Raw genomic sequence first — 198369 nt, 5'->3', positions numbered from 1 at the left:
CGTTCCTGCACCATCTGCTTCTGCCCCAGCACCTCGCCCTTGGTGGTGCGGGAGACGACGCGTTCACAGGTATATTCGAGGCATTTCGTGGCCTCGGCCAGGGCGCGCATGGCGTGATGCAGCCGACCGCCACCCAGGCGCGCCTGCGCCACCGCAAATCCGTCTCCGCGACCGCCCAGCAGATGATCCTTCGGCACACGGACATTGTTCCAGCGGATATGGGCGTGCTCCGCTTCCTTCTGGCCGAGATAGCCATAGTCCCTGATGATCTCGATACCCGGCGTTTCCGAGGGCACGATCAGCATCGACTGGCGCCGGTGCGGATTGTTGGCGTTCGGTTCCGTCTCCAGCATGATGATGTAGAAGGCCGCGAACTTCGCATTGGAGGAAAACCACTTCTCCCCGTTGATGACCCATTCGTCGCCGTCCAGAACCGCCGTGGTCTCGATCTTCAGCGGGTCTGCGCCCCCCTGCGGTTCCGTCATGGCGAAGCAGGAAACGATCTCGTTGTTCAGCAGCGGTTTCAGATACCGTTCCTTCTGCGCCTCCGTGCCGTACTGCGCCAGGATTTCCGAGTTTCCGGTGTCCGGGGCCTGGGAGCCGAAGGTGATGGGGCCGAAGCGGGAGCGACCGAACTGTTCGTTCATCAGTGCCAGTTTCAGCTGTCCGTAGCCCTTGCCACCCAGTTCTGGCCCCAGATGGCAGGCCCAGAGACCTCGCCGCTTCACCTGTTCCTGCAGGGGACGGACGTATCTCACGAACCGCGGATCATGAATGTTCCAATGGCTGCCCAGGATCTCGTCCAGCGGTGCGATCTCGCGCCGGGTGAAATCCCCGATCCAGTCGAGTTCGCGCTGGAATTCCGGATCCGTTTCAAATGACCACATCAGTCTGCCCCTCCCACGAGATGATGCGCCGTTCATGCACCATATCGGACGGCCATGCCAACAGGTTGGCTATGCGGGGTCCGTTCCGTCGGCTCTCCGGAGCCAAAGCTCGGCGGCAAATCCGCAGCCTGGAGCCGTCTCGAATTCGAGCCGGGTGTCCAGTTGCTTGGCGAGCAACCGGCAGATGGCAAGGCCCAGGCCGACGCCTTCGATCTGCTCGAAGTTCTTTCCCTGGCTGGTATTGCGCTCGAACGGCCGGAGTACGCGTTCAAGCGTGGCTGCGTCCATGCCATTCCCGTTGTCGCTGATCCGTATGGCAACCGTATCGGCTGTGCCGCTGACGATCCGAACCCGGATCCGTGCCTCCTCACCGGCATATTTCGCGGCATTGGTCAGCAGGTTCTGCACGATCTGCCGAATGGCCCGATCATGGCCCATCGCGTACACGTGCCCGCCATCCTCGGGCTCGTCGAACGCCAGGTTCCGATTCGGATAGGCGGCCTGGACCAGTCGGGTACTGTTGCGGATGATGCCGGTCAGTTCCACCGACTCCAGATCAAGTATCTGATCGGTTCCGGACAGTTGCGAGAAATTCAGGACCTCGTTCACCAGATCCAGCAGATGGTAGGCGCTCTTCAGGACCTCTTCCGTGAAGTCGTTCTCGCCGGCGTCCTTGTTGCGGGAGTTCTTTTCCTGCATCAGTTCCGAGAAACCGATGATCGCATTGAGCGGCGTCCGGAATTCGTGGCTCATGTGTGCCACGAACCTCTCCTTGGAACGATTGGCGGTGGCCAGTTCCTCGTTCAACCGTTCGAGCTGCGTCGAGCGCTGCCGTTCACGTGAGGACAGTCTCGTCGAGATATAGAGCGTCAGAACCAGAAAGGCGAAGAGAACGGTCAACGCCACCTGGTTGAAGCTGATCGTCTGTTCGAGGGACTGGCGACGACCGGCGTCGATCAGGTTCATCCGGCGAACCAGATCGACGGAAAGCTGGTCGAGACTGGGTTCGAGCGGACGCAGCTTTTCCTGCATCAGCCGCGCATGCGCCTGTGTGTCCGACAGGTCGGCATCTTGCAGCTCACGGGCAATCTGCGCGAACTGCTCCTCGACCCGGCCGACGATGGCCAGATACGGGGGATAGTCGGCGAGTTGCGCCAGGATGACATCATCGGACAGACGCGCCACCCTGCTGGCCAGAACGTCCATGCGAAGGTGCAGCAATCCCCGGGTCGGATCATCGAACAGTGCCGCCTGGGGGAACTGGACATCATGTCCTTCGCTGACGCGCCCGGTAACATAGAGTGTCTGGTAGTATCCGACACGCAGCTCCTCGATGGCCCAGACATATTCCTGCAGCGGTTCGAGGTTCTTCTGCTGGTTGAGTGTGAGTATCTGTCCGACGAAGGCCAGAACGGCCATCAGGCAGAACAGGCCTCCGGTCGCCGAGAAGATGTTCCATGACAGATACTGCTTCATCTTGCTACGGGACCCGATTGCCGGCTCAGCGCGGTCGCACTTCGATCCGGAACAGCTGCCAGATGGCGAGGCTCTGCACCTCCTTGACCGCCGAATCCGACATGGCATCGAAGTCGAACAGTACCCAGAAATAGCCCTTGTCATCCGGTTTCTGATAGGTTCCGTCCTGGGCCCACGCGAGGAACGCCTGTTGTCTCCATTCTGGCGGCAACTCGATATTGTAGTCGTTCAGGGCAGTGAGGGAGAGGTGGTTCGGTTCGTTTGAACAGTTTCGAGCCGTTTCTTAGGTGGATTTTCCGCTTGGTTATGCCGCCACCGGGATTGGTTGCAACTTGATGTGATATGCCTGATCGGGCGTTTGCCCTTCCAGCGATGAATGCGGTCTCCTTGTGTTGTAGAAGGCCAGGTATCGGTCGATGCCCTGTCGGGCGGCTGACACGCTTTCATAGGCGTGCAGATAGACCTCCTCGTATTTGACGCTGCGCCAGAGCCGTTCGACAAACACGTTATCGCGCCAAGCGCCCTTGCCATCCATGCTGATCTGGATGTCGGCGTCCTTCAGCGCCTTGATGAAGTCAATGGACGTGAACTGTGATCCTTGGTCCGAGTTCATGATCTCCGGCTTGCCATATCTGCGCAGGGCATCATTCAAGGCCTCCAGACACGGCGCTGTTTCCAGCGTCACCGACAGCCGCCAGGCCAGAACCTTGCGGCTGAACCAGTCCAGAACGGCGACCAGATAGACGAACCCTCGGGCCATGGGAATGTAGGTAATATCCATGGCCCAGACCTGATTGGGCTGCGTCACGGCCAGCTTGCGCAGCAGGTAGGGATAGATCCTGTGACCGGGCGCAGGCTTGCTGGTGTTCGGTCTGCGATAGAGCGCCTCAATGCCCATCGTTTTCATGCAGGTTGCCACGTGCAGCCGCCCGGCCGTGAAGCCTTCCTGCCGCAGCAACCCTTTCATCATACGGCTGCCCGCGAACGGGTAGTCCATGTGCAACTCGTCAATTCTGCGCATAAGCTTGAGGTCCGCCGCACTGGTCGGGCGCGGCGCGTAATACAGGCTGCCCCGGCTGATCCCGAGAAGCCGGGCTTGCCGTGTCAGGCTCAGCCTGTGGTCCGGGCCCGTCATTTCCTTGCGCTCGGCAACAGACCGGCCTTGTCGAGCGCGCCCTCTAAAAAATCGTTTTCCAGCGCCAGCTGGCCAATCTTCGCGTGCAGGGACTTTACGTCGATCTGCGGCTCTTTCGCGGCCTTTGGCGTGTCATCGAAGACACCCGTTACGCCCTCAAGCAGCTGATCCTTCCACTGCTTGATCTGATTGGGATGCAGGTCGAACTGCGTCGCCAGCTCGCTCATCGTCCTGTCGCCCTTCAGCGCCGCCAATGCGACTTTCGCTTTGAAGGCAGGGCTGTGGTTCCGCCTGGGTCGTCTTGTCATCTTCGCTCCTTCGTCCCGGCAACGCTGCCGGATTGGGAGCAGAAAATCCACCTAACTCAACTGTCCAGATTTGTCGGGCCACCTCTGTTTGTATGAGTAAGCGTACATAGCGTGCTGATTGAGGCCAGAAAGCTGGCAGGCGAATTCGAGCTGTTGATTGTATTGCGCAAATTCCCGCGCCAAGGCTGGCCCATGGCTTGCCTGTTTCCATCCACTACGAAGAGGGCATCGCGGCTGTTCGGGTTCCTATCGCAATTCCAGCCGCCGACATCCCAGCCAATGAACAGATGTTCGCGCGGTACTGCAGCCTCACTCATACCAACCAGACCTGACCCGTCGGCATAGTCTGCATCATATCTTGCTTGATCGCGCGGGCCTCAACGGCTTCGGCCTCTAACCTGCTCCCCTTAGACTCCGCGTTCATAAGTTGGCGCTGCTCACGTTCGACCGTCACCACAAGTGAATTCACGACAAGGTTGCTCCGAAGATATCCGTCTATTTTAGCATGCATCGGGGCATTGTCAGAGCAATCTGACCTCACCCAGATACAGCTCTGCTGCGCCGGGGCCAGATTGCTCTGACAATGCCCAAGCGTATGACGTCTGCACAGATCGCAGAGGCGCATCGGCGCGCCCGCGAATGGACCGAGGCGTTTGAGAACCGGAAGCGCTAGTCACTCCCCATCCTCGTCGTCCAAACCGCTACCCGAAAGCCCAATTTTTGTGGCGACGTATCGCTAAGCTATTGAAAGAAATCGTAGCGCGAGAAGGATTTGAACCCCCGGCACGCGGACTATGTGCGAGAGTGCAAGATGGCCGTTCGCCGTTACCCGTGTCGTTACCCCTGAGCCAGCAGAACACTTGGCAATGCACAGTTAACCTATTGAAATAAATGGTGCCCAGGGGCGGATTCGAACCACCGACACGCGGATTTTCAGTCCACTGCTCTACCAACTGAGCTACCTGGGCATCGCCGCTCTGGCTGATGGGGGCCGATCCGGGATCGGTACCTTGGCGAGCGGTCGGGAGGATATAGCCGAGAGCCGCAGGCCTTGCAACCGCCCTTCGACAGGGTTGTGCTTGATTCTGGTGGGCGATTTCATCATGTTGCGCGCCAAGCGGTCGGGTCGTGATGACCTGTCGCGCCGGGTTTCCTGAACAGGGTGCAGAATGGCCAAGGAAGAAGTTCTCGAATTTGAAGGGCATGTTGCCGAACTGCTGCCGAACGCGATGTTTCGCGTGCAGCTGGACAACGATCATGAAGTGCTGGCCCATACGTCGGGCAAGATGCGCAAGAACCGCATCCGGGTGCTGGCTGGCGACCGGGTGATGGTGGAAATGACCCCCTATGACCTGACCAAGGGTCGTATCACCTTCCGCTTCAAGTAAGCGCCGGAACAGGGCGGCAGATGCCACGCCTGATCCTAGCCTCCGCGTCGCCGCGTCGGCGCGATCTTCTGCGTCAGATCGGCCTGCTGCCGGACGATATCATTGCCGCCGACCTTGACGAGACGCCCTTGCCGGATGAAGCGCCGCAACGACTGGCGGAACGTCTGGCCCAGGCCAAGGCGGGGCACGTTCAACCCGGTTTCCCCGACGATTTCGTGCTCGCCGCCGATACGGTGGTGAGCTGCGGCCGCCGAATCCTGCCCAAGACCGAATCGCGGGAGGCTGCCGCCGCATGCCTGCGTCTGCTGTCGGGACGGCGGCACAGGGTTACCACAGGTGTCGCGCTCTATGCCCCCGGCGGGCGGATGAGCAGCCGCCGGGTGACGACGGTCGTGCGTTTCAAGCCACTCTCCGGCCCCGAGCAGCAGACATATCTGGATAGTGGGGAGTGGCAGGGCAAGGCCGGTGGCTATGCCATCCAGGGGCTGGCAGACGCCTTTGTCGCCAGTCTGAACGGCTCATGGTCCAATGTTGTCGGGCTGCCGCTGCACGAGACGGCGAATCTGCTGACCGGGCTGGGCTATCCCGTCTGGACGCGATCATGAAACAGGGCCTGTTCATCGACCGTGGCCCCTTCGAGACCCGCGTCGCGCTGATCGAGCGGGAGCGGGTCGCCGAGATTCATCTGGAACTGACCGGTGAACCGCCGGTCGCCGGAGCGGTCTGGCGGGGCCGTGTGACGGATCTGATGCCGGAACTGCAGGCGGCTGCCGTCGATCTCGGGCAAGGCGTCACCGGGTTCCTTCGCGCTGCGGATGCGCGCGTTCTGGACGGGACCGCCACGGACAAGCGTGTTCCCCTGAAGAAGCTGCTGCGACGCGGACAGACCGTGCTGGTGCAGGCGGTACGGGGTGCGGCGGACGGCAAGCAGGTGCGCCTGAGTGCCGACATCGCGCTGCACGGCCGCTATGTCAGCCTGTATCCGGTGCGACAGGGGACAGAGGTGCCGAAACGGATCGGCGATCCTGACCAGCGGGAATCACTGCTGGAGATGTTCGCATCGCTCGATCCCGATGTGCGCCTGGTGGCCCGGCCGGCGGCAGCCCGTGTCGACCCCGACCTGGTGCGTGCCGATGCCACCAGGCTGATGGCCGAGTGGGACGAGATCAGTGGCGTGGACGGCCCGGTGCCTGCGCGGCTTCGCGATGCGCCGGATCTCCTGCAGCGGGCCCTGACGGAACTGGCGCCACCCGCGCCGGAGACCATTGCGGTCTCGGACAGGAGCCTGTCGGCGGATCTGCGCCCATTGGCCAAGCGACTTGCGCCCGACCTTGTCGAGCGGGTGAGCCTGGCGCCACCGGGTCAGGGCCTGGAACTGGACCAGGTGCTGGATGAGGCACTGGCGCGGGAAGTGGGACTGCCTGGCGGCGGACGGATCGTCATCGAGGCAACGACCGCCCTGACTGCAATCGACGTGGACAGTGGTGGCGCGCGCGGTACCCCTGTCGATCACAACATGCGTGCAATCGCGGAAATCGCGCACCAGATCAGGCTGCGCCGTATTGGCGGGCCGGTCGTGATCGATTTCATTTCCATGCGGGCCGGCAACGAACGCAAGCGGGTCGAGGCCGCCCTTCGCCGCGCGTTCGAACGTGATCCGGTGATGGTGGATGTCGGCCAGGTCGACCGTTTCTCGCTGGCGACACTGGTACGGGGCAGGGGGGAAGCGGGGCTTGCCCGGCAACTGCTGCACCAGACCTCAGAACAGTCCCGGCTGCGGGAAGGTGTTGCAGCCGCCAGAGTCCTGAGGAAGGTCGCCGCGGAGCTGGAAGGTGTCGGGCTGTTGCCCGTGACACTGTCGCTTTCCCTGCAGCTTCAGCCGGTCATGGATGCTGATGCGGTGGAACAGGCGAGTGCGTTCCTGGCGCGCCCGGTGAGCTTCGTCTTCGAAGCGCGCGACATCGATAGCTTCGCGATTGCGCGGACACGCTGAACCGACTGCTCATTGTGGCACTTCCGCGAATATGAGAGAAAGAGCCATGACCGGGAACACAGTCCAGACGCCGAAGCTTGCAGACATGGATCCCCGCCTGCATCGGTTTCTGGATGTCTGGCGGGCCGCACGTGGTGATGCGACCGTGCCGTTGCGCAAGGCCTTCGATCCCACCTCGGTGCCGTCACTGCTCTCCAACATCTACATCTATCGCTTCCATGAGGATGCTGGCGACTACGTCTGTGAGCTGGCCGGAGAGCATGTGAATGACGCCTATGGCCGGGCGATCAGGGGCGAAACCCTGTTGCAGATTGTCGGGGCCAGGGACCATCCGGTGATCACAGAGCGTTGGGAAAGGATCCTCGGGGTGCCCTGCGTGCACTACGGCACCGCCAATGAAATCCTGTCCAACGCGCGGTTGACTCAGGCGGAGCGGCTGCTGCTGCCCTTCGCATCGGCTGCGGACCAGCCTGCGGACACGATCATCGGTGTGGGGCTCTATTCCTCCCGACGCAGATGGCCCGACCAGCCCCCGCTGTTGCCGTCCGACATTGTCCAGATTCCCTGTTCGGAGATATGATCGGTCCGAACAGCGTGATGCACGCGTGTCGTTCCACCCAGGATGCCGAGGCCATTTGATGACGACCCGATGCCCGATCTGTTCCCGCCCGACCGAGCAGGCCGTGCGGCCCTTCTGTTCCAGGCGCTGTGCCGATGTCGACCTCAAGCGCTGGCTGTCGGAGGACTATGTCCTGCCCGGTACGGAGCCTGCGGACTTCGACGATCTGGAGCCGGGTGACCTGCGCCACTGAGCAGGCGTGACAACCAGCCGGACAATCAGGCGGCCAGATCGCCCACGCCGGGATCCTTCGTCGCCATGAAGCGCACATCGGCCCAGTCCTGCTGGGCGCGCTCCAGGTGCCAGGCGTTGCGCGCCAGGAAGACCGGATCGCCCTCGTGATCATCGGCGATGGAGGCACCGTTCTCGTCACCGAAGCGCTTGATCATGTCCGCGGTGTCGGCGAAGACCCAGCGCGCGGTGAACAGTTCCGTCGACTCGAACCGGACCGGCAGGTTGTATTCGGTCTTGATCCGCTCCGCGAGCACATCGAACTGCAGCGCACCGAGCACGCCGACCACCCAATCCGAACCGATGCGTGGCCGGAAGACGCGGGCGACGCCTTCTTCCGCCAGTTGCTTCAGCGCCTCGCCCAGGTGCTTGGCGCGCAGGGGGTCGGTCGCGCGCACCCGCTGCAGCAGTTCCGGCGCGAAGCTGGGCACGCCACGGAAGCGGATTTCCTCCCCCTCCGTCAGCGTGTCACCGATGGAAAGCTGGCCGTGATTCGGAATGCCGATGATGTCGCCGGGCCATGCTTCTTCCGCAGTCTCCCGGTCGCCGGCGAGGAACATGACCGGATTGTGGACGGCCAGTTGCTTGCCGGTGCGGACATGTTTCAGCCGCATGCCGCGCTTGAAGTGGCCCGACACCAGCCGCACGAAGGCGACGCGGTCGCGGTGCTTCGGATCCATGTTCGCCTGCACCTTGAAGACAAAGCCTGAAACCTTCGGCTCCGTCGGCTGGACCGTGCGGCTGGTGGTGATCTGGGCCCGGGGGGCAGGAGCGTCGCTGCCGAGCGTGTTCATCAGGTCCTGCACGCCGAAGGCATTCACGGCACTGCCGAAGAACACCGGCGTCATGTTGCCCTCGCGATAGGCCTGTCCGTCGAAGGCGGGGCAGAGTTCGCGTGCCATGCCGGCCTCTTCGCGCAACTGCTCCGCCGCGCGTGCGCCGAGCTGGCTATCCAGTTCCGGATCGTCCAGTCCCTTCAGTTCGGCGGTGATCTCGCCCTGCTTCTCGCGGCTGCGGGCCATCAGCACCAGCCGGTCGCGCATCAGGTCGTAGCATCCCTGAAAATCGCGCCCCATGCCGATGGGCCAGTTGGCGGGAGTCACGTCCAGTGCCAGATCCTGCTCGATCTCGTCCATCAGTTCGAACGGGTCGCGGGCTTCGCGGTCCATCTTGTTGACGAAGGTGATGATGGGCACGTCCCGCAGCCGGCAGACCTCGAACAGCTTGCGTGTCTGGGACTGGATGCCACGGGCCCCGTCGATCACCATGATCGCGGAATCGACGGCGGTCAGGACCCGGTAGGTATCTTCCGAGAAGTCCTCATGCCCCGGCGTGTCCAGCAGGTTGAACGTGTGCGGACCATAGTCGAAGGTCATGACGGAGGCGGACACGGAGATGCCGCGGTCCTGTTCGACCTTCATCCAGTCCGAACGTGCGCGGCGCTGATCGCCACGCGCCTTGACGGCACCGGCCATCTGGATCGCACCGCCGAACAGCAGCAGCTTCTCGGTCAGCGTGGTCTTGCCGGCGTCGGGATGGGCGATGATGGCGAAAGTCCGCCGCCGCCCGGTTTCTGTCTCCAATGCATTCATGCGCGGGGGATAGCCGAAATGCGCTGGCTTGGGGAGGGGTATTCTGGCTGCGGCGGAGACGGGGCCGGTACGGGCTGCTATCTCTTGGCAACGGAGCACAGGGGAGAGTGACCATGCGTATGATTGATCTGTTCGACCAGGGGGCACGGCAGTTCCCGGACCGGGACTGCCTTTCGGACGGGCAGAACGGCTGGACCTATGCCACCGTCCGTGAGCTGACACAGCGGATCGCCGCCGGGTTGCGGGGAGAGGGGATCGGAACCGGTGCCCGCATCGCGGTCTGGTCACCCAATCACGCGATGGCCTACGCCTGTGTGCTGGCCATCAGCCGCCAGAACGGCATCTGGGTGCCGATCAATGCCCGCAATGCGCTGGAGGAGAACATCTACGTCCTGGACAACAACCAGACGGAGATCCTGTTCGTGCATTCCAGCTTTGCCGATCATGTCGCGCAGGTGCGGGCAGAGGTGCCGTCGATCCGGCTGGTGGTGACGACGGATGCGCCGGTCGATGGCCTGCCGTTCCTGGACGACTGGATGCCGGTCGATCCGGATCCGGCACCGGACCCGCTGCTGCCGCCCGAGACCATCTGTTCGCAGATGTCATCCGGCGGCACCACCGGGCGGCCCAAGGGGGTCATGCTGAGCACGCGGGCCTGGGAGACGATGGTGGCGACGTTCCACGTCATGATGCCGGTGACGGCACCGCCGGTGCATCTGATGGTGGCGCCGATGACCCATGCGGCGGGCGGTGTTTCCTTCCCGCTGCTGCCCTATGGCGCGACCAACATCTTCATGACGGAGACCGCGCCGGAGAAGATCATGCAGATGATCGAGAAGCACCGGGTGACGCATCTGTTCCTGCCGCCCACCGTGATCTACGTCATGCTGGCCCACCCGAAGGTGCGCGACTACGACTACTCCAGCCTGCAGCATTTCATCTATGCCGCCGCGCCCATGTCCGCCGACAAGCTGAAGGAGGCGATGGAGGTCTTCGGTCCCGTCATGACCCAGACCTATGGCCAGGCCGAAGCCCCGATGATCGCCACCTACATGTCGCCCGCCGACCATGCGGAGGCGCTGAGCACGAACAAGCATCACCGGCTGCTGTCCTGCGGCAGGCCGACCCCCTACACCCGCGTCGAGATCATGGGGGAGGACGGGACGATCCTGCCCCAGGGAGAATCCGGCGAGATCGTGCTGCGGGGCGAGATGGTGATGGAAGGCTATTTCCGGCAACCCGAGGAAACCGCCGCTGCCAGCACCCATGGCTGGCACCATACGGGCGATATCGGCCGGATCGACGAGGACGGGTTCGTCTATATCGTCGACCGGTTGAAGGACATGATCATCACCGGTGGCTTCAACGTCTATCCGTCGGAGGTGGAGCAGGTGATCTGGACCCATGCCGCCGTGCAGGACTGCGCCGTGATCGGCGTGCCCCACGAGAAGTGGGGTGAAGCCCTGAAGGCGGTCATCGAGCTGAAGCCCGGCGCGACGGTCAGCGAGGAAGAGATCATTGCGCTGTGCAAGGAGAAGCTGGGATCGGTCAAGGCCCCGAAGTCCGTGGACTTCTGGCCGGAACTGCCGCGCAGTCCTGTTGGCAAGGTGCTGAAACGCGACATCCGCGCCCCCTACTGGGAGGGCAAGGGACGCAGTGTCGGGTAGGTATTGGTGGTCTGTCGCCTGTCAGGCGGCGTCGAGACCGAAGGCGGTGTGAAGGGCGCGGACGGCAAGTTCCTTGTAGTCCGCCGAGATCAGCACGCTCACCTTGATTTCGGAGGTGGTGATGACCTGGATGTTGATGCCTTTCTCCGCCAGTGCCCGGAACATGGTCTGGGCGACACCGACGTGGCTGCGCATGCCGACGCCGACGATGGAGACCTTCACGACATCGGAGGCCGAGACCACTTCCCGCCAGCCGACGTCGGACTTGATGCCCTCCAGGATCGTCAGGGCGCGCTGCAGCTGGTCGCGGTTGACGGTGAAGGTCAGGTCGGTGGTCGCGCCATCTTCCGTGATGTTCTGCACGATCATGTCGACGTTGATGTTGGCGTCGGCCAGCGCACCGAAGATCGCCGCGGAGACACCGGGGCGGTCGGCCACCTGGCGCAGGGTCACCTTCGCCTCATCCGGCGCGTAGGTAACGCCGTTCACCATCTGCTGTTCCACGATTTCCTCCTCGTCGACCACCAGGGTCCCTTGCTCATCTGAAAAGCTGGAGCGCACATGTACGCGCACGCCGTGGTTCATCGCCAGTTCTACGGACCGGGTCTGCAGGACCTTCGCCCCCAGGGACGCGAGTTCCAGCATCTCCTCATAGGTGATGCGGTCAAGCTTCTGCGCCGCAGAGACGATCCGCGGATCGGCGGTATAGACGCCGTCCACATCCGTGTAGATGTCGCAGCGATCAGCCTTCAGCGCAGCAGCGAGAGCGACGGCGGAGGTGTCGGAGCCACCGCGCCCGAGCGTGGAGATGCGACCGTCACTGGCGATGCCCTGGAAGCCAGCGACAACGGCGACCTGCCCCTCACCGAAGCGGCGGATCAGTTCGTCGGTCTCGATCCGGTCGATGCGGGCGGCGCTGTGGGCATTGGTGGTATGTACGGGGATCTGCCAGCCGAGCCACGAGCGCGCGTTCACTTCCAGATCCTGCAGTGCCATGGCCATCAGGCCGATGGTCACCTGCTCCCCCGCCGCGACAACGGTGTCGTATTCGCGGGCATCGTGCATGGCGGAGACTTCGCGTGTCAGTCCGACCAGCCGGTTCGTCTCCCCCGACATGGCGGAGACGACGACCGCGACCTCGTTCCCAGCCTCGACCTCCGCCTTCACGCGTCGTGCCGCGTTGCGAATGCGGTCGACATCGCCGACGGACGTTCCGCCGAATTTCATGACGATGCGCGCCATCTGTTGTCCCGGCCCGGTGTCTGCCGTGCCGCCTCCTGCATGTCCTTGGATCGCGACCAATGTGTCGCGGCCCCTTGCGAGCTCAAGGCCGCACGTCTTAATTAGCGAAGGCACGGGTCGCAAGTCCGCAACGCGCTGCATTTCGCGGCAAATCGACCGGACAGGCCAGACGATCAGGAGTTTTCATGACCGCCACCACCGTCGATCCGGAAGAAATCAGCCGTTTCAGCGCCATGGCGGAGACCTGGTGGGACGCGGACGGGCCGATGAAACCGCTGCATCAGCTCACCCCGGCCCGGATGCGGTATCTGAAGGCGCAGATCGTGCGCCACTTTGACTGCAACGGACAGGGGCCAGCGCCGCTGAAGGGGCTTTCGATCCTGGATATCGGCTGTGGCGGCGGGCTGGTGGCGGAACCCATGGCGCGGCTGGGCGGGGACGTGACCGGTGTCGATGCGGCCGGGGACAACATCCAGGCCGCCCGCACCCATGCGACGGGGCTGGGCCTGCAGATCGACTACCGGCATGACACGGCGGAGGCGCTGGTCGAACAGGGCGCGCAGTTCGACGTCGTGCTGGCGCTGGAGATCGTGGAGCATGTTGCCGATGTCGGCCTGTTCGTGGCCTCGGTCGCGAAACTGGTGCGCCCGGGCGGGCTGGTCATCTTCTCCACCCTGAACCGGACCCCGAAGGCCTGGGCGCTGGCTGTCTTCGGGGCGGAGCGCGTGATGCGCTGGTTGCCGGTCGGCACCCATTCACACGCCAAGTTCGTCAAACCCTCTGAACTGGCCGCGCACTTCCGCAATGGCGGGCTGCAACTGGAGGATCTGACCGGGCTGGTGTTCAGCCCGCTGACAGGCTGGTCCCTCGACAGCCGGGATCTGGACGTGAACTACTTCGCCACCGCGACACGGGGCAGCGACTGATGGCCATTCGGAAGATCGCCCGGATGGGGCACCCGGTCCTGTTGCGCGTTGCGCGGCCTGTCGCGGATCCCACGGCCCCGGAACTGCTGCATCTGGTTGGCGACATGATGGAAACGCTGGATGACATCGGGGGTGCCGGGCTGGCCGCGCCGCAGGTGCATGAATCCATCCGGCTGGTGATGTTCCAGGTACCGCCAGGACGGGGGCACGAGACCGTGCCGCTGACCATCCTGTGCAATCCGGTTGTCGAGCCCGTAACGGAAACGGTCGAGTGGGGCTGGGAAGGCTGCCTGTCCGTGCCTGGGCTGCGTGGCCTGGTGCCCCGGCCTGCCGCGGTGCGCTATCGCGGGCAGGGGATCGACGGCCAGATGATCGACCGCACCGTTGAGGGGTTTCATGCGCGCGTGGTACAGCATGAATGTGATCATCTGGACGGTGTGCTCTATCCGCAGCGCATGCCGGACCTGAAGCACCTGATCTTCGAGACCGAGATGAAACATCTGGTCGCCAGTGCGGAAGACACATCACCTACGGCAGAAGGAGAGGACGCATGACGACCGAATCCGATGAAGCAACGGTTACGGCGGACCTGAACGCGCTGCGGGACCGGATGGCCGACGCAGCACTGATGCACGCGGCCTTCGATGGCTGGACAGATCAGACCCTGCGCGCCGCCGCACGGGACGCCGGTGCGATCGATCTGGACATCTATCGCGCCTTTCCGGGCGGTGTGGAGGACCTGCTGGACCATCATCTGCTGATGGCCGACCGCCGCATGGTGGAAGACATCCTGGCGCTGGATCTGGAGAGCATGAAGATCCGGGAGAAGATTACCCAGGCTGTCCGGATGCGTCTGGAGGCCGCCGGACCGCACAAGGAGGCCGTGCGCCGCGGCTTCAACCATCTGGGACTGCCGCATCGCGGCCCCCGGGCCAGCCGCGCGCTGTGGCGTACGGTGGACCTGATCTGGCGGGCGATCGGCGACACCTCGACCGATTTCAACTTCTATACGAAACGCACCCTTCTGGCGGGCGTCTACATGAGCACGCTGCTGTTCTGGCTGAACGACAGGTCCGACGACCATGCCGATACCTGGGCCTTCCTGGATCGCCGGATCGCCAATGTCATGCAGATCGAGAAAGCCAAGGGAAAGCTGCTGGGCGCGGCCGGGAACCAGCCCAATCCATTGCAGGCGATCCGCCGGATCGGGGAGAACGTGCGCCGTCGTCGACCGTTTCGCGCCTGATCGACATAATGACAATTGACGTTAACGTAAACTGCAGAATATCCTTCCGCGGAAACGCCGGACAGGCACGAAACTGACGTCAGGGGAGAGACATGAACCAACACATCACGCGTGATTCCGTCTACGAGACCGTCGATCGGGACGCCTTTCCCGCGATGATGGAGGTTGATCGCTACAACCGTCGGACTGACGCGTTCGACGAGATCATTTCCGCCACGCATGACCATTTCTGGGACCCGCTGAACCCGGCCTACGTCGATCTGTCGAAGCCGTTCGATCTGGAGAACGAATATCTGATGCCGCCGGAGCAGGTACCGGAACTTTCCGGCGCCGTGCGTGACCGGCTGGACGAGGGGCAGCGCATCCGACTGGCCAACGAATCCACCCGCTGGGGCCTGTCCGGCATCCTGCATGGGGAGCAGGGGGCACTGAGCCTCTCTGCAAGCCTCTGCCACATCATGGTGGACGCGGGTGCGCAGGAGTATGCCGCCAATCAGGCGCGGGAGGAGGCCCGTCACGTTACCGGCTTCGCCCGCTACATCGGCAACCGCTGGGGCACGGCCTATCCGGTGGGTGACGAACTGGGACGGCTGATGAACGAACTGGTTGCCGCGCCGGAGGTCTACAAGAAGCTCGTCGGCATGCAGATGCTGGTGGAAGGGCTGGCGATGGGGGCCTTTGCCAGCCTGCATCGCTATACCAATGACCCGGTGCTGAAGCGTCTGGTGCAGCTGGTGATGACGGACGAGGCCTTCCATCACCGCTTTGGCAAGATCTGGGCGGACCGCACGATCCCGAAGCTGGACACGCGGGAGCATGAGATTGTCGAGGACTGGGCAGCACGCTGTTTCGAGACCCTGCTGTTCAACCTGACCAACATCCGCCAGAAGCGGGCGATCTACCCGCAGTTCGGTCTGGAATGGGAATGGGTCCGCGACTCGGTGCGTGAGGTCTATGCGGACCGCGATTCCAAGCGGCGCAACGATCTGAAGGACCCGACCAACATCATGCGTGTTCTGGTGAAGACCCTGCTCAACGCAGGCATCATCACCGACCGGACGCGTCAGCTCTATGCCAACTGGCTGGATATCGAAGAGCTGGAGCGTGAAGAGGGGCTTCACATCGGCGAAGCCATCGCGGCCGACGGTATCGAGTTCCTGAGGACCGTGAACCAGGGACGGAAGAAGATCGGTCAGAAGCCGATCTGATCGTTAGCCGATCTGATCGTTTCCGGCGCGCGACGACAGTGGGTGTCGGGTGACACTCACCCGTCGCGCGCGTCCCAGACCTGCTTCTTGCGATAGATGGTCGAGGGGCTGACGCCCAGGAAACCTGCGGCGCGCCCTATGTTGCCGCCGCAGATGCGGATTGCCGCCTCGATGGCCTCCCGCTCCACCTCGTCGAGGGGCAGGATGTCGTGTTCCCGCTGCCAGCTCGCGACGCCGGATGGCGCCACATCACCTGCCACGCTCTCGACGAGGTCGGGATGCACAATGGCCGGGGGAGCAGCACCAACGGCTGCGCCGCCCTGCGGTGTCACGAAGACCGGCGGCAGCATGTCAGGCGTCACCTCGGTGCCGTCGAACAGCACCGTGATCGACCGGACGATGTTCTGCAGTTCCCGGATATTGCCTGGCCAGCGATGGTTCAGCATTGCCTGTTCGGTCTCGGGTGCGAACCGCTTGAACTTCTTCCGTTCCTCGCGCGCGAAGTGCTTCAGGAAAGTCTCCGCGATCAGCAGGATGTCGTTCTCGCGCTCCCTCAGCGGCGGCAGCGTGATCGGGATGACGTGCAGACGGTAGAACAGGTCTTCCCTGAACCGGCCGGCCTGAACCGCCTCCATCGGGTCCTGGTTGGTGGCGCAGACGAAGCGCACATCCACATGTCGGGTCCGACCGTCGCCGACCCTTTCAAAGCTGCCGGTCTGGACAAACCGCAGCAGCTTGCTCTGCAGGTCCAGGTCCATCTCGCAGATCTCGTCCAGGAACAGGGTGCCGCCGTGGGCGCGGGCGGCTGCGCCCTCGCGATCCTGCACCGCGCCGGTGAAGGCACCGCGCACATGGCCGAAGATCTCGCTTTCGATCAGCCCCTTCGGGATGGCCGCGCAGTTTATGGCGACAAAGGCCCCGTTCGATCGCGGACTCAGGCTGTGCACCGCGTTGGCGGCAAGCTCCTTGCCGGTGCCCGACTCGCCGACAACGAAGACGGTTGCCTTGCTGGGTGCGGCCATGCGCAGCGTCTTGTAGACGGCACGCATCTTGGGCGATGAGCCGATGAAGTCCGCAAAGCCGTTGTTGTCCGGCGCATCATCGTCCGGCTCGGCGCTGGCCGCGAGCAGCGCCCGCTCCGTCGCGTTCCTGACCGTGAAGGTCAGTCGTTCTGCGGAGAAGGGCTTCACCAGGAAATCGAATGCACCCAGCCGCATGGCCTCGACCGCGATGTTGATCGACCCGTGGGCGGTGATGACGATGACGGGGGGTGGTGTCTCGCGCGTGTTCAGCCGTTCAAGGATCTCCATGCCGTCCATGTCCGGCAACCGCAGGTCCAGCAGCACCACATCGAACGGGCGATCCAGTTCGTTCATGGCCTCGCCGCCGGTTTCCACGGCAACGATCTCGAACGGCTCGTCGCGCAGGTACTGTTCATAGGTACGCGCGAGGGAGCGGCTGTCCTCCACAAGCAGCAGTCTGTGGCGCCCTTGCTCAGCCATTCAGGTGGCTCAGGTCGGCCAGGGCGGCGGTACGCATCAAACCGGCATCCTGCCGATCGTCAGGAACTTGTCGCGACGCCGTTCCAGCAACTGGTCATCAGCCATGTCCCTGAACATCGACAGCGCGTCGGCAATGGCATCACCAACCCGCATCATGGTTGCCGCGGCGTCGCGATGGGCGCCGCCGACGGGCTCCGGAATGACCTGGTCGGCCACCCGCAGACGCTTCAGGTCCTGGGCAGTCAGCTTCAGTGCTTCCGCCGCATCGATCGCCCTGTCGGACGTCTTGAACAGGATCGAGGAGCAGGCCTCCGGCGAGATCACCGAATAGATGGAATGTTCCAGCATCATCACCCGGTCACCCACGGCCAGTGCCACCGCACCGCCGGAGCCGCCTTCGCCGATGATGACCGCGATGATCGGAACCTTGACGTTCAGGCAGACCTCCACGGAGCGGGCAATCGCCTCTGCCTGACCGCGTTCCTCGGCGCCGACACCGGGGTAGGCGCCCGCCGTGTCGACAAAGGTGAGGATGGGCATCCCGAACCGCTCCGCCATCCGCATCAGGCGCTGGGCCTTGCGATAGCCTTCGGGGCGGGCCATGCCGAAATTATGCTTCACGCGGCCTTCGGTCGAATGTCCCTTCTCTGTGCCGAGAATCATGACACTCCGTCCGCGGAACCGGCCCATGCCGCCGATCAGGGCCTTGTCATCGCCATAGGAACGGTCGCCGGCAAGTGGGGTGAAGTCGGTTATCAGGGCGTCGATGTAGTGCGACGTGTGCGGCCGTTCCGGGTGCCGGGCGACCTGCGTCTTCTGCCAGGGAGTCAGGGTCTTGTAGGTGTCTGCCAGCAGTTTCGACGCCTTGCCGCGCAGCGTATCGACCTCCGCATCAATGTCGGTAGCCTCGTTGGTCTGGGCCAGATGCTGCAGTTCCCTGACCTTGCCCTCCAGCTCGGCCAGCGGTTTCTCGAAGTCCAGATATGTCTGCATGAAGTCCTCGCGCCCTGGGGGTCGATCGAACGAGAAGCTGCATTCTGCACCATCCCCTGTCAATTGCGACGGCGAACATTCCGATCATGCGCCGCAAATGGTGATATAGTGGCAAAAAAGACGGGGTTGCATCGTCACGGGGGGAAAGCACGATGCATGAGGGAATCTGGACAACTGTACTTGGCCTGTTCGGCCTGATGACGATTGCGGTGCTGATGCTGCCGCTGGCGAAGCGCATCCGGTTTCCATACACGGTCCTGCTGGCCGCTGTCGGGATCGGGCTGGGCCTGATCAGTGAACTGACGCATGCCATGCATCTGGGTGTGATCAGCGACCTGTTCCACAGTTTCGAATCGCTGGAGATCACGTCGGAGATCATCATCTTCATCTTCCTGCCGGCGCTGGTCTTCGAAAGCAGCCTTGCCATCGATGTCCGGAAGCTGCTGGCGGACATTCGCCCGATCATGTTTCTGGCCGTGGTCGGCCTGCTGATTTCCGCCTTCATGGTCGGCGGCGCGGTCTGGGCCGTGTCGGGCATGAGCTTCCTGGTGTGCCTGCTGCTCGGGGCGATCCTGTCGGCCACGGACCCGGTGGCGGTTGTCGCGATCTTCAAGGATCTCGGCGCGCCGAAGCGCCTGGCGGTGCTGGTGGAGGGCGAGAGCCTGTTCAATGACGCCACCGCCATCGTGCTGTTCAACATCCTGGCCGCCATGATCATCGGCAATGTGGAGGCGGACCTGATCGGCGGCGGTCTGGGCTTCATGAAGGTGTTCTTCGGCGGCATCATCGTCGGTTTCATCATGGCCCGCGGGTTCGTCTGGCTGATCGGGCGCATGGGGGGCGTGGCCCTGGTCGAGGTGACGCTGACGGTCTCGCTGGCCTATCTCTCGTTTCTGGTGGCGGAGCATTACCTGCACGTTTCCGGCGTCATGGCGGTGGTCACTGCGGCACTGGTCATGGGCTCCATGGGGCGGACAGGAATGTCGGCCAATGGCTGGCACCTGCTGCAGGAAACCTGGGAGAACCTCGGCTTCTGGGCCAATTCCCTGATCTTCGTGCTGGTCGGACTTGCGGTGCCGTCGATCCTGTCCGTCTTCAACGGCGGCATGTGGCTGACTCTCGCCGTCCTGCTGGCCTCGGCCTTCATCGCGCGTGGACTTCTGACCCATGGCCTGCTGCCGATCCTGAGCAGTGTCGGCGTTGCGGCCAATGTCAGTCTCGGGTTCAGGACGGTGATGTGGTGGGGTGGCCTGCGCGGCGCGGTCTCGCTGGCCCTGGCCCTGGCGATCTGGGAGAACGAGTCCATCCCGCAGGACATCCGCGAATTCGTCGTGGCGCTGGTCTGCGCGTTCGTCCTGTTCACCCTGTTCGTCAATGCCACGACCGTTGGTGCGGTCATGAAGGCATTCGGCCTCGACAAGCTCTCGCCCGCGGATGTCACCATTCGCAACCGCGCGATCGCGACAGCCCTCGACGGTATTCAGGGCAGGATCGGGCAGGTCGCGGAGAACCAGAAGATCCCCGGCGAAGTGGCGGAAGAGGTATCGGCGATCTATGCGAAGCGCGTCGCCGAGGCGCGGGCGGATGCGGCCAACGAGGGCGTGCTGACGCCGGACGACTGGATGAAGGTCGCGCTGATGGCAACACTCGGTCAGGAACGGCGGGGTTTCCTGCGCCATTATGCACAGGGCTACCTGTCGTCCGCCATTGCGCGATCCCTGCTGGCAATGAATGACGAGATGCTGGATGCGACCAAGCATGGCGGGCTCGAAGGCTATGCCCGCGCCTGTGACAGGGTGCTCGGGTTCAACAGGTCCTTCCTGCTGGCACTGAGGTTACAGCGCCGGTTCGGGTTCGCCGAGCCACTTGCGCGACGCTTCGCCGACAGGATGGAACGGCTGCGGACCATGCGGGCCGTGCTGGCCGAGGTTCGCACGGATGGTATCGGGGACATCGAGGCGCTGGTGGGGGCTGATGTTTCGGCCCGCCTCTGCGAGATGCTGGACGCGCGGCTGGAGAAGACCATGGCAGCCCTGACGGCGGTCCGGCTGCAGTATCCTGATTATGCCCGGCAGTTGCAGCGCCGCTATCTGGAGCGTGTCGCGCTGCGTCAGGAACGCCAGGATTACGACCGCCTGCATGAGGAAGCGGTCATCGGCGCGGAGATCCATGCCAGTCTGCAGGGCGATCTGGAAGAACGCTACGCCATGCTGGGCGAGCGCCCGCCCCTCGACCTCGGGCTCGATCCGGCGGAACTGGTCGCCAGTGTGCCGCTGTTCGAAAGCCTGTCGCAGGAGCGTATCCAGACGATCACTGCCCTGCTGAAGCCCCAGCTTGTCCTGCCGGGCGAAGCCGTTGTCCGCAAGGGCGATGCCGGGACGGCGATGTTCTTCGTGTCCTCGGGGGCCATCCGGGTGGACATTGCGCCGGAGCCTGTGATCCTCGGTTCCGGGCAGTTCTTCGGCGAGCTGGCGCTGCTGAAGGATGCGCCCCGCAACGCGGATGTCTTCGCGGAGGGCTTCTGTGACCTGCTGGTGCTGGAGCGTGCGGCATTCCAGAAGCTGCTCGCGGACAATCCGGACCTGAAGGCCACGATCGAGAAGGTGGCTGCGGAACGTACGGCGACGTAAGCCCTCAGGGTCACGGCGCCGCGCAGATCAGATCCATTTCAGGCGGCGCAGGATCAGCAGCTGCACGACGGTCAGCACGGCTGACCCGGCGAGCAGGTAGGTGAAGCCGTTGCCATCCCCCGACCAGGGAACCCCGCCGACGTTGGCACCCAGCAGCGCGGCCACCAGGTTCAGCGGCAGGAAGATGCCCGCGATAATGGTCAGGATATAGGTCGCGCGCTGGCTCGCCTCTGCCGTGGCCTGGTCGATCCGGTCCTGGATCAGGCGGCTGTGGTCCCGAATGGCCTCCAGTGCCGCCACGTTGCGCCGGGTCGCGTGCCAGTGTTCCCGCAGGTCGATCAGGTCCGATGCCTTGAGCCACGCCGGTTCCGCGGCCAGAACAGCCTCCAGCGCGTCAGCCTGTGGCACGGAGAACCGGTGCAGCCAGATCGCCTGCCGGCGCAGTTGGGACAGTTCCTGCGCGGAGGGATTTGGTCCCGGCGCCTCCAGAATGTCCTCAAGGTCCGCAAGCTGGTGGTTGAGGTGCACCAGCGAGTCCTTGACCCGGCTGGTCAGATTGGCGACCAGATGGGTGACGATCATGCCCGGCCGTGCGGCGGCGCCCGCCGCCCGGGCCAGTTCCGCCGTGTCCTCGACCGCCCGGACGCGCTGCAGCGCCACGGACTCGATCCGGTCCTCCGTCACCGCGACCCGCAACGAGACCATGTCCTCGGGACGGCGGTTCTCGTTCAGGTTCACGCCGCGCAGGATCAGGACGTCAGCACCGTCAAATCGGGTGAAACGCGGCTCCGTCTCATCGGCATTGATGGCAGCAACCGCCGCTGGCGGCAGGTCATCCCGTTCGGAATGCGGGGCCCCCGTCGCGCGCTGGGGATGATGCAGCCAGAGCGGCGTTTCGGACGATCCTGCGAGTACCGTTGCTGAGTTCATTTCCGGAAGGGTCCTGACGTCTTATTCGGGATCAAGTTCCGTATTGCCTACGAATACGTGCATTGCTATCCAACACCGTAGGGTCGTGTGAGGGGATTAGCATGAAAATGATCAGATTCGCGCTCGTGTCGTGTTTGGCGCTGGCACTTGCCGCATGCCAGACGACGAGCCAGGTCGCACAGGTGCGCCCCGATCTGCGGCCTGGCGATACCCGCATTGCCCTGATGCCGCTTGAGCTGCAGCTCTACCAGCTCACCGCCGGTGGTGTCAGGGAGCCGAAGGCCGAATGGACGAAGGACGCGGAACTGCATGTGCGTCGCGCCATCAACCTGATCCAGTCGGAGAAGCAGCTTCAACTCGTCGAGTTCGATGCGAGCACCTTGCCGCTGGACCAGCAGTAGCTGGTGAACCAGCTTGTGAAGCTGCACAGCGTGGTCGGAGGCGAGGTCTTCTATCAGGCCCGTATCCCGCAGCGGCGGCCGCCGACCAAGCAGGGCCGGTTCGACTGGTCCATCGGCAAGGATGTGCGCACGGTTGCGGACGCCACGGGGGCCCGCTACGGCCTGTTCATCTTTATGGAGGACAGCTACTCGTCCGGGGGGCGTGTTGCGCTGGGCATCGCGCTGGCACTGCTCGGGGTCGGCATCCAGGGTGGAACCCAGATCGGCTATGCCTCGCTTGTGGACCTGAATACCGGGCAGATCGCCTGGTTCGGAACGATCGCCAGGGGTTCAGGTGATCTCCGCACAGAGCAGGCTGCCGAGGAATCGGTGCGCAGCCTGTTCAGCACCCTTCCGAACGGCTGATCCTGCCATGGACTTCACGCGCAGGCACCTGTTGTGCGGATGTGCCGCCACGGCACTGACCGGATGCGTCAGCCAGGGCGGCGGATCCCGGATCCAGGCGGGCCATGCGCCGACGCTGGACAGCGTCGAGGGGGGACTCTGGGACATCTTCAACAGGGCAGAGGCCGACCTGAAATTCTCGCCCCTGCGCATGACGGATGAGGAACTGAACCGCTACGTCAGCGACATTGCCTGCCGTCTGGCGGGCAGGCATTGCGCCGACATGCGCGTCTATCTGGTGCGCACACCCTTCTTCAACGCCAACATGGCGCCGAATGGCATGATGCAGGTCTGGTCAGGGCTGATGCTGCGCTGTCAGAACGAGGCGCAGCTTGCGGCCGTCATCGGGCACGAGATCGGCCACTATCTGAAGCGCCATTCGCTGCAGCGTTTCGAACAGATCCGGGACAGTTCCACGGTGGCTGCCTTTCTGGGCATCGCCATTGCCGCGGCGGGCGGCGGTGCGCTCGCCAACCTGCCGGGTCTGGTGGCACTGGCCAACATCTTTGCCTTCTCGCGAGAGCAGGAGCGGGAGGCGGACGGTATCGGTCTGGAGCTGATGGTGAATGCGGGCTACGACCCGGTCCAGGCATCGGAAATCTGGCGTGGCCTGATCGAGGAACGCGACGCCGGACTTACGGCGGAGGAAAAGCGGGACCAGGAGCGGCAGAGGGACGTGTTCTTCGCCAGCCATCCGGCTCCGGCCGACCGTGCCCAGGCGCTGGCGCTGCAGGCGGCGGCCTTTCCTGGCGGAAAGCGCATTGTCGGGGAAGACCGCTATCTGGCCCAGGCCCGGGCCTTCCGGGACATGATGATGCAGGACGAGCTGCGGCTGCAGCAGTACAGCCGCACCCTGGTCATCATCGAGCGGATGAAGGTGGCCAATCCGGGCGATGCCGATCCCTTCTACTACGAGGGCGAGGTCTACCGCTCCCGCAATGACGGCATCGATTCCGGTCGGGCGATGAATGCCTATGGCCGGGCGCTGGAACTCGACGAACTGCACGGTCCCGCCTGGCGCGGCATCGGCATCCTGCACCGCCGTGCCGGCAGGCAGGACAAGGCCGCCGAAGCGTTCCGGCGCTATCTTGAACTGGTCCCGGGTGCCGAGGACCGATTGATGATCCAATCCTACGTGGGAGCCTGAGACCATGAGAGTGCGCAACCTGCTGGCTTCGGTGCTGCTGCTGCTCAGCCTTGCCGCCTGCGAGACCTACACGGCCGTCAGTGCCGGGCAGTCAGTACCGGTGGGAGAAGGCGTCACCGTGACCGCTGTCGGCGACTGGGCCGCAGTCTCGAAGCAGTTCGTCGGCAACGAGGGTATCGATGCCATGTGGACCGTCGATGGTCCCAGCATCAATCAGTTGCTCTTCTTCTCCAGGGTGGAGAACGGCGAGCCGTTCATGAAGTCGCTGAACAAGAAGGTGAACGAGGATCTGCCCACCTGGCGTGTCGGCATGACCGAACCGGATGTCATGGAACTGGTGGAGACCACCCTGGCGAAGGTCTACGAGGCCCCCATCGTGACAGCAACGAACCTGCGTCCGCAGGTGTTTCTCAGCAGTCCCGGTTTTGCCTTCGAGTTCGACATGGTGACCAAGACCCAGCTGGAGACCAAGGGACTCGTTATCGGCACCCAGCAGAATGGCCTGCTGCGCATGATGATCTATCTCGCGCCGAAGATGCACTATTTCGCCCTGCATGAAGACACCGTCAGGGCAATCGCCGCCTCGGCACGGGCTGGCGGCAGCAGCTGATCCGCTGGCGTCAGACCCGCAGGTCCAGCGCGCCCTGCAGGATATAGGCAGCGGCATGGGCGTCGATGACTTCGGCGCGGCGGCGGCGGGAAACGTCCTGGCTGATCAGGCTGCGCTCGACGGCACTTGTGGACAGCCGTTCGTCGATGAAGGCCATGGGCAGGTCGAACGCGCGCTCCAGACTGCGCTGGAAGGCGCGGACCGACTGCGCCCTGGGACCGGATGTGCCATCCATGTTCAGGGGCATGCCGACCACGATTCCGCCCGCTCCCGTCTCGTCGATGATCTTCTCGATGGCTGCGAAATCCGCTGCCTGCTTGCCGCGCCGGATCACCTGCAGTGGCGTCGCCACCATGTGGGCGGAATCGCAGATCGCCACGCCGATCGTCTTGGTTCCCGGATCCAGGCCGATCAGGCGTTTGCCGGTGGCACGCTGGCGCAGTTCGACCGGTTTCAGCAGCACTATTGCTTGCCCACCGAGAAGTCGTTCCGGCCGCTGATGTCCTGCCCGCGCATCAGGTAGAGGGGGCGGGTGACGAAATCGACCTGACCGCCTGTCAGCTTCACGATCTCGGCCCCGATCTGCCGGTCGAAGACGGAACTGGTGGGCATGAAGCGCAGCACATAGCCCGCCCGGCGATGCGGGGACCGGTTGGGGCGGGAGCCATGCACCATGTAGACGTCGTGCAGCGAGATCTGCCCCGGCTCCAGTTCGATCTCGACCGCCTCCGCCTCGTCGAACTCTTCCGGTTTCAGTTGCTGGTTCAGGGTCAGGCCATCGCTGTCGTTGCGGTCATGACCACGCAAGCGCTGGTCCCGGTGGGAGCCGGGGATCACCCGCAGGCACCCGTTCTCCGACGTGGCCGGATCAATCGCGATCCAGACGGAGCAGGTGGCGAGGGGACGGATGGGCCAGTACTGCCCGTCCTGGTGCCAGGGCGTTTCCTTGCCGGAGTGCGCCGGTTTGCCAAAGACCGTGGTGCCCCACAGCAGGATGTCGGGGCCGATCAGTTGCGCCACGGCATCCAGCACTTCGGGGATGGCGGCATGGTCCATCCATGTGTCGGCCCCCTTCAGGGCCTGTGGTCCGTGCGAAGGGATGTGCGGGCAGAACATGGCATCCGGTGACAGGTGCGGATTGTCGGCGATCAACCGGTCGAGATCCGCGCGCATCCGCTCAAGCCGGTCAGGATCGATGCGGAATCCCTGGGGCACGACGTAGCCACGTTCCTGATAATGCCGCACCTCAGCCGCGCTCAGAGGGCCGGGCAGGGGTGTTTCTGTCTGAAGGTCGGTCATCGCCATGGTCAGCTCCCTGAAGTCTTCATGCGGCGCGCGGCCAGACGCGCGGAAACAGGTCACACTCCAGCGGCGCGCCGGAGGGGATGCCCGGATCGCGGATCAGGGGCTGGAAACTGCCCTCCGGCCGGTAGGTGCAATCGTCGCCACAGAACCGCGCCGCCAGCGCCCGCCGCCGCCGGTCGACCCGGCTGTTGCCCGGTGCCGAATGCAGGATCAGGCCGTGATGCACCAGACAGTCACCCGGCTCCGTCTCGAAACTGCGGAAGCTATGCTGATCCCGCTCCGCCTCGATGTCCGGCACAGGCTCCATGGTATCGCCATAGCGGCTGTCACCGGTGAAGCTCTTTGGCTGGAAACGCCGTCCCCAGCGGTGCGAACCGATGAGATATTCGACCGCCCCTGAATCGCGCGTCACGGGATCGAAGGGTGTCCAGACCGTGCAGACCTGTTCGCCGTCGATGGGCCAGTACGGCTGGTCATGGTGCCAGGGGGTGAGGGCCTGGGAACCCGGTTCCTTCACCAGCAGGGTGTCGAAGAACAGCGTCACGCGTTCCCGCGCGCCCAGCACCTGCTGCGCGATCTCGGCGGCCGGACTGTCGAAGACGAAGGCCCGGAAATCGTCCTGCCAGGTCCAGACGAAGCTGTCGCCGTGGAAGCGTCCGTCCTTGCCCTGATCCAGGTTCAGCGCCATCGGGCCGGGGGTGGCAATGGCGGCATCGACCGCCTGACCCATGCGCGTGATCCAGTCGGGATCGAACATGCCGCGCAGGCAGATGACGCCTTCCGCCCAGAACGTTTCCTGTTCCTCTCGGGTGATCTCACGCACCGGATGCCGGTTCATGGCCGAAATCCTCCCCAACTGTTGCCGTGTCCCAGCGTACCACCGACTCCGGGTGAAGCCCATCGCCGGGTTGTCAGGCCGTCACGTCGATGCTGCCTTCCTGCTCCAGCATCGCACGCACATCGGCGGGAACCGGAATTGCCTTCATGCCGCGCGGGTCATCCGGGACATTCACGGCCCAGACGCGCACCTCATGTCCCTCCGCCAGCAGATCCCCGTCGCGGGTGAAGTGATGGCGGACCGTGAAGGACTTCGTGCCGAACCTCTCCACGAACGTGGTCAGCAGCAGCACATCGCTGTAGAAGGCGGGGCTGCGGAAATCCATGCCCGACGCGACCAGCGGACAGCCCCTGAAATCGGGTGTGGCTGTCAGTTTCGCGAAGGGGAAACCCGCCGCCTCCAGCAGGCCATGCGTGCCCTGATCCATCCAGATGTAGTAGTTCGGGTTGAAGATGATGCGAGCCGGATCGCAATGACCCCACTCGACCCGGATGCGTTGCGTCGCGTGCAGCATGGCACTCCCCCTGACAGACCGATGACTGCTGGATAGCACATGTGCGCCGGACATGGATCAGGGCGCGGGAACAGGTTACGGTCCCGAAAACGAAAACGGGGGAAACGCGGGTGAGCAGACGGGTGCAGGTGGTGATCATCGGGGCTGGGCCTTCCGGGCTGCTGCTCGGCCAGTTGCTGCATCTGTCGGGGATCGAAGCGGTCATCCTGGAGCGCCAGACGGCAGACTATGTGCTGGGCCGTATCCGCGCCGGCGTGCTGGAGCAGGGTACGGTCGACGTCCTGAACCGCGCTGGTGCGGGCGCGCGCTGCGCGGCAGAGGGGCTGGTCCACTCCGGTGTCGAGCTTGCCTTTGACGGGCGTCGCCATCGTATCGACCTGGAGCGTCTTTCCGGCGGCAAGACCGTCACCGTCTATGGTCAGACCGAGGTGACGCGCGATCTGATGCAGGCGCGGAGTGCCGCAGGCTGTGAAACGGTCTATCAGGCCGACGATGTCGCGATGCACGACTTCGACAGCGATATGCCGCGCGTGACCTACACGCATGCCGGTCAGACGCATGAGATCAGCTGCGATGTCATCGCGGGCTGCGACGGGTTTCACGGGATCAGCCGCGCCAGTGTGCCGGAGAGGTCGATCACGACCGTGGAGCGTGTGTATCCCTTCGGCTGGCTGGGTGTGCTGGCGGATGTGCCGCCGGTCTCGGAGGAACTGATCTACGCCAACCACCCGGACGGTTTTGCGCTCTGCTCCATGCGGTCACGCAGCCGCAGCCGCTTCTACATCCAGTGCGAACTGGATGAGAAGGTGGAGAACTGGTCCGATAACCGTTTCTACGACGAACTGCGCAACCGTCTGGATACCAGGGCCGCGGAGGCGCTGGTCACGGGACCGTCGCTGGAGAAATCCATCGCGCCGCTGCGCAGTTTCGTGGCGGAGCCGATGCGTTTCGGCCGTCTGTTCCTTGTGGGCGATGCAGCGCATATCGTGCCGCCGACCGGCGCCAAGGGACTGAACCTGGCCGTGTCGGACGTGCACTATCTGCATGAATGCCTGAACGCCTTCTTCAATGACCGTGACGGTGCGGCGCTGGAAGACTATTCGCGGCGGGCGCTGGCGCGGGTCTGGAAGGCGGTGCGCTTTTCCTGGTGGATGACGTCGATGATGCATCGCTTTCCCGACAATGGTGCGTTCGGTCAGCGCATTCAGGAGGCCGAGCTGGACTATCTGACAGGGTCGGAGGCCGCAGGCCGGTCGCTGGCGGAGAACTATGTCGGCCTGCCGTTCTGACGGCGGGGTCGGGGGACCGAGGGAGGATACCGGGATGAACTTCGCGCGACTGAATGGCGTGGTGCTGCACTATGCCGACACGGGGGAGGCGGACCTGCCGGTCATTGCCTTCTCCAACTCGCTGGGGACGGACTTCCGCATCTGGGACGATGTGGTTGCGGGGCTGAAGGGACGGTTCCGCTGCATCCGCAGCGACAAGCGCGGCCATGGCCTGTCGGAGGCCCCGGCGGCCCCCTACGTGATGGCCGATCACGTAGGTGACCTGACAGCATTGCTGGATCATCTGGGGGTCCGTTCGGCGATCATCTGCGGCCTGTCGGTCGGGGGCATGATCGCGCAGGGACTGGCGGCCAGCCGACCCGATCTGGTGCGCGGGCTGGTGCTGTGCGACACGGGCCACATCATCGGGGACGACACGCTCTGGAACGGGCGGATCGAGACGGTGGAGACCAAGGGACTGTCCGTCATGACGGATGGGGTGATGGAGCGCTGGTTCTCCTCCGCCTATCGGGTGCCCGGGAACGCCGCCTATCAGGGCTATCGCAACATGTTCGAACGGACGCCCGTGGCGGGCTATTCGGGCACCTCCGCCGCGATCCGTGACACGGATTTCACCCGGTCCACATCCGCCCTGACCGTTCCGACGCTGTGCATCGTCGGCGATGAGGACAAGGCGACGACGCCGGAGCTGGTGCAGGCGCTGGCGAACCTCATCGACGGGGCGCAGTTCGCGGTGATCGCGGGGGCGGGACATCTGCCCTGCATCGAGCGCCCGGACGAACAACTGGCGCTGATGGACGCCTTCTTCCGGGAGAATGACCTTGGCTGACGATCCCCTGCAGAACAGTGACCGTTTCGAGGCCGGAATGAGCGTCCGCCGCAAGGTGCTCGGCGATGCCCATGTGGACCGGGCGCGGGCCGCTGCGACGGAACTGGACGCGGAGTTCCAGGACTACATCACGGAGACGGCGTGGGGCGGCCTCTGGACGCGGCCGCATTTCAGCCTGCGTGAACGCTCCATCGTCACCCTGTCGATCCTGGCGGCGCTGGGACGGGACGGTGAACTGACCCTGCATGCGAAGGCAACCCGCAACACCGGCGCGACACTGGACGACATCCGGGAGGCGATGCTGCATGTCGCCGTCTATGCCGGGGTCCCGGCTGCGAACCACGCCATCAAGCTGATCAAGCAGGTCTATGCGGAGATGGAAGCGGAAGAGAAGAGCTAGACCAGTCCAATGGTGCAATCGCGGTCGTTGACTGCTGCCGTCCCCGGGGCGTCGGATCAGGGGGCGAACCGGGCACGCGTCCGGTTCGCGAAGGCCACCAGGGTCAGCATGACCGGAACCTCCACCAGTACCCCGACGACGGTCGCGAGGGCCGCGCCGGAGTTCAGGCCGAACAGGCTGATGGCGACCGCGACGGCAAGCTCGAAGAAGTTCGATGTCCCGATCAGGGCGCAGGGGGCGGCGATGCGGTGTGGCACCTTCAGCGCGAAGGCTGCGGCATAGGCAATCGCGAAGATGCTGTAGCTCTGCAGGATGATCGGCACGGCGATCAGCACGATGACGAACGGCCTGGAGACGATCACCTGCCCCTGCAGGCCGAACAGGATCATCACGGTGACGATCAGGCCGACGATGGAGAAGGGTTTCACCCGGGCCTGAAACGCCTCGATCCTTGCCGGGGTCCGCAGTTTCCGACGCGTGACCAGTCCGGCGGCCAGCGGCAGCGCGATAAACAGCAGGACCGACAGGACCAGGGTCGACCAGGGGACGGTGATGTCGGTGACACCCAGCAGGAACGCCACGATGGGGGCGAAGGCGACGACCATGATCAGGTCGTTCACGGATACCTGCAGCAGCGTGTAGGTCTCGTCACCGCGCGTCAGTTGCGACCAGACGAACACCATGGCCGTGCAGGGGGCGGCCCCGAGCAGGATCAGCCCGGCGATGTACTGCATGGCGTCCTCGGGCTGGATCCAGGGTGCGAAGACATGCTGGAAGAACAGCACGGCCAGCAACGCCATGGTGAACGGCTTGACCAGCCAGTTCACCACCAGTGTGATCAGCAGCCCGCGCGGCTGTCGGGCGACATCGCGCAACGACTTCGGATCGACGCCGACCATCATGGGATAGACCATCGCCCAGATCAGGACGGCGACCACCAGATTGACATTCGCCACCTCTGCCGCGCCGATCGCCGCGAACAGACCGGGGGTCACATTGCCCAGCAGGATGCCGGCCACCATTGCCAGCGCGATCCAGAGGGACAGGAACTTCTCGAAGATACCCATTGGCTGACTGACGTCCCCCTCGTGATCCGGCCCGCACCCTGTGCAGGGTGGGACAGGACCTATCACCGTGGGGACGTCAGTCAAGCCCGTGAGCCACCTGCCGGGAGCATTGGCGGACGATGCGGTCAGAACAGGCCTTCGATGTCCCCGGCGTCGTTCAGCATGATCTGCTCCGCTGCCGGAACCTTCGGCAAGCCCGGCATGGTCATGACCTCACCGCAGATGACGACGATGAAACCGGCACCGGCGGACAGGCGCACTTCCCGCACGGGCAGGGAGTGACCGGTCGGTGCGCCACGCAGGTTCGGATCGGTGGAGAAGCTGTACTGGGTCTTCGCCATGCAGACCGGCAGATGGCCATAGCCGTCCGCTTCCCACTTGCGCAACTGGTTGCGGATCGCCTTGTCGGCCAGCACCTCGTCGGCGCGATAGATGCGCTTGGCGATGGTCTCGATCTTCTCGAACAGCGGCATCTCGTCGGGGTAGAGCGGGCTGAACTGGGACATGCCGCTGTCGGCGATCTCCACCACCCGGTGCGCCAGGTCGAGGATGCCGGCGGAGCCGTTGGCCCAGTGACGGCAGACAATGGCTTCCGAACCCATGGATTCGACGAATGCCTTCACCGCCTCGATCTCCGCATCCGTGTCGGCGACGAAATGGTTGATGGCGACGACAGCGGGCACGCCGAACGACTTCACGTTCTCGATGTGGCGACCCAGATTGGCGCAGCCCTTCTTCACCGCATCGACGTTCTCCGCACCCAGATCATCCTTGGCGACGCCGCCGTTCATCTTCATGGCGCGCACGGTGGCGACGATGACAACCGCGTCCGGTGCCAGGCCGGCCTTGCGGCACTTGATGTTCATGAATTTCTCGGCGCCCAGGTCGGCACCGAAACCGGCTTCCGTCACCACATAGTCGGCGAGCTTCAGCGCCGTCTGGGTCGCGGCGACGGAGTTGCAGCCGTGGGCGATGTTTGCAAAGGGGCCGCCATGCACGAAGGCCGGATTGTTCTCCAGCGTCTGCACCAGGTTCGGCTGCATCGCATCCTTAAGCAGCACCGTCATGGCGCCATCCGCATTCAGGTCACGGCAGTAGATCGGCGTGCGGTCGCGGCGGTAGGCGATGATGATGTCACCCAGCCGCTTCTGCAGGTCTTCCAGATTGGTGGCGAGGCACAGGATCGCCATGACCTCGGAGGCGACGGTGATGTCGAAGCCGCTCTGGCGCGGGAACCCGTTGCCGATGCCGCCGAGGCTCAGTACCACGTCGCGCAGGGCGCGGTCGTTCATGTCCAGCACCCGGCGCCAGGCCACGCGGCGGGCATCGATGCCCAGGCTGTTGCCCCAGTGGATATGGTTGTCGATCATGGCCGACAGCAGGTTGTGCGCGGAGGTGATGGCGTGGAAGTCGCCGGTGAAATGGAGGTTGATGTCCTCCATCGGGATCACCTGGGCGTAGCCGCCGCCAGCCGCACCGCCCTTCATGCCGAAGCAGGGGCCGAGGGAGGCTTCGCGGATACAGATCGCGGCGCGCTTGCCGATGGCGTTCAGGCCATCGCCCAGTCCGACAGTCGTCGTGGTCTTGCCCTCACCCGCAGGGGTGGGGTTCACGGCGGTGACCAGGATCAGCTTGCCATTTGGCTTGTCGGCCTGGGCAGCGATGAAGTCCTGCGAGATCTTGGCCTTGTCGTGGCCGTAGGGCAGCAGCGCCTCGGTGGGGATGTCCAGCTTGGCACCGACGGCCTGGATGGGCTGCTTGGTGGCGGCGCGGGCAATTTCGATGTCGCTCATGTGGGCCATCGCTCACGGACTCCCTGTGTCTGGGGTTTCTGTCTGCAGATACCGTCTAACGGTCAAAGATGACCGGGGCCTACTCCGCAGCGACGGTTTCCGTCGCGGCTTCGACACGCACGGCCGAGAACTTGAACTCCGGGATCTTTCCGTAGGGGTCCAGCGCCGGATTGGTGAGCGTGTTTGCTGCCGCCTCGACGAAGGCGAAGGGCATGAAGACATTGCCCTCCGACACCGCCCGGTCCGCCCGTGCCATCACCGTCAGGCTGCCGCGCCGGGTGGTCAGGCGCACCATGTCACCCGGCTGGATGCCGAGGTCGCGGATGGTCTTCGGGTTCAGCGAACAGGTCGCCTCCGGCTCCAGCCCGTCCAGCACACCGGTGCGGCGGGTCATGGACCCCGTGTGCCAGTGTTCCAGCTGTCGCCCGGTGATCAGCACCATCGGGTACGCGCTGTCCGGAACCTCATCCGGTGCAACGATGCTGGCGGGGGTGAAACGGGCACGGCCCCCTGCACGCGGGAACCCGTCGCCGAAGACGATGGGCTGGCCGGGATCCTCGGGGCTGAGGCTGGGATAGGTCACCGCCGCCTCTGCCTCCAGCCGTTCCCAGGTGATGTTGTCGAACGACTTCATCGACCGTTTCATTTCGTTGAAGACGTCACGCGGGTGCTCATAGGTCCAGTCGAGGCCGAGTCCGCGCGCGATCTGGATGGTGATCCACCAGTCCGGCCGGGCCTCCCCCGGTGCCGCGACAGCGGGGCGGCCAAGCTGTACCTGGCGATTGGTGTTGGTCACCGTTCCCGCCTTTTCCGCCCAGGCGGTCGCGGGCAGGATGACGTCGGCATAGTTCCCGGTCTCGGTCAGGAAGATGTCCTGCACCACCAGGTGGTCCAGCTTCGCCAGTGCGGCGCGGGCGTGTTCGACGTCCGGGTCCGACATGGCCGGGTTCTCGCCCATGATGTACATGCCCCGGATCTGCCCGTCGTGGACGGCATCCATGATCTCGACAACCGTCAGGCCCTTCTCGGCGGAGAAATCACGCTCGTTCTGCCAGATGTCATTGAACATCGACCGCACGCCGTCATCCGTGACGCTCTGGTAGTCGGGCAGGAACATCGGGATCAGACCGGCATCTGACGCACCCTGCACGTTGTTCTGCCCGCGCAGCGGATGCAGGCCCGATCCGGGGCGGCCCACATGGCCGCACATCAGCGCCAGCGAGATCAGGCAGCGGGAATTGTCGGTGCCGTGGATGTGCTGGGAAATGCCCATGCCCCAGAAGATCATGCCCGCCTTCGCGTTGGCGAATTCCCGTGCCACGGCGCGCAGTGTTTCGGCATCGACGCCACAGACCTCCGCCATCTTCTCCGGCGGGAAGTCGGCCAGATGCGCCTTCATGGCGTCCCAGTTCTCCGTGAAGCCGTCGATGTACTGCCGGTCGTAGAGTTCCTCCTCCACGATCACATGCATGATCGCGTTCAGCATCGACACGTCGGTACCGGGGCGGAACCGCAGCATGTGGGTGGCGTGACGGCCCAGACCGACACCGCGCGGATCCATGACGATCAGCTTGCCGCCGCGCTTGGCGAACTGCTTGAAGTAGGTGGCGGCGACGGGGTGGTTCTCCACCGGGTTGGCCCCGATGACGATGGCGCAGTCGGCGTTCTCGATCTCGTTGAAGGTCGCGGTCACGGCGCCGGAACCGACATTCTCCATCAGCGCGGCAACGGAAGAGGCGTGGCAGAGCCGGGTGCAGTGATCGACATTGTTGTGGCCGAAGCCCTGACGGATCAGCTTCTGGAACAGGTAGGCCTCTTCGTTGGAGCACTTGGCGGAGCCGAATCCGGCGATTGCCTGCCCGCCGCTGCTGTCGCGCAGGCTGGCCATGCCGCCGACCGCGCGTTCCAGCGCTTCCTCCCAGCTTGCTTCCCGGAAGTGGGGGGCAAGATTGGCAGGATCGACGTTCAGCCCCTTCGCCGGGGCGTCGTCGCGGCGGATCAGCGGTTTCGTCAGCCGGTGCGGGTGATCGACGTAGTCGAAACCGAAACGGCCCTTCACGCAAAGCCGCTGTTCGTTGGCCGGACCATCGACACCATCGACCCAGGCAATCCTGTCGTCGCGGATCTTGAAACTGAGCTGGCAGCCGACACCGCAATAGGGACAGACGGACTTCACTTCGCGATCGTAGGCGGCGGAGTCACCGGTCTCCGCCGCGTCCACGGCTGTCGCGGGCATCAGGGCACCGGTGGGGCAGGCCTGCACGCATTCACCACAGGCGACGCAGGTGCTGCTGCCCATCGGATCATCGAAGTCGAAGCTGATCGCGGCGTCATGGCCCCGGTAGGCCATGCCGATCACGTCATTGACCTGTACCTCACGGCAGGCGCGGACGCAGAGATTGCAGTGGATGCAGGCGTCCAGGTTGACCCGCATCGCCACGTGGGAGCCGTCCAGCAGGGGAACGCGGTCCTGCTCCAGCGCCGGATAGCGGCTCTCCGAAACGCCCTGCATGTCCGCCATCTGCCAGAAGTGGGAGGAGCGGTCGTGCGCGCTTTCCCGTTCCGGCTGGTCGGCCAGCAGCATCTCTATGACCGACTTTCGGGCGCTGGTGGCCCGGTCGCTTGCGGTCTTCACCACCATCCCGTCTGTCGGCGTGCGGATGCAGGATGCGGCAAGGGTGCGTTCCCCGTCGATCTCCACCATGCAGGCGCGGCAGTTGCCGTCGGCGCGATAGCCCGGCTGGTCGGCGTGACAGAGGTGCGGGATCAGCGTGCCTTCACGCTTCGCAATCTCCCAGATGGTCTCGCCTTCCCGGGCGACAACGGTCTTTCCGTCGAGTGAGAAACTGATCGGATCGGCCATGTCAGTGACTCCCATGTGCATGGTCGTAACCACGCAGGTGTTTGTAGGTCGCGCGCTGATCGGCGGTCAGGACCGGCGTCACTTCAATGTGCGCCAGAAGATGGCTTGCTCTGAGTTCGCTGCGCAGCCTTTCGGAGACGGCAAGACGCGCATTCAGGGTTTCCGGATCAGCGGTTGCCGTCTTGAACAGGGCGTCGATCTCGGCTTCCGCCACAATCAGGGCATGGCCGAGTTCGCGGGCCCTGGACTGCATGCGCTCGAACGAACGCTGTACGGTGTCGCGCTGTTTCCCGTCGAGACCGAGGTCGCCCGCGAGTTCAAGTACGTGCAGGGGACCGGGATAGCCGTTCAGTTCAGCCGGCTTGGCCAACCCCCAGCCCTTGCCCTCGCTCAGAGCATCGACATCACTATCGCTGAGGCTGGCGACCAGCCGGGTCTGCTGTCCGGCGTACGGCGCATGATCATCGTGCGCGGAGGTGAAATGCTGAATCCCGAGTGTCCCGGCAACACCCAGTACCAGCCCGACGGCGATCAGCGCGAGGTGCCGCATCAGATCTCCTCCGGGAAATGCTTCATGGTCAGACGGATCGGATTCGGGGCGGCCTGGCCCAGCCCGCAGATCGATGCATCGACCAGTGTCTGACTGAGTTCCTCCAGCAGGCCCTGATCCCATGTGTCCGCCTGCATCAGCTTCACCGCCTTCTCGCAGCCGACACGGCAGGGGGTGCACTGGCCGCAGCTCTCGTCCTCGAAGAAGCGGAGCATGTTCAGGGCGGCGGCGCGGGCGCTGTCGTGATCGGACAGAACGACAACCGCGGCGGAACCGATGAAGGAGCCATGCGGCTGCAGCGTGTCGAAATCCAGCGGCACGTCGTTCAGGCTGGCAGGCAACAGGCCCGAGGAGGGGCCGCCCGGCTGATAGGCCTTGAAAGCATGACCTTCCAGCATGCCGCCGCAGGCATCGATGATGTCCAGGATGGTTGATCCGGCGGGCAGCAGCTTCACCCCCGGTTCCTGCACGCGACCCGAGACGGAATAGGACCGCAGGCCTTTCCGGCCGTTGTGCTCGACGCTGTTCAGTATCTCCGGCCCTTCACGCACGATGCGCGCGATCCAGTGCAGCGTCTCGACGTTGTGGACCAGTGTGGGGCGGCCGAAGACGCCGACTTCGGCGACGTAGGGCGGGCGATGGCGGGGCAGGCCGCGCTTGCCCTCGATGCTCTCGATCATCGCGCTCTCTTCGCCGCAGATGTAGGCCCCCGCGCCGCGCCGCAGGTCGAAGAAGCCCGGCGCGACAAGTCCGGCAGCCTCCAGTGCTGCGATCTCCCGGCGCAGGATCTCCAGCACCGCAGGGTATTCGTCGCGCATGTAGATGAAGATGCGTTCGGCCTCGACGGCCCAGGTCGCGATCAGTGCGCCCTCCAGAAACAGGTGCGGCTCCCGCTCCAGCCAGTAGCGGTCCTTGAAGGTGCCCGGCTCGCCCTCGTCACCATTGACGGCAAGGTAGCGCGGACCGGCATAGCCGCGCACGAAGGACCACTTGCGACCGGAGGGGAAACCTGCGCCGCCGAGGCCGCGCAGGCCGGACTCCAGAATGGTCTCCTGCACCTCATCCGGTGTCCGCGATCCGGCCCGCAACTGTTCCAGTTGGGCGTAGCCGCCGGCATCGCGGTAGCTGTCGAAGGTCTGGTAATCGGGCAGATGCGCATGGGTGTCGTCGGCCCGGATTGCGTCATTCACCTTCGCGGCATCCGCATGGTCGATGTGATTGTGTCCGATCTCCAGTACCGGTGCGGTATCGCACCGGCCCATGCAGGGGGCACGCACGACGCGAACCTGATCAGCAGGCAGCGCGCCCTTCAGGTCCCGGAGCAGGCCCTGGGCGCCGGCGAGTTCACAGGACAGGGAGTCGCATACCCTGATGGTCAGAGGTGGCGGCGGGGTCTCGCCTTCCTTCACCACATCGAAATGCGCGTAGAAGGTCGCAACCTCGAACACCTCCGCCATCGACAGCCGCATTTCCTCCGCCAGCGCGCGCAGATGCGCCGCCGACAGATGGCCAAACCGGTCCTGGATCAGATGAAGGTGTTCGATCAGAAGGTCGCGACGGCGCGAACGGTCGCCGAGCAGTGTCCGGACCTCGTCCAGGGCGCTGTCATCAAGCTGACGCCCCTTCGGTGTGCGGCGTCCCTTGCCCTTGCCGGACTTCCAGACACCCTTGCGTTCCGCCAGACCTGACACGCGCGTTCTCCGTGGTGATCGGCGGGCTCGTCGTGATGCGTCGCCGCCGGTTGCTGGGACGTTACTATGGGCGTGGCGAAACAAGAAACACGTCCAATTGCGACATGTCGCTGCCTTCCCTGAGACAAGCAGTCGATTTGTCTTTCGTTGGGGAAACCGCGTCTTTTCGACGGGTTGAAGTGATGCCGGATATGTCCAAGGATAGGTCGCAGTTTGAACAGAGCGTTCATGGGGCGGGCAGACATGCTTGTCATGGGATGTTACGGTCAACTCAGAACGTAACCACGAATGTGCCCATCAAACGGGCCAACAGGAGGCTATATATGTCAGGGAATCTTGATCCGGAACTTCTCGAACGGATGGTGAAGGAGGCGCGTCTGGGCCGTCTTTCACGCCGTGATTTCATGCGCTATGCCAGCGCCGCCGGCGTTGCCGGTGCGGTCGCGACCGGCGCCTGGTCATCCAAGGTCGCGATGGCCGCACCGAAGAAGGGTGGCAACTTCCGCCTCGGCGCGCATGACGGCAATACGGGTGACACGCATGACCCCGGCACCTACGTCACCTTCTCCATGATCCAGTTGGCGCACACGTTCCGCAGCTACCTGACGCAGATCAATCCGGACAATACCCTTGGCGGCGATCTGGCCACTTCATGGTCGGCAACCCCGGATGCCAAGGAATGGACCTTCGAGATCGTCTCGGGTGCCACGTTCCACAGCGGCAAGCCGGTGACGCAGGACGATGTCATCGCCTCCATGAACCACCATCGTGGTGACAAGAGCACTTCCGCAGCCAAGGCGCTGCTGAAGGATGTGGACGATATCGTGAAGTCCGGCTCCAACGGCGTGACCTTCAAGCTCGCGTCCGGCAATGCCGACCTGCCCTGGCTGATGACCGACTATCATCTGGCAATCTGCCCGGCCAATGCCGACGGCACCCTGAACTGGCAGACCGGCGACGGCTCCGGCCCCTACAAGCTGAACAATGCCGAGTTCGGCGTCAGCTACGAACTGACCCGCCACGACGGCTGGCATGGTGAGGGCGCGTACTTCGACAGCGCGGAGATCCTGGTGCTGAACGATCCGAACGCGCGTCAGACCGCGCTGGTGACCGGCGACGTCGATGCGGTCACCGCGGTGGATCTGAAGACCCTGAGCCTGCTGAAGCGGAACCCGAACATCGAAGTGGACAACGTGCCGAGCGGCGCCGCGATTACCATGCCGATGTTCTGTGATACCGCGCCGTTCGATGATGTGAACGTGCGTCTGGCGCTGAAGCTGGCGATGGATCGGGAGGAGATCATCCAGAAGATCGCCTTCGGCACCGCCATCCCAGGCAACGACGTGCACGTTTCGCCGAACATGCCGTACTGGGCCGACCTGCCGCAGCGCAAGTATGATCCGGATCAGGCCAAGTCCCTGCTGAAGAAGGCCGGGCACGAGAACCTGTCGATCAACCTGTCCACCGCCGACAGCGTGTACTCCGGTGCGGTCGACATGTGCGTGCTCTATGCTGAGCAGGCGAAGAAGGCCGGCATCAACATCAATGTCGTGCGTGAGCCGAACGACGGCTACTACTCCGACGTCTGGCTGAAGAAGCCGTTCTGCATGGTGCAGTGGGGCGCGCGTCCGACGCCGGACGTCATGCTCAGCCTTGCCTACAAGGATGATGCGGCCTGGAACGAGAGCCGCTGGCAGAACGCGCGGTTCAACGAACTGCTGCTGCAGGCAAAGGCCGAACTGGATCAGGCCAAGCGGGCGGAAATGTATCGCGAGATGCAGGTTCTGGCGCGCGACGACGGCGGGACCATCATTCCGATGTTCACCAACTTCGTCTATGCACGCCGCAAGAACGTCATGCATGGCCCGGATCTGGCCGCAAGCTGGCAGGTCGACGGTGCACGTGGTGTCAGCCGCTGGTGGTTCGACGGCTGATCCTGACCCGATGCAGCCCGGAGATCCTTCGGGCGTTGAACGGTTTGGCAGGCCCCCGGAAGCGATTCCGGGGGCCTGTTCCTTTTGGGTAATCCATCACCTCTTGCCGCCGGGGCCGGTGGTTCCCCGTGTCGTATTCAGAATAGTGATCGTCTGAAAGCGCCGCATCGGGATGGACAAGGGTTACACCCCTGTTACACAATCAGGTTTCGTCAACCGCTTCGGGAAAAGAGGCGGATCAAAAGGAAATTCGGGGCTGCCGGACCGTCCGGCAACGCAGGGAAGACTTCAGACGTATCCAGAGGGGGACGTGTTATGGGCGATGTCGTGAACATCGTACTAAAGCGCCTCGGATTGGGACTGCTCACGCTTTTCGTGATCTCAGTCATCATTTTCGGGGCCGTTGAGATGCTGCCGGGCGATATTGCCCAGGCCGTGCTTGGACAGGGTGCGACGGAAGAGAACGTTGCCGCCTTGCGGGAACAGCTGGGCCTGAACGACCCGGCGCCCGTACGCTATTTCGACTGGCTGGCCGGTGCAGTGGTCGGTGACTTCGGTGTTTCACTGGTGTCGCAGACATCGGTGTCGGAGGCGATTGCCCCCCGGTTCCTGAACACGCTGTTCCTCGCCGGATATGCTGCCGTGATCGCTGTTCCCGTCGCGATCATGCTGGGTATCGTGGTCGCGCTGCTGCGCAACACACTGTTCGACCGGGTCGCCAACGTGCTGACCCTGACGTCGATATCGTCGCCGGAGTTCTTCCTCGGCTACATCCTGATCCTCTACCTCTCGGTGAAGACGGGTGCATTCCCCGCGATTGCCAAGCTCAGTACCGACATGACGTTCCTCGAGTTGCTGGACAGGACGTTCCTGCCGGCACTGACGATGGTCCTCGTGGTCGTTGCGCACATGATGCGGATGACGCGAGCCGCGATCATCAGCCTGCTTGCCTCACCCTACATCGAGATGGCGCGGGTCAAGGGCATGCCGGCCTGGAAGGTGATCGTGAAGCACGCGCTGCCCAACGCCTGGGCGCCGATCATCAACGTCGTTGCGCTGAACCTGGCCTATCTGATCACCGGTGTCGTGCTGGTGGAGGTTGTCTTCGTCTATCCGGGGATCGGCCAGTTGCTGGTCGATGCGGTGACCAAGCGCGATTTCCCTGTCGTTCAGGCCTGCTGCCTGATCTTCGCGGCAACTTTCATCCTGCTGAATCTGGCGGCTGACGTGGGGGCGATCCTCACCAATCCGCGGCTTCGGTACAAGAAGTGAGGGCCGGGAAATGAATTACTTTGTCATCGGCTACTTTGCGCTGCTGATCGGGGCTTCCTGTCTCGCGGCCTACACCAACAAGCGTGGTGCGTTCCTGCTGCTCTTCTCCCTGATGCTCGTCTCCTTCGTGGTGGGCATTCTGGGCGGCGAGTCCTGGCTCTGGAGCATCACACTGGCGGCGGGGGCCATCGCGTTCTGCGCGGGCACGGCCTACGCCTTCCGGGAGTTCCTGGTCATCGTGCTGCCGCGGGAGGTCGCGAAGGCGTTCCGCACCGCCCCCCTGACGGCGACCTTCGGCCTGTTCGTCATCGGCGTCTACGCCATCGCAGGCATCTTCGCACCGATCATCGCCCCCTTCGGGGAGGCGGAGATCATCACGGAGGCCTTTGCGCCAGCGGATGAGACACTGCTGCTCGGGGGCGACCAGCTTGGCCGCGACCTGTTCAGCCGTCTGATCTATGGCGCGCGGAACACGGTCGGTCTGGCGCTGGTCGCGACCGTAGCGGCCTTCGTCATGGGCGCCTTCGCCGGTCTGATGGCCGCGACGGTCGGGGGCTGGTTCGACCAGTTCATGGGCCGGTTCGCCGATGTGATCATGTCGATCCCGTCGCTGATCTTCGCCCTGCTGATCCTGTCGATCTTCGGCACCAACATGTTCGTCATGATCTGCATCGTGGCGGTGATCTATTCGCCACGTGTCTTCCGACTGACCCGTGCGGTCGCCGGCAACATCGTGGTGATGGATTACATCGAGGCGGCGCGCCTGCGCGGTGAGGGCATCTTCTACCTGATCCGTCGGGAGATCCTGCCGAACTCCATGGCGCCGCTGGTGGCGGAGTTCGGGCTGGAGTTCTGCTTCGTGTTCCTGCTGATCGCCGGCCTGTCGTTCCTGGGCCTGGGTATCCAGCCGCCGACGGCGGACTGGGGCTCCATGGTGCGGGAGAACGCCACCCTGATCTCCTTCGGTGAGATCACGCCGCTGATCCCGGCGGCAGCCATCGCGCTGCTGACGGTCTCCGTGAACTTTGTCGTCGACTGGATGCTGTACCGGTCGTCCGGCCTGAAGGAGTGATGAGCATGGAAAGCAAACGCGACGTCCTGCTGGAAATCCGCGATCTCAAGATCGAGGGATATTCCGACGAGAAGTGGATCGAGATTGTCCATGGCATCGATCTGACCCTGCACCGGGGTGAGGTCATGGGTCTGATCGGGGAGTCCGGGGCCGGCAAGTCGACCATCGGGCTGGCCGCCATGGGCTACGCCCGTGACGGCTGCCGGATCGCCAGCGGCTCGGTCGAATTCGATGGCCTGGAACTGACCACGACGCCGGAATCCGACCGGCGGGCCTTGCGAGGGTCCCGCATCGCCTATGTGGCCCAGTCAGCGGCGGCATCGTTCAATCCGGCGCATCGGCTGATCGACCAGCACACCGAAACGCCGGTCCACTACAACATCAGGAAACGGCAGGACAGCCAGGAAGACGCGATGGAGCTTTACGAGAAGCTCCGTCTGCCGAACCCGCGCGAGATCGGTTTCCGCTATCCGCACCAGGTCTCCGGCGGGCAGTTGCAGCGGGCAATGACCGCCATGGCCATGGCCTGCCGTCCTGACCTGATCATCTTCGATGAGCCGACGACGGCGCTGGACGTGACCACGCAGATCGAGGTGCTGCTGGCGATCCGCGATATCGTGGAGCAGTACAATACCGCCGCGATCTACATCACCCATGACCTCGCGGTCGTGGCCCAGATGGCAGACACCATCAAGGTGCTGCTGAAGGGCAATGAGGTCGAGGAATCCGACACCCGCTCCATGCTGGAGAACCCGCAGGAGGAATATACCAAGTCCCTCTGGGCGGTGCGCAGCTTCCAGCGGGACCAGAAAGCGCGCCCGACAGGGGATGCCGTTCCGGTCGTGTCGGTGGAAAACATCGACGCCGCATATGGCCCGGTGAAGGTGCTGGAGGATGTTTCCTTCGACATCTACGCAGGCATGACTGTCGCGGTTGTGGGCGAGTCCGGCTCGGGCAAGTCGACCACGGCGCGCTGCATCACGGGCCTGCTGCCGCCGACCAAGGGACGTATCCTGTTCAATGGCGAGGAGCTGCCCGCCGACTACCGGAAGCGGACCAAGGACCAGCTGCGTCAGGCGCAGATGATCTACCAGATGGCCGATACGGCACTGAACCCGAAAGTGCTGATCAGCGAGATCATCGGGCGGCCCGCTGCCTTCTACGGCGGGCTGAAGGGCGGTGCCCTGAAGAGCCGTGTCGACGAACTGCTGGACCTGATCGAGCTGGAGCCGTCGAAGTACTACAACCGCTATCCGCCGGAGCTTTCGGGCGGGCAGAAGCAGCGTATCGGCATCGCCCGGGCGCTGGCGGCGGACCCGACCTTCATCATCTGCGACGAGGTGACGAGCGCCCTCGACCAGCTTGTGGCGGAGGGGATCCTGAAGCTGCTGGACCGGCTGCAGAAGGAACTCAACCTCGCCTACATGTTCATCACCCATGACCTTGCCACGGTGCGCTCCATCGCGGACGAGGTGGTAGTGATGAAGCAGGGCAAGGTGGTGGAGCAGGGGCCGAAGAACGAGATGTTCACCCCGCCGCATCATCCCTATACCGACCTGCTGCTGTCGTCGGTGCCGGAGATGGATCCCGACTGGCTGACGACGGTCGTGGAGGAACGTGGCGTCGACAATATCGGCGAGGCGGCGAATACCTGAGCGGTGATTCCGAACGACAGGCTTCACCCGACCCGGTGAAGCGAGAACTGGCAGGGGCAGGCGGGATGATCATTCCCGACCTGCCCCTTTCATTTCAGGATCCGCCTGACCCCGGCAGGCGTGCAGCCTGCACGTCGGATCAGATCGAGAAGCCGCCCAGCTTGGTCTCCAGATACTCGGCGATGCCTTCCCGCGCCCCTTCGCGGCCCAGACCGGAGTCCTTCATGCCGCCGAAGGGGGCGGCGGCGGCGCTGGGGTTGATGTCATTGACGCCGATGATGCCGAAATCCAGCCCTTCGAACATGCGGAACGCGCGGCCGATGTCGCGGGTGTAGACATAGGCGGCGAGGCCGTAGTGGGTGTCGTTGGCGAGGCTCAGTGCCTCTTCCTCATCATCGAAGGGGATGATCGGGGCGACGGGGCCGAAGGTTTCCTCCCGATAGATGTCCATGGCCGGATTGACGCCGGTCAGGATCGTCGGGGCATAGAAGAAGCCCTGTCCCAGCGCGCCTTCGGTCAGGCGGTTGCCGCCAAGCACGACCTCGGCACCCTTGTCGCGGGCGTCATCGACCTGACGGGCGACCTTGTCCACCGCCTTCGCGTTCACCAGCGGTCCGATGCCGACACCATCGTCGAAGCCCGACCCTGCCTTCATCTTTCCGACCCGGTCGGCCAGCGTGCCGGTGAAGGCATCGGCGAGGGAGGAGTGGACATAGAGACGATTGGGGCTGATGCAGGCCTGGCCGGTGTTCAGGAACTTCACCAGTTGCGCGCCCTTGGCGGCGTGCACCGGGTCCGCATCCTTGAAGACCATGAACGGTGCATGGCCACCCAACTCGCATGAAACACGTTTCATGTTGGCGGCGGCCTGCCCGGCAAGCATCCGCCCGACAGCCGTGGAGCCGGTGAAGGTGAGCTTGCGGACCTTCGGGTTGGTGGTGAACTCGTCGCCGATCGGTTTCGGGTCAAGCGCCGTCACCAGATTGATGACGCCATCCGGCACACCGGCCTCGGCCAGGATCTTGAAGATCTCGATGGCGCAGAGCGGTGTCGCCTCTGCCGGTTTCAGCACTACGGTGCAGCCGGCGGCGAGTGCCGGCCCGACCTTCCGGGTGATCATGGAGACGGGATAGTTCCAGGGCGTAACTGCGGCGACGACGCCAACCGGCTGATGCAGCACGATGAAACGCTGGTCGGAGCGGGGGGAGGGGATGGTCTCGCCATAGTTCCGCTTCGCCTCCTCCGAGAACCAGAGCAGGAAGTCGGCGCCGTACTGAACCTCCGTCCGGGCAGCGCGGATCGGCTTGCCCTGCTCCTCCGTCATCGTGCGGGCCAGATGTTCCTTGCGTTCCAGCATCAGGTCGTAGGCGCGGCGCAGGATGGCGGAGCGTTCATAGGCCGTGGTCCCGGCCCAGCCACGAAAGGCGTCATGCGCCGCGTCGATGGCCCGTCTTGCGTCGTCACGTCCGCCGTCGGGTACCTGGGTGATCACTTCCCCCGTTGCCGGGTTGATGACGTCGAACGTTCCGGACGATGCAGCGTCCGTCCATGCCCCTGAAATGAACATCCCTCTGGTCTCCGTGGTTCTGGTGTTTCAGTTCTGCTTCGTGGCGCGAATGGCAAAGCCCACGCGCGGGAAATGCACGACAATCTCGCCGACCTTCTCGTCCGTGCGACGGACCGCGATGCGCTGGCCGTTGTAGGCGTCGAGCGTGCCGACAACCGGATCGCGGGCGTAGTCCAGCGGTGTGACGGACACCTGATCGCCCGCCTGCCAGCCCTCCGCATTCTCCGCCACGCCGGTTGTTGCATCGGGGGTCGCTGCGGCGGCAACGGACAGGGCGTCCGGCCCGGTCATGTCCTGTTTCGTGCCGTGTCCGATGGCCGCGACCCGTTCCATGTAACCGGTCAGTGCCGGATAGTCGTTCAGGACGGCACCCACCTTGCGCCCGGCATTCGCCATGAACCAGAGCGGGTGGTAGAGCGTCAGATCGGCCAGGCCCGGCGTGCCGCCCGCCAGAAAGGCAGCCTTGCCGTCGATCAGGTCAGCCGCCCAGGCGAGTTGCGGTTTCAACTGCTCCAGATGGCCCGGTACCGCGGCCTTCAGCTTGTCGATATTGACACTCGTCGCGCCGCGCATCCGTGCCCGGTCCTCGTGAAAGGCGGGTGGCATCCTGTCGGCAATGGTGCCCATGACGAAGCCGGCGATGGTCCAGAACATCCCGGTCTCCGCAAAGCCGGAGATCGCCTGCGCCAGCCCCAGGCCGCCCGTCATCAGTGTCGGGTCCGGGTACCGCCGTTCCAGTTCGTCCGCGATCAGCTTGGTATCACAATAGATGTCTGCACCGATCTGCAGCACGGGTGTCTTCCTGTAGCCCCCGGTGAGCGGCATCAGGTCCGGCTTCGGCATGATGTTCGGAATATCGACGGAGCGCCATTCCAGTCCCTTCAGCCCCAGCATCAGCCGCACCTTCTCCGCGAACGGTGAGCCGTCATAGTGGTGCAGGATCAGATCGGACAAGGCGCGCCTCCCCAGGGTCGGTGTCAGTCTCTGTGGCGCACCATAGACCGGTTCGCTTTCCTGCGTCAGGGGGGCAGGGACATGTCAGGGTGCGAATTCCATCGGGCGACGAAACGGTCTATCGTCACGGCACATTCATTTCCTGGGGAGGATGACATGAGCGAGAGTGGCAAGGGCCGGGTTGCCGGCAAGGTGGCAATCGTCACGGGCGGTTCATCGGGTATCGGGCGCGCGACGGCGGAACTGCTGGCCGCGGAAGGCGCGGCAGTGCTCGTCACCGATGTGGCCGTGGAAAGCGGTCAGGCCGTGGTGGAGGGCATCAATGCGGCGGGCGGCAAGGCCGCGTTCCTGCGTCACGACGTGGCGGATGAGGCGCAGTGGGAAGCGGCCTTTGCCAAGGCCGCCGAGTTCGGCACGGTCAGCATCCTGTTCAACAATGCCGGGGTCCGGACGGAGACCATTCCGCTGGAGGATGTCACCCTTGCCGACTGGCAGGCTCACATGGCCATCAACATGGATGGCGTGTTCCTGGGCATCAAGCATGGCATCCGGGCGATGAAGCAGTCGGGCGGTGCCATCGTCAATACATCGTCGATCTACGGTATTGCGGGCGCGTCGATGATCGGGGCCTATTCGGCGTCGAAGGGCGGTGTCCGTACGCTGACCAAGGCCGCGGCCATGGAATGCACCTCGCTGCGCTATCCGATCCGGATCAATTCGGTGCATCCGGGCTTCATCGAGACGGGGATGCTGGACACGGTGGTGGAGGAATTCGGCGAATCCTTCATCAAGAAGCGCATGATCCGCGCGACACCGCTGGGCCGGATCGGGGAGGCGCGGGACATCGCGGAAGGTGTGCTGTACCTGGTCGCCGACTCCGGCAAGTTCGTCACAGGTGTCGAACTGCCCATCGACGGTGGTTTCCTGGCCCGCTGAGATGGAACAGGTGGCAGCAGCGGCGGTGGCGCGGGAGTTCAATCTCTACAAGCTGACGCCTGCGTTCCTGGAAGACCCGTTTCCGGTCTACCACGCGCTGCGCCACCACAGTCCTGTTCACCGGATGCCGGACGGGTCCGTGTTCCTCAGCCGCTACGCGGATGTGCTGGAGGTCTATCGCGACCGCCGCATGTCGTCTGACAAGACGAAGGAGTTCGGGCCGAAGTTCGGTGACGGCGGGCTGTACAGGCATCACACCACCAGTCTGGTCTTCAACGACCCGCCGTTGCACACCCGTGTCCGCAAGCTGCTGGCGGAGGCCTTCACGCCCCGCGCCATGCGCCAGATGGAACCATCCATCATTGCCATGGTCGACGGCTTTCTGGACGATGCTGCGGCGCGGCAGCAGGTTGATCTGATCGGTGACTTCGCGTTCGCGCTGCCGGTCGGGGTGATCTGCGACATGCTGGGGGTGCCGGTGGCCGACCGCGACCGGCTGCGCGACTGGGCGGTGACGATCCTGGGGGCGCTGGAGCCGGTCATCAGTGATGACCATCTGCATCGTGGCAATGCGGCAGTGGAGGGCTTCTCGGCCTATCTCAAGGACCTGATCGACGAACGGCGCAAGGCGCTGCGCGACGACGACATCCTCTCCCGCCTGATCATGGGGGAGGTCGAGGGAGAGGGGCTGACCGAGGAAGAGCTGATCCAGAACTGCATCTTCCTGCTGAACGCCGGGCACGAGACCACGACCAATCTGATCGGCAACGGGATCGCCGCCCTGCTGGCCTTTCCCGGGGAACTGCAGCGTCTGCGCGACAACCCCGAGATGATGGACAGCGCGATCGAGGAGTTCCTGCGCTTCGAGAGTTCGAACCAGCTCGGCAATCGGCGGGTCACAGTCGAAACACGCATCGGCGACGAAGTCCTGTCGCCAGGCACGGTCATCCATCTCGGCATCGGTGCCGCCAATCGCGATCCTGCGATGTTCCCTGATCCGGACAGGCTGGACATCACCCGCAGCCCGAACCGCCACCTGGCCTTCGGCTGGGGGGCGCATGTCTGCATGGGCAACACGCTGGCGCGGATGGAGGGACGGATCGCTATCCGTGGCCTGCTGGACCGCTTCGCGACCATTGAACCCGACGGTCCGTCAGCGCGAACCGGTCGTGCACGATTTCGCGGGTTCAGGACATTCCCTGTAAGGTTGCGGCAGTACTGATCCGCTCAGGGCTACGGGACCGTGGTTTGAATCCCTTTTTCGAACGAAACCGGAATATTGGCGAATCTTTCGGCAACCGGTTTCGAATCAAATCTGCGATTCAACCGGGAAGACCCGAATCCTGACGCGCCACCGTTGCCGCTGATCAACTGGTGCGACCAGAAGCACAGGGGGGAGGGAGTGGCGACGCGCCAGGATCGGTTCGTCGGATTGGGGATCAGGCGCCGCTTACATTGTGGCGGCTGTGGATCAGATTGCCGAACCAGTTGCGAACATCATGGTACCCGCTGATCAGCAGGTTCGAGATCATCGCCGAGCGCACTGCACGGGCCTCGAGGATCATGTTCTGGATTTCGACAGCTTCAAGCTTGCGCGCCGTGCTTTCGCCATGCGCATTCCGGGGAGACATCGGATACTCCGTTTCTTGGACAGGCACCGGTGGGATCTTCGCGATGACACCGTATGCTGCACTGCAATATAGGTGGCGGCATTGCGCTTGGAACCGGCGTTGGTGTTATGCTGCGTTGCACAAGATGCAGGGCTTGAGGGTCAACAAATTCCTTCCGGAACATTTGGTTGCCGATTGCAGATGGCAAGGCTGGGCGGCTGCGCTATCCTGCGCCGATGAAATTCCTGCATGGTCATGTTCGACAGGACGATTCGGCGGGGGATCTGCCGCCGCTCGACAGGGTGTCGCTCGAATTCAAGGACATCGAATGGGAACGCGGCTACAAGGCCGCCATGCGGGACGGCAACCTGTTGCAGGTGCGCCGGGCCTTGCTGATCGGGATCGCACTCAACACGGTGTTCGTGCCGGTGGATTTCTTCGGGCTCTGGCTGAACGCCGAACTGCTTGGTCTGTTGCGACTGTTCGTGCTCAACGGGCTGATGCTGGTTGGCTATGTGCTCAGCTATCTTGATTTCTGGCGGACGCGTTGGCCTTTGCTTCTCAATCTCGCCGCGGTCGAGGTATGCGTCTTTCAGGCCCTTTCCAATGTTTACGGCGGCCACCCGCTTCCAGTGGATTCCGGCTTCATCCTGTTGATCTTCATCATCTATTCCCTCTTTCCACTGTTCTACATCCAGGCTGTGGTCACGGCATCCATCAGTACGGTCCTTTTCCTCGCCATCACCTTTCCCTTTTCGCTGGAAGACACGGACCCGATCCGGGTCGTGTCGAGCGCGATGCTGATCATTTCGGCCAATCTCGTGGGGCTCTTTGCCGCCCGGCGGCTGGAGTTGTTGCGCCGCAGGGCCTTTGCCCGCTCCGTCATCATCGATCAGGAACGCAACAAGGCCCGGGAACTGCTGGACCGCATCCTGCCGGCCTCGGTGGCGCAACGGCTGCGGGAGGGGAACGGACATACCACCGAGCGGTTGTCCGACGTCGCAGTGCTGTTCGCCGATCTGCAGGACTTCACCACACTGGCGGCATCCTGCGAGCCGGAGGAGACGCTGACCCTGCTCTCCGATGTGTTCGAGAAGTTCGATGCCCTGGTCGCGCAACATGGCGTGGAGAAGATCAAGACCATCGGCGATGCCTACATGGTCGCTTCCGGTGCGCCGCCGGGGTCAACCTCCAACATTCGCAACATTGCCGCTCTGGCCTGCGACATGCTGCGTGCGGTGGAGGGGATGAGCCGGCCCGACGGCACACCGCTGGGAATCCGTATCGGCATTTCCAGCGGGCCGATCATCGCTGGTGTGGTGGGTGACAGCCGCTTTCTCTATGACCTCTGGGGCGACCCGGTGAACACGGCCTCGCGCATGGAGACGACCGGCGAATGCGGTCGGATCCAGGTGACCGAGGATGTCGTGGCGGCGCTGGGCGATATCTACCGGTTCGAACCGCGCGGCGAGATCGAGATCAAGGGCAAGGGCAGGATGCGGACCTGGTGGATGACGCCTTCCCCGGAACCTGTCAGCGAGACTGCGGTTGCCGCTGAGTAGACGGTCGATCCGGGTTCACTGCTGCATCCCGTTCAGCTGCCCCCATTTCACCCGCGACCACAGGCGTTCGTGAAGCATGTAGGCCAGCGTGCCGGTGGCCGTGCCGATGACCGCGACGATGCCGCCATCTGCCAGTGATCCGGTGACGGCGTAGGTGATGCCGCACATCACCAGCAGGCCGGATGTCTGCCAGGTCGCGGTTTTCGCCAGGGTGCGCAGGTTGGTGTCCATCTCGAATGTGCCTCCGCGTCTGATGGTGTCGGCCCCGGTATAGGCGATCGACCGATGGGCGGGTATTCTGTGAATTCCATTGAAAAAATCATGCTTGTGGAGAAAAATCTCCTCATGCATGATTTATTCGACAAGCGTGAGCGTTCCGAGGTTTTCCAGGCGCGGCTTGCGGAAGGCATGAAGCGGTCAGCCATGAACCGGAGTGAACTGGCGCGCCGGACTGGTGCCGACCGCTCCACCGTTGCCCAACTGCTCTCTGATGAGGTGGGGCGTCTGCCCAATGCCCATCTGGCGGCCTGTTGCGCCCAGGTGCTGGGTGTCAGCGCCGACTGGCTGCTTGGCCTGACCGACCGGCCGGAGCGGCCCGGTGACGTGATTGCGGCGGCGGTCTCGGTGACCCAGGCGGCGCGCGCGGCGTGGGATGACGAACTGCTGGACTGGCATCGGGAGGCCGCCGGCTACAAGATCCGCCACGTGCCCGCGACCCTGCCAGACATGCTGAAGACCGAGGATACGCTGCGCTGGGAGTATGAGCGCACGCTGGGCAAGACCGCGGAACAGGCCATCGGGGCGATGCAGGATCGGCTGGCACTGATGCGGCAGAACCAGTCGGACTTCGAGATGGCCGTCTCGCTGGGCGAGCTGCATGCCTTCGCGGCCGGACAGGGATACTATCGGGGGCTGTCGGCCGATGTCCGGCGCGATCAGCTGACCAGCATGGCGGCGTCGGTGCGGGACTTCTTTCCGTCGCTGCGGCTGTTCCTGTTCGATTCCCGGCGGATCTTCTCCGCACCGGTCACGGTCTTCGGTCCGCTTGTCGGTGTGGTCTACATCGGTCGGTTCTATCTGGCGTTCCGGTCCCGTGACCGGGTACGGATGCTGACCGAGCAGTTCGACGCGCTGGTGCGGGAGGCTGAGGTGGACGCACGCGACGCCGGGGACTGGCTGCAAGATCTGGCAGGGACCGTCTGACCGGCATCGGAATCACCATGCGCCAAGGATTCCGTTTTCCCGCGCACTGGCCTATGTTGCTGTCGTGGACGCGAATTTCGGGAGAGGTGGCATGATCAACCGTGTCAGGCTGGGCGTGAATATCGACCATGTGGCGACGATCCGGAATGCCCGCGGGGGCGGCCATCCGGACCCGGTGCGTGCGGCGCGACAGGCTGCGGAGGCCGGCGCGGACGGAATCACCGCGCATCTGCGCGAGGACCGGCGACATATATCCGACAATGACATCGACCGGCTGGCGGCGGAGATCAGTGTGCCGCTGAATCTGGAGATGGCCGCAACGGATGAAATGCTGGCCATCGCGCTGCGCCACAAGCCGCATGCCGCCTGCATCGTGCCGGAGAAGCGGGAGGAGCGTACCACCGAGGGCGGGCTGGATGTGGCCGCCAAGCATCGCGAGCTTGCGCCATTGGTGAAGCAGCTTACCGACGCGGGCATCCGCGTCTCCCTGTTCATCGAGCCTTCGCCGGTGCAGCTGCATGTGGCCACGGCGCTGGGCGCGCCGGTGGTGGAGCTTCATGTCGGTGCCTATTGCGACAGCGAGGGCGAGGAACGTGCCGCTCACCTGCAGCGCATCAGGGAGGCGGCGGCCCATGGCGCCTCGATGGGTCTGGAGATCCATGCCGGGCACGGGCTGACCTTCGATACCGTGGGCGATATTGCGGCAATCCCGGAGATCGTGGAACTGAACATCGGACACTTCCTGATGGGCGAGGCCATTTTCTCCGGCCTGCCTTCCGCCATCACCCGGATGCGCAGCCTGATCGACAAGGCCCGTGCGGAAGCACTTGGGCAGGCCAGTGCCTGAGTCCGGGCGCCCGCCAGCATGATTGTCGGGCTTGGCATCGACCTCTGTGACACGCGGCGGATCGAGGGCGCGCTTGACCGCTTCGGTCAGCGGTTCCTCGATCGTTGCTTCTCTCCCGACGAACAGTCGGTCAACGAGGGGCGGGCTGACCGTGCCGCCCGCTATGCCCGTCGCTATGCCGCGAAGGAGGCCTTCGCCAAGGCCGTCGGAACCGGCATCGGCGAACATGCCTTCCTCACCGAGATCGAAGTCGTGTCGGCCCCCAACGGCAAGCCGTCGCTGCGGCTCTCGGGTGCCGCCGCGCGCACGATGCAGACCCTGGCGCCGGAGGGACACCATGTCGTCGCGCATCTTTCGATGACGGACGAGGCACCCTATGCGATGGCGCAGGTCATCCTGGAGGCCCGGATCGGTTGACAGCGGCAGGGTGTTTGGGGTCTATCTCGCCGCTGTGCTCAACGCGCTGAGACAGACTGCTTCGCCCGGCGGGGCACCCCAGCACCCACAGACGACAAGAGAGACGGAATGGCGTCGAAATCCAAGGGCGGCATTGGTGAGACGATCAAGACCGTTGTCTATGCGGTACTGATTGCGCTGGTCATCCGCACGGTGGCCTTCGAGCCGTTCAACATTCCGTCGCGCAGCATGGTCCCGACCCTGCTGGTGGGCGACTTCCTGTTTGTCTCCAAGTACAGCTACGGCTACAGCAAGCATTCGCTGCCATTCAGTCCTGACCTGTTTTCCGGACGGATCCTCGGCAGTGAGCCGGAACGTGGTGACGTGATCGTCTTCAAGACGCCGCGCGACAATGACACCGACTACATCAAGCGCCTGATCGGACTTCCCGGCGACCGTATCCAGATGCGACAGGGTGTGCTGCACATCAATGACAGCCCGGTGAAACGCCAGCGCGTCGAGGATTTCGCCTATCAGGACGAATATGGCCGCACGAGCTTCGTGTCGCAGTTCGAGGAAACCCTGCCCAACGGCCGGACCTATCGCACGCTGGATCTGCGTCCCACGGGTCGCGATGACAACACGCAGGTCTATACCGTGCCGCCGGGGCACCTGTTCATGATGGGCGACAACCGCGACAATTCCAGCGACAGCCGGGTGCCGATCAGTGCCGGTGGTGTCGGCTTCGTGCCGATGGAGAATCTGGTCGGGCGCGCGGAGATCCTGTTCTTCAGCATCGATACCGACTTCCACTGGTACGAAGTCTGGAAGCTGATCGGCAACATCCGCTACGGTCGCCTGGGCGACTCGCTGGAGTGAACCCTTGAGCGACGTCGCATCGGGGCTGGAAGACCTGCAGGCGATTCTTGGCCACAGCTTTCGCGATCCCGATCTTCTTTCCCTGGCCCTGACACATCCGTCGGCACTGGCGAAGGGCAGGAAGGGGCGCGGTGACTATGAGCGTCTGGAGTTCGTCGGTGACCGTGTTCTTGGCCTCGTGATCTCCGAATGGCTCTACGAATTCTACCGCCAGGCCGACGTGGGCCGCATCGCCAGCCGCTACAACGAACTGGTGCGGCGCGAGACCCTGGCTGAGGTGGCACTGGAGATCGGGCTGGACAGATGCCTGATCATGGCGGCCTCCGAGCGTGGCACCGGGGGGGCGACCAAGCCCGCGATCCTGGCGGACGCCTGCGAGGCGGTGATAGCGGCGCTGTATCTGGAGGGTGGTCTGGATGCGGCACGGGATTTCGTGCGGCGTTTGTGGCACGATCGTGTGGCGGGCCTGAAGCAGGCCCCGCGCGATCCGAAGACGGAGATCCAGGAGCTGGCCCACGCCAGGGGGGTCGAGCCGCCGAAGTACACCGTGCTTGCGACGGACGGCCCCGATCATGCCCCGCTGTTCACCATCGAGGCGGCATGTGACCTCGGTACGGCAACAGCACAGGGACCATCGAAGAAGGAGGCGGAGCGGAGCGCCGCACGCGAGCTTCTGAAACAATTGCAGGGAACCTGAAAGTGGCGAACAAGTCGGCGGCGGACGGAGACAGGACAAGGGCGGGCTTCGTGGCGCTGGTGGGCGCACCGAACGCCGGAAAATCGACGCTGCTGAACCAGCTTGTGGGGCAGAAGGTCTCCATCGTTTCGCCCAAGGTGCAGACGACCCGCGCCCGGGTCGTCGGGATTGTCATGGAGGGGGTGAGCCAGATCATCCTGGTTGATACCCCTGGCATCTTCGCGCCGAAGCGCAAGCTCGAACAGGCGATGGTGGACGCGGCCTGGGCCGGTCAGGAAGAGGCCGACCGTACCCTGTTGCTGATCGATGCGGAGCGCGGCGTGGGGGAGGATACCGACAGGATCCTCAAGCGGCTGGGTCAGGCAGGCAAGAAGATCTGGGTGGCCCTGAACAAGATCGACCAGGTGCGCAAGGATGCCCTGCTCGCACTGGCGGCGCAGCTTGGCGATGTCGAATGCATCGACAGGATATTCATGATCTCCGCCCTGAACGGCGACGGGGTGAACGATCTGCGCGCCGCAATGGCGGCTTCGGTTCCGGAAAGCCCGTGGCTGTACCCGGAGGATCAGGTGTCGGAGATGCCGAGCCGCCTGCTGGCCGCCGAGATCACGCGGGAAAAGCTGTTCATGCGCCTGCATCAGGAACTGCCCTATTCCCTGACCGTCGAGACCGAGAAATGGACGGAGCGTAAGGACGGGTCCGTCAGGATCGATCAGATCGTCTATGTCTCGCGTACCGGCCACAAGCCCATCGTGTTGGGCAAGGGCGGACGTACGATGCGTCAGATCGGGCAGGCCGCGCGGGAGGAACTCTCCGAACTGCTGGAACGCCCGGTCCACCTATTCTTGTTCGTGAAGGTCAGGGAACGCTGGCTGGAGGACCCGGCACGCTATCGAGAGATGGGCCTCGAATTCCCGCGCTAGGTCGGTTCGTCAGGTGAGGGCACCGGCAGCGGCGTGCTTCGCCGCCGCTGTATTCAGCTTGCCTGCCGCATGCTCAGGTTTCCCGCGGCCTGCCGGAACGTCTGCATGACAAAGATGCGGATGGCGCTCGACAGGTTTGCCGTATCGCGGTTGCGGTCGATTTCCTCGACCAGCGAACTCAGCCGCTGACCACGGGAGTCGGCAATCTCGCGGAGGGCGGACCAGAAGACATCTTCCAGCGAAATGCTCGTCGGATGCCCGGCGATCCGCACCGACCTCTTGTGGATGGCACCGAAGCCGACGATGTTGATGCGTTGGTCATTCATGCGGACTGGTCCTCGAATTTGGCGCGAGCGGGGGGCTTCAACTTGCCCAGGAACCGCTCGAGCAACTGCCCTGCCTTGGCGATCTGGCGCTCATTCGCCTGATCCATCAACTTCTCAAGTGTCTCACCTGCGCGGCGGTGACCGGCGCGTTCCGCCAGTTCGAACCACATGATCGCGCGCGCGATGTTCTGCTGCACATTCGTCCCGTCGCGGAACTTCTCTCCCAGCGTCACGAGTGCCCTGCGATGACCGCGCGCTGCCGCACGGCGATACCAGCGCAGGGCCTGATCGACATCGACATCGACCCCCTTGCCGGTCTCGAACGCGTCCGCCAGCAGGAAACTCGACCCGGCGTCGCCGCGTGCGGCACCTTCCCTGAAGTAGGTGACGGCCTTCGACCAGTCCCTGACAACACCAAGACCACGCGCATACATCAATCCAAGCTGATAGAAGGCCCGTCGCTCGCCCTGCTCGGCGGCGCGCTGGAACCAGTCGTATGCCGCTTCGGGGTCGGCATCGACACCAGTGCCTTGCAGCAGCATGACGCCGAGGTTCTTCTGGGCGTTGGCGTGACCCTGTTCCGCCGCGGCAAGATACCAGCGATAGGCCTCGGCCTCGTTCTGCTCCACGCCCCAGCCTTTCAGGAAGGTCCGGGCGAGGTTGTTCTGTGCCGCAGCCCGTCCCCGCTCTGCCGCCTCGCTGAACAGGCTGTGTGCACGTTCTGGATCGACCTTCACGCCCTTCCCATTCAGGTAGCAAAGACCCAGATTGTTCTGCGCTGCCGCGTGACCCTTCTCGGCCAGGTCACGCCAGATCGCTACTGCCTGCACATAATCCTGGGCCCGGAACGCGCTCAGCGCCTCCCGATAGAGCTCGGCGCGATCTCTGGCGGCCTGCGCAGGAGATGCCAGAATGGAAGAGAATCCCATTATGCATGTCAGCAGCAGAATGCCACACAGCGCTGACAAGGGGGAAACTCGCAATTTGCAATACATCATCATGATACCCCACTGAACAGCAAGTCGCGCGCCATTGCGGGGCGTGTCGGAAACTGAGCGTTTCCAGACGTGCAATTGATTGGGGACTGACGCGTTGCCATCTCTCCGGCAGATTGGCGGTTGCTCGCAACAGGAGAATTCGGAATGGATACGACACTGCAGGATGGAGCCAAGGAGACCCGGACGGATGCACGCGCTGTGGCGCATATCGTGCCGGGCGTCGCCGCGCAGGATGGGGCTGGGGTCCGGCTGAAGCGCAGCCTCGGCGGGCCGGAGCTGCAGTTGTTCGACCCGTTCCTGCTGCTGGACGAGTTCCGTTCCGATGACGCGAGTGACTATATCGCCGGTTTTCCGGACCACCCGCACCGTGGCTTCGAGACCGTGACCTACATGCTCGCCGGTCGGATGGGGCACAAGGACAACCAGGGCAACGCCGGCCTGCTGAAGCCCGGTGGCGCGCAGTGGATGACGGCGGGCCGGGGCATAGTGCATTCCGAGATGCCGGAACAGGAAGACGGGCTGATGTGGGGCTTCCAGCTCTGGGTCAACCTGCCCGCCGCGCAGAAGATGCGTCCGCCCCGCTATCAGGACATCGAGCCCGAGGACATTCCGGAACTGGATCTGGAGGATGGCGTGAAGGTGCGCCTGGTCGCCGGAACCCTGCGCGGGCAGGAGGGGGCGGTGCGCGACATCGCGGTCAGCCCGATCTACTGGGATGTGCATCTGGATGCCGGCAAGGCGCTGGCAGAGAGCCTGCCAACCGGCCACAACGCCTTCATCTATGTCTATGACGGCAGCGTTTCCGTGGGTGACAGGCCCGTTGACACGGGCGAGATGGCACTGCTGACCCATGGCGCGAAGCTGAACGTGCAGGCATCCGGTGGGGAGGCCGCCCGCTTTCTGGTGATTGCGGGGCAGCCGATCGGGGAGCAGGTCGCCCGTTACGGTCCTTTCGTGATGAACACGCGGGAGGAGATCATGCAGGCATTTCAGGACTTCCAGGCGGGCAGGTTCTGAGTGGACCTGTGACACTTGACGCCAACGTCAGGCGGGACTACCTCCACCGGACCCATCCATCGAAGAACCGAGACTCATGGCCCTGCTTCCCATCATCACCGCGCCCGATCCCCGTCTGAAGGTCCGCTCCGAGGCCGTCGGGCAGATCGATGACGAACTGCGTGCCTTCATGGATGACATGCTGGAGACGATGTACGACGCGCCCGGTGTCGGGCTGTCGGCGATCCAGGTGGGCGTGCCGAAACGGGTGATGGTGGTGGACTGCGCCGACGATGGCGCAGCGGCCAACCCGATCTATCTGATCAATCCGGAGATACTCGAGTCGTCGGAGGATCTGCGGGCCTACGAGGAGGGCTGCCTGTCCCTGCCGGAGCAATATGCGGAGGTGGAGCGTCCGGCAACGATCCGGGTGAAGTACCTGGACCAGCATGGTGCCACACAGGAACTGACCGCCGATGGCCTGCTCGCCACCTGCATCCAGCACGAGATGGATCATTTCGAGGGGATCCTGTTCGTGGATCATATCTCCGCGCTGAAGCGCAACATGATCCTGCGCCGCCTGAAGAAGGCGAAGAAGCTGCAGGCCACCGGCTGAATGTCGGGCCCGGCGCAGCCCCTGCGCATCATCTACATGGGCACACCTGACTTCGCGGTCGCGCCGCTGCGCGCGCTGCATGCCGCCGGTCACCGGATCGTGGCGGTTTACTGCCAGCCGCCGCGCGCCGCAGGTCGGGGCAAGAAACCGCGCCCCAGCCCGGTGCAGCAGGCCGCCGAGGAACTGGGTCTGAGCGTACGCACGCCGCTGAATTTCCGCGACGCATCGGACCGTGAGGCCTTCGCCGCCCTGGAGGCCGACATGGCCGTGGTTGCGGCCTACGGGCTGATCCTGCCGCAGGCGATCCTGGATGCGACGCGGCTTGGCTGTTTCAATATCCATGCGTCCCTGCTGCCGCGCTGGCGTGGCGCGGCGCCGATCCATCGTGCGATCATGGCGGGGGACGATGAGACCGGCATCACGATCATGCGCATGGAGGCGGGGCTGGACACCGGGCCCATGCTGCTGGTGGACAGGACACCGATCCGGGCCAGCGATACCACCGCGACGCTGCACGACCGGCTGGCGGCCATGGGCGCCGATCTGGTGGTTCAGGCAGTTGCCGACATTGCTGCCGGGCAGGCGGTTGAAACTCCGCAGCCGGAAGCCGGTGTGACCTATGCCGCCAAGATCGACAAGGCCGAGGCCCGCATCGACTGGAGCTGGGATGCGGAGCGGATCGAACGCCTGATCCGCGGCTTGTCACCCTTTCCGGGAGCTTGGTGCGAGATCGACGGGCAACGGGTCAAGATTCACGCGGCCCATGTGGTGGAGGATGCCACCAGCGGTCGGCAGCCCGCCGTGACCGTCGATGACCAGCTTGCCGTGCAGTGTGGCTCGGGCGTCCTGCGCCTCACCCGTCTGCAGAAGGCCGGCAAGGGCGTGATGGACGCCGCTGCCTATCTGAATGGTCGTCCGGTGCCCGCAGGCACCGGACTCTGATCATTCCGCCGGGGCGGTGAAGCCACCGTAGCTGTCGTCGCCCGCCTGCGCCTTCTTTTCATCCTGCGCGTCCTGCTCCGCCTTCTGCTTGCGACGATTCCAGGGCAGGGCCCGGCTCGTTGCGACGCCGAGCGCCAGCAGGCTGGGGGTGACGACCAGGGTCAGGATGGTGGCGAAGCCGAGGCCGAAGGCCACCGCGCTGGCAAGCTGTACCCACCATTGCGTTGACGGCGCCCCCATCGTGATCTCACGGCTGAAGAAGTCGATATTGGCCTGGAAGACCATCGGCATCAGACCGCAGATGGTGGTCACGGTGGTCAGCAGCACGGGCCGCAGACGCTGCGCGCCGGTGCGCACGATGGCCTCCAGCGGCTCCATGCCATTTCTGGCCAGGTAGGAATAGGTATCGATCAGCACGATGTTGTTGTTCACCACGATGCCGGCCAGTGAAATGACGCCTACACCGGTCATGACGATGCCGAAGGGCTGACCCATCACCAGCAGGCCGATCATGACGCCGATTGTCGACATGATGACGGCGGTGAGGATCAGGAAGGCCTGATAGAAGCTGTTGAACTGCGTCACCAGGATGATGCCCATGACAAACAGCGCGATGACGAAGGCATTCATCAGGAAGGCTTCCGCTGCCGCCTGCTCCTCGTCCTGGCCCTTGAACGCGATATCGACATCCCTGTCGAAATCCTGCTCGGCGAGCCAGGCCTTGACCTCCTTGACCTTGTCATCGACCAGCACGCCCTCCTGCACGTTGGCCTGCACCACCAGCTTGTAGGCACCGTCCACCCGCTCGATCCGGCCGACCTTTGGTTCCGGCGTCCGGGTCACGAAGTTCGACAGCGGCACCAGGCCATTGGGCGTGTTGATGCGCAGGTTGTCGAGCTGGTTCAGGGTCCGGTATTCCTCCGGAAACCGCACACGGATATCCACTTCCTCGTCGGTGTCGTCCGGGCGGTAGTCATCGACCTTCACACCATTGGTGACGAACTGGACCATGGCCCCGATGGCCGCGACGTCGGTGCCGAAGCGACCGGCCTGGGCGCGATCGACCTGCAGTTCCCACTGAATACCCGGCAGGGACCGCGAATCCTCGATATCGCGCAGTCCCTCCACGTTGTCCTCCAGATAGGCACGGATGCGGTCGGCGACAGGCGGCAGTTTCTCGCTGAAGAGGGAGGTGATCTGGACCTGCACGTCCTTGCCGGTCGGCGGCCCGTTCTCTTCCTTGCGGGTCTCGACCTCGATACCGGCAAGATCGGCAGTTGCCTCCCGGATCTGCGGCAGGACCACGTCGGCCGGACGGCGTTCCAGCCAGTCCTTGAACTCCAGCGTGATGATCCCGATCACATCCTCGGAAATGTCATTGCCGTCCTGCTCACGCTTGCCGGAACGGGTATAGACGGTGGAGAAGTCGTCGAACCTCAGCACGCGGTTCTCGACCTCGCGGACCAGCGCATCCTGTTCCTTGATCGACATGTTCCCGCGTGCATGGACGTAGACCAGCGCCCGCTCGGGCTCGACGTCGGGGAAGAATTCCACGCCCTTGCCGAAGACACCGTAGGCCGTGTTGACGCCGACCAGGCTGATGATCGCCAGGACCATGATCGTGGCAGGCCAGAGCACGGGCCGTCGGACAACACGATTGAGGAACCGCGCGTAAACGCCCGTGAAGCCGCGGATGCTCGTGATGGGACCACTCTCGGCCGCCGCAACCGCACTGTCCGGCCCCGCCGTGGTCTTGCCGAAGATCGATCCAAGCGTCGGGATGAAGATCAGCGCCATCAGCAGGGAGCCGGAGAGCGTGGTGATCAGGGTCAGCGGCAGGAACTGCATGAATTCACCGACCACGCCGGGCCAGAACAGCAGCGGCATGAAGGCCGCCAGCGTCGTGGCCGTCGAGGCGATGATGGGCCAGGCCATGCGCTTGGCGGCCATGGCATAGGCAACCCTCTTCGGCTCGCCTTCCTGCATCTTCCGGTCCGCGAACTCGGTCACCACGATGGCGCCGTCGACCAGCATGCCCACCGCCAGGATCAGCGCGAACAGCACAACGATGTTGATCGTGAAGCCGAACATGAACAGGTAGAGAATGCCGATCAGGAACGAGCCCGGGATGGCGACGCCGACCAGCAGCGCGCTGCGCAGCCCCAGCGCCGCAACCACGACGATCATGACCAGCAGAATGGCGCTGATCACGTTGTTCTGCAGGTCCTGCAGCATGTTGCGGATATCGTTGGACTTGTCCTGGCTGAACGAGACCTCGATCCCCGCAGGCCAGCGCTGCGCCTGCTCTTCCACCAGGTGGCGCACATTGTCGATGGTCTCGATGATGTTCGCGCCCAGCCGCTTCTTCACTTCCAGTGCCACGGCGGGACGGCCGTTCAGGCGGGCATAGTTCTCCGCGTCCTTGAAGGTGCGTCGCACGGTGGTGACGTCAGCCAGGGTCACGACAGCATCGCCGTCGGTCTTGATCGGCAGGCTGAGCACGTCATGCGCGGTCTTGAACAGGGCCGGGACCTTGATCGCGAAGCGGCCTTCGCCGGTGTCCATCGCGCCGGCCGCCACCAGGCGGTTGTTCAGCGTCATGGTCTGGATCAGCTGCGCCTGGTCGATCTGGTAGCTTTCCAGCTTGGCGGGGTCGAGCACCACCTCCAGCAATTCGTCGCGGTCACCGGCCATGTCGACGCCCAGCACCGTGGTGATGCCTTCGATATCATCCTTCAGTTCCCGTGCGACCCGGTACAGGGCGCGCTCGGGAATGTTGCCCGACAGGGTCACGACGATGACGGGAAACAGGCTGAAGTTCACCTCCTCCACGCGCGGTTCATCCGTTTCTTCGGGCAGCTCGGACTTGGCGGTATCGACCTTTTCCCGCACGTCCGTCAGGGCCTGGTCGGCATCGAAGCCGGCATCGAACTCCAGGATCACCGAGCCGAAGCCGTCGGCGGCGATGGATTTCATCTCCTTCACACCGTCGATGCCCTGCAGTTCCTGCTCCATCGGCCGCACCAGAAGTCGCGCGGAGTCCTCCGGCGAGATGCCGTCGTGGGTCATGGAGACGTAGATGATCGGGATGTTGATGTCCGGATCGGATTCCTTCGGAATCGCGTTGTAGGCGGCAGCGCCCGCGAGCAGGATCAGAACAAGCGTGGCGATGACCGTTCGCGAACGGTCGATCGCTGCATCGATAATGGCGCTCATCATGATGGCTTACTCCGCCAGTGCGACGTCGACGACCTGGCCTTCGCGAACGAATTCCTGACCGACAGTGATGATCTGGACCTGGGGGGGCAGTCCGCTGACCCAGACCCCGTCCGGCCCGTCCGCGATGATGCTGATGGGGACGAAGGCAACCTGGCGATTGCGGTCCACGGTACGAACGCCGATGGCGCCGGCGTCATTCAGCGTCAGGATTGCAGGCGTCAGGAAATGTGCCTGAACACTGCCGGCTTCCAGCATGATTTCCGCCGTGATGCCGTCGCGGATGGAGCGGTCCGGATTGTCGATCTCGATCTCTGTCCGGAACGTCCGGGTGGAGGCTTCCGCGATGGGGGAAATGAACCGGACCTTGCCGCTCACCTTCCGCCCGTCGATCAGCACGACCTCCGCCGGTGTGCCGATCTCCACCTGTCCGATCTCCCGCTCCGAGATATTGCCGATGGCCAGGATCGGATCCTGATCGACAATCACGGCGACCGGATCACCAACCTTCAGGAACGCGCCAAGCTGGACGGGACGGGAGGATATGACGCCGTCGAAAGGCGCCCGGACGGTCAGGTAGGCGATATCGACCTCCATGCTCATCCGCGCCGCCTTGGCAGCGTCCAGTGCCGCGGCACCGGCGACGACCTGGGTGTCGGCGCGGTAGCCCTTGGCATTGAGCTTCCGGTCGGCCTCGTACTCGATCTCGCGCTGCTTGATCAGGGCCTCGGTCTCGGCCAGGCGTGCGCTGCGGTCACCGGCGGCGAGACGGACGATCGGATCGCCCTTCGCGACCCGGTCACCCTTCTTGCGGTAGATCTGTTCGACCCGGCCCTGCGTCTGTGCCCGCACCTCCACGGTCCGAACCGACTCCGTCCGGCCGCGCACGGTGATCTGCACGGCATGGGGCGCGGATTCGCTGATCCGGGTCCGGACGCTCGTCTTGTGGGCGTGCGGCTTGGCTTCCGGGGCTGCCGCAGGGCCTGCCGCGGCTGCCGGCGCACTCGCTTCAGTCGCCGCGGGCCCTTCCGACGCGTTGGCACTGTCCTGATTGCCAGGGCCGTCAGCGTCCAGCACACCGGTCAGCAGCCAGCCTACAGCGGCGACGGCAATGATTATCGCGATTAGGATTGATCGGTTCACGGTCATTTACTCCGGGGCGGGCGGTTCAGTCTGCGGCGGCGCGGGCCATCAGGGCCTGCGCTTCGACGAGGTGGCGGTTTTCTTCCAGATAGTCCCGTTCCGCCTGGTACACGGCCCGGCCGAAGCCGCGCAGGAACCGGACCACGTTCGGCGTGGCGGCCTCATCCAGGCAGGTGTCGAGTTCCTTGAGGTTGGCGTCGAGACCGGCCAGTCGTTCGTCGATCAGCCCCGCGATGCGCGAGGGGACCATCAGGTCGGAAAACATCATCATCGCCAGAAACTCGGAACGCAGGCGATCCTTGCGGGGCTTCTTCTCCAGCGCATCCATGAAGGCCATGCGACCGGCAGCGGTAATGGAATAGATCTTCTTGTCGGGGCGCCCGTCCTGTGCCTCCGCCTTGCAGGCGATCCAGCCGTCTTCCGTCATGCGGTTCAGGGCCGGATATATCGATCCGAAACTGGCTTCGTAGAAATGACTGAGATCATCCTCGAATACCTTCTTGATCTCATAGCCGGTCGCTTCGCGCATCGTCAGGATGCCGAGGCAGAGGGTGCGAATGTCCATTTTGCGGATTCTCTTGGTTGGGGAAGGGGAACAGCCCCTGAAATCACAAAGCGATATATATTGAATTGATATATGTGTTCAAGCGGAAAATCCGATCTGCAATCCAAGGGTGGAGATCTCTGGCCCAATACGAGATTTGATTGCGCGAGTGGATAGGCGAAATATATTTCAATGATGTTGCAGGCGCGGCATGCCGGTTTGGTCCGTTAAGAGCTCGGCAAGGTTGTTCTGCTAGAATTGTTTGACAATTCGGCTGTCAGGTGAGCGCGGTATGGATACCCAGGTCTTCAGGGATCCGGATGACAAGGTGATGGGCAGCGCGGTGTTGCTGCAATTGCTGCGCTATTGGCGGGGACTTGTACGCGACGGTCGTCTGCCGTCACGTACGGACCTGGCACCTTCGGACATGATTCCGCTGCTACCCTGGCTGATGCTGATCGATGTCATCGATGCCGACACCTATCGCTATCGGCTTGTCGGCACGGGTATCGTGCACCACGTGGGCTTTGACGCGACAGGCATGGACGTTGCCGCCGCCTACAAGGGCGGCAACTGGTCGGAGATCGCGAAGGACTACGCCTACGTCCTGCAGCAGCGAAAGCCCTGCCTGACCGTGACGTCGGTCTATCTGAACCGGGACGACCCTCTGCCGATCACCTATCGCCGACTGTTGCTGCCGCTGGCACGGGACGGTGTGAACCCCGACATGTTCGCGGGGGCCATCCAGTTCTCGGACTGACGGAATCCCCTGATCAGGTATCGCGTGTCGGGCGATGGCCGATCATCGAAACCCGGCCGCCGGAACGGCTGTAGGGGAAATAGTCCCACGCCGCCTGATGCTGCAGGCACCGGTTGTCCCAGAACACCAGCGTGTTGGGGCGATAGCTGACGCGACACTGGATATCCAGCCGCTTTTCCACATGCCGGTACAGCATTTCCAGCAATGACTGGCTCTCGAACTTGCTCAGTCCCTTGATGTGGGACGTGAAGCCCGGGTTGACGTAGAGCACTTCCCGGCCCGTTTCCGGGTGGCGCACGACCACGGGATGCTCATTGCGCGGATAGCCCCCCTCCGGCGGTGTCGTATTGTACGCCCCGACGTAGGGAATGGCCCCGTCATGGACAGCGGTCAGGCCGCGCAGGAAATCCTGCATCGGCGCCGACAGGGTCTCGAACGCCTTGTACATGTTGGCGAAGCAGGTATCGCCGCCGCAGCCGACCTCCGGGATCTGGCGGATCAGCAGCATTGAACTCGCGGGCGGGCGTTCGTCGCAGGTGACGTCCGCGTGCCAGGCGCCACCGGCGGTGTACTTGGAGTTCGCCGTGGTACGGATCTCCAGGATTGCCGGGTCGCCGCCACGGTCATTGCTTGCGTCGTGCTTCAGCGGATGCACATGAAGCTCACCGAAAAGGCTGCCGAACGCCTTGTGCTGTTCGTCGCTGATGTTCTGGTCGTGAAAGACAAGGACATGGTGCGCCAGAAACGCGCGCCGGACTTCCGCGATCTCCGCATCGTTGAAGGGTTTGGACAGGTCGATGCCTTCGACCGTTGCGCCGACGACCGGATTGATCGGCGTGACGGAGATATGATCGTAGCCTTCGGTTTTCCAGTGATCCTGATAGGTCACTGCGGGGCGCTGCATGGTCATGATCGGTTCCTCCAGATCGGGGCGGGCGGCGCTTGCGGCATTGGTTCAGCCGTCTCTTTGTCACCCTAATTCGCTGACATTATTCTAGCACAGGTCATCCTGTTCCGCGCTCTGCGCAAATTGCGGGGCAGCAGCTAGCTGGCCTTGGACCAGCTTGTCTGACCCCGCTCCAGCAGCTTTGCCGAAGAGGCATAGAGTGCCTTGGAGACGTAGGGGCGGACTTCCTTCGCACGACCGTGGCAGAGTTCGGCCTTGAGCTGCCGGGCCTCCTTCAGCACTTCGTCGTCGCCGGGAGCCTGCGCCAGCAGGTCGATGACATGCAGCGCAAGCTGGACCTCGCCACCCGCTGCCAGTTCCCTTGCCCGCGCGATGACGGCTGCCGGATCAGTGATCGCGGAAAGGATTGCCGCCTGGGCGGCCGCAGGGGGCGCGGGATGCAGGCTTGTCGGATTGCGGTCCCACCAGCCGTTCTCTTCCCGATAGATGTCACGCACCAGATAGGATATCGCGCCGTAGCGTTCGCGCATCCAGGTGTGGTCGAACAGGGCATCCGGGCAGTCCAGGTCGTGAATGATCTCCACATCGCTCATGCCCCGGTTCATGCGGGCGACAACTTCCCGCCTCAGCCAGCGCAGGGCTTCCGCCGTGATGGTCAGCCGCTCCCGGACCGCGTCCTCACCCTCGACGATCGGACCGAACTCCTGGATCAGGACCGTCGCGTTCAGTCCGGCAAGCATGTCCAGTGTCTCCGCCCAGCGGATCGTGAAACGCTGGGTGCGCAGCGGTGTGCCGACATTCGGCAGCGTGGTTCCCGGAAAGGCGGCCCCTGCGTAGAGAATACCGTCCCCCGGCAGCCAGAGTGCCAGCACGTCGTCGGTTTCCGATGGTGCCCAGAGCAGCTCGATCCGGTCCCCCCCCTCGCCAAGGACCAGTCGGTCATCGAACGTCCGTGTCGGGTCGATCTGGTTCTCGCCGGCAGTAGAGATCTTGAGCTGGGGGAACTGCATGCCGTTGAGCGTGTCCTGCAGCCCGGCCGTCTCGCGATAGCGTGCGAAACGCCGGGTGATATTGGCATGGCCGATGAGTTCGGGCGCCGGATCGCCACGCTCCGAAGCGTGTTTCAGCCAGTCTGCGGTCCCGTCGTTGTAGCCCATGTGGCCATGGCTGTAGCAGATGGCCTTCACCGGCAGGTCGGACCATTCCCGCAGGCACGTGATCATCTTCGCCGTCATGCCGCGCCCGGAACCGGAATCCACCAGCACGATCCCATCGGCGGTCTTGACGGCAAGCGCGTTGCCCTGGGCCGGCAGGACAAGAACGTGATCGTTCAGTTCACGGACCCCCACAGCTCCGGTCAGGATATTCTTGCTCCTGGCGTCCGCGTCATCCTGCATTTCGTCCTCCCCGTCGATTGATGCACTTGCATTAAATGGATCACATGCACCGGGACAGGTCAACGCATCGCCGCCATGCACAGGGTTCGTTGCTCCGGCAATCTCGTTGTGGTTGCGGCGGCTCTGATGCATCCTCCTTGCCGGACCGGACAGGATGCCGACTGGTCAATGGCAGCTGTGCGAACAAACCGAGCGGGAAATGTTCTGGTAGCTGATGCAGCAGATTGAACCTCGAGACATAGTCGCGACAGGATCCCACCCGGGCTTCGATTTCGTGTCCGTCCGCCACGGGGCTGAAGTGGTCCACCGGGTGACCGTCACCGGTCCGCTGGACCTGCGGCGACGCATCCTGATGTACGAAGAAACGCTGAAAGCCAACACATCCGCCCGGTACTTCTGCATTCTCGACAACAGTGCCGAGCATGAGAATGTCTTCGGCTACAACGATATTCAGATGCTGGCCGAATGGCTGTCGAAGGAGGGGCTGACGGCCTTCTATGGCGTCACGATAACCAATGATGCCGGCTATCCGAAACTGGTGCAGATCGTGACGGCTGTGCTGCAGATCCTCGAACTGGGGGGAACAGTCACGACGACAAGTGATCCGGAGGTGGCCGAAGCCTTCATTCGCGAGAAACTGGATTTGGTGGCGGCGCTGGGTACACAGTCGAGCAGGAAGCTTGACTGACGCCGGCCCCTCACTGGCCTTGCCGACTTGTCCAGACGGCAGATTCTGATCCTCTGGGTGTCAGGACCGGCCTGGTTATTGCTATGGCATGTTTCAATGGGGGCGATGCCGGGCCGGGGGGCGACATGCAGCAAGACGAATTTCCACAGATTGTCGCCTCAGGCGAACTCAGCAGCTTTCGTTTCAGGACCGATCGGCTGGGCCAGGAAGTGCTGCATCGGATCACGGTTACCGGACCAATCAACCTGAAACTGAGAATTCCGCTCTACAAGGCCACGCTGGCCGCAAATCCGTCACCGAACTATTTCTGCATTCTCGATAACAGGGCGGGTTTCGAGAATGTCTTCACATATGATGACATCGTGTACCTGACCGACTTTGTGCTGGAGGCGGGCATTCAACGAATCTACGCAGCGACAGTCACCGGCGACACTGAATACGCGAAGCTTGTGGAGCTTGCGAATGTCGTTGTGGGGACCTCCTTGCTGGAGGGTGCCTTGCTTGCCACCGGCGAGATGGCAGAGGCGGAGGCTTTCGTCAGACGCCAGATGCAAGCGCAGGAGGCGTCACGCGGATCCTGAGCAGCCGAAGGGGGTGCCAGCCGACGCGGGGCTGCACCGCGGAATGCAGAAAGGCGCCGCCCCGGGGGGGCAGCGCCTTTGCTTGTCTTGTATCCAGTGGCGCGAGAGCGCCGTCGCGGATCAGCGCTTGGAGAACTGGAAGCTCCGGCGGGCCTTGGCCTTGCCGTACTTCTTGCGTTCCACCACGCGGCTGTCGCGGGTCAGGAAACCGCCCTTCTTCAGAACAGGACGCAGGCCCGGTTCGTAGTAGGTCAGGGCCTTGGAGATACCATGGCGCACTGCACCGGCCTGACCGGACAGGCCACCACCGGTGACCGTCGCGAAGACATCGAACTGGTTGTCGCGGTTGGCGACATGGAACGGCTGGGCCACGATCTGGCGCAGCACGGGGCGGGCGAAATAGACGTCGAGTTCGCGGCCATTGACGGAGAAGCGACCGGAGCCCGGCTTGATCCAGACACGGGCAATCGCGTTCTTGCGCTTGCCTGTGGCGTAGGAACGGCCCAGGGCGTCGATCTGCGGTTCGACAGGCGCCTGCACCTCTTCGGGGGTGACACCCATGGCATCGCCCAGATCGGAAAGATCGCCGACTGTGTTCTGTTCTTCAGACATGACGCGAACTACCTCGTATTCTTGCTGTTGAGCACCTTGAGGTCGATGACCTCAGGCTGGGCACCGGCATGCGGATGCTCGGCACCGGCATAGACGCGCAGGTTCTTGAACTGCTGGCGACCCAGCGGGCCCTTCGGGATCATCCGCTCGACGGCCTTCTGAACCACACGCTCCGGGAACTTGCCCTCCAGGATCTCGCGCGCGGTCCGCTGCTTGATGCCGCCCGGATAGCCGGTGTGCCAGTAGTAGATCTTGTCCTGCTTCTTGAAGCCGGTCATGGCGATCTTCTCGGCGTTGATGACGATGACATAGTCGCCATCATCCATGTGCGGGGTATAGCCGGGCTTGTGCTTGCCGCGCAGCCGGTTGGCGACGAAGGCCGCCAGACGGCCCAGAACCACACCTTCGGCGTCGATCAGAATCCACTTCTTCTCGATATCTGCCGGCGTGGCGGAATAGGTTTTCATGATTGCTTGCCTCTCGCAGGTGCACCGGACGGACCGGTTCCTGATGAAACGTGTCTCGGAAGTGGCGCTTCTAGAGAGCGTATTTGGGCACGTCAAGCGAAAAAACCGCTTTGCAAACAATGGCATCCATATGCGGTATTATTTGCACACACGGTGATTTCCAAGCCGGAACAAGGGGATCAGGCGATACGTATCAGGCGCGCATGGTCGATCGCCTGGCCAATGCGGCTGGCCGCGTCATTGGCGCGAAGGCGATGATCGGGATCATCCAGGTTCAGGCGCACGAACTCCGCCAGGGTTCCGGCAAAGCCGAAGCTGTCCATGACGTGCTGCTGCGCCTGCGTCTGCGGCACCTGATCCATGGGCAGCAGCCGGCCCTCCGGTGCGAGTGCGCCGTGCAGGCTGATATAGGCATGCAGCGGTGCCTGTGGGTGATCGCCCTGCGCCGTGAACGTGAAACCCTCCAGCGCGCAATAGGCATAGCCGGTACCGACCGACTCCGTCTGATGCATGATCTGCAGTTGCGCATCGGTCAGCCAGGTCACATGGACCCCCGCCCGGGCACCAGGCACCACCGCAAGCGTTGCGGGAACCGAACCGTACCCTGTTACCCGTGCCGCAAAGACGGGCACGAGGTCGTGGATGATGCCGTAGGTCACAGGAACCCCGGCCGCATTGCCGAACTTCTGCTGCAGCCGGTCCGGCGACCCGTTGGAGCCGGAGGCGACGACCGCGTGCAGTCCCGCAGGGTCGAAGGGTTCGGGCGGATGCAGCCCGCCATCGCGAAACCGGTAGGCCCGGTGCGGCGGGTTGAAGGGGTATCGAAGGGCGTGGGCGATGCGGTCGGGCAGTACCTCGGACATCAGGGGACGAACTGCTCGTTCAGAATGCGCTCTTCCAGACTGTGCTCCGGATCGAACAGCAGACGCATGGTCACATCCAGTGCCTCGCTCACCTGCACCTCGCTCACGTTGCGCACCTCGAACGTGTCAGCCACGGCACTGACGGGGCGCTTGTATTCCTCCCGCACGTGGAAGGTCACCTGCGCGCCGCGTGGCAGCAGGGCACCGCGCCAGCGGCGGGGACGGAAGGCGCTGATCGGGGTCATGGCCAGCACCCCTGCGGTCAGCGGCAGGATCGGTCCGTGGGCGGACAGGTTGTAGGCCGTGCTGCCGGCCGGGGTGGACAGCAGGACGCCGTCGCAGATCAGTTCCTCCATCCGCACACGGCCATCGATCTCGATGCGGATCTTCGCTGCCTGTCGGGTCTGGCGCAGCAGCGAGACCTCGTTGATGGCGAGTGTCTCCTGGCGTCCGCCGGATTCCGGGATCGCGACCATGCGCAGGGGATGGATCTGGGCCATCGTCGCACCGTCGAGGCGTTCGAGCAGGTCATCTTCCGAATACTGGTTCATCAGGAACCCGATGGTGCCCCGGTTCATGCCGTAGATCGGAATGTCGCGATGCATGAAGTTGTGCATGGCCTGCAGCATGAAGCCGTCACCGCCCAGGGCGACGACCACATCAGCCTCGTCGACCGGTGTGTTGCCGTAGCGTCTGGTCAGCGTCTCGATGGCCGACTCCGCGCCGGGAGTGCGTGCGGATGTGAACGCGATACGCTCGATTGCCATGCGGTGTCCCCTCAAACCCCGAACCCGACGCCTGCGTGTCGGGTGGCGGGAGTATAGCGAGCGTTCAGCGACGTGCCAGTGACGGTGATCCGGGCGGTGCCCGAGACCCGGGCGAAGTCGGTGAAGGCAACACTGACCGTGACCGCAACCGCTTGCACATGGTGCGGGGGCAGGTGATCATCGGCGCATGAGAGTCGCTCGAAAGATACTGTTTCTGGTCCTGCTGCCGATTCTGGTGGCGGGGGCAGCCCATGCCGACGATGACCGGCACGAGGGATATTACTATCCCGGCCCGGTAACGTCGGAGAGTTATGTCGGACGCGCCGATCAGATCGCCAACGCCGATCGCGGTCAGCGTCTCGGTTTCATCACCGGGCTGACGGGGGAACAGCTCGCCCGTCCCTACTGGCCCACCTTCGTCATCTTCGCCAAGGGGGCGGAGGCGGAGAAGATGATCATCGTGGCGACAGGGGACGCAGGCTTCAGAACCATCTATCAGGCGCGGGCGCTGCTGGCCCAGCTGACAGCCACTGCGCGGGGTACACCGCTTTTCAGGGAGTTGAAGGTGGAGGATCTGTTCACCTTCTTCGACCTGGCGAAGATGCTGGGCTTCAACCAGATCGTCATATCGGACGGGAAATCGTTCTCGCACAGGGTGAACATCGAATAGAGTTCGCAAGGACCGTCAGGCACCGTCGCGTCGCATTTGCCTGATACGCGGATACCAATCGCCTGACAGGGGGGCGACGGGACATGATGAGAAGACTTGGGAAATTCTTCGGACAGCGCTGGCTGGCGTTTCTGGTGCTTGCCGGGCTGATCTGGGTGCGGGTCGAGGACCCCAACATCTCCCGTTTCGTGCGCGAGAATGTCTGGTTCGACCAGTTCCAGCGCTTTGATGAGTACGTCCCGCCCGCGCGGCACACCGCCATCGTCGACATCGACGAGAAGAGTCTGGCCGCCGTCGGCCAGTGGCCCTGGTCACGCTATCAGATCGCGGTGATGATCCAGGTGCTGAGTCAGCTTGGTGCCAAGGGGATCGCCTTCGACGTCACCTTCCCGGAGGCGGATCGGCTCTCGCCAACCGTCTACAGTGAGCAGAACGCCCAGTTGCCGCCGGAAATCGCCGCGGCCCTGAAACAGCTGCCCAATACCGACGAACAGCTTGCCAGCGTGCTGCGCCAGAGCGTCACCGTGCTGGGTGGGACGACGACCTATGTGAAGACCGAGGGCAAGGACCGCAAGCTGCCGAAGGGCGCGCGAATTCTGGAAGAGAACGGTCCCGGCAAGACCTGGCTGCCGCTCTATCCGGAGCTGATCGAGAACAATCCGACGCTGCAGGGCGCCGCGCCGGGCTTCGGGATCTTCAACACGGATGCCAGTTCGGACGGTGTGGTGCGGCGCGTGCCTTCACTGACCCGCGTCGGCCCGCCGAATGATCCGAAGAACCAGGAGGTCTACGTCAGCCTCGGCATCGAACTGATCCGGCTGGTCCACGGCTCCAAGGGCATCATCATTTCCAAGGCCGACCAGAATTCCGGCATTGCGTCGATACGCATGCGCTCGAAGCTGCGGGAAGACAAGAAACTGGTCATTCCGACCAACGAGAACGGGATCATCTGGCCGCGATTCCAGAAGCACAATCCCGACATTTATGTCTCGGCCTCCGACATAGTTCAGATCGACCCTGCCAATCAGGAGAAGATCCAGGAACTGTTCGGCAAGGTGAAGGGCAAGTACGTGCTGGTCGGCACCTCTGCCGAGGGGCTGAAGGATATTCGGTCCACGCCGCTGGAGGGAGCAATTCCCGGGGTCGAGGTCCATTCAAACATCATCGACATGGTGGAGAACGAGGCCTATCTGATCCGGCCCTCGATCTCCAACGCCATCGAGCTGGCGATCGTGCTGGTGGCGGGCATCATCCTGATCTGGCTGGTGCCCTATCTGTCCGCCGTAACCACCATCGCCTTCTTCGTGCCCTTCAGCCTGCTGCTGCTGGGTGGAAGCTGGTACCTGTTTGCCTATGAATCGCTGCTGGTCGACGGGCTGACGCCGGTGGTGGCGCTGTTCATCCTGTTCGTGCTGCTGGTCTATCAGAAATTCGCCCGCGAGCAGGCGCAGAAGAAGCAGGTGCGCGGTGCCTTCAGCCAGTATCTGTCTCCTGCGCTGGTGGAGCAGCTCGCCGAGGACCCCGACCGGCTGGTGCTGGGTGGCGAGACCAAGAACATGACGTTCCTGTTCTGCGACATCCGTGGTTTCACGCCGATTTCGGAGAGCTTCAAGGGCGATCCGCAGGGCCTGACCAAGCTGATCAACAAGTTCCTGACGCCGATGACCGACATCATCATGGCCAACCACGGCACCATCGACAAGTACATGGGCGACTGCATCATGGCGTTCTGGAATGCGCCATTGAGCGATGAGGAACATCCGCGCCATGCCTGCGAGTCCGCCCTGATGATGCAGGAGGATCTGGTACGGGTGAACGAGCAGCTGAAGGTGGAGGCGGAGGAAGAGGGCCGCCCCTTCATCCCTATCCGCATCGGCATCGGCCTGAACACCGGCGAATGCGTCGTGGGCAACATGGGTTCCCAGCAGCGCTTCGACTATTCGGTGCTGGGCGATGCGGTGAACCTGGGTGCCCGGCTTGAAGGCCAGTCGAAGTCCTATGGCGTCACCAACATCATCGGCGAGATCACGGCAGAGGCGGTCCCGGACTACGCGATCCTGGAACTCGACCTGATCGCGGTGAAGGGCAAGGACGAGGCCGTGCGCATCTTCACCATGATGGGTGGCCCGGAGGAAGCCCAGAAGCCGGAATACAAGGCCCTGCGCGCCGAGACGGAGGCCATGCTGGCCACCTACAAGGCCATGAAGTTCGATGAGGCCTGGGCGCACATGGAGAAGTGCCGCGAGATGCGGCCCGACATGGACGTTCTCTGGGATCTCTATCAGGAGCGCCTGGAGGAATATCGCGAGAATCCGCCGCCCGCGGACTGGGATGGCGTGTTCCGCGCGACCAGCAAGTAGGCTGCCGTTCCGCACCGCCGGGCGTGTCGCAAGGTGCGCTGATTTTGCCGCAGTCGGGTGATTGCCGCCGTCCCGCGACTTCTCTATGTTGCGTGCCGCGTCAGGGGACGCAGGAAAATGAGTCGCTCCGATGCCGATAGCGGCACATTCGGGCGAGAGTCACTGTTTCAAGGGGGCAGGCGATGCACGAACCGGGTTCCATGGATATCAGCCAGCACAAGGGCATGTATGGCACGTTTGTCACGCTGACCAAGGTGACGATCATCGGCTCTGTCATCCTGCTGGCAGGAATGGCCATTTTCCTGGTCTGATCGCGAATGCGTGTCCGGTGGATGCCGGATCCGGAACGACGACCGGGCGGCCATGACGGCTGTGCCGGACACTGCCACAGACGGACAGGGCGTCGAACAGCATGAAAATCGGTATCCCGAAGGAGCGCCGCCCGCTGGAGCGGCGCGTTGCCATTTCACCTGAGACGGCGAAGAAGTTCACTGGCCTTGGCGCCACGGTCGTCATCGAGACGGGGGCGGGCAAAGCCTGCGGTCTGACGGACGACATGTTCAGGGCGGCGGGTGCCGAGATCGCGAGTGATGCGGCCGCTGCCGTGGGGGATGCGGACCTGGTGCTGAAGATCCGCCGACCGCTGACGGAGGCCGAGGGCGGACCGGATGAGGCCGCGATGCTGAAGTCCGGTGCGGTGCTGGTTGCCGGACTGGAGGCACTGCAGAACGCCGAACAGGTCGGCGACTATGCTTCGAAGGGCATCGTGGCCTTTGCCATGGAGCTGATGCCGCGCATCACCCGTGCCCAGTCCATGGATATCCTGTCCTCGCAGTCCAACCTTGCCGGCTACAAGGCCGTGCTGGACGCGAACGAGCATTTTCTTCGCGCCATGCCGATGATGATGACGGCGGCGGGTACCATTGCCCCGGCCCGCGTGTTCGTGTTCGGCGCCGGTGTTGCCGGTCTCCAGGCGATCGCGACGGCAAAGCGGCTTGGCGCTGTGGTCTCCGCCACGGATGTGCGGCCCGCGACGCGGGAACAGGTGATGAGCCTGGGCGGCAAGTTCGTGGCCCCGGATATCGAGGAGTCGGGCGACGGCGTGGGCGGGTATGCGAAGGAGATGTCCGACGCCTACAAGGCCAAGCAGGCAGAAATGACTGCCGAGGCGCTGAAGAAGACCGATATCGCCATCACCACCGCGCTGATTCCGGGCCGCAAGGCCCCGATCCTGATCACGGCGGAGCATGTGAAATCCATGCGCCCCGGTTCGGTCATCGTCGATCTGGCAGCGGAGATGGGCGGCAACTGTGAACTGACGACGCCGGGCGAGGTCACGGTCGAGCATGGCGTCACCATCGTTGCCTATCTGAACACGGCGAGCCGCATTGCCGCCGACGCTTCACTGCTGTTCGCCAAGAACCTGTGGAACTTCCTTTCGCCGCACATCGACAAGGAATCCGGTGAGCTGAAGATCGACTGGGAAGACGAAACCGTCACCGGCACGCTGCTGACGCGCGATGGCCAGGTGGTTCATGCGCAATTGAAGGGTGAGGGCTGATCATGGAAGCCGTTGATCCGTTTGTATTCCGGCTGGCGATCTTCGTGCTGGCGATCTTCGTTGGCTACTATGTCGTCTGGTCCGTGACGCCTGCGCTGCATACCCCGCTGATGTCCGTGACCAATGCCATCAGCTCGGTCATCGTCGTTGGTGCCCTGCTGGCTGTCGGGCCGGACGTCGGCGGCGACGGTTCGACCTTCGCCAAGGTCATGGGCTTCTTCGCGGTCATTCTGGCGTCGGTGAATATCTTTGGCGGCTTCGTCGTCACCCAGCGGATGCTGGGCATGTACAAAAAGAAGAAGAAGTAGGAGCAACCGGGCATGTCGGCCAACCTGACCGCAATCGCCTATCTGGTTTCGGGCATCCTCTTCATCATGGCGCTGAGGGGACTTTCGTCGCCCGTATCCAGCCGCCGTGGCAACGTCCTCGGCATGATCGGCATGACCATTGCCGTGCTGACCACCATCATCAGCCCTGCCGTGACCAACTATGTCTGGATCATCGTGGCGCTGGTCATCGGCGGCACCATCGGCACCGTCATCGCGCGCCGCATTCCGATGACGGCCATGCCGCAGCTGGTGGCCGCGTTCCACAGCCTGGTCGGTCTCGCCGCCGTGCTGGTGGCCGCTGCCGCGTTCTACAATCCCGAGCCCTACGGCATCCTGAATGCAGCCGGTGAACTGAAGGTCGGCAGCCGCATCGAGATGGCGCTGGGTGTGGTCATCGGTGCCATCACCTTTTCCGGTTCCATCATCGCCTTTGCCAAGCTGCAGGAACTGATGACCGGCAATCCGATCACCTTCCCCGGCCAGCACCCGCTGAATGCGCTGATCGGACTGGTGATCGTGGTCGCCATCGTGGTGTTCACCATTGATGTCGATCCGACCTGGTTCTGGGTCATGACCATCCTGGCGCTGGTGATCGGTTTCCTGCTGATCATTCCCATCGGCGGCGCGGACATGCCCGTCGTCGTGTCGATGCTCAACAGCTACTCCGGCTGGGCGGCGGCAGGCATCGGTTTCACGCTGGAGAACACGGCACTGATCATCGTCGGTGCGCTGGTCGGTTCCTCCGGCGCGATCCTCAGCTACATCATGTGCAAGGGCATGAACCGGTCGTTCTTCAACGTCATCCTTGGCGGTTTCGGTGGCGATTCCGCCGCTTCCGCCGCGACGCGCAGTGACAAGCCGGTCAAGGCCGGTTCCGCTGACGATGCCGCCTTCATCATGAAGAATGCCGGCAAGGTCGTGATCGTGCCGGGGTACGGCATGGCGGTGGCGCAGGCACAGCATGCGCTGCGGGAAATGGCCGACAAGCTGAAGGAAGAGGGTGTGGAGGTCGTCTACGCCATTCATCCGGTTGCCGGACGCATGCCTGGGCACATGAACGTGCTGCTGGCGGAGGCCAATGTCCCCTATGACGAGGTCTTCGAGCTGGAGGAGGTGAATTCGTCCTTCCAGACCGCCGACGTGGCCTTCGTCATCGGCGCGAACGATGTCACCAACCCCGCCGCCCGCGACGACCCGCAGAGTTCGATCTACGGCATGCCCATCCTGGATGTGGACAAGGCCAAGACAGTGCTGTTCGTGAAGCGGTCCCTCAGCCCCGGCTACGCGGGCATCGACAACGAGCTGTTCTACGCCGACAACACCATGATGCTGTTTGCGGATGCCAAGGGCTGCTGCGAGGAGATCGTGCGCGCCATCGACTGACGGGTCTGCGCCTCTGTCGGGGCGGACCGGTCAGGGCGCGCTGTTCTGCAGCACGACGCGATAGCCGTCAGGGTCCTCGAAGGTTGCGCCATTCGCGCGCCAGTAGGGATTGTGGGGCTCGACCGGATCGAAGCCGTGCGCCCGCATCCGCGTCATCGCCTCTTCCCAGACGGCCCTGTCCTCCAGATAGAAGACCAGAAGGTTTTCCGGTGTCGCAGCGCGTCCGGCGCTGAAGCCGTGCTTGCGGGTGAAGGCGAAGTGATGGTCCGCCCCCGGCACGCCGACAATCAGTCCGTCGAATCCTTCGTGGCCCTCGAAGCTGTAGATGATCGGGAACCGGAGGGCTTCGACATAGAAGCGCCGGATGGGCGCGAGGTCATCCGTAGGGCGTACGACACGCAGGACCGTGCCGCTGCGCATCAGGCCGCGTCTCTCAGGCGCTGCCGCTCCTCCAGATAATAGTAGAGCGGCAATCCGCAGGAGATGCCGACCAGCAGCAGCCCGACGATGGCGAGGCCATAGTAGGGCACATGTCTGCGCCGTTCCCGTGCCAGCATGTAGATCAGGAAGCAGACGCCCGTGATCACCAGATCCGCCGTGAAGAAGCGATCAGCCAGCGTCATGGAATTCTGCACGAACAGCAGCGGAATGTTGAAATCGTGCTCGATCGCCCACGGCACAAAGAATGCGTAGGGTATGACGGTGCCGACCAGCGTCATGAACAACCAGAATCGAGTCATGCCCGTCTTTCGCAGAAAATGATTAATCAGGGACTAACACGGAGACAAGTGAATCGCTCCTGATTTCTCGTAACAGCTTCCGCAACATGGCCTGTGGAAAGGATTCGTAGTCTACCGCGATCTCGGTGAAGGCATCGCTGCCACCGATCACCCGGTTCTGGAAATAGGTCTCGATGTCGTCTTCGCGGCTGAGGATAGGCAGGCCGTTGATCGTGATGCCTGCCGCGACGGCGGCGTCACGCTCCACGGTTACGTCGGGCAGGTGTGTGTTGCTGCCGTCGCCGGAGATGTCGATGACCCGCCGCCCGGCCGGAAACGGCAGATGCCGGAACTGTCTGGCGCTGAAGCGGATGGCGGCCCCGATTGCCGTGCCGCCGTCGGCGAACAGGCGGGGTGTCTGGCTGATCATCTCGGCCAGGCGGTCAGCCGACGCGGCATCCGAGACACGGGTCCATGGGATGGCCAGCCAGGTCTGGTGCGGGCTGGACCATTCGACCAGGGCGATGGCTACGGCCCCGACCGCGCCAGCGCGGATGGCCCGGATGACCCTTGGATGGCGCAGCGACGCGGCAATGCCGTCCAGTTGCAGGCCGAACTCCTCCCGACTGACGGAAGTGGAGGCGTCCACGGCGAGCACGATGGCAACATCGACCGATGCCTGCGCTCTGGCGCGGTCTTCGGGCAGCGCCAGCAGAACCAGTGTCATGGCAAGGCCCATGACGCAGTGATGGAGTGTCTTCATGAGGCTGTGGCCGCTGACTGCATGCGCTGCTCCACCCTGCGCAAGGTGAAGGCCAGCAGCGTTCCCGTCAGCCCCGCCGCCAGCACCAGCCAGCGGGCCGCACCGAAGTCTCCGCTCGCCTGGACGGCCAGCCAGGCGACAGCAGGCGGCCCGAGCAGGGAGCCGAGGTTGGTGCACTGCACGATGACCCCGTTGGTCGTGCCGATATTGCCCGCGCCCGGGCTGTGCATCGGTGCGCCGGCCAGCACGGCGCCGGGGATCAGGCCGCCGATGGCGGAGAACAGCGCCGCCAGCAGCAGCCGTATGGTGGGGGAGAGTGTCGCGTCGTAGATCCCGAAGGCCAGCACGGAAAGGGTCAGGGAACAGGCGACGACGATCTTCCAGCGGGCAAGGCCGAAGTTCAGCAGGGGACCGGATCCGAGACAGCCCGCCATGTTGGCGCCCACCACGAGTGCCACGCCAAGTCCTGCATCGGCGGTCGACAATCCGGCCTGCTCCATGATCGTGGGCATCCAGGTCAGCACCCCGAACCACTGCGTTGTGTAGCTCATGAAGATCAGGCCCAGCAGCCAGGGTCCGGGGCGGCTGGCGACGGCACGCAGGCCACTCAGGGACCGGGCCTGTCGGGGGCGTCCGCCGATTCCGCGTGTGGCGGCAAGAAAGAGCATCAGGAACAGGGCGACGAGTGCGCCGTTCAGCCACCAGATCAGCCGCCAGTCATCCTGGCTTGCCAGCAGGGGCGCGGCCGCCATCATCACGCAGAACCCGGCGGGCATGTAGATGCTCCAGGCGCTCAGGGCGCTGCGCTGGTCCTTCTGCGTCACCAGTTCGGACAGCAGGCCGGGCACGGCTGTCACGACGCTGACGAAGCCGACAGCCTCCAGTATCCGGGACGCATACATGACCGATGCGCTGTCGGCCAGGGCACCCGTCAGGTTCCCGGCAATGATGGTGAGCAGGCCCAGGGTTACGGCGCGCCTGCGGCCGATCTGGTCGGCGAAGACTCCGGCAATGATGCCGATGGCGACGGCCAGACCGTTGATGATCGACATGTAGAAACCGGCGCCGACCAGGTCGATGCCCAGGGTCTCCCGGATACCGCCGATCATCGGGGGCGCCTTGCCGACCTGCATGCCGCACACGATCCCGGCGCCGATGGCGATCCAGACTATGCCCCAGCGTGTCTTCGCGGATGTATCGGTGTTCGGCGCGCTCATGTGGCGAAGCATAGAGACGAACGCCGACCAGCGTCCCGTGCATTCTTGCTGCCTCGCCCTCGACGAGATTGACACTACCGGGGGTAACCGATATCAGGCTGTCAGGTCGCAACCGCCTGCCGCCCGCTGACATTCGTGTCCCGGTGAAGCGTTGCTGTTCATGTTTCCTGTCATCCTTCACATGCGTCGTGCGGATGGTAATGCGGGTCCCATTCTCCCTGTGCGAAGCATGAATGAGGAGGCATCGGGCATGACCGGTTCCCGAACGAATGCGTTTCTTGTCGGCTCCCTTGGGGCCATCTACGTCCGGACGGCGTTGCCGATCATCCTGGTGATGGGCATGAACGGTCTGCTGGCGGTGGTCGATGCCCTGTTTCTGGGGCACTTCGTGGGGCCGGAGGCTCTGGCAGCGGTCACCCTCATGTTTCCGCTCTACATGCTGGTGGTGGCGCTCGCGACCCTTGTCTCCAGCGGGATGTCCAGCATTCTGGCGCGGCATCTGGGCGGACGGCAGTACGAAGCGGCGCGGCAGGTCCTTGCGGGTGCGCACGGGCTGGCACTGGCCGTCAGCGCTGCTCTTGTGGTGCTGTTCCTGCTGTTCGGATCGACAGTCACCGATCTCGCGGCGGACGGTGATGCGAACCTGGCCGGCATGGGGCTGACCTACCTGCGGATCACGGTTCTGACGTCTCCGCTGATCTTCGTGCTCTCCGTCAACTCCGACGCCCTGCGCAACGAGGGCCGGGTCGGGTTCATGGCATCCATGAGCCTGCTGGTTTCCCTGGCCAACATCGGCTTCAACTACATCCTGATCGCTCAGCTCGGCCTTGGCGTTGCCGGGTCCGCGCTTGGCACGGCTCTCGCCCAGGCGCTGGCGTTCGCCATCATCCTGGCGTTCCGGTTGAGGGGCGAGACCGAACTCCGCCCCGGCGCCCTTGCCGGCAGGGCCCTTGGCGCGCGCTGGGGGGACATCATGGCGCTGGGCGCGCCGCAGAGCCTGGGCTTCGTCGGGCTGGCGCTGAGTTCCGCGGCAGTCATGCTGATGCTCCAGGTCATCAACAGCGCGAACTATGCGGATACCGTCTCCGCCTACGGGATCATCACGCGGGTCATGACCTTCGCCTATCTGCCGCTGCTCGGGCTGTCACATGCGATGCAGACGGTTACCGGGAACAATCATGGTGCCGGACTGTTCGACCGGTCCAACAGCAGCCTGCGCATCGGGATCGCCACGGCATTCGTGTACTGCGGTGTGCTGCAGGCCATCATGATGACATCTGCGGGTCCGATCGGCGGACTGTTCGTGAGTGACCGTCTCGTCATCGCGGAGGTGGCGCGCATCCTGCCGGTGATCGTGCTGGCCTATTGTGTTGCCGGACCGCTGATGATGATCGCCAGTCACTTCCAGGCCATCGGTGATGCCCGGCGCGCCGCCTTGCTCAGTCTTTCCAGGCCTTACCTGTTCGGCATCCCGCTGACGCTGGCCCTGCCGTTGCTGCTGGGGGAGCCGGGGATCTGGCTGGCCGGGCCGGTGGGGGAGGGGATGTGGCTGTTGCTCACCACCGTGGTGCTCTGCAGCGCCGGCAGGCGAGGCGTCCGCAGGTGGGGCCTGTTCGAACGGCCCGGTGTGGTTGCCGTGAACCCCTGACGGCCGCGCTGGTCGAATCGGCAGGCCGATCCGGCGCGCGGGACGTGTCCGAAGGTGAAGGCCTGCCGGTTCGGCTGGAGGCGCGGGCCGGAATCGAACCGGCGTACACGGATTTGCAGTCCGCTGCGTAACCACTCCGCCACCGCGCCGAAGCCGACAGGGCATCGGTGTATATGCGGGGCACGCCCCTGCGGTCAAGCGGCATGGCCAAACGCCGATCCGCCGCATTGCGTGGCGCAGGTGCGGGAACTATAAGCAGGAAGCTCAAGGTGCACTCAACGTTGCGGGAGAGACGGCGAAAATGGACTTCCAGGCTGCACGCAAGGCCATGGTGGATAGCCAGTTGCGACCGAACCGGCTGACCGATGATCGCATTGCCGATGCGATGCTCACCCTCCCGCGCGAGAAATTCCTGCCGAAGGCGCTGGCAGGCGTCGCCTATGTCGATGAGGACATTCATCTCGGCAACGGGCGCTATCTGATGGAGCCGATGGTGCTGGCCCGCATGCTGCAGGCCGCAGGGATTGGCCCGACCGATACGGTGCTGCATGTTGGCTGTGCCACCGGCTATGCCAGCGCGGTAATGGCGATGCTGGCCGGTACGGTGGTTGCGCTGGAATCCGATCCCGATCTCGCTGCCACGGCGACCGAGCTTCTGGCCGACCTGCAGATCGCCAATGCGGCGGTGGTCGAGGGAGATCTGGCAAAGGGGCTGGCGGACCAGGGACCCTATGACCTGATCCTGGTCGAGGGGGCTGTCTCCGGCGTGCCCGAGGCCCTTGTGGACCAGATTGCGGACGGTGGGCAGCTGCTGGCCATCGTTCGGGGCAATGGTGTCGGCGTGGTGACGCTCTATCGCCGGGAGAACGGGGTGGTTGGCCATCGGCCGCTGTTCGATGCCGCGACACCGGTATTGCCGGGTTTCGAGGCGCGCAAGGCCTTCGTGTTTTGAGTTCTGGGACGGACCTGCCGCTGGAGATCACACCGTCCGAAGCCCGCGCGCTGGTGACAGACTCCCGTGCCTTGATCGTTGATGTGCGTGAAAAGTGGGAATGGGATCTTTGCAGGATCGCAGGCGCACACCATATCCCCTTACGTGACCTGCCGCAGCGGCGTGACGAGGTACCCATGGACCGCCCGGTGATCTTCAACTGCCACCACGGCATGCGCAGTATGCAAGCAGTGTCGTGGCTTCGGCAGCAGGGTTATGACAACGTGACGAACCTTCATGGAGGCATCGACCTATGGTCGCAGGAAATCGACAGTTCGGTCGCACGCTATTGACCGGTTCGGCGTTTGCGGCGCTGGCTTCCGGGCTGACCGCCATGGCCATACTGATTTCGGTCCCGGCCGAGGCCGAGACCCTGCGCGATGCCCTGAATTCCGCATATACGACCAATCCGACCCTGCGGGCAGAGCGCGCGAACCTGCGCGCCAATGACGAGAATGTCTCCCAGGCCGTGTCAGGCTGGCATCCGACTGTTGTCGCGACCAGCGACCTCGGGGTGCAGCTGACCGACCAGGACATCGCCGGCATCAACCGTTCCGACAGTACGGTTCCGATCAACGCCAATATCCAGGTGACCCAGCCGCTCTATCAGGGCGGGCGTGTCGACGCACAGATCGGGTCTGCCGAGGCGCTGGTCCGTGCCGGTCGGCAGAACCTGCGGGGAACGGAGCAGGATGTGCTGCTGGACGTCGTCACCGCCTATCTGGACGTGCTGCAGAACCAGGCCGTCGTGCGTCTCAACCTGAACAACGAGGAACGGTTGCGCCGCCAGCTGGAGGCTGCGCAGGATCGCTTCAGCGTGGGCGAGATCACGCGAACGGATGTGGCGCAGGCGCAGGCGCGCCTTGCCCGTGCCGCCGCCGACCGGGCGCAGTCGGAGGGGAATCTGATCGCCGCGCAGGCCAACTACGCCCGCATCGTCGGCAATCAGCCGGGGCAGCTGGAGCCACCGCCGCCGCTGCCCGCCCTGCCTGAGGATGAGGCCGCCGCGCTGACGACCGCATTCGCCAATAATCCGGATCTGCTGGCATCGAACGAGGTAGCGCGCTCTGCGCGTTTCGACATCGAGACGGCGGAGGGTCAGCTGAACCCCAGTCTCGATTTCGAGACCACGGGTGTTCATGCCCGGGACAACAACCAGAGCGGCAATGTCACCAGCCAGGTGACTTTCCAGGTGGTCGCGACCGTGCCGCTGTACCAGACCGGCGCGGCCTACAGTGCCGTGCGCCAGCAGCGTCAGGTCGAGAGCCAGCGCCGCCTCGAGGTCGAGGAAACCCGCCGACTCGTCGAACAGGGTGTGACACAGGCCTGGGAAGCCCTGACCACGGCACAGGCCCGTATCCAGGCAGGCCGCGAGGAAGTTCATGCCAACGAGATCGCGCTGGAAGGCGTGATTCAGGAGGCCCAGGTCGGGTCCCGCACTACGCTGGACGTTCTGGATGCGGAGCAGGAACTGCTCGATTCCCAGGTTGCTCTGGTTCAGGCGGAACGGGATGAGTACGTGGCCGCTTTCCAGCTTCTGGACGCGGTTGGCCAACTGGATGCGAAATCACTGAGCCTTGATGTCGATGTCTACAATCCGTCCGTCAATTATCGGGCGGTGAGGGAGCGCTGGTTCGGATTTGATGCACCGGGGCTGGACTAGGCAGTTTCTTGCTGCGGGCACGCCGGCTATTGCCGGTCTGTTAACCAAGTCTTAGCGTCGTCCCTCTAGATTCCGGATCTGGCGCAGGCCGCAAGTGGCCTCAACCAGCTTGGAGCCGCAGAAAGCGGGGAACGGAAAAGTCATGAGCGACACCGCAGCACAGAGCGAACCGACAATGGAGGAGATCCTCGCCTCCATTCGCCGCATCATTTCGGAAGATGATGATGCCCCTGAAGGTGCTGCGGACAATGATGCCGAGCCAGTGGAACCCGCCGAGCCGACGGTCGATGACATCCTGGCCGTCGATGACGAGCCGGAGCCCGAACCGGAACCTGAGCCGGAACCTGAACCGGAGCCGGAACCCGAGCCTGAACCGGAGCGTCCGACCGCCGATGTATTCGAGCTGACGCAGGTACTGCGCGACGATGGTTCTGTCCTGGATCTGGACGACGACCTGGTGATGGACGATGAGCCGGAACCTGTTGTGCCGCCTGCGCGTCATGCAACGATGGAGTCCGGGCTGCTGGCTGACAAGGTCGCGGTGGCCTCCGCTGCATCCTTCGCCGGTCTTGCCAGCGCACTTTCGGCACAGCGTGACATTGCCGTGCCGACGCATCGCACGCTGGAGGACATCACGAAGGAACTGCTCCGGCCGATGCTGAAGGAATGGCTGGACCAGAACCTGCCGACAGTGGTCCAGCGAATAGTGGAACGCGAGATCGCCAAGCTTTCCGCGCCGGTGGACGATCCCAAGTAACACAGCTTCCCGAACCGATGAGCCAGCCTGGCGCTTGGCTGAGCATTTCTCGCGTGTCATCGACCTTCACCAGCCTATCCTTTGCCCCGGCATTTCAGATGGCGGAGGTGAAGATGACGCGGGTGCTCAGGATGTGGCAGGTGGATGCATTCACCGATGTGCCCTATCGCGGCAATCCATGTGCCGTGTTCTTCGATGGTGGTGATCTCTCGGGTGCGCAGATGCAGCAGATCGCGCAGGAGATGAACCTCTCCGAGACCGTCTTTCTGTGCCCGCCGACAACGGCGGATGCGGACTATCGTGCCCGCATCTTCACCCCACGCAGCGAGTTGCCCTTCGCCGGACACCCCACCATCTCTGCCGCCTTCTGTGTCTGGAGCAGTATGCGGGATGCGGGCTTCGGTCCCTTGCCGACCCTGCTGCGACAGGAATGTGGCGCGGGGATCGTTCCGGTGGAGATCGCCACGCAGAACGGAACGCCGGTCTTCACCATGACCCAGATGAAGCCCGCGTTCCGTACCTTCGACATGAGCAGGGAAGATGTCGCGGCGATGCTGGGATGCGATGCCGGTGACCTGCTGGACCCCGCTCTCGATGCCGCCAGCACGGGCATCTGGTGGATGTTCGCGCGCTGCCGTTCGCCGGAGGTCGTGGCTGCGCTCTCCCCCGACATGACGGCCATCAGTGCCCTGTCGCAGGAGACCGGTATCACGGGGCTGGCCGCCTGGTGCGTCGGGGCGACCCAGGATGGTGTCGACGTGAAGCTGCGGGGCTTCGCCCCGGCTGAGGGCGTGCCGGAAGATCCGGTCACGGGCTCGGCCAACGGCTGCCTGGCGGCCCTGATTGCCCGCGACGGTGTTCTCGGTGCCGCGCCTGTCAGCTATGTGGCGGAGCAGGGTGTCGAGATGGGACGGGCGGGCAGGATCTTCGTCAGTTGCGACGCTGCCGAGGCAGCGCCACGGGTCGGAGGCCACGTTGTCCGGGTGATGACGGGTGACCTGGCGATCTGACCGGATGCCGGGGAAGGGGAGCGTCGTTGGCCTTGGGCGGCGGCGCACAATCGGATAGCATCCGCCAATGAACAAGCTGCACCGGAAGATCGCTGTCACGTTGCTGGTTGCGGGCGCCGCGCTTTGCGCCGTCCCTGCACATGCGGCGTTTCTCGAAGGCGTCGCCGCCTACAATCGCGGCGACTTCGCGGCTGCGGCGGATATCTGGCGGGAAGATGCCGCCGCCGGAGATGCAGCGGCGCAGCGCAACCTCGGCCTGCTGTACCTGAACGGGCAGGGCGTGCCGAAGAACGAGGCGGCGGCGGCGGAGTGGTTCAGGCGATCGTCCGACCAGGGGTTCCCGCGCGCCTCGGCAAATCTGGGTGAGATGTACCTGCGCGGTGTCGGCGTGCCGCGTGATCCGGAACGGGCTGTGACCTTCTTCCAGCGCGCGGCAGAGGCGGGACTGGCGGAGGCGCAGTACAACCTGGCCATCCTGACCGAAGCCGGTTTCGGTGTGAAGAAGGATACGGAACTGGCGCGCCGCTGGTTCGAGCGCGCGGCGGCCGGCGGGCATGCGCCGGCGCGTGAACGGCTGCGTCAGATGGCACCGCCAGAGGCAGCCTCCGTAGATGACGATGAAGTCGAGGCGGCCCCGACAGAAGACCTTGCATCATCGGGGGATGAGGGGCCGGAGATTCAGAGGGCGGGGGACGGGGGGCTGATCGACAGCCTGAACACCATACTTTCCCCGTCGGGCTGATGTCTTCATGACATGGCGGCATTTTTGCCGCGAGAACTTCCACGATGGCTACATCTGGCAATGAAACATTGATGACACTACATGATAGTGTGCAAAGACCATGACGATTCCGCATGGTCTGACGGGACTGTTTCGATCAGCATGACGAGCATGAAAGACCCTTATTCCATACTGGGAGTGACGCGAGCTGCGTCGCAGGAAGACATCAAGCGGGCCTATCGCGGACTGGCGAAGGAACTGCACCCTGATCGTCATCCGGGCGACGAAGCCGCCGCTGAACGTTTCAAGGAAGTCTCCGCAGCATACAATCTGCTGGGTGACGCGGCGCAGCGTGCCCGGTTTGATCGTGGCGAGATCGGTGCCGACGGCGCGGAGAAGGCGCCGCACGGTTTCCATTATGCCAATGCCGGTGGTGCCGACGAGTTCACCCGGGGCGGCTTCGGCGGCCCGCGCGGGTTCGAGGATATCGTGGGCGACATCTTCGGCGGATTCCGTGGCGGTCGCGGCGGACCTGTCCGTGGGCGTGACCGCAAGTACAGCCTGACCGTTGATTTTCTGGAGGCCGCGCGTGGCGGCAACCGTCGTCTGACCCTGCCCGGCGGCAAGACACTGGATGTGCGCATTCCGGAGGGGCTGGAGGATGGCCAGCAGATCCGCCTGAAAGGCCAGGGCGACCAGCCCCAGGGCGGAACCGCAGGCGACGCGATGATCGAGGTTTCGGTGCGGTCGCATCCGCTGTTCTCGCGGGATGGGCGGGATATCAGTCTGGAGCTGCCGATCTCCCTGCGTGAGGCGGTGCTTGGGGCCAAGATCACCGCCCCCACGATCCATGGCGACGTGACCATCAGTATCCCGAAGGGCTCCAACGCCGGACGCGTGCTGCGCCTCAAGGGGCGCGGTATCCGCAATCCGAAGGACAACAGCGCGGGCGATCAGTACGTGAAGCTGAAGGTGGTGCTGCCGGAGGTGCCGGATGCCGCGCTGGAGGAGTTCGTGCGGGGCTGGCGCCAGGGGGAAGAGCACAATCCCCGCGCGGGGCTGCGAACCGGCTGACCGCGTTACGCGGAACCGGCCGAACCCTGGGGGAGGGAACAGGCATGACTGTCAGGCGCGAACTGAAGGTTCTGGTGCGTGGTCTCCAGTTCGGGGAGGGACCGCGCTGGCGCGATGGTCGCCTCTGGTACTCGGATTTCTACGCCCACATGGTCCGTACCGTCGATCTGGCCGGAACCGTCCGGGACGTTGTCGAAGTGCCCAATCAGCCTTCAGGACTGGGATTCGACCCGCAGGGCCGCCTGCTCATCGTTTCGATGCTGGATCGGTTGCTGCTGCGGCTGGAAGACGATGGTTCACTGACCACGGTGGGTGACCTGTCCGCTGTTGTCGCCGCCCCCTGCAATGACATGGTGGTGGATGCGGAGGGCCGGGCCTATGTGGGCAACTTCGGATTCGAGCGTCACAAGGGCGAGGATCCGGCCACGACAAGCATGTGGCGTGTCGATCCCGATGGTTCGATCCATGAGGCTGCGACCGACCTGTTCTTTCCGAATGGCACCGTCATCACACCGGATGGCGGCACGCTGATCGTCGGCGAGACCTTCGGCAATCGTCTGACGGCCTTTGACCGCAGCCCCGACGGCAGCCTGTCGAACAAGCGCATGTTCGCCGATACGCCGGGGGTATTCCCCGACGGAATCTGTCTGGATGCGGAGGGGGCGGTCTGGGTGGCGGACCCGCGCGGTCGTCGCGTCGTCCGCGTGCTTGATGACGGCCGCATTGCGGAGGAAGTGCCTCTGCATGACCGGGGCGCCTATGCCTGCATGCTGGGCGGGCCGGAGGGAACGCATCTGTTCGTGATCACCAATCAGGACAGTGGTCCGGAGATCATCGGCAAGGGCCTCGGGCAGATCGAGGTGATGCAGGTCGAGGTGCCGGGCGCGGGCCTGCCCTGACTCCCCGTCACTTCGCGCCGATCTTCGGTTCCTCACCCTTCAGAAGCCGGACGATGTTGGCGCGGTGCTTCATGAAGATGAAGGCGGCGATCAGGATCGCCAGTTCCATGCGCAGATGATCGTACCAGAGATAGGCATAGACCGGGGTCAGGGCGGCGCTGGCCAGCGCGGCCAGTGACGAGTAGCGGAAGATCACGGCCACCAGCACCCATGTGGCGCAGGCCGCCGCGCCGACGAGCGGGTGCATGGCGAGCGCGATGCCCAGGAACGTGGCCACGCCCTTGCCGCCCCTGAACCCGAGAAAGATCGGGAACAGGTGACCAAGGAAGGCGGCAATTGCGGCCAGGACCGCACCGTTCACCCCCAGGAAATGGTCCGCCAGCAGGACCGCGACCGCACCCTTGCCCGCATCCAGCACCAGCGTCGCCGCCGCCAGGTCCTTGCGGCCCGTGCGCAGTACATTGGTGGTGCCGATGTTGCCCGACCCGATCTTGCGCACATCGCCCAGCCCGGCCAGCCGGGTCAGCAGCAGCCCGAATGGGATCGATCCAATGAGATAGGCCAGCGCCATCGCCGGCAGGAACCAGTCAGGTGCCGCGAAGATCTGCGTGATGACGATGAACAGGTCGGAGTACATTCCTGGGCCTTTCCGGCGGGTCTGCTCACGGACGGCGAACGGGGCGGCAGCTTCCCACCACTTGCCGCCGAAAGTCTACCACGCCGGATCAGCGCCGCCTCAATAGCTCCGTGGCAGGCCCAGTTTCCGCTCCGCGATGAAGTTCAGGATCATCTGCATCGAGACCGGTGCGATGCGGGAGATCATGACTTCGCGCATCAGCCGTTCGACGTGATACTCCTTCGCGTAGCCCATGCCGCCATGGGTCAGCACCGCCTGTGTCGCGGCCTTGAAACCGGCTTCCGCGCCCAGATACTTCGCCGCATTGGCCTCCGCGCCGCAGGGAAGTCCCCGGTCGTAGAGGTCGGCGGCCTTCATGCACATCATGTAGGCGGCTTCCAGTTCGGCCCAGTTGACGGCAAGTGGATGCTGGATCGACTGGTTCATGCCGATGGGGCGTCCGAAGACGACGCGTTCCTTGGCGTATTCCACCGCGCGTTCCAGCGCCTGCTGTCCGATGCCGATGCCTTCGATGCCGACCAGGATGCGTTCGGGGTTGAGGCTGTGCAGCAGGTAATAGAATCCCTTGCCTTCCTCGCCGATCAGGTCCTCCTTCGGGATCGGCAGGCCGTCGATGAAGACAGCATTCGAATCCACCGACTTGCGACCCATCTTCGGGATGACCCGAGCCTCGATATAGTCGCGGTTGAAGTCGGTGTAGAACAGGCTGATGCCATCGGTGGACTTCGAACAGTCCTCCTTGGCCGTCGTTCGGGCCAGCAGCAGGATCTTGTTCGCTTCCTGCGCGGTGGAGGTCCACATCTTCCGACCGTGCACGACATAGCCCTTGTCCGTGCGTTCCGCCTTCGTCTTGATGCTGGTGGTATCTAGGCCGGCATCCGGCTCCGTGACGCCGAAGCAGGTGATCTGCTCACCCTTGATCAGCGGTGGCAGGTGGCGCTGCTTCTGCTCCTCCGTCCCCATGACCACGATGGGGTGCGGGCCGAAGATGTTGATGTGCACGGCGGAGGCGGCACTCTGCGCGCCGGGCGTCTGCGCGATGGTATTCATCATGATCGCGGCTTCCTTCACGCCGAGACCCGATCCGCCATATTCCTCCGGCATCGCGATGCCGAGCCAGCCGCCGTCGGCCATGGCCTTGTGGAATTCATGGGGAAACTTGCCGGTCTCGTCGCGATCCAGCCAATAGGCGTCATCAAACGGTTCGCAGGCCTTGCGCACCGCATCGCGGATGGCTTCCTGCTCCTCGGTCATTCTGAAATCCATTGTGTCCTCCCCAGAACCTTGTGTGTACGCAACATTGTGACAGTCTAGCGCGCGATCAGGCGCGCAAGGAAGATGAACGGTACACCACCGACGATCAGGATTGCCGCACCCGCGTAATACAGCGCCGCATAGCTGTCGCTCGCTTCCTGAATGAAGCCGCCGATCCATGCCCCGAGACCGCCGCCAGCGCCGCCCGCCGCCAGCATGACGCCGTAGATGCGCCCGAACGCAGGCCCCTGAAACAACCGTGATGCAATGGACGAGATCATGGGGCCGCGACTGCCGAGTGTCAGGCCGAGGCAGACGATGGACCCGTAAAGCACGAGGGTATTGAGGTTGCCCGCCAGTGACAGGAAACCGGCATAGGCCACCAGCGTCAGGGCATAGGAGAGCGTTGACGCAGGCAGTACGCCGAACCGGTCCCCCAGAAAGCCAAAGCCGATCATGCCGACCGGTGCCAGGGCACCGGTGATGCCGTAGAGGCTGGCGGCGTCCAGCGGCGGGATGCCCACTGTCTGGAAATAGTCCACCTGCTGGGTGACGGCGACATAGACCCCGGCCCCGGTGGTGGCATAGATCCAGGCCAGCCCCCAGAAGTACCAGGTCGCCATCGCGGCCTTCAGGGAGGTGATCTGCTGGCGCGCACCGGGTTCGGCCGCGCGGCTGATACTGCGGTTCGCGACCTGCGTGCTGCCCGCAAGGAACCGCTTCCAGGGGGCGAACAGGACGACCGGCAGCACGATGGCGAGACCGATGACGGCCAGCCAGCGATAGGCCAGCTGCCAGCCAAGCTCGTCGATGAGAAGCTGCGATACCGGTGAGAAGACCAGCACGCCGATCCCCATCGACGAATGCACCAGCCCGAGCGCGGCGGCGCGACGGCGGTCGAACCAGCGGCTGACCAGTGCGGCATGGGTGACGTTGCCGAGCATGGCGCCAGCGGTGCCGACGGCGATGCCATGGCCGAGGTAGAAGCTCCACAGTCCCGCGTCGGTACTGGCCAGCAGCATGCCGCCAACCATCATCGCCATGCCGCAGAAGTAGACAGTACGGGGGCCATGGCGGTCGAAGATCCAGCCTGCCAGCGGCGCACCCAGGCCCCAGCAGGTCATGGCAATGGCGTAGATCGCGGTCAGCTGGTCGCGGTCCCAGTCGTGGCTCTGGTCCAGCGGGCGCAGCATGACGACGAAGCTGTCGAACATTCCGCGGGCAACCATGCCGAGGATGAAGCAGAACAGCAGGACACCGACGGCGTCCCATGCGCTGGCCCCGCCGGATGACGGTCGTTCCGAGCCTCGCGTCATCTCCCTGAAACGCTCCGGTCTGTCAGATGCCAAGGGCTGGCTTCAGGGCGCGCATCACGGCTGTCGGTTGTTCCGTCATCATCATGTGACCGCAGTCGGGAATGACGGTGGCGTCGGCCCCCTTGATCAGGGCTGCGAGCTTCCGCCCGACCTTGGCGGGGGTCATGTTGTCGTTGGCGCCAAGGATCAGGTACGTCGGGCAGGTCACTGCCGCCGCCGCGGCCTCTCCGCCGTCGTAGGCATTGCAGATCGCCAGGTGGCGGTGCATCACGCCGTGCGCCGCCTGCTGCACCACGCGTGTATCGGCACCCACCATCCAAAGACCCGGAACCTGAAAGCCGCCGATATGCGCCCGCCGGGCATGGGCCCAGTCGTTCATCAGACCGATGGCAAGGGGCAGGTTGCTGTCCGCCGCATCCAGGAAGGCATCGTTGACGGCCATCGGATAGCCGACGCCCATCAGCACCAGTCGGCTCACGCGATCGGGATTGTGCCCGGCGGTCTCCAGCGCGATGAGCGCGCCCATGGAATGACCCACCAGCGCCGCCTTCTCCACCCCCAGCGCATCCAGCACGCGGATCAGCCAGTGGGACGCGTCGTGGATCGATTCGGGCAGGTCACCACCGGACTTGCCGCAGCCGGGCAGGTCGAGCGACAGGACGCTCAATCCGTGGTGCGCCAGATACCGGGTCTGCAGTGACCAGGCGAGATGGCTCATCGCGGCGCCATGGATCATCACGACCACGTTGCCGCTGGGGTCGAATTCCTTGCCGCCTGTGTGGGCATAGACGTCGTGACCGTCGACTTGAAACATCATGATTGCTTACTCCGCCGCTTGGGGAACGGCGCGCTGCGCGGTGCGCAGGGCCTGCTTCAGGTCATCGATCAGATCGTCGGCATCTTCCATGCCGACAGACAGGCGGATCATGTCCTCCCCGATGCCGGCGGCCTTCAGCGCGGCCGCATCCATCTGCTGATGCGTTGTCGAGGCCGGGTGAATCACCAGTGACTTGGCATCCCCGACATTGGCGAGGTGGGAGAAGATGTTCAGTGCCTCGATGAAGGCGCGCCCGGCCTCCCGACCGCCCTTGACGCCGAAACTGAAGATGGCACCGGCACCCTTGGGCAGAAGCTGCCTGGCCCGTTCATGATCCGGGTGGCTCGGCAGATCGGGGTAGGAGACCCAGTTCACCGCATCGTTGCCATCCAGGAACGCGGCGACCTTCCGCGCATTCTCCACATGGCGCGGCATGCGCACATGCAGGGTCTCGACCCCCTGCAGCAGGTAGAAGGCGTTCTGCGGGCTGAGGCAGGCACCGAAATCGCGCACGCCCTCTCCGCGCGCGCGCATGGCGAAGGCGGCGGGGCCGTATTCCTCCCAGAAGTTCAGGCCGTGATAGCCCGCATAGGGCTCCGTCAGGGTCGGGAACTTGCCGGAGGCGGCCCAGTCGAAGGTGCCGCCGTCGATCAGCGCGCCGCCGATGGCCACCCCGTGACCGCCAAGGAACTTGGTTGCCGAATGCATGACGATGTCGGCCCCGTGCTCGATGGGCCGGAACAGGTAGGGCGTGGCGAAGGTATTGTCGATCATCAGCGGAATGCCGTTGTCATGGGCGATCTGCGCTACGGCGGGCAGGTCCATGATCTCCAGACCGGGATTGCCCAGCGTTTCGCCGAAGACCAGGCGCGTCTCGGGCCGGATCGCCTTTGCGAATCCTTCCGTGTCGCGCGGATCGACGAAGGTCGTGGTGATGCCGAATCGGGGCAGGGTGTGATGAAACATGTTGTGGCTGCCGCCGTAGACAGAGGCGGAACTGACGATGTGCCCGCCCTGGCCCATCAGCGTCGCGATGGCCACATGCAGGGCTGCCTGACCTGAGGCGGTGCAGACGGCGCCGACCCCACCCTCCAGCGCGGCCAGCCGTTCCTCCAGCACCGCGACGGTGGGATTGGAGATTCGGGAATAGAGGTGGCCCGGCGTTTCCATGTTGAACAGGGCCGCCGCATGATCCGTGTCCTGAAAGACATAGGATGTGGTCATGTGAATCGGTACGGCACGGGCGCCGGTGACCGGGTCCGGATGCTGTCCGGCATGAAGGCCAAGCGTATCGAACTTCGGATACTTGGGTTTCAAGGTGGCTCTCCTCCTCCGGCAGCCGGTGTCGTGACGGCTGCATGATCCGGGCGGTGCGGCGCGTCAGGCCGCATCAGTGCTGATCTTCAGACACCTGATCCTGGGACTACACCAGGCCGGCGCAAAGAAAAAACCGCGCCCGTTGCCGGTCGCGGCTTTTTCGAGAAACTTAGTTTTCCCCTCAAGGCGTTGATCGCCCTGTTATTACGCGCCAGTCCCTGTCAACTCGGCTCCGCGAGCGGGATTAGGCCAAGGTTGGGGAAAGGAGTCAAGCAAGTGCATTAGCACTGAAACACAAAATCGATGCTGCGGCGCAGCAAACCGGAAGACCAGTGCAGACTGATAGGTCGCCCCCGGGGAGGGGAACTCGGAGGCGACCATTTCAGACAGGGAGGTTGAGGGGAGAACTACTCCTGCTCAGGGTTCCCAATGTACCGGACGGAAGTTAACCATCCCCTAATGCTGCCGGATCAGGTTCCGGGAACCGTCTAGCGGCTGAATATGGAATCAGCGGCACTGCGCACGCTGTGCTTCTTCTCGATCACGGCACGCAGGGTCGTGATCTCCGCCTCCAGTTCGACGATCCGTTCCTGCAGCTCTTCGATCGAGACATCGTCCAGATCGCGGGACTGGAAATACTTCTCCCGCGCGCGTTCCTCATCTTCCATTGTTGCCTCCGCTTGCCACTCCGGGGCAGCAAGCATAGATCAGGTGCACGTTGATCGACAAAGGGACGCTGGCATGAATGACCGGGCGTCTTCGTGGCACAGGGTGAGGGAACAGCACATGAGCGAGACACTGCCGACGGAAATGACGGTGATTGGCCTGGATGGATTCGGTGCACCGGAGGTGCTGAAGCCCATGACGCGCCCCGTTCCCGCACCGGGTCACGACGAGGTGCTGATCAAGGTCGCGGCGGCAGGCGTGAACCGTCCCGACGTCATGCAGCGGACGGGTGGCTATCCGCCGCCGCCGGGCGCCCCGGACTATCCGGGGCTGGAAGTCGCGGGGACCGTGGCCGCCAAGGGAGACGGGGTGCATCAGTTCAATGTGGGTGATCGCGTCATGGCGCTGGTTGCCGGTGGTGGCTATGCCGAATATTGCGTCGCGCCGGAGGGGCAGTGCCTGAACGTCCCGGCCAGCCTGGACATGGTGCATGCGGCGGCGGTGCCGGAAACCTATTTCACCGTCTGGACCAACATGTTCGAGCGCGGAAAGCTGCAGGGCGGCGAGAGTGTCCTGATCCATGGCGGGTCCAGCGGTATCGGCACGACGGCGATCCAGCTTGCGAAAGCCTTCGGGGCGCGGGTCTTCGTGACGGCCGGATCGGCCGAGAAATGCGCCGCCTGCGTCGATCTGGGCGCGGAGCGGGCGATCAACTACCGGGAGGAGGATTTCGCGGAGGTGATCGCGGAACTCACCGGCGGGGAGGGGGTCAACCTGGTTCTCGACATGGTCGGCGGTGCCGACTACTTCGCGCGCAACGTGAAGTCGCTGGCCGTGGAGGGACGGCTGGTGCAGATCGCTGTCCAGCAGGGGCCGAAGGTGGAACTGAACCTGCTGCATGTGATGCAGAAGCGGTTGCACCTTTCCGGTTCGACCCTGCGCCCCCGTCCCGTGGCGGACAAGGCGCTGATCGCCCGCGCGCTGGAGGATCACGTGCTGCCGCTGCTGGCTGACGGGCGCGCGCTGCCGGTCATCGATACCGTGCTGCCGCTGGAGAAGGCGTCCGAGGCACATGCCCTGATGGAGGCCAGCAACCATGTCGGCAAGATCATGCTGACGGTCGGGTGACGCGCCCCGCTTGAATCCGGCGCGTAAAACGTCTAATTCGTGCGCATGAGTTTCATGACCGCTGATGTGCACGCAACCGGATATGTGATGCAGGCGCGGTACCCCTGACAGTCTGAACGGGAGAATACAGTGGCATTACCTCTGATGCCGAAGGCCACCGCCGTATGGCTGATCGACAACACGATGCTTTCCTTTCGCCAGATCGCTGAATTCTGCGGCCTGCATCCGCTGGCCATTCAGGGCATGGCGGATGGTGAGGTGGACCAGAACATTGTCGGTCTGGACCCCGTGGCCAACAGCCAGCTGACGCGCGCCGAGATCGAGCGGTGCGAGAAGGACCCCAACGCCAATCTGGTGCTGCGGGAATCCGCGATCCCGATCCAGCGTCAGAAGAAGGGCGCGCGCTACACGCCCGTGTCCAAGCGTCAGGACCGTCCGGCGGCGATTGCCTGGATCCTGCGCCACCACCCGGAACTGACCGATGCTCAGATCCGGCGGTTGCTGGGCACGACAAAGGACACGATCAACAAGATCCGTGAACGCACCCACTGGAACATGACCAACATCAAGCCGACCGATCCGGTGAGCCTGGGCATCTGTACCCAGACGGAGCTTGCCGCGCTGGTGTCGGAGGCCGCGGATCGCCGTCGCAAGATGGTCGCCGAGAAGCCGGACCTGATTCCGGAAACCCATGTGGAACATGCGGCCCCGTCTGCCGCGGGTCGACTGTCTGCCGAGGCCGCGATTGCCTCCGCGGCGCTGGGCATCGGCAAGCCGAAGGAAGAGAGCGACGAGGAAGACGTGCCGACCGTCGATTCCGTCTTCGGCAAGAGCGAGGACTGATCAGTCGGAGGTAGCCGGAATGTCAGATCGGCATTCCGGCGAGTCCCTTCAACGCCACGTCGTCGTCGGTCACCTGGCAGATGCTGACATCGCGCAGCCAGTCCTGCATGGGGCCGGGCAGGTGAAAGGCTGAGACCAGCGTTGCAGTCGGCAACAGCGGAAACAGCCGTTTCGCCAGTCCGCCGACAATGATCACGCCGCCCGTCGCGCCTGTCGTCAGTGCAGCCGTTGCCGCGAAACGGGCGAACAACTGGGCGTAGAGCTGTCCCAGCCGCAGCGCCGATGGTGTCGCCTGGCGCAGGAATTCAATGACCTCCGGTGCCGTCCGTGTTCCATCGCGGAACCCCGCGACCCGGCAGAGCTGTGGCAGTCCGGTGCCTGAAAGCAGGGCTTCGGCGCTGAACGGGACGTCGGTGTCGAGAAGGCCGCGGGTGGAGAGCAGCCCATGGCCGATCTCTGTCGCCACGGCAATCTGGCTGCCCGACCCGTCCGGAACCAGCAGGCTCCCGCCGATTCCGGTCCCGACCCCGATGGTCAGCACCGGACGATCGTGATCCGGCAACTTCCTGGACGCCAATGGCCTGGGACTGCAGTAACGGGTTCCCATGGCCGCCGCCTGCAGGTCATTCAGCAGCCGGCCCTCGCCACCGGCAGCCAGGTCACGCAGCATCGGCAGGTCGAACTGCCAGGGTCCATTGACCAGCCGACCCGCGCCACCACTCACCGGTCCGGCGATGGCGACCGCAACCGAAGCGAGGTTCGGGAGGCCGTTCGCCGCGAGATAGGTACGGGCCGCCTCCGCGAAGCCGACGTGGTCGGCGGTCTGCATTTTCTGGACGCGGGAAGGTGTGCCCTGTCCGTCGACAAGGCCGAAGCGGGCATGAGTCCCACCGATATCCGCGATCAGTCGCATCGGACCTGTCCCTCCCTCAGCCCGGAACCGCGCGCAGCAACTGGCTCAGGTCGTTGAGGAACCGGCTGCTCCAGCGGGAAACGTCCAGGTCCTGAACCACCTTCATCAGGGCCTTGTGGCGGCGCTTGCGTTCCTTCAGCGGCATCTGCAGGGCGGTCTGCAGCGCGATGGCTGTCTGGTCGATGTTGTAGGGATTGATCAGCAGGGCCTCGTCCATGTACTCGGCCGCGCCGGCAAAGCGTGACAGGACCGGCATGCCGGGATCATCCGGATTCTGTGCCGCCACATATTCATGCGCCACCAGGTTCATGCCGTCGCGGAGCGGCGTGATCAGCGCGGCGCGGCTGGCGCGATACAGGGCGGCGAGCGTCTCGCGGGGGAACTGGCGATTGATGTAGCGGATCGGTGTCCAGTCGAAGTCGCTGAACTTGCTGTTGATCTCCCCGCTGAGCGAGTCCAGGCGTTCGTGCAGATCGACATAGGCATCGACCGCACCGCGCGATGTCGGGGCGATCTGCATGAAGGTCATGGCACCGCGGTTCTCCGGATAGAGCTCGAACAGGCGGCGCACCGATTCCATCCGTTCCGGCAGACCCTTGGAATAATCCATCCGGTCAACGCCAATGACCTGCGACCGGTTCAGGTTGCGCTGTCGGATACGATCAATGATCTCCTGGGCGTTGGGGGTGCGCGCCATGGCGGCAAAGCGGCCGGCATCAATGCCGATGGGGTAGGACTTGACCCGGGTGGAGCGCCCGAAGGCGGTCACATATTCGCCGTCCGATTCCGTATCGCTCTCCAGTTGCTGCACCTGCTGGACCAGATGCAGCCGGTCGGTTTCCGTCTGGAATCCGACCACGTCGTAGGCGAACAGCGTGCGCACCAGCCAGCTTACTTCCGGCACCGCCGCCATGATGCTGGGGGGTGGCATGGGAATGTGCTGGAAATAGCCGATGGGATTGCCACAGCCCGTTGCCCGCAGCTCCGCCGCCAGCGGGATCAGGTGATAGTCATGGATCCATATCCTGTCATCGGGCCGAAGGATCGACGCGACCTTCATGGGAAGACGACGGTTCACCGCGCCGTAAACACGTGAGTGGTCGGTGGTGTAGTCGACGAGATCCAGGCGATAGTGAAACGCGGGCCAGAGCACCCGGTTGGCGAAGCCGAGATAATACCCCTCATGCTCCTCCGGCGTCAGGGATGTGGTCAGCAGTGTCAGGTTGCCTGACCTGTGCTCGTTCCAGCTCACGGGTTGGAGCGGGTCGGTTTCCACCCGGCCATCCCAGCCGATCCAGACACCGCCATTGGCCTCCAGCGCTTCGCCCAGCGCCACGGCCAGGCCCCCTGCGCCCGGACCGGCAGCCGGGTCCTGCACCCGGTTCGAAACGACGATCAGGCGGCTCATATCCGGGTCTCCCATCCCTTGCTCAGCAATCGGGCGCAATTGATGATACCGACCATCGAATAGGTCTGGGGGAAGTTGCCCCAGAGCTCGCCTGTTTCCGGGTGCGTGTCCTCCGACAGCAGACCAAGCGGATTGCGCAGGGCCAGCATGGCCTCGAAGGTCTCGCGGGCCTTGTCGATCTGGCCGATCCTGGCCAGGGCCTCGATGCGCCAGAAGGCACAGATGTTGAACGACACTTCCGGTGCGCCGAAGTCATCCGCCGCTTCGTAGCGCCGCATGTGCGGGCCGTCTGTCAGGGTTTCCTCCAGCCGCTCGACGGTGGAAACGAAGCGCGGGTCCATCGGGTCGATCAGCCCGACCTCCGCCATCAGCAGGACAGAGGCGTCAAGGTCGCGTCCGCCGAAGCTCTCCGCGAAGGCCTAGCGTTCCTCGCTCCAGGACTCGGTCAGGATGCGGTCCCGGATGATCGTGGCACGGTCGGCCCAGAAGGTCTCGCGATCAGGCCGCCCGATCTCGGTCGCGATCTTCGCCAGTCGGTCGCAGGCAGCCCAGCACATCAGCGCTGACGAGGTATGGACCCGCGCCCGCGTCCGCAACTCCCACATGCCGGCGTCGGGCTTGTCATGGAAATGGAAGGCCTGCTCGCCGACCTTCTCCAGCCGCTCGAAATCGTCGATGTCGGCGGGACGCAGCAACCGCTTGTCGAAGAAGGCCTGCGCCGCCCCCAGCACGACATTGCCGAAGACGTCGTACTGGAAGTGCTCATGCGCCTGGTTGCCGACCCGGACCGGACCCATCCCGCGATAGCCGGGGATCTCCCCGATGATCCGTTCGCTGATCTGCGCCTCCAGCCCGATGCCGTAGACGGGCTGCATGTGGCCGCCGTCGGCATCGACCACGACATTGCGCAGCCAGCGCAGGTAATCCTCCATGGTGCCGACCTCGGCCAGCGTGTTGAGCGCGCGGACCACGAAGAAGGCATCGCGCAGCCAGCAGAAGCGATAGTCCCAGTTCCGCCCCGAACCGGCTGACTCCGGGATGCTGGTGGTCAGCGCGGCGACAATGGCGCCCGTTTCCTCGAACACGCAGAGCTTCAGGGTAATGGCGGAGCGGATCACAGCCTCCTGCCATTCCAGCGGCAGGGCGAGGCGGCGGGTCCAGTGCCGCCAGTAGTCCGCGGTCTTCTCCTCGAACTCGGCGGCGGTCTCGCTGACACCGGACGTCAGTGTCTCGTCCGGACCCAGGATCATGTCGAGCGGCTGGTCGAGCAGGAACGCGGTCTCCTTCAGCACGTAGTCGACCGGCGCGCTGGTGGTGAAGCGCATGGTGTAGTGGTCGCTGACATAGCGGATGTGATTGCTGCCATGGGTGATGGTCGGGGCCTTGGTGCCCCAGCCGTGCGTGGGCCGCAGCCGGATGCGGATGCGGGGCGATCCGTTGATCGGGCGCAACCGGCGCACCAGGGTGAGGGGGCGGAACATGCGGCCCCGGGCGGAGAAGCGCGGCGCGAAGTCGGTGATCTCCACGCCCCGGCCACTGCCGTCGAACAGACGCGTCCGCAGGATCGCCGTGTTGGGATCATAGGCCTGTTCGGCGCGGTCGAAATCCTCGACATCGATCACGAAACTGCCGTTCGGCCGGTCCTTGCCGTCGCTCAGAAGGGCATGAAACACAGGCTCGCTGTCATAGCGCGGCAGGCAGCACCAGACGACAGCGCCCCTGTCATCAACCAGAGCGTTGAAGGCGCAATTGCCAATGACCCCGAGATTCAAAGAGGGCACCCGGGTTGCGGCGGTCTGGCTGGTCATTGGTCATCCTTCATCGTTTCAACGGCCTGTGCGAGCAGGTGGCGCACGGCATCGGGATCGCCGAGGCGGGAGGTCGCGACGGTTTCGCCGTCACCGACCTTGATGGCTGAACCGCCGAGTTGCAAAGCCATGGCGAAGGCATCCTCGTCGGTCCGGTCGTCGCCGATCATCAGGGGTATGCGATCACGGAACGGCGCGCGTTGCATCAGACGTTGCAGCACCGCCCCCTTGTGCATGCCGGGGCGGCGCACCTCATAGACCATCTTGCCGTGGATCAGCTCCAGATCGCGGCTTGTGGCCAGCGCGGCCTGCAGGGCATGGCCGACCCGTTTCTCCGCCGCCGGGACCGCGCGGAAATGGACGGCGATGGCCTGTCCCTTGTCCTCGACGCGCAGCGCCGGCGTCTCGTCGGCCAGTGCGTTGCACAGGGTGCGGATTGCAACCAGTTCGCCGGGCACCTCCAGGCACTCGAGCGCGCCATCGGCCATCCGAATCTCTGCGCCGTGAACGCCGCCGACAGTTGCCTGCAGGGGCGTGAGCATCCGGTCGATGTCCGCAACGGTGCGCCCGCTCAGGATGGCAACCGCGCCGTCCAGGGCGGCCCCCAGTCGCTGCAGCAGCGGCACGAGACCCTCCGGCGGCTGCGCAGCCTCCGGCGTTGCGGCCAGATCGACCAGGGTTCCGTCATAGTCCAGGAACAACGCGGTCTGTCGTCCGACGATCATCTCTTCTCCGGCCCGAATGCTGCTCGACCAGTCGCCACGATAGGGGGGGCGCCTACATCGCGTCCACCGGATGTTTCCGATGCTGGCGCGGTGCGGGGGCGGGCAGGCGCTTCAGGGTCTCGGCGATGTACCAGCGGGTGTCGGCCGGGTCGATCACGTCGTCGAACTCGAACCGGCCCGCGACCTCCAGTGCCGTATTCGCCTTCTTCAGTTCCGCCACCTTCTCGGCATGGATGCGGTCGTGGGTTTCCTTGTCCGGTGCGGCATCCAGTTCGGGCTTGTTGATGATGTTGACCGCCCCCTCGATGCCCATGCCACCGAACTCCGCCGTTGGCCAGGCGAGCAGCAGCGTGGGCTCCAGCGGTTCCGAGCCCATCACGTAGTACCCCAGCCCATAGGCCTTGCGCAGCACCACGGTGATGAAGGGCACCGTCGCATTGGCGAGGGCGAGGAGGACGCGCGCCGAGCGGCGGACCAGGCCGGTCTTCTCCACGTCCGGTCCGACCATCAGGCCCGGTGTATCGCACAGCAGCAGCATCGGAATGTCGAACGCGTCACAGAGCTGGATGAAGCGTGCCGCCTTCTCCGACGCGGGGCTGTCGATGGCGCCTGCCATGAACATCGGCTGGTTGGCGATGATGCCGACCGGACGGCCCTCGACATGGGCGAAGCCGGTCACGATGGCACGCCCGAACTTCGGCTTCAGCTCCAGGAAGGTGTCCACGTCGGCGATCCCGGCAATGACCTTGCGGACGTCATAGGCCCGACGCGGGCTCTCCGGCACCACATCGCGCAGGCGCCGCACGTCCGGAGTCTCCCCCGGTGCGCGGGGTCCCTGGAAATACCCGAGATACTGCTGCGCGACGCGCCCGGCCTCGGCCTCGTCGGCGACCATGATGTCGATGACGCCTTGGGCCATGTGGGTCTCCGGCGGGCAGATCTCCTCCGGCGTGAAATCCTTGCCCAGCGCGGCCTTGACCAGTGGCGGTCCGGCCATGCCAATGGCGGCCTTCGGTGTGGCGATCAGGACGTCGCACATGCCGCACAGGTTGGCGTTGCCCGCGAAGGCCCGGCCGGCACAGATGCCGATCAGCGGCACCCAGCCGGAGGCACGGGCGAAGTCCACGAAGGTCGTCGTCGTGGCAACGCGCCCGGTCATGGCATCATGCGGACGCGCCCCGCCACCCTCCAGCCATGTGATCAGTGGCCAGCGATGCTTCATGGCGAGCTGGAACAGCCGGTCGTGCTTGACGTGATTGTGGCTCGACTGGGTGCCCGCATAGACGGTGTAGTCATAGGACATCACCGCGACCGGCAGCCCCTCCACCGTACCCGTGCCCATGACCAGTCCGTCCGCCGGGCCGGTCATGTGCGGCAGCTTGGGCTTTGTCAGGCGGCCGATCTCCAGGAACGAACCGTCATCCAGGAAGTCGTCGATGTTTTCCCGCGCAGTCCTGTGGCCGGTCTTGCGGCGCTTGGCGACGGCCTCCGGTCGGGCTTCGTCCAGCGCGGCGCGGCGCAGACGGACGACCTCCGCAATGTCGGGTCTCAGGTTCTCCGGCTTGTCTTCATCTGCACAATCACTGTCTCGCACGCGTTCGCTCCCCCTGATGGCCGTCCTGCACTTGTCGCCGGAACGGATCGGCGTATAAGGGAAGCATGTGGGCAAGGCCGGTCACAACCGCCAAGGCGGCAATCCTCATGAGCTTTCTGCTCATTACCGCTACGGCTGCGTTTGCGCAGGATGTGAAGCTGTTCCGCATCGGCACCGGATCGACCGCCGGAACCTACTACCCGATAGGCGCACTGATTGCCTCGGCCATCTCGCGGCCGCCCGGCAGCGCACCCTGTGACGAGGGCGGTGCCTGCGGTGTTGACAATCTGATCGCCACCGCCGTGACTAGCCGCGGGTCGTTCGACAATATCGAGGGGCTGGTTTCGGGCCGTTTCGACTCGGCGCTGTCACAGGCCGATATCGCCGCCTGGGCCTATCGCGGCGACCATGTCTTCACCGGCAAGAAGGCCTATCCGCAGCTGCGCGCGATTGCCAACCTGTATCCCGAGCATGTGCATCTGGTGGTGCGCCGCGACCTGGGCATCCTTTCGGTGTCCGACCTGCGGGGCAAGCGGGTGGCGATCGACCGTCCCGGATCCGGCACCCGGATCAACACGCTGCTGATCATGAATGCCTATGGCATCGAGCCGGAGGACTTCGAGGCGATCGAACTGGGACCGGAGGCCGCGATCACGGCCTTGCTGGAAGGGGAGGTCGATGCGGCCTTCTTTGTCGTCGGCTATCCGTCCGTTGCCGTCACCGAACTTGCCGAGACCGGACGTTTCACCGTCGCCCCCATTTCCGGGGTCGCGGCAAACCAGTTGATCCTGTCCAACCGCTACTACACCCCCGGTGCCGTGCCGCTGGGTGTCTATGAAGGTGTCGGTACCACCCCGACGCTTCTTGTCGGCGCACAATGGATCGTGCTGGAGGACGCCGATGAGGAACTGATCTTCCAGATCACCCGTGCGTTCTGGGCCGACAGCAACCGCGAGCTGCTCAATTCCGGCCACGTCAAGGGCCGCCAGATCCGGTTGCAGACAGCGCTGGACGGGCTCACCGTACCGCTGCATCCGGGAGCGCGGCGGTTCTATGAGGAGGCCGGGCTGATCGAGCCGCCACGCGACACGGCAGAACCGGTTTCCGATGCTGCACCTGACGCCGGGAAGGCCGCGGCGGACGCATCGGAGCAGGGGACGACCGTCACCGACTGATGGCCCTTGCGGCCTGATCCGCGAAACACCAGAGTCACCCCCAATCGTGACTGGAGGGCCAACATGTTCGACCTGATCGGGGAAAGCGCAGGCGCGCTGCCCATTCATCTGGTATCCGCCGGAAAGCTGACTGTCTGGCTGGAAGGGCAGCCGCTGAACTGGCGCAACTGGCTCGCGGGCCGGCTGGAGAACCTGAAGGCTGGCGCGGCCCTGATGCTGCCGGGAGATGACGGCACACCGAGTGCGGTGCTGGCGGTCGTCGGTGACAGGCCGGACATGTGGAGCGTTGCGGGGCTGCAGGGCCGGCTGCCGGCAGACCGTTACATGCTCGACCTGTCGGCGCTCGAATGCGCGGACCCGGCGGCTCTGGCGCAAGACCTGGTGCTCGGCTGGGCACTCGGTACCTACCGGTTCGACCGCTATCTGAAACCGTCGGAGAAGCCCCGGGCGCAGCTCGTCTGGCCTCTGGAGGTCGATCAGGATCGCGTCACCGCGATGGCGGAGGCGATCTTCCTGACCCGCACCCTGATCAACACACCGGCGCAGGACATGGGCCCCACGGCACTGGAGCAGTCCGCGCGGGTTCTGGCGGAGCGGTTCGGCGGCTCGGCCGAATGCACCATCGGTGATGAGCTTCTGGCACAGAACTTTCCGATGATCCATGCGGTGGGGCGCGCGGCTGTCGATCCGCCGCGCCTGATCGATCTGACCTTTGGTGATGCGGCACTTCCGAAGGTCACACTGGTGGGGAAGGGGGTCTGCTTCGATACAGGCGGGCTGGACCTGAAACCGGCCTCCGGCATGGAACTGATGCGCAAGGACATGGGCGGCGCCGCCACCGTTCTGGGGCTGGCGCACATGATCCTCGCCCAGGCGCTGCCGGTACGGCTTCGGGTGCTGATTCCGGCTGTGGAGAACGCCGTTGCCGGCAATGCCTACCGTCCGGGCGACATCCTGCAGACGCGGCAGGGCATCACGGTGGAGATCGGCAATACGGATGCCGAGGGGCGGCTGGTACTGGGCGACGCCCTCAGCCTCGCGGGGGAGGAAAAGCCCGACCTGCTGGTCGACTTCGCGACCCTGACCGGCGCGGCACGCGTGGCCGTTGGGACCGAGATCGCGGCATTCTTCACGCGCAGCGACGCCCTCGCGAGCGAACTGGAGGCTGCGGCGCGTACCGCAGATGATGAGGTCTGGCGTCTGCCCCTGCACGAAGGCTATCGCCATCTGCTGGACACGCCCTTCGCCGACATCAACAACGCCGGTTCGGGGCGGTTTGCCGGGGCGAGCACGGCGGCGCTGTTCCTGAAGGAATTCGTCGCCGATCCGGATCGCTGGCTGCACCTGGACATCATGGCCTGGAACAGCCGCAACCGTCCCGGCCGTCCGCGCGGCGGCGAAGCCATGGGCCTGCGCGCACTCTTCGCGATGATCGAGAGCCGCTTTGGACGCTGATTCCGCCCTGTATCCCCTTGCAAGCGTCGGATTTCGGCTTCAGTCTTCAGGAAGGCATCGTGGAAAAGAGCCGGTGACAGGCATGCAAGCGCCGTTTTCAGCTTGCGATGCGGTCGCCGGAAACAGTGCGGCCTGACTTCAACCACATTCTCAAGAAATCAGTTCAAATATTTCATTTTTATTAAAGGATGAAGTGACCCCGCTGTCTGTCTGTGTCACGGTTTGTGCTGTCTGTTCGACAGATTGCTGCGTCGGATCGAAACACGAAACCTTGCAGGGGGTATTCAATGACAGCCAAGATTCTCATCGGGCTTGATGGCAGCGAGGCAGGCGATCGCGCCGTCGCGTTCGCCAAGCAGCTCGCGTCCCTGATCGGAGATTGCGAACTGATCGCACTCTACGTCATCGAATGGTCGCCATATTCGTTCCAGACGGCAGAAGAGAACGCGGAGCGTCACAAGCGGCGTGAAGCGGAAATTGCCTCGGCGAAGGACCGTGTGATCAATCCGGCCGTCAATGCGCTGAAGGCAGAGGGGTTTGCCGCGCGTGGACTGGTCAAGCACGGCCATGTGGCCGACCTGCTGAACGAGACTGCGGTGTCGGAAGGGGCCAGCCAGATCGTGGTTGCGCGTTCCGGGGAGCGTGGGCTGGCGAGCAGGGTGTTTGGTACCTCCACAGCCCATCTAGCCATGACCGCCGAAGTTCCTGTCACGATTGTCGGATGAGGGAGCAATCATGAAAAAGAGCATTATCAACGGTCTCGCGCTGCTGCCCTTCACTGCCGTACCTGCGCTGGCGCAGGAAGGCGGATCGATCGACCAGGCGGTGAACGAGGCATTTGCCGCCGCCACCGGCCCGTTCGTCAGCTTCATCTTCGCGCCGATCCCGGGAACCAGCTTTCCCTGGATCGTGATGTGGCTGGTGGTCGCGGCGAGTATCTTCACGCTGTATTTCGGTTTCATCCAGATCAGGGGCTTTCGCCATTCGATCCAGTTGGTGAAGGGGGATTTCTCCGATCCCGAGGATGCGGGTGAGGTCAGTCACTTCCAGGCTCTGGCCACGGCGCTGTCCGGGACCGTCGGTCTCGGCAATATCGCCGGTGTCGCGGTTGCCGTCGGCATTGGCGGACCAGGTGCCACCTTCTGGATGATCCTTGCCGGTCTGCTCGGCATGGCATCGAAATTCACCGAATGCACACTGGGCGTGAAGTACCGCAACGAATATCCGGACGGCTCCGTCTCCGGTGGCCCGATGTACTATCTCTCCAAGGGTTTCACGGAGCGGGGGCTGCCGGGCGGCAAGGTACTGGCCTTCCTGTTCTCGGTCTTCTGCATCCTTGGTGCGCTGGGCGGCGGCAACATGTTCCAGGCCAATCAGGCGCATGCGCAGATTTCCGGGATTGTCGGTGACTTCCCGGGCTGGATCACGGGCATCATCTTCGCGGCCATCGTCTTCGCGGTCATCGTCGGCGGCATCAAGTCGATCGCCAACGTGACGGAGAAGGTCGTGCCCTTCATGGGTATCCTCTATGTCGTCACCGCGCTGGTCATCCTGATCATGAACTTCGACAAGATCGGCTGGGCCTTTGGCCAGATCCTCGAAGGGGCGTTCACGGGCCTGGGGGTTGCGGGCGGTATCGTCGGCGCCCTGATCCAGGGCTTCAAGCGGGCCGCGTTCTCGAACGAGGCCGGTGTCGGTTCCGCCGCCATCGCCCATTCGGCGGTGAAGACCAAGGAACCGATCACGGAGGGGCTGGTGTCCCTGCTGGAGCCGCTGATCGACACCGTTGTCATCTGCACGATGACCGCACTGGTGATCACGATCTCGGGCATGCTGATCATGGATCCGGCAACAGGCAACTTCGTGCTCGATGGCTCAAGCATCAAGACGGTTGGCGATGTGTCGGGCGTGGCACTGACCTCCGCGGCGTTCGCCCAGGGGTTCAGCTGGTTCCCCTATATCCTGGCGATCGCGGTGATCCTGTTCGCGTTCTCCACCATGATCTCCTGGTCGTACTACGGCCTGAAGGCATGGACGTACCTGTTCGGTGAGGGGAAGACGAAGGAAGTCATCTTCAAGGTGATCTTCTGCCTCTTCATCGTCATCGGCGCGGCGGCAAGCCTGGGTCCCGTCATCGACTTCTCCGATGCCGCGATCTTCGCGATGGCGGTGGTGAACATCACCGGGCTCTACTTCCTGATGCCGATCGTGCGGAAGGAACTGGGGTCGTACATGGGCCGTCTGAAGTCCGGCGAGATCCGCCGCTTCAAGCACTAGGAGGGTTGGTGTCGGCCTTCCGGCCGGCACCGCAACCCGACGACAGGACGAACCCGGGATGCCGGGCCGGTGCCAACCGGTCCGGCATCTCGCGTTTCAGAGCTGTCCGAGTGCCAGCAGCAGCAGGAACGGCAGGGTCAGGAACGAGAGTGCCGTGGAGACCAGGACCGAACCGGCGACCGCTTCGGGCCGCTGATCGTACAGGCTGGCGAAAAGGTAGTTGAAGACGGCGACCGGCATCGCGCTCTGGATGATCAGCACGCCCGTGGCCGTGTCGCTCAGGCCCAGCAGGCGCGCCACCGCCAGTCCGACAGCCAGCCCGACCACCAGTCGGATCGCCGCGACGATACCGGCCTGACCCAGACTGGCGAGGCGCAGGCTCGACAGGGACACACCCAGCGCCAGAAGCATCATCGGGATGGCAATGCCACCCAGCAGTTTCAGCGTATTGTCGATCCAGCCCGGCAGTTCGGTACCTGTGGCGACCATCGTCAGCCCCAGGACCGCCGCGTAGATGACCGGCGTGCGGGCAAGCTGGCGCAGGCTGAACTGGCCGGAGACAACCGCGATGCCGAAGCTGAAATGGTACCCGGCGATCACCGCGAATACGGCGATGGCGAGCGACAGACCCTCCTGCCCGAACGCGAACAGGCACAGCGGCAGGCCCATGTTGCCTGCGTTTGCCATCATGACCGGCGTCAGGAAGGCCCGCAGCGGCAGGCGCGCCAGCTTCAGGGCGAGGCCGCCGACGACCGCGAAACCGATGAGTGTCAGCGCGGTGGCAAACAGCATCTCGGTGAATGCCTCCGCCGATACTTCCAGCTTCGACAGGGTTGCCAGAATCAGGGCCGGCGTGCCGAGATTGGTTGCGATGGCGGTGACAGTTGCCGTATCGAAGGGCAGCCGCAGGCGGCGCCAGCCAAAACCGAAGCCCGCAATGATGAAGACCGGTGCGATGATGGCGAACAGCTGGGCTGTCATGAGGGGCTCCTGCAGGTGCGGGGTGCGACAATGCCCCAGTCAGGGTGACTGACGCCATCTGAATGTTGCGCGGGCGAGCCATTCATTTTCTGAATTGCTCTGCACGGCAAACGAATTGGACAATACCGCCCGGTAGGGCAATTTTACCCGCGGTTCACGCCGCGCTATCTGGGGAGGAGAGCAGCGATGGACGATACGGTTGCACGTTCCAAGGAACAGACCGTAGATACTGGTTCCCGCAGTCTCAGGGTTGCGATCATCGGTGCCGGCATGTCCGGTATCCTGGCCGCGATACGACTGCGGGAAACCGGTGTCCGTGACATCACCATTTTCGAGAAGGCGGATCGGCTGGGTGGCACCTGGCGCGACAATACCTATCCGGGTCTGACCTGTGATGTGCCGTCGCATCTCTATCGATATACCTTCGAGCCGAATGCCGACTGGAGCCGCCGGTTCTCGCCGGGGCCGGAGATTCGGCGCTATTTCGAAGGCGTGGCCGAACGGCACGGGGTCAACGAACTGATTCGAACGAATTCCGAGATCGTGCGCAGCACCTTCAGGGACAGTTGCTGGGAACTGGAGACCATCGGTGGCGACGTGGAGACCTTCGACGCCGTGATCTGTTGCACCGGGGTGCTGCATCATCCCAGCTATCCCGACATCGAGGGCCTGGACAGCTTCGCGGGTGACAGCTTCCACACCGCGCGCTGGAACCATGACGTGAGCCTGAAGGGCAAGCGTGTCGGTATCATCGGCACCGGCTCCACCGCCATGCAGGTGACCTCCGCGATCATCGGTGAGGTCGGACATCTCAGCCTGTTCCAGCGTACCGCGCAGTGGGTCGTACCGCTGCCGAACCCCGAGATTCCGGAGTCGCTGAAGCAGCGCTATCGCGAGAACCCGGAGGAGATGGACGGCCTGTACGACCATCTGTCGGAGCGGTTCGTGGACACCTTTGCCCGCGCCGTCATCGGCGACCGCGCGGAAATGGCCAAGGTGGAGGAGAACTGCGTCAACAACCTGATGGAGAACGTCAGTGATCCGGAACTGCGGGCGAAACTGACACCCGACTACAAGGTTGCCTGCAAGCGTCTGATCATGACCGACCAGTTCTATCCCGCGATCCAGCAGCCGAACGCGGAACTGGTGACCGATGGCATTGAGCGGGTGGAAGCCGGTGGCGTCCGCACCGTGGACGGCCGTCTGCATGAACTGGATGTGCTGGTGCTGGCCACCGGCTACCGCGCCCACGATTTCATGCGCCCGATGAATGTGACGGGCCGCAATGGTCTGACGATCGACGAAGCCTGGGCGGACGCGAACGAAGCCTATCGCTCCGTCGCCGTGCCGGGCTTCCCGAATTTCTTCATGGTGGCCGGCCCGAACAGCCCCATCGGCAATTTCTCCCTCATCCAGGTGGCGGAGGTGCAGCTGGACTACATCATGCAGCTGATACAACAGCTTCAGGCGCGTGAGAGGGCGGAAGTGGAGCCGAAGGCCGAAGCGACCCAGCGTTTCAATGACGAGATCAAGGCGGCCATGACAGGCACGGTCTGGGTCACGGGCTGCAGCAGCTGGTATCTGGACAAGAACGGCAATCCGGCACTCTACCCCTGGGATTTCCAGCATTTCCGCAAGGACATGGCTGCGCCCAACCTGGATGACTTCCTGATCGCCTGACCTTTCTCCTCCGGCCTGTACAGAGGGCGTGCCAACCGGCACTCTGGGGTGGGGAGGACATGATCATGACGAATACCGGAACCGTGAGTGCGGAGGACAGGCGTCTGCTGGCAGACGCCGTCGCCGTCGCCAACATTCCCACCCTGCTGATGGTGCTGGTCCAGATGACCGGCGACCTGGCGTGGCTGGAGCCCAGGTATCACCCGAGTCGTGGACAGGGGCTGGATGACAATGACAGCGGCGGCCTGCCGGAGGATGTGCAGCAGGAAATCCGTGATGCGGCCCTGACTGCCATCCTCGACTGCCGCGCCGGCAAGCCGGTGGCGATTCCCGACCCGGACCCGGATCTGCTGGTGCGGATGCTCGGCATCTCCATGGGGGAGCCGGTGCCGCAGGAATATGGCGAGATGACCAGGGCCCAGCTTGGCCAGCGCCCGGTCGAGCGCAAGCCGATGAAGGTGCCGGATGGTTTCCGTGCCATCGTCATCGGTGCCGGCGCGTCCGGCATGTGCATGGCCGTGCATCTGAAGGCTGCGGGTATTCCCTTCGAGATCCTGGAGCGCAACAGCAGCGTCGGCGGTGTCTGGCTGGAGAACCGCTACCCCGGCGCGGGCGTGGATACGCCGAACCACCTCTATTCCTTCTCCTTCGTCATGTGGGACTGGCCGATGTACTTCGCGCTGCGTGACGAACTGAAGAGCTACATGGAACATGTCGCGGAACACTTCGAACTAACCCCGCACATCCGCTTCCGGACCGAGGTCGTATCGACCGAGTGGCAGGAAGACAGCCAGCTCTGGCGCGTGACGACGCGCGATGCCGACGGGCAGGAGCATGTGGAGCATGCCAACGTCGTGATCAGTGCGTCCGGCATCTTCAACCCGGCGGTCTTTCCCGACATTCCGGGCATCGACAGCTTTGCGGGAGAGAGCTTCCACACCTCCCGCTGGCCGGAAGACCTTGATCTGACGGACAAGCGCGTGGCGATCATCGGCAATGGTGCCAGCGCCATGCAGATCTGCCCGGAGATCCAGGACAAGGTGGGTGAACTGAAGATCTATCAGCGCTCCCTGCACTGGGCCGCGCCGTTTCCGCATTTCCGCAAGCCGGTGCCGGAGCCGATGCGGTTCCTGATCCGGGAGGTTCCGCTCTACCAGGCCTGGTACCGGGTGCGGCTCGGCTGGACCTTCAACGACCGGGTTCACCCGGCCCTGCAGAAGGACCCGGACTGGCCGGATGCGGAGCGGTCACTGAACGCGATCAACGAGGGACACCGGAAGTTCTTCACCCGCCATATCCGTGAGGAACTGGGGGATCGCCAGGACCTGTTCGAGAAGGTGGTGCCGCCCTATCCGCCCTTCGGCAAGCGCATGCTGATGGACAATGGCTGGTACCGGATGCTGCGCAATCCGAAGGTCGAACTGGTGACCGACCGCATTTCCGAGATCACCCCCGATGCGCTGGTGACGGAGGATGGCGAACGCCGCGAGGCGGATGTGCTGATCATCGCCACGGGCTTCGATGTGCTGCGCTTCATCAATACCTATGAGGCGCGCGGTCGCGGCGGGCGCAGTCTGCGCGATGTCTGGGACGATGATGACGCGCGGGCCTTCCTGGGGGCGGCGGTGCCGGACTTCCCCAACTACTTCATCCTCTACGGGCCCAACACGCAGCCGGGCCACGGCGGCAGCCTGCTGTTCGTGATCGAGATGCAGATCAACTACATCATGGACCTGATGGCGAAGATGAACGATCAGGGCATCGGTGCGGTCGCCGTGCGCAAGGATGTGCATGACGCCTACAATGCGAAGGTCGAGGCCGCGCACGAGAACATGGTCTGGACCCATCCCGGCATGAAGACCTATTACCGCAACCGGCTGGGGCGGGTGACGGTCAACTTCCCGTTCCGCAATGTCGATCTGTTCGGCATGACGCGGGAGGCGGATCTGGACGCTTTCGAGACCGAGCCTCGCCGCAGCGCCACCTGATCGACCGGGCGCAGGCCGAGGGGTTCAGGCGGAAAGGGGCAGACGCCGGGAACTGCCCGCGTCCTGCTGCGGATAGCGGAGTTCCGGGCTCTCGGCCGCGATCTCGTGCGTCATCATCGTGAAGCGTGACGGATCGCTGATCACGCGCGGCACCTTGTGCTGCCCGCCGGACTTGCCCTTGCGCGCCATCCAGCGGGCAAAGGTGCCGGGATTGACGAAGCGGAGGCTCGGACCCGCCATGCCGACACCGTTGCGGCGGTGCGTGCCGTAGTCACGACTGAGCGCGTCCAGCGTCGAATCCACCGTTTCCCGGAAGGCGGCGGCGCGCTGGGCCAGGATCGGGTCCGTGACCGGTGTTCCGGTCTCCACGATGAACAGGTGATGCCCGACCGTGCCCTTCCGGCGGGAGAGGACCGGGCCGACGCAATATTCATTGACGGTCAGCCCGGTTGCGTGCGCGGCGGCATTGACCGCCTGGTCGATCTCCGTGCCGATCAGGTGTTCGCCGAACGCACTCAGCATGTAGGACGTGCGGCCCGTGATCAGCAGCCGGGGCGGCTTGCGGTCCACGAAGCGCACGGTGTCGCCGATGCGGTAGGCGAACATGCCGGAATTGGTGGTCAGGATGATGGCATAGTCCTCGCCGGTCTCCAGATTGCCGACCCAGTGGCGCACGGGCCGGTCCGCGTCCAGTTCCGACAGGGGCACGAACTCGAAGAAGATGCCGTTGTCGGCCATCAGCCGCATGCCTTCGCCACTGCCACGGTCGGCGATGGCGATGAAGCCCTCGCTCGCCGGATAGACCTCCCGGGTCGCGGCACTGGTCTGCTGCAGGAAAGGGCGGAAACGTTCCCGGTACAGGTCCCAGGCGACACCGCCATGCACCAGCAACTGCAGGTCGGGAAAGGGGGGCGCGCCGCCGGTCAGTTCGTGCAGCCGCTCGAACAGGATCAGCAGCCAGGTAGGCGTTCCGGAGATCATGCTGATCCGCTGGTGCAGCGACAGCCGCGCCAGCGTCTCCAGCTTCTCCTCCCAGTTGTCCAGCAGCGCCAGTTCCGGCGGCGGGAAGGAGAAGGCGCGCATCCAGCGTGCCTGGGTGCTGGCCGCTATGCCCGAGAGGTCGCCGCCGCGCACGCCGTGTCCCAGGTCTCGGAACGCGGTCGATCCGCCCAGCATGAAGGTGCGTCCCGCCAGCGGGCGGCTCTCGGGATGGTTGGCCAGGTGATGCACCGCAACATCGATGGCCGCGCGCCGGTTGCTGCGAATCATGGCGTCGGAGACGGGCAGGTACTTGGTGCGCCCCGTGGTCGTGCCGGAACTGGTCGCCATGAAGCGCACCCGACCGGACCAGGTCAGTCCGGCAACATCGGGAAAGCCCTCCGACCAGTAATCGTTCCAGAAATCCTCGTAACTGCGGATGGGCACCCGGTCCTGGAAGTCGTGGATCGAGCGGATTCCGGCGAAGTCGTGGTCGTGCGCGAAACGTGTCTTCCGCGCCTGGCGGAGAAGCCCGTGCAACTGGGCCTGCTGCACCCCGACCGTATCCTGCTGCCGCAGCGCGGCGGCGCGGCGACGGGCAACAAGCGACAGCAATGGCGACGGATCGAACATGCCTGATCATCGTCAGGCACCACTACAGGCATATGACCATGGTCCGGTGTCAGCCCTGGTCGGGCGCAGGCGCCGCCGCGATCTCCCCGACCATGGCCATGAACCTGCCCGCGTCGGTGACGACGCGCGGCACCTTGTGCTGGCCGCCGGACTTGCCCTTCGTCGCCATCCAGCGCTCGAACGCGCCCGGCGGCAGGAACCTTAACTCCGGCGGGTTCATGCCCGTGTCGTTGATGCGGTGCGCCAGGTAGTCCTCGTTCAGGTCCTGCAGCACCTGGTCCACCGTGGCGGCGAATCGCTCTGCCTGCGCGGCATCGGGGTCGGTCGCGGCCTCCACCAGGTAGAGATGATGGCCGACGCCGCGGCGCTGTTCGGGCAGTACGGCACCGACGCTGTACTCGTTCACCACCATGCCCGACACTTCCGCCGCGCGGTTGACGGCGCTGTCGAGTTCGCTGCCGATCAGATGCTCGCCGAAGGCGGAGAGCATGTAGGACGTGCGCCCGGTGATCAGCAGGCGCGGTGGCGTGCGGTCCACGAACCGTACCGTGTCCCCGATCAGATAGGCGAACATGCCGGAGTTGGAGGACAGCACGATGGCATAGTCCTCACCCGTCTCCAGGTTGCCCACCCAATGCCGCACGGGGTTCTCCGCCCCCAGCTCGGACAGTGGGATGAACTCGAAGAAGATTCCGTTGTCCAGGATCAGGCGCAGACCCTCGCCATCGCCCCGGTCGGCGACGCCGATGAAGCCCTCGCTGGCCGGATAGACCTCACGCGTTTCCGCCCGCGTCTGTTCCAGGAATGGCCTGAAACGGTCGCGATAGAGGTCCCAGGCGACGCCGCCATGCACCACCAGTTCCAGATCCGGGAAGGGGGCCTTGCCGCCCGTCAGTTCATGCAGCCGCTCGAACAGGATCAGCATCCAGCCCGGTGTGCCGGTCAGCATGCTGATGCGCTGGTCCAGCGACAGCCGCGCCAGACGCTCCAGCTTCTCCTCCCAGTCATCCAGCAGCGCCAGATCGGCGGGCGGGAAGGAAAGGCCGCGCATCCAGGCGGACTGGCCCTTGACGGCAATGCCCGACAGGTCGCCGCTGAGGACACCCTGCCCCTGATCGACCAGAGCCGTTGACCCGCCCAGCATGAAGGTCTTGCCGCTGAGGGGCCGACTGTCGGGACGGTTGGCCAGATGATGTACAGCCACGTCGATGGCGGCGCGCTTGTTGGCCCGCATCATCGCCGGTGTCACGGGCAGGTACTTGGTGGTGCCGGACGTGGTGCCGGAACTGACCGCCAGCCATGGCGCCCGTCCGGGCCATGTCTGGCCGGACAGATCGGGAAAGGCCCCGGACCAGTACGCCTGCCAGAAATCCTCATAGGCGCGGACGGGCACCCGGGCCTGAAAATCGGCAATGGTCCGGATGCGGTCGAAATCATGATCGCGCCCGAACCGCGTGCCCCGTGCCTTTCGCACCAGTCCCAGCAGTTGCCGGGTCTGTGTCTCCACGGGATCCTGATGTTTCAGCACGCCCAGCCGGTAGCGCGCGTACAGCTTCAGCAACGGGGTGAAGTCAGGCATCAGTCGGTTGGTTTCAGGTCAGTGGGCCGCATGTGTTTCAGCGCGCATTCAGGGCCCGCCAGACCTGCGCAGGCGTGAAGGGCGGGTCGAGGTCCATCGTGATCCCCTGACGCTGCAGCACGTCATGGACAGCGTTGGCGATCGCCGCCGGAGCACCATTCGATCCCATCTCCCCGATCCCGCGCGCGCCGAGGATGTTCGTTGACGAGGCGGTCTCGTGGAAATTCACGTCCAGCCCGGGCAGGTCGTCGGCGCGGGGCATGCAATAGTCCATCAGCGAACCGCTCAGCAGTTGCCCGCTGTCCGGGTCGTAGACGGCATGTTCCAGCAGGATTGCGCCGACACCCTGCGCCAGTGCGCCCTGCGACTGTCCGGCAAGCAGGGTCGGATTGATGATCGTGCCCGCGTCGTCGACGGCGCCCAGGCGGTCGAGGCTGACCTTGCCCGTATCGGGATCGATCTCGACCTCGGCGATGACCACGCCATGGGGGAAGGCGGCAACGGAATCGGCAAACTCCTGTGTTGCTGCCAGAGGCTCCTCTTCGGCCAGATCGAACAGGCTGACCTGCCTGTCGGTGCCGGTGATACGAAAGGTGCCCTCCAGGAACTCGATGTCCTCGACCGCAGTCTCCAGCCGGTCGGCGGCGCGCTGGCGACCGATCCGGATCACTTCATCCGCCGTTCGCGTCAGGGTCGCGCCGGAGATGATGGTGGAGGAGGAGCCACCGGTGCCGCCGCCACGCACCAGCCGCTCGGTGTCGCCCTGCCGGACATCGATCGCGGTCGCCGGAATGCCCAGCCGGTCGGCCAGGATCTGCGCGAAGATGGTCTCATGCCCCTGGCCGGTGGACTGGGTCCCGGTCCATGCCTCGATCCGTCCCGTTGCACCATTCACGGTGACGGTGCTGGTCTCGTTCGTCGCGCCGCCAACGGGATGCATGTTGCAGGCGATGCCGCGCCCGCGCAGCAGTCCCCGTTTGGCACTGTCCGCCCTCCGCCCCTCGAAGCCCTGCCAGTCGAGCCTTTCCAGCGCCGCGTCCAGGATCGCCGGATAGTCGCCGCCGTCATAGCTCATCCCCAGCGGCGTCTGCCAGGGCATTGCGTCGGGCTGCACCAGATTGCGCCGCCGGATCTCCTCCGGCGCCAGGCCAAGGGCCAGGGCTGCCTTGTCCACCAGCCGTTCCAGTGTCACCACCATCGGCGGCTTGCCGGCACCACGATAGGCGTCGATCGGAACGGTGCTGGTGTACCAGGCGCGGGACCGGATCGCGATACGCGGCAGGGCGTACATTCCGCTCGCCACCTTGGCCAGGCTGTCGGTCGGATTGCCGGGGCCGAAGGTGGACAGGAACGCCCCGAGATCGGCCAGTGCATCGACCTGCAGCGCCAGGAAACGTCCCTCGTCATCGAACCCCAGCGTGGCATTGGTCACCTGCGGGCGCGCATGGGTCTCCGACACGAAGCTCTCGGTACGGGACGAGGTCCAGCGCACGGGCCGCTGCAGCTTCTCTGCGGCCCAGACAACCGCCGCCTGTTCGGGGTAGGCGAAGAACTTCGGGCCGAAGCCGCCGCCGACGTCGTGCGCGACAACCCGCAGCTTCTCCTTCGGCCAGTGCAGCGCATTGCGGGCGATCTGATGGTGCAGCAGATGCACGCCCTGACAGGCGCTGGTCAGTTCGATGCGGTCGTTCGCCGGGTCCGGTCGTGCCACCACGGCACGCCCTTCCAGCGCCGCGCCGCAGATCCGCTGGGTCCGCAGCCGCAGCGAAACCGTATGTGGCGCGGTGGCGATGGCGTCCGCCGTGCCTTCCCAGTCACCGGTGCCCCAGTCGAAGATCATGTTGCCGGGGGCCGCGTCGTGCAGGGCAGGGGATTCGGTTCCCGCCTCCGTCACCGCGCCCAGATCCTCGATCTCGAACCAGACCAGATCGGCGGCGTCGCGGGCGGCGGCCATGCTCTCCGCCACGATCAGCGCCAGCGGCTGGCCGACGTGATGCACATGCGTCCGGGGCAGGATCGGGCGATAGGCCTCGATCATGCTTGTGCCGTCCCGGTTGGTGACCGGAGCCGTTGTCTTCAGGGTGCCGAGGCCGTCGTTCGCCGCGTCCTCTCCGGTCAGGATGGCGACAACGCCGGGCACGGCGCGCGCATCATCCAGTGTGGCGGACAGGATGCGCCCATGGGCCACTTCGGAACGGACGAACAGACCGACCAGATCGCCCTCCGCCGCCAGATCATCGGTATAGCGGCCCGCACCGCGGACAAGGCGGTTGTCTTCCCGGCGCGTGGCACTGGCGCCGATTCCGTCGAGCATCTTCGTCATTGCAGTACGCGCTCCCTGTCGGGGTCAATATCCAGCAGTGCCATCGGATTGCCGATGATCTCCCGCACCAGTTTCAGGCGGATGGCGCGGGCGAAGTCAACATAGTTGGTGGCGGTGATCAGGAACGATCCCGGCCCGACGATCAGGTCGGAGCGGTAGTAGATATCCAGCCTCGGTTCCTCGTTCAGGATGGCCACGCCATTCACCGTGACATAGGCGGCGCGCGCCATCTCGCGCGCTTCACGTGGCAGGATGCCGTCATTGCTGCCCCCGTCACCTGAAACATCGATCACCCGCCGGCGGACATCGAAATCCAGGCTGTCGAACAGTTTCAGGGACTCGGTCACGGCCTCGCCAAGCGCCGTCCGCCCGCCCCTGACCTGGCGTTCCGCATCCGCGATCCGCTGGGCAAGCTGTTCGATGTCCTCGTCCCTGCGCAGCACGGTCCATGGGATGACCTGCGCCTGCTCCCCCTTTCCGGACCATTGCATCAGTGTCACGGCCATCCCCAGCGGCGCGCCGGTGCGCACGGCCTGGCGCACGGATTCATGGCGAAACGCGTTGGCCAGCCCCAGCATCTGAAGCCGGTATTCCGCATTGTCGACACTGGTGGAGGTATCCACGGCAAGCACGAGAGCCAGATCAAGCCGCCGATCGAACTGCGCCTCGACCGGGCGCGCGAGGCAGTTGAGCGCGGCAAGGAAAATCGCCAGCGCGATCACGGGGGAGGGGGAGGTACGCATGATGCCCCGAGTGTCGCCCTGACGCACTGGCAGGGTAAAGCTGTTTCTCGGTATCAGACCGTCAGGCCGAACCGGCGCAGGAACAGCTCCAGCGTGACCAGGGTCCAGATCAGTTTCTCGTGGTTCTGGCGGCCCCGGTTATGGTCGCCCAGCGTGCGCTCCAGTTCGCCACGGTCGTAGAGATCACGGCTGAGAGAACCGGTGCCGGTCAGGTGATCGTGGACCCAGTCCCGCATGGAGGTGCGGAACCAGTCGTTCACCGGTACGCGGAATCCGACCTTCGGGCGTTCCAGGATCTCGGCGGGCAGGATGCGTTTCATGCCCTGGCGCAGCAGCCACTTGTCTTGCCCCCCGCGGATCCGGCAGTCGTCGGGCAGACGGGAGACCACCTGGGCCAGCTCGTGATCCATGAAGGGCATCCGCCCCTCGATGGAAGCGGCCATGGTCATGCGGTCGCCACGCTCCAGCAGGTTGTCGGGTAGCCATGATGTCTGGTCGAAGTACTGCAGGCGGCGCAGCGGGCTCGTGCCCGGTGCCGTCCGGAACGGAAAGCTGTCGGGGGGCGTGCGGTTCAGGTCATCATCGGCCGGCCCGGCCAGCAGGCGCGCGGTGGCGTCAGGTCCCAGCGCACCGAACCAGCGCGGGAAGCGATCCTCGACGCTTCGCTGGTCCAGGCTGTCGAACAGGGTCTTCACCCGCCGGAACGAGTAGGGCAGGGCGCTGACCAGGGGCCGCACGAGACCCCGATGCAAGGCGTTGGGCATCAGCGTGTGGTAGCGGCTGGCATGCCGCTCGAAGCGGTGTTTCGGATAGCCGGCAAGGATCTCGTCGGAACCTTCGCCGGTCAGCACCATCTTCACGGTCCGGGATGCCTCCACCGACAGCAGGTAGATCGGAATGTCCGATGGCTCCGCCACGGGCGCATCGCGGTAGCCGATCAGGTTCGGCAGGTGGTCCATCAGGGTATCGGCGGAGACCTCCAACTCGTGATGGCTGGTGGAGAACTGTTCGGCGATGTCGCGGGCGTAGCGCAGTTCGCTGTATGCGCCTTCCCTGAAGCCGACCGAGAAGGTGCGGACCGGCAGCTCACTCCGTGCCGCCATCAGCGCAACGATGGCGGATGAATCTATGCCACCCGACAGGAAGGCCCCGAAGGGCACATCCGAGGCCATGCGCAGGCTGACGGATTCCTGCAGCACATCCATGAAGGCGCTGACCGGATCATCCGTTTCAAGGGGCGACTGCGGGCTGCCGTCGGGCGGTGACCAGTAGCGACTGACCTTCAGCGATCCATCCTGCCAGACGGCCACGGAGGCGGGGGGCAGCTTTTCGATGCCTTCAAAGAAGGTATCCGGCCCCGGGACATAGCGGTAGTTCAGGTAGGACGGGATGACGCCCGTATTCAGGCGCGGGACATAGCCGGGGACCGCCAGCAGTGCCTTGATCTCGGAGGCGAAGAAGGTGCCTCCCCCCTGCCGCAGCATGAAGACCGGCTTCTTGCCGAAACGGTCGCGGGTGACGGTCAGCCGCTCGGCCTCATGTTCCCAGACCATATGGGCGAACATGCCGCGCAGGCGGCGCACCGCGTCCGGCCCCCAATGCGCGTGTGCGGCCAGCACGACCTCCGAGTCGGACGTGGTCTCGAACCGGTAGCCGGCGGCCTTCAGTTCCTCCCGCAGGGTGACGTAGTTGTAGACCTCCCCATTGAAGACCATGGAGAGGCGGCGCCCGTCCGGCGCGGTATAGTGCATCGGCTGGTCGCCGGTGGTCAGGTCGATGATCGCGAGTCGGCGATGGCCAAGTCCCGCCTGATGCCGCCCGTCGCGGGTGGCGCAGAACAGATGTCCTTCACCATCCGGGCCGCGATGGGCGATCCGGTCGGTCATGGCATGCAGCACACTTTCAGGCGGGCCGCCGTCGGTCGCAGTGATCCAGCCCGCTATGCCGCACATCAGCCAAGCGGTCCCGTTGCCGGGCCTCTACTTGTAGGGGTCAGCCGCGTCACGCAATCCATCACCCAGGAAGTTGAACGCCAGCACAACGACGATGACAGGCACCATGGGCCAGAGCAGCCAGGGGGTCAGGACGACAGCGTTCAGGTTCTGCGCCTCGTTCAGCAGGACACCCCATGACGTTATCGGTGGTCTGAGCCCGATCCCGAGGAAGGACAGTGCGGTCTCACCCAGGATCATGGCCGGGATCGAGAGGGAGGCCGAGGCGATCAGATGGCTCATGAAGCTCGGCAGCAGGTGCCGGCTGATGATGCGCGTCGGGCTGGCACCCATCAACTGCGCAGCGACCGTGAAGTCCTCTTCCCGCAACGCCAGCAGCTTGGAACGCACGGCGCGCGCCAGGGATGGCCAGTCGAACAGGGCAAGGATGACCGTGATGCCGAAGTAGATGAGCAATGGCGACCAGTTGGCGGGCAGGGCCGCGGACAGGGCCATCCAGAGCGGCAGTTCCGGGAAGCTGCGGATCATCTCGATGACGCGCATGATGATGTTGTCGACCCAGCCGCCGTAGTAACCGGCCAGGCCCCCCATCACGAGCCCCATGATGAACGACAGCGTGATGCCGATCAGACCGACGGTCAGCGAGATACGCGCGCCATAGACGATGCGGCTGAAGATGTCGCGTCCCAGTCTGTCCGTGCCGAACAGGAAGAACGTTCCCCCCTCCGCCGGACAGACGAAGTGGAAACTGCCCTCGATCAGGCCGAGATACTCGTACTCGTCGCCGAAACAGAAGAACTGCAGCGGCTGCACCTGTGTCTTGTCCTCGGTGTAGATACGCTGCCGCATGACCTGATCCTTGGTCAGCGTGTAGCCATAGACGAAGGGACCGACGAATTCGCCTTCGTGAAACAGGTTGATGGACTGCGGCGGAGCCAGGATGTGCTTGGCGTCGCGGGTATGCAGGTCGTAGGGGGCAACCATCTCGCTGATCACCACCGAGAGGTAGAAGATGGCGAGAATGATCCCGGCCACGACGGCGACCTTGTGGCGCTTGAACTTCCACCACATCAGCTGCCACTGCGACGCCAGATAGAATTTCTCCTGCTCCGGCGTCAGGGTCTCGCGCGACTGCGGATCAAAGGGCCGGTCATCGACCCAGTGGTCCAGCTGCTGCTTGTCGTCCTGATCGGTGACACTCATTTCGCGACACCTCCACCAAGCCGAATTCGGGGATCAAGCGCTGCCAGCAGCAGATCGGAAATCAGCATGCCGAGAACCGTCAGGAACGCCAGGAACATCAGGATCGATCCGGCCAGGTACTGGTCCTGGCTCTGCAGCGCCTGCAGCAGGATCGGTCCGAGGGTCGGCAACTGCATCACCACCGCGACGATGGCCGAACCGGAGACGATGGACGGCAACAGGTTGCCGATGTCGGCGATGAACGGGTTCAGCGCCATGCGCACCGGGTACTTCATGATCAGCTTGCCGCGCGGTACGCCCTTGGCGCGGGCGGTCACCACGTACTGGCGCTGCAGCTCGTCCAGCAGGTTGGCGCGCAGCCTGCGGATCATGCCTGCGGTGCCGGAGGTGCCGATGACGATGACCGGCGCCACCAGATGCGCGAAGACGGAGACGGCCTTGCCCCACGACCAGTCCTGACCGAGGTACTCGGGATCCATCAGGCCACCGATGGAGACACCGAACCACAGGTTGGCGAAATACATCATGATCAGCGCCAGCAGGAAGTTCGGGGTGGCGAGACCGAGATAGCCAAGGAACGTGAAGCCGTAGTCGCCGATGGAGTACTGCCGGGTCGCGGAATAAACGCCGATGGGAAAGGACACCAGATAGATGAAGAAGATGGTGGTGAAGTTCAGGATGCAGGACAGCAGCACCCGGTCGCCCACGACGTCGGACACGGGCATGTCCTGTTCGAACGCCCAGCCCCAGTTGCCCTGCAGCAGGCCATTGAAACCGGTCGGTCCGGGCCAGAAGCCCATCCACATGCCGTACTGGATGATCTCCGGCTGATCGAGGCCGTACTGCTTGCGCAGGAACTCGACCTTCTCCAGCGCCGCAGCCTCGCCCTGGGCCTGCAGTTCCTGAACCAGATTGGACAGATAGTCGCCTTCAGGAAGCTGAATGATCAGGAACGTGATCACGGAGATCGCGATCAGCGTCGGGATCATGATCAGCAGGCGATGAATGATGTAGGTGAACATCCGCTTTCACATCTTTCCGACGGTCAGGATCTGTTGCGCAGTTCTGGCGTGTCGTACCAGAAGCTGTCAGGGCGATAGAGTCCGAAATACGCACCGGGATCCCAGTGGTAGATACCTTCGCGCGGGACGTTGCGCAGTCCGCGCCGTACGACAATCGGCTGCGGGACGGAGGAGACGATGCCGATCGAGTAGACCTGCTCGGCATTGATCTCCAGGATCTCGTCCCAGATACGTTTCTTCTCGGCCCGCTCCGAAGCGAGGTCCCATTCCTCCACCAGCCGAACCAGCTTCGACGGAATCTCCATGTCGGGTGCCTCGCCCATGGTGCCGCCGGACTCGTGGTACAGGCCCCATTTCGGCCATTGCAGGCCAAGCTGGCTGGTGGGGGCCAGTTCCTCGGGGCTGGTATTGGGCGTTGCCAGACCGGCCTGAATGCCTGTCCAGACGGAAATCTGTGCCAGACCGGCATAGACCCGGTTGCGGAAGGTGTCGCGCTGTGACGGCTTGATGAACATCTTCACGCCGACCTCGCGCCAGGTCTCCTCGATCAGTTCCAGGATGTCCGTCTGCTGCGGGTCCTCGCCGGATGTCTCGACAATGATCTCCAGCTTGCGCCCGTCAGGCAGCAGGCGGATACCGCCCGGCCCCTTCTTCGTCAGGCCGATCTCGTCCAGCAGCCGCCGTGCCGCCTTCTTGTCATAGCGCGTCCAGTCGCCCTGATACTCGGGCTTGAAGAGCGGACTGCGTTCCAGAACCAGATTGCTGGCCGCTTCCGCATCACCGAAATAGACAACCTCGTTGATCAGTTCGCGGTCGATGGCGAGGGACAGCGCGCGCCGGAACCGTACATCACGGAACAGGTCGCGATAGACCGGATCGTCATAGTTCAGGTTGGGGTACAGGGCGACCGTCGCACCCATCGCCTGCCGCCAGGCCAGGGTATCGTAGTTGCCGCGATCCTCCGCCTGTTTCAGGAAGGTCCAGTCGGTCAGCGCCAGCCCCAGGGCCTGAAGGTCGGTCTGGCCCGAGCCGGCCTGCGCCGCGATCAGCGCGGGGGCTGCAACCGTCAGGATGAAGCGGTCGACGTAGGGGAGCTGACGACCGTTCTCGTCGATCTTGTGATAGAACGGATTGCGCAGTCCCACAAAGCGGCCCGACGACTTGTCCTTGGTCGAGTTCTTCCAGGGTTGCAGGGTCGGCTGCTTGATATTGTCGAACCGGTACATGCGGTCACGCCGGTTGTGCAGCGATGCCCAGCTTGGACGCCTGCTGTCCTCCACGGCCTTCGCAAGTTTCTCCGGGTCGGCGTACCTGACATGAAACCGGCGCAGGTAATGTGCCGGACGATAGATGAACAGCGGCGATGCACCGGCGATGCGCGGCAGGAAGTAGGGGTTCGGCTTCGGCCAAGTGTAGCGGACCGTATGCGCGTCCGGAAACTCGACGATCGGCGGGGCACCATCGACCAGCATGTAGGAGGGGATGCCGCCGGGATTGAGTTCCTCGTTCAGCACCACGTCTTCCCACCAGTAGCGGAAATCTTCGGCCGTGAAGGGGGCACCGTCCGACCACTTGTGACCGCGGCGCAGGTGGAACGTGAAACTGCGCCCCTCCACGACCTCCAGGTCGCGGACCAGATCGGGCTCCAGCTCATATTCCTGATTGTACCCCACCAGACGGGCGTAGCTGTAGACCACCATGTGGCGCAGATAGCGCTCACGCGGGATCAGCATGTTGATATCGCCGCCCTGGATGCCAGGCGCGCCATCGGTGCTCGCAAAACTCACGATGAACGGTTCGTCGGGAATGCGTTCCTGGATCCGCGGCAGTTCGCCCGCCTTCACCGCCTCTTCCAGCATGGGCGTCTCGATCAGGCCCTGCGCCGATACGCTGGCGGCAAGCCCCATGCCCAGGGTGGCCGCGATCAGGGTTGCCGGGATACGGAACCTCATGCCGCAAGCTCCTTCGCGTCGGTGGAGGCTGCCACCCGGACAAAATGCTCCGAGCCCAGGTCCAGCAGTGTCATCTCCGTATGCGCGTCAACGGTGAAGGGCGCGGGCCATTCCTCCGGGATCGACGCCTTGCCCTCCATCAGTGCCGACAGGTCCAGCCGGTCCGAAGGATCGGGCTTCGGCACCGCCTTCAGCAACGCGCGGGTATAGGGGTGCACCGGGTTGCGGAAGAGTTCCTCCCGCGGGGCCGTTTCCACCAACCGGCCACGGCACATCACGGCAATGCGGTCGGCCATGTAGTCGATGACCGCCAGGTTGTGCGAAACGAACAGATAGGTCAGGCCCATCTTCTCCTTCAGGTCCTTCAGCAGGTTCAGCACCTGCGCCTGAATGGACACGTCCAGCGCCGAGACCGGCTCGTCGCAGATCAGCAGTTCGGGTTGCAGGGCCAGGGCGCGGGCGATGCCGATACGCTGTCGCTGACCGCCGGAGAAACTGTGCGGATAGCGGCGCAGGAAACGCACATCCAGCCCGACCAGTGACATCAGTTCCTTCACCCGTTCGACGCGCTCTTCCTTGTCCGCCACCTTGTGGATCACCAGCGGCTCCGAGATGATATCGAAGACCGTCATGCGGGGATTCAGGGAACTGAAGGGGTCCTGGAACATGAACTGGACCTTGCGGCGATAATCGAACAGCTTCTTGCCGCGCAGCTTCAGCACATCGACCTGGGTGCCACTGTCGTTGAACAGCACATCGCCGCTGTCGGGACCCAGGGCGCGCATGATCACCTTCGACGTGGTGGTCTTGCCGCAGCCGGATTCGCCAACCAGTCCCAGGCATTCGCCGCGATTGATGTGGAATGACACGTCATCCACCGCCAGCACGCGACCCGCGTCCTTGCCGGACAGGATGCCGGTCTTGCGGGTGCCGTAGCTCTTGGTCAGGCCACGGATCTCCAGCAGCGGTTTCCTGGCATCCGGCGCATTCTCCGGCCAGGGCTTGCGCGGCTGCAGCAGCGCCCCGTCCAGTTCCGCCTTGATCTCCCGGATCGGGACCAGCCGCTCCCCCACGGCCATGTCGAAGCGCGGCACGGCCCGCAGCAGGGCCTGCAGGTAAGGGTGTTGCGGCGCGGCGAAGAGGTCGGTCAGCGTCCCGCGTTCCATCACACGGCCGTGGTACATGACCACGATCTCGTCAGCCATGTTGGCGACCACGCCCAGATCGTGCGTGATCATGAGGATGGCCATCCCCAGTTCCTTCTGGAGATCGTTCATCAGCTTCAGGATCTGGGCCTGGATGGTCACATCCAGCGCCGTGGTCGGTTCGTCGGCGATCAGCAGGGCAGGGCGGCAGACCAGTGCCATGGCGATGACCGCACGCTGGCGCAGGCCGCCGGAAAGCTCGAACGGATAGGTCGTCAGGGCCTTCTTCGGGTTCGGAAAGCCGACCAGCCGCAGCATCTCCTCCGAAATCTCCAGGCCCTGCTTGATGTTGGAGCGACCGTGGACACGCAGTGCCTCCGACACCTGATCGCCGATGGTGTGCAGCGGCGACAAACTGGTCATCGGCTCCTGAAAGACGATGGAAATACGGTTGCCACGGATGCCGCGCATCTCCGGCCCGTCGCGCTTCAGCTTGGTGATGTCGACGAAGCTGCCGCGCTTCTCCGTGTCGAACAGCAGGATCTCGCCCTGATTGATCTGTGCCGCCTTGGGCAGGATCCCCATGATCGCCTGCGAAATGACGGTCTTGCCCGAACCGGACTCACCGACCAGGGCGACGGTCTTGCCCTCCGGAACCCTGAATGAAACGCCATCGACGGCCTTGACCACGCCCTCGGGCACATGGAATTCGACCTTGAGATCGCGAACGCGCAATACGTTCGTGCTCATGCTTGTTCGTCTCCCGATTCGGTCGGAAGGTTCAGCCCGATTGCCCCGGCATTGTGCCGTGTAACGCCATCCAGACGCGCCCCGTTGGCCAAGGCCCCGCGGCAGACGGTATCGGCAAGTGCCTTGAAACCGTCCAGCGTCTGGTCAACGCGGATCGTCGTGCCGCCCCCCTTGATGACCAGTTGCATCCAGCCTGCCGAGCGATCCCGCCAGGTCGAATAATATCTTATCCGCACTTCCCCTAGCCCATTCCAGGTGACAGAACGATGAAGCAGACCGGTGAATCTTATGCCCACCCCGTCCGCAACGACACGACTGGAATGCCGGATCGCCGTCCTGATCCCGAAAGCCGCAAAAAGCAGTGCGAGCCCCCCAAGCAACCAGAACATGACAGAAGAAACTTCGACAAACAATGCTGGTGCGCCGAATGTTGTGAGGCCGATCACGGCTCTCAGATAGTCCCTCCAGATCGCCCGCAGAGGGTAGCGGCAGGACAGCGGTGTCATGGTGCCACCCCATGCATCAGGGCCGCGGCAGCCTTGTCACCCATGTCCAGTTGAATGTGATTTGCAGCCATTCGCCGAAGCCTTGCGGCGGTGTCGATCGCGGCGATCAGACTGTCCGTGGTCAGCCGGGATTCCGCCACGACCGGGTAGCCCATGGCGGCAAAGCGCTCCGCCCGTCGCGTCTGCTCGGTCTCTGCCCCGCCCGCGAAGGGGACCATGACCGCAGGCGTGCCGGTCGCCAGCAGTTCCGCTGCAGTGTTGTAGCCGATCTGCCCGATGGCCAGCCTTGCCACCGCCAGGCGATCCGTGAAGTCGGGGGCGACGGGTTCGAAGATGGCTCCCGGACCGGCCAGATCGCGCCAGTGAGCTAGCTTGTCGGCGGACACGTTCGGGCCATGTCTGAAGCGCCAGACGAGATGGCCGAGAGCCGACGACCTGCGCGCTGATGCAGCGGCTGTGAACAGGGCATCGCCCACTGCGCCGCCACCGGCGCTGACCAGCACTTCACCCTCTTCGGCAGGAGACGCGACGGGCTGTGCGTCGGTCAGATAGCCCGTATGCAGGACAGTGCCCCGATAGCGGTCCAGGAACGGCGCACTGTCCTGCAGGGGCAGGAAGTCCGCATCCCCGTGCGCGACAACCAGTCTGTAGTAGCGGTTGAGCCATTCCAGCATTTCGGTCTGCCGCCTGGGGCGATGGTTCACGATATCGCGGACGGAACAGGCGATAGTCCGGCAATGCCGGTCGCGATACGCCATCTCCAGCAAGGGCAGCATCTCGAATCGCAATTGACGACGACCAAAGGGAAACAGTTCAGTGACAAGGAGTTCCGGGCGAAAATCCTCATATTGGTTGAGCAGCCGATGGCATCGGTCGCGGCGGAAATCGTCGTCGATCGGCTGATCATTTCCGTCGACCAGCGTGGCGAAGCTCGCATCCGACGCCTGTATCGACGGCAGTTGGATGTGTCGCACTCCGGGGCGGGTCACGATCTGCGGTGCCTCCCGCCCGCCGGAGAGCAGCGCCACATCCATGCCAGCCCGGTCGAGGGCGTTGGCAAGACGCGCCGCCCGGCTCAGGTGGCCGACACCGAGCAGATGCTGGACATGGATCATCGCGCGACTGGTCATGCAGCGACCAGCGGGATGTTCAGCCGGTCGATGCGGAGCCTGCCGTCATCGAAAAGGAATGTCTGCGCCATGTGCCACTTGATAGCGAACGGTGGATCAGAGGTCATGTCCCAACCGCTCGCCCGGGCCAGCGCGGCGCGGATGACACCCTTGTGGCTGACCAGGACCAGTGCGGACTCCTCACGGCTGCTCAGGAAGTCGAGCAGGCGGGTGGCGACCTCCGCAGGTGTTTCGCCACCGGGCGGACGCATGTGAATGCCGCGCGCTTCACTGCGGCGCATGCCCGCCGGATCGGCGGCTATCAGATCCGCGTGGGTATGGCCCTCCCAATCGCCGAAGTTCATCTCCATCAGCCGCGCGTCCGTTGTATGGGGGCGACTGCCGGACAGGATCCGCGCCGTCTCCGTCGCACGCGTCAGCGGGCTGCTGATCCAGACCTCCGCATCCTGTGCCGGTGCCAGCCTCAGACCTTCCAGCGCCTGCCGCCCCGTGTCCGACAGGGGAATATCGGTGCGGCCCTGTATGCGCCTTTCGGCATTCCATGCCGTCCGGCCATGGCGGAGCATGGTTATGCGCATCGGTTTCGGCGTCCCTATCTGACCAGTTCTCTGAGGATCATATCCAGATTCCGTGACGCCGCCGCGAAACCGTGCTGAACCGTTGCCCGGCGCCAGGCTTCACCCCCCATGCGCCTGCGAACCGCTGGTTGCCGCAACAGGGCACGGATGGCAAGCGTCAGGGCGTGGCGGTCGTGCGGTTCCACCAGCAATCCGGTCCGCCCGTGCACGACCACGTCCGGCACGCCGCCGGTGCGACCGGCCACGGTGGGAAGTCCCATGCAGGCGCCTTCCACCAGCGCCATCCCGAATGCCTCGTTGACCGCAGGCCAGACCATCAGGTCGTGGTCGCGCATGATCCCGGCCAGACGGGAAGGGGCAACCCGACCGTGCCAGGTGACCCGGTTCCGAACGGGCGCAAAGGCGTTGCGTACCTGCCGCGCGACTGGGCCGTCGCCGACAATGGCAAGCCGCCAGTCTGCCGACGCGAGGCCGCGCAATGCGGCCGCCAGTTCCCTGTACGACGCAAGCTTGTCGCCGGGGCGCATCATGCCGATGGCAAGCAGCCGCACGGTCCGGCACACCGGCCGCTGTTTGCCCGGACGCGGCCGGGTCCGGATGAACGGCGGAATGGCGTGGAGCCGCCCGGGGGCGACAAGGTCGAAGAGGCCTGCCTCGTCCGACCGGTTGAGGGGCAGGACGGCATCCGCATCCTGTATGGCCTGACGGGCGCGGCGGGCGAAGTCCGCCCAGGGGCCTTCCAGCCGCTTCGGCGCATCGCTCGCTTCCGCGATAACGTAGGGAATGCCCAGCCGCTTGCAGATCTCCGGCCCGATCAGGTCAGGTGCCTTGTAGTAGACGTGATAGGTGAACCAGAGATCTGGCGGTCGTGCGGCGAGTTCCCCGGTCAGCCGCACGATCTCCGTCGCGGCCTCGTCCAGCAGTTGCTGCTGCCGTTCGGGATTTCCTTGCGGCTCCCGCGTTCGCAGGTGCGTGACCAGTTCGACCTCATGCCCGGCCTGGCGCAGGGCAGCCATCAGCAGGCGGGCAATCTGTCTGTCACCGGACGGTACCGGATGGTCCGGTGGTTTCAGCGGCGCGTGGAAGGCGATGCGCACGCGGGGGCGATCTCAGATCCGGGTCGAGAGCCAGATCGCCAGACGTGATCCGGCTTTCACGCCTGCCGTCAGCAACCCGTACCCCGGTGCATCCGCCGCGTCATGTTCGCGCGCGATGTCGCGATGCTCGATCTCCTCGGCCCGGAAGGTCTCGATGGTTTCCTGGAGTTCAGGCTCGGCACCCTCTGCGGCAAGTGCCTCGGTCTGCTGCGCGTAATGCGCGTCGATCACCTCTTCCACCGCCTCCGTGCAGGCCATCGCCGCCTTCTCGCCCATCAGCGCCGTGCCGGCCCCCAGGGCAAAGCCCGCCACGTGCCAGATGGGGGAGAGCAGCGTCGGTCTCACATGGCGTTCGTTGAGCAGGTCGTCGAAGGTCTTCAGATGTTTCTCTTCCTGTTCGGCCATGTGCCGGATGGTGTCTCCGGACGGCGCATTGCCCAGCACGGCAAGCTGCCCCTGATATATCCGCTTCGCCCCATATTCGCCTGCCTGATCGACCCGCAGGATACGCTCCAGCCGGGTGCGCTGGTCCAAATCGCCAGGCAGCGTGGGCCTGATCGTGCGTTCCATCAGCGGCTCCTGATCCGTTTGTCGATGAGCAGCAGCATCAGCACGGCCGACAGTGCCCCGAAGACAGCGTTCCAGCCCGCAATGGAGAGGCCGAGAAAGGCAAAGGGGATCTGGTCACAGCGCGCAGGCTGTGCCCCCATGACCTGCGCCTTGAGCGCCTCCAGCGAATCCGGGGTCGAAATGGCGCTGCAGGACTCCAGTCCGCGCCAGAGGCCCTGCTCGACACCGGCGTGAAACACGCCGAACCCGGCAGACAGGGCGAATGCAACCGCCGCCAGCAGCAACCAGTAGGCGGCTGCGCGCGGCAACAGCAAGGCCGGCACGGCAAGTGCCGCCGCGGCGACATAGGGCCAGCGCTGCCAGACACACAGCTCGCAAGGCGCCAGTCCGAAGCCATGCTGTGCCACCATGGCCGCTCCCAGGGCGATGACGGGTGGCACGATGATGGCCAGGGCCGGACGCCGGGCCAGATATGAAAGGCGACTGCTCATCGGCGAAACATGGCCGCTGGTTCCGATCCGGGCAACCGCGCAAACGTCGCGGTGTGCCTGCGTGTCTCTGACGCCGGAGGCTGGAAACCGGTCAGCGGTTCAGCACGGCGTCCTTCAGGCCCGCTGCGGCGCCCATGATCTGGCCGACCAGTTCGTCCGGCACGCCAAGTTCGACCAGCGTATCGTTCAGGTGTCCCGCCACGGCGTCGAAATGCGGATCACTCATCCCCTTCTCGGCGACCAGGTGCGCATGGGCGCGGCGCATGTAGGCGTCCACGCCAGCGGCCTCGTTCTTGAACAGGGCCGTGAAGAACGCCCGCTGCTTGCCGTTCTGGGCGCTCATGTCCACACCCTCGAACATCGGCACAAGCAGCGGATCAGCCAGGACCTTGGCATAGAAAAGGTTCACGGCCGCGTTCACGGCGGCATCGCCGCCAATCTGCTGGTGAATGGTCATTCTGGTTCCCCCGAACTCGTGACGCTGTTTGCCAACCCGACTGCCATGCGCGTTCGCGCGGGCTGGTTGTCCCCGACGCGTCAATTCTGCGGTGTCCGCCGTGGCAAGACAACAAGCTTCACGTACCCGCGCCGGGCGTTCTGGTTGCCATGGCGTGCCATTCGTCACGAATGACGGCGGAAGTCCGGCCATTGCCGTCCGGGCGCCAGCCCGGGGCGTGCCAGAGGTACCCCAGTGCATCGCGCCAGTTGCCCGCGGCCCGGGCATCGCGAAACATGTCCACCCATTCGTGAAAGGCGATGCGGATCGGATTGAAGGTCGCGATCTGGCGCACGATGCCGTAACGGCACGGCTCCTTATCGTCCTCGGGCACGAAAGTGCCGAACATCCGGTCCCAGATGATCAGGATTCCGGCGTAGTTCCGGTCGAGATAGCGCGGGTTCGTGGCGTGATGCACCCGATGGTGTGACGGCGTGTTGAAGATCCATTCGATGGGCGCGGGCAGGCGTCCGATGGCTTCCGTATGGATCCAGAACTGGTAGACGAGGCTGATGCCCATCGAGAAGGCGATCAGTGCCGGCGGAAAGCCGAGCAGGGGCAGCGGCGCATAGACGATGAAGGTCCCGGCGATATTGCCTGTCCAGGTCTGCCGCAGTGCTGTCGAGAGATTGTAGTGCTGCGACGAGTGGTGGTTGATGTGCGCCGCCCACCAGAAGCGATGCTCATGGCTCAGGCGATGGAACCAGTAGTAGCAGAAGTCCTGCGCGAACAGGATCGCGACGAAGGCCCACCACTGGAAACCGATGTCGAACAGGCGGATCTCGTAGAGCGCGCGGATCATCCCGTAGATCAGCACCACGAAAGGGATGCCGGTCGCCAGGTTGCCCACCCCCATGATCAGGCTGGCCGCAGTGTCCTTCAATTCGTAGCGCACGGAACGCAGCCTGAAATAGCCAAGCGCCAGTTCGGCAATCATCAGGACAATGAAGGCGGGAATCGCCAGCGCGACCGGATCGGGCAGTTTCATGACGTGGATTCCTTCCGTGCGGCCATCTCGCCATAGAGCATCAGCACCTTGCGCCAGCGATCCAGCGTCTCCGGGTCGGTCAGCGTGATGGCGAAGGGCGGCTGGCCATAGGACCTGAAGCGCACCTGCAGGCGTGGCGGGTCCCCGTCGATGGCGATGCCACGGATGTCGTCCGGCCCCGGCACGGTGATCGCCGCGTGATCGCCCATCGCACGCACGACCGCCAGGGCACTGCGGTCCTCCAGCCATGCCATGGCGGCCCGGCCGTCGTCGGCAACGGTGATCGTCACCGGTGCGTAGCCTTCGGCGCGCAACGCCTGGTCAACCGTCGTGCGGTCGAGGCGGATATTGCGTCGCCCCCCGGCCAGCCAGACCAGCGTCACCACGAGAATGATGCCCGCCAGCGGCAGGATGAAGTCAGTCGGTTTCACGCCGGAAAGGCTCCCCCGATCGTTCCTCCCCGGGCCATGCCGGCAGATCGGGCAGCAGGCCGGGCCACGCCGCGGCGGACGTCGCCCAGATCTGTTCCTTCGGGCGCAGCCGGGCCGGATCATCAAGGGTCAGGAGCCCGATGTCATAGGTCTCCGGTTCCCTGTCACCCTTCCAGTAGAGCGGCGTGCCGCAACTGCCGCAGTGGGCCCGTACCGCGATGTCGGATGATCGCCATTCGACGGGTTTCCCCTGCCAGGTCACCTGCGCAGCCGGAACGGAGAAATTGGCGAAATAGGGCGCACCAATCCACTGCTGGCAGATGCGGCAATGACAGACGCTGGCATAGGGTTCCGGCGTGCTGACCGAATAGCGCACGGCACCGCAGAGACAACCGCCCGTCAGTGGAGTGTCCACCATCAGATTTCCTCCAGCTCCACCCAGGCCGGCGTGTGATCGGACGGGCGTTCCCCGCCGCGTGGTGCCTTGTCCACACCGCTGGCGAGCAACCGGTCCGCGGCTGTCGGCGACAGCAGCAGGTGATCGATCCTGAGACCATTGTCCTTCTGCCATGCGCCGCCGGTATAGTCCCAGTAGGTGTAGAAGTGCGGCTGCGGGTGAAAGGCGCGTATCCCGTCCGTCAGGCCGAGGTTGAGCAACTGCCTGTAGCGGTTGCGCGATTCCGGCCGGCACAGCGCATCGTCCTGCCACCCTTGTGGATTGTAGACGTCGTCGTCGGTCGGGCAGACGTTGTAGTCACCGGCGAGAACGAAGGTCTCGTCGTCGGCCAGCATCTGCTTCGCACGGTCGATCAGGCGATCCATCCAGCCGAGCTTGTAGTCGAATTTCGGGCCGGGTGCGGGGTTGCCGTTGGGCAGGTACAGGCCGCCGACGCGCACGCCGTCGATCGTGGCCTCCAGATAGCGTGCCTGCTCGTCCTCGTCATCGCCCGGCAGGCCGACCATCACGTCCTCGATCGGGCGCTTCGACAGGATCGCGACGCCATTGTAGGTCTTCTGACCGTGGACGGCGATGTTGTAGCCCAGATCCTCGATAGGCTCCGCGGGGAACTTCTCGTCAACGCACTTCAGTTCCTGCAGGCAGACAATGTCGGGCTGCGCCGAGGCCAGCCATTCTGTCACGCGCGGCAGCCGCGCGTTGATGGAATTGACGTTGAAGGTGGCAATGCGCATGACGGTTACTCCGGCTCGGTCGGAATTCCGTCTAGCACGCTGCGGGCACGGTTACATCACCGAGAAGGATGTGCCGCAGCCACAGGAGGCCGTCGCGTTCGGGTTCCGGACCTGAAAGGACGCGCCAATCAGTTCCTCGACATAGTCGAACTCCGACCCCTTCAGATATTCCAGGCTGACCGGATCGACCAGCACCGTGACGCCGTCCTTCTCGATCCTGAGGTCTTCCTCACCGACCTCCGGGTCGAAGCCGAAGTCATACTGGAAGCCGGAGCAGCCGCCGCCGAGCACCTGGACACGCAGCTTCAGCCCGTCGCGCCCGTCATCGGCAATCAGTTCGGCGACGCGCTGGAAAGCGGCATCGGTGACGCGGAATTCGGTTGTTTCAGTTGCACTTGCTTCGGTCATGATCAGTCAATCATACAGATGTTTGCGGTCGCACGCACTTGCGTCGCTCAATCCGGGGATTTAGACCGCGCAGGACATTTGTCAATCGGTCCGGCACATCAAGGGGCGGTCGATTGGAAGGCAATGCGAAGTCCGATACGATCTGGTCTCCTCAATTCAAGCGAATCACAATGAACCTGTTCCGTCATTTCAATGATCTGGTCCGGGAGGCTGCGGCCTCCCTCGACGGTGCGCCGTCCGACATCAATGTCGGGCCGATCACCGTGGAGCCGCCCCGCGACCCGTCACATGGTGACCTGGCCACCAATGCCGCCATGGTGCTGGCCAAGCCGTTGCGCCGGAAACCGCGTGACATCGCGGAAATGCTGGTGCCGGCCATCCAGCAGATGGACGGCGTCGCGTCGGTGGAGGTTGCGGGTCCGGGCTTCATCAACATCCGGCTGGGCGATGCATTCTGGCAGGCACGGCTGACGGAGATCCTGCGGCGCGGCCCGGCCTACGGTGACTCCGACATGGGCAGGGGCGACCGGGTCAACGTTGAATATGTCAGCGCCAATCCGACCGGCCCGATGCATGTCGGGCACGCCCGGGGGGCGGTGTTCGGTGATGCGCTGGCCAGCCTGCTGGAAAAGGCGGGCTGGGACGTGACGCGGGAATATTACATCAACGATGCCGGGGCGCAGGTCGATGTGCTCGCCCGGTCGCTGCACTATCGCTACCGGGTGGCGCTGGGGCAGGACCCTGGCCCGATGGCGGAAGGCCTCTATCCGGGCGAGTACCTGATCGAACCGGCCCGGGCACTGGCGGAGCGGGATCAGGATCGCTGGCTGGATGCGGAGGAACAGGAGTGGCTGCTGCCGTTCCGCGAGTTCGCGACCGAACAGATGATGGCGCTGATCCGTGCCGACCTGCATGCGCTGGGGGTGGATCACGAGGTCTTCACGTCGGAACGGAAGCTGCACGCCGACGGCCGGGTCGAGGAGGCGGTGAGCGATCTGGAGGCACGCGGCATGGTCTATACCGGCGTGCTGGAACCGCCGAAGGGCAAGCTGCCGGAAGATTGGGAACCCCGCCCGCAACTGCTGTTCCGGGCCACCGAATGGGGCGACGATGTGGACCGGCCGCTGAAGAAGTCGGATGGGTCCTGGACCTATTTCGCCGCCGACATCGCCTATCATTTCGACAAGTTCAAGCGCGGCTTCCCGCAGATGATCGATGTGCTGGGGGCCGATCACGGTGGCTATGTGAAACGCATGGTTTCCGCGACCCGGGCCATCACCGGCGCAGAGACCGGCGGGTTGACCATCAAGCTCTGCCAGATGGTGCAGCTGCTGGACGACGGACAGCCGGTGAAGATGTCGAAACGCGCCGGCACCTTCGTCACCCTGCGGGACGTGGTGGACCGTGTCGGGCGGGATGTCGTGCGTTTCATGCTGCTGACCCGCAAGAACGAGGCACCGATCGACTTCGATTTCGCCAAGGTCACCGAGCAGTCGCGCGACAATCCCGTTTTCTACGTCCAGTACGCCCACGCCCGTTGCTGTTCCATCTTCCGCAATGCGGAGAAGGATGTGCCGGGCCTGGACACCTCGTCGGAGGCGGTGCGGGCGGCAGATCTCAGCCTGCTGAAGCATCCGGAGGAAATCGCGCTGATCCGGCTGATGACCGCCTGGCCGCGCCTGATCGAACAGGCGGCGGAGGCGTCGGAACCGCATCGGCTTGCCTTCTACCTCTACGACATGGCTTCCGCCTTCCACGGTTTCTGGACCCGGGGACGGGATGCGGAGGACCTGCGTTTCATCCATCCCGAGAACCCGGAACTCACCATGGCGCGGCTGGCGCTGGTTGACGGTGTGCGCACGATCATCCGCTCCGGCCTGCAGGTGCTCGGCGTGACACCGGTCGAGGAAATGCGCTGATGGCGGGCGGTGGCCAGACACTTGAAACACCAAATCCGGGGCGCTGGCGCCTGATCGCGGGGTTCGTGGTTCTGATGGCGCTGGCTGCCTTTGTCGTCGTCATGTGGTTCGTGTTTCAGGAAGACCAGACCGACGGTCGTGTCAGCACCGGCTCCGGCATTCCCGTGGTGCGTGCGCCTGATGGACCGGACAGGGAGCGGCCTGCCGATCCGGGCGGGGTGGAGGTGCCGGACCGCGACAAGTCGGTCTTCGAGACCTTCAACACGGGCGAACAGGACCGCACGCAGATGGTGGAGCGGCTGCTGCCGCCACCGGAGATACCGCTGCCTGAGACGGTTCCCCCCGCGCGGCCGGAGGCTGAGGGCCAGCAGGTAATCGATGTGGCGGAGCGTCCCGAACCCGTGTCACCGCCAGCGGAGACGGAATCCGCTGCCCCCGCAGCGGTTCCCGTCGCGCGCCCGGAACAGGAACCGGCGAAGACCATCGCTGATCTGGTGGCCAGGACAGAGCCGAAGCCCGCTGCGCAACCGGCGCCGAAGGCCGAGGCGGCTGCGCCCGCCGGGGAATGGCAGGTCCAGCTTGCCGCCTTCCGCGACGAGGCCTCCGCCAACGAGGCCTGGAAGGGCCTGCAGAAGAAGTTCCCGGATGCGCTCTCGGGCCTGAAACCGACGGTCATCCGGGCGGACCTGGGGGATCGCGGCATCTATTTCCGTCTGCGGACCGGCGACTTCGCCAGCAAGCAGAAGGCTGACGCATTCTGCCAGACGCTGGCGGCGAAGGGGCAGGGGTGCATTTCCGCCCGGCGCTGAAACCCGCTGCGGTTCGGGCGCATTGATCTTCAATGAGGGAGAGGTGACATGCTGCCGGTGATATTCGGACTGGCCGGGCCAGAGATCACGGATGCGGAGCGGCAGTTGTTCCGGGACGCTGATCCCGTGGGCTTCATCCTGTTCCGGCGCAGTATCTCCGACCCCGGACAGGTGCGCGCCCTGACCGACAGCCTGCGGAGCCTCACAGGCCGTGATGACACGCCCATCCTGGTGGATCAGGAGGGCGGGCGTGTGCAGCGCCTGCAGCCACCGCACTGGATGGCGCTTCCCGCCCAGGCGCGGATCGGTGCACTGGCCGATGCACCTGCCCGGCGCGCGGCCTGGCTGCTGGGCCGCCTGATTGCCCATGATGTGACCGGTGCCGGTTTCAATGTCGCCTGTGCGCCATGCCTCGACCTGCTGTGGCCCGAGACACATCAGGCCATTGGCGACAGGGCATTCGCCGCAGACGCCGAACGTGTTGCAGGGCTGGGCGGGCAGGTCATTGCAGGTCTGAAGGCCGGTGGCGCCCTGCCGGTGATCAAGCACATGCCCGGACACGGGCGTGCCACCAGTGACAGCCATTTCGACCTGCCGGTGATCGACTGCGACGTGGACACCCTGAAACATACCGATTTCCGGCCGTTCCGCCGTCTTGCCAGACAGTCACCGTTCGGGATGACAGGTCACCTGATGTATCCGGCCATCGACCCGGACCGGCCATCGACCCTGTCCCCGACCGTGATCGGGGAGGTCATGCGCATGTACTGCAACTTCGACGGCTTCCTGATGTCGGACGACATCGACATGAAGGCGCTGGACGGCACCCCGGTGGCGCGGGCGCTGGGAGCGCTGGAGGCCGGGTGTGATGCGGTGCTGCAATGCTCCGGCGACTTCGGGACCATGCAGGCGGTCGCCGATGCCCTGCCGCCGATCGGCAATCAGGCACGTGCACGCCTGTCGCTGGCAATGGCGGAGTTGCGGCGGCCGGAGGACTTCGACCCTGTCGCCGGTCTGGCCGAGTTGCAGGACCTGGTGGGCTGAGGCGCAGATAGGGAATCGGACTGGCTGGCTTCGTCTGCTAGGATTTGGCCATGAACGACACCCCGGTCCCCAGCAAGGAATTCGAGGAAGACCAGCCTGACGCGGAACAGGGCGCGCGGCTGGTTGTCGATCTTGGCGCCTACGAGGGGCCGCTGGACCTGCTGCTGGACCTGGCGCGGGACCAGAAGGTCGATCTGGCGCAGATCTCGATCCTGCGGCTGGCGGATCAGTTCGTCGCCTTCATCGAGTCGGCCCATCGTTTGCGGATCGAGATCGCGGCGGACTATCTGGTGATGGCGGCCTGGCTGGCCTATCTGAAATCCCGTCTGCTGCTGCCCGATCCCGAACCGGACGAGGAACTCAGCGGCGCGGAGATGGCGGCGCGTCTCGGCTGGCAGTTGCGGCGGTTGCAGGCGATGCGCAAGGCGGGGGAGCAGCTTTTCGGCCGGGCGCGGGAGGGGCAGGAGTTCTTCCGCCGTGGCGCGCCGGAGGGGGTGCGTATCCTGCGCCGCTCCGCCTGGGACTGTGATCTCTACGACCTGCTGCGGGCCTATGCGGCGCATCGGGAGTCCCAGGGCGACAGCGAGCCGCTGAAGGTCCGGCGCACGAATGTCTATTCGGTGGAACAGGCGCTGGAGCGGCTGCGGAGGCTGCTGGGGGCGATGCCGGAGTGGTCCAGCCTGCAGGCCTATCTGCCGAACAATGTCACCGACCCGTTCACCCGACGCTCCGCCACCGCCTCGACCCTGCTCGCGGCGCTGGAAATGGCGAAGCAGGGGGAGGTGGAGATCCGGCAGGGGCGCACCTTCGGCCCGATCTATGTCCGCAACCGTCGCGATGAGACCGACTGATGAGTGTTGACCGTAACCACGTCCGCATTGCCGAGGCGCTGCTGTTCGCCGCCAGTGAACCGCTGTCGCTGGAGCGTCTGAAACAGCGTCTGCCCGATGATGTCGACCCGGCGGATGTCATGGCGCAACTGGTCGCCGACTATCAGGGACGAGGGGTGGCGCCGGTTCAGGTGGCGGGGCGCTGGATGTTCCGCACGGCCCCCGATCTCGCCGACGCGCTGGAGGAGGAGCGGGTGTCGGAGCGCAGGCTGTCCCGCGCCGCCGTCGAGACCCTGGCCATCATCGCCTATCACCAGCCCACGACCCGGGCGGAGGTGGAGGAACTGCGCGGCGTCGCGGTCTCCAAGGGGACGATGGACGTGCTGATGGAAACCGGCTGGATCCGCCCGCGCGGCCGCCGCCAGACGCCGGGCCGCCCGGTAACCTGGGGCACCACGGACGAGTTCCTGATCCACTTCGGGCTGGAGAGCCTTGGTGACCTGCCAGGCATCGACGAACTGAAGGCCACCGGCCTGCTCAGCGCCGAACCCCGCGAACCCGGCCTGTTCGACGCCCAGGCACGGGAACAGATCGCCGCCGCGCGGGGGGAGGAGGGTGAAGGGACAGACACCGACACACCGTGATCCGATTTCGTCGGTGCGGCAGAGAGTTCCGAAATTGCTGCTGAACATGGCCATGTTCGCCCCTTCCCCCTCGACGGGGGAAGGTCGGGATGGGGGTGGATCGGCGAAGCCGATGCGGCGTCTGCTGCCTTTGCGGCAGCCTGTGGCTCCCCCCATCGACCGCTACGCGGCCACTTCCCCCGCAAGGGGGGAAGGGAAAGATCGCCCGACACGGGAATGGCCCGACATGAAGGGAGGACTCAAAGGCTCCAGTAGGCGATGTCGGGGCGCAGTTCGGTGGGATCGAGCACGGACTTGATGTCGACAACGATTGCGGAGGGACCGGCGAAGTCGTTGATCCACTTGGCGCCGCGCTCCAGATACTGCTTGTGCGCGACGGCCAGGATGATGGCGTCGGCACCTTCCATCTCCGCCTCGTCAACCAGCCTGTAGCCATATTCGGTGAAGGTTTCCTGCGGGTCGGCGATGGGATCGTGCAGCTTCACGGAGACGCCGAATTCCAGCAGTTCGTGCACGATGTCCGGCACCCGGCTGTTGCGCAGGTCGGTGACGTCTTCCTTGAAGGTCACGCCCAGCACCGCGAAGCTGGCGGAGACATCCAGCCTGCGCCGCCGTGCCATCATCTTCATGGCGCGCTGGGCGATGTAGGTGCCCATCTGGTCGTTGATGCGGCGACCGGAGAGAATGACCTCCGGATGGTAGCCCACGTCATCGGCCCGCGCCGTCAGGTAGTAGGGATCGACACCGATGCAGTGGCCGCCCACCAGACCGGGCTTGAAGGGCAGGAAGTTCCACTTGGTGCCCGCCGCGGCCAGCACGTCGGAGGTACGCAGGTTCAGCCGTTCGAAGATGATCGCCAGTTCGTTCATCAGGGCGATGTTCAGGTCGCGCTGCGTGTTCTCGATGACCTTCGCCGCCTCCGCCACCTGGATCGAGGGCGCGCGATGGATACCGGCCTGCACCACCGCACCGTAGATGCCCGCGATGCGCTCGGTGGTTTCGGCGTCCTGCCCGGCAACGACCTTGATGATGCGCTCTATCGTGTGCTCGCGGTCGCCGGGATTGATCCGTTCCGGGGAGTAGGCGAGCTTGATCTGGTCGTACTGGCGCAGGCCCGAGACGCGCTGCAGGATCGGGCCGCAGAATTCGTCCGTGACGCCGGGATAGACGGTGGATTCGATGGTCACCAGATCGCCGTCCACCAGATGCGGACCGATCAGTTCACAGGCCTTCTGCAGCAGGCTCAGGTCCGGCTGGCGGTTGGCGTTGATCGGGGTCGGCACGGTCAGGAAATAGACCGACGGCTCCGCCAGCATCGCCGGGTCGGAGGTGAAGGTGACGTCGCAGGCATCCAGCGTGACCTTGTCGACCTCGCCGGTGCGGTCGATGCCGCCCGCCAGCTCCGCGACACGATCCGCCTTGATGTCGTAGCCGACAACCCGGAACTTCTTCGCCAGGGCGACAGCCAGCGGCAGCCCCACATATCCAAGGCCGATCACGGCCAGCACTTCAGTCATGACTGCACGTCCAGACGGTCCCTGTGCGATTCGTCGTCTCAGCCTATGATGGCCCGGAAACCGTGGCTAGCTACCACGCCGATTGCGGAAGAGCCAGAGCATGATCGACAGTGATTTGGAGGCGGAGCGGCCCATGGACCGGCTGCTGCGCATCATGGCCGCTCTCAGGACGCCGGAGACGGGCTGTCCGTGGGATCTGGAGCAGGATTTCGAGACCATTGCCCCCTACACGATCGAGGAAGCCTACGAGGTCGCAGACGCCATTGCGCGCGGTGACATGGAGGATCTGAAGGGGGAACTTGGCGACCTGCTGTTCCAGACCGTGTTTCATGCCCGCATGGCGGAGGAAGCGGGTGACTTCGCCTTCGAGGACGTGGCAACGGCCATCGCCGACAAGATGGAGGTTCGCCATCCGCATGTCTTCGGCGCGCAGACGGGCATCGAGACGGCGGACGCACAGACGCTGAACTGGGAAAGCCAGAAGGCGCGGGAGCGGGCGGAACGGGCGGCACGGCAGGGCAGGGCAGCGTCCGCCCTGGACGGCGTGGCACTTGGCCTGCCGGCTCTGCTGCGGGCGGAGAAGATCCAGAAACGCGCCGCGCGGGTTGGCTTTGACTGGGCAGAGACCGCGCCGGTCATTGCCAAGGTGCGGGAAGAACTGTCGGAACTTGAGGCCGAGGTGAGCAGCGGTTCGGCGGCGCGGCAGGAGGAGGAGCTTGGTGATCTGCTGTTCGCGGTCGCCAATCTGGCCCGGCATCTGGGCCACGACTCGGAGGCTGCGCTGCGCAAGGCGACCGCGAAGTTCGAGAAGCGGTTTCATGCGGTCGAGGCTGCGATCACGGCGGAGGGGCGGTCGATGGACGATGCCACGCTGGCGGAGATGGACCGGCACTGGAACGCAGCCAAGCGTCAGGAATGACGGTCGGCCAAGCGGTTACTCCGGCGGTGTCGCCAGTTCCACCGGCACGCCGGGTTCATGCTTGCTCTCCCGGATCGCCAGTGATGTCTTCACGTGGGCCACATTGTCGGCGGCGGTGAGCTGCTCGGTCAGGAAGTGCTGGTAGGCGTCCCAGTCCTTCGCCACCACCTTCAGCAGGAAGTCGATCTCTCCCGCCAGCATGTGGCAGGCCCGCACCTGCGGCCAGCTTCGCACCATCTCCTCGAACGCCTTCAGGTCTGTCTCGGCCTGGCTCTCCAGCCCGACCATGGCAAAGACGGTCACGCCAAATCCCAGGTGTTCCGGCGTCAGGTCAGCATGGTAGCCTCGGATGTATCCCGCATCCTCCAGCGCCCGGACGCGACGCAGGCAGGGCGGTGCCGAAATGCCGACACGACGGGCCAGTTCAACGTTTGTCATCCGGCCATCCGCCTGCAGATCCGAGAGGATCTTCCGGTCGATCTCGTCAAGCTTTACACGCTGCATGGAAGTCCCTGTAAACGAAACTGGTCAGAAAGATGCTCCGGGCCGAGCAGTGCGCGCAACATTATTACTGGAATGGCAAATGCGCAATCATATCCTGTCGCAGATCGGCAGATTTCAGCCGTGGCGGCAACGCCGCCAGAACCGCCCCAGCATCCGTCCGAAGTCATGCACGGCGGCGCGGCTGTCGCGTCCCCAGCGGCGCAGGCTGCCCGGGCGGGCGCGCATGATGACGGGGTAGAGCGCGGTCGCGATCCAGACGTTGATCAGCCCGGCATAGGTCACATCGAACAGGTAATGGGAGCCGTTGAACATGCGCATCAGCCCGATGGCCACCCCGAACCACAGGGCCGCCTGCATCAGGCGACGGCGACGGCGTCCTGCGGCGAAGGCGATGGGCAGGGCAATCATGGCGAATGCCGCGCTGGCATCGCCGGAGACGAAGGAGCAGTTGCGGGCGCAGCCGTGCGTCGGGATCAGCGCGGGCTGGTACTGCTGCTCCCCGCCGAACTCGACCGTGTGCAGCGGGCGCGGGCGGTCCCACTGGTCCTTCAGCAGCAGGTTGGTGACCAGGCCGACGCCGATGCCGAAGACGGCCAGCACATAGAACAGCCGCCGCGCGGTAGCCTTCCGCCGCCAGCGCTTGCGGAACCCGTTCGCGGTCAGGCCCAGCGCGATGGCGACCAGCAGCCAGTAGAAGGTGGGGCGCAGGATGTCGTGAAACACGTCCCCGGCGATGGAATCGGTCAGCCAGAATTCATTGCCCTGCAGGTGGAACATCCGGGCGGCGATCCGGTCCAGCGGCGTGAACAGGGCCAGCGGTGCCAGAAGGAAAGCCAGTGCCAGGCAGTAGCGCCGATAGCGGGTGAGGCGGGAGCCGCCGTCAATGGGCAGCAGCGGGCCGGCGGATGCCGGACCGGCAGGGCGCGCCAGCCACCAGCGGCCGATCGGCAATCGCTTGATCGTGCCGTCCTGGCGCACGCGAAACACCCAGTTGCGCCGTGCCAGGAACCCTCTCAGCCACCAGGCGATGAAACCGCCCATGGCGGCACCGGCGATCACGTCGGACAGGAAGTGGGCATTGACTGCGATCCGCGCCAATCCGCCGATGACGGCGAAGGCGATCAGCCAGACCCGGAACCGGGGCAGCAGGAAGCACATGGCCACGGCGAAGGCGAACAGGGTCGTGGTGTGGCCGGAAGGGAAGGACTGGTGGCTCCAGTCAAAGGCGAACAGGCTCCAGTCGGCGGTCTCGCCCTCGGCCAGGTAGCGGGGCCGGGCGCGCCCGTAGATGATCTTGAAGACGTTGGTCAGAATGCCGGAAATGGCGATCGAGGCCACGACGTAGCCCGCCGCCGAGGCATCCCAGCCGTACAGTGCCCGGCGCGCGGGCCTGATGCTGGCGGAACGGAGCACCAGCGCGCCGAAGACGACGCAGCCGCCTGTCACCAGGCCCCACTTGCTGTTGCCCACGTCGCCCAGGACCTGCAGGGCGAGAATGGCGCGGCTGTCGCTGGCGAGGACCTGGCCCCGGATCCAGACATCCAGGCCGTAGGAACCGACGACGGCAAAGGTCAGGATCAGTTCGTAGACGGCGATCTGCCAGGGCAGCAGCCAGCGTCCCGCACTGCGGTCGCGGGTCGCCGCGCCCATCTGTTCCAGCCGGTTCGCACTCACTGGGCCGGCCCCGCCAGTCGGTAGAGGGAAATGCTCACTGTCTTGCCCTTGGCATAGTTGAAGCCCTGAACTTCATCCAGTTTCTCAACTCTTGCACCGGCAGCCGCGATGCGGTCAAGGAAATCACCCTGCAGTCGGGCCTCGACGGCAGCAATCTGGCAGGGCGTGCCATAAAGCAGCCTTGCCGCCGCACCTTCCGCGTGGGTCAGGTATGTATCCGTCGCGGTCAGGAACACCAGACTGGGTTCGTTGAACCCGGCGCTGATCAGATGCGGTTGCGGGCAGGTGGCAACGCGGCCGAAAGCATCAGCCAGGCGCGGTGAGACGAACGCCGGGTCCAGCCCCGGCAGGAACCGTCCGAAGACCACACCCGAGAACAGGATGGCGGCGACGAGGATGCCCGCAAGCTGCCCGCCACTGCGCCGTGTGCCCCGGAGGAACGACAGACCCAGCCAGAGGGCCGGGATCAGCAGAATGCCCGCAAAATGCCAGATGCCCAGCGACACACCTGCGCCGTCGGCCACGAACGGCATGGCCCCGGCAAGCGCCAGCGTGACAAGGCCCCAGAGCACCATCACCACGACCTGCCACCAGCGGGGGGCGCGGGCATCCACATCATGCAGCGCCGCCACCGCCAGGATGGCCAGCGCCGGGTAGGCGGGCAGGACGTAATGGGCGAGCTTTGTGGGCGTTGCGGCAAAGACGATCCAGGTGAACAGCGCCCAGCCGAGCAGCAGCAGCACCTCCGCCCGGCGGCGGCTGCGCCAGATCCAGGGCAGTGCCAGCAGGCCGAGGAAGGAGAAGGGCCAGAAGGTGACATTGGCCAGCGCCAGATAGAGGCCCGGCGGCGCACCATGGCTCTCCTGCCCGCCCGCGACCTTGGCAATCATGTCCTTGCCCACCGACTCGGCCAGGAAACCGCCGTCGCTGATGATGATGATGGCGATGTACCAGGGCAGGGCGACGATCAGGAACAGCGGGATACCGGTCAGGGGTTTCAGGTCGCGTATCCAGCCGACACCGCGTGTCAGCCAGGTCTGCGCGATGGCGAGGCCGATGACCGGCAGGAAGAGGATCGGTCCCTTCACCATGAACCCGGCGCCAGCCAGCGCCCAGAAGCCATGGGCGGGACCGTTGCCTCCACGTCGGCGCAGTGCCACCAGTATGCAGGCCAGCGCGCCCAGGATGCAGGCCAGCAGCAGCGCATCGGACTTGCCCGTGCGTGCCTCCACGTTCAGCAGGATGGAACTGGCCATGACCAGTCCCGCGCCGAAGCCCACACCGCCCGTGAACAGCAGCCCCCCGATGAAGGCGGTCAGCAGGACCGATGCGACGGCAGCGAGCAGGCTCGGCATCCGGTAGACCCAGATCTCGTCGCGGATGCCCGTCAGATGGACGGCCAGCGTCTGTACCCAGTAGATTCCGGCGGGCTTCTTGTGGCGCGGCTCCCCCTGGAAGCGGATGTCGATGTAGTCGCCGGTCTCCACCATCTGCTTCGATGCCTGGGCGAAGCGGCTCTCGTCGCGGTCGATGGGCGGCAGGCTGAACAGGCCGGGCAGGAAGAACGCCAGCGCGATCACTGTCAGCAGGCCGTAGCGCAGGGCGGCGGACCAGTCACCGATGCGGTCAAGCAGGCTCTGCGGGCTCATGCGACCGCTAACCGGCGCTGGCCCGGCGCTTGTCGCGGCGGATGAAGTAGAGGTTGCGGCTGTAGATGACGATGCCCGTGGTCTGGCCCAGCATGATCACCGGGTCCTCCCGCAGGATGCCATAGGTGAACATCAGGACGCCGCCGGTGATGGAGAAGTACCAGAAGGCCTCCGGCACCACCGACTTGCGGGCCCGCTCCGTCACGATCCACTGCACCAGGAAGCGCATGAAGAACATGCTCTGCGCGAACAGGCCGAAGATGAACAGCCAGACCTCGATCCCGGTCATGCGGTCCCACCAGTTGGCGACCAGGTCGATCATGCACCGCCTCCGTCGCTGCGGGTGACCTCGGTTGCGCCCGGGTTGCGGGCACGATAGCGCAGCCAGACAAAGCCCAGCAGATCCACGATGCCGTCGAGTGCCCGCTTCCAGTTGGTGTACTTGGACTGCCCCGCAGAGCGGTCCCGGTCGCCGATCTCCACCGTGGCCACGTCATGGCCATAGAGCCTGAACAGCGCCGGCATGAAGCGGTGCATGGTGGCGAAGAAGGGCAGTTCCAGATAGTCGGCCCGGCGGAAGGCCTTCAGCCCGCAGCCCGAGTCGGGGCAATCGTCGCGCAGCACGGCCTGTCGGATGGCATTGGCGGCGCGGGACGCGAAGCGGCGGCTGCCCGTCGCCTTCCGTCCGACCCGCCAGCCGTTGACCAGCCCGACGTGCGGCCGGGTCGTGTCGGTCAGCCGTGTCAGCAGGGCCGGAATGTCGGGGGGCGGGTTCTGTCCGTCGCCGTCCAGCGTGATGATGACCTCTGCCTCCACCGCCGCGCGGACACCGCTGCGCACGGCAGCGCTCTGGCCGGACCGGACCTGGTGGCGCAGCACGCGCAGGCGCGGCACCGCGGTCATGGTCTGCCGCAGTTCCTCAGCCGTTGCATCGTCGGAGCCGTCATCGACAACGATGATCGCAACGGGGGGCGTGTCTTTCAGAACGTCGTCGATCTCCGTCACCAGGTGGCCGATATTGCCAGCCTCGTTCATGGCGGGGATCACGACCGCGAAGGTGGTCATCGGGTGCGGGTCCGGTGTGATGGCCAGATCAGTGAAGTGCCCGGCAGGGGCAAAGCGGGTCTCATCGCAGATTTCCGCCCCCCCGTCCATCGCTTGCGCCGGAAGCATGACTGCGGCGCGCCGCCGCGCCGGAGGTTTCCAAGCCCCGCCGCACGCGCTAGATCATGGAGCAGAAATTCTTCATGGAGCATCAGATCATGAGCAGCACCGACCCGATCGTCATTGTTGGTATGGCCCGGACACCGATGGGTGGCTTCCAGGGCGAACTGGGGGGCGAGGTCGCCTCCAGCCTCGGCAGCACGGCGATTGCCGCTGCCCTCGCGCGCGCTGGCGTCAGCGGCGATGACATCGACGAAGTGATCATGGGCAACGTGCTGCCGGCGGGTCAGGGGCAGGCCCCGGCGCGCCAGGCTTCCAAGGGCGCGGGCATTCCCGATGCCGCCAACTGCACGACGATCAACAAGATGTGCGGCTCCGGCATGAAGGCGGCGATGTTCAGCCACGACATGCTGCTGGCCGGTGTGAACGACATCATGGTCGCGGGCGGCATGGAGAGCATGACCAATTCGCCGTACCTGCTGCCCAAGGCACGCGGCGGCATGCGACTGGGTCATGGCGAGGTGAAGGACCACATGTTCCTCGACGGGCTGGAGGACGCCTACGACAAGGGCCGTCTGATGGGCACCTTCGCGGAGGACTGTGCGGAGGCCTATCAGTTCACCCGCGAACAGCAGGACGAGTACGCGATCCGCAGCCTGAAGCGCGCGCAGGGCGCACAGGAAAGCGGCGGCTTTGCCGACGAGATCGCTCCGGTGACCCTGATGACCCGCAAGGGGGAGGTGACCATCGACAGTGACGAACAGCCCCGCAATGCCAACCTGGACAAGATCCCGACGCTGAAGCCCGCCTTCCGCAAGGACGGCACGGTGACGCCCGCCAATTCCTCCTCCATCTCCGATGGTGCCGCCGCTCTGGTCATGATGCGCCAGTCGGAGGCCGAGAAGCGCGGCCTGACCCCGCTGGCCCGGATCATCGGCCACACCAGCCATGCGCAGGAACCGGGCTGGTTCACCACCGCGCCGGTGCATGCGATCAACAAGCTGTACCAGAAGACCGGCTGGGATCCGAAGACGGTCGACCTCTACGAGATCAACGAGGCCTTTGCCGTTGTTCCCATGGCGGCGATTCACGAGCTGGCGCTGGATGTGGAGCGGGTGAACGTGCATGGCGGGGCCTGCGCGCTGGGCCATCCCATCGGGGCCTCCGGCGCGCGCATCCTGGTCACGCTGATCAATGCCCTGAAGACCCACGGCATGAAGCGCGGCATCGCCGGCATCTGCATCGGCGGTGGCGAAGCGACGGCCATGGCGCTGGAACTGACGCACTGAGAGTGATCTTGTAGGGCTGGCGGTGCCATCCCTCTTACCCAGCCGGCCACCCGACAGGGATTCTCCCTTGTGTGGCCGGGAAGGGGAGAGGGGAGGGACGGTCAAATGACAAAACCAGGAGGCGGACCATGAACGATGGGCATAATCTGGCGATCAATGGTGACCGTCTCTGGGACAGTCTGATGGAGATGGCGAAGATCGGAGCGACGGAAAAGGGCGGCAACTGCCGCCTTGCCCTGACCGATCTCGACCGGGAAGGTCGCGATCTTTTCGTTCAGTGGTGCAAGGCGGCAGGCTGCACCATCCGCATCGACCGGATGGGCAACATCTTTGCCCGTCGTGCCGGGACCAATGATGACCTGCCGCCGGTCATGACCGGCAGTCATCTGGATACGCAGCCCACCGGTGGCCGGTTCGACGGGGTCTATGGGGTGCTTGCCGGGCTGGAGGTCATCCGCAGCCTGAATGACCTGGACATCGCCACCGAACATCCGGTGGAGACCGTGGTCTGGACCAATGAGGAAGGCTCCCGTTTCGCGCCTGCCATGGTTGCCTCCGGCGTCTTCGCCGGAGCCTTCGATCTGGAATATGGCCTCAGCCGCGCTGACGTGGACGGCAAGACCATGGGCGAGGAACTGGAACGCATCGGCTATGCCGGGCCGGAGGAGGTCGGTGGCCGCGCCATCCACGCCTTCTTCGAGACCCATATCGAGCAGGGGCCGATCCTGGAGGCAGAGGAGAAGGAGATCGGTGTCGTCACCGACGCCCAGGGCCAGCGCTGGTACGAACTGAACATCACCGGTCAGGAAAGCCACGCCGGGCCGACGCCGATGCCGATCCGCAAGGACGCCCTGCTGGGGGCATCCCGGATCGTCGACCTGGTCAACAGGGTGGGGCTGGATCACGGCCCCGTCGGCTGTGCCACGGTCGGCATGATGCAGGTGCACCCGAACAGCCGGAACGTCATTCCCGGCCATGTCTTCCTGACCATCGACTTCCGTCATCCGGATGCGGATCAGCTTCTCTCCATGGACCGCCAGATGCGCGCAGGCGTGGCGGAGATCGCGGACCGGTCGCGGGTCGAGGTGGATGTCGAGGAGATCTGGCATTCCCCGCCGGTGCCGTTCGACCGCTCCTGCGTCGAGGCCGTGGCCCGCGCCACTGCGGAGCTTGGCTATTCGTCGCGGGAAATCGTCTCCGGCGCCGGTCACGACGCCTGCTACATCTCCCGCGTCGCGCCCACGTCGATGATCTTCATCCCCTGCATCGACGGCATCAGCCACAACGAAGTCGAGGACGCCAAGCCGGAGTGGATCCACGCAGGCGGCAACGTCCTGCTCCGTGCCATGCTGGAGAAAGCGGGGCGGGTTTCGTAGGTCCCGCCAACACTTCCCCACGATGCTCGCGGACCTGATCCGCGAGCCCAGTCTCCGACGCTCGCGCGGCACTCTGGGTGCCCGGATCAAGTCCGGGCACGGCGTGAGTGGGGAGTGAGACGGCTCAGGCGCTGGTGTGCATGTACGGTCCCGATCTCAGGGACGGGCCCACATGCGGGTTTCCTGGCGGCCACGGACCGGTGCGACCATGTTGGCGAAGTCGCAGAGCAGCGGGCGGGTGTCTCGGGGGTCGATCATTTCCTCGATGGCGAAGGTCTCCGCCGTGCGGAACGGGGAGCGCAGCTTGTTCAGACGGTCGGTGATGGCGGCCAGTTCGGCCTCCGGATCCTCCGCCGCATCCAGGTCGGCGCGGTAGGCGGCCTCGATCCCGCCCTCCAGCGGCAGGGAGCCCCAGCGGCCTGACAGCCAGCCGTAGCGCGTGACATAGCGGTTGGACGGCGCATGTGCGCCACCGGCGACGCCGAAGGCATTGCGGATGATCATGGTGCACCAGGGTGTCGTCGTCTGCTCGATCGCCGCCATCGCGCGGACGCCGTGGCGGATGGTGCCGCGCTGTTCTGCCTCCAGCCCGACCTGGAAGCCCGGGCAGTCACACAGGTAGACCACGGGCAGGTGGAAGGTCTCCGCCATGTCCACCATGCGCACGGCCTTCTGGCAGGCGTCGGAGGTCCAGACCCCGCCATAGACGTAGGGGTCACTGGCCAGCAGCAGGACCGGCCAGCCGTCCAGCCGCGCCAGGCCGCTGATGACGGAACGCCCGAACAGCGGTGCAATCTCGAAGAAACTGCCCTTGTCCACCACCGCGTCGATGATGGAGCGCATGCGATAGACCTTGCGGATGTCGCGCGGCACGATCCTGAACAGCTTTTCCTCCCGCCGGTCGACGGGGTCGTCGCACTCCGCGCGGGGCGGCAGATCATCGGTCGAGGAGGGCATGTAGGACAGGAAGCGGCGTGCCTGTTCAAAGGCTTCCTCCTCCGTATCCACGGCATTGTCCACGCCACCGGCGGCAAGCTGGATCTGCCAGCCGCCCAGTTCCTGCTTGGTCAGATCCTGGCCGATACCCTTCACGACCGGCGGCCCGGCCACGAACATGGCGGCCACGTCCTTGCGCATGACGGAGAAGTGGGTGGCGGCCAGTCGCGCGGCACCCAGGCCAGCGACGGAGCCGAGACCCAGGCCGACGGTCGGTACTTCGCCCATGTTGATCATCAGCTGTTCGGCCCCGAAGGACTGGCCCCAGCCGCCCGGCAGGTTGGCGTGGCCCGTGGTCTCGATGGTCTTCACCGAACCGCCGCCGCCGGAGCCTTCGATGATGCGGATGATCGGCATCCGCATTTCCCGCGCCATCTGCTCCGGATGCAGCGCCTTGCCCTTGTTGGTGGCATCGGCGGAACCGCCGCGCACCGTGAAGTCATCGCCGGTCACCACCACCTGGCGCCCGTTGATCAGGCCGCGCCCGGTGACGGAGTTGTTGGGCATCAGGTGAACCAGATTGCCGTCGGCGTCATACTCGCCGCGCCCGACGATGGAGCCGACCTCCTGGAAACTGCCATCGTCCACCAGCCCGGTGATCCGCTCCCGGATCGTCAGGCGGTCGCCGGCATGCTGCCGCGCCACCTTGTCGGGGCCGCCCATGCCCCGCGCCATGCGCTTGCGGGTTTCCAGTTCTTCGAGTTCGGGCGACCAGTCTTTCGTCATTTGGCGGGTATCTCCAGCAGGCTTGGTTTCAGGTTCTTGAACGATCGGGTCAGGCGTGGCCGTTGCGCAGCAGCTTGCCGGGCAGGGCACCGGCGGTATCCACCATGTCCTGGCCGGACTGGCGCAGCAGGGTGCCATTGACGATGACGGCGTCGATGCCGAAGGCATCCGCCACCAGCCGGTCGGCTCCGGCGGGGAAATCATGCACCCGCTGGATCGGGCCGCAGCCCACCGTTTCGGGATCGAAGATCACGATGTCGGCAGGGCGACCCTCGGCCAGGGTGCCGCGGTCGGTGATGCCGAAGACCTCCGCCGGGCGGCTGGTCAGCATCCGCACTGCTTCCTCGACAGAGAACACGCCCTTTTCCCGCACCCAGCGGCCCAGCAGCCAGGTCGGCAGGCAGGCATCGCAGAGCTGGCTGGCGTGCGCGCCGGCATCCGAGAGACCGATGACGGTGGAGGAATCCTTCAGCAGCGGTTCGACCTCGTCTTCCTCGTGATTTGCCACCGGCATCCGGAAACGCGCTTCCAGATCCGTTTCCAGCGACAGGTCGAGGATCAGGTCCGTCATCGCCACGCCCCGTTCCGCCGCGACTTCCCGCAGCAGCCGCTCGGACAGTTCCGGCGCGCCCGGCACATCGGCAATGATGGTCTTCTCGAAGGACCGGATGAAGGTCGGTTTCGCGTTGCCGTCCATCTTGTGACGGAAGGCATCGCGGAATGCCGTGTCGGCATAGATGCGTTTCTTGCCCTCATGATCCGCGCCGCGCACATCGCGGAAGATCGACATGGGCTCGAAGATGAATGGCGCGCTGAACTGCTGTTCGAACATCAGGGCGCGCGGCGTCACCTGCGGGTAGATCGGCAGGCCCAGCGCGTTCAGGTCGGCGGAGCGGCGGAGCTGATCCATGTGATCCCCCTCCGCCAGCGACACACCGGCCAGCAGGGCGGTCCAGGAGATCGGGCGCCCTGTGGCGCGCGCGATCTTCTCGAACTCGTCCAGGAACAGGTCTCGCCCGATGGTGGCCTGCATCAGACCGGTCTTCTGCTCGCCCATGACGGAGGCGAGGCCGAGGATTTCCTCGAAAGTCGCCAGGCGGCTGGGTACGGGGCGGCCTTCGAAACCGGTGTGGGTCACGGCCTTCGACGTGGCAAAGCCCAGCGCACCGGCCTCCAGCCCCTCCGCGAACAGCCCGCGCATGGTGGATAGTTCGTCGTCGGTCGCGGCGCGCTCCGTCGCATCCAGCCCCATGACGTAGAGCCGCAGCGGCGTATGGCCGAACAGGACGCCGAGATTGATGGCGGTTCCCTGCGCCTCCAGCGCATCCATGTACTCGGGAAAGCTCTCGAAGCCCCAGTCGCCAAGTCCGGCGTTCAGGGCATCGACGCTCATCCCCTCCACCTTCTCCAGCGTGCGGACGATCAGATCCCGGTCGGCGGGGCGGGTCGGGGCGACGCCGAAGCCGCAATTGCCGATGACCGCCGTCGTGACGCCATGCCAGGGACTGATGGTCATCATCCGGTCCCAGACGACCTGGGCGTCATAATGGGTATGGATATCGACGAAGCCCGGGGCGACGACATGGCCCTGCGCGTCGATTGTCGTCGTGGCCTCGCCATCGACGGAACCCAACGCGACAACCTTGCCGTCGCGGATGCCGACACTGCCCTGGCGCGACGGTGCGCCCGTGCCGTCGACGATCCGCGCATTGGTGATCTTGATATCCAGCATCGTTCAGGCCTCCCCAGCCGTTCGACAAGTTGGTGACGTCGCCGCGATCAGTTCATGGGCAGATTGTAGAGTTCCCGCACATTGTCATGCAGGATCCGCCGCTTCTCGTGCGCGGTCAGACCCTTCGTGTGTTCGGCCAGCAGGTCCTGGCTCCAGGGCCAGGTGGAGTCCGAATGCGGGAAGTCGTTGGCCCACATCAGGCGGTCCGTGTTCATTTCGTCCTTGGCCTTCAGCGCCGACCAGTCGTCCTGGAACGTCAGATAGATGTTCTCCTTGAAGTAATCGGACGGCATCCGTTCCAGCTCGGCGCAGGTCAGCCAGAAGCGATGGCGCTTGTAGGCATGATCGGCGCGGTACATCCAGTGCGGCGCCCAGCCTGCATCCGCCTCCACACAGACCACCTTCAGATCCGGGTGACGATCGAAGACGCCGCCGAAGATCATCATGCCCAGAATGTCCTGGCAGCCGCGAATGATGGACTGGAATGAATTGATCTTGGCGCCGCGCGTGCGGCCCACCTGGTCGGAGCCGCTGGTCAGGATGTGGAACGACAGCGGCATGCCGAGGTCGACCGCAGCCTCGTAGAACGGGCCGTAGACCTCCGAGTCATAGTCCTCGACCTGGGGATTGCCCGGCATCATGACACCGCGGAACCCCATCTCCCGGGCCTTGCGCAGTTCCTCGATGCCTTCATCGACGGAACGCATGGCGAGCTGTGCCATGCCGAACAGGCGGCCCGGCGCCGGATCGCAGAACTCCTGGAGCCACAGGTTGTAGGCGTCGAAGCAGGCCTTCTTGTAGTCGAAGTCCGGGTGGTTGCAGAGCATCATGCCGACGGAAGGATAGATGATCTCCCCATAGACGCCGTCACGGTCCTGATCCTTCAGCCGTTGCACGGGATCCCAGCCCCCGGGGTGCAGGTCCTTGTAGTTGTCCGCGCCGAAACGCAGGTCCTTCGGGTCGCGCCCGGCCGCTGCGATCAGGCCCATCGGAATGGGCTTCTTCATCCCGTCGATGGCGAACACGTCACCGAACTTGGCGTCATGCACGATGTGCGGCGCCTTGTCCTTCCAGCTCCGGTCGATGCGCGCAGTATAGCAGTCCGGCGGCTCCGTGATGTGCGAGTCCGCTGATATCGGACGGTAATCCATGACTGATCCTCCCCAGGCACACGCGATTTCACGCGATCATTGCCGCAAGGATAGCGCGGGTTTGCCTGCCTGTAAGCCAGCTTTGACGGGCAGGGGGCATGCGCGATGCTGCGGGGCTGACGTCGGGGCAGGTGCGATGGGTCAGGCGACCCTTGCGGCGTCCTCGGCAGTCGCGCCGCGTTCCGGGAAATAGACCGTGACGGTCGTGCCCTCGCCCAGCGCACTCTCGATGGTCAGGGAGCCGCCGTGAAGTTCGGTGAACTTCTTGGCGAGAGGCAGGCCAAGGCCGGTCCCGTCGTACTTGCGACCCAGCGAACTGTCGATCTGGCGGAATGCAGTCAGCGCCTGGGGAATGTCTTCCGCCCGCATGCCGATGCCGGTGTCGCTGACCGCAATGCGGAACCCATTGTCCATACGTTCCGCGACCACGCTGATGCTGCCGGAGGCCGGTGTGAACTTGACCGCATTGGAGATCAGGTTGATCAGGATCTGCTTCAGCTTCTGGCTGTCGGCCATGACCTCACCGATGTCCGGTTCCACCCGGATCTCCAGATCCGTGCCCATGTTGTGCGGGCAGGCCATGCGCGCGGATATCTGAATGACCTCGGCAATATCGATCGGCTCCGGGCTGAGCGTCAGGCTGCCCGCCTCCGCCTTGGAGAGGTTGAGGATATTGTTGATGAGACCCAGCAGGTGCTGCCCGGAATCGAGGATGTCGCCCGCGTAGTCCTTGTACTTCGGCGTGCCGAGAGGGCCGAAGGACTCCGCGCTCATGACTTCGGAGAAGCCGATGATGGCGTTCAGCGGGGTGCGCAATTCGTGGCTGACGGCGGCAAGGAATTCGGATTTTGCCCTGCTGGCGGCCTCCGCCTCGTTCCGGGCCACGGCCAGGTTGTCGGCGAAGCGGGAAAGGGTTTCCTTCTGCTCGGTCAGCTTGGTCTTTGTCTGCTGCAGTTCCTCGATGCGCGCGGCCAGCGTGGCCTCATGCTTCTTCATCTCGGTGATGTCGGAGAAGATCAGCACCAGGCCGTCGTCGGCAGTCTTGTTCGCTGCCACCCGGTACCAGCGCCCCTTGGCCCCCGAGAACTCCCGACGCAGGTCGCCGCGACGCAGTTCTTCCATCATCCGCCGGCGCGCGAGTGCGCCCATGCCTTCGGGCATGTTCAGCAGACGGGCGTCGAACAGTCCCGCGACGATCTCGTCCAGGGTGCCTTCCGTCCTCAGCAGGTGGCCGGCCGGTGCGAAGGCGTTGGCCAGCGTCCGGTTGCACATCAGGAACTGCCCCGTGCTGGCAAAGAGCGCGATACCTTCGGATGCGGCGGCGATGGCGTCCTTGACGGATCGCCGCGCGCTCTCTGCATCGGACTCGGCCATGCGTTGCCGCGTGATGTCGGCGGCGACGCCGCGGTACCCGAGAAAGCGTCCGGTGCTGTCGTGCATCGGATGCGCGGCGAGCCGCAACTGGACCGGCCCATGCTTGCCCACGAGCTTGAGGGGACAGGTGACGTCACTGAAGTGCTCATGCTCGCGCATCAGGCGCTGCAGGTCGCGCACGACTGCCGGATCGCGCCGCAGGTCCGAGACCTCGATGAAGCGCTTGCCGATCAGGCTCTGCGGCGGGACACCGGTGATCTGCTCGAACCGGCCCGAGACGGAAACGAAACGGTGGTTGGCATCGGTTTCCCAGACCCAGTCGGAAGCAATCTGCGTCAGGCGGATATAGCGGGCTTCGCTGTCGCGGAGTGCGCGTTCGCGCTGCGTTGCCTCGGTCATGTCGCGGGCGATCAGCATCCGCGGTCCGTCGTCCAGAAACACCTGGCCGAGGTCCAGGGTACGTCCGTCATGCAGTTCCAGCCTGATTTCATGCAGGTCGCCACGCAGGAACTTCCGGACCAGAACGGATGACGCTTCCGGGGAGGGCATGGCCTGATCGGCGCCGACACCCACGGTTCGCGCCTGCTCCGTGATCCGCTGGATGAAAGGCAGGCGGTCCAGACTGGGGAATCCCTTCAGCACGCCGGTGGGGGTGGTTATCAGCTGATCATTGTGGCTGAACAGGGCCAGCCCATCGACCAGTACCCCCATCCGGGTAACCATCGCGGTCGTCAACTGGCGCCGCCTGGTCATCCAGAATGCGACGGCGACCCCGAACCCGAAGACGGATGCAACGACGCCCGCCGCAACCTGTGCCTCGAACGATCCGGCCCAGCGATAGGTAACCGCCACGAAGCCCGCACCGGCAAGCGTGACGAGCAGCAGGATCACTGACGTGTGGATCGGCCTGCGGGACCAGAAATGGCGCACACCAGCCAGGAAATCGTGAGGGATTTCCGCCTCCGAACCGGTCGGGGTATGGGGGTGTGACGCACTCATTTCCAAACTATGCGGTGACAGCGGTAAAGGGAGTCCTAACAGCCAGCATGTTGCTGATCCGGATATTTCCCTTTTCGTTTAGGCATTTGGTGCCAGCAGCCACAAGAGTATCCACAGGCTGTCCCGACCGGGGACGCCTGTGGAGATGCCGTGTCAGTTCTTGCCCGCGTCATAGGCTGCCAGCGCCGCAGCAGAGACCAGGTCGGAAACGGAGGACCCGATCGGCACCACCTGCGCCGGGTGGGACAGGCCGACCAGCAGCGGACCGAGCACGGTCGCGCCACCGAGGGACTGGAGCAGCTTGGCCGCGATATTGGCGGACTGCAGTCCCGGCATGATCAGCACATTCGCCGGACCTGAGAGCCGCGAGAACGGATAGAGTTCCATCAGTTCGGGGTTGAGCGCGACATCCACCGACATCTCGCCATCATATTCGAAGTCCAGTTCCCGGGAATCCAGCAGGGACACGGCACCACGGATATTGTCGGACGTGACGTGGGTCGAATTGCCGAATGTCGAGTAGGAAACCAGACCGACGCGCGGCTCATGCCCCATCTGGCGTGCCATGGCCGCAGCCTGGACCGCGATGTCGGCAAGCTCCACGGACGTCGGCAGTTCGTGCACTGTCGTGTCAGCGATGAACACGGTGCGTCCCCGCGAAAGCAGCATGGTCAAACCGAACACCCGCTGACCCTGGCGCGGGTCGATGACCCGCCGGACGTCCTCGTAGGCAAAGGAGAAACGCCGTGTGACGCCGGTGACCATCGCGTCGGCGTCGCCATTGGCAACCATGCAGGCGGCGAACACGTTGCGGTCGGTGTTCACCAGCCGCTGACAATCGCGGTACAGCAGCCCGCGGCGCTGCCAGCGGGCATAGAGGAAGTCGTAGTAGGTTTCGCGATTGTCGAAATCCCGGGCACTGACGATCTCGAGTTCGTCAGGGTCATGACCCATGTCGCGGATCATCTCCTGCACCCGCTCCGGATAGCCGATCAGCACCGGTGTGCCATAGCCTTCCTGCTTGAAGGCCATCGCGGCGCGAATGACCTTCTCTTCCTCACCCTCCGCGAAGACAACCCGCTTCGGATTGGCACGAACCTCATCGAAGATCAGCTGCAGCACGCCAAAGGTCGGGTCGAGGCGCGCGCGCAGTTCGTTGACATAGTTCTCCATGTCCACGATCGGCTTGCGTGCCACGCCGCTGGCCATCGCGGCCTCGGCGACTGCCGGCGGGATGGCGGAGATCAGGCGCGGGTCGAAAGGTGTCGGGATGATGTATTCCGGTCCGAACTGCAGCCGTGTGCCGCGATAGGCGCGCGCGACCTCGTCGGGCACGTCTTCCCGCGCCAGGTCGGCCAGGGCCTCCGCGGCGGCGATCTTCATCTGCTCGTTGATCGTTGTCGCGCGGACATCCAGCGCGCCGCGGAAGATATACGGGAAGCCCAGGACATTGTTCACCTGGTTGGCATAGTCGGACCGCCCGGTTGCCACGATGGCGTCGGAGCGGACTTCGGCGATATCCTCCGGCGTGATCTCGGGGTCCGGGTTGGCCATCGCGAAGATCACCGGATTGTCGGCCATCGAGGCGACCATCTTCTTGGTCACGGCCCCCGCCACCGACAGTCCGAAGAACACGTCGCAATCGACCATTGCATCTTCCAGCGTGCGGGCATCCGTCTCCGCCGCATGGGCCGACTTCCACTGGTTCATGCCTTCTTCGCGGCCGCGATAGACGACGCCCTTGGAGTCGCACATGACCACGTTGTTGACGCCGACGCCCATGGCCTTGACCAGTTCGATGCAGGCGATGGAGGCCGCGCCCGCGCCGTTCACCACCATGCGCACGTCGGAAAGTTTCCGGCCTGTCAGCGCGCAGGCATTGATCAGGCCGGCGGCGGCGATGATAGCCGTGCCATGCTGATCGTCATGGAACACCGGGATGTCGAGCAGCTCCCGAAGCCGCTGTTCGATCACGAAGCATTCCGGCGCCTTGATGTCTTCCAGGTTGATGCCGCCGTAGGTCGGGGCGATCACGCGGACGGTTGCGATGATCTCGTCCACGTCCGTGGAATCGAGCTCGACATCGATGCCGTCAACATCGGCGAAGCGCTTGAACAGGACCGCCTTGCCCTCCATCACCGGCTTGGAGCCGAGGGGGCCGAGGTCACCAAGACCCAGCACGGCCGTGCCGTTGGAGATGACAGCGACCAGATTGCCCTTGGCCGTGAAGTCATAGACCTGGTTCGGGTCGCGATGGATGATCCGGCAGGGTTCCGCGACCCCGGGGCTGTAGGCCAGTGAGAGATCCCGCTGGGTTGCCATCGGCTTTGTGGCCACCACCTCGATCTTGCCCGGACGTCCGGTGGAGTGGAAGATCAGTGCCTCCTGGTTGAGGCTTCGGTTGCGGTCATCGCTCATGGTGGCGCCTTGCGGTTCAGTTGTCGCTTTGCAAGCGGGAATCTTGATTGGGCGTGAATTCGCCGTGAGGGGACTTTTGATCGGGCCGCGACCGGCTGTCAAACCTTTGCAGCGGCCTCGAAAGCAAGACTGAACACCGAACCATGGCCGGGCGTGCTCTCGACAAACACCTGTCCACCCTGTTGTTCGACCATCGTGCGGACAAGGGCCAGGCCAAGTCCGGTGCCCTGCTGGGAGCGTGTTCGCACGCTGTCTACCTGCACGAAAGGCTCGAAGATGTCGTCAAGCTGGTCCTTCGGGATGCCGAACCCGGAATCGGCAACGCGTATGAAGATCCGCCCGTCCGGCTCCTCAACCGCATCGACGTGCACCGTGCTTTCGGCAGGGGAGAACTTGATGGCGTTGGAGAGCAGGTTCAGCATCACCTGACGCATTGCTTGGTCATCACAGATGATCTGCATCTGCTCGGGCGGTGTCGTGAACTCGATCGCGATACGGGCCTGCTCCGCCTGCCCACGGACGATCCGGACCGCGTTCTCGATGATCTCGCCGACGGGTATTTCCTCCATCTGGTAGGTGTGGGCACCTCTCTCCAGCTTCGCGAGATCAAGGATGGTGTTGATCATCTGCAGCAGGTGCATTCCGCCGAACGAAATGTCCTCCGCCGTCTGCAGGTACCTCTCGTCGCCGACGGGCCCCAGGGACTGGTTCCTGATCATGTCGGCGCCGCCGATGATGGCGTTCAGCGGTGTCCGCAGCTCGTGGCTCATGCTGGCCAGGAAATCCGAAGTGGCCTTGCTGGTCCTTTCCGCACGGGCACGATGGAAGGCGGATTCGTCTGCCGCGGCGCGGAGTGCCGCCTGTTGGCGCAGCCCCTGCTGCTCACGTGCCATGGTTGCGGCAACAAGACGATGGATGATGAGGGTGGTCGGGAACGCCGTGACGATGGGCATGACAATCGGCATCACCACGGATATCGGGTTGCCGAGGTAGTCTAGGCCGATGATTTCATAGGAGACCAGACAGGTCACAAATGTAACGACCGTGATCGCGACCGTCGCCAGCATCAAGCTCCTGACGGCACCGAAACGGGTCACGAGGTATCTGGCAAAGCGCCCGAAACCGTTATCGACGGCCTTGATGTCGCGGCGCTCTGCTTCTGTCAGTTCTGCAACAGGTTGTGTCACGGCAGCAGGAGCATTTCAGATGCTTCCGCCAGGGATACCGGTGCCGTGTCCAGCAGGCGGGCAGACGCGGCACGGTTGAATGCGCCATCCTCCGTCGAAAGCGGGTCCGATGGTTTCAGCCGGTGATCGATCACCATGCGCGCCAGCAGCAGGCGGCGGGCGTCTTCTCCACGGGACCCGAGCGTCGCCCCTTCCCAGGCCATCAGGGAGGCGGTCACGCTGTGATACAGCGCGCTGGAAACCCGCCGGGCCTGGGTCTCGTCACCCCGGCGTGCAACTTCGTCGGCCATGGCCGTGGCGCGGTCGAGGCAGTCGCCCGCCGCGTCGCGCAGCGCCGGGGGCAGGGCATTGCTGGCGGCAAGCCGCTCGCTGATGTCTGCCGCCAGGGCAGTGTGTGCCCCTACCTTCGCGACCGCACGGGTCAGGACATCGAGACCATTGATGTTGCTCGTCCCCTCCCAGAGCAGCCCGATCTGCGAGTCGCGTATCAGGCGCGGATTGACGAAGTCCTCGATGTATCCATTGCCGCCGCGCATCTCCATCGACGCGGTTGCCACCCCCGGATTGTCGCGACAGGCGCGGAACTTGTAGAGCGGCGTCACGATCCTGAGGCGGGTTTCCGCAGCCTTGTCCCCGGCCTTGGCCGCGTCCATCTGCTGGGCCGCGTAGGCATACATGCTCAGCGACTGCTCCGTCGGCACCATCATCTTCATCAGTTGCCGTTGCGCCAGCGGCATGTCGGCGACCTGCTGGCCGAAGGCCGTGCGGGACTCGGCGGCGACCAGAGCCTCGTTCAGGCACCGCCGCATGAGGGCGGCAGCCCGCACACCGTGGCTGAGACGGGAGAGGTTCACCTGCGCCATCATCTGGTGGATGCCATCCTCCACATCGCCGACCACCCAGGCCTGCGCGCCCTCCATGACGATCTCTCCCGATGCCATGGAATTGGTGCCCAGCTTGTCCTTAAGCCGCATGATCCGGTAGTTGTTACGGCTGCCGTCCGGCAAGGTCTTCGGCATCACGAACAGGCCAAGCCCGCGCGTTCCTGCGCCGCGCCCCTCCGGCCTGGCCAGCAGCAATGCCACATCCGCATCGGTGTTGCTGCAGAACCATTTCTCGCCATAGAGGCGCCATCCGCCGTCTTCCTGCCGCGCAATGGTCTCGACCAGACCGACGTCCGAACCACCGGCCTTCTCCGTCATGAACTGCGAACAGCGCAGCATGGTATCCGCGTCCTGTACGGCGATGCGGTCGGCAAAATTCTCCTGGATTGCGGCATCGCCGAACTTCAGCAGCATGGCCAGGCCGGTGTCTGTAAGGCTGACCGGACACATCAGGCCGAATTCTGCCTGCACGAACAGATAGGTGAAGGCGTACTTGGCGATTGCCGGAACGGTTTCCGGCCAGTCCAGCACGCCGGGCCTGTGACTCATCATGTGCAGGCCAAACTCCGTGAAGGCGACCCGTTCCATGTCACGATAGGCAGGATGATATTCGATCCATTCCTGGTCCCGACCGAACCGGTCGCGATAGTGCAGCCGGGGCGGGTGCCGTTCGGCGATATCGGCCAGTTCATCGAGCGAGCCGCCCGCGACCTCGCCGAGGCGCTGCCAGTGCGGCCACATGTGCTCCCGCAGGGAATCCGGGCAATAGATCTTCAGCAATGACTGGAGTGACCGGTCAATCTCGAAGAAATTCTGACCCCGTACGTCCCGTGCCAGTTTAGCAGCGCTGATGCTCGTATCGATAACTGGCGCATTCATCCTGTTTCGTCGCTCCCCAACATGTTCTCTCGTATCAAAGAATGCGACACAGGGGAGGTGTGCGCAACTGACTGGACATCGTGTGCGCATCTAGCTGTCCCGAAGGTGCACGTCCGCACCGTGACGGACATCGCATGGTGTCTCATTATGAAACGCGAAATCTTGATCATCGCTGATTTTGCTTGGTTTCTTCCTTGTGGGGGCACATTTGAGACTGGCACGGCTGTTGCGTCGCAGCATTCACGTGTTTTTCATCTGGTCGTGGCCCTCTGGTGGCACATGATCGCCAAGGTAGAGCGGAGGCCCTGATGGCCGACAAGGACATGATCACCGGTGAGATCGACGCGGCATTTTCCTATGCGACGGGGAAGAACGTTGATGCCAAGGACGGCAAGCTGAAGGTTCACCAGGCCGATGTTTCCTCCACGTCGGTAAGCAAGCTGCGCATTGAGGCTGCAGACGACAAGGATCCGCAGACGCTTGATTCCGGCGAGAAGATCAATTTCAGCTTCGTCAATGAGCGTGGCGAGACGGTCAGTGTGACCGACGCAAAGGTCGAACGTTCCACGAGTGCCGATGGTGCCGACGATACCGGGTTCCTGGCCGCCGTGGGTGAGACCGCAGACGGGGAAGAGATCGCCCTGCTGGTGGCCTTTGATGTAGAGAGCATTGAAGCGGGGCAGGCCTTCATTGCCAACGAGAAGGATGCCGAGAAGGCTGGCGAGGGCAAGGAATCCGTTTCCATTTCGTCACTTGGCGTGGAGGAGCCGGAGCCCGCCGCTGAAGAACCTGAACTCCGGGCTCCGAGCCGGGATCGCGGCAACAGGGTCGGACCCGTCGAGGAAGAGGCCGAGAAGGTTGATGACCAGAAGTTGAGCGGCAACTACGAGGATGATGACATCGAAGGTGCCGCCGGCAATGACGAGATCAAGGGTGAAAGCGGCAATGACACCCTTGAGGGTGCGGCTGGTGACGACACCCTGTTCGGCGCAAGCGGCGAGGACGAACTGTCCGGTGGCGATGGCGATGACCTGCTGGAAGGTGAATCCCAGGACGACACCCTGAGCGGTGACGCGGGCGCTGACACGCTGCTCGGTGCCAGTGGTGAGGACGCCATCGAGGGCGGCGAGGGCGATGACGTCGCTGATGGCGGGGCGCAGAATGACAAGCTGAGCGGCAATGCCGGTGACGACACACTGTTCGGGGATTCCGGCGATGACACCCTGGCGGGCGGTGAAGGCCAGGACGAACTCTATGGTGGTTCCGGCGATGACCTGTTCATCGCAGGCGAAGGCGGGGGTGTGATCTCTGGCGGATCCGGCAAGGACACTGTTGATTTCTCTGATGTGGATGGCGCGGTGTTCGACGCGGAAAGCAATACGGTTTCCGCAGGCGGCAACGTCTTCACGCTGGAAGATATCGAGGAAGTGCTCGGTGTGTCCCTCAAGGACGACAAGGACGACAAGGACGACAAGGACGACAAGGACGACAAGGACGACAAGGACGACAAGGACGACAAGGACGACAAGGACGACAAGGACGACAAGGACGACAAGGACGACAAGGACGACAAGGACGACAAGGACGACAAGGACGACAAGGATATGGTCAGCGGCCGGATCGATGCCACGTTCAGCTACGCGAGCGGCAAGAACATTGATGCAAAGGATGGCAAGGACGATTTCCACATTGCGGATGTGGACTCGGGCTCCGTCAGCAACCTGAAGATCGTCGCGGAGAATGACAAGGACCCGCAGACGCTGGATTCGAAGGAGAAGATCGACTTCAGCTTCACCGACGAGAACGGTGCTGTGATCGAAGTCTTTGACGCAAAGATCGGTGTTTCGAACAGCGAGAGCGGTGACGCCGATTCCGGCTACCTGACTGCGGTCGGCGAGACTGCCGATGGCACCGAGATCGCCTTGCTGCTGACATTTGAAATGGCGGAGATCAAGGCCGGTCAGCAATTCTTCACCGATGAGAAGGATGCGGAGAAGGGTGGTCTTGGCAAGGAGTCCGTATCGCTTTCCTCCCTCACCGTCGGCGGTGAGGAGACCGACGCTGGTACGGACGACAATCTGAACGGCGACCACCTGAACAATGCCATCAGCGGCGGTGCGGGCAACGACACCATCAACGGCCAGAGCGGCGATGACACGCTTTTCGGTGACGATGGCGACGACAGCCTGCTGGGGGGCAGCGGTACCGACGAGCTGGACGGTGGCGCAGGCAATGACACGCTGAACGGTCAGTCGCAGGACGACACGATTCGTGGCGGTGACGGCAATGACCAGATCCGCGGCGAGGATGGCGCGGACGTGATCGACGGCGGCACCGGTGGTGACACCATCAACGGCGGATCGCAGGACGATGTGATCGACGGCGGCGACGGCAACGACCAGATCCATGGCGAGGACGGCGCGGACACGATCAAAGGCGGTGCCGGCGACGACACCATCGACGGCGGCTCCCAGGCCGATGTGATCGACGGTGGCGACGGCGCCGATTCCATCGAGGCTGGCAGCGACAATGACACTGTCCGCGGCGGTGCCGGCAATGACGTCATCTCCGCCAGTTCGGGCGAGAACGTCCTGGACGGCGGTGCAGGCAATGACACCATCTCCGGCGGCTCCAGCGCCGACACCATCATCGGCGGCGAAGGCCGTGATGTGATGTCCGGCAGCCATGGCGATGACCTGTTCATCGCCGGTTCCGGCGGTGGCGAGATCTTCGGCGGCACCGGCAACGACACGGTGGATTTCTCCGGTGTCGATGGCGCGGTCTATGACGCGGAGGCCGGAACGGTCACCGTGGGCGAGAACGTGTTCCAGCTCACCGACGTGGAAACCGTGCTGGGTGTGACCGAGCCGGAACCGGAACCCGATCCGGAGCCCCTGTTCACCGAAGGCAACAACAACGTCGATTTTGATGCCATCGACACGTCGGACTTCCTGGAGGGCACGACGGATGCCGCGCTGGGCGGCGATGACACCGTGTCCCTGTCGGACCGCGAGGATGGCAATGTACGCATCTTTGCCGCTGGCGGCGGTAACGACCAGATCACCGGTCGCAGCCAGGACGACCATGTGCTCGGCGAAGCAGGCAATGACATCCTGATCGGCGGCGAGGGTGGTGACACCCTGGACGGCGGTGATGACGATGACACCCTGCGTGGTGATGCCGGGGCAGACAGTCTTGTCGGCGGTGCCGGTGCGGACCTGCTGCGTGGCGGTGCCGATGACGATGTTCTGGACGGCGGTGACGGCGACGACGAGGCACGCGGTGGCGATGGTGCCGACACCATGATCGGCGGCGCAGGCAACGACAACCTGCGCGGTGAACTCGGCAACGACACCGTCACCGGTGGTGATGGCGAGGACACGCTGTTCGGCTCGGGCGGCAACGATACCGTCACCGGCGGCCTTGGCGATGACCTGCTGCAGGGCAATTTCGATAATGACCTGCTGTTTGGTGGAGAAGGCAACGACACGCTCAACACAGGCGGCCAGAACGACACGGCCTTTGGTGGCGCCGGCAATGACAGTCTTCTCGGCCTGACCGGCCATGACAGCCTGGATGGCGGCGACGGTGACGACAGCCTGCGTGGCGACGTTCACGATGACACGCTGATCGGCGGTGCCGGTGCGGACAACCTGCGCGGCGGTACCGACAACGACCAGCTCTTCGGCGGTTCCGGAAACGACTTCGCTGATGGCGAGGAAGGTGATGACCTGGTCGATGGTGGTGCAGGCGACGACACGGTCCGTGGCGGTGACGGTGCCGATACGCTGGACGGCGGCGACGGCAATGACCGCCTGCGCGGCGGCACCGGCGACGACCGGATCACGGCAGGTATCGGTGATGACTTCGTCAATGCCGACCCGGGCAATGACTCGGTCGATGGTGGCGCGGGCAATGACACGATCTCCGGTCTTGGTGGTTCAGACACCATCACGGCAGGCGAGGGCGCTGATCTGGTTCGCGGTGGCCACCTGCACGATGTGATCTCCGGTGATGCGGGCGATGACACGCTGGAAGGCGAGACCGGTGATGACACCCTCGACGGCGGAGACGGCGCGGACGAACTGCGCGGCGGGTCCGGCAATGACCAGATCTTCGGCGGTCTTGGCGACGATTTCGTGCTGGCAGGCGAGGGCAATGACTTCGTCTCGGTTGGCGAAGGTGCTGACGAGGCCTTCGGCGAAGGCGGCAATGACACGCTGATCGGCGGTGTCGAGGCCGATACGCTGGTCGGCGGCGGCGGTGCGGACCTGATCGAAGGTGGCGCGGGCAGTGACTACATCGACGGCGGTATCAACAAGGATACCATCAACGCCGGTGACGGCGACGATGTGGTCTTTGCCAATTCCGACGATGACGTGGTTGACGCGGGTGCCGGCAATGACTTCGTCAACAGTGGCTCGGGCGCGGACAGTGTCATCGGCGGCGACGGCGACGACATGGTGTTCGGCAGCAGCGGGAAGGACACGCTGGACGGCGGCGCCGGGAATGACACGATCGGTGGCGGCACCAGCCGCGACCTCATCACCGGCGGTGCCGGCGATGATGAACTGCACGGCGACGGTGGCTTCGACACCCTGTTCGGTGACGACGGCTTCGACCGCATGCTGGGCGACAATGGCGACGATCAGCTGTTCGGTGGTCTGGGCGGCGACACGCTGGAAGGCGGCCAGGGCGATGACCTGCTGGATGGTGGCGAAGGCTTCGACACCTTCCTGTTCAGGGCGGGCAGCGACAGTTCATCGAACAACGACGTCATCAATGATGTCGATATCGGCAACCGGCTGATCCTGGAAGGTGCCGACGGCAGTGTCGGACTGGACGATGTCGATTTCATCGACAATGGCGACGGCAGCTGGACGGCGAAGTTCCCCGCCGGCGCCGGGTCGGTCACCTTCGACGAGACGGTCGTGACCCAGATCGACCTGTCGGACGGCCTGGGCGGCGTCAATGCCTCCATGCTCTACGACGCCGCGCAGGGCGCCTACGAAGTGTTCGATCAGGACAACAACCTGCTGTTCCTGATGTGATTTCGGTCTCAGCCGCCCACGGTCTGCACCAGTTCGTCGACTGTGGCGCGGAGGAGATCAAGGTCACCCGGCTCCGACAGCCGGTGATCGCCCGCCTTCACAAAGTGGATGCGCACGTCGGTCGACCGCAGCGCCTCCGCGATTCGCAGCGAATGCCGCCATGGCACGTCCGGGTCGGCCATGCCATGCAGCAGCCGCACGGGTACATCGACGCCGAGTGTGCCGTCATCCAGCAGATGACAGGCGCGCCCGTCCTCGATCAGTCTTCGCGTGATGACATAGCCTTCCGGATCATACTCGGAGGGAACGCGCACCAGTCCGTCCGCCATCAGGGTCTGCTGATTCGCCGTTCCCAGTTCCTCCCAAATCCAGGTCGTGAAGTCCGGGGCCGGTGCGATGCCGATCAGACCGGCAATGCGTTCCGGGCGTGCAAGCGCCAGGCGCAGCATGACCCATCCCCCCATGGAAGATCCGACAATGATCTGCGGTCCCGTTGTCAGTTCATCAAGAACCGCGGTGGCATCTTCCGTCCAGCGGCTGATGCAGCCCGAATCCGCGAAACTGCCGGAGCTCTCGCCATGTCCGAGATAGTCGAAACGCACGAACCCGAGACCGTTGGCCTGGCAATGCTCCTCCAGCGCCAGGGCCTTGGTGCCACCCATGTCGGACATGAAACCCCCGCAGAAGATGATGCCAGGTGTCTTTCCGGTGGTATGATGATAAGCGATGGTTTCTCCGTCGTGTCGCGACAGTTCTTTCGGCGCGTTCGGCACTCTCGTCTCCTAGCCCAGTGACTACATGACAAGCGAACCACCGATCCACGAACCGGGCAACCCGACACAGACCGGGCCTGCCGCCAGCCGCCCGCTGACCGTGCTGCAGGTGCTGCCCGCGCTGGTGACCGGGGGCGTGGAGCGTGGCACCGCCGACATGGTCACGGCCCTGTCCGTCGCGGGCCATCGGGCCATCGTTGCATCTTCCGGCGGGCACATGGTGCAGGAGGTGGAACGCGGCGGCGGCGAGCATGTGCTGCTGCCCATGCGATCCAAGAATCCGCTGGTGATGTGGCGCAATATCGGCCAACTCGCCCGCCTGATCGTGGCGGAGAAGGTCGATATCGTGCATGCGCGGTCACGCGCCCCGGCCTGGAGCGCGTTCTACGCCGCGCGCCGCACCGGGACACCTTTCGTGACCACGATTCACGGACCCTACAACGGCCAGAATGCCGCCAAGCGTGCCTACAACAGCGTGATGTTTCGCGGCGATCGCGTGATCGCGACGTCCGACTTCATCCGGGACTATCTGCGCCAGGTCGCGCCGGACCTGACCGACGACCGCATCCGGATGATTCCGCGCGGTGTCGATCTGGCCCAGTTCGATATTTCCACCGTCTCCGCGGCCCGGAAGATACAGCTCGCCGAGGCCTGGGCCGTGCCCGCAGGTGCGCCGGTCATCCTGGTGCCGGGACGGCTGGTCCGCTGGAAGGGCCAGCGTGTGATGATCGAAGCACTGGCATTGCTGCGCGATCAGGACTCGGTTGTCGTGTTCGCCGGGGGCGATGTCGGGCATGAAGCCTACAAGCTGGAACTCCGCCGCCTGGCACAGCGCCTGGGCGTTGAGGGGCGGGTGAGGTTCGTCGGCACCTGTCGCGACATGCCGGCTGCCTATGCTCTGGCCAGTGTCGTGGCGTCCACGTCGGTGGAGCCTGAGGCCTTTGGCCGTGTCGCGGTCGAATCACAGGCCATGGGACGTCCGACCGTGGTGACCGGCATCGGCGGCGCCATGGAGACGGTCGTGCCGGGGGAGACGGGCTGGTGGGTCGACCCCGACAATGCTGTCCAACTGGCGGAGGCCGTGGAGACCGCCGTCGCGCTGGATCAGGATGCGCGCGATGCGCTGGCAAGCCGCGCGGTGGCCCATATCGCGGCCAATTTCACCAAGACGCTGATGTGCGAGCGGACGATTTCCGTCTATCGGGAACTGACCGGCACGGCCTGAACCGGTCACCGGCTCAGGGCAGGGGCACCTGCGCCTCGCCGAATGCCTGTTTCTGACGCCTGGCCATACTGTCCACATCGAAGCCTTCGATCAGGTCATGGAACATCCGGTACCAGTTGATCTCCGACTTCAGGTGCAGGAAGACGCCGCCCAGCCCGATGGCCGCGCGGTCCATGAAGACGAACTCCCGCGGTGGCGTGACCCCGCCGCGTTCCTTCAGCTGCCGGTGCACCTTTTCCGCCACATCCTTGCCGTAGACGCCATCGTCGCCGAATTCCTGGATCCGCCGGGCGCGATCCTCCAGCAGCGGCGCATAGACGAAGGCCGCCCAGAGGTTCAGCGTCTCGATCACCTCCTTCGTCAGGCCACCGAAGCCCCAGCTTTCGTAGGCATGTACCGCCAGGGCCTCATCGCCGTCGCGCAGGGCGCAATAGAGGTCGATGACCCCCTGCACGAACTTCGGCTGGAACGTGCGGATGCAGCCATAGTCCAGCAGATTGATCGTCTGGTCGTCGCGCACCGTGTAGTTGCCCAGATGCGGATCACCGTGGATGACGCCGTAGTAATAGAAGGGCACGTACCAGGCCCTGAACATGTTCTGCGCAATGGCGTTGCGCACTTCCTGCGGCGCCTCGGCGAAGGTCATCAGGCGCTGTCCGTCCAGCCAGCTCATGGTCAGCAGACGGTCGGTCGACAGATCAGGTACGACGGTCGGCACATGGACCCCGTCCTCGCCCGACAGCATCTCCTGGTAGAGGCGCATGTGCCTGGCCTCCAGGCGATAGTCCAGTTCCTCCCGCAGGCGGTCCCCGATCTCCGTATGGATATTGCTGGTGTCGATGGAACTGTCGTAGCGCCGATAGATGGAGAAGATCAGTTTCAGCTGCCGCAGGTCCGCCTCCACGGCCGATGACATGTCCGGATACTGCAGTTTCACGGCAAGGTCGGCACCATCGTGTCCGGTGGCGCGGTGGACCTGCCCCAGGGACGCCGCCGCGCTGGCCTCGCGTTCGAAGCTGGCGAACTGCTTCTGCCAGCCCGGGCCGAGTTCGGTCATCATGCGCCGCTTGACGAAGGCCCAGCCCATCGCCGGTGCATCCGCCTGCAGTTGCGAGAGTTCCTGCGCGTATTCCTTCGGCAGAGCCTCCGGGATCGTTGACAGGATCTGCGCCACCTTCATCAGCGGACCCTTCAGTCCGCCAAGCGCGGCCCGCAGATCCTGGGCGTGGACATTGCGATCGATCTCCATGCCCAGATACCGCTCACCGGCCAGCTTGGCAGCCAGTCCGCCCACGGAACGACCGACGCGCGCATACCGCATCACCTGCCCGCCAATCGAATTCCGGTCGTTCGCCATCGCGCTTTCGCCCCATTCCGTTACGGGAACACAATACGCATATGGCGGGCCTGTGGTTCATGACCAAGGGGGCAGGACGTCAGGTCGCGGCTGCTGTGGCGCAATGCCCGGGTGCAGGCAGGTGCGGTGTCAGCCGCCTTCGCGTTCGCCCGCAACGGACAGGCCCATCTTCTTCAGCGCATCGACGGGTGCCTGGGGCAGGGCCAGGTTGGCGGCGCGCATCAGGACAATGCTGATGCGGCGATTGGAGTCGGCATAGGGGTCTTCCGGCATCAGGGGCTCCTGGTCAGCCTTGCCGGTGACCTGATCGATGCGGTGCACCGGAACGCCGACCGCGATCAGGGCGCGACGACTTGCGTTCGCCCGGTCAGCCGACAGTTCCCAGTTGCCGTAGCCGTTGGTGGACCGATAGGGCGTGGCGTCCGTGTGGCCGGTGATCTTGATCTTGTTCGGCAGGGTGGTGACGACGCCGGAAATCAGGCGCAGCAGTTCGGAGGCATGACCTTCCAGCGAGGAACTGCCCTTCGGGAACATGGACCGGCCGCCCTGGTCAACCAGCTGGATACGCAGCCCTTCATCGGTCATGTCGACCATCAGGTTCTCCGCCAGTTCCTTCAGCTCGGGGGGCGCCTGCTCGATGGCGTCCTCGATGGCGTCCATCGCCTCGTTGAAGTTTTCCTGCTCCCGCCGGGCCAGGGCCTCGGCAATGTCGTCCTCACCCGGCGTGCCCTTGCGCCCGCGCTCGGAGCCTGACACGGACTCGTCGTTGTTCGAGATGCCTTCCTCGTCCACCTCGTCGCCGGAGGGGTCGAACTTCTTCCCGTCCTCGTGGCTGTCCTTCTCGTCCTCGATGTCGCCGACGGAGACAACGACGGTGGGCAGGCCGTTGTCGGAGATGCGTGACCCTTCGCGGACCATGGTCTGGCCACCCAGCGCACCGCCCGAACCGGACGTGGACTGGGATGCGGCGGCAGGGGCGAAGTAGTCGGCGATGCCGTTCTTCTGTTCGTCGGTGGTCACGTTCAGCAGCCAGAGCAACAGGAAGAACGCCATCATGGCCGTCACGAAGTCGGCATAGGCCACTTTCCAGGCACCGCCATGATGACCGTGACCGCCCTTGACGATTTTCTTGATGATGATCGGTTGCGGATGTTCGGACATGGTCCCTGGCTGCTGTCAGGTGGAAGAGGTTGAGAGGGTCTCGGATCAGATCTTCGGCGCGTTCTCGACGGCTTCCTCGAGTTCGCTGAAGCTGGGGCGTTCGTGGCTGTAGAGCGTCTTGCGGGCAAACTCGACGGACACGGCCGGGGCGTAGCCATTCAGATAGGCCAGCATGCCGGCCTTCAGGCACTGGTAGTACTTGCCCTCGGCCTCCGCATAGTTCTCCAGGTTCTTGCCCATCGGGCCGACGAAGCCATAGGCGAGCAGGATGCCGAGGAAGGTACCCACAAGCGCCGCGCCGATCAGGCCGCCCAGCACCTCGGGCGGTTCGGAGATGCTGCTCATGGTCACGATGACGCCCAGCACGGCGGCAACGATGCCGAAGGCCGGAAGGCCGTCGCCCACTGTTGTCACGGCAGAGGCGATGGCGTGCTGTTCATGGTGATGGGTCTCGATATCCTCATCCATCAGCGCCTCCATCTCGTGTGCATTCTCCGTGCCCATGGTCATCAGGCGCAGGTAGTCGCACACGAATTCGACCGCGTGATGGTTCTTCATGAAGTTCGGAAAGGCGGAGAAGATGGAGCTCTTCTCCGGATCCTCGATATGTGCTTCCAGCGCCAGCATGCCCTTGGCCTTGGCCAGCTTGTAGATCGTGTACTGCATGGTCAGCAGTTCGACATAGGCTGCCTTGTTGTAGGGCTGTCCCTTCAGGATCTTCCCGATGGACTTGAACACGCCGAAGATCACGGTCTTGGGGTTGGAGATGATGAAACCACCAAACGCCGCCCCGCAGATGATCAGGACTTCCAGGGGCTGGACCAGCACGGCAAAGCTGCCGTGAGGCAGGTAGCCACCCAGAACCGAGCCAATAACCACCAGAACACCGATGATGAAGAACATTGAATCTACCGCCGCTTTTTTTGCACCGGCCCGCAGATTGCCGCCATTGCGGTTAAGATCACGTTAGCGAAGACAGCGTTGCGCATGGCCGCCGAGCGAATTATTCCGGCGGGGCAGGGTTTTCCGCGCGGATGCAATTGGTAAACTCCGTCCCTGTTCGATGAATCTGCTTATGGGTTGGGGAGCGCCATGACGGTAACGCCGCGCGAGATGCGTGATGCAATGGGGTGCTTTGCCACCGGGATCACGGTGATCACTGCTCTGGATGCGAAGGGTCGACCGGTTGGCCTGACGGTCAATTCCTTCAACTCGGTTTCCCTGGAGCCGCCGCTGGTCCTGTTCAGCCTCGACCGGCGTGCCAACTGTGCCGATGCCTTCGGCGCGGGGAAGCCGTTTGCCGTCAACGTTCTGGGCGTTGGTCAGCAGGCGGAATCAAACCACTTCGCCTCCAAGGCCGATGACAAGTTCGCCGACATTCCCTTCGAATGGCAGGCCGGCAACAATGGCTGTGCGATGCTGGACAGCGCCATTGCCAGCTTCGAGTGCGTCGCGGAGGCCACGCATGATGGTGGCGATCACATCATCATCATCGGTCGGGTAACGCATCTGAACCAGGCAGAGGGTGCTGCGCCACTGCTCTACTTCCAGGGCCGGTACGCGGAGATTGCGGGCTGAGGCTTGGCTCAGCTTTCCTCCACCTTCCGGCAGATGCGCCGCAGCGCCGTCCATTCCCGTGCGTCCAGGATCGGTCGGGTTCCCGTCGCCCTGGCCCGGATGTCGGCGGCGCGGTCCTCAGCTCCCGGGTGACTCTGCAGATAGGAGAGCAGACCCACGCCCCATCCGTCCCGTCCGGGGTCGCCGGCAGTCCGGTCGAAGAAGGCGATCATGCCATCAGCCCGGATGTCCAGGGCATTGAGCCGCTCCACCGCGAAACGATCTGCCTGACGTTCGGCGTCGCGTCCATAGGACTGGCTGGCGAGAAATTCTGCCAACTGTCCGCCGGTACCGCCGACATTGCCTGGCGCAATGATGGAGAATATGGCGGCGAGGGCGCTGTCGCGGATCACCTGTTCCACACCATGGCGGTAGGCCACGTGGCCGATCTCGTGCGCCAGGACGCCGGCGATCTCCTCCGGTGACTGCGCATTCCTGATCAGCCCCTCGAACAGGATGATCTGGCCGCCGGGCAGGGCGAAGGCATTCACCAGCCCGTCCGGAACGACCCGGACGTGCGGTTTGGGGTCAAGATCCAGCCCTGCCAGCAAGTCATCCGTCATGCGCTGCAAGACCTCCAGTCCCTCTGGACTGACGCAGGACCGGCGGACTTCGGGCAGGATCAGCGCGATGCTCCTCTCCGCCTCCCGACCGAACTCCCGTTCTGTGGAGACCGGAACCAGGGAGGCGAGCACGCCGACGAGCAGCGGCAATGCGGTCAGGATCACCAGCACGCCGACACAGACCCCTGCCGTGCCGATGGCCAGCCGCTTCAGGTCGCGTCGGATGCCGCCGCGGCGATTGCCGAACACCTGCGGCAGGGTCTCGTGCAGCCTGGCCACCGCACCATCTTCCGTGACCAGCAGCCGGGCGTTCGGCATGCTGGCGTGGCGCAGCCGCAGGCGGGTGCCGCCGTCCGTCAGGTCGATCAGCTCCAGTTCGTCTGCTGACCAGAAACAGGGCATGCCCGCCACCTGGAAGGTCAGTCCGGCGTGGGAGATGCCGATCTCCACCGCCTGCTCCCGCGCCGAGACGCCGTCCAGATAGATTGCCGGGAAACTCATGCTCTCACGCTACTTCGAACCTGCTCAGATACCATCCATTCCCAGTACCGCATCCAGTCCGCTGCCCGCACCCCTGTCCGCATCTGCGACCTGGACGATATTCTCGATATCCATCGAACCGACGATGGTCGTGGTCTCGAAGACATACTCGACGGTCGGGTATTCGACGAAATAGAGGTACGCCGAATAGGAGATCGGACCGATGATGACCATGAAAAGCATGTACGGGATGGCAAACAGCACGAGCTGTCCGACGTCGAACGCCCCCTCCTGTCCTGGCATTGGCAAGGAGCCACCGGCGAACATGATGCTGAAGATCACGAAGAAAATGCCGTAGACGATCAGTCCGGCGAAGAGCCCGCCGAAGAAGTAGATGCTGACGAACCGGATCGGGCGGATATCTGAGGAGAAGCCGAGAGAGCCGAGCCGGGTCTGGCGCAGCATGTACTGGGTCGTGAACCCGCGCCACCATGCCAGTGCGAGTCCGCCCGTCAGCGGCATCAGCAGCCAGCAGAGTACCCAGCGACCGAAGATGTCGCCCACCCAGCCGTGGTAGGTGAACCGTTCACTGCCCAGCGACATGTTGCTCACCAGATAGCGCTGGATCGTGATTGTCACCCAGGGAAGGGCGAGGCCGAGTGTGACCACGGTCGCCAGCAGCGGCACGATGATCCGGCCGAGATAGCCCCCAGTGGAACCGCTGAGGCTGCAATGGATACCGCGCCAGCTTGTACGGCGGATCATGTAGCGATGGCGCCGGTAGATCGCGATGACACCCAGGATGCCCAGCAGTGGATAAAGCGTCAGCAGCCATGCAAAGGGCGCGAACTGCGGGCCCGCGATCGCGAGGATCGCGAACTGGATGATCCAGAACGCCAGCGCCAGTGCCACGCCGACGATCAGGAATCCCAGGAACAGCTCCATGCCCCGGCCGCTGTATTCCAGGCGGCTGCCGCCCTGGGAGAGGTGCCCCCAGATGAAGCGTCGCACATTGGTCCGCGCCCAGAACCAGTATACGCCGAAGGTGGCGACCATCATCAGCATCTGGCGCAGGACCAGTTTCCGGAACTGCGTCCGGGTCGCGGAGAATTTCAGTTCCAGGCTGTTGCCTGTCCCGCCCCCGTCCGCTTCAACCGGGGCGACCTGAGGTGCCGATGGCTCCTGCGGTGGCACCGGTTCGGGCCAGCCCCGCCTGTCATCCTCGTTCATGTCGTCCCTGCCATGCTGTAGTTGTATTTCCTTGCCTGGGACACGTTATGTGTGGGGGGCGGAACTGGCAATTGTCTTGTCCGACGTCTGGCGCCATGCCCTGGCCGGGCGTAAGTTCTGCGCACGACACTTGCAGGAGCTGGCAATGAACGAGATGAATTCGCGACAGGGGCGGAACGAGCCGTCCTCCATGTTCTTCTGGCCGACAGAGGATCGCCCCATTGCCCGACGCGGCGAAGGCATCTTCATCTGGGACGACGAGGGGCGTCGCTACGTTGATGCCAGTTGCGGCCCGCAGACCACCAATGTCGGCCACGGCAACCAGTATGTGATCGATGCCCTGAAGGCGCAGATGGACGACATCTGCTACGCCTTTCGCTCGCATTTCAAGAATGGCCCGGCGGAGCGGCTGGCGGACCGGCTGGCCACGCTGGGCGCGCCGAAAGGCCTGACGCGGGCCTTCTTCTGCTCCGGCGGCTCGGAGGCCGTGGAAGGTGCGATCAAGCTGGCCCGGCAGGTCGCCGTGGCACGCGGGGAGGGGACGCGGCACAAGATCATTTCCCGCATTCCGTCCTATCACGGCTCCACCCTCGGGGCGCTGTCGCTGACCGGTGACCCGGACATGTTCGCTCCCTTCGCGCCGATGATGCCGAACCAGCCGAAGATCCGCGCGCCCTTCGTGGTCGAGCGGGCGGAGGGTGTCTCGGAGGATGAGGCCGCGCTGGCCTTCGCCGACGAACTGGAAACGGAGATCATCAATCAGGGGCCATCGACGGTGCTGGCGTTCATCGTCGAACCGGTTGGTGGCGCGGCCACGGGCGCCCTGACGCCGCCGGATGTCTATTACCAGCGCATCCGCGACATCTGCGACCGGCATGGCCTGCTGCTGATCTATGATGAGGTCATGTGCGGGTCCGGGCGCACCGGCAAGTATCTCGCGGCGGAGCACTGGCCCGCCAACCCGGACATTGTCGCCATGGCAAAGGGGCTGGCCGCCGGTTACGTGCCGCTGGGGGCCGTCATGGCGCGCGGTGACCTGGTGACCCTGGTGGAGGATTCGGGCGGCTTTGCCCATGGCCACACCTATTCAGCCGGCCCGCTGGCCTGCGCGGCCGGTCTGGCTGTGCTGGACGTGCTGATGGACAACGACCTGATCGCCAACGCGGCGGCCATGGGGACGGTTCTGAAGGCCCGGCTGGAGGGGCTGGTGGAACGGTTCCCCTTCATCGGCGAAGTGCGGGGCAAGGGGCTGATGCTCGGCTTCGACGTCATGGCGGACAGGAACAGGCGCATTCCCTTCGCGCCGGAACTCGGTGCCGGCAGTGCCATTGCCCAGGCATGCTACGACCGGGGGCTGATCATCTATTCCCGGCGTATGCTCGGCGGACTGCGGGGTGACCATTTCCTGGTGACGCCGCCGCTGAACGTGACGGAGGGAGAGATCGACATGATCATGGAACTGCTGACGCAGGCGCTGGACGACTTCGCCCCCAGGGCGCGGGAGGCCATGGCATGAGCACCGGTGTCGCGGATCAGGTCATCCTGATCACGGGCGCAGCCAGCGGCATCGGCAAGGCGCTGGTGGAGGGCTTTCTGGCCGATGGCGCCAGCGTGATGGCGGTTGACGTGGATGAGGCCGGGCTGGCGACGCTGAAGGGCGACAGGCTGCTGGCCCATGTCGCCGATGTTTCGGACGCGGAAGCCGTTGCCAACATGATCGGGCTCGCCGTGAGCCACTTCGGGCGACTGGATGTGCTGTTCAACAATGCCGGCATCGGCGTTCGCGCGCCGCTGGTCGATCATGCCCCGGCGGACTTCGAACGGCTGATCCGGGTGAATCTCGTCGGTCCCTTCCTGGCCATGCAGGTGGCCATGCCGCTGATGCAGCAGCAGGGCGGCGGGCACATCATCAACACGCTGTCGCGGGCCGGTGAGGCGGGGGGCAAGGGCTTCGGTGCCTATGGGGCCTCCAAGGCCGGGCTCTATACCCTGATGCGGACGGCGGCGCGGGAGATGCTGGGGACCGGCGTGCGGATCAATGGTCTGATCCCGGGTCCGACCCGATCGGGCATGAACCCGAAGGCACCGCAGGATCCGGCGGATGTCTATCCGACGGCGCGCTGGATGGTCGAGACCGGTGCCGGAGACCAGACCGGCCGGGTCTTCTGGAACCGGCAGGAATATCTGATGTTCGACGAAGGCAATGTGACCTTCAAGCGGGAGATTGCCTGATGGATGATGTGCAACGGATGCTGATCGAGCGGGCCTGTGAAAGGCTTCAGGTGGAATACTGTCACCTCGTCGATCACGGTACGGCGGCCAGGATCGCGGACCTGTTCACGGATGATGGCGTGTGGGCGGCGGGCAGGCGGGCCTTCGAAGGGATCGATGCGATCCGCGACAGCTTCCAGAAGCGCCAGGACAATCAGGATCGCCGATCCCGTCACGTCTGCTCCAACGCGCTGATCGACGTGCAGGACGCGGACAATGCAACGGGGACGGTCTATCTGATCCTCTACCGCCACGATGATCCGGAGAACGCGCGGACCCGACCGGCGTCCCTGCCGGAAATGGTCGGTGCCTACCGGGACACCTTCCGTCGGACGGAGGCTGGCTGGCGGTTCAGCCGTCGCGAAGTGGTCATCGACTTCGCGCCCTGATCACTCGGCCACGACCGCATTCTCCGGCAACAGCCCTTTCGGATAGAGCAGCCAGAGATCCAGCGGGCGGTTCATGCTGCCCGCCAGGCGGGCTGCCTCATCGCCCGGCCCAAGGAACAGGTCGGCGCGGCGCGGTCCCCGGATCGCGCCGCCGGTATCCTCGGCCAGCGTCAGGCGATGGATCTCCGGGTCGGATCCCTGCGCCTCTGTGGCCACGAACATCGGCAACCCGAGCGTCCAGACACGCCGGTCCACGGCTATCGAGCGGCCCGGTGTCAGTTGGGTTCCGGCGGCGCCTATTGCACCGGTGACACCCTTCCGCTCCTGAAAGAAGACGTAGGACGGGTTGAGGTCCATGATCGCCTCCGCCTCCACCGGATTGGCGGCCAGCCACTGCCGGATCGCCTGCATCGACATGTCCGCCCGCGCGATCGCACCACTGGCGATCAGGTCACGACCGATGGCGCGATAGGGGTGACCGTTCTGTGCGGCGTAGCCCACATAGGCGATCTCACCGCCGGGCAGGGCAATGCGGCCGGATCCCTGGATCTGCAGGAAGAAGAGGTCGACCGGGTCGGCGAGCCAGAAGATCGGATCGACCGTGTCGGCCAGCGCGCCGCTGCGGATTGCCGATCTGTCGGCATAGGGCACCAGCTTCTGTCCCTCCAGCCGACCGGCGATACGGGTCCCCTTCAGGTCAGGACGGAAGGATGCCAGGTCCACATCGATCAGATCGTCCGGACGTGGCAGCAGCGGAACCTGGAAACCGGCCTCTGCCTGTCGTCTCCCCTCGTAGGTAGGCTCGAAGTAACCGGTCAGCAGACCCGGCCCCTCTGCCTGCAGCGCCCAGACATCGAACCGGGCCTCGATGAAGCCCCGGTCCAGCCCGGTATTGTCTTTCAGATCGGTGCAGACCTGCCGCATGGCGTCAGCCAGTTCGCCCCTGCGCCATTTCCAGCGGGCGCACTGGCGCAGCAGGGAAGGCGCGATCGCCGAAACGTCATCGGCTTTCCAGCCGGGCAGGTCGTCGAACGTCGCCGGGGTCAACGCATGACTCGCGTCGGGAATCTTCGGTGGCTGGGGCACCATCAGCACCACGCCAACGAACAGCGCGACCGCGATCAGGATCAGCGCTGCCGCCGCCAGCCGTGTGCCTTCGATTCTCATCCGGCTGGCAGCACCGGTGCCGGATCGTTCAGATTGATGATGCGGTCGCTGTCCAGGAAGGAGAGGTTGGCCGCCCGCAGTTTCTCCGCCTCCTCATCGAACAGGAACGGCAGCAGGGCATAGCGGGTGCCGCGTGTGACCGGCATGGCCTCATGCAGCACACCACAGCCGAACACCACCGCACCGCCTGTCGGCGCGCGATAGCGGTGATCGACATATTCCGGGAACCGCAGGTCGCCGCCGTCGTATTCCTCCGCATTCAGATTGATCGTGACCGCGAAGCGACGATGCGCCGTGCCCTTGGTCGTGTTGTCGCGATGGGCGCGGAAGAAACCGCCCGATTTCTCGTCGTAGCAGGCGACCAGATAGCGTTCCAGACGGGTGGCGTTGAAGTTGAAGGCCCGGAAGATCAGCGGGCAGAGGCGACGGTTGATCGCGTCACGCACCTCCGCACGCAGGGCCTGATCCTCGATCAGGCAGTCCTGTCGACGCTTGAAACGGCTGTCCATGATGCCGACGGTGCGTCCGTCGACCTCACGCATGAAGCCGCTCTCGGAACCGCCCGTGCTCTCGAAGTAATTGATCAGCCGCCGACAGAATTCCGGCGGGATGACATTGGGCACCACCAGCACAGGTGCCTGCCGCTCGATGGTGACCGGCGGTTCACGGGGCGGAATGTGGTCCAGCATGTCGTGCAGGCGCTGCGCCAGCGAGTCCAGCGGGGCGAGGGGCTGGAAGCCGACGATGCGGACACTCTCGTCAATGACATAGGCACCGTTCAGCAGACTCGGCGGCGTTTCCCCCTGCCGGGGCTTCACCATGCGGAACCGTCGGGCAATGGCACCATCGACATCGCGGAACAGCGTGATCGGCAGGTTGGTGCCATCCTGGTCAGCCGCGACCGACGCATCAGGCCCCGGCACCACGCCGAAGACATGCACACCCTTGGAGCGCAGTGACGGCAGTGCGGCAGCCAGAACCCTGCGTGCCTGAATGCGTTCCGGCCCGTTCAGGAACACGAGCACCGCGCGGTGTCCGCCGATGGTATTGAAATGAAATGCCGGGTTCACAGTTGACGGCGCGGTGAAATCCGGGGCGGGATCACCAGGATGAAGACGCGCTGAAGGCGCCGCCAATGTATCCATGATCAGTGCGCGGAGCGGGTCGCGATCAGTTCCCAGTTCGGGTCACGGGAACGCGTGTCGCGGGCAAAGGTCCAGATCTCGGTCAGCGTGTTCACGTCATTCGGATCACCTGCGATGACGCGTCCTTCCGAATCCTTTGTGGCCGAGATCATGCTCGAAACGAACTTCACGGTCACTTCCGCGACCTTGCTATCGGTCAGTTCCGCCTCGACGATCTCCGCCTGCTTGATGCCGACCAGCGTGGTTTCCTGCGTCTGTTTCGCGGCCTCACGCGCATCGATGGCTGCGGAGAAGCTGCCGAAGACCTTCTCGGCCAGCAGCGGCCTCAGCGTATCCCTGTCCCCGGCGGCGAAGGCATTCACGATCATCTCGTAGGCGCCGCGTGCGCCGTCGGCGAATGTGCGGCGGTCGAAGTTCGGGTCCGCCTTGCGGATCGCGTACAGGCCCTGCTCCAGCGGTGAGGCGTCCTCGGCCGGTGGCATGTCATCCTCCGGCCTGTCGTCGCGCCTTACGCCGTCGCGGGCCGGCAGATCGATGATGTTGTCACCGCGCTCGTCAGATGCCTCGGACGGCTTCGTGCCCAGGCCCCCGAGACGCGTCCGCGGGTGCTCCTGCTCATGCCCCGTGCGGCGGCCAAGCGTGTTCCGCAGCCGCAGAATCAGGAATGCTGCGATCATGCCGAAGATTACAATCTCGAAAATCGGGAATCCGTTACCCATATTCCACTCACTGGCGCGTGCGCCGGGGGTTGATGATTGCCCTCGCTTGCGGGCTTCACTGCAACCAACATAGGCCGCGGACACCGCGCGAACAAGCCATGCCCCTGCTATTCCTGCTTCTCTTCATTGCAATGCCGATCATCGAGATCGCGGTCTTCATCCAGGCCGGTGACGTGATCGGCCTCTGGCCCACGCTGGCTATCGTCATCGTCACCGGTGTCGCGGGGACAATCCTGCTGCGTACACAAGGATATGGCGTCGTCGGGCGCATCCGCGCGCGCATGGAGGAGGGACAGCCGCCACTCTTCGAGATGTTCGAAGGCCTGTGCATCTTCGCTGCGGGACTGCTGCTGCTGACGCCGGGTTTCGTGACTGACAGCATCGGATTCCTGCTGTTCCTGCCCCCGCTGCGGCGACTTATCGCGGTCTCCATCGCCAGTCGGGTGAAGGTGCATGTCCGCGCCAGCGCGGCGCAGGGACCGCACAGCGGACCCCGCCGCGGTCCCGATGGCAGCGGGCCGGTCATCGACGGCGAATATGAAACGGTCGATCCCGACCGCGAGAAACTGCGTTAGGCGGTCAGACGACCCGTTTCTCGCGCAGGGCGGCGATCACGTCGGCGCCATAGCCCAGGTCGGCCAGGATCTGATCGGTATGCTCGCCCAGCATCGGTGCACGGTGGCGGATACCGCCGGGCGTGCTGCTCAGGTTGATCGGCGCGGAGGCGATCGGGGCAGGGGCGGGAACATCCGGGTACTCGACGCCCTGCAGGAAGCCCATGGCCTGGATATGCGGGTCGTCCAGCGCCTGCTGCGGTGAATGCATCGGACCGGCGGGAACGGAGGCGGCGGCGTAGTCGGCCAGCACATCCACGGTCTTGCGCCCCTTCGCATGTTCACGCGCGATTTCCGAGAGGATCTCGCCATTGTCGCCGCGGTCGAGGTCGCTGGTGAAGCGCGGGTCATCCTTCAGTTCCGGGCGACCGACCATGTCGGCCCAGCGTTCGAACAGCGGCCGGCCCACCACCTGCACGATGATCCAGCCATCGCCGGTCTGGATGATGTCGGTCGGGCCTGCGGTCTGGCCTCGGTTCAGGGTGGGCTTGCGGTTGATGCCGGTCAGGGCCTGTTCGATCAGCGCCGCATTGCCGATGGTGAGCGCGGAACGCACCAGCGCCCCCTCCACCATCTGGCCCTCACCGGTCTTGTCGCGGTGCATCAGGGCCACCAGCGTGCCGATGGCGGACATCATGGCGGTGGTGAAATCGACGAAGGGGGCAGCGAACTTCACCGGCTGATCCTCGGACCCCGACATGTAGGTGCTGCCCGACATGACCTGGCCGATGCCGTCGAAGCCGACCCGGTCGCTGTAGGGACCGCCGTGGCCATAGGCGGAGACGGTGGTCAGGATGATGTCCTTCTTGATCTTGCGCAGGCTTTCCAGGTCCAGACCCATGGCCAGCAGGCCCTGCGGCGGCAGGTTGGCCACCACCACATCGGCGGTCTCCACCAGCTTCGCCACGATCTCCCGACCTTCCGGCTTCATCGGATTCAGCGTCATGCCGCGCTTGTTGCGGTTGACCTGCATGAACAGGGCGCCGACGCCGCCGTCACCGTTCACGGGGGTGGTGTAGCGATCCTCCGATCCCGCGACCTTCTCGATACGGATCACGTCGGCACCGAACTCGGCCAGCAGGGTGGCGCAATAGGGTCCGGCGATATAGCGCCCGAAATCCAGCACCCGGTAACCGCTCAACACACCGCTCATCTTGCATTCCTCCCCAGGATCGCGGCGCCGCAGCGCGCACTTATCGTCGTTCTATGCTCATCTTCATACCGAAGCGCGGACGCAACGTCACGATGCCCTGTGGCATGACAGGGTGGCCCTGCTTCAGACGCAGGCGATAGCGCCGGGCGATCATGGCCAGCGCCAGCCGTCCCTCCGTCTGCGCGAACCCGGACCCGATGCAGATGCGCGGGCCGCCGCCGAACGGGAAATAGGCGTGCTTGTGGCGGGCATGAACCTTCTCGTCGGCGAACCGGTCCGGGTTGAAGATTTCCGGGTCCGGCCAGAGCCGGGGATTGCGGTGCGTGATGTAGGGGCTGACCGTCACATAGGCCCCCCTCGGCACCAGCAGTCCGTCGCCACCTTCTCCATCCAATCTGTCAGCTTTCTCCGCGAAGCGACTGATTGAAAAGGCCGGTGGATAGAGCCGCAACGTCTCGTCAAAGATCATGCGGGTACGTTGCAGCGGGTGCAGGTCATCGAATCCGGGACGCCGTTCCCCGAGCATCCGTGTCACTTCCCGGTGCAGCAGGGCATCCTCGTCCGGGTGCTGGTCCAGCAGGTAGAACACCCAGGTCAGGGCCTGCGCCGTCGTCTCGTGACCGGCGGCGAACAGGGTGACGACCTCATCGCGCAACTGCGCATCGGTCATGCCCTCGCCGGTTTCCGGGTCGCGCGCGTCCAGCAGCATCTGCAGCAGATCCTCCCCCGGTTCCGCAGCGCTGCGGCGGGTCTCGATCAGGTCGAGGATCATGCGGTCCAGGGTGGCCAGTGCCCGCTTTGCCTCCGGGTCTCGGATGCGCGGCAACCATTCGGGCAGGCCCAGCATCTCGATCACCGGCGTCCGACCGAAGCTGCTGATCAGGGTCGCGACGGCCTTGCCCAGTTCATCGATGGAGGTTCCGAGATCGCGGGAAAACAGGGTCCGCGCCACGATCTCCATGGTCAGGCGCATCATCTCCTGCGCGATGTCCACATGGCGACCGGTGTCGGCAATGGCGTCCCAGCGTTCGATCAGCCCCTCGGTACATTCGGCCATGATGTCGGCCAGGACCCGCAGACGCCTGTAATGGAAGGCCGGAGCGGCGATGCGGCGCTGCCTGCGCCAGAAGGTGCCTTCCGACGTCAGCAGGCCGTTGCCGAGGGCAGGGCCCAGGATACGGCGGTTCAGACGACCCTTGGTGTAGATGTCGGGCTTCTCCACCAGGATCTCGTGGATCCAGTCCGGGCGGTTCACCAGGATGAACGGCTGGAACCCGATGCGGCGGAAGGTGCAGTCCTTGTCGAAGACGTAGGGCGGATAGACCTCGATGATGTTGTCGCGGATGGTCCGGATGGTCTCCACCACGCTCAGCCGCCGGTCCTTGCCCGGATGGCGCTGGCGCGGGCGGTTGCTCAGGTCCACCGCATCGATCATCGGCGTCTTTCGTCCTCACTGGCGAAGGGGTTCTTCGACTTGCGCAGCATAATCCGGATCGGCACGCCGTGCAGCCCGAACGTGTCCCGCAGGCCATTGACCAGATAGCGCTCGTAGGCCGAGGGCAACTGACCACCGGAGGACGTGAACAGGCTGAAGGTCGGCGGACGCGCCTTGACCTGGGTCATGTAGCGGATGCGGAACCGGCGTCCGTCCACCAGCGGCGGCGGATGTTTCCGGGTCATTTCCTCGATCCAGCGGTTCAGACGCGCCGTGCTGACACGCAGGTTCCAGGCCTTCTCCGCCTTCAGGACTGTCGGCAGCAGCTTGTCCACGCCGCGCCCCTTCAGGGCCGAGAAAGTGACGATCGGGACGCCCTTGATCTGGGCAAGCTGGGTTTCCAGCTTGTAGCGGATCTCCGTCATGGTCTCGGCGCCGTCTTCCACCAGGTCCCACTTGTTGACGCCGATGACGAGGCCGCGGCCCTCTTCCTCCGTCTGCCGCGCGATCACCAGATCCTGCCGTTCCAGCGGCTGTGTGGCATCGATCAGCAGGACAACGATCTCCGCGAACTGCACCGCGCGCAGGCCATCGGCAACCGCGAGCTTTTCCAGCTTCTGGTTCACCCGGGCGCGGCGGCGCATTCCGGCGGTGTCATAGAGACGGATGGTGCGCCCTTCATGTTCCCAGTCGACGGAGATGGAATCGCGCGTGATGCCGGCCTCCGGCCCCGTGAGCAGCCGTTCCTGGCCGATGATCCGGTTGATCAGGGTGGACTTGCCCGCGTTCGGGCGACCGACAATGGCCAGCATCAGCGGCTTGTTGTCAGGGTCGTCCTCGACCGTCTCCCCGTCGTCGTCCGGGGCGAAGGGCAGCAGCGCGTCATGCAGATCGACCATGCCTTCGCCATGCTCGGCCGAGATGGCGACCGGGTCACCCAGACCCATGCCGAAGGCGTCATAGATGCCGCCTTCGCCCGCGCGGCCCTCGCACTTGTTGGCGACGACGATGACCGGCACCTCGCTGCGGCGCAGCCAGTCGCCGAAGTGCTGGTCCACCGGGGTCACCCCGGCGCGCGCATCGATGACAAAAAGCGCGACATCCGCCTCCGCCAGGGCCAGCTCGGTCTGCTGGCGCATGCGCGCCTCCAGACTGTTGTCGAAGACATCCTCCAGACCGGCGGTATCGATCACCCGGAATTCCAGCCGGGCGATATGGCCCAGGCCCTCCCGGCGGTCGCGGGTGACACCCGGCAGGTCATCGACAAGCGCCAGTCGCTTGCCCACCAGACGGTTGAACAGCGTGGACTTGCCGACGTTGGGTCGGCCGATGATGGCAACAGTGAAACTCATGAGTCAGGCCGTTCTATCGATAGGCGACGAGATCGCCGCCATCCGTGACTATGTACAGCGTTTCCCCCGCCACGACGGGTGCCACCGAAATACTGTCGGAGAACTTGATGCTTCCGAGGGCAGAACCGTCATAGGGGGACATGGACCAGACGGCGCCATTGCTGCCCGCCACGATCAGGCGATCACCGGCCAGAACCGGGCCGACCCAGGTGATGCGCCCGCGCTTGTCCTCCACATCGGTGAACTTCGGCATCTGGGTGACCCAGCGGATGCCGCCATCCAGCGTCGAGAGCGCCACGAGCTCGGCCTCGTTGGTGACGATGAACAGGAAGCCACCTGCGATCCAGGGGGTCTCGCTGCCGGCCATGTCCTGATCCCAAAGGCGATTGCCCTGACGCAGATCATAGGCAGCCAGATAGCCGCCATGGCTGATCGCATAGACCTTGCCGTCGTCGATGATCGGCTGACCGTCCAGGTCGTTGATCGAGCCGAGCGGGGTGATGCGCCGGGCGCGGACAAGCTGGTCCGACCAGAGGGCCTGCCCGGTATCAGCACGCAGCGTGTAGAGCTCGCCGGACGAATAGGGCGCCAGCACGAACGGGCCCTGCGCCGAAGGGGCAGGGGCACCGATCAGCTCCGCCGCCTCGATGATGCCCTGGTGCTGCCAGAGCTCGGAGCCATCCTCGATGCTCAGCGCGAACAGCCGGTTCTCGGAGGCGAGCAGGAATATCCGGCCATTGCTGATGGTCGGTGCGCCGCGTACCGGGCCGTCGACCTTGCCGCGCCAGTAGTAGCGGCCTGTCGCAAGCTCCATGGCGTAGATATCGCCATAGGCGGTTGCCACGACAAGGCGACCCTCGCCAATGGCCATGCCGCCGCCGATCTCCCCCAGGTCCTCGCCCCGACGTGCCAGACCGACACGCCAGATGCGTTCCCCGGTGCGGGCATTGAACGCGGTGATCTTGGCCTCGGAGTCCATCGTGTAGACGCGGCCACCCGCAACCAGCGCGCGGGAGACGATCTGCTCCTCACCATCCGCGCCCGCACCGATGTCAGCGCTCCAGACACGCTGCAGCGACGGACCAAGTGCGACATGCTGCATGGCGGCGTTTGATGTTCCGGCGGACTGGGGCCATTCCGCATTGACGAAGGGGGCAGGCAGGATGACTTCCAGATCCTGCACACGCTGCTCCGGCTCCAGCTTGGATTCCAGCGCCAGGATCGAGATCCGTTCGCCGGGCAACCGGGGTTCTTCCGACGTGAACCAGCCACTGACCGTATCGCAACCGGAAAGGGTCAGCGCCAGCGCACCCGCCGCAGCCAGTCGGATGAAGGGGTGACGGGCAAGCATGTCACTCGGCCCCGAGCGCCCGCAGGAACTGTTCGGCGCGGGCCTTGACGCCGGCAGTTGATGTGGCGTCCTGGGTCAGATCCTTCAGGGTGGCGATCGCACCGGCCCTGTCCCCCGCAGTCAGTTGCGCGGCGGCCTGGACCTCGCGGGCCATGCCGCGGAAGGGGCCTGATCCATCAATGACCGGCTGCAGTCGTTCGGTCGCCGCATCGGCACCATCGGTCTTCAGCGCCAGCATCGCCGCCTTGATCGCGGCCAGATCCCGCTGTTCGGCGGGCAGGTCGTCATCGCGACGGATGCGGTCGAAAGCCGACAGGGCTGCGGCGTCATCTCCGGCTGCGGCACGCGCGGCAGCGGCCTGCTGGCCGGCAAGGGCGCGATAGCCGTCCGATCCCTCCGCGACCAGAGCCTCGAAGATCTCTGCCGCCTCAGCAGGTTTGTCGCTTTCGAGCAGGATCATCGCCTCTTCGAACCGGGCACCCTGCGCCTGCTGTTCGGCGGCGGTATATTCGCGCCAGCCGACGATTGCGGCGGTGGCCGCGATCACCAGCACAACGGCGGCGATCGCATAGGGGCCATAGCGGCGCGCCATCTCTGTTGCACGGTCGCGGCGGACATCTTCGTCCACCTCACGGAAAATCAGATCGTCGCTCAACGCTGCCGCCTGCTGTTACCTTGGGATCAGAACAAGCGCACTAGATAGCGACTGCCCGGATGCTATGCAAACGGCGTGAGCAGCCATGCCCGCTTTTTCGCAGGCGTGCGGGCCGGATCGGCCGTTCAGTGGCCCTCCGCGAGCAGGCTGCGTGCGATCCGGGCAACATCTTCCGACGCGGGGCTGAGCGGATGCCGTTTCAGCATCGGTGTCTGTCGCCGGATCGTGTCGTTGACGTTCGGGTCGCGGGTGATGATCCCGGCCAGCCGCGGCTTCACCTTCAGGAAGTTCTCGCAGGCCGTCGAAAGCTTGGCGAAGGTCCGCTCCCCCTCCGCGCGGCCACCGCACATGTTGACCACCACGCGGAAGTCGCCGCCCGGCCGGTCGGCGTGCAACAGCTTGATCAGGGCATAGGCATCGGTGATCGCGGTGGGTTCTTCCGTCGTTATCACCATCGTTGGTCCCGAATTGGCGGCGAGACCGCGAATGCTGCGGTCGACACCGGCACCCAGGTCCAGAACGACGTGATCGTAGACCTGTGCGGCGGCCAGCAGTCCATGGCGCAGCAGGCTTATCTGATCGTTGCGGACGTTGACCATGCGGGCCGAGCCCGAACGACCGGCGACCATGTCGAATCCGGTCTCGGGTGACTTCGTGACCACCTCGTCGAAGCGTTTCGTGCCCAGCACTGCCTCACTGAGGTCGTGTGAGGGATTGAGGCCCAGCTGGATATCGATATTGGCGAGGCCCAGATCGCCGTCGAACAGCAGCACCTTGCGGCCCGCCTGCGCCAGCGCATGTGACAGCGTGATGGCGAACCAGGTCTTCCCCACGCCGCCCTTGCCCGATGCGACAGTGATCAGTTTCTTTCCCGACAGGGCCTCCGGATGCGTGGCGGCCTTGTCGCTGGAGCGGGAGCGTATGGTTTGGTCGCTCATGCGTGCTTCCTGACTTCATCCAGTTCCGCCGCGCCGTCCGGGTCATTCAGGATCAGGCGCGCCAGAGCGGTCGGGGTGAGAGGGTAGAGACCGTCGGCGATGACGGGGGAGGCACCGGCAGCGGCAAAGCTGAGGCCGGTCGCTGCGGCGGCCAGGATGCCGCCGATGCGGCGTGCCGTGTCGATGCGGGTCGCCACCAGTCGCGTGACACCGAGTTCCGCAAAGACGTAGGCGATGTCCTCATATTCATAGGGGTCGCCACCGGCGGGCAGCACCAGTACCGGTTCCGCATCATTGATCTCGATGGTCTCGCGCAGTTTCTGGATGTCGGCGTCATCGAACGGGTTCACTCCCTCCGTGTCGATGATGCGTGGCCCGGACCATTCCAGTCGGCGACCAGGGGACAGGCGGACAGGCCGGTTGTCCAGGATCTCGGCCAGTTCCATCAGCCTCATCTCGCCGCCCGGCCGTTCGATATCCGTCGTGGCGATCTTGAGGGGGCGACCGGACAATATCGATTCAACCGCGTACTTGGCGGCAACGACGGTCTTTCCCGCGCCCGGCGGTCCAACAAGGACCAGGGCATTGTCGGATGGGCGACCAAAGGGCTTGAACCGGAACACATGCTCCATTCCCGCCGCGAGAGAGACTGTCAGTGAGGGGTCATTGACCTCTGCCGCACGTCGGCAAAGCTTCTCGTTGACCTCCAGCGGGGCACCGTGAAACGCAACAGCGCGAAGCAGCCGCTCCGCTTCTTCCGGCAACTGGTCCTCGTCCTCGTTGACTTCCAGAGGCAACACATTCGGGCCAAGATCACGGTCCCGGACCTGGAAGGTGTCGATGACCGGGTCATCCGTCGGATCGATGGCGGCGGTGACCTCGACACCCTCCGCGACGTCCCGGTTTCCGAGAATGACGGCATCGCGACCGAGTTCCTGGCGGACGAGCCGCAGGGCCTCGCTCATGGACCGCGCTGTGAAGGTTCGGATCCGCATCGTCTATCAGACCTGTGCCAACTGACGCAGGCGCACCTTCGGGTGCACCTCGTTCTGCGACATTACCACGGTCGCACCGCGGATGCGCTCGACGATGGAGCGCACGAAGGGCCGGATGGCCGGGCTGGTCAGCAGTACAGGGTCCTGGCCCTGCTGGCCCAGCCGGTCATAGGTCATGCGAATGGCTCCGATGAACTCCTGCACCTTGCTGGGGGCCATGGCGAGCTGGCGTTCCTCGCCCTGGCCGACGAGGGCTTCCGCGAAGGCGCTTTCCCAGTCGGGGGAGAGGGTAACCAGCGGCAGGAAGCCGTCGGGCATCAGGTTGGCGTTGCAGATCTGGCGCGACAGGCGGGTGCGCACATGCTCCGTGATCAGGCTGACATTCTTGGTGAAGCCGACGGCGTCGGAGATGCCCTCCAGCACCGTCGCCAGATCGCGGATGGAGACGCGTTCGGCCAGCAGGTTCTGCAACACGCGCTGCACGGCGGAGACACTGATCTGGCTCGGGATCAGGTCGTCGACCAGCTTGCGATGGGCGTCAGGCAGCTCGTCCAGCAGCTTCCGGGTCTCGGCGTAGGACAGCAGGTCGGGCATGTGATCCTTCAGCACCTCGGTCAGATGCGTCGTGACCACGGTTGAGGCATCGACCACCGTCAGGCCGCGGAAGCTGGCTTCTTCGCGCAGGGAATCGTCCACCCACTTGGCGGGCAGGCCGAAGGCAGGCTCCGTCGTGTTCTCGCCCGGCATGTCGATGTCACCGCCGGCGGGATCAAGCACCATCAGCTTGTTGGCGCGGACGTCGCCCGTACCGGCTTCCACTTCCTTGATGCGGATGGAATAGGTGTTCGCGCCGAGCTGCATGTTGTCGAGGATGCGGACGCTGGGCATGACGAAGCCCATGTCGGTGGCGATCTGGCGCCGCAGGGCGCGGATCTGGTCGGTCAGCTTCGGACCATTGGTGTCGCCCTCCACCAGTTTCAGCAGGCCATAGCCGATCTCCAGCCGCAGGTCGTCGATGGCCAGGATCTCGGCGATGGGCTGTTCGGCGGGCTCGGCGGCGGCGGCTTCGGCGCCATCCACAACCTCCGCATCGACTGTCGGCTGCTGTCCCTTGCGGTACAGCGTCCAGGCCCCGAAGCCGGCGGCACCGGCCAGGATCCAGAAGGGAATGAGCGGAATGCCCGGCAGCAGCGACAGGGCGACAAGCAGGAACGAGGAGATGCCGAGAGACGCGGGATAGCCGCTGAACTGACGGAACAGGGCCTTGTCGGCAGACCCGGAGACACCGGCCTTGGAGACCAGCAGACCGGCCGCCGTGGAGACGATCAGCGCCGGGATCTGGGAGACCAGACCGTCACCGACGGTCAGCAGGGTATAGGTCTGCCCGGCCTCCATGAAGCTCATGTCGTTCTGGGCGACACCGATGATGATGCCGCCGATGACATTGATGAAGGTGATCATCAGGCCGGCGATGGCGTCGCCACGAACGAACTTGGATGCACCGTCCATGGCGCCGAAGAAGGTGCTCTCGTCCTCCAGGTCCTTGCGGCGGCTGCGGGCCTCGTCCTCGTTGATCAGGCCGGCCGAAAGGTCGGCGTCGATCGCCATCTGTTTGCCGGGCATGGCGTCCAGAGTGAAGCGCGCGGCCACTTCCGCGATGCGCCCGGAACCCTTGGTGATGACCACGAAGTTCACGATCACCAGAATCGCGAAGACGATGATGCCGATGACGAAATTGCCGCCCATGACGAAGTTGCCAAAGGCTTCGATGACCTGACCGGCGGCGTCGGTGCCATTGTGCCCCTCCGACAGGATCAGCCGGGTGGAGGCCATGTTCAGGGCCAGCCGTATCATGGTGGCAATCAGCAGCACGGTGGGGAAGGAACTGAATTCCAGCGGTTTCTGGATGAACAGGCATGTCATCAGCACCATCACCGAGAAGGTGATGGAGATGGCGAGACAGAAGTCCAGCAACCAGCCCGGCATGGGCAGGATCAGGACAACCAGGATGGCAACGACACCCAGGGCCAGCGCAATGTCGCCGCGCCGGGCGAGCTGGCGCAACAGGCCAAGCGCTTCGGGGCCGCCGAAGGGGCTGCCTGTTCCGCCGGTGCTGCCCGTCGCTACTGCGCTGCTGCCGCGTTCTGCCGGAAGCTGGTCGCTCAAATCAGGATCCTCGGATGTCGGAAAGGGGTTTCATGAAGGGCGTTCGGTGATCAGACGGCGTAGCGGCGCATCTCGCCGGGACCGGGCACGGGGATTCCTTCTTCCGTGTAGGCCTTCAGCTTGTTGCGCAGCGTACGGATCGAGATGCCGAGGATGTTCGCGGCATGGGTCCGGTTGCCGAGGCAGTGATCCAGGGTCTCCAGGATCAACTGCCGTTCCACCTCCGCCACCGTGCGACCGACCAGGTTCGCTGCTTCCGCGTCCTCACCCTCCACGGGCAGGGACGAGACAGCGGCCCCACCCGTCGCGGCCGCCACGACGGCGACCGGGGACTGGGTGGCGGCGGGGCGGCTGCCGTCGGGCAGCACGATGGCCATTTCCTCGATCTCGTCCTCGGTGGCCAGCAGCACGGCACGGTGCATGGTGTTTTCCAGCTCACGCACATTGCCCGGCCAGGCGTGGCGCTTCAGAACCGCCAGGGCGCCGGCGGACAGGGGGCGCGGCGGGACGGCATTGGCGTCGGCGTACTTGCGCACGAAGTGGTCGGCCAGCAGGGCGACATCTTCCAGCCGCTCCCGCAGCGGCGGCAGCACCAGGTTGACCACGTTGAGCCGGTAGAGCAGGTCTTCGCGGAAGTTGCCCTGGCGGACTTCCTCGACCAGGTCGCGGTTCGATGTGGCAATGACGCGGATGTCGACCTTCACCGGCTTGGAGCCGCCGACACGGTCGATCTCGCGCTCCTGAATGGCGCGCAGCAGCTTGGCCTGCAGGCGGATATCCATTTCGCTGATCTCGTCCAGCAGCAGGGTGCCGCCGTCCGCTTCCTCGAACTTGCCGACGCGGCGGGTCACGGCACCGGTGAAGGCACCCTTCTCATGACCGAACAGTTCCGATTCCAGCAGGTTGTCGGGGATCGCGGCGCAGTTCACCGCGACGAAGGCCTTGTCGCTGCGACGGCCCTTCTGGTGAATGTGGCGGGCCATGACTTCCTTGCCCGTGCCGCTTTCGCCCGTGATCATGATGCAGGCGTTGGACGGGGCGATCTGGTCGGCCAGCTTCATCACAGCATGCATCCGCTGATCGCGGAACAGCAGGTCGGTATCGTCGTCAGCCACGGCCTTCAGCACCGCCGCGATCAGCTCGGGGTCCGGGGGCAGGGGCACATATTCCTTGGCGCCGCCCTTGATGGCGCGGACGGCGGCGTCCGTGTCGTTTCCGACACCGCAGGCCACGACCTCCAGGTTGATGTGTTCGCTGATCAGCTGGGTGACGAAATCACCGATATCCAGCTTCACGTCCACCATGGCCAGGTCCGCGCCACGTCCGGCGCGAAGCTGCACCAGTGCGTCGCTTACCGTGTTCACATGGGCCACCTTGGCACCATTCTGGATGGCGATCTTGCTGGCTGCACCGAACTGTCCGGACAGGGGACCGACGATCAGAAGTCTCATCTGGTATTCTCCTTTGAGCGTCAGGCTGCGTAGTAGCGGACGCGTTTCAGCGGCGGCAGCAGGCTGTTGATCAGCGCCTCGAGATGGCGCGGGTTTTCCTTGCAACTGATGGAGCGGGCGGCGGCGGCATAGAGGCGGTTCAGCGTTGCCTCCTCCTCCGCGTGATGCTCCAGCTTGGTGGCGAGCGGATGCAGGACCATGTTGGCCAGGATCGCGCCATAGAGGGTGGTCAGCAGGGCCAGGGCCATGGCCGGACCGATCTCCGTCGGATTGTCGAGGCGGCCCAGCATCTGGACCAGGCCCAGCAGGGTGCCGATCAGGCCCATCGCAGGGGCGATCTCGCCCGCGCGGTGCAGGACAGCGGCGCTGAGCTTCTCGCGCTGGACCTGGGAGCCGACATCGTTGCTGAGGATGCGTTCGATCTCCTGCGTCGGCGTGTCGTCGACGACAAGCTGCATGGCCTTGCGCAGGAACGGCTCGTTGCGCTCCCGCTGCAGCCTGGCGGGCAGGGCCAGATGGCCATGACGGCGGGCCTCGTCGGCCAGCTTCACGGCCAGCATCGCCGCTTCGGAGGGGTCGCGCAGGCGGCGGAACATGATCGAGAAGACAGCAGGCAGCGTACGCAGCACATCGCCCAGCGGATAGCTGATCAGGGTCACGGCCAGCGTGCCGCCGAGGACGATCAGCAGGGACGGCAGGTTCAGGAAAGCCCTGAAACCATCCCCCAGCCAGATGACGCCGCCCAGCACGAGGACGCTCGCCACCAGGCCGATCAGCGTTGCAAAGTCAAAGCGTGCGAACATGTTCCACAGCCCCCCGGATCAGCCCCGACTGCCCTTGATGATTTCCGTCATGGTCACGCCGAGACGGTCATCGACGACCACGACCTCACCGCGCGCGACGAGCCGGTTGTTGACGTAGATGTCGATGGCCTCACCGACCTTCCGGTCCAGTTCCACGACCGCGCCCTTGCTGATGCGCATCAGCTGGCTGACCTGCATCCGGGACCGGCCGAGCACTGCCGAAACCTGAACCGGAATATCAAAGACGGTCTCCAGGTCACTGGCAGTACGTGAAATATCCTCATCATCTTCATCGCCACTGGTGGTCGCGACGGCGGTGCCGGTGTTGGCTTCATCCTTGATCTCATTCAGGTCGAGGTTGGTTTCGTCAGCCATCTCGAATTACTCCATTCCGCCGTTCTGGCGTTCGTTCTCGTCAAGGAAACGGTCCACTGCCTCGGCAATCGCTGCCTCGGTTGCGGCATGGTCGCGGCTGGCGCCGCCGTCGGCCCATTCGACGCGCGCGTCCTGGGGGCCCATCGTGTCATCGGGCAGCAGCACCACCCGACCGGCAAAACCGGCACCCGTTGCCATCTGGTCGATGCGGTCGCGCAGGTTGTTCGCCACGGTTTCGGACGTGCGGACCACCAGGCGGGGTTCGTCGCGCAGTTCCTTCAGGCAACCGGTCACCAGACTCTCGATTTCCCGCTCCGGAAAGCGGGTGATCAGGGTCTCGGCGAGACGCCTGCCGATCGCGATGCCGACCTGCGCGGCCTCCCTGGCCTGTCGGGCCTCGATGTCGCCCAGGGTCATCCGGCATTCATCGATGCCGCTGGCGATCATGCCGAGCGTTGCGGAGGCCGCGGCCTCCACCTCCTGCCCGGCAAGCTGGCGCCCGCGCCGCTCGCCCTCGGCCAGGGCCTCGGCGCGTGCGGCGTCCAGGTCGGCAGCCTCATAGACCTCCGCCTTCTGGCGCTTGTGCAGAATGCTGCCACCGGTGTCGAAATCATGATCGAAGAGGAACTTCTCAGCCACGTCAGTACACCAACTCGTCGTCGCCCTTGTTGTCCGCCATCATGATGTCGCCCTTCTGGGCAAGATCCTTGGCGGCATTCACCATCTCCATCTGGGCAGCTTCCACATCACGCAGCCGCACGGGGCCCATGGCCTCCATGTCCTCGCGCAGGATCTTGGCCGCGCGTTCCGACATGTTGGAGAAGAAGAGATCGCGCAGCGTGTCGGAGGCGCCCTTCAGCGCCATGCCCAGCTTGTCCTTGTCCACGACCCGCAGCAGGGTCTGCACACCTGCCGGATCCAGCTTGGAGAGATCCTCGAACGTGAACATCAGCGCCTTGATGCGCTCCGCCGAGTCGCGGTTGCGTTCCTCCAGCGCGGAGACGAAGCGGTTCTCCGTCTGGCGATCCAGATTGTTGAAGATCTCCGCCATCATCTCGTGGCTGTCACGGCGGTTGGTGCGCGCCAGGTTGTTCATGAACTCGATGCGCAGGGTTTCCTCGACCTTGTCGAGCACATCCTTCTGCACCGATTCCATGCGCAGCATCCGCGCCACGACTTCCAGCGCGAAATCCTCCGGCAGGGCCGCAAGCACGCGGGACGCATGGTCGGGCTTGATCTTGGCCAGAACCACCGCGACGGTCTGCGGATATTCGTTCTTCAGATAGTTGGCGAGAACGGTCTCGTTCACGTTGCCCAGCTTGTCCCACATGGTGCGACCGGCGGGGCCGCGAATGTCTTCCATGATCTGCTCGACGCGTTCGCGGGGCAGGGACTTGCCAAGCAGCCGCTCCGCGCTCTCGAAGCTGCCGACCAGCGAACCACCGGCGGACATCTGGTTGGCGAAATCGACGAACAGCCGCTCCACGGTCTCCGACGTCACGGAGCCGAGGTTGGCCATGGTCTGGGAGATTTCCTTCACTTCCTCGTCGTCCAGCATCTCCCACAGGGGTGCCAGGCTCTCGTCGGAAAGCGAGAGGATCATGATCGCGGCCTTCTGGGAGCCGGAAAGGTTGCGATAGTCGAGAACGGCCATTGTCCTGTCCCTTTTCCTGCTCAGCGGTCCTGATAGAGCCATGTGCGAAGGATCGCGACGGCCTCTTCAGGGTGCTTGTTGACGATCTCGGAGATCTTGTTGAGGGAGGATTCCTTCACCCGGCCCTCGACCTGATTGATGTCGATGGACGACTCCCTTTCGGGCAACGCGGTGCCGGAGGGCCGGCTGTCGGACAGGGCAGGCATTGCGCCTGATCCGTCGCCGCCAATGGCGTAATCGCCGCCACTGCCGATACGGGCCTGTCCACCGCCCATCCCGCCTGCGCCTGCCAGGGCGATCGTATCGGATCCGGTATCGAGATTTCCGGCGCTCAGGACGCGGTTCAGCATCGGGCGAACAACCAGCAGCATGACCAGTAGCGCGACGATACCCAGGACAAGGATCTCCGCGACCCGCATGATCTCCGACTTGGTGAATCCGGCGACCGCGAACTCGGGTTCGGCGGCCTCGAAAGAAGTCTCGATGTCCGCGAAGCGAAGGTTGCTGATCGTCACGCTGTCACCGCGATCCTCGTCGTATCCCACGGCGGACTGGACCAGGCGGGTCAGCTCCGCGATCTCGTCCTCCGTCCTGGGGCGATATTCCGCGACACCTTCCGCGTTCGGCTCATAGACACCATCGACCAGCACGGCGACGGAGATCCGGCGCAGCACGCCAGCCTCCCGCACCTGGGTCGTGGTCTCGCGGGTGATCTCGTAGTTGACGGTCTCCTCCGTCGATTCATCCGATGTGGAAATCCTGTCGGAGCCGCCCAGCGCACCGTTCTGGCCCGGAAGGTTGGTGGCGACGGTCACCGCATCCTGCTGGTTGCCTTCGGAGGAGTTGGAGCGTTCCTCGCGGATCTGTGTGGAGCGGACGACCTGGCTGTCCGGGTCATAGCTCTCCCGATTGGTCGTCACGCGGTCATAGTCGATCTCCGCCGCGACCTCGGCCCGGACCCGGCCTGCGCCGATGGTCTGTTCCAGCAGGGTCTCGACCGCGCGCTTGATCCGGCGCTCGTGCCCCTGACGCAGTTCCTGGAGGGCCGTGGGAGCGGTGAGCGGGTCATCGCCATCCTCCAGCGCGCGGGAAAGCAGGTTGCCGCGGCTGTCGACGACGGACACGCGACCCGGCTCCAGCCCCGGCACTGCGGCGGCGGCGAGGTTCTGCACCGCGGCGACCCGGTCGCGACCCAGGTTGCCGCGGGTCTTCAGCATGATGGAGGCGCTGGGCTGCTGGGTCTGGCGGGCAAAGACCTCACGCTTGGGCAGCACCAGGTGCACCCGCGCAGCCTCGACACCGTCGAGGGAGGAGATGGTCCGCGCCAGCTCACCCTCCAGCGCACGCAGCAGGTTGATGTTCTGCACGAAACTGGTGGTGCCCAGTGAATCAGTATTGTCGAAGATCTCGTAGCCGACCGAGCCACCGAGCGGCAGGCCTTCCTCCGCTGCGGCCATGCGCATCCGCGCGACCTGATCGCGCGGGACATAGATCTCGGTGCCGTCCCCACGCAACTCGAACGGGATCTGGCGGCTTTCGAGGATGCCGACGATGCTGCCGGCGTCGCGGGACTCCAGGTCCTTGTAGAGCAGGGCCATGTCCGGTTTGGCCACACGGCTGGCGAGGAAGACGAAGAAG

The 198369-nt window shown here is 64.4% G+C and carries 180 protein-coding genes, 2 tRNA genes and 1 pseudogene (2 of these 183 only partly in view); 75 read left to right on the top strand and 108 right to left on the bottom strand.

The features are described 5' to 3' along the window. The 5 genes from QGV54_RS11115 to QGV54_RS11095 form a co-directional block, all read right to left on the bottom strand. Positions 1-887: the 5' portion of an acyl-CoA dehydrogenase family protein gene (locus QGV54_RS11115; protein WP_281016758.1), read on the bottom strand. The gene continues 388 nt to the left of window position 1, outside the view; 887 of the gene's 1275 nt are visible here — the first part of the coding sequence; the start codon lies at positions 885-887; its stop codon lies off the left edge, out of view. Between the two features lie 69 nt (positions 888-956). After that, positions 957-2363 carry a HAMP domain-containing sensor histidine kinase gene (locus tag QGV54_RS11110; RefSeq protein ID WP_281016759.1) on the bottom strand — a complete coding sequence of 469 codons (1407 nt, stop codon included), beginning with the start codon at positions 2361-2363 and terminating at the stop codon, positions 957-959. 25 nt (positions 2364-2388) lie between these two features. Next, on the bottom strand, positions 2389-2574 hold the full coding sequence (locus QGV54_RS11105; protein ID WP_281016760.1) for a hypothetical protein: 186 nt from the start codon (positions 2572-2574) through the stop codon (positions 2389-2391). A 93-nt stretch (positions 2575-2667) separates the two neighbouring features. Then, positions 2668-3806, bottom strand: a protein-coding gene (locus QGV54_RS11100) for an IS3 family transposase (RefSeq protein ID WP_281015974.1) whose coding sequence is annotated in 2 segments (ribosomal slippage) — positions 2668-3542 and positions 3542-3806 — 1140 coding nt in all. Because the reading frame shifts where the segments join, the coding sequence is not laid out codon by codon here. A gap of 892 nt (positions 3807-4698) precedes the next feature. Further along, a tRNA-Phe gene (locus QGV54_RS11095) sits at positions 4699-4774 on the bottom strand. Between the two features lie 201 nt (positions 4775-4975). On the opposite strand from QGV54_RS11095, the gene infA reads away from it, so the two are divergent. From infA to yacG, 5 genes are read left to right on the top strand one after another with little or no spacing between them, the layout of a single operon-like run. Next, complete coding sequence (gene infA / locus QGV54_RS11090; protein ID WP_281016762.1) at positions 4976-5194, top strand: translation initiation factor IF-1; 219 nt, start codon at positions 4976-4978, stop codon at positions 5192-5194. Positions 5195-5214: 20 nt separating this feature from the next. After that, the gene (locus QGV54_RS11085) at positions 5215-5799 is read left to right on the top strand and encodes a Maf family nucleotide pyrophosphatase (RefSeq protein WP_281016763.1); all 585 of its coding nucleotides are present in this window, start codon (positions 5215-5217) and stop codon (positions 5797-5799) included. Then, positions 5796-7187 carry a ribonuclease E/G gene (locus QGV54_RS11080; RefSeq protein WP_281016764.1) on the top strand — a complete coding sequence of 464 codons (1392 nt, stop codon included), beginning with the start codon at positions 5796-5798 and terminating at the stop codon, positions 7185-7187. Before QGV54_RS11085 ends, QGV54_RS11080 begins: the two co-directional genes overlap by 4 nt. 46 nt (positions 7188-7233) lie before the next feature. Next, positions 7234-7767, top strand: a complete 534-nt coding sequence (locus QGV54_RS11075) for a PAS domain-containing protein (protein WP_281016765.1) — start codon at positions 7234-7236, stop codon at positions 7765-7767. 58 nt (positions 7768-7825) lie between these two features. Next, the gene (gene yacG, locus QGV54_RS11070) at positions 7826-7999 is read left to right on the top strand and encodes a DNA gyrase inhibitor YacG (protein WP_281016766.1); all 174 of its coding nucleotides are present in this window, start codon (positions 7826-7828) and stop codon (positions 7997-7999) included. A 25-nt stretch (positions 8000-8024) separates the two neighbouring features. On the opposite strand, the gene QGV54_RS11065 is transcribed toward yacG, so the two are convergent. Continuing rightward, positions 8025-9629 carry a peptide chain release factor 3 gene (locus QGV54_RS11065; RefSeq protein ID WP_348637615.1) on the bottom strand — a complete coding sequence of 535 codons (1605 nt, stop codon included), beginning with the start codon at positions 9627-9629 and terminating at the stop codon, positions 8025-8027. Positions 9630-9742: 113 nt separating this feature from the next. Between QGV54_RS11065 and QGV54_RS11060 the strand changes: the two genes are divergently transcribed. After that, entirely contained in the window at positions 9743-11296 is a 1554-nt protein-coding gene (locus tag QGV54_RS11060) for an AMP-binding protein (RefSeq protein ID WP_281016768.1), read from the top strand. Between the two features lie 21 nt (positions 11297-11317). On the opposite strand, the gene QGV54_RS11055 is transcribed toward QGV54_RS11060, so the two are convergent. Then, positions 11318-12538 (bottom strand): aspartate kinase, encoded by a 1221-nt coding sequence (locus tag QGV54_RS11055; protein WP_281016769.1) that lies wholly within the window; start codon positions 12536-12538, stop codon positions 11318-11320. A gap of 185 nt (positions 12539-12723) precedes the next feature. On the opposite strand from QGV54_RS11055, the gene ubiG reads away from it, so the two are divergent. The 4 genes from ubiG (at position 12724) to QGV54_RS11035 (ending at position 15918) form a co-directional block, all read left to right on the top strand. Next, a complete protein-coding gene (ubiG, locus tag QGV54_RS11050; RefSeq protein WP_281016770.1) occupies positions 12724-13464 on the top strand; it encodes a bifunctional 2-polyprenyl-6-hydroxyphenol methylase/3-demethylubiquinol 3-O-methyltransferase UbiG in 741 nt (246 codons plus the stop codon). Then, a complete protein-coding gene (locus QGV54_RS11045) occupies positions 13464-14018 on the top strand; it encodes a peptide deformylase (protein ID WP_281016771.1) in 555 nt (184 codons plus the stop codon). Before ubiG ends, QGV54_RS11045 begins: the two co-directional genes overlap by 1 nt. Next, the gene (locus QGV54_RS11040) at positions 14015-14710 is read left to right on the top strand and encodes a COQ9 family protein (RefSeq protein ID WP_281016772.1); all 696 of its coding nucleotides are present in this window, start codon (positions 14015-14017) and stop codon (positions 14708-14710) included. The genes QGV54_RS11045 and QGV54_RS11040 overlap by 4 nt, the downstream gene beginning before the upstream one ends. Positions 14711-14802: 92 nt before the next feature. Further along, positions 14803-15918 (top strand): ferritin-like domain-containing protein, encoded by a 1116-nt coding sequence (locus QGV54_RS11035; protein ID WP_281016773.1) that lies wholly within the window; start codon positions 14803-14805, stop codon positions 15916-15918. 56 nt (positions 15919-15974) lie between these two features. Here QGV54_RS11035 and QGV54_RS11030 read toward each other — a convergent pair whose 3' ends face one another. Both QGV54_RS11030 and QGV54_RS11025 read right to left on the bottom strand, forming a co-directional pair. Continuing rightward, positions 15975-17420 carry a sigma-54 dependent transcriptional regulator gene (locus tag QGV54_RS11030; RefSeq protein ID WP_281016774.1) on the bottom strand — a complete coding sequence of 482 codons (1446 nt, stop codon included), beginning with the start codon at positions 17418-17420 and terminating at the stop codon, positions 15975-15977. Between the two features lie 36 nt (positions 17421-17456). Further along, positions 17457-18413, bottom strand: coding sequence for an acetyl-CoA carboxylase carboxyltransferase subunit alpha (locus QGV54_RS11025; protein WP_281016775.1), 957 nt, complete (start codon positions 18411-18413; stop codon positions 17457-17459). 152 nt (positions 18414-18565) lie between these two features. Here QGV54_RS11025 and QGV54_RS11020 point away from each other — a divergent pair, with 152 nt between their 5' ends. After that, complete coding sequence (locus QGV54_RS11020) at positions 18566-21043, top strand: cation:proton antiporter (RefSeq protein WP_281016777.1); 2478 nt, start codon at positions 18566-18568, stop codon at positions 21041-21043. A 27-nt stretch (positions 21044-21070) separates the two neighbouring features. On the opposite strand, the gene QGV54_RS11015 is transcribed toward QGV54_RS11020, so the two are convergent. Next, positions 21071-21973, bottom strand: a complete 903-nt coding sequence (locus tag QGV54_RS11015; protein WP_281016778.1) for a CorA family divalent cation transporter — start codon at positions 21971-21973, stop codon at positions 21071-21073. A 101-nt stretch (positions 21974-22074) separates the two neighbouring features. Between QGV54_RS11015 and QGV54_RS11010 the strand changes: the two genes are divergently transcribed. From QGV54_RS11010 to QGV54_RS10995, 4 genes are read left to right on the top strand one after another with little or no spacing between them, the layout of a single operon-like run. Then, positions 22075-22374 carry a hypothetical protein gene (locus tag QGV54_RS11010; protein WP_281016779.1) on the top strand — a complete coding sequence of 100 codons (300 nt, stop codon included), beginning with the start codon at positions 22075-22077 and terminating at the stop codon, positions 22372-22374. A gap of 3 nt (positions 22375-22377) precedes the next feature. Beyond that, complete coding sequence (locus QGV54_RS11005; RefSeq protein ID WP_281016780.1) at positions 22378-22779, top strand: hypothetical protein; 402 nt, start codon at positions 22378-22380, stop codon at positions 22777-22779. A 7-nt stretch (positions 22780-22786) separates the two neighbouring features. Further along, entirely contained in the window at positions 22787-23965 is a 1179-nt protein-coding gene (locus QGV54_RS11000) for a M48 family metallopeptidase (RefSeq protein WP_281016781.1), read from the top strand. Positions 23966-23969: 4 nt separating this feature from the next. Next, positions 23970-24575 carry a hypothetical protein gene (locus tag QGV54_RS10995; RefSeq protein WP_281016782.1) on the top strand — a complete coding sequence of 202 codons (606 nt, stop codon included), beginning with the start codon at positions 23970-23972 and terminating at the stop codon, positions 24573-24575. 10 nt (positions 24576-24585) lie between these two features. Here QGV54_RS10995 and ruvX read toward each other — a convergent pair whose 3' ends face one another. The 4 genes from ruvX to QGV54_RS10975 all read right to left on the bottom strand — a co-directional run bounded on the left by ruvX (position 24586) and on the right by QGV54_RS10975 (position 27232). Then, positions 24586-25038, bottom strand: coding sequence for a Holliday junction resolvase RuvX (gene ruvX / locus QGV54_RS10990; RefSeq protein WP_281016783.1), 453 nt, complete (start codon positions 25036-25038; stop codon positions 24586-24588). Next, on the bottom strand, positions 25038-25880 hold the full coding sequence (locus tag QGV54_RS10985) for a phytanoyl-CoA dioxygenase family protein (RefSeq protein WP_281016784.1): 843 nt from the start codon (positions 25878-25880) through the stop codon (positions 25038-25040). The genes ruvX and QGV54_RS10985 overlap by 1 nt, the downstream gene beginning before the upstream one ends. 19 nt (positions 25881-25899) lie before the next feature. Beyond that, complete coding sequence (locus QGV54_RS10980) at positions 25900-26718, bottom strand: phytanoyl-CoA dioxygenase family protein (protein WP_281016785.1); 819 nt, start codon at positions 26716-26718, stop codon at positions 25900-25902. Positions 26719-26791: 73 nt separating this feature from the next. After that, complete coding sequence (locus QGV54_RS10975) at positions 26792-27232, bottom strand: thioesterase family protein (RefSeq protein ID WP_281016786.1); 441 nt, start codon at positions 27230-27232, stop codon at positions 26792-26794. Positions 27233-27342: 110 nt separating this feature from the next. On the opposite strand from QGV54_RS10975, the gene pobA reads away from it, so the two are divergent. The 3 genes from pobA to pcaC are packed head-to-tail and all read left to right on the top strand — an operon-like array spanning position 27343 to position 29750. Further along, entirely contained in the window at positions 27343-28521 is a 1179-nt protein-coding gene (pobA, locus tag QGV54_RS10970; protein WP_281016787.1) for a 4-hydroxybenzoate 3-monooxygenase, read from the top strand. A gap of 34 nt (positions 28522-28555) precedes the next feature. Next, a complete protein-coding gene (pcaD, locus tag QGV54_RS10965; protein ID WP_281016788.1) occupies positions 28556-29350 on the top strand; it encodes a 3-oxoadipate enol-lactonase in 795 nt (264 codons plus the stop codon). Beyond that, positions 29343-29750, top strand: coding sequence for a 4-carboxymuconolactone decarboxylase (gene pcaC / locus QGV54_RS10960; protein ID WP_281016789.1), 408 nt, complete (start codon positions 29343-29345; stop codon positions 29748-29750). Before pcaD ends, pcaC begins: the two co-directional genes overlap by 8 nt. A 56-nt stretch (positions 29751-29806) precedes the next feature. Here the strand turns inward: pcaC and arsB are convergent, their stop codons facing one another. From arsB to QGV54_RS10935, 5 genes are all read right to left on the bottom strand, one after another. Continuing rightward, entirely contained in the window at positions 29807-30817 is a 1011-nt protein-coding gene (gene arsB, locus QGV54_RS10955; RefSeq protein WP_281016790.1) for an ACR3 family arsenite efflux transporter, read from the bottom strand. Positions 30818-30942: 125 nt separating this feature from the next. After that, a complete protein-coding gene (locus tag QGV54_RS10950) occupies positions 30943-32619 on the bottom strand; it encodes a formate--tetrahydrofolate ligase (protein WP_348637616.1) in 1677 nt (558 codons plus the stop codon). Positions 32620-32689: 70 nt separating this feature from the next. Beyond that, the gene (gene fdhF / locus QGV54_RS10945; RefSeq protein ID WP_281016792.1) at positions 32690-35473 is read right to left on the bottom strand and encodes a formate dehydrogenase subunit alpha; all 2784 of its coding nucleotides are present in this window, start codon (positions 35471-35473) and stop codon (positions 32690-32692) included. Position 35474: 1 nt separating this feature from the next. Continuing rightward, the gene (locus QGV54_RS10940; RefSeq protein WP_281016793.1) at positions 35475-36023 is read right to left on the bottom strand and encodes a periplasmic heavy metal sensor; all 549 of its coding nucleotides are present in this window, start codon (positions 36021-36023) and stop codon (positions 35475-35477) included. Further along, positions 36023-37714: an NAD(P)H-dependent oxidoreductase subunit E gene (locus tag QGV54_RS10935; RefSeq protein ID WP_281016794.1), complete on the bottom strand. Its 1692-nt coding sequence runs from the start codon at positions 37712-37714 to the stop codon at positions 36023-36025. The genes QGV54_RS10940 and QGV54_RS10935 overlap by 1 nt, the downstream gene beginning before the upstream one ends. Positions 37715-38037: 323 nt before the next feature. On the opposite strand from QGV54_RS10935, the gene QGV54_RS10930 reads away from it, so the two are divergent. From QGV54_RS10930 to QGV54_RS10915, 4 genes are all read left to right on the top strand, one after another. Continuing rightward, positions 38038-39648, top strand: coding sequence for an ABC transporter substrate-binding protein (locus tag QGV54_RS10930; protein WP_281016795.1), 1611 nt, complete (start codon positions 38038-38040; stop codon positions 39646-39648). A 315-nt stretch (positions 39649-39963) separates the two neighbouring features. Beyond that, entirely contained in the window at positions 39964-40920 is a 957-nt protein-coding gene (locus QGV54_RS10925) for an ABC transporter permease (RefSeq protein ID WP_281016796.1), read from the top strand. Between the two features lie 10 nt (positions 40921-40930). Beyond that, the gene (locus tag QGV54_RS10920) at positions 40931-41992 is read left to right on the top strand and encodes an ABC transporter permease (protein WP_281016797.1); all 1062 of its coding nucleotides are present in this window, start codon (positions 40931-40933) and stop codon (positions 41990-41992) included. Between the two features lie 5 nt (positions 41993-41997). Next, complete coding sequence (locus QGV54_RS10915) at positions 41998-43647, top strand: ABC transporter ATP-binding protein (RefSeq protein WP_281016798.1); 1650 nt, start codon at positions 41998-42000, stop codon at positions 43645-43647. Between the two features lie 139 nt (positions 43648-43786). Here QGV54_RS10915 and QGV54_RS10910 read toward each other — a convergent pair whose 3' ends face one another. Both QGV54_RS10910 and QGV54_RS10905 read right to left on the bottom strand, forming a co-directional pair. Next, positions 43787-45214 (bottom strand): NAD-dependent succinate-semialdehyde dehydrogenase, encoded by a 1428-nt coding sequence (locus tag QGV54_RS10910; protein ID WP_281016799.1) that lies wholly within the window; start codon positions 45212-45214, stop codon positions 43787-43789. A gap of 27 nt (positions 45215-45241) precedes the next feature. Further along, entirely contained in the window at positions 45242-46168 is a 927-nt protein-coding gene (locus QGV54_RS10905; protein ID WP_281016800.1) for a glutathione S-transferase family protein, read from the bottom strand. A gap of 156 nt (positions 46169-46324) precedes the next feature. Here QGV54_RS10905 and QGV54_RS10900 point away from each other — a divergent pair, with 156 nt between their 5' ends. Beyond that, complete coding sequence (locus QGV54_RS10900) at positions 46325-47104, top strand: glucose 1-dehydrogenase (RefSeq protein ID WP_281016801.1); 780 nt, start codon at positions 46325-46327, stop codon at positions 47102-47104. A gap of 10 nt (positions 47105-47114) precedes the next feature. After that, on the top strand, positions 47115-48326 hold the full coding sequence (locus QGV54_RS10895; protein WP_281016802.1) for a cytochrome P450: 1212 nt from the start codon (positions 47115-47117) through the stop codon (positions 48324-48326). Positions 48327-48543: 217 nt separating this feature from the next. Here the strand turns inward: QGV54_RS10895 and QGV54_RS10890 are convergent, their stop codons facing one another. After that, entirely contained in the window at positions 48544-48735 is a 192-nt protein-coding gene (locus QGV54_RS10890; protein WP_281016803.1) for a hypothetical protein, read from the bottom strand. Positions 48736-48902: 167 nt separating this feature from the next. Here QGV54_RS10890 and QGV54_RS10885 point away from each other — a divergent pair, with 167 nt between their 5' ends. Then, entirely contained in the window at positions 48903-50276 is a 1374-nt protein-coding gene (locus QGV54_RS10885) for an adenylate/guanylate cyclase domain-containing protein (RefSeq protein ID WP_281016804.1), read from the top strand. Positions 50277-50291: 15 nt separating this feature from the next. Here the strand turns inward: QGV54_RS10885 and QGV54_RS10880 are convergent, their stop codons facing one another. After that, the gene (locus QGV54_RS10880; protein ID WP_281016805.1) at positions 50292-50507 is read right to left on the bottom strand and encodes a DUF2061 domain-containing protein; all 216 of its coding nucleotides are present in this window, start codon (positions 50505-50507) and stop codon (positions 50292-50294) included. Between the two features lie 114 nt (positions 50508-50621). Between QGV54_RS10880 and QGV54_RS10875 the strand changes: the two genes are divergently transcribed. The 6 genes from QGV54_RS10875 to era all read left to right on the top strand — a co-directional run bounded on the left by QGV54_RS10875 (position 50622) and on the right by era (position 55221). Continuing rightward, positions 50622-51479: a helix-turn-helix transcriptional regulator gene (locus QGV54_RS10875; protein ID WP_281016806.1), complete on the top strand. Its 858-nt coding sequence runs from the start codon at positions 50622-50624 to the stop codon at positions 51477-51479. A gap of 91 nt (positions 51480-51570) precedes the next feature. Further along, positions 51571-52326 carry a pyridoxine 5'-phosphate synthase gene (locus tag QGV54_RS10870; protein WP_281016807.1) on the top strand — a complete coding sequence of 252 codons (756 nt, stop codon included), beginning with the start codon at positions 51571-51573 and terminating at the stop codon, positions 52324-52326. 18 nt (positions 52327-52344) lie between these two features. Beyond that, positions 52345-52743, top strand: a complete 399-nt coding sequence (gene acpS, locus QGV54_RS10865) for a holo-ACP synthase (protein WP_281016808.1) — start codon at positions 52345-52347, stop codon at positions 52741-52743. 108 nt (positions 52744-52851) lie between these two features. Further along, positions 52852-53601 (top strand): signal peptidase I, encoded by a 750-nt coding sequence (lepB, locus tag QGV54_RS10860; protein WP_281016809.1) that lies wholly within the window; start codon positions 52852-52854, stop codon positions 53599-53601. A gap of 4 nt (positions 53602-53605) precedes the next feature. After that, positions 53606-54298, top strand: a complete 693-nt coding sequence (gene rnc, locus QGV54_RS10855) for a ribonuclease III (protein ID WP_281016810.1) — start codon at positions 53606-53608, stop codon at positions 54296-54298. A gap of 2 nt (positions 54299-54300) precedes the next feature. Further along, positions 54301-55221, top strand: a complete 921-nt coding sequence (gene era / locus QGV54_RS10850; RefSeq protein ID WP_281016811.1) for a GTPase Era — start codon at positions 54301-54303, stop codon at positions 55219-55221. Between the two features lie 53 nt (positions 55222-55274). On the opposite strand, the gene QGV54_RS10845 is transcribed toward era, so the two are convergent. Together QGV54_RS10845 and QGV54_RS10840 are read right to left on the bottom strand one after the other, a co-directional pair. Next, positions 55275-55547, bottom strand: coding sequence for a ribbon-helix-helix domain-containing protein (locus QGV54_RS10845; RefSeq protein ID WP_281016812.1), 273 nt, complete (start codon positions 55545-55547; stop codon positions 55275-55277). Next, on the bottom strand, positions 55544-56476 hold the full coding sequence (locus tag QGV54_RS10840) for a tetratricopeptide repeat protein (protein WP_281016813.1): 933 nt from the start codon (positions 56474-56476) through the stop codon (positions 55544-55546). The genes QGV54_RS10845 and QGV54_RS10840 overlap by 4 nt, the downstream gene beginning before the upstream one ends. 213 nt (positions 56477-56689) lie before the next feature. Between QGV54_RS10840 and QGV54_RS10835 the strand changes: the two genes are divergently transcribed. The 3 genes from QGV54_RS10835 (at position 56690) to fmt (ending at position 59099) form a co-directional block, all read left to right on the top strand. Next, on the top strand, positions 56690-57562 hold the full coding sequence (locus QGV54_RS10835) for a pirin family protein (protein WP_281016814.1): 873 nt from the start codon (positions 56690-56692) through the stop codon (positions 57560-57562). Between the two features lie 76 nt (positions 57563-57638). Then, positions 57639-58157, top strand: a complete 519-nt coding sequence (gene def / locus QGV54_RS10830; protein ID WP_281016815.1) for a peptide deformylase — start codon at positions 57639-57641, stop codon at positions 58155-58157. Positions 58158-58178: 21 nt separating this feature from the next. Then, positions 58179-59099: a methionyl-tRNA formyltransferase gene (fmt, locus tag QGV54_RS10825; protein ID WP_348638784.1), complete on the top strand. Its 921-nt coding sequence runs from the start codon at positions 58179-58181 to the stop codon at positions 59097-59099. On the opposite strand, the gene QGV54_RS10820 is transcribed toward fmt, so the two are convergent. The 3 genes from QGV54_RS10820 to QGV54_RS10810 are packed head-to-tail and all read right to left on the bottom strand — an operon-like array spanning position 59100 to position 64023. Next, positions 59100-62318, bottom strand: coding sequence for an efflux RND transporter permease subunit (locus QGV54_RS10820; protein WP_281016817.1), 3219 nt, complete (start codon positions 62316-62318; stop codon positions 59100-59102). Positions 62319-62324: 6 nt separating this feature from the next. Next, positions 62325-63458, bottom strand: coding sequence for an efflux RND transporter periplasmic adaptor subunit (locus QGV54_RS10815; protein ID WP_281016818.1), 1134 nt, complete (start codon positions 63456-63458; stop codon positions 62325-62327). Positions 63459-63483: 25 nt separating this feature from the next. Then, positions 63484-64023 carry a PadR family transcriptional regulator gene (locus QGV54_RS10810; RefSeq protein ID WP_281016819.1) on the bottom strand — a complete coding sequence of 180 codons (540 nt, stop codon included), beginning with the start codon at positions 64021-64023 and terminating at the stop codon, positions 63484-63486. Positions 64024-64294: 271 nt separating this feature from the next. Between QGV54_RS10810 and QGV54_RS10805 the strand changes: the two genes are divergently transcribed. Next, positions 64295-64762 (top strand): PAS domain-containing protein, encoded by a 468-nt coding sequence (locus tag QGV54_RS10805; protein ID WP_281016820.1) that lies wholly within the window; start codon positions 64295-64297, stop codon positions 64760-64762. A gap of 13 nt (positions 64763-64775) precedes the next feature. Here the strand turns inward: QGV54_RS10805 and QGV54_RS10800 are convergent, their stop codons facing one another. Then, entirely contained in the window at positions 64776-65672 is an 897-nt protein-coding gene (locus tag QGV54_RS10800) for a TauD/TfdA family dioxygenase (RefSeq protein WP_281016821.1), read from the bottom strand. 134 nt (positions 65673-65806) lie between these two features. Beyond that, a complete protein-coding gene (locus QGV54_RS10795; RefSeq protein ID WP_281019897.1) occupies positions 65807-67066 on the bottom strand; it encodes an alkyl sulfatase dimerization domain-containing protein in 1260 nt (419 codons plus the stop codon). A gap of 214 nt (positions 67067-67280) precedes the next feature. Here QGV54_RS10795 and QGV54_RS10790 point away from each other — a divergent pair, with 214 nt between their 5' ends. Together QGV54_RS10790 and QGV54_RS10785 are read left to right on the top strand one after the other, a co-directional pair. Further along, positions 67281-67754 carry a hypothetical protein gene (locus QGV54_RS10790; RefSeq protein WP_281016823.1) on the top strand — a complete coding sequence of 158 codons (474 nt, stop codon included), beginning with the start codon at positions 67281-67283 and terminating at the stop codon, positions 67752-67754. Between the two features lie 125 nt (positions 67755-67879). Then, positions 67880-68335 (top strand): hypothetical protein, encoded by a 456-nt coding sequence (locus QGV54_RS10785; RefSeq protein ID WP_281016824.1) that lies wholly within the window; start codon positions 67880-67882, stop codon positions 68333-68335. Between the two features lie 120 nt (positions 68336-68455). Here the strand turns inward: QGV54_RS10785 and rpsI are convergent, their stop codons facing one another. The 4 genes from rpsI to QGV54_RS10765 form a co-directional block, all read right to left on the bottom strand. After that, complete coding sequence (rpsI, locus tag QGV54_RS10780; RefSeq protein ID WP_281019872.1) at positions 68456-68896, bottom strand: 30S ribosomal protein S9; 441 nt, start codon at positions 68894-68896, stop codon at positions 68456-68458. Between the two features lie 59 nt (positions 68897-68955). After that, a complete protein-coding gene (gene rplM / locus QGV54_RS10775; protein ID WP_281016825.1) occupies positions 68956-69414 on the bottom strand; it encodes a 50S ribosomal protein L13 in 459 nt (152 codons plus the stop codon). A 179-nt stretch (positions 69415-69593) separates the two neighbouring features. Beyond that, complete coding sequence (locus QGV54_RS10770) at positions 69594-70277, bottom strand: hypothetical protein (protein WP_281016826.1); 684 nt, start codon at positions 70275-70277, stop codon at positions 69594-69596. Beyond that, entirely contained in the window at positions 70277-71044 is a 768-nt protein-coding gene (locus QGV54_RS10765; protein WP_281016827.1) for an NAD kinase, read from the bottom strand. Before QGV54_RS10765 ends, QGV54_RS10770 begins: the two co-directional genes overlap by 1 nt. A gap of 187 nt (positions 71045-71231) precedes the next feature. Between QGV54_RS10765 and QGV54_RS10760 the strand changes: the two genes are divergently transcribed. The 6 genes from QGV54_RS10760 to QGV54_RS10735 all read left to right on the top strand — a co-directional run bounded on the left by QGV54_RS10760 (position 71232) and on the right by QGV54_RS10735 (position 77347). Beyond that, positions 71232-71714 (top strand): hypothetical protein, encoded by a 483-nt coding sequence (locus QGV54_RS10760; RefSeq protein ID WP_281016828.1) that lies wholly within the window; start codon positions 71232-71234, stop codon positions 71712-71714. An 83-nt stretch (positions 71715-71797) separates the two neighbouring features. Beyond that, positions 71798-74074 (top strand): adenylate/guanylate cyclase domain-containing protein, encoded by a 2277-nt coding sequence (locus QGV54_RS10755; RefSeq protein ID WP_281016829.1) that lies wholly within the window; start codon positions 71798-71800, stop codon positions 74072-74074. Between the two features lie 182 nt (positions 74075-74256). Beyond that, a complete protein-coding gene (locus QGV54_RS10750; protein ID WP_281016830.1) occupies positions 74257-74385 on the top strand; it encodes an aa3-type cytochrome c oxidase subunit IV in 129 nt (42 codons plus the stop codon). Between the two features lie 101 nt (positions 74386-74486). After that, positions 74487-75635 carry a Re/Si-specific NAD(P)(+) transhydrogenase subunit alpha gene (locus QGV54_RS10745; protein WP_281016831.1) on the top strand — a complete coding sequence of 383 codons (1149 nt, stop codon included), beginning with the start codon at positions 74487-74489 and terminating at the stop codon, positions 75633-75635. A 2-nt stretch (positions 75636-75637) separates the two neighbouring features. Then, on the top strand, positions 75638-75943 hold the full coding sequence (locus QGV54_RS10740; protein WP_281016832.1) for an NAD(P) transhydrogenase subunit alpha: 306 nt from the start codon (positions 75638-75640) through the stop codon (positions 75941-75943). A gap of 12 nt (positions 75944-75955) precedes the next feature. Then, on the top strand, positions 75956-77347 hold the full coding sequence (locus tag QGV54_RS10735; protein ID WP_281016833.1) for an NAD(P)(+) transhydrogenase (Re/Si-specific) subunit beta: 1392 nt from the start codon (positions 75956-75958) through the stop codon (positions 77345-77347). Positions 77348-77377: 30 nt separating this feature from the next. Here QGV54_RS10735 and QGV54_RS10730 read toward each other — a convergent pair whose 3' ends face one another. From QGV54_RS10730 to QGV54_RS10715, 4 genes are read right to left on the bottom strand one after another with little or no spacing between them, the layout of a single operon-like run. After that, positions 77378-77767, bottom strand: coding sequence for a VOC family protein (locus tag QGV54_RS10730; protein WP_281016834.1), 390 nt, complete (start codon positions 77765-77767; stop codon positions 77378-77380). Then, positions 77767-78087 (bottom strand): DUF2834 domain-containing protein, encoded by a 321-nt coding sequence (locus tag QGV54_RS10725; protein WP_281016835.1) that lies wholly within the window; start codon positions 78085-78087, stop codon positions 77767-77769. The genes QGV54_RS10730 and QGV54_RS10725 overlap by 1 nt, the downstream gene beginning before the upstream one ends. A 22-nt stretch (positions 78088-78109) precedes the next feature. Continuing rightward, entirely contained in the window at positions 78110-78829 is a 720-nt protein-coding gene (locus QGV54_RS10720) for a DUF1194 domain-containing protein (RefSeq protein ID WP_281016836.1), read from the bottom strand. Continuing rightward, positions 78826-80046, bottom strand: coding sequence for an MFS transporter (locus QGV54_RS10715; RefSeq protein WP_281016837.1), 1221 nt, complete (start codon positions 80044-80046; stop codon positions 78826-78828). Before QGV54_RS10715 ends, QGV54_RS10720 begins: the two co-directional genes overlap by 4 nt. A gap of 250 nt (positions 80047-80296) precedes the next feature. Between QGV54_RS10715 and QGV54_RS10710 the strand changes: the two genes are divergently transcribed. After that, entirely contained in the window at positions 80297-81694 is a 1398-nt protein-coding gene (locus QGV54_RS10710) for an MATE family efflux transporter (RefSeq protein WP_281016838.1), read from the top strand. 75 nt (positions 81695-81769) lie between these two features. Here QGV54_RS10710 and QGV54_RS10705 read toward each other — a convergent pair. Beyond that, positions 81770-81843: transfer RNA gene (locus QGV54_RS10705), tRNA-Cys, on the bottom strand. A 152-nt stretch (positions 81844-81995) separates the two neighbouring features. Here QGV54_RS10705 and QGV54_RS10700 point away from each other — a divergent pair. From QGV54_RS10700 to QGV54_RS10665, 8 genes are all read left to right on the top strand, one after another. Continuing rightward, positions 81996-82646 carry a protein-L-isoaspartate O-methyltransferase gene (locus tag QGV54_RS10700; RefSeq protein WP_281016839.1) on the top strand — a complete coding sequence of 217 codons (651 nt, stop codon included), beginning with the start codon at positions 81996-81998 and terminating at the stop codon, positions 82644-82646. Next, positions 82643-82978 (top strand): rhodanese-like domain-containing protein, encoded by a 336-nt coding sequence (locus tag QGV54_RS10695; RefSeq protein WP_281016840.1) that lies wholly within the window; start codon positions 82643-82645, stop codon positions 82976-82978. Before QGV54_RS10700 ends, QGV54_RS10695 begins: the two co-directional genes overlap by 4 nt. 41 nt (positions 82979-83019) lie before the next feature. After that, positions 83020-84348, top strand: coding sequence for a TolC family outer membrane protein (locus QGV54_RS10690; protein ID WP_281016841.1), 1329 nt, complete (start codon positions 83020-83022; stop codon positions 84346-84348). Between the two features lie 142 nt (positions 84349-84490). Then, positions 84491-85105 (top strand): DUF2497 domain-containing protein, encoded by a 615-nt coding sequence (locus QGV54_RS10685; RefSeq protein ID WP_281016842.1) that lies wholly within the window; start codon positions 84491-84493, stop codon positions 85103-85105. Between the two features lie 113 nt (positions 85106-85218). Then, positions 85219-86115, top strand: a complete 897-nt coding sequence (locus QGV54_RS10680; protein WP_281019896.1) for a PhzF family phenazine biosynthesis protein — start codon at positions 85219-85221, stop codon at positions 86113-86115. 67 nt (positions 86116-86182) lie between these two features. Continuing rightward, positions 86183-86857: a tetratricopeptide repeat protein gene (locus QGV54_RS10675; protein WP_281016844.1), complete on the top strand. Its 675-nt coding sequence runs from the start codon at positions 86183-86185 to the stop codon at positions 86855-86857. Positions 86858-86998: 141 nt separating this feature from the next. After that, positions 86999-87910: a J domain-containing protein gene (locus QGV54_RS10670; RefSeq protein WP_348637617.1), complete on the top strand. Its 912-nt coding sequence runs from the start codon at positions 86999-87001 to the stop codon at positions 87908-87910. A gap of 44 nt (positions 87911-87954) precedes the next feature. Further along, entirely contained in the window at positions 87955-88809 is an 855-nt protein-coding gene (locus tag QGV54_RS10665; protein ID WP_281016846.1) for an SMP-30/gluconolactonase/LRE family protein, read from the top strand. A gap of 7 nt (positions 88810-88816) precedes the next feature. On the opposite strand, the gene plsY is transcribed toward QGV54_RS10665, so the two are convergent. The 6 genes from plsY to QGV54_RS10635 form a co-directional block, all read right to left on the bottom strand. Then, positions 88817-89446 (bottom strand): glycerol-3-phosphate 1-O-acyltransferase PlsY, encoded by a 630-nt coding sequence (gene plsY, locus QGV54_RS10660; protein WP_281016847.1) that lies wholly within the window; start codon positions 89444-89446, stop codon positions 88817-88819. A 99-nt stretch (positions 89447-89545) separates the two neighbouring features. After that, positions 89546-90712, bottom strand: coding sequence for an acyl-CoA dehydrogenase family protein (locus QGV54_RS10655; RefSeq protein ID WP_281016848.1), 1167 nt, complete (start codon positions 90710-90712; stop codon positions 89546-89548). Positions 90713-90756: 44 nt separating this feature from the next. After that, positions 90757-92016 (bottom strand): MFS transporter, encoded by a 1260-nt coding sequence (locus tag QGV54_RS10650; protein ID WP_281016849.1) that lies wholly within the window; start codon positions 92014-92016, stop codon positions 90757-90759. A 22-nt stretch (positions 92017-92038) separates the two neighbouring features. Continuing rightward, positions 92039-92833 (bottom strand): alpha/beta hydrolase, encoded by a 795-nt coding sequence (locus QGV54_RS10645; RefSeq protein WP_281016850.1) that lies wholly within the window; start codon positions 92831-92833, stop codon positions 92039-92041. Between the two features lie 6 nt (positions 92834-92839). Next, positions 92840-94150, bottom strand: coding sequence for an O-acetylhomoserine aminocarboxypropyltransferase (locus tag QGV54_RS10640; RefSeq protein ID WP_281016851.1), 1311 nt, complete (start codon positions 94148-94150; stop codon positions 92840-92842). Between the two features lie 488 nt (positions 94151-94638). Next, the gene (locus QGV54_RS10635) at positions 94639-94818 is read right to left on the bottom strand and encodes a DUF1192 domain-containing protein (protein WP_281016852.1); all 180 of its coding nucleotides are present in this window, start codon (positions 94816-94818) and stop codon (positions 94639-94641) included. Between the two features lie 118 nt (positions 94819-94936). Between QGV54_RS10635 and QGV54_RS10630 the strand changes: the two genes are divergently transcribed. Both QGV54_RS10630 and QGV54_RS10625 read left to right on the top strand, forming a co-directional pair. Beyond that, the gene (locus QGV54_RS10630) at positions 94937-95944 is read left to right on the top strand and encodes an NAD(P)H-quinone oxidoreductase (RefSeq protein WP_281016853.1); all 1008 of its coding nucleotides are present in this window, start codon (positions 94937-94939) and stop codon (positions 95942-95944) included. 129 nt (positions 95945-96073) lie between these two features. After that, complete coding sequence (locus QGV54_RS10625; protein ID WP_281016854.1) at positions 96074-96787, top strand: cell cycle transcriptional regulator TrcR; 714 nt, start codon at positions 96074-96076, stop codon at positions 96785-96787. A 22-nt stretch (positions 96788-96809) separates the two neighbouring features. On the opposite strand, the gene QGV54_RS10620 is transcribed toward QGV54_RS10625, so the two are convergent. The 5 genes and pseudogenes from QGV54_RS10620 to QGV54_RS10595 all read right to left on the bottom strand — a co-directional run bounded on the left by QGV54_RS10620 (position 96810) and on the right by QGV54_RS10595 (position 103235). Beyond that, positions 96810-97700 carry an ROK family protein gene (locus QGV54_RS10620; RefSeq protein WP_281016855.1) on the bottom strand — a complete coding sequence of 297 codons (891 nt, stop codon included), beginning with the start codon at positions 97698-97700 and terminating at the stop codon, positions 96810-96812. A 16-nt stretch (positions 97701-97716) separates the two neighbouring features. Next, a complete protein-coding gene (locus QGV54_RS10615) occupies positions 97717-99108 on the bottom strand; it encodes a trehalose-6-phosphate synthase (protein ID WP_281016856.1) in 1392 nt (463 codons plus the stop codon). Then, positions 99105-100916, bottom strand: a pseudogene (locus tag QGV54_RS10605) (glycoside hydrolase family 15 protein). The gene QGV54_RS10615 and the pseudogene QGV54_RS10605 overlap by 4 nt, the downstream one beginning before the upstream one ends. Continuing rightward, positions 100913-101641, bottom strand: a complete 729-nt coding sequence (otsB, locus tag QGV54_RS10600) for a trehalose-phosphatase (RefSeq protein ID WP_281016859.1) — start codon at positions 101639-101641, stop codon at positions 100913-100915. Before otsB ends, QGV54_RS10605 begins: the two are co-directional and overlap by 4 nt. A 52-nt stretch (positions 101642-101693) precedes the next feature. Then, positions 101694-103235: a carboxyl transferase domain-containing protein gene (locus QGV54_RS10595; protein ID WP_281016860.1), complete on the bottom strand. Its 1542-nt coding sequence runs from the start codon at positions 103233-103235 to the stop codon at positions 101694-101696. A 107-nt stretch (positions 103236-103342) separates the two neighbouring features. Here QGV54_RS10595 and QGV54_RS10590 point away from each other — a divergent pair, with 107 nt between their 5' ends. From QGV54_RS10590 to QGV54_RS10575, 4 genes are all read left to right on the top strand, one after another. Then, positions 103343-104410 carry a TAXI family TRAP transporter solute-binding subunit gene (locus QGV54_RS10590; RefSeq protein WP_281016861.1) on the top strand — a complete coding sequence of 356 codons (1068 nt, stop codon included), beginning with the start codon at positions 103343-103345 and terminating at the stop codon, positions 104408-104410. 63 nt (positions 104411-104473) lie between these two features. Next, on the top strand, positions 104474-105865 hold the full coding sequence (locus QGV54_RS10585) for a leucyl aminopeptidase family protein (RefSeq protein ID WP_281016862.1): 1392 nt from the start codon (positions 104474-104476) through the stop codon (positions 105863-105865). A 287-nt stretch (positions 105866-106152) separates the two neighbouring features. Next, positions 106153-106590 (top strand): universal stress protein, encoded by a 438-nt coding sequence (locus QGV54_RS10580; protein ID WP_281016863.1) that lies wholly within the window; start codon positions 106153-106155, stop codon positions 106588-106590. Positions 106591-106600: 10 nt separating this feature from the next. Continuing rightward, positions 106601-108142, top strand: coding sequence for an alanine/glycine:cation symporter family protein (locus tag QGV54_RS10575; protein WP_281016864.1), 1542 nt, complete (start codon positions 106601-106603; stop codon positions 108140-108142). Positions 108143-108238: 96 nt separating this feature from the next. Here the strand turns inward: QGV54_RS10575 and QGV54_RS10570 are convergent, their stop codons facing one another. Then, positions 108239-109123, bottom strand: coding sequence for an AEC family transporter (locus QGV54_RS10570; RefSeq protein WP_281016866.1), 885 nt, complete (start codon positions 109121-109123; stop codon positions 108239-108241). A 186-nt stretch (positions 109124-109309) separates the two neighbouring features. Here QGV54_RS10570 and QGV54_RS10565 point away from each other — a divergent pair, with 186 nt between their 5' ends. Both QGV54_RS10565 and QGV54_RS10560 read left to right on the top strand, forming a co-directional pair. Beyond that, entirely contained in the window at positions 109310-110803 is a 1494-nt protein-coding gene (locus QGV54_RS10565; RefSeq protein WP_281016867.1) for an NAD(P)/FAD-dependent oxidoreductase, read from the top strand. A gap of 65 nt (positions 110804-110868) precedes the next feature. Next, complete coding sequence (locus QGV54_RS10560; protein ID WP_281016868.1) at positions 110869-112791, top strand: NAD(P)-binding domain-containing protein; 1923 nt, start codon at positions 110869-110871, stop codon at positions 112789-112791. A gap of 24 nt (positions 112792-112815) precedes the next feature. Here the strand turns inward: QGV54_RS10560 and QGV54_RS10555 are convergent, their stop codons facing one another. The 21 genes from QGV54_RS10555 to erpA form a co-directional block, all read right to left on the bottom strand. Beyond that, positions 112816-114402, bottom strand: a complete 1587-nt coding sequence (locus QGV54_RS10555) for a GH3 auxin-responsive promoter family protein (RefSeq protein ID WP_281016869.1) — start codon at positions 114400-114402, stop codon at positions 112816-112818. A gap of 49 nt (positions 114403-114451) precedes the next feature. Next, positions 114452-115981 (bottom strand): GH3 auxin-responsive promoter family protein, encoded by a 1530-nt coding sequence (locus QGV54_RS10550; RefSeq protein ID WP_281016870.1) that lies wholly within the window; start codon positions 115979-115981, stop codon positions 114452-114454. Positions 115982-116018: 37 nt separating this feature from the next. Continuing rightward, positions 116019-118304, bottom strand: a complete 2286-nt coding sequence (locus QGV54_RS10545; protein WP_281016871.1) for a xanthine dehydrogenase family protein molybdopterin-binding subunit — start codon at positions 118302-118304, stop codon at positions 116019-116021. Continuing rightward, positions 118301-119047, bottom strand: coding sequence for a DUF1194 domain-containing protein (locus tag QGV54_RS10540; protein WP_281016872.1), 747 nt, complete (start codon positions 119045-119047; stop codon positions 118301-118303). Before QGV54_RS10540 ends, QGV54_RS10545 begins: the two co-directional genes overlap by 4 nt. 53 nt (positions 119048-119100) lie before the next feature. Continuing rightward, on the bottom strand, positions 119101-120999 hold the full coding sequence (gene asnB / locus QGV54_RS10535) for an asparagine synthase (glutamine-hydrolyzing) (protein WP_281016873.1): 1899 nt from the start codon (positions 120997-120999) through the stop codon (positions 119101-119103). A gap of 27 nt (positions 121000-121026) precedes the next feature. Continuing rightward, entirely contained in the window at positions 121027-122202 is a 1176-nt protein-coding gene (locus QGV54_RS10530) for an ABC transporter permease (RefSeq protein WP_281016874.1), read from the bottom strand. Continuing rightward, positions 122199-123224, bottom strand: coding sequence for an ABC transporter permease (locus tag QGV54_RS10525; RefSeq protein ID WP_281016875.1), 1026 nt, complete (start codon positions 123222-123224; stop codon positions 122199-122201). The genes QGV54_RS10530 and QGV54_RS10525 overlap by 4 nt, the downstream gene beginning before the upstream one ends. 23 nt (positions 123225-123247) lie before the next feature. Then, entirely contained in the window at positions 123248-125176 is a 1929-nt protein-coding gene (locus QGV54_RS10520) for an ABC transporter substrate-binding protein (RefSeq protein ID WP_281016876.1), read from the bottom strand. Beyond that, on the bottom strand, positions 125173-127071 hold the full coding sequence (locus QGV54_RS10515; RefSeq protein ID WP_281016877.1) for an ABC transporter ATP-binding protein: 1899 nt from the start codon (positions 127069-127071) through the stop codon (positions 125173-125175). Before QGV54_RS10515 ends, QGV54_RS10520 begins: the two co-directional genes overlap by 4 nt. Then, positions 127068-127577, bottom strand: coding sequence for a hypothetical protein (locus QGV54_RS10510; RefSeq protein WP_281016878.1), 510 nt, complete (start codon positions 127575-127577; stop codon positions 127068-127070). Before QGV54_RS10510 ends, QGV54_RS10515 begins: the two co-directional genes overlap by 4 nt. Further along, positions 127574-128707 (bottom strand): glycosyltransferase, encoded by a 1134-nt coding sequence (locus QGV54_RS10505; RefSeq protein WP_281016879.1) that lies wholly within the window; start codon positions 128705-128707, stop codon positions 127574-127576. Before QGV54_RS10505 ends, QGV54_RS10510 begins: the two co-directional genes overlap by 4 nt. Further along, positions 128704-129285, bottom strand: a complete 582-nt coding sequence (locus tag QGV54_RS10500) for a histidine phosphatase family protein (protein ID WP_281016880.1) — start codon at positions 129283-129285, stop codon at positions 128704-128706. The genes QGV54_RS10505 and QGV54_RS10500 overlap by 4 nt, the downstream gene beginning before the upstream one ends. A 14-nt stretch (positions 129286-129299) precedes the next feature. Further along, positions 129300-130382 (bottom strand): glycosyltransferase family 4 protein, encoded by a 1083-nt coding sequence (locus QGV54_RS10495; protein WP_281016881.1) that lies wholly within the window; start codon positions 130380-130382, stop codon positions 129300-129302. Between the two features lie 12 nt (positions 130383-130394). Then, positions 130395-130952: a demethoxyubiquinone hydroxylase family protein gene (locus QGV54_RS10490; protein ID WP_281016882.1), complete on the bottom strand. Its 558-nt coding sequence runs from the start codon at positions 130950-130952 to the stop codon at positions 130395-130397. After that, positions 130952-131443: a disulfide bond formation protein B gene (locus tag QGV54_RS10485; protein WP_281016883.1), complete on the bottom strand. Its 492-nt coding sequence runs from the start codon at positions 131441-131443 to the stop codon at positions 130952-130954. Before QGV54_RS10485 ends, QGV54_RS10490 begins: the two co-directional genes overlap by 1 nt. A 91-nt stretch (positions 131444-131534) precedes the next feature. Beyond that, complete coding sequence (locus QGV54_RS10480) at positions 131535-131900, bottom strand: group 1 truncated hemoglobin (protein ID WP_281016884.1); 366 nt, start codon at positions 131898-131900, stop codon at positions 131535-131537. Between the two features lie 118 nt (positions 131901-132018). After that, entirely contained in the window at positions 132019-132927 is a 909-nt protein-coding gene (locus QGV54_RS10475) for a sterol desaturase family protein (protein ID WP_281016885.1), read from the bottom strand. Next, positions 132924-133358 (bottom strand): hypothetical protein, encoded by a 435-nt coding sequence (locus QGV54_RS10470; protein ID WP_281016886.1) that lies wholly within the window; start codon positions 133356-133358, stop codon positions 132924-132926. Before QGV54_RS10470 ends, QGV54_RS10475 begins: the two co-directional genes overlap by 4 nt. Continuing rightward, a complete protein-coding gene (locus tag QGV54_RS10465; RefSeq protein WP_281016887.1) occupies positions 133345-133776 on the bottom strand; it encodes a GFA family protein in 432 nt (143 codons plus the stop codon). The genes QGV54_RS10470 and QGV54_RS10465 overlap by 14 nt, the downstream gene beginning before the upstream one ends. Then, positions 133776-134549 (bottom strand): exodeoxyribonuclease III, encoded by a 774-nt coding sequence (locus QGV54_RS10460; protein WP_281016888.1) that lies wholly within the window; start codon positions 134547-134549, stop codon positions 133776-133778. Before QGV54_RS10460 ends, QGV54_RS10465 begins: the two co-directional genes overlap by 1 nt. 51 nt (positions 134550-134600) lie before the next feature. Next, positions 134601-134957 carry an iron-sulfur cluster insertion protein ErpA gene (gene erpA, locus QGV54_RS10455; protein ID WP_281016889.1) on the bottom strand — a complete coding sequence of 119 codons (357 nt, stop codon included), beginning with the start codon at positions 134955-134957 and terminating at the stop codon, positions 134601-134603. A 170-nt stretch (positions 134958-135127) separates the two neighbouring features. Here erpA and argS point away from each other — a divergent pair, with 170 nt between their 5' ends. From argS to scpB, 5 genes are read left to right on the top strand one after another with little or no spacing between them, the layout of a single operon-like run. Further along, entirely contained in the window at positions 135128-136876 is a 1749-nt protein-coding gene (gene argS, locus QGV54_RS10450) for an arginine--tRNA ligase (RefSeq protein WP_281016890.1), read from the top strand. Next, entirely contained in the window at positions 136876-137685 is an 810-nt protein-coding gene (locus tag QGV54_RS10445) for an SPOR domain-containing protein (protein ID WP_281016891.1), read from the top strand. The genes argS and QGV54_RS10445 overlap by 1 nt, the downstream gene beginning before the upstream one ends. A gap of 48 nt (positions 137686-137733) precedes the next feature. Beyond that, positions 137734-138729, top strand: a complete 996-nt coding sequence (gene nagZ / locus QGV54_RS10440) for a beta-N-acetylhexosaminidase (protein ID WP_281016892.1) — start codon at positions 137734-137736, stop codon at positions 138727-138729. Between the two features lie 50 nt (positions 138730-138779). Next, entirely contained in the window at positions 138780-139580 is an 801-nt protein-coding gene (locus tag QGV54_RS10435; protein WP_281016893.1) for a ScpA family protein, read from the top strand. Then, on the top strand, positions 139580-140203 hold the full coding sequence (scpB, locus tag QGV54_RS10430) for an SMC-Scp complex subunit ScpB (RefSeq protein ID WP_281016894.1): 624 nt from the start codon (positions 139580-139582) through the stop codon (positions 140201-140203). The genes QGV54_RS10435 and scpB overlap by 1 nt, the downstream gene beginning before the upstream one ends. A gap of 239 nt (positions 140204-140442) precedes the next feature. On the opposite strand, the gene QGV54_RS10425 is transcribed toward scpB, so the two are convergent. Next, positions 140443-141720 carry a nucleotide sugar dehydrogenase gene (locus QGV54_RS10425; RefSeq protein WP_281016895.1) on the bottom strand — a complete coding sequence of 426 codons (1278 nt, stop codon included), beginning with the start codon at positions 141718-141720 and terminating at the stop codon, positions 140443-140445. 100 nt (positions 141721-141820) lie between these two features. On the opposite strand from QGV54_RS10425, the gene mazG reads away from it, so the two are divergent. Next, positions 141821-142639 carry a nucleoside triphosphate pyrophosphohydrolase gene (gene mazG / locus QGV54_RS10420; RefSeq protein WP_281016896.1) on the top strand — a complete coding sequence of 273 codons (819 nt, stop codon included), beginning with the start codon at positions 141821-141823 and terminating at the stop codon, positions 142637-142639. A 15-nt stretch (positions 142640-142654) separates the two neighbouring features. Here the strand turns inward: mazG and QGV54_RS10415 are convergent, their stop codons facing one another. The 5 genes from QGV54_RS10415 to QGV54_RS10395 form a co-directional block, all read right to left on the bottom strand. Continuing rightward, positions 142655-143143 (bottom strand): Lrp/AsnC family transcriptional regulator, encoded by a 489-nt coding sequence (locus QGV54_RS10415; RefSeq protein ID WP_281016897.1) that lies wholly within the window; start codon positions 143141-143143, stop codon positions 142655-142657. A 114-nt stretch (positions 143144-143257) separates the two neighbouring features. Further along, positions 143258-144817 carry a phosphatase PAP2 family protein gene (locus tag QGV54_RS10410; RefSeq protein WP_281016898.1) on the bottom strand — a complete coding sequence of 520 codons (1560 nt, stop codon included), beginning with the start codon at positions 144815-144817 and terminating at the stop codon, positions 143258-143260. Beyond that, positions 144814-146466: a glycosyltransferase family 39 protein gene (locus tag QGV54_RS10405; protein ID WP_281016899.1), complete on the bottom strand. Its 1653-nt coding sequence runs from the start codon at positions 146464-146466 to the stop codon at positions 144814-144816. Before QGV54_RS10405 ends, QGV54_RS10410 begins: the two co-directional genes overlap by 4 nt. A gap of 7 nt (positions 146467-146473) precedes the next feature. Then, positions 146474-146788, bottom strand: a complete 315-nt coding sequence (locus QGV54_RS10400; protein WP_281016900.1) for a lipid-A-disaccharide synthase N-terminal domain-containing protein — start codon at positions 146786-146788, stop codon at positions 146474-146476. Further along, positions 146785-147639: a glycosyltransferase family 2 protein gene (locus tag QGV54_RS10395; RefSeq protein ID WP_281016901.1), complete on the bottom strand. Its 855-nt coding sequence runs from the start codon at positions 147637-147639 to the stop codon at positions 146785-146787. Before QGV54_RS10395 ends, QGV54_RS10400 begins: the two co-directional genes overlap by 4 nt. Positions 147640-147728: 89 nt before the next feature. Here QGV54_RS10395 and QGV54_RS10390 point away from each other — a divergent pair, with 89 nt between their 5' ends. Both QGV54_RS10390 and QGV54_RS10385 read left to right on the top strand, forming a co-directional pair. Then, on the top strand, positions 147729-148919 hold the full coding sequence (locus QGV54_RS10390; protein WP_281016902.1) for an acetyl-CoA C-acyltransferase: 1191 nt from the start codon (positions 147729-147731) through the stop codon (positions 148917-148919). A 128-nt stretch (positions 148920-149047) separates the two neighbouring features. Then, complete coding sequence (locus QGV54_RS10385) at positions 149048-150295, top strand: Zn-dependent hydrolase (protein ID WP_281016903.1); 1248 nt, start codon at positions 149048-149050, stop codon at positions 150293-150295. Positions 150296-150451: 156 nt separating this feature from the next. Here QGV54_RS10385 and QGV54_RS10380 read toward each other — a convergent pair whose 3' ends face one another. From QGV54_RS10380 to QGV54_RS10350, 7 genes are all read right to left on the bottom strand, one after another. Continuing rightward, complete coding sequence (locus QGV54_RS10380) at positions 150452-152017, bottom strand: carboxyl transferase domain-containing protein (RefSeq protein WP_281016904.1); 1566 nt, start codon at positions 152015-152017, stop codon at positions 150452-150454. 49 nt (positions 152018-152066) lie between these two features. Further along, positions 152067-153749: an amidohydrolase family protein gene (locus QGV54_RS10375; RefSeq protein WP_281016905.1), complete on the bottom strand. Its 1683-nt coding sequence runs from the start codon at positions 153747-153749 to the stop codon at positions 152067-152069. A 47-nt stretch (positions 153750-153796) separates the two neighbouring features. Continuing rightward, positions 153797-154900, bottom strand: coding sequence for an amidohydrolase family protein (locus tag QGV54_RS10370; RefSeq protein WP_281016906.1), 1104 nt, complete (start codon positions 154898-154900; stop codon positions 153797-153799). Between the two features lie 141 nt (positions 154901-155041). Then, complete coding sequence (locus QGV54_RS10365) at positions 155042-157273, bottom strand: PAS domain-containing sensor histidine kinase (protein WP_281016907.1); 2232 nt, start codon at positions 157271-157273, stop codon at positions 155042-155044. 153 nt (positions 157274-157426) lie between these two features. Further along, positions 157427-159691: an NADP-dependent malic enzyme gene (locus QGV54_RS10360; RefSeq protein ID WP_281016908.1), complete on the bottom strand. Its 2265-nt coding sequence runs from the start codon at positions 159689-159691 to the stop codon at positions 157427-157429. A gap of 98 nt (positions 159692-159789) precedes the next feature. After that, positions 159790-160878: a HAMP domain-containing sensor histidine kinase gene (locus QGV54_RS10355; RefSeq protein WP_281016909.1), complete on the bottom strand. Its 1089-nt coding sequence runs from the start codon at positions 160876-160878 to the stop codon at positions 159790-159792. Beyond that, positions 160875-162641 (bottom strand): acyl-CoA dehydrogenase family protein, encoded by a 1767-nt coding sequence (locus QGV54_RS10350; protein WP_281016910.1) that lies wholly within the window; start codon positions 162639-162641, stop codon positions 160875-160877. Before QGV54_RS10350 ends, QGV54_RS10355 begins: the two co-directional genes overlap by 4 nt. A 308-nt stretch (positions 162642-162949) precedes the next feature. Between QGV54_RS10350 and QGV54_RS10345 the strand changes: the two genes are divergently transcribed. Then, on the top strand, positions 162950-167692 hold the full coding sequence (locus QGV54_RS10345; RefSeq protein WP_281019895.1) for a calcium-binding protein: 4743 nt from the start codon (positions 162950-162952) through the stop codon (positions 167690-167692). An 8-nt stretch (positions 167693-167700) separates the two neighbouring features. Here QGV54_RS10345 and QGV54_RS10340 read toward each other — a convergent pair whose 3' ends face one another. After that, complete coding sequence (locus QGV54_RS10340) at positions 167701-168363, bottom strand: alpha/beta fold hydrolase (RefSeq protein ID WP_348638753.1); 663 nt, start codon at positions 168361-168363, stop codon at positions 167701-167703. A gap of 127 nt (positions 168364-168490) precedes the next feature. Between QGV54_RS10340 and QGV54_RS10335 the strand changes: the two genes are divergently transcribed. Next, entirely contained in the window at positions 168491-169690 is a 1200-nt protein-coding gene (locus tag QGV54_RS10335) for a glycosyltransferase family 4 protein (RefSeq protein WP_281016913.1), read from the top strand. Positions 169691-169703: 13 nt separating this feature from the next. Here QGV54_RS10335 and QGV54_RS10330 read toward each other — a convergent pair whose 3' ends face one another. The 3 genes from QGV54_RS10330 to motA form a co-directional block, all read right to left on the bottom strand. Then, the gene (locus QGV54_RS10330) at positions 169704-171047 is read right to left on the bottom strand and encodes an AarF/ABC1/UbiB kinase family protein (protein WP_281016914.1); all 1344 of its coding nucleotides are present in this window, start codon (positions 171045-171047) and stop codon (positions 169704-169706) included. A gap of 129 nt (positions 171048-171176) precedes the next feature. Continuing rightward, positions 171177-172208 carry a flagellar motor protein MotB gene (locus QGV54_RS10325; RefSeq protein ID WP_281016915.1) on the bottom strand — a complete coding sequence of 344 codons (1032 nt, stop codon included), beginning with the start codon at positions 172206-172208 and terminating at the stop codon, positions 171177-171179. A gap of 45 nt (positions 172209-172253) precedes the next feature. Further along, complete coding sequence (gene motA / locus QGV54_RS10320; protein WP_281016916.1) at positions 172254-173111, bottom strand: flagellar motor stator protein MotA; 858 nt, start codon at positions 173109-173111, stop codon at positions 172254-172256. A gap of 189 nt (positions 173112-173300) precedes the next feature. On the opposite strand from motA, the gene QGV54_RS10315 reads away from it, so the two are divergent. Continuing rightward, positions 173301-173786, top strand: a complete 486-nt coding sequence (locus QGV54_RS10315) for a flavin reductase family protein (protein ID WP_281016917.1) — start codon at positions 173301-173303, stop codon at positions 173784-173786. Between the two features lie 8 nt (positions 173787-173794). Here QGV54_RS10315 and QGV54_RS10310 read toward each other — a convergent pair whose 3' ends face one another. Next, complete coding sequence (locus QGV54_RS10310) at positions 173795-174889, bottom strand: M48 family metallopeptidase (protein WP_281016918.1); 1095 nt, start codon at positions 174887-174889, stop codon at positions 173795-173797. A gap of 24 nt (positions 174890-174913) precedes the next feature. Further along, positions 174914-176098, bottom strand: coding sequence for a DUF898 family protein (locus QGV54_RS10305; RefSeq protein WP_281016919.1), 1185 nt, complete (start codon positions 176096-176098; stop codon positions 174914-174916). A gap of 145 nt (positions 176099-176243) precedes the next feature. Here QGV54_RS10305 and QGV54_RS10300 point away from each other — a divergent pair, with 145 nt between their 5' ends. The 3 genes from QGV54_RS10300 to QGV54_RS10290 are packed head-to-tail and all read left to right on the top strand — an operon-like array spanning position 176244 to position 178758. Further along, positions 176244-177614: an aspartate aminotransferase family protein gene (locus QGV54_RS10300; protein ID WP_281016920.1), complete on the top strand. Its 1371-nt coding sequence runs from the start codon at positions 176244-176246 to the stop codon at positions 177612-177614. Beyond that, the gene (locus QGV54_RS10295; RefSeq protein WP_281016921.1) at positions 177611-178330 is read left to right on the top strand and encodes an SDR family oxidoreductase; all 720 of its coding nucleotides are present in this window, start codon (positions 177611-177613) and stop codon (positions 178328-178330) included. The genes QGV54_RS10300 and QGV54_RS10295 overlap by 4 nt, the downstream gene beginning before the upstream one ends. Beyond that, on the top strand, positions 178330-178758 hold the full coding sequence (locus QGV54_RS10290; RefSeq protein WP_281016923.1) for a nuclear transport factor 2 family protein: 429 nt from the start codon (positions 178330-178332) through the stop codon (positions 178756-178758). Before QGV54_RS10295 ends, QGV54_RS10290 begins: the two co-directional genes overlap by 1 nt. Here the strand turns inward: QGV54_RS10290 and QGV54_RS10285 are convergent, their stop codons facing one another. From QGV54_RS10285 to QGV54_RS10275, 3 genes are read right to left on the bottom strand one after another with little or no spacing between them, the layout of a single operon-like run. Beyond that, positions 178759-179925 carry an MltA domain-containing protein gene (locus QGV54_RS10285; protein ID WP_281016924.1) on the bottom strand — a complete coding sequence of 389 codons (1167 nt, stop codon included), beginning with the start codon at positions 179923-179925 and terminating at the stop codon, positions 178759-178761. Continuing rightward, the gene (locus QGV54_RS10280) at positions 179922-181070 is read right to left on the bottom strand and encodes a 2OG-Fe(II) oxygenase (protein WP_281016925.1); all 1149 of its coding nucleotides are present in this window, start codon (positions 181068-181070) and stop codon (positions 179922-179924) included. Before QGV54_RS10280 ends, QGV54_RS10285 begins: the two co-directional genes overlap by 4 nt. Before the next feature lie 2 nt (positions 181071-181072). Then, a complete protein-coding gene (locus QGV54_RS10275) occupies positions 181073-181747 on the bottom strand; it encodes a Tim44/TimA family putative adaptor protein (protein ID WP_348638752.1) in 675 nt (224 codons plus the stop codon). Between the two features lie 140 nt (positions 181748-181887). Here QGV54_RS10275 and QGV54_RS10270 point away from each other — a divergent pair, with 140 nt between their 5' ends. Next, entirely contained in the window at positions 181888-182364 is a 477-nt protein-coding gene (locus QGV54_RS10270; protein WP_281016927.1) for an FxsA family protein, read from the top strand. A gap of 4 nt (positions 182365-182368) precedes the next feature. Here the strand turns inward: QGV54_RS10270 and QGV54_RS10265 are convergent, their stop codons facing one another. From QGV54_RS10265 to fliF, 14 genes are all read right to left on the bottom strand, one after another. Beyond that, positions 182369-183556: a CoA transferase gene (locus tag QGV54_RS10265; RefSeq protein WP_281016928.1), complete on the bottom strand. Its 1188-nt coding sequence runs from the start codon at positions 183554-183556 to the stop codon at positions 182369-182371. A gap of 40 nt (positions 183557-183596) precedes the next feature. Next, entirely contained in the window at positions 183597-184991 is a 1395-nt protein-coding gene (locus QGV54_RS10260; RefSeq protein WP_281016929.1) for a cytochrome P450, read from the bottom strand. Beyond that, the gene (der, locus tag QGV54_RS10255) at positions 184988-186343 is read right to left on the bottom strand and encodes a ribosome biogenesis GTPase Der (RefSeq protein WP_281016930.1); all 1356 of its coding nucleotides are present in this window, start codon (positions 186341-186343) and stop codon (positions 184988-184990) included. Before der ends, QGV54_RS10260 begins: the two co-directional genes overlap by 4 nt. A gap of 13 nt (positions 186344-186356) precedes the next feature. Beyond that, the gene (locus QGV54_RS10250) at positions 186357-187694 is read right to left on the bottom strand and encodes a PQQ-binding-like beta-propeller repeat protein (RefSeq protein ID WP_281016931.1); all 1338 of its coding nucleotides are present in this window, start codon (positions 187692-187694) and stop codon (positions 186357-186359) included. A gap of 1 nt (position 187695) precedes the next feature. Continuing rightward, positions 187696-188349 carry a tetratricopeptide repeat protein gene (locus tag QGV54_RS10245; RefSeq protein WP_281016932.1) on the bottom strand — a complete coding sequence of 218 codons (654 nt, stop codon included), beginning with the start codon at positions 188347-188349 and terminating at the stop codon, positions 187696-187698. Between the two features lie 125 nt (positions 188350-188474). After that, positions 188475-189287 carry a MinD/ParA family protein gene (locus tag QGV54_RS10240; protein WP_281016933.1) on the bottom strand — a complete coding sequence of 271 codons (813 nt, stop codon included), beginning with the start codon at positions 189285-189287 and terminating at the stop codon, positions 188475-188477. Further along, a complete protein-coding gene (locus QGV54_RS10235) occupies positions 189284-190252 on the bottom strand; it encodes a hypothetical protein (RefSeq protein WP_281016934.1) in 969 nt (322 codons plus the stop codon). The genes QGV54_RS10240 and QGV54_RS10235 overlap by 4 nt, the downstream gene beginning before the upstream one ends. Positions 190253-190288: 36 nt before the next feature. Further along, complete coding sequence (flhA, locus tag QGV54_RS10230) at positions 190289-192349, bottom strand: flagellar biosynthesis protein FlhA (RefSeq protein WP_348637702.1); 2061 nt, start codon at positions 192347-192349, stop codon at positions 190289-190291. A 149-nt stretch (positions 192350-192498) separates the two neighbouring features. Continuing rightward, entirely contained in the window at positions 192499-193899 is a 1401-nt protein-coding gene (locus tag QGV54_RS10225) for a sigma-54 dependent transcriptional regulator (RefSeq protein WP_281019894.1), read from the bottom strand. Between the two features lie 20 nt (positions 193900-193919). After that, the gene (locus QGV54_RS10220; protein WP_281016937.1) at positions 193920-194702 is read right to left on the bottom strand and encodes a MotA/TolQ/ExbB proton channel family protein; all 783 of its coding nucleotides are present in this window, start codon (positions 194700-194702) and stop codon (positions 193920-193922) included. Between the two features lie 18 nt (positions 194703-194720). Beyond that, positions 194721-195077, bottom strand: a complete 357-nt coding sequence (gene fliN / locus QGV54_RS10215) for a flagellar motor switch protein FliN (RefSeq protein WP_281016938.1) — start codon at positions 195075-195077, stop codon at positions 194721-194723. Between the two features lie 6 nt (positions 195078-195083). Beyond that, on the bottom strand, positions 195084-195716 hold the full coding sequence (locus tag QGV54_RS10210) for a hypothetical protein (RefSeq protein ID WP_281016939.1): 633 nt from the start codon (positions 195714-195716) through the stop codon (positions 195084-195086). A 1-nt stretch (position 195717) separates the two neighbouring features. Beyond that, entirely contained in the window at positions 195718-196731 is a 1014-nt protein-coding gene (gene fliG / locus QGV54_RS10205) for a flagellar motor switch protein FliG (RefSeq protein WP_281016940.1), read from the bottom strand. A 20-nt stretch (positions 196732-196751) separates the two neighbouring features. Further along, positions 196752-198369, bottom strand: the 3' portion of a protein-coding gene (fliF, locus tag QGV54_RS10200) for a flagellar basal-body MS-ring/collar protein FliF (protein WP_281016941.1). Its footprint extends 74 nt past the window's final position; the window shows 1618 of its 1692 coding nt (coding positions 75-1692); its start codon lies off the right edge, out of view; it ends in the stop codon at positions 196752-196754.

Origin of the sequence: Minwuia sp. IMCC3060 (genome assembly GCF_029909435.1) — a bacterium.
Classification (GTDB): domain Bacteria; phylum Pseudomonadota; class Alphaproteobacteria; order Minwuiales; family Minwuiaceae; genus Minwuia.
This window is presented reverse-complemented; position numbering and strand designations above follow the sequence as displayed.

Excerpts from the sequence above, each read along its gene's own strand:
- QGV54_RS11110 (WP_281016759.1), bottom strand. The coding sequence starts at position 2,363 with ATGAAGCAGTATCTGTCATGGAACATCTTCTCGGCGACCGGAGGCCTG.
- infA (WP_281016762.1), top strand. The coding sequence starts at position 4,976 with ATGGCCAAGGAAGAAGTTCTCGAATTTGAAGGGCATGTTGCCGAACTG.
- QGV54_RS11085 (WP_281016763.1), top strand. The coding sequence starts at position 5,215 with ATGCCACGCCTGATCCTAGCCTCCGCGTCGCCGCGTCGGCGCGATCTT.
- QGV54_RS11080 (WP_281016764.1), top strand. The coding sequence starts at position 5,796 with ATGAAACAGGGCCTGTTCATCGACCGTGGCCCCTTCGAGACCCGCGTC.
- QGV54_RS11075 (WP_281016765.1), top strand. The coding sequence starts at position 7,234 with ATGACCGGGAACACAGTCCAGACGCCGAAGCTTGCAGACATGGATCCC.
- yacG (WP_281016766.1), top strand. The coding sequence starts at position 7,826 with ATGACGACCCGATGCCCGATCTGTTCCCGCCCGACCGAGCAGGCCGTG.
- QGV54_RS11065 (WP_348637615.1), bottom strand. The coding sequence starts at position 9,629 with ATGAATGCATTGGAGACAGAAACCGGGCGGCGGCGGACTTTCGCCATC.
- QGV54_RS11060 (WP_281016768.1), top strand. The coding sequence starts at position 9,743 with ATGCGTATGATTGATCTGTTCGACCAGGGGGCACGGCAGTTCCCGGAC.
- QGV54_RS11055 (WP_281016769.1), bottom strand. The coding sequence starts at position 12,538 with ATGGCGCGCATCGTCATGAAATTCGGCGGAACGTCCGTCGGCGATGTC.
- ubiG (WP_281016770.1), top strand. The coding sequence starts at position 12,724 with ATGACCGCCACCACCGTCGATCCGGAAGAAATCAGCCGTTTCAGCGCC.
- QGV54_RS11045 (WP_281016771.1), top strand. The coding sequence starts at position 13,464 with ATGGCCATTCGGAAGATCGCCCGGATGGGGCACCCGGTCCTGTTGCGC.
- QGV54_RS11040 (WP_281016772.1), top strand. The coding sequence starts at position 14,015 with ATGACGACCGAATCCGATGAAGCAACGGTTACGGCGGACCTGAACGCG.
- QGV54_RS11035 (WP_281016773.1), top strand. The coding sequence starts at position 14,803 with ATGAACCAACACATCACGCGTGATTCCGTCTACGAGACCGTCGATCGG.
- QGV54_RS11030 (WP_281016774.1), bottom strand. The coding sequence starts at position 17,420 with ATGGCTGAGCAAGGGCGCCACAGACTGCTGCTTGTGGAGGACAGCCGC.
- QGV54_RS11025 (WP_281016775.1), bottom strand. The coding sequence starts at position 18,413 with ATGCAGACATATCTGGACTTCGAGAAACCGCTGGCCGAGCTGGAGGGC.
- QGV54_RS11020 (WP_281016777.1), top strand. The coding sequence starts at position 18,566 with ATGCATGAGGGAATCTGGACAACTGTACTTGGCCTGTTCGGCCTGATG.
- QGV54_RS11015 (WP_281016778.1), bottom strand. The coding sequence starts at position 21,973 with ATGAACTCAGCAACGGTACTCGCAGGATCGTCCGAAACGCCGCTCTGG.
- QGV54_RS11010 (WP_281016779.1), top strand. The coding sequence starts at position 22,075 with ATGAAAATGATCAGATTCGCGCTCGTGTCGTGTTTGGCGCTGGCACTT.
- QGV54_RS11000 (WP_281016781.1), top strand. The coding sequence starts at position 22,787 with ATGGACTTCACGCGCAGGCACCTGTTGTGCGGATGTGCCGCCACGGCA.
- QGV54_RS10995 (WP_281016782.1), top strand. The coding sequence starts at position 23,970 with ATGAGAGTGCGCAACCTGCTGGCTTCGGTGCTGCTGCTGCTCAGCCTT.
- QGV54_RS10985 (WP_281016784.1), bottom strand. The coding sequence starts at position 25,880 with ATGGCGATGACCGACCTTCAGACAGAAACACCCCTGCCCGGCCCTCTG.
- QGV54_RS10980 (WP_281016785.1), bottom strand. The coding sequence starts at position 26,718 with ATGAACCGGCATCCGGTGCGTGAGATCACCCGAGAGGAACAGGAAACG.
- QGV54_RS10975 (WP_281016786.1), bottom strand. The coding sequence starts at position 27,232 with ATGCTGCACGCGACGCAACGCATCCGGGTCGAGTGGGGTCATTGCGAT.
- pcaD (WP_281016788.1), top strand. The coding sequence starts at position 28,556 with ATGAACTTCGCGCGACTGAATGGCGTGGTGCTGCACTATGCCGACACG.
- arsB (WP_281016790.1), bottom strand. The coding sequence starts at position 30,817 with ATGGGTATCTTCGAGAAGTTCCTGTCCCTCTGGATCGCGCTGGCAATG.
- QGV54_RS10950 (WP_348637616.1), bottom strand. The coding sequence starts at position 32,619 with ATGGCCCACATGAGCGACATCGAAATTGCCCGCGCCGCCACCAAGCAG.
- fdhF (WP_281016792.1), bottom strand. The coding sequence starts at position 35,473 with ATGGCCGATCCGATCAGTTTCTCACTCGACGGAAAGACCGTTGTCGCC.
- QGV54_RS10940 (WP_281016793.1), bottom strand. The coding sequence starts at position 36,023 with ATGCGGCACCTCGCGCTGATCGCCGTCGGGCTGGTACTGGGTGTTGCC.
- QGV54_RS10930 (WP_281016795.1), top strand. The coding sequence starts at position 38,038 with ATGTCAGGGAATCTTGATCCGGAACTTCTCGAACGGATGGTGAAGGAG.
- QGV54_RS10925 (WP_281016796.1), top strand. The coding sequence starts at position 39,964 with ATGGGCGATGTCGTGAACATCGTACTAAAGCGCCTCGGATTGGGACTG.
- QGV54_RS10920 (WP_281016797.1), top strand. The coding sequence starts at position 40,931 with ATGAATTACTTTGTCATCGGCTACTTTGCGCTGCTGATCGGGGCTTCC.
- QGV54_RS10915 (WP_281016798.1), top strand. The coding sequence starts at position 41,998 with ATGGAAAGCAAACGCGACGTCCTGCTGGAAATCCGCGATCTCAAGATC.
- QGV54_RS10910 (WP_281016799.1), bottom strand. The coding sequence starts at position 45,214 with ATGTTCATTTCAGGGGCATGGACGGACGCTGCATCGTCCGGAACGTTC.
- QGV54_RS10900 (WP_281016801.1), top strand. The coding sequence starts at position 46,325 with ATGAGCGAGAGTGGCAAGGGCCGGGTTGCCGGCAAGGTGGCAATCGTC.
- QGV54_RS10890 (WP_281016803.1), bottom strand. The coding sequence starts at position 48,735 with ATGTCTCCCCGGAATGCGCATGGCGAAAGCACGGCGCGCAAGCTTGAA.
- QGV54_RS10880 (WP_281016805.1), bottom strand. The coding sequence starts at position 50,507 with ATGGACACCAACCTGCGCACCCTGGCGAAAACCGCGACCTGGCAGACA.
- QGV54_RS10875 (WP_281016806.1), top strand. The coding sequence starts at position 50,622 with ATGCATGATTTATTCGACAAGCGTGAGCGTTCCGAGGTTTTCCAGGCG.
- QGV54_RS10870 (WP_281016807.1), top strand. The coding sequence starts at position 51,571 with ATGATCAACCGTGTCAGGCTGGGCGTGAATATCGACCATGTGGCGACG.
- acpS (WP_281016808.1), top strand. The coding sequence starts at position 52,345 with ATGATTGTCGGGCTTGGCATCGACCTCTGTGACACGCGGCGGATCGAG.
- lepB (WP_281016809.1), top strand. The coding sequence starts at position 52,852 with ATGGCGTCGAAATCCAAGGGCGGCATTGGTGAGACGATCAAGACCGTT.
- QGV54_RS10845 (WP_281016812.1), bottom strand. The coding sequence starts at position 55,547 with ATGAATGACCAACGCATCAACATCGTCGGCTTCGGTGCCATCCACAAG.
- QGV54_RS10840 (WP_281016813.1), bottom strand. The coding sequence starts at position 56,476 with ATGGGATTCTCTTCCATTCTGGCATCTCCTGCGCAGGCCGCCAGAGAT.
- QGV54_RS10835 (WP_281016814.1), top strand. The coding sequence starts at position 56,690 with ATGGATACGACACTGCAGGATGGAGCCAAGGAGACCCGGACGGATGCA.
- def (WP_281016815.1), top strand. The coding sequence starts at position 57,639 with ATGGCCCTGCTTCCCATCATCACCGCGCCCGATCCCCGTCTGAAGGTC.
- QGV54_RS10820 (WP_281016817.1), bottom strand. The coding sequence starts at position 62,318 with ATGATGAGCGCCATTATCGATGCAGCGATCGACCGTTCGCGAACGGTC.
- QGV54_RS10810 (WP_281016819.1), bottom strand. The coding sequence starts at position 64,023 with ATGGACATTCGCACCCTCTGCCTCGGCATCCTGACGATGCGCGAAGCG.
- QGV54_RS10805 (WP_281016820.1), top strand. The coding sequence starts at position 64,295 with ATGGATACCCAGGTCTTCAGGGATCCGGATGACAAGGTGATGGGCAGC.
- QGV54_RS10800 (WP_281016821.1), bottom strand. The coding sequence starts at position 65,672 with ATGACCATGCAGCGCCCCGCAGTGACCTATCAGGATCACTGGAAAACC.
- QGV54_RS10795 (WP_281019897.1), bottom strand. The coding sequence starts at position 67,066 with ATGCAGGATGACGCGGACGCCAGGAGCAAGAATATCCTGACCGGAGCT.
- QGV54_RS10790 (WP_281016823.1), top strand. The coding sequence starts at position 67,281 with ATGCAGCAGATTGAACCTCGAGACATAGTCGCGACAGGATCCCACCCG.
- QGV54_RS10785 (WP_281016824.1), top strand. The coding sequence starts at position 67,880 with ATGCAGCAAGACGAATTTCCACAGATTGTCGCCTCAGGCGAACTCAGC.
- rpsI (WP_281019872.1), bottom strand. The coding sequence starts at position 68,896 with ATGGGTGTCACCCCCGAAGAGGTGCAGGCGCCTGTCGAACCGCAGATC.
- rplM (WP_281016825.1), bottom strand. The coding sequence starts at position 69,414 with ATGAAAACCTATTCCGCCACGCCGGCAGATATCGAGAAGAAGTGGATT.
- QGV54_RS10770 (WP_281016826.1), bottom strand. The coding sequence starts at position 70,277 with ATGTCCGAGGTACTGCCCGACCGCATCGCCCACGCCCTTCGATACCCC.
- QGV54_RS10765 (WP_281016827.1), bottom strand. The coding sequence starts at position 71,044 with ATGGCAATCGAGCGTATCGCGTTCACATCCGCACGCACTCCCGGCGCG.
- QGV54_RS10760 (WP_281016828.1), top strand. The coding sequence starts at position 71,232 with ATGAGAGTCGCTCGAAAGATACTGTTTCTGGTCCTGCTGCCGATTCTG.
- QGV54_RS10755 (WP_281016829.1), top strand. The coding sequence starts at position 71,798 with ATGATGAGAAGACTTGGGAAATTCTTCGGACAGCGCTGGCTGGCGTTT.
- QGV54_RS10750 (WP_281016830.1), top strand. The coding sequence starts at position 74,257 with ATGCACGAACCGGGTTCCATGGATATCAGCCAGCACAAGGGCATGTAT.
- QGV54_RS10745 (WP_281016831.1), top strand. The coding sequence starts at position 74,487 with ATGAAAATCGGTATCCCGAAGGAGCGCCGCCCGCTGGAGCGGCGCGTT.
- QGV54_RS10740 (WP_281016832.1), top strand. The coding sequence starts at position 75,638 with ATGGAAGCCGTTGATCCGTTTGTATTCCGGCTGGCGATCTTCGTGCTG.
- QGV54_RS10735 (WP_281016833.1), top strand. The coding sequence starts at position 75,956 with ATGTCGGCCAACCTGACCGCAATCGCCTATCTGGTTTCGGGCATCCTC.
- QGV54_RS10730 (WP_281016834.1), bottom strand. The coding sequence starts at position 77,767 with ATGCGCAGCGGCACGGTCCTGCGTGTCGTACGCCCTACGGATGACCTC.
- QGV54_RS10725 (WP_281016835.1), bottom strand. The coding sequence starts at position 78,087 with ATGACTCGATTCTGGTTGTTCATGACGCTGGTCGGCACCGTCATACCC.
- QGV54_RS10720 (WP_281016836.1), bottom strand. The coding sequence starts at position 78,829 with ATGAAGACACTCCATCACTGCGTCATGGGCCTTGCCATGACACTGGTT.
- QGV54_RS10715 (WP_281016837.1), bottom strand. The coding sequence starts at position 80,046 with ATGAGCGCGCCGAACACCGATACATCCGCGAAGACACGCTGGGGCATA.
- QGV54_RS10710 (WP_281016838.1), top strand. The coding sequence starts at position 80,297 with ATGACCGGTTCCCGAACGAATGCGTTTCTTGTCGGCTCCCTTGGGGCC.
- QGV54_RS10700 (WP_281016839.1), top strand. The coding sequence starts at position 81,996 with ATGGACTTCCAGGCTGCACGCAAGGCCATGGTGGATAGCCAGTTGCGA.
- QGV54_RS10690 (WP_281016841.1), top strand. The coding sequence starts at position 83,020 with ATGGCCATACTGATTTCGGTCCCGGCCGAGGCCGAGACCCTGCGCGAT.
- QGV54_RS10685 (WP_281016842.1), top strand. The coding sequence starts at position 84,491 with ATGAGCGACACCGCAGCACAGAGCGAACCGACAATGGAGGAGATCCTC.
- QGV54_RS10680 (WP_281019896.1), top strand. The coding sequence starts at position 85,219 with ATGACGCGGGTGCTCAGGATGTGGCAGGTGGATGCATTCACCGATGTG.
- QGV54_RS10675 (WP_281016844.1), top strand. The coding sequence starts at position 86,183 with ATGAACAAGCTGCACCGGAAGATCGCTGTCACGTTGCTGGTTGCGGGC.
- QGV54_RS10670 (WP_348637617.1), top strand. The coding sequence starts at position 86,999 with ATGACGAGCATGAAAGACCCTTATTCCATACTGGGAGTGACGCGAGCT.
- QGV54_RS10665 (WP_281016846.1), top strand. The coding sequence starts at position 87,955 with ATGACTGTCAGGCGCGAACTGAAGGTTCTGGTGCGTGGTCTCCAGTTC.
- plsY (WP_281016847.1), bottom strand. The coding sequence starts at position 89,446 with ATGTACTCCGACCTGTTCATCGTCATCACGCAGATCTTCGCGGCACCT.
- QGV54_RS10655 (WP_281016848.1), bottom strand. The coding sequence starts at position 90,712 with ATGGATTTCAGAATGACCGAGGAGCAGGAAGCCATCCGCGATGCGGTG.
- QGV54_RS10650 (WP_281016849.1), bottom strand. The coding sequence starts at position 92,016 with ATGACGCGAGGCTCGGAACGACCGTCATCCGGCGGGGCCAGCGCATGG.
- QGV54_RS10645 (WP_281016850.1), bottom strand. The coding sequence starts at position 92,833 with ATGATGTTTCAAGTCGACGGTCACGACGTCTATGCCCACACAGGCGGC.
- QGV54_RS10635 (WP_281016852.1), bottom strand. The coding sequence starts at position 94,818 with ATGGAAGATGAGGAACGCGCGCGGGAGAAGTATTTCCAGTCCCGCGAT.
- QGV54_RS10630 (WP_281016853.1), top strand. The coding sequence starts at position 94,937 with ATGAGCGAGACACTGCCGACGGAAATGACGGTGATTGGCCTGGATGGA.
- QGV54_RS10620 (WP_281016855.1), bottom strand. The coding sequence starts at position 97,700 with ATGCGACTGATCGCGGATATCGGTGGGACTCATGCCCGCTTCGGCCTT.
- QGV54_RS10615 (WP_281016856.1), bottom strand. The coding sequence starts at position 99,108 with ATGAGCCGCCTGATCGTCGTTTCGAACCGGGTGCAGGACCCGGCTGCC.
- otsB (WP_281016859.1), bottom strand. The coding sequence starts at position 101,641 with ATGATCGTCGGACGACAGACCGCGTTGTTCCTGGACTATGACGGAACC.
- QGV54_RS10590 (WP_281016861.1), top strand. The coding sequence starts at position 103,343 with ATGAGCTTTCTGCTCATTACCGCTACGGCTGCGTTTGCGCAGGATGTG.
- QGV54_RS10585 (WP_281016862.1), top strand. The coding sequence starts at position 104,474 with ATGTTCGACCTGATCGGGGAAAGCGCAGGCGCGCTGCCCATTCATCTG.
- QGV54_RS10580 (WP_281016863.1), top strand. The coding sequence starts at position 106,153 with ATGACAGCCAAGATTCTCATCGGGCTTGATGGCAGCGAGGCAGGCGAT.
- QGV54_RS10575 (WP_281016864.1), top strand. The coding sequence starts at position 106,601 with ATGAAAAAGAGCATTATCAACGGTCTCGCGCTGCTGCCCTTCACTGCC.
- QGV54_RS10570 (WP_281016866.1), bottom strand. The coding sequence starts at position 109,123 with ATGACAGCCCAGCTGTTCGCCATCATCGCACCGGTCTTCATCATTGCG.
- QGV54_RS10565 (WP_281016867.1), top strand. The coding sequence starts at position 109,310 with ATGGACGATACGGTTGCACGTTCCAAGGAACAGACCGTAGATACTGGT.
- QGV54_RS10560 (WP_281016868.1), top strand. The coding sequence starts at position 110,869 with ATGACGAATACCGGAACCGTGAGTGCGGAGGACAGGCGTCTGCTGGCA.
- QGV54_RS10555 (WP_281016869.1), bottom strand. The coding sequence starts at position 114,402 with ATGTTCGATCCGTCGCCATTGCTGTCGCTTGTTGCCCGTCGCCGCGCC.
- QGV54_RS10550 (WP_281016870.1), bottom strand. The coding sequence starts at position 115,981 with ATGCCTGACTTCACCCCGTTGCTGAAGCTGTACGCGCGCTACCGGCTG.
- QGV54_RS10545 (WP_281016871.1), bottom strand. The coding sequence starts at position 118,304 with ATGACGAAGATGCTCGACGGAATCGGCGCCAGTGCCACGCGCCGGGAA.
- QGV54_RS10540 (WP_281016872.1), bottom strand. The coding sequence starts at position 119,047 with ATGCGTACCTCCCCCTCCCCCGTGATCGCGCTGGCGATTTTCCTTGCC.
- asnB (WP_281016873.1), bottom strand. The coding sequence starts at position 120,999 with ATGTGCGGCATAGCGGGCTGGATCACTGCGACCGACGGCGGCCCGCCT.
- QGV54_RS10530 (WP_281016874.1), bottom strand. The coding sequence starts at position 122,202 with ATGAGTGTCACCGATCAGGACGACAAGCAGCAGCTGGACCACTGGGTC.
- QGV54_RS10525 (WP_281016875.1), bottom strand. The coding sequence starts at position 123,224 with ATGTTCACCTACATCATTCATCGCCTGCTGATCATGATCCCGACGCTG.
- QGV54_RS10520 (WP_281016876.1), bottom strand. The coding sequence starts at position 125,176 with ATGAGGTTCCGTATCCCGGCAACCCTGATCGCGGCCACCCTGGGCATG.
- QGV54_RS10515 (WP_281016877.1), bottom strand. The coding sequence starts at position 127,071 with ATGAGCACGAACGTATTGCGCGTTCGCGATCTCAAGGTCGAATTCCAT.
- QGV54_RS10510 (WP_281016878.1), bottom strand. The coding sequence starts at position 127,577 with ATGACACCGCTGTCCTGCCGCTACCCTCTGCGGGCGATCTGGAGGGAC.
- QGV54_RS10505 (WP_281016879.1), bottom strand. The coding sequence starts at position 128,707 with ATGACCAGTCGCGCGATGATCCATGTCCAGCATCTGCTCGGTGTCGGC.
- QGV54_RS10500 (WP_281016880.1), bottom strand. The coding sequence starts at position 129,285 with ATGCGCATAACCATGCTCCGCCATGGCCGGACGGCATGGAATGCCGAA.
- QGV54_RS10490 (WP_281016882.1), bottom strand. The coding sequence starts at position 130,952 with ATGGAACGCACGATCAGGCCCACGCTGCCTGGCGATTTGGACCAGCGC.
- QGV54_RS10485 (WP_281016883.1), bottom strand. The coding sequence starts at position 131,443 with ATGAGCAGTCGCCTTTCATATCTGGCCCGGCGTCCGGCCCTGGCCATC.
- QGV54_RS10480 (WP_281016884.1), bottom strand. The coding sequence starts at position 131,900 with ATGACCATTCACCAGCAGATTGGCGGCGATGCCGCCGTGAACGCGGCC.
- QGV54_RS10475 (WP_281016885.1), bottom strand. The coding sequence starts at position 132,927 with ATGAAACTGCCCGATCCGGTCGCGCTGGCGATTCCCGCCTTCATTGTC.
- QGV54_RS10465 (WP_281016887.1), bottom strand. The coding sequence starts at position 133,776 with ATGGTGGACACTCCACTGACGGGCGGTTGTCTCTGCGGTGCCGTGCGC.
- QGV54_RS10460 (WP_281016888.1), bottom strand. The coding sequence starts at position 134,549 with ATGCGCATTGCCACCTTCAACGTCAATTCCATCAACGCGCGGCTGCCG.
- erpA (WP_281016889.1), bottom strand. The coding sequence starts at position 134,957 with ATGACCGAAGCAAGTGCAACTGAAACAACCGAATTCCGCGTCACCGAT.
- argS (WP_281016890.1), top strand. The coding sequence starts at position 135,128 with ATGAACCTGTTCCGTCATTTCAATGATCTGGTCCGGGAGGCTGCGGCC.
- QGV54_RS10445 (WP_281016891.1), top strand. The coding sequence starts at position 136,876 with ATGGCGGGCGGTGGCCAGACACTTGAAACACCAAATCCGGGGCGCTGG.
- nagZ (WP_281016892.1), top strand. The coding sequence starts at position 137,734 with ATGCTGCCGGTGATATTCGGACTGGCCGGGCCAGAGATCACGGATGCG.
- QGV54_RS10435 (WP_281016893.1), top strand. The coding sequence starts at position 138,780 with ATGAACGACACCCCGGTCCCCAGCAAGGAATTCGAGGAAGACCAGCCT.
- scpB (WP_281016894.1), top strand. The coding sequence starts at position 139,580 with ATGAGTGTTGACCGTAACCACGTCCGCATTGCCGAGGCGCTGCTGTTC.
- QGV54_RS10425 (WP_281016895.1), bottom strand. The coding sequence starts at position 141,720 with ATGACTGAAGTGCTGGCCGTGATCGGCCTTGGATATGTGGGGCTGCCG.
- mazG (WP_281016896.1), top strand. The coding sequence starts at position 141,821 with ATGATCGACAGTGATTTGGAGGCGGAGCGGCCCATGGACCGGCTGCTG.
- QGV54_RS10415 (WP_281016897.1), bottom strand. The coding sequence starts at position 143,143 with ATGCAGCGTGTAAAGCTTGACGAGATCGACCGGAAGATCCTCTCGGAT.
- QGV54_RS10405 (WP_281016899.1), bottom strand. The coding sequence starts at position 146,466 with ATGAGCCCGCAGAGCCTGCTTGACCGCATCGGTGACTGGTCCGCCGCC.
- QGV54_RS10400 (WP_281016900.1), bottom strand. The coding sequence starts at position 146,788 with ATGATCGACCTGGTCGCCAACTGGTGGGACCGCATGACCGGGATCGAG.
- QGV54_RS10395 (WP_281016901.1), bottom strand. The coding sequence starts at position 147,639 with ATGCTTCCGGCGCAAGCGATGGACGGGGGGGCGGAAATCTGCGATGAG.
- QGV54_RS10390 (WP_281016902.1), top strand. The coding sequence starts at position 147,729 with ATGAGCAGCACCGACCCGATCGTCATTGTTGGTATGGCCCGGACACCG.
- QGV54_RS10385 (WP_281016903.1), top strand. The coding sequence starts at position 149,048 with ATGAACGATGGGCATAATCTGGCGATCAATGGTGACCGTCTCTGGGAC.
- QGV54_RS10380 (WP_281016904.1), bottom strand. The coding sequence starts at position 152,017 with ATGACGAAAGACTGGTCGCCCGAACTCGAAGAACTGGAAACCCGCAAG.
- QGV54_RS10375 (WP_281016905.1), bottom strand. The coding sequence starts at position 153,749 with ATGCTGGATATCAAGATCACCAATGCGCGGATCGTCGACGGCACGGGC.
- QGV54_RS10370 (WP_281016906.1), bottom strand. The coding sequence starts at position 154,900 with ATGGATTACCGTCCGATATCAGCGGACTCGCACATCACGGAGCCGCCG.
- QGV54_RS10365 (WP_281016907.1), bottom strand. The coding sequence starts at position 157,273 with ATGAGTGCGTCACACCCCCATACCCCGACCGGTTCGGAGGCGGAAATC.
- QGV54_RS10360 (WP_281016908.1), bottom strand. The coding sequence starts at position 159,691 with ATGAGCGATGACCGCAACCGAAGCCTCAACCAGGAGGCACTGATCTTC.
- QGV54_RS10350 (WP_281016910.1), bottom strand. The coding sequence starts at position 162,641 with ATGAATGCGCCAGTTATCGATACGAGCATCAGCGCTGCTAAACTGGCA.
- QGV54_RS10345 (WP_281019895.1), top strand. The coding sequence starts at position 162,950 with ATGGCCGACAAGGACATGATCACCGGTGAGATCGACGCGGCATTTTCC.
- QGV54_RS10340 (WP_348638753.1), bottom strand. The coding sequence starts at position 168,363 with ATGTCCGACATGGGTGGCACCAAGGCCCTGGCGCTGGAGGAGCATTGC.
- QGV54_RS10335 (WP_281016913.1), top strand. The coding sequence starts at position 168,491 with ATGACAAGCGAACCACCGATCCACGAACCGGGCAACCCGACACAGACC.
- QGV54_RS10330 (WP_281016914.1), bottom strand. The coding sequence starts at position 171,047 with ATGGCGAACGACCGGAATTCGATTGGCGGGCAGGTGATGCGGTATGCG.
- QGV54_RS10325 (WP_281016915.1), bottom strand. The coding sequence starts at position 172,208 with ATGTCCGAACATCCGCAACCGATCATCATCAAGAAAATCGTCAAGGGC.
- motA (WP_281016916.1), bottom strand. The coding sequence starts at position 173,111 with ATGTTCTTCATCATCGGTGTTCTGGTGGTTATTGGCTCGGTTCTGGGT.
- QGV54_RS10315 (WP_281016917.1), top strand. The coding sequence starts at position 173,301 with ATGACGGTAACGCCGCGCGAGATGCGTGATGCAATGGGGTGCTTTGCC.
- QGV54_RS10310 (WP_281016918.1), bottom strand. The coding sequence starts at position 174,889 with ATGAGTTTCCCGGCAATCTATCTGGACGGCGTCTCGGCGCGGGAGCAG.
- QGV54_RS10305 (WP_281016919.1), bottom strand. The coding sequence starts at position 176,098 with ATGAACGAGGATGACAGGCGGGGCTGGCCCGAACCGGTGCCACCGCAG.
- QGV54_RS10300 (WP_281016920.1), top strand. The coding sequence starts at position 176,244 with ATGAACGAGATGAATTCGCGACAGGGGCGGAACGAGCCGTCCTCCATG.
- QGV54_RS10295 (WP_281016921.1), top strand. The coding sequence starts at position 177,611 with ATGAGCACCGGTGTCGCGGATCAGGTCATCCTGATCACGGGCGCAGCC.
- QGV54_RS10290 (WP_281016923.1), top strand. The coding sequence starts at position 178,330 with ATGGATGATGTGCAACGGATGCTGATCGAGCGGGCCTGTGAAAGGCTT.
- QGV54_RS10285 (WP_281016924.1), bottom strand. The coding sequence starts at position 179,925 with ATGAGAATCGAAGGCACACGGCTGGCGGCGGCAGCGCTGATCCTGATC.
- QGV54_RS10280 (WP_281016925.1), bottom strand. The coding sequence starts at position 181,070 with ATGGATACATTGGCGGCGCCTTCAGCGCGTCTTCATCCTGGTGATCCC.
- QGV54_RS10275 (WP_348638752.1), bottom strand. The coding sequence starts at position 181,747 with ATGATCGCAGCATTCCTGATTCTGCGGCTGCGGAACACGCTTGGCCGC.
- QGV54_RS10270 (WP_281016927.1), top strand. The coding sequence starts at position 181,888 with ATGCCCCTGCTATTCCTGCTTCTCTTCATTGCAATGCCGATCATCGAG.
- QGV54_RS10265 (WP_281016928.1), bottom strand. The coding sequence starts at position 183,556 with ATGAGCGGTGTGTTGAGCGGTTACCGGGTGCTGGATTTCGGGCGCTAT.
- QGV54_RS10260 (WP_281016929.1), bottom strand. The coding sequence starts at position 184,991 with ATGATCGATGCGGTGGACCTGAGCAACCGCCCGCGCCAGCGCCATCCG.
- der (WP_281016930.1), bottom strand. The coding sequence starts at position 186,343 with ATGAGTTTCACTGTTGCCATCATCGGCCGACCCAACGTCGGCAAGTCC.
- QGV54_RS10250 (WP_281016931.1), bottom strand. The coding sequence starts at position 187,694 with ATGCTTGCCCGTCACCCCTTCATCCGACTGGCTGCGGCGGGTGCGCTG.
- QGV54_RS10240 (WP_281016933.1), bottom strand. The coding sequence starts at position 189,287 with ATGAGCGACCAAACCATACGCTCCCGCTCCAGCGACAAGGCCGCCACG.
- QGV54_RS10235 (WP_281016934.1), bottom strand. The coding sequence starts at position 190,252 with ATGAGCGAGGCCCTGCGGCTCGTCCGCCAGGAACTCGGTCGCGATGCC.
- QGV54_RS10225 (WP_281019894.1), bottom strand. The coding sequence starts at position 193,899 with ATGAGACTTCTGATCGTCGGTCCCCTGTCCGGACAGTTCGGTGCAGCC.
- QGV54_RS10220 (WP_281016937.1), bottom strand. The coding sequence starts at position 194,702 with ATGTTCGCACGCTTTGACTTTGCAACGCTGATCGGCCTGGTGGCGAGC.
- fliN (WP_281016938.1), bottom strand. The coding sequence starts at position 195,077 with ATGGCTGACGAAACCAACCTCGACCTGAATGAGATCAAGGATGAAGCC.
- fliG (WP_281016940.1), bottom strand. The coding sequence starts at position 196,731 with ATGGCCGTTCTCGACTATCGCAACCTTTCCGGCTCCCAGAAGGCCGCG.